Genomic DNA, 230,686 nt, shown 5'->3' on the forward strand with positions numbered 1-230,686 from the left:
GTCGGGCCCCAGCTCATCCACGGTTTAAGCCACCTGAGGGGTGACGGGCTCTCGACCGCCGCCACGGATCAGGCAAGCACCTGGTCCGTGGCACCCTCAACAATGCACGATTCCAAACACACAAGGGGTGTTCCAGCTTGGCGCCAACTTACCCCTCACCCGGATTGCCAACCGATTTGTGAAGGACAAATCGGGGCAATCCGACCTCTCCACAAAGGGGAGAGCTGCGGCCGCGTTTGCTACTCCACGATGCGATAGATGTTCCACAGGCTGGTGCCCGACACGACATAGGGGTCCATCTCCTTCCCCCATTTGGCGTGCGCGTCGATCTTGCCGATCTTGGCGAAGAATTCTTCCAGCTTGGCCAGGCTTTCGACCTCGTGATGCGACTCGACCGTCGCCTCGCGCGCGCCGATCGATCCGGTCATGATCTGGAATTTCAGGTCGGCGAGGCCGACCTGCGAACCGATCTCGCGTTCCCATTTCCTGAGCAATTCGAGCACGGTCTGCTTGTGTCCGAACTTGGCGTCGATCTGCCATCTGGCGCTGAACATGTTGGTTCTCCTCCGAGATTGCGGTTGAGCCCGCGGTTGATCTACTCGTCCCAGGCCTGCACGACGGTCTGCCGTGCGATCTGCCCGTTCTTCAGCTCCAGCATCGCCGCGGCGAACACTTTTGTGCCGTCCGGATAGGCGCAGGCCTGGGTGAAGGCGAGGCTGTCGCCGTTGGCGATGGTGGTGTCGACCTTGTGGGTCATCGCCCGGCTGCAGATATCGTCCCAGAACGTCGTGATCGCCGCTCGCCCACGGATTTCGCGTGGCTTGCTCGGCGGGTTGTTGCGGTCGATCACCCGCACCAGCGCATCGTCGGCATAGAAGCTCGACAGCGTCTTTCCATCACGGCCTTCGATCGCCTTTTTGATCGCCGGGCCGTCCACTATTTGGGTCTTGGTCAGCATTTTATCCTCCATATGCCCATCTTCACGATCGGGCGGTCGATGCTTTGAGGTGCGGCCCGGCGCTCATCGCCGGGCCGGTGTCTTCACTGCGACTTGGCCTTTACGGCTGCGAATACGTCGTCGGTCTGCTTCTTGAAGGTCGCGAGATCGACCTGGTTGCCGTTGAGGATTGTCGACCAATGGCGAACGATTGCCGCCATCGCGATCGTCTCCTTGATCTCCTCGTCGCTGGCGCCGTTGAGCTTGGCGGCTTCGGTGTGGAAATAGATGCAATACTGGCACGGGATCTGCGACGCGACCGCGAGCCCCATCAACTCCTTGGTCTTGCCGTCGAGCGCGGTCTTGGGGTTGAGCTGGACGCCCTTGATCTCGGCCCAGGCGCCGGCGATGGCGACGTCGGGCAGTGTCTTGAACATATCCGGCACCGAGCCGAGCGTCGCCTGGATGTCCTTGTAGGCGGCCGTCGCCGATGCATCCTCGGCTTTTGCGGGAGAGAGCGTTGAAAGCGCGCCAATGCCTGCCGCGATCACAAGTAATCTGAGACTCAGCTTTGACTTGGGCATTTCATCCTCCGTTCGCAGCGCCTTCCGGGTGATATCCGCGTGGCCTGCATGGGGGAGATTGATAGCGCTTACATCGGTATGGCCGCTTCGCCCGAAAGCGCCATGGCTCTTATGGCCCGTCCGGGCCAGCGGTCCTGACGGAAAATGCCGCCGCCGCCGCTCGCGATGGCAGGTCGAGCTTGAGCAGTATGTTGGCGACGTGGCGCTTGACCGTGTGCTCGCTCAGCCTGAGTTCAGCGGCGATCGCCGCATTGCTCTTGCCATCGGCGATCAAACTCACGACTTCGCTCTCGCGTATGGTCAGGCAAGCCGGTTCGGTCGCCCTGGTCTTGGGCCGGCAGGCCGGCTCCAGGTGCTGTTCGGACATCGCAAGCACGAGCGCCAGCGGCTCCTCCAACTCGTCGATGTCGACACGCCCGCGATCGACGAAATGAAGTCCCGAGCCGACTGCCAGATCGGCGACCAGCTTCGACGCCAATATCTCGCCGCGCCCTGCGTGAGCGGCGAGCTGTATCGTCACGCGGCCCGTCAATCCTGCTGGGGCCCCACGCGATTCGATCTCGCCGACATGCGCCCCTTGCGCGCTTGCCACCCCGATTTGCTGCGCCGCGTCGCGTAACGCCGCCGCGCAGCGTAAGGCCCGCCCCGGGCCGTCGAAGCGCGAAATCATCATTTCGCCGTGCAAATCCGCACAGCGCCCGCCATGGCGCGCCACAAGTGTCCGCCATGTTTCGTGGAAATGCTCGCTGCGTTCGCTCCACATCCTGTCGCCCAGCCGTGCAGTGTCGTAGATGCGTGTCACCAGAAGCGCGGCCAGGACGCGCTCGGCTCCTGCCACGGCGCGCTCGCCGGTCAGGAATTCTTCGATCAGGTCGGCCACCCGGTCGACATCGCCGGTCCAGATCGGATGGTCGCGCCCTGGAATCTCGACCAGCCGCGCATTCGGGATTTTCCTGGCCAGGAAGCGGCTGGCGTCTGGATCGACCCGCGCATCGTTGCGGCGATGGATCAGCAGCGTCGGCGCCCTGATCGCCGCCAACACTCCACGTATATCGATTTCCGCATTCATTCGCGCGAGCGCCGCCGCTGCCGTCGGGCTCGCCGACAGCCGCTCGAAACGGGCCCACCACTGGGTAAAATGCGCGTCGTCGACCCGGCCCGGCGCGAAATTCGGCAAGGTGGCACCGGTGCCCCAGGCAGTCTCGGCCGTAACGATGAAGGCGTTGAGGCGTTCCGGCGGCATCACCCATTTGTGGAAATGCGCATAGCCGCCATAGAGCGCCAGGGCCCGCGTCCGCTCCGGATAGGTGGCGGCGAACAGCATCGCCAGCGGCGCTCCCTCGGAAGCGCCGAGCAATGCGGCACGGCCGCTGCCGACCGCGTCCATCACCGCGCGCACATCATCCATGCGGGTCTCGAGGCTGGGCAGGTGATGGACATCGACGCGGTCCGAGAGACCCGTACCGCGCTTGTCGAACAGGATCAGCCGTGAGAAGGCCGAAAGCCGCCGCAAGAGTCTGGTATAACCCTCGTCTTCCCAATGCAGGTCGAGATTGGAAATGAAGCCGGGGACGAAGACGAGGTCAAACGACCCCTGCCCGACCACCTGGTAGGCGATCCGCACCTCGCCGCTAAGGGCGTAACGGGTCTCGATCGGCCTCACGAGGTTGTCCGCCCGGCCTGACGATTTCTGATCGCCAACCATAGCAGAGCCGCGCCGGGTGCGGCAGCCTAAACTTTAGCGACGCGGAATATAAACGGCGCGGCCCGGCGGCTATTTTTGCGAGGCTGCGACGTCGGCCGGGAAGGCCTTGAGGCCGAGCTTGATATCGGCCTCTGCCGGGGTGATCGGCCGCTTGATCCTGGCCGAGGCGACCACAACCAGTTCGTCGAACCCCTCACCGCCGCTGTCCAGCATCTCGAAGAACTGGCGCCGCATCCTCGGTTCCCAGAACTTGTTGATGTGCTCGGCGACGCCGGCAATGCCTTCCTCGCGTGGCCTGGAGTGGAAAAAAGCGGCGATCTGGTTGGCCATGCGCACCAGCTTTTCTCTGGTGCTCATGATGTGGTCTTCGTCATGCGACATGCTGGGCAACTCCGGAGATCACCCGGTCAGGGTGGGTAAAAACATCGAAATCGTCGCCGCGCACCAACGCCACCAGCGTCATGCCGGCTTCCTGCGCCGTGCGGATGGCAAGTGCGGTGGGCGCGGAAACGGCGATGATGAAGGCAGAACCGATCGCCGCCGTCTTCTGCACCATCTCGACCGAAACACGGCTGGTCACCACGACAGCGCCCGATGCGCCATCGATATTGGCCTTGGCCAGCGCGCCCGCCAGCTTGTCTAGCGCATTGTGGCGACCGACATCCTCGCGCGCCATGACGACGCCCTTGCCGGGCACGTAGAAACCGGCGGCGTGCACAGCCCCCGTCTCGGTATGCAGTGGCTGCACCTTCGACAACAGCTTGACCGAACGGGTGATGTCTTCGGCCTCAAGCGTAAGTTTCGACGCACCGACCGCATCGACCGAGCGCATTGCTTCCTCGATGGATTCGATGCCGCAGAGCCCGCAGCCGACCGGTCCAGCAAGCCGCCGCCGCCGTGCCTCGAAACGCGTATTGGCCTGGTCCTTCAACCGAATCTGGATGTCGATGCCGGCGCCGTGATCTTCCACTTCGATGGCTTCGATCTCTTCTGGCTCGGCGATGATGCCTTCGGTCAGCGAAAACCCGAGCGCGAAATCCTCGAAATCCGCAGGGCTCGCCATCATCACCGCATGCGTGGTGCCGGCAAAGGAGAATGCCACCGGCGTTTCTTCAGGCACCATGCGGTTGGCCGCGGCCGTGCCGCTGGCGCGATGCGCTAGTCTGGAGATCTGGGTGGTGGCGCGGCGTTTGAGCATCAGTCCCGCTTCATCCAATTCGGCGTCAGCTCAGGAACATCGCCGGCGATGGTTTCGAAAGCCTCGTATAGCCCTGTGCCCATTATCCGACCAACAATGCGACGAAGCGTGTCGAAGTCCTCTTCGCCGACCTGCTTCTGAATATCGCTAAGATAGCCGTCAAGCTCCGCGCCGTGCCTCTCGCACAGGCGAAGCAGTTTTTCGTAGGCGTCCTTTCGAGTCACCTTGCTTCTCCGTCAGCGCCATCGGCCTGCCTTCTGTTGAAGGAAAGGCGGCCAAGACTACTCCGCCGCCTGCAGCGGAGTGATGCGGCGGCTCTGTTTGGCCTGTTCGTCATAGTCGCGCTGCCATTCAGACGGGCCGTTGGACGCGCCGACCTGCACCGCCGTCACCTTGTACTCCGGGCAGTTGGTCGCCCAGTCGGAGAAGTCGGTGGTGATGACGTTGGCCTGCGTGTCGGGATGGTGGAAGGTGGTGTAGACGACGCCCGGCGACACCCGGTCGGTGATCAGCGCGCGCAGCGTCGTCTCGCCCGAACGGCTGGTCAGCCGCACCCAGTCGCCGTCGCGCAGGCCGCGATTCTCGGCGTCGTGCGGATGGATCTCCAGCCGGTCCTCGGAGTGCCAAGTGACGTTTTCGGTACGCCGCGTCTGCGCGCCGACATTGTACTGGCTGAGGATACGGCCGGTGGTCAGCAGCAGCGGGAAGCGCGGTCCGGTTCTTTCGTCCGTCGCCACATATTCGGTCCGGATGAACTTGCCCTTGCCGCGCACGAAGCCGTCGACATGCATGATCGGCGTGCCGAGCGGCGCCTTGTCGTTGCAGGGCCATTGCACGGAGCCGACCCGGTCGAGCAGGTCGAAGGAGACATTGGCGAAGCTTGGCGTCGTCTTGGCGATCTCGTCCATGATTTCGGCCGGATGCGTATAGTTCCAGTCGAGACCGATGGCGCGGGCGAGCTCCTGCGTCGCCTCCCAGTCGGCATAGCGCGCCTTCGGCTCCAGCACCTTGCGCACCATGTTGATGCGGCGCTCGGCATTGGTGAAGGTGCCGTCCTTCTCGAGGAAGGTCGAGCCGGGCAGGAATACGTGCGCGTAGTTCGCCGTCTCGTTGAGGAACAGGTCGTGCACGACCACGCATTCCATTGCGGCAAGGCCGGCGGCGACATGCTTGGTGTCGGGATCGGACTGCAAAATGTCCTCGCCCTGGATGTAGATGCCCTTGAAGGAGCCGTCGACGGCGGCATCCAGCATGTTGGGGATGCGCAGGCCGGGTTCGTCGTCCAGCTTCACGCCCCACAGGCTCTCATAGATGTCGCGCACCGCGTCGCCCGAAATGTGCCGGTAGCCCGGCAGCTCATGCGGGAACGAGCCCATGTCGCACGAGCCCTGCACGTTGTTCTGGCCGCGCAGCGGGTTCACGCCGACGCCCGGGCGGCCGATATTGCCGGTGGCCATTGCGAGGTTGGCGATCGCCATCACCGTGGTCGAGCCCTGGCTGTGCTCGGTGACGCCGAGGCCGTAATAGATCGCGCCATTGCCGCCCTTGGCGTAGAGGCGCGCGGCGCCGCGGATCAGCTCAGGATCGACGCCGGACAGCTTGCCCACGGTTTCGGGGCTGTTTTCCGGCAGGGCGACGAAGGATGCCCAGTCCTGGAATTCCGTCCAGTCGCAGCGCTCGCGGATGAAGGCTTCGTCGAACAGGCCCTCGGTGACGATGACATGCGCCAGCGACGTCAGCACGGCGACATTGGTGCCGGGCTTCAGCGGCAAATGGTAGTCGGCTTCGACATGCGCCGACTTGACCATCTCGGTGCGGCGCGGATCGAGCACGATCAGCTTGGCGCCCTGGCGCAGCCGCTTCTTCAGCCGCGAGGCGAACACCGGATGCGCGGAAGCCGGATTGGCGCCGATGATGACGGCGACGTCGGTGAATTCGACGGAATCGAAGTCCTGCGTGCCGGCCGAGGTGCCGTAGGTCTGGCCAAGGCCGTAACCGGTCGGCGAATGGCAGACGCGCGCGCAGGTGTCGACATTGTTGTTGCGGAAGCCTTGCCGTACCAGTTTCTGGACGAGATAGGTCTCCTCATTCGTGCAGCGCGAGGAGGTGATGCCGCCGATCGCGGTGCGGCCGTACTGGTACTGGATGCGGCGGAATTCCTTGGCCGTATGGGCGATCGCCTCTTCCCAGCTCACTTCGCGCCAGGGATCGCTGACCTTTTCGCGGATCATCGGCGACAGGATGCGGTCCTTGTGCGTGGCGTAGCCATAGGCGAAGCGGCCCTTGACGCAGGAATGGCCGTGGTTTGCCATGCCTTCCTTGTAGGGCATCATGCGGATGACCTCGTCGCCCTTCACTTCGGCCTTGAACGAGCAGCCGACGCCGCAATAGGCGCAGGTGGTGACGGCGGAGCGCTCCGGCAGGCCCTTTTCGAGCACGGTCTTCTCGCGCAGCGCATCGGTCGGGCAGGCCTGCACGCAAGCGCCGCAGGACACGCATTCGGAGGCGATGAAGTCCTCGTGCATGCCGGCAACCATGCGCGATTCGAAGCCGCGGCCCTCGATGGTCAGCGCGAAAGTGCCTTGCACCTCTTCGCAGGCGCGCACGCAGCGCGAGCAGACGATGCATTGCGCCGGATCATAGGTGAAATAAGGGTTGGATTCGTCGCGGGCGATGTAGTCGACCGCAAGCGAGCCATGGCCCGGCGCGACGCCATTTTCTTCCTTGACGTGGTTGCGGCCCTCGACGCCGTAGCGGTTTTCGGTCAGGCCGACGGACTTCGCCACCACATCGAACTCGCTGGCGCCGGTTCCGGCCTTCTCGTTCCAGCCGGTAGGATGGTCGGAGACGTAGAGTTCCATGACGCCGCGGCGGATGGCGTCGAGCCTGTCCGACTGCGTACGCACCACCATGCCTTCGCCGACCGGCGTCGTGCAGGAAGCCGGCGTGCCGCCGCGTCCTTCGATCTCGACGAGGCAGACGCGGCAGGAACCGAAGGAGTCCAGCATGTCGGTGGCGCAGAGTTTCGGGATTTCGACCCCACCCTCCATCGCCGCGCGCATGATCGACGTGCCTTCCGGCACGCTGATCGAGCGGCCATCGACGGTCAGCGTGACCTGCTTCTCAGCCTTCGATTGCGGCGTTCCGTAATCGAGTTCTTCGATGAGCGTCGGGAAGTCGGCCTTGATGTTCATCTGCCAGCTCCTATTCAGCAGCCACGCGCGCCGGCGCGGGCTTGAAATCCTCGGGGAAATGCGTGATCGAGCTCATCACCGGGTAGGGCGTGAAGCCGCCCAGCGCGCAGAGCGACCCGAACTTCATCGTGTTGCAGAGGTCGGTGACCAGAGCGAGGTTCTTCTCCGGCTCGATGCCGGCGGCGAGCCTGTCGATGGTTTCCACGCCTCGCGTCGAGCCGATGCGGCAAGGCGTGCACTTGCCGCAGCTTTCGATGGCGCAGAATTCCATGGCGAAGCGTGCCTGCTTCAGCATGTCGGCGGTATCGTCGAAAACCGTGATACCGGCGTGGCCGATCAGTCCATCGCGCTTGGCGAATTCTTCGTAGTCGAACGGCGTGTCGAACAGCGCGCGCGGGAAGTAGGCGCCGAGCGGGCCGCCGACCTGCACCGCCTTGACCGGACGTCCGGTGGACGTGCCGCCGCCGATATCGTCGACGATCTCGCCCAGAGTCAGGCCGAAAGCGGTTTCGAACAGGCCGCCTTGCTTGACGTTGCCGGCGATCTGGATCGGGATCGTGCCGCGCGAGCGGCCCATGCCAAAATCCTTGTAGAAGGCGGCGCCCTTGTCCATGATGATGGGCACGGAAGCCAGCGAGATGACGTTGTTGATCACCGTCGGCTTGCCGAACAAGCCTTGGATCGCGGGCAGCGGCGGCTTGGCACGCACCACGCCGCGCTTGCCCTCCAGACTGTTGAGCAACGAGGTTTCCTCGCCGCAGACATAGGCGCCGGCGCCGACGCGGATTTCCATGTCGAAGGCATTGGGCGAACCCAGCACATTGACGCCGAGCACGCCAGCCTTGCGGGCGATCTCGACGGCCTTGTTCATGACGGCGACCGCGTGCGGATATTCCGAGCGGATGTAGACAAAGCCCTTGGTCGCGCCGGTGGCAATGCCGGCGATCGCCATGCCTTCGATCAGCACGAAGGGGTCGCCCTCCATGATCATGCGGTCGGCGAAGGTGGCGCTGTCGCCCTCATCGGCGTTGCAGACGATGTATTTGCGCTCCGATGTCGTATCGAGCACCGTCTTCCACTTGATGCCGGTCGGGAAGCCGGCGCCGCCACGGCCGCGCAGTCCGGAGTCGGTCACTTGGCTGACGATGTCGGCGGGCGCCATGGCCACTGCATTCTGCAGGCCTTTCAATCCGCCGAGCGATTTGTAGGCATCGAGCGACAGCGGGTCGTTGATGCCGCAGCGCGCGAAGGTCAGCCGTGTCTGCTTGGCGAGGAACGGGATCTTGTCGGGCGCGCCGAGCCAGCGCTTGTGATGCCCGCCCTTGAGGAAGCCGCTGTCGAACAGGCTCTTCACGTCGGACGGCTTCACCGGCCCATAGGCGACACGGCCATTGGCTGTCGCCACTTCGACCATCGGTTCGAGGAAATAGGCGCCGCGCGAGCCGTTGCGCACGATCTTGGCCTCGATGCCGCGCTCGGCAAGCTCGTTTGCGATCGCCTTGGCGACCTTTTCCGCGCCCAGCGCCAGCGCGCCGGAATCGCCGGGAATATAGATGCGGGGGGTCATGAGCGCACCTCTGCTACGATCTCGTCGATCTTTTCGTCATCGAGCCGTCCGATTACCTCGCCGTCCAGCATCGCCGACGGCGAACAGGCGCACAGTCCGAGACAATAGACCGGCTCGAGCGTAACCGATCCGTCACGCGTGGTCTCGTGGAAATCGATACCGAGCAACTGCTTGATCCTGGCGGCGACCGCGTCCGAACCCATCGACTGGCAGGCTTCCGCCTGGCAGAGCTTGAGCACGTGCCGGCCGGCCGGGCGGGCGCGGAAGTCGTGATAGAAGGTGACGACGCCGTGCACCTCGGCCCTGGACAGGTTCAGCCCATCGGCAATCACGGGCACGGCGTCGTGCGGTACGTGGCCGAACTCTTCCTGAATGCCGTGGAGGATCGGCAGCAACGGACCCTCGAGGTCCTTCAACTCCTGGATAATCGCCGCAGTGCGTGACGCGATCTCGGTACTTGCAGGCTGCATCGTCATGCAGCGCCCTCCCTGGTCGATAGCTTTTAGCGCTAAGTCTTTACAAAATCAGAGGAAACCCGCGAAATCAATAAAGCGGTTTCGTTGCTCGATAGAAAATCTCTATCGATGGGCTTCAGCTAGCATTGTCTAGCCTAGCGGTGCGCCCGGAAATCGTCTGCCAGCGCCATCGCCTCGTCCAGCAGCGCCTGGACCAGCGGCGTGTGCGGCTCACGCGGTGCGGCGACCAGCCCGACCGTGTGGCTGGCATCGGGCTCGACGATCGGAATGGCCCGGATCGGTTCGGAAAAACCGAATGTTTCCGCAAGGTTGAGCGGCATGATCGATGACCATTTGCCGGTTCGGATGTGCGAAAACAGCACGATCATCGAATTCGATTCCAGCGTCGGCCGCACCTGCACGCCGGCCTCGGCCAGGTGCTGGTCGATGATGCGGCGGTTCTGCATGTCCGGCGTCAACAGGCAAAGCGGCAGCTGGCTGATCTCGGCCCATGTCACTTTGTCGCGGTCGGAATAGGGATTGCCGATTGCGGTGATCAATTGGTAGCGCTCGTCATAGAGCGGCACGCTGGTCACCCGTCCCAGCGGTTCGTTGTCGAGATAGGTGATGCCGGCATCGACATCGAAATTGCCGAGCAGCGAAAGCACTTCGATCGAGGTCCGCGACAGCACCGAAAAGGTGACACCTGGGTGCTTGTCTCGAAAGGGCGTCGTCAATCTGGCCACCATGGCCAATGCTGTCGGGATGGCGGCAATACGGATGCGGCCGGAAAGACCGTGGCGCGCCGCCCGCATTTCCTCGCGCATGGTCCTGGAGTCGCCGACGATGCGGCGCGCCCACACCAGCACCTGCTTGCCCTCCGGCGTCAGGCCCTGAAAGCGCGAGCCGCGCAGCACGAGCATGACGCCGAGCTGGCCTTCCAGTTGCTTGATGCCGGCCGACAGCGTCGGCTGGGTGACGCCGCACACTTCCGCGGCCCGGCCGAAATGCTCTTCCCTGGCCAGCGCGATGAAGAATTCCAGCTTGTCGATCATTGGCGAAGGCTATCCGGCGCGGCGGCACCGCGCCAGATGGTGCCGTGCTCAATCATCCAGGCATGTCGCCCAAAAGTGACTTCGGTTTTGGGGCAGCGACATGCATAGGAAAGCTCTCGCGCCGCGCTGCCCGATCCCGAGATTTACCGGTCCACGAGATTGAGGATATTGCCGTCCGGATCCTTGAACCATGCGACTTTCATGCCGCCGCCGACATGGAGGTCACCCTCCATCGTCAGGCCGGGCATGTCGTAATGCTCGAAGGCGACACCCTTCGACCTGAGGGCGTTGACGACATCGGCGATTTTGTCGCCGACCCTCCAGGTCACCGCAGTCGCCTTGTTGGTCCCCGCGAATTCGGAACGATAGACATTGATGGTGGTGTCGCCGCTTTTGTACACGATCAATTCGCCGCCCTCATCGTGCACCTGTTTCAGGCCGAGCGTCCCCTCATAGAAAGCCTTTGCCTTGGCAAGGTCCCTGACCGCGAGATTGGCTGTTGCGTTGCTGTTTTCAAGCATGATCGTCTCCTTTCCTGGTTGTTCCCTCGTCATTGAACTGCGTCGAACGTGCCATTTCTGAAGTAGGGCCGCCCAGCCGCTTGACGAGCGTCAAGGACATGCGCCCTTGCTGCAAGTTGTGCCTTCAAACGGCGCCGATCCACATCTTTCAGCCGGTTTACTGTTTCCTGCGGCCGCGTGCGACGCTATGTGGATGCAACTGGTGCGCAGGGAGGGACGAACATGCTGGGCTGGTTCCGCAAGCTGTTGCCGCGCGAGGATCGCTTCTTCGACCTGTTCGAACAGCATTCCCGTACCGTGGTCGCCGGCGCCGAGGCACTCCAGTTGCTTCTCCAGGGCAAGGATATCGACCGCAGGTGCCAGGAGATCATCGATCTCGAAAACGAGGCGGACGACATAACCGCGCAGGTGCTGCTTGCGGTGAGGCGGTCTTTCATCACGCCTTTCGACCGCGGCGACATCAAGGATCTGATCCAATCGATGGATGACGCCATCGACACGATGCACAAGACCGTCAAGACGGTGCGGCTGTTCGAAAAGCGCGAATTCGATCCGCTGATGCAGGAAATGGGCGGCGTCATCGTCGACACCGCCAAGCTGGTCGCGGAGGCGATCCCGCTGCTCGCCAAGGTCGGCGCCAACAGCACACGCCTCAATGAACTCGCCGAGGAGGTCATGCGTGCCGAGGGCCGGGCAGACGACCTGCATGAGCAGGGTTTGAAGGATTTGTTCAAGCGCCACAATGGCGGTGATGCGATGGCCTATCTGATCGGCTCGGAAATCTATGGCCAGCTCGAGAAGGTGGTCGACCGTTTCGAGGACGTCGCCAACGAGATCAGCGGCATCGTCATCGAGAACGTCTAGCGATGGAAGCGACCATCGCCTTTCCCCTGCTCGTCGGCCTCGTCGCCGTGGCGCTGTTCTTCGATTTTCTCAATGGCCTGCACGACGCGGCCAACTCCATCGCCACCATCGTCTCCACGCGGGTGCTGCGGCCGCATTATGCGGTGCTGTGGGCGGCCTTCTTCAATTTCATCGCTTTCCTGTTCTTCGGCCTTCATGTCGCCGAGACCGTCGGCAAGGGCATCGTCGACGTCAGTGTCGTCACCCCGGCGGTGATCTTCTCGGCGCTGGTCGGCGCTATTGTCTGGAACATCGTCACCTGGATCGCCGGTATTCCGTCGAGCAGCTCGCACGCGCTGATCGGCGGGCTGGTTGGGGCCGGGGTCGCAAAGGCGGGCTTCGGCGCCATCGTCTGGTCGGGCCTGGGCAAGACGGTCGCCGCGATCGTGCTGTCGCCGGCAACCGGTTTCGTCCTGGCGCTTCTCCTGGTCCTGGTGGTTTCATGGCTGTTCGTGCGACAGACGCCATTCGCTGTCGACAGCACGTTTCGCGTCCTGCAGTTCTTTTCGGCCTCGCTCTATTCGCTCGGCCATGGCGGCAACGACGCCCAGAAAACCATGGGCATCATCGCCGTGCTGCTCTATTCGCAAGGCATGCTCGGCACCTCGTTCTATGTACCGCTGTGGGTCGTCCTCACCTGCCAGTCGGCGCTGGCGCTGGGCACGCTTTTGGGCGGCTGGCGCATCGTCCACACAATGGGCTCGAAGATCACGCGCCTCAATCCGATGCAGGGTTTCTGCGCCGAGACCGGCGGCGCGATCACCCTGTTCGCAGCCACCTGGCTCGGCGTCCCGGTCTCGACCACGCACACGATCACCGGTGCCATCATCGGTGTCGGCGCGGCTCGGCGTATCTCGGCCGTCCGCTGGGGCATCGCCGGCAACATCGTTGTCGCCTGGGTCGTCACCTTGCCGGCGACGGCGGCGATTTCCGCTCTCACCTACCTGGCGCTCAGCCTGGCCCGGTGATGTCGCGGCGTGGCGCTTGGAGCCGTCTGCGTTCTGCACTATGTGAGCTGCAGCCGAACGCCAGGGAATAACCGCCATGTCCATTACCAAGGAAATCGTCACCGAGCGCCTGAAGACGGTGAACGGGCCGGATTTCACCGGCAACATCGTCGACCTCGGCATGGTTTCCGAGATTTTCATTGCCGATTCGAAAGTGTTCTTCTCGATCACCGTTCCCGCCGCGCGCGCCCCGGAGATGGAGCCGTTGCGCGCCGCCGCCGAGCGGGTGGTGAAGGCCATTCCCGGCGTTGCCGGCGCGGTCGTCGCGCTGACGGCTGAAAAGAAAGGCGGCGGCATGGAGGCGCCGGTTCCATCGCGCCCAGCACCCAGGCCGGCACCGCCCGCCGCCGCACCGCGCGCGGCTCCGCATGCTCCTGCTTCGCAGAGCCACGGCAAGCGCGGTGTGCCCGGCATCGAGGCGATCATCGCGGTCGCCTCCGGCAAGGGTGGCGTCGGCAAGTCGACCACGGCCGTCAATCTGGCGCTCGGTCTTGCCGCCAATGGCTTGCGGGTCGGCGTGCTCGATGCCGACATCTATGGGCCTTCGATGCCCAGGCTGCTCAACATCCATGGCCGGCCGCAGACGGTCGACGGCAAGATTCTGAAGCCCATGGAGAACTATGGCCTCAAGGTGATGTCGATGGGTTTCCTTGTCGATGAGGAGACGCCGATGATCTGGCGCGGGCCGATGGTGATGTCGGCGCTGACGCAGATGCTGCGCGAGGTCGAATGGGGGCGGCTCGACGTGCTCGTCGTCGACATGCCGCCCGGCACCGGCGACGCCCAGCTCACCATGGCCCAGCAGGTGCCGCTGGCCGGCGCCGTCATCGTCTCGACGCCGCAGGACCTGGCGCTGATCGATGCCCGCAAGGGTCTCAATATGTTCAAAAAAGTCGATGTGCCGCTGCTCGGGATCGTCGAGAACATGAGCTACTTCCTCGCCCCGGATACCGGCAAGCGCTACGATATTTTCGGCCATGGCGGCGCACGCCGCGAGGCAGAGAGGCTGGGCGTCACCTTCCTCGGCGAGGTGCCGCTGGAAATGGGAATTCGCGAGAGCTCGGACGCCGGCACGCCGGTGGTTGTCTCCAAGCCCGAGGGCGCCGAGGCGAAAATCTATCGCGATATCGCTTCCAAGGTCTGGGACAGGGTCAACGAGGAACGCGGCGCGGCGGAAGCGGCTGTGCCGAGCATCGTGTTTGAGTGACCCTCAAGGGGAGGGATCAGCCGCCGACTTTCTCGCCGAATGCCGAAAAGAACTGTCCGGCCAGTTTCTTCGAGGTCGATTCGATCAGCCGGCTGCCGAGTTGCGCGATCTTGCCGCCGACTTCCGCCTTGGCCGCATATTTGAGGACCGTCGCGTCCGGCCCGTCGGCGGTCAGGGTGACATCGGCACCGCCCTTGGCGAAGCCGGCAATGCCGCCCTTGCCTTCGCCCTGGATGGTGTAGGCATGCGGGGGCTTGAGATTCTTCAGCGTCACTTCGCCGTTGAAGGTCGCCTTGATCGGCCCGATCTTCAGCACCACCGTCGCCGCCATCTCGGTCGCCGATTTCATTTCCAGGCTCTGGCAGCCCGGAATGGCGTCCTTCAGGACGGCCGGGTCATTCAGCGCTTCCCACACTTTCTGCACGGGTGCGGCGATACGTTCCTCGCCTTCGATCACCAAAGCCATCAAAACCTCCCCGATCGCCGATGTCGGATTGGTCGTAGCGCGCGGCTCGATAGCTGTCTATCGCACCAAAGTCCGGATTCAGATCACGCGTGCCCCTTGCCTGCATCCGCGCGTTGTCATATCGATTTGTCATACAAATACGGAGACCATGATGGCTGGCGCCCCTACGAAAAAGAAAAAGTTCCGCTCGCAGGAGTGGTTCGACAATCCCGACAATCCGGGAATGACGGCGCTTTATCTCGAGCGCTACCTGAATTACGGGCTGACACGCGCCGAGCTGATGTCGGGCAAGCCGCTGATCGGCATCGCCCAGACGGGCTCTGATCTTTCGCCTTGCAACCGGCACCACATCGAGCTCGCCAAGCGCGTGCGCGAAGGCATCGTCTCGATGGGCGGCATTCCTTTCGAATTCCCCTGTCACCCGATCCAGGAGACCGGCAAGCGGCCGACTGCCGCCCTTGACCGCAACCTCGCCTATCTCAGCCTTGTCGAAGTGCTCTATGGCTATCCGCTGGACGGCGTCGTGCTGACCATCGGCTGCGACAAGACCACGCCTGCCTTGCTGATGGCGGCGGCCACCGTCAACATCCCGGCCATTGCGCTGTCGGTCGGCCCGATGCTCAATGGCTGGCACAAGGGCAAGCGCACCGGCTCGGGCACCATCGTCTGGGAATCGCGCCAGCGCCTGTCGGCCGGCGAGATCGACTATGACGAGTTCATGGACATCGTTGCCTCTTCGGCGCCGTCCACGGGCTACTGCAACACGATGGGCACCGCCACCACGATGAATTCGCTGGCCGAGGCGCTCGGCATGCAACTGCCCGGTTCGGCCGCCATCCCGGCGCCGTACCGCGAGCGCGGCCAGATCGCCTATGAGACCGGGAAGCGCATCGTCGACATGGTGCACGAGGACCTGAAACCGTCCGACATCATGACCCGCGCGGCCTTCGAAAACGCCATCGTCGTCAATTCGGCGATCGGCGGTTCCACCAACGCGCCGATCCATCTCAACGCGATCGCCCGCCATCTCGGCGTGCCGCTCGACAATGACGACTGGCAGAAGGTCGGTCTCAAGGTGCCGCTCATCGTCAACCTGCAGCCGTCGGGTGAATATCTCGGCGAAGATTATCACCATGCCGGTGGCGTGCCTGCCGTGGTGGCCGAGCTGATGAAGGCCGGAATGCTGCCGCACCCCGATGCCCTGACCGTCAACGGCAAGTCGATCGGCGACAACTGCAAGGGGGTCGCCAACGAGAACACCGATGTCATCCGCACCGTGGCCGAGCCGCTGAAGGCCGATGCCGGCTTCATCAACTTCAAGGGCAATCTGTTCGATTCGGCGATCATGAAGATGAGCGGCATCTCGCCCGAATTCCGCGAGCGCTATCTATCGAACCCGAACGACCCGGAAGCCTTCGAAGGCAACGCCATGGTCTTCGATGGGCCGGAGGATTACCACGCCCGCATCGACGATCCGGCGCAAGGCATAGACGAGCACACCATCCTGTTCATGCGCGGCGCTGGCCCGGTCGGCTATCCCGGCGGCGCCGAGGTCGTCAACATGCAGCCGCCGGCCTACCTCATCAAGAAGGGTATCCACGCGCTGGCCTGCATCGGCGACGGCCGCCAGTCCGGCACGTCGGGCTCGCCGTCGATCCTGAATGCCTCGCCGGAAGCCGCGGTCGGCGGCGGTCTGGCGTTGCTCAAGTCCGGCGACCGCGTCCGCATCGATCTGAGGAAAGGCACCGCGAACATCCTCGTCAGCGACGACGAGATCACGCGGCGGCGCGCCGAGCTGCAGAAAGATGGCGGCTACCATTATCCCCAGCACCAGACGCCATGGCAGGAGATCCAGCGCGGCATGGTCGACCAGTTCTCGGCCGGCATGGTGCTGAAGCCGGCTGTGAAATACCAGGATGTCGCCCATACCATGGGCGTGCCTCGCGACAATCACTGATTATTCCCGGGAATAGTCATCGATTATTCCTGGCTGGTCACGGATGATGGATGGACGAGGACCGGCGGCCTGATCGATCAGGCCGCCGCTCTGACGGCGTAGCCGCGGATGCTGCGTCCTTGACAAGACCGCGCAACAATTCCAACATCCATCGCAAGGGGTGCACCGCGACCACCCCGTGAGGCGTCAGCCCAATGTTCGCGTCCAAGCTTCTCTTTTCAGGAGGTGGACGCCATGCCGTCAACAACCGAAATTACCGTACAGCAACTATCCCGTCTGGTTGGTTTGCCCGGCGCGCCTGTAATCGTCGATGTCCGCCTCGATGAGGACTACGATGCCGACCCGCGCCCGCTGCCGGCCTCGCACCGGCGCAACTTCAAGACCGTCTCGACCTGGGCAGCCGACCTTGCCGGCAGCCAGGTGGCCGTGGTCTGCCAGAAGGGGCAAAAGCTCTCGCAAGGCGTGGCCGCCTGGCTGCGGCACCAGGGCGTTGCCGCCGAATCCCTCGAAGGCGGTTTCGAGGCCTGGCGTGATGCCGGCGGCCTACTGGTCCACGCCGCCAAGATCCCGTCCCGCGATGAAAAAGGCCGCACCGTCTGGGTGACGCGGGCTCGCCCCAAGGTCGATCGCATCGCTTGCCCCTGGCTGATCCGGCGCTTCGTCGATCCGCATGCGGTCTTCCTCTTTGTCGAGGCGGTCGAAGTGCCTGCTGTCGCGGACCGCTTTCAGGCCGTGCCCTTCGACATCGACAATGTGTTCTGGAGCCATCGCGGCGAACGCTGCACCTTCGACACGATGATCGAGGAGTTCGGGCTGGAATCCCAGGCACTCGATCGCCTTGCCACGATCGTGCGCGCGGCCGACACCGCCAGGCTCGATCTCGTTCCCCAAGCCGCCGGATTCCTTGCCGCCTCGCTTGGCCTGTCACGCATGTTCCGCGACGATCTGGAGCAGCTGGAGGCGGGGATGCTTCTCTATGACGCGTTCTTCCGCTGGTGCCGCGACGCCACCGAGGAGACGCACAACTGGCCGAGCGGGGCGAAGCCGACATGAGCAGCCTCATGTCCCAGAAAAATGCCGACATCGTCGAGGCACCGGCGGTCCCGAGCTTCCGTGAAGCCACGAAACTCTGGGCGAAGATCGGATTGCTGAGCTTCGGCGGGCCGGCGGGGCAGATCGCGCTCATGCACAAGGAATTGGTCGAGGACCGGCGCTGGATCGGCGAGCAGCGTTTCCTGCATGCCTTGAACTACTGCATGCTGCTGCCCGGTCCCGAGGCCCAGCAACTTGCCATCTACATCGGCTGGCTGCTGCACAGGACGGTCGGCGGTCTCGTCGCCGGCATCCTGTTCGTGGTGCCGGGCGCGCTCGTCATGCTCACCTTGAGCATCCTCTATGCGCTCTACGGCGATGTCCCACTGGTCGAGTCTCTGTTCTTCGGGGTCAAGGCCGCCGTGCTCGCGGTCGTGGTCGAGGCGGTGATTCGCATCGGCCGCCGCGCCTTGAAGAACCGGGTGATGGTGGCGATCGCGCTTTGCGCTTTTCTCGGCATCTATGTGCTCAGCATTCCGTTCCCGCTCATTGTCCTGATTGCGGGATTGGTGGGATGGGCGGGAAACCGCCTCGCGCCAGCCCTGTTTTCCGGCGTGGCGCACGGCAAGAACGATGCTCCCGACATCAAGGGCGCGGTCGACCTGATGTTCGAGCGCGGCGAACTGGCCCATGCCAGACCGACAAGATGGCATGCGCCGCGCATTATCGCGATCTGGCTGCCGATCTGGCTCGGGCCGGTTCTGTTGCTCTGGGCGCTCACCGGGACAAACAGCGTATGGACGCAGATAGGCGGTTTCTTCAGCCTGATGGCGGTCGTCACCTTCGGCGGCGCCTACGCGGTTCTTGCCTATGTCGCACAGGCGGCCGTCGAATCCTTCGGCTGGCTGGCGCCCGGCGAGATGGTCGACGGCCTCGGGCTTGCCGAGACCACGCCGGGGCCGCTCATTCTGGTGTTGCAGTTTGTCGGCTTCATCGCAGCCTTTCGCCACTCCGGCGCGATAGGCCCGTTGTTTGGCGGATCGCTTGGAGCGCTGCTGACCTTATGGGTTACGTTCACGCCCTGCTTCGTCTGGATATTCCTCGGCGCGCCCTATATCGAGGCCCTGCGCGGCAACAAGGCTCTGTCGGCTGCGCTCGGCGCCATCACCGCCGCCGTGGTCGGCGTCATCCTGAACCTGGCTCTATGGTTTGCCTTGCACGTTATCTTCCACGACGTGCGCAAACTGGGCCTCGGCATGAACGTGCCGGTGCCGTCGTCGATTGACTGGCGCGCCGCACTGCTGTCCTGCGCCGCCATGATTGCCATCCTCAGGCTGAAGGTCGGCATGCTGCCGACACTTGCCGGGTCGGCCCTGGCCGGCGTCTTGCTGCTGGCGGTGAGCGGATAGACGCCGGTCACTATCTTTGTATTCCGCCGGCCAACCACCTAACTGGTGGGAAAACGGATTGGACACTCATGGCGCAACGACGCTCTTCCCTTGGCTTTCTCGGCATGTTCGGCCGCTCGGGTGATCTGCGGCAGCTCGATGCGGCCTTGCGCGGTGCCGACCTGCATCCGGCCCTGGTCCCGGAGGGCGTAAAACTCACCATCGTCAATCTGATGAAGGACCACTGGCCCGAGGAACCGCCGCCGCGGGCCTATCCGCGGGTGGCTACCCTGTTCAGCTACTGCATTGCCGGACCGGAAACCTTCGAGCGGGCACAAGGTCCGCAACAGCGGCTCGACGCGGAGCGCCGGATCGAGGCGGCTCTCGAAACCGGCGACGGCCTCGATGCCCAGATCGTGCTGATGGCGCTGCACGCCAAGCTGATCAACGCCGAGGTCGTCGAGCGCTACGGGCTGGCAGCCGAATAGCTGCGCTCAGCCGCCCATGCCGCCGCGCGGCAGCTTGATCATGTCGCCGAAGCGGGCGCGTAATTTGTCGTCGAGCAGCTTCGGCACGTGGCACGGAAAGCGCTCGGCAAGGATGCGTTTCTTCTCGATGATCGCCCGTTGCAAGATGTCGGGCCGGCCCTTCTCATTCCATTCCTTCGGCGAAAACCGGTCGCCAACGGCGGGATAGAAATATTCCGTCTGCATCAGCCGCAGCGTCTGCTCGTTGCCGAGATAGTGCCCCGGGCCTTTCAGGCAGACATCGGCGATGGTGGCGATCGACAGCGCTTCGTCGGTCACCTCGATGCCGCGCACGCAGCGCAGGCAATGACCGAGCATGTCGTTGTCGATGATCAGGCTTTCCAGGCAGAAGCCGAGCAGCGAGGCATGCATGCCGGCCGATTCGTAGACCAGGTTGAGCCCGGCAAGGCCGGCCATCACGTCGGTGATGCCCTTTTCATAACCGGACTGGATGTCGGGCAGCTTCGAATCCGTCATGCCTGCGGCCGAGCCGCCCGGCAGGTCGTAGAATTGCGCCATCTGGGCGCAGGCGGCGGTCAGCACCGCCTGTTCGGCCGAGCCGCCCGACATGGCGCCTGTGCGCAGGTCCGATACGAACGGCCAGGTGCCGAAGATCGCCGGATGCCCCGGCTTGATGGCGTTGACATAGACCAGACCGGCGAGCACTTCGGCCACCGCTTGCACCACCGCGCCAGCAATCGCCGCCGGCGCCGTGGCTCCGGCCTGTCCCGCCGACAAGAGCAGGATCGGAATGCCGCCTTCGACGCATGCTTCGAGCACGCCGCAGGCGTCCTCGGCGAATTTCATCGGCGGCACGACGAAGCAGTTCGAGTTCGACACGAACGGCCTGGCGCGGAAATTCTCCTCGCCGCCGGCAATCGCGTAGAGCATTTCGAGCGCCGGCTGCACGTTCTCGCGCACCGTAAACGAGGTGCCGACATGCTTGGACGTGCCCATCACGCAGGCGTAGAGCGTGTTGAAATCCATTTCGAGCGGATCGGGAATGTCGCGCGGCACCATCGGCCGCTGGAAGAAATGGATGTTGTCGAGCCCTTCGACGATGCGGGCCGCGTCATAGATGTCCTGCAGCAGCGACTCACGGTATTCGCGCTTCTCGACATCGACCAGATGCACGGCGGCACCCGCCGTGCCGTAATGCACGCGCTTGCCCTGGATCACCATGTCGTGTTTGGGATCCTGGCCGTGCAAGGTGAAATTCCGTGCCGCCTTCTTGATCGTCTCGAGCACCAGCGCGCGCGGGAACCGGATGCGGCCGTCATCGCCATAGGTGGCGCCGGCCTGGGTCAGCGCCTCGATGCAGGAGGGGATGGCGTTGGCGAAGCCGACGGTCTCCAGAAGCGTCAGCACAGCTTCGTGGATGCGCTCGCGGTCATTGCCCTTGAGTGGTCCGTAGCTGCCGCCCTCGAGGCCGGCACGCACCGGTTTGATGTCGTCGGCGAGCGGCGCTGCCCGCATCGCGCGACGCGCTTCGCGCCCGCCGGAACGGCGCGAGCGTTGATCCGCCGCTGCTTCCTGCTTTTCAAGAACCACTGACATGGAAAACACTCCACCTTTCCTGAGAAACAGCGCGGCGGTTGGTCCACCATCGGCTGCTTCTTCCCCTTTGTGCCACGACTATGCCGCCGGCATTGGCACAGCCTATGAGCCAGCGGTTCCAGTCGAGTATGCCAGAAGAAAGGGAACGGGAGCCGCTTGAAGGCGGCTCCCATCAAAGGATCGAGAATGGATCAGGCGGCGGCGGGCCTGCGGCCAGCGGCGGTGGCCAATTCCCGGATGCCGGGCTCGATGTGCTGCAGCGCGATCGAGGAAATGCCCAACCGCATGAAACGCGAAGGCTTTTCGGTGCGGTCGAAGAAGCGGTCGCCCGGCTCGATGATGACGCTGCGCGAGGCGGCGGCCTCAGCCAAGCCGCGGGAATCGGTACCCCGTGGCCCTTCCAGCCACAGCGATGTGCCACCGGCCGAATCGGTCGAGCGCCATTCCGGCAGGAAGGCGGAAATCGCATGGACCAGGCGCTTGCGCCGCTCGTCGAAGGCGCTCGACAGTCGCCGCACCAGCGCTTCGTGATGGCCGAGCGACAGGAAGAGTGCCACGGCGCGCTGGTTGTTGGCCGGCGGATGGCGCAGCATGAAACGGCGCAGCGCCCTGAGTTCGGCGATTAGTCCAGCCGAGGCCACGATGTAGCCAAGCCGCAGGCCCGGCGCCAGCGTCTTCGACATCGAGCCGACATAGACGACACGGCCGGAGCGGTCGAGGCTCTTCAGCGCCTGCTGCGGTGCCTCGTCGAGAAGCTGGCTGTCATAGCCGTCCTCGATGATGATCTGGTTGTGCCGGTTGGCGCGCGCCAGAAGGTCCTGCCGCCGCTCGGCCGACAGCGGCACCATGGTTGGGCAATGATGGCTGGGGGTGACGAAGACGAAGCCGGAATCGCTGGGAATAGAGGAGGTTACGATGCCGGACTGGTCGACCGGCACCGGCTGGATGTCGGCGCCGGCGAGGCGGAAGATCGAGCGTGCATCGGGGTAGCCCGGATCCTCCATCGCCACTTTCGAGCCCTTGGTCATCAGCAGCGAGGCCAGCATGTAGAGCGCGTTCTGGGCGCCCAGCGTGACGATGATTTCGTCGGGATTGGCGAAGATGCCGCGCCTGGGTAAGAGCCGTGCCTGGATCTGCTCGATCAGCAGCGGATCGTCGCGGTCGACCATGTCGGACGCCCAGTTGCGGATCTCCAGCACGGCCAGCGCCATGCGGTTGCATTCGCGCCACTCGGCGGTCGGGAACAGCGCCGGGTCGAACTGGCCGTAGACGAAGGGGTAGGACGACTTGATCCAGTTCTCGTGCTTGGCCGGCGGCGGCATGTCGCTGGCCGCGATCTGCCGGCGCGCCTTCCAGTCGATCTCGTTGGCCTGGTCGGGCGCCTTCTGGTGCGGCTTGGCGGGTGTCGCCAGCACGTCCGGATTGACGAAATGGCCGCGCCGCTCGCGCGCCACCAGGAAACCCTGGTCGACGAGCTGCTGGAAAGCCAGGACCACCGTTCCGCGCGCCACGCCGAGTTTCTCGGCCAGGATCCGGCAGGAGGGAAGCGGCATCGAAGCGGCGATCTGGCGGTCGAGAATGGCGGCCACGATGGCTTGGCGGATCTGCGCCTGGAGGGTTTGGCCGGATTCAGCCGAAATCCGGAACAGGCCGGACCATATCGCCGTGTCGTTTCTCTGTGGCATGGAAGATGTTCCTCGATGGCCAGCTTTTTTTGCTTGGCTGGACCAGCCGAACGTAACCGTGGCACAAGGGGTTGCGCCAATCAATTTTTCTGATCTTTGGGATTTATGCCAGTGATCCTTCAAGCTCGAAATAAGCCGCGGCCACCTCGCCACCCGATACATTGTGTCATCGCATCGTGATGCGCTGCGTCATCGCCGCGTATTGACCGGATGGAATTCGGCTCAATAGTTGTGGCGCGACGACACGCGCCGGAAACATCCGGTCTGATATGGTGCGTCCAAAACGCCAGGAGTCCCCGCCAGTGGATCAGTCAGCCTTCCAGAAACAGCTTGCCGCCCTGCGCGATCATCGCGCCGCGGCGCCTGGCGACATGCGCCAGGTCTTCGCCGCCGATCCGCAGCGCTTCAAGGCATTCTCCGCCACCGATGGTGACCTCCTGCTCGACTGGTCTAAATGCGCCGTCGACGCGGCGACAATGAATCTGCTGGAGAAGCTCGCCGCCGCCGCCGATCTCGAAGGCCGCCGCGCCGCCATGTTCGCCGGCAAGAAGATCAACGTCACCGAAGACCGCGCCGTGCTGCACACGGCGCTGCGCAACCTCAGCGGCAAGGGGGTCACGGTCGACGGCCAGGACGTCAAGGCGGATGTCGTTGCCGTGCTCGATGCGATGGGCTCTTTCGCCGAGGCGATCCGCTCGGGCAAGGCAACAGGTGCCACCGGCAAGAAGATCACCGACATCGTCAACATCGGCATCGGCGGCTCGGACCTTGGTCCGGCCATGGCGACGCTGGCGCTCGCCCCCTATCATGACGGTCCGCGCGCGCACTATGTCTCCAACATTGACGGCGCCCATATCCACGACACGCTGAAGGGGCTGTCCGCCGAAACCACGCTGTTCATCATTGCCTCCAAGACCTTCACCACGGTCGAGACGATGACCAATGGGCAGACGGCGCGCGACTGGGTGCAGAAAGCGCTCGGCAAGGAAGCCGTAGGCAAGCATTTCGCCGCCGTCTCGACCGCGCTCGACCTGGTGGCCAAATTCGGCATCGAGCCGGATCGCGTCTTCGGCTTCTGGGACTGGGTCGGCGGCCGCTATTCGTTGTGGGGCGCGATCGGCCTGCCGGTCATGATCGCCATCGGCCCGCGGAATTTCCGCGCCTTCCTCGACGGCGCGCACGAGATGGACGAGCATTTCCGCACCGCGCCGCTCCAGAAGAACCTGCCGGCGCTCCTGGGGCTGGTCGGCTGGTGGCACCGCGTGATTTGCGGCTATCCGGCCCGCGCGGTCATCCCCTACGACCAGCGGTTGTCACGGCTGCCGGCCTATCTGCAGCAGCTCGACATGGAATCGAACGGCAAGAGCGTCACCCTTGACGGCACGCCGGTGACGACGCCGACCGGGCCGCTGGTCTGGGGCGAGCCCGGCACCAACGGCCAGCACGCCTTCTTCCAACTGCTGCATCAGGGCACCGATCTGATCCCGGTCGAGTTCCTCGCCGCCGCGGTCGGCCACGAGCCTGATCTCAAGCACCAGCATGACCTGCTGCTCGCCAACTGCCTGGCGCAGTCGGAAGCCTTGATGAAGGGCCGCACGCTGGACGAGGCACGCACGCAGATGCTGGCCAAGGGCATGAAGCCGGCCGATGTCGACCGCATCGCGCCGCACCGTGTCTTCTCCGGCAACCGGCCCTCGGTGACCATCCTCTACCGCAAGCTCGACCCGCGCACCTTCGGCCGGCTGATCGCGCTCTACGAGCACCGCGTCTTCGTCGAGGGAACGCTGTTCAACATCAACTCCTTCGACCAGTGGGGCGTAGAGCTCGGCAAGGAACTGGCGACCGGCCTCCTGCCTGTCGTGGAAGGCAAGGAAAGTGCCGCCAAGCGCGACGCGTCGACCGCTGGCCTTGTGGGATACATCCGCCAATTGCGTGGTTCGGAGTGAAAAGTTTGGCAGACATCAAGGGAATATTGTTCGACAAGGACGGGACACTTGTCGATTTCAACGCGACCTGGCTCGGCGTTGCCGATTTCATGGCCATGGATGCAGCCGACGGCGATCGCTGGAAGGCCGACAGGCTGCTGGCGGCGGCCGGTTTCGATTTCGCCAACCGGCGCTTCAAGCCCGACTCCATCTTTGCCTCCGGCACCAATCTCGACGTCGTCGAACTGTGGTTTCCGCGCCTGTCCAACGAAGACCAGATGCTGGCCGTCGCCCGCTTCAACGAGATTACCTCGGTGCAGGGCTCGGCGATGGCGGTGGCGCTGCCTGATGTCGTCGACACGCTGGCCCTGCTGCACAAGCGATCCTACCGGCTTGGCGTCGCCACCAACGATTCGACCAGCGGCGCCGAAAAAACGCTGGTCACGCTCGGCGTCGCACAACTGTTCGATGCCGCTTACGGATATGACGCCGTCGCCAATCCCAAGCCGGCCCCGGACACCATCCAGGCCTTTTGCGACCTCACCGGCCTGAAGCCAAGCGAGATCGCCATGGTCGGCGACAACAGGCACGATCTCGAAATGGCGCGCGCCGGCGGCTGCGGCCTCGCGGTCGGCGTGCTTTCCGGCACCGGCACCCGCGAATCGCTGGCCGAGATCGCCGACGTCATCCTGGATTCGGTTGCCGACCTGCCGGATTTCCTGGCCGCACGGGTCAAGGAGACGGCGTGATCCGGAGAAGGGGTGGGAAGGTGGTTTGACTTCGATGGCCGAGATGGGGCCGTGAGCGGACAGTCAGCTTTCGGGTCTTGGCGATTGGATAACTGCCGTGCGCGGCGGGCACTTCCGAATGGCAGGAAGCTTCCAATTGGAGACGTTTAGGCAGTCAATCCATGGTCCCGAAAGCAGCCAAAGCGCGCTCCCGACACCGTCGCGATAAAGGCGCGCAGGTCGGCCAGCATCAGTTCCGGCTCTTCCAGCGCGGCGAAATGCCCGCCCCGCGGCATGTCGGTCCAATGCACGATGTTGTAGGTCTTCTCCGCGAACGAGCGCGGCGGCGGCAAGAACACTGGATCGGGGAAGGCCGCAACGCCGGTCGGCACCTGGATGCGGGTGCCGGCCGGAAGCATCCGCGACTCCTCAAGCCGGCTGCCGTAGTAGATCCAGGTTGCCGTCACGAACGATGCCGGCGCGATGTAGAGCATGATGTTGGTGAGGAGTTCCTCCTCGGAAAATTTGCTCCAGATGTCGGGGTCGCCATCGGCGGTTGTCGGAAGATCGGCCCACTTGCCGAACTTCTCGAGTATCCAGCCCGCCGCTCCGACCGGGCTGTCGGCCATCGCGACGCCGAGCGTCTGCGGACGGGTTTCCTGCTCGTGAAAGTAGGCGCTCTCCCGATCGGCAATCGCGGCACGCTTGGCGGCGAAGGACTTCTCCTCGTCGGTCGTCGGAGCGGCATCCTCCGCACGCACGGTCATCATGTTGATATGAATGCCGAGCAGAGCGTCCGGTCGATCATGCGCTGCCCAGGCCGCGATGCCGTGGCCCCAATCGCCCCCTTGAACGAAATACCGCGCGTCGCCGAAAAGTTGTATCATCAGCCCATGCACGAGTGCAGCAGCCCGCCGCGGGCCGATCGGGCGCGTGATCGGGTTGGAGAACGCGAAGCCAGGAAGCGAGGGGACGACAACGTCGTGCCCGTCCGCTGCGAGCGGCTGCAACAGCCGCTCGAACTCGAGATACGAGCCCGGCCAGCCGTGGAGAAGCAGTACGGGCGGCTTGGAGCCGTCGCCCTTCACATGAACGAAGTGGAGGTGCTCGCCTTCCACGTCGGCCGTGAAGTTGGGCAGCGCGTTGAGGCGCCGTTCGACCGCACGCCAGTCGTAGCTGTACCGCCAATACGCGGCGAGTCGCTTGAGGTCATCAACCCCGACCCCCGCTGACCAGCCCCCCGCATCCGGCAGCTGGCTCCAGTCATAAGCCTCGACCTTGGCTCTGATCGTGGCGAGCCGTTCGTCAGGAATGTTTATTATGTAGGGTGAAATCATGATGTTCTCCGCTTAAACGGCTGACGACGTTGACCGCCGAAGGGTAATACCGACTGAACTGAAAGCTGCGCACAACGTTTCCTGAAACGCCATCCTTTTTGCGAACGGCGCCACGGCAAAACGTCTGCTATGCAGGTCGGCGTTGCCGTAGGCGCAATGTCCGCTTTCCACCCGAAGCAGTCGCGACCGCGTCGGGCGCGACCTCTTCCGCGGCCGCGACCACGCCAGACTGAACGATCGGGCCAAGACAGAAGCAGCAGGCAGACCAGAGGAGCAGGTTGGCGAACATTGTCAGGACGTGCGGGGTCGAAAAGGGCAGCGTCGCAAGGGCCAGGACCAGACCGACCAGCGCTGCCATCAGGCTGCGCCGCGTGCCGAGTGCATCGCTAAGCCGGCCCCCACCAAAATTCCCGACCACCGCAGCTGCGCCGAATGCCATGAACGCCAAGCTGACTGCGGCAGGAGACACGTGGGTTACCTCCGTCAGCAGCGGTGCGAGAAAGGTGAAAACCACGAATGATCCGCGAACCCGTTCATGGCGATGAAATAGAGCGCCAGGAGGCGGGGCTTCGCCAATACGGCGAACTGCGACCTTAAACCGGCGGGCGGAGCGTGGGGAATTTCCCGCGGCAACAAAAGTCGCAATAGCGCTGCCGTGAGGCAGCCGAGCACAGCCACCGCCAGCAGCGGTGCACGCCACCCAAGGCTCTGTCCGACGATTGTGCCGAACGGGACACCGATGACCATTGCAAGGGTGAGCCCTGCGAACATCGTCGCCACCGCCCGCGCGCCGCGCTCACGATCCGCCAGGCTCATCGCAATCGGCGCGCCGACGGCGAAGACCACGCCGTGCGCCACTCCTGTCACGATCCGACCGGCCAGCAGCACTTCATAAGTCGGTGCAGCGCCGCCAAGCAGATTACCGAGCGTGAACAGGCTCATCAGTCCAACCACAAGCCCGCGGCGGGGAAGCCTTCCAGTAAGGGCCGTGACCGTCGGCGCCCCAACGGTCGCGGCCAGGGCATAGCCAGTCACAAGCAGACCGGCTTGGGGTATCGTTACCGCAAGATCGCGCGCGACATCCGGGACAAGCCCGATCATGACGAACTCCGTCGTGCCGATGGCGAAGGCCGCCACGGCAAGCGCGAACAATGCAGGCGACATCGGTGTTGCTCTTTATGCGTCGATCAGATCGGCAAAGTGCGCGGCGAGGCCGGTTTGGCCCGGCGCAACGTGGTCGGCCATGGTGTGGCGATCGGGGAAGTCGCCGCCGTTTTGCGAACGGAAGGGAATCGGCTTGTCGGTGAATAGCCCGGCGAGACGTACACGCCATGCTGCCTTGATCGCGTCCACTTCCTCCGCCGTGGAAACGTGACCCGCGCCATAGACCGCGTGCGTCGGGAGCACGTCCATGCCGGGATAGAACAGCGCGCCATGAGTCAGCGGGAACAACAGTTGCTCTATCGGCCCGTTGATACCCCGCGGGCCATAATCGGCCACTGGGCCGCCTGCCTGCACGTTGACCAGCGCTCGCTTGCCCTTGAGGATGCCGTCGCCAAAGCGAAACTCGTTGGAGCCATTCTGATAGCCGTAGGCAAAACCGAAGGCATAGACTCGCTCTATCCAGCCCTTCAAGATCGCGGGCACGCCGTACCACCACAGCGGGAATTGCAGGACCACAGCATCGGCCGCGAGCAGCTTCTGCTGCTCGGCGATCACGTCGGGCGTCTGATGCCCGCTTGCGTAAGCATGGCCCGATTCCATGATGAACGACAGTCGCTCAGGGTTGTTGCGCATCGGAAAGTCATCGGCGTCGTACCCCGCCTTCCACTTCATGCCGTAGAGGTCCGAATGGACCACGGTGTGCCCCGCCGCCGACAACATCTCAGCGGTCACGTCGACCAGCTGCCGTGTCAGCGAAGTGGGCTCAGGGTGTGCGTAAACGATGAGAATATTTCTTTTCACGAGATGGTCTCCGTAGTTGTTGAGAGCTGTGTCTGATGTTCCCGATCGGTATCAATTGCGCGCCAGGGCTTGCGCGTTGGTGACCCAGACGTTTTCGGGGATTTTGCGTGCCCGCCGGGCGCGCTCGGCTCGATGATGCCGACATCGATTTCGATACTTACACTGTTGACGGCGCGGCGAGGCTCCTCGATCACCAGCAGAATGCTTGTTTCGTTGCAGCAGTTCGCGCCAAAGCGCGCGCTAAGCTAGTCGGGTATGGGATGCTGACTGAGATCACTCGATGCCTCCGGCTCGGGATTGGAAGCCCGGCTGGCCTCAACATGAGTATCTGACTAAGATTTGTGAAATCGATTATCTTGACCCGTGCTATCCAGATAGCGGATATCTAACCGCTGATCGCCACGTTGGCACTTTCACGCGGGCGTTCGATTGGCCCGTCGGTGCCGCACGGCTCCCTCCGCTCCAGTTTGGCGGCTCTCTACCAATCGTAGGAACAGCAGCGATCGCTTTCGCGCCAGCGGCCCGACGCCAACACAGACAGCTTCCCATTAGGCGGCCAAGCCGTTGACGGGCAGCGCCGCGATGATCATATATAGAAATGATTAAACGGCGACTAGGAATAGACACGGTGAATGACAGTCGCATCGACCTCAATCTCTTGGCGACGCTCGAAGTGCTGCTTGCCGAACAAAACGTAACGAAAGCGGCAGATCAACTGCACCTCAGTCAGCCGGCTGTAAGCGCGCAACTAGCACGGCTTCGGGATTTGTTTGACGACCCGCTTCTGCTCCCGACTCGTCGAGGCATGATCCCGACCGCCAAGGCAATCGAACTTGCACCGCAACTGAGAGACGCGCTGGATCACGTGCGCAACGCGTTACATTCTCATCAGGACTTTGATCCCGGCAAGGCCGAGCTTACCGTATCGATCGGCTGTTCTGACTATATCCAGGCAGCAGTGGTGATGCCGTTCGTCTTGGCTCTCCGGCAGACGGCGCCGGGAGTACGGGTGGCCGTACGGCATCTGGTGCCCGAGCTGGTGGAGCAGCAATTGGGGAATAAAGAAGTCGATCTTGTTATCGCTACTCCCGAGCGGTCGGCCCCGCACCTACGGACGTGTCACTTATTCGACGAAACTTATGTCCTCATAGGAAGACACGGTCATCCTCGGCTAAAATCGGGTATGACAATAGACGAATATGTCGAATTGGAACACGTCGTGGTGTCACCGCGGGGCGGCGACTTCGAAACGCCAGTGGACAGTGCTTTGGCGGCACTTGGTTACCGACGCAACGTCGTCGTGTCAGCGGCCTCCTTTTTGCTCCTGCCGGAGATCGTCTTAGATAGTGATTTGGTTGCACTCGTGCCAAGGCGCCTATTTCTCAGGCAATCAGAAAAGCTCATGATGGTTGACCTGCCCTGGCTAGGTGAACAATTCAATGTCAGTCTGATTTGGCACGAGAGATGTCATAGGCATGCTGGCCACCGCTGGGTCCGAAACCTGATCGGAAGCCTGGTTGGGGACCATGATAAAGGCGGGTCTAGGGTCGCGGAGCCTGAATCAGATCACGCGCCTCACATCAATGGCTCCTGACCCTAGCGGGTCTGCTGCGCTTTGCCGATCAGCATGCAAACGAGTTAAGTGACACCGCAATTTGCCAATGGTCTGAGTGCCCATCTTCGCTATGCCGGGCGCGCCATTCCACAGGAATCGGTGGATGAACGACCGGAATTAGGCGCTAACCAGACGTTCATTCGACCTAAGCAAGCACTGGCTCGAACCCCGGCCGTTCCAGCTATCGGCCTGCGCCCAGCGCCCTACCGCTCTTCCGCCTCAAACAAAAACACCCCGCTCGCCCTCCTCGCACCCCGCATCCCATCCCCAAAATCCGGCACCTCATATTCAGCGATCAATCGCAGCCGCGACAGCGGCAAATCGTTGCGGCGGGGGTCGCCGACCAGTACCTCGATGCCTGATGCCAGGCAGCGGTCGAGGAACGGCATAACCCGCAAGGCAACCTCACGGCAGTAGAACACGTCGCCCGCCAGCACGAGGTCGGCGGCCGGTGGCGGGCCTGTGGTGAGATCCTTGTCGAAGATGGTGATCTCGACGGCGTTGGCCGCGGCATTGAGGCGGATCGCGGCGACGCCGTTGCGGTCGATCTCGGCGGCGATCACTTCCGCTGCGCCGGCCTTCGCGGCGGCGATGGCGACAAGGCCCGAGCCGGCGCCGAGGTCGAGCACGCGGCGGCCCGTCACGATCTCCGGATGGTCGAGAATATGGCGCGCCAGCACCGCGCCGCCGGCCCAGGCATAGGCCCAATAGGGTGGCTGCGGCTCGGACTCGTCCAGGTCGTCGCCGGACCCGACGAGCCGCCTCAGCCCGCTGCCCGGGTGAGCGGTGTAAAGCTGGATTTCAGGAAGCGCCCGCACTGGGGCAAGGCGCAGATTCGTCCTGATGAATTCTGCCGGATCAAGGCGTCGGCCGGGCGCATCGAAGTCGGCGGGATCGTCGGCCACTATTCGCGCAACGCCCGCCGCAGGATCTTGCCGACCGGCGTCTTTGGCAATTCGGTCCTGAACTCGATGTATCTGGGCCGCTTGTAGCCGGTCAGGTTCTCGCGGCAAAAGGCGGTGATGGCCTCGGCGGTCAGGGCCGGGTCCTTCTTGACGATGAACAGCTTCGGCACTTCGCCCGAGTGCTCGTCCGGCACGCCGATCGCGGCCACTTCGAGCACGCCTGGATGCGCCGCCACGACCTCCTCGAGTTCGGTCGGATAGACGTTGAAGCCGGAAACGAGGATCATGTCCTTCTTGCGGTCGACGATCTTGGTGTAGCCGCGTTCGTCCATGAAACCCATGTCGCCCGATTTGAAGAAGCCGTCCGTGGTCATCACCTTGGCGGTCTCGTCCGGCCGGTTCCAGTAGCCGGCCATCACCTGCGGTCCCCTGATGCAGATCTCGCCGACCTCGCCCAGCGGCACGTTGTTGCCGTCGTCGTCTCGGATGGCGATTTCTGTCGAGGGCAGCGGCAGGCCGATGGTGCCGGTGAACTCGCCGGAACTGAACTTGTTGGCCGTCGCCACCGGCGAGGTCTCCGAAAGGCCATAGCCTTCGCTGACGGGGCAACCGGTCAACGCCTTCCAGCGTTCGGCGACGCCCTTCTGTACCGCCATGCCGCCGCCCAAGGTCAGAAGCAGCGGCTTGAAGTCCAGCTTGCGGAAGTCCTCATTGTTGAGCAGCGCGTTGAACAGCGTGTTGAGGCCCGGAAAGATATGGATCGGATATTTGCCCATTTCCTTGACGAAGCCGGGAATGTCGCGCGGATTGGGGATCAGTATGTTCTGGCCGCCCATCTGCATGCCCATCAGCGCATTCACCGTCAGCGCGAAGATATGGTAAAGCGGCAGTGCGCAGACGAGGTTGAGATGCGCCGGCTTTGGCTTGACGGTGTAGGCGTCCTGCAGCCACAGCGCATTCTGCGCGACATTGGCCAGCACATTGCTGTGCGAGAGGGTCGCGCCTTTCGAGATTCCGGTGGTGCCGCCAGTATATTGGAGGAAGGCGACATCACTGGCGGCCACCGTGGCCGGTTTGAAAGCCATGCCGCGGCCGGCCTTCAGCGCCGCATTGAACTTGACATGGCCGGGCATTGACCAGGCCGGCACCATTTTCTTGACGCGGCGCACCACCAGATTGACGATCGAACCCTTCAGGCCGCCGAGCAGGTCGCCCATGGCCGCGACGACGATGTGCTTGACCGAGGTCCTGGCGACGACCGCCTGCAAGGTGTTGGCGAAGTTTTCGAGAATGACGATGGCCTGTGCCCCGGAATCCTTGAGCTGATGCTCCAGTTCGCGCGGCGTGTAGAGCGGATTGACGTTCACCACCGTGAAGCCGGCGCGGGCGACCGCCATCATCGCCACGGGATACTGCAGCACGTTCGGCATCATCAGGGCGACGCGCGCGCCCTTCTGCAATCCAGTGGACTGCAGATAGGCACCGAAGGCCGCCGAAAGCTGCTCGAGTTCGGCGTAGGTGATGGACTTGCCCATGCAGGTGAAGGCCGGCTGACCGGCGAACTGCTTGCAGGCGCCCACCAGGAAGTCGCCGATGGAACCGTAGGGCAGGGCGCCGATCTCGGCAGGCATGTTCTTGGGATAGCTGTTGAGCCATGGCTTTTGCGGCAGGCCGGCGGCGAGTTCGGTCAGCGCCTTCGGCAGCCGCTGGCTGGTCGCCGTCGCCGGCTTCGAGGCCGGTGCGGTCTTTGCTGGTGGCGAGTTCTTCGTCGTCGCGGTCTTGCCCGATTCGGTCCTCGCCGCGGACGCCTTCGCCGGCGCGGCCTTCGTAGCCGGCTTCGTGGCGGTCCTGGCCGTGGCCGCGGCTTTTGCCGGTGGGGCATTCCTGGCGGGTTTGGCCGCCGCCTTCGCGGTCGCTGCCTTGCCCGCGGCCTTGCCTTGCCCGTCTCCACCGGCGGCTGGTTTCGAGGCCGCCTTGGCCGGCGCTTTCACTGGGCTCTTCGACGCTTTTGCCACCCGTTCCTCCTCGACAACCCTGGTCGCCTGTTTCTCGTTGGCCTGTGCCGCACCGCCCCCGGATTGATGGAGACGCCCTCCGCTGCCGCCAGTTGTCCATCTATGTATTGCCTCTATCGGCGGCGGTGCAAGTCTTGCCCCAGCGGCAGGACGCCGAAAGATTTGCCGCCGTAAATCTTTCCCGCGGGCCACAGCTGGAACCGGCATCTTCGCGCTTCCGCGGCCGATGAAGACGGGGCGCGGCGCCCTTGTCGCCGGACGTCGGATCAATAAAAAAATGCGGTCGTTAATAATATCGTGAATAGAAGAAACTGCTAATTTTTTCTGCCGTTTAGCAAAATGGCGGATTTTTTTCCTGCTTCCCGCGGGGTAAGCAAACGGGGTGTTCCAAACCCGGAAAAACGGTGCTTATATGCGCGCTTCGCGAGCCTGATAGAGGGGCTTGGAAGAACATCAGGGAGTGCTCAATGAAGAAGAAATTGACTTTTGCAGCCGCGTTGCTGGCTGCAAGCGTCCTGGGCGGCGTGGCCAACGCGAAAACTCTGGTCTACTGCGCGGAGGCGTCGCCAGAAGGTTTCGATCCGGCGCCGTACACTGCGGGACAGACGTTCGATGCGTCCTCGCGTACCGTCTTCAACCGCCTCGTCGAATTCGATCACGGCAAGACCTCGGTCTCGCCCGGCCTGGCGGATAGCTGGACCATTTCCGACGACGGCAAGGAATATACTTTCAAGCTGCGCAAGGGCGTCAAATTCGCGCCCACCGACTACTTCACCCCGACCCGCGACCTGAACGCCGACGACGTGGTGTTCTCGTTCCAGCGCCAGGTCGACAAGAACGGCCCCTGGTTCCAGTACATACCGGGCATCGCCTATCAGTATTACAATGATCAGTTCGGCGACAACATCACCAAGGTCGAGAAGGTTGACGACCTGACGGTGAAGTTCACCCTCAAGGAACCGGCGATCACCTTCATTCCGACGCTGGGCATGGATTTCGCCTCGATCGTCTCGAAGGAATATGCCGACAAGCTGCAGGCCGACAAGACGCCTGAACTGTTCAACCAGAAGCCGGTCGGCACCGGCCCGTTCATCTTCGTCGACTACCAGACCGACGCCGCCATCCGCTACAAGGCCAACCCGGACTATTGGGGCGGCAAGCAGAAGATCGACGATCTGGTGTTCGCCATCACCACCGATCCGGCGGTTCGCGCGCAGAAGCTGAAGGCCGGCGAATGCAACATCATGTCGTATCCGGCACCGGCCGACATCGCCGGCCTGCAGGCTGATGCGAACCTGACGGTCGCGGAGCAGGAAGGCCTGAACGTCGGCGCGCTGATGTACAACACCCAGCAGAAGCCGTTCGACGACGTGCGCGTCCGCAAGGCGCTCAACATGGCCATCAACAAGAAGGCCATTATCGACGCCGTGTTCCAGGGCGCCGGCCAGGTGGCGATCAACCCGATCCCGCCGACCATGTGGTCCTACAACAAGGATGTGAAGGACGATCCTTACGATCCGGACGCGGCCAAGAAGATGCTTGAAGAGGCCGGCGTCAAGGACCTCAAGATGAACGTCTGGGCCATGCCCGTGTCGCGTCCGTACATGCCGAACGCGCGCCGCACCGCCGAGCTGATCCAGGCCGACTTCGCCAAGGTCGGCGTCACCGTCAACATCGTCAGCTACGATTGGGGTGAATACCTCAAGCGCGCTTCGGCGGTCGATCACGACGGCGCCGTCATCGTCGGCTGGACCGGCGACAATGGCGATCCGGACAACTTCCTCGGCGTGCTCCTGAGCTGCGCGTCCGTCGGTTCGAACAACCGCGCGGAATGGTGCAACAAGGACTTCGATGCGCTCATCAACAAGGCCAAGACGGTTTCCGATCAGGCCGAGCGCACCAAGCTCTACGAACAGGCGCAGGTCATCTTCAAGGAGCAGGCACCGTGGGCGACGCTCGCCCACTCCAAGGTGTTCATGCCGATGCAGAAGACCGTCTCCGGCTTTGCGATGGATCCGCTCGGCATCCATCGCTTTGACGGCGTCGATATCGCCGAATAAGGTTCGCGAAACGGGGCGGCGCCACAGGGCGCCGCCCCACCTCGCCCGCCATGCTGCGTTACATCCTCGGCAAGCTCGCCCTCATCATCCCGACCTTTATCGGGATAACCATCCTCGCTTTCGGCTTCGTGCGCATCCTGCCCGGTGATCCGGTGCTGGTGCTTGCGGGCGAACGTGGCCTGTCGCCCGAACGCCACACGGCGCTGATGCATCAGTTCGGTTTCGACCTGCCGATCTGGCAACAGTATCTGACCTACCTGACCAACATCCTCAGCGGCGATTTCGGCACCTCGTTTTCGACCAAGACACCGGTGCTGAAGGATTTCCTGGTGCGGTTCCCGGCCACGGTCGAACTCGCCATCTTCGCCATGATCTTCGCCGTCATCTTCGGTGTCGCCTTCGGCATTTTCGCCGCCATCCGCCGCGGCTCCTGGTTCGACCAGCTGACCATGGGCACCGCGCTCGCCGGCTATTCCATGCCGATCTTCTGGTGGGGGCTGCTGCTGATCATCGTGTTTTCCGGTACGCTGCACTGGACGCCGGTCTCCGGCCGCATCGACCTTCTCTATTTCTTCAAGCCGGTGACCGGCTTCATGACCATCGATTCCCTGATCTCGGGGCAGAAGGGCGCCTTCCGCTCGGCGGTGTCGCACCTCATACTGCCCACCATCGTGCTTGGCACCATTCCGCTGGCGGTCATCGCCAGGCAGACGCGATCGGCTATGCTCGAAGTGTTGGGCGAGGACTATGTGCGCACCGCGCGCGCCAAGGGCCTGGCGCCGCGCCGTGTCATCGGCCTGCATGCCTTCCGCAATGCGCTGATCCCGGTCGTCACCACCATCGGCCTGCAGGTCGGCACGCTGCTCACCGGCGCCATCCTGACCGAGAGCATCTTTTCGTGGCCGGGTATCGGCAAGTGGATGATCGACGCCATCTCCAAGCGCGATTATTTCACCGTGCAGGGCGGGTTGCTTTTGATCGCGCTGATCGTCATGTCGGTGAACCTTATCGTCGACGTGCTCTATGCCATCATCAACCCGCGTATCCGGGCGAATTGACATGACCAATGAAGGCCCAGCCACCATCGAAGCCGCGACCGTCGTCAAGCCGCAGGATGCCCGGCTGCAGATGTTCGCCGAGTTCTGGCACTATTTCTCGATCAACAAGGGCGCTGTGATCGGTCTCTTCGTCTTCGCCCTGCTGATCCTGATCGCCATCTTCGCGCCGCTGCTCGCACCGCATTCGCCTGACGATCAGTTCCGCGACTTCTTCCTGACGCCGCCGGCCTGGCAGGCGGGCGGCAACGCGCAGTTCCTGCTCGGCACCGACGCCGTCGGCCGCGATATGCTGTCGCGCCTGATCTATGGCTCGCGCTTTTCGCTCGCCATCGGTTTCGTCGTCGTCACCACGGCGCTGATCTCCGGCGTCATCCTCGGCCTGCTCGCCGGCTACTGCCGTGGCTGGGTCGACACGCTGATCATGCGCATCATGGACATCATCCTGGCCTTCCCATCGCTGCTGTTGGCGCTGGTGCTGGTCGCGGTGCTCGGCCCCGGCCTCGTCAACGCCATGATCGCCATCGCCTTCGTGCTGCAGCCGCATTTCGCCCGGCTCACCCGTGCCGCGGTGATGGCGGAAAAGACCCGCGAATATGTGGTCTCGGCCAAGGTCGCCGGCGCCAGCCATCTCAGGCTGATGCTGGTCACCATCCTGCCCAACTGCATCGCCCCGCTGATCGTGCAGGCGACGCTGTCCTTCTCCAACGCCATCCTCGAGGCCGCCGCCCTTGGCTTCCTCGGCATGGGCGCGCAGCCGCCGACACCCGAATGGGGCACGATGCTCGCCGAAGCGCGCGAATTCATCCTGCGCGCCTGGTGGGTGGTGACCTTCCCCGGCCTTGCCATTCTGATCACCGTCTTTGCCATCAACCTGATCGGCGACGGCCTGCGCGACGCCCTCGACCCCAAGCTGAAGAGGTCGTGAGCATGTCGCTGCTCGAGATCAAGAACCTCACCGTTTCCTTCGACACCGCCGCCGGGCCGTTCATGGCCGTGCAAGGCATCGACCTTTCGATCGAGCCGCGTGAGGTGCTGGCGATCGTCGGCGAGTCCGGTTCCGGCAAGTCGGTGTCGATGCTGGCGGTCATGGGGCTGTTGCCCAACACCGCGACGGTCAAGGCCGACCGCATGGCCTTCGACGGCGTCGACCTGTTGAAGCTCAGCCCGTCCGAACGCCGCAAGATCGTCGGCAAGGACATTTCTATGATCTTCCAGGAGCCGATCGCCAGCCTCAACCCGTGCTTCACGGTCGGTTTCCAGATCGAGGAGGTGCTGCGTTTCCACATGGGCATGGATCGTGCCCAGCGCCGGGCACGCGCCATCGAGCTGATGAAGCTGGTCGGCATTGCCGATCCGGAAGAACGGCTGAGTTCGTTTCCGCACCAGATGTCGGGCGGCCAGTGCCAGCGCGTCATGATCGCGATCGCGATTGCCTGCAATCCGAAGCTTTTGATCGCCGACGAGCCGACGACCGCGCTGGACGTCACCATCCAGAAGCAGATCCTCGATCTGCTCGTCTCGCTGCAGGCCAAATACGGCATGGGCCTGATCATGATCACCCACAATATGGGCGTGGTGGCCGAGACCGCCGACCGCGTCATCGTCCAGTACAAGGGCCGCAAGATGGAAGAGGCCGACGTGTTGTCGCTGTTTGAATCGCCCAAGAGCAATTACACGCGCGCGCTGCTCTCGGCGTTGCCGGAAAATGCCGTCGGCGACCGGCTGCCGACCGTTTCCGACATGCTGTTCGAGCCTGCCCCCTCGGTAGCGGGAGCCTCCGCATGAGCACCACGGTCCTCGAAGGCAAGAACATCGTTCGCGACTATCATATCGGCGGTGGCCTGTTCACCGGGCCGCGCACCGTGCATGCGGTCAAGGGCGTCTCCTTCACCGTGGACAAGGGCAAGACGCTCGCCATCGTCGGCGAAAGCGGCTGTGGCAAGTCCACGCTCGCCCGCATCATCACCTTGATCGATCCCGCGACGTCGGGCGAGCTGTTCATCGACGGCAACAAGGTCGATATCGCCAAAGGCGGATTGACCAAGGAAATGCGCCGCAAGGTGCAGATCGTCTTCCAGAATCCCTACGGATCGCTCAATCCGCGCCAGAAGATCGGCGACGTGCTGGGCGAGCCGCTGCTCATCAACACCGACAAGCCAGCGGCCGAACGGCGCGACCTCGCCATGAAGATGCTGAAGAAGGTCGGCCTCGGCCACGAACACTACAACCGCTATCCGCACATGTTCTCGGGCGGTCAGCGCCAACGCATCGCCATCGCCCGCGCGCTGATGCTGAACCCCAGCCTGCTGGTGCTGGACGAGCCGGTTTCGGCGCTTGACCTCTCGGTTCAGGCGCAGGTGCTCAACCTGCTCGCCGACCTGCAGGACGAGTTCCAGCTGACCTATGTCTTCATCAGCCACGACCTGTCGGTGGTGCGCTACATCGCCGACGATGTGATGGTGATGTATTTCGGCGAGGCCGTCGAATACGGCTCGCGCGACGAGGTCTTTTCGGACCCCAAGCACAGCTACACCAGGACGCTGTTTGCCGCCACGCCGCGCGCCGACGTGGCAAGCATCAAGGCGAGGCTGGCGAAGAAGAAGGCGGCCTGACCGGAGGTCAGGCACGGCCCATCCGGCTACGACAGCTTGGCGATGATAGCGCGCAGCGCCTCGCCGAATTTGTGGATCTCCTCGACCGTGTTGTAGTGCACCAGCGAGGCGCGGATGGCGCCGCTGTCCATCGACAGGTTGAGGCGTTTCATCAGGCGGGGCGCATACATATGGCCGTCGCGGATGCCGATCTGCATATCGGCCATTTCCTCGACGATGCGCTGCGGCGACAGCTTGCCGATGTTGAAGCAGAAGGTCGGCACGCGCTCGTTGAGGCGGGCCTCGTCGGCGACACCGTAGATGGTCGCGCCGCAGGCCTTCAGCACGCCCATCATCTCGCGCGCCAGCAGCAACTCATAGTCGCGGATGGCGCCCATGCCGGCGACGATGTTGTCGCGCCGCGAGCGGTTGTTGGAGGGGGCGAGATTGCGGCCGATCAGTTCAAGATACTGCACGGCGGCATCCATGCCCGACACGTTCTCGTAGATGAATGTGCCGGCCTCGACCTTGTAGGGCGGCTCGTCCGGGATGAAATCCTCGCGGAAGGTCGGCAGGCGTTTCAGCGTCTCGAAGCGGCCCCAGAGGAAACCCATATGCGGCGAGAAATTCTTGTAGCCGGAACAAACGAGATAATCGCAATCCCAGGCCTGCACGTCGATCAGCCCGTGCGGTCCGTAATGCACGCAATCGAGGAACACTTCGGCGCCAACCCTATGCGCGATGTCAGCGACCGAGGCGACATCGACGATCGAGCCGATCGAGTGCGCCGTCACCGTGCAGGCGACCAGCCGAGTGCGGTCCGAAACCAATGGCTTGAGATCGTCGACATGCAGATTGCCATCCTCGCGCATGCGCCACCATTTGAACTTGGCGCCGGCGGATTCCAGCGCCAGCCAGGTGGCGATGTTGGCATCATGGTCCATGTCGGTGACGACGATCTCATCACGCTCGGAAAGCATCTGGCCGATGCCGAGGCTGACCAGGCGGATGAAGGAGGTGGCGTTCATGCCGAAGCAGATTTCCGCCGGGTTGGTGGCATTGATCAGCAGGGCGACGCTTGTCCGAGCATCGGCGACCGACTGATCGACGGTGACGCTGCGGCCATAGCGGCCGCCGCGCTGCACATTGTGCGAGACCAGGTGGTTGGTCACCGCGTCGAGCACGCTCTGCGGAATCTGTGCCCCGGCGGCATTGTCCATGAAGATGAAATCGCCGGCTCGCTGCAGGGCGGGGAACATGGCGCGGATGGTGTCGACGGGGAAGCCGCCAGTGGCCTGGGGATTGCTCAATTGTATCTCCTGCGAAGTGCTTGCGGGGTGGTAGGTGGCTAGCGGGCCTTCTCGTCCTTGAAGCGGGCTTCAAGCAGGCTGACGAGACGAACCATCGGCCAAAGGAAGATGAGATAGACCAGTGCGGCGCCGATCAGCGGCGAGGGGTTGGCGTAGAGCGACTGTGCGTTGGTCGCTTCCTTGAGCAGTTCCGGCAGGGCCACGGTGGAGGCCAGCGAAGTGTCCTTGAACATCGAGACGCAGTTGCTGGTCATCGGCGGGATGACGACGCGCACCGCCTGCGGCAGCACCACCTTGCGCAAGGTCAAAAGGAACGGCAGGCCAAGCGCCTGCGAGGCCTCGAACTGGCCGCGCGGAATGCTCTCTATGCCGGAGCGAAACACTTCGGCCGAATAGGCCGACATGATGATGGCGAACGCGGTCACTGCCGACGCCCAGGACGACAGGCGTATGCCGAGGAACGGCAGCGCGTAGTAGATCAGGATCAGCACGACGAGGACCGGCAAGGCGCGAAAGATGTCGGTGTAGCCGACCGCCAGCCAGCGCAGCGGCTTCGGTGCGTAGAGCCGCAACAGGCTGATCACCAGGCCGATGGGAATGCCGATACCGATGCTGAGCAGGCCAAGCAGCAGCGTGTTCAGAAAGCCGCGCAGCAGTGCCGGCAGGCTCGACGCGATGACGTCGGCGTTGAAGAAAGTGTCGATCAGCGACATCAGAGCATTCCCGAACGGTGTTGCGTCATCTGACGCCAGAGCCCGACCCGGAACATCAAGATCGGCTCTGCCGAACGGATGCTGGTCCCGGGAAGGTTATGCGTGAAAACGGGACGTGCCGACCCTTTTTGGAGCCGGCACGCCTTCCGTCCTGTCGGCCGCAGCTCAGGCCTTGGGCAGCGGCATTTCCTTGACGGTCGAGGAATCGGCCGGGGCGTCGCTGCCGAACCACTTCTTGTGGATCGCGGCCAGCGTGCCGTCCTTCTTCATCGCCGTCAGCGCGTCGTTGAGCTTGCCGAGCAGCGGATGATCCTTTGTCATCATCAGGCCGTACTGCTCGCCGGTCTTGATGCGCTGCTTGACCTTCAGGTCCTTCATCTTGGTGAAGGAATATTCCATGCCGGGAATGTCGCTGACGGCGGCGTCGATGCGGCCGGCGCTGAGGTCGAGCAGCAGGTTCTGCTGCGTGTCATAGCCCTTCACGTCGCTGAAGCCGTCGGCTTCCTGGTGCGCCTTGACCCAGGTCTCGCCGGTCGAGCCGGAGAGCACGCCAACGATCTTGCCCTTGAGGTCTGCCTCGGCGTTGACCGCGCTGTCGGTCTTGGTGGCGATGCCCATGTCGGAATCATAATAGGGCTGGGTGAAGGACTGCGACTTCAGCCGCTCCGGCGTGATCGTGATCGACGAGATGGCGACGTCGATACGCTTCGAGGTGGTCGCGGCGAACAGTGCCTGGAAGCCGAGGTCGGCGATGTCGGTTGTCATGCCGACGCGCTTGGCCGCCTCGTTGACGATGTCGACCTCAAAACCTTCGAAGGTGCCGCTCTCGTTCTTGTATTCGAAGGGCGGATTGGTCGGGTAGGCGCCGACATTGAGCACATCGGCGGCGAAGGCGGTTGCCGGTCCAGCGGCGATGCCGATTGCCGCGGCGAAAAGGATGAGATTGCGACGGTTGAGCTTCATTGGTGGTCCCTCTGGGGTGTTCCCTCTGGTTGTTGATCGAGCGGGCTGCCCCGCACGGTTTCTTGCCGTCCCGCCTCCCAGCGGGGCGTCAATTCATGTGGCGACCATGCGCTCGGCCGTGGCCGCGATCTGGTCGCGGTCGCCTTCACGCGCAGGCACGGCAAGGTTGGTCTCGGTATGCAGGTCGCGGATCCGGGCGCGGACGCGATCGAAAGCACAGCGCGCGCTGGACGATGACTGGGGCAGCACAAACGACAAAGGACTGAAACCCCTCCCACCCGGAGCACCCGCGATGAGCTGCCCGGAAACCCTCCAGCCCGACAGTCTCCATCGATCTTGAATGCTTATCCAAAGTGCGGCGCTTTTCAAGGTAAAAGTTTTAAGCTTAAAAAAGTTTCCCGGCTTGCTGCTCGACTGGGCGCTAGCGCGGGTCTTCCCGCGCCAGTTCCGCCCGGGCGGCGGCATAATTGGCCGCGCCGCCCGCACCGAGAAACATCGTGTCGCTGGCCAGGACGAAAAAGCTGGCGCCGACGGCTGCCCATTGGCCGACGGTTTGCGGGCTGGCGCAAAATATGCCGGAGGCCTTGCCGTGCGCGATCGTCACGCCGATGATCCTGCAGATCGCAGCCGCGAGCTTGTCGGCGCCCTTCGGTCCGATCGCATCGATCGACACGGAGAGATCGCCGGGGCCGACGAAGATCACGTCGACGCCGTCGACATCGGCGATCGCCTCGATGTTGGCCAACCCCTCGGCGGTTTCGACCTGGACCGCCACGACGATCCTGTCATTGGCGCCGGCCAGGTATTCTGGAATGCGATAGCCATAACCGGCTGCGCGGCCGGGTCCGACGCCGCGCTCGCCCAGCGGCGGATAACGCGATGCCGTCACCGCCATCGCAGCTTGGGCCGGTGTCGAGACGCGTGGCACCAGCACGCCTTGCGCGCCGCTGTCCAATGCCGCCTGGATGGCTTCGGGCGCATGGCCGGGAACGCGCACCATCGCCGGCACACGGTGGACATCGGCGGCGCGTATCATCGTTTCGACGATGTCGCGCGAGATCTGCGCGTGCTCCCAGTCGATGCAGAGGAAGTCGAGGCCGGACAGCGCCATCACCTCGACCGCGACGGGATGCGGAATGGCGCAGAAGGACCCGACGAGGCTGGTCTTGCCGATGCATTTCTGGCGGAACTCGTTCATGCCGATCCCTTCTCTCATCCCACCAAGTTCATATCGGCAAACCAGTGCGACGCGAAGCTATTTCAGGCTTGAAATATTTTCGCGCGGGCCTAGCCTACGGCCTCCCGCCCGCGAGTTCCCGAGATGATCGAAGCACATCCGTTGCACGGCTCCAACAAACTCAAGCTTGGCGTCTTCTCGACCAACGCCGATGGCGGTCTTGCCATATCGGATGTGCCGGAGCGCTGGACGGCGAGCTGGCAGGACAATCTGACGGCCGCCCAGATCGCCGACCGCGCCGGGCTGGAGTTCATGTTGCCGATCGCACGCTGGCGTGGCTTTGGCGGCCGCAACAAGGTGCGTGAATCGTCGTTCGAGACCTTCACCTGGGCGGCGGCGCTCAGCGTGGCCACCGACCGTATCGGCCTGTTCATGACCGTGCACGTGCCGCTTGTGCACCCGCTCTATGCCGCCAAGGCGCTGGCGACCGTCGACCACATCAGCCAGGGCCGTGCCGGTTTGAACATCGTCTGCGGCTGGAACCCGAAGGAATTCGGCATGTTCGGCACACCGCTGGTCGAGAAGGGTTACGACCAGGCGGCCGAATGGATCGAAATTCTGGAGAAGCTCTACGCGTCGGCGGAGCCGCTCGAGTATCAAGGCACCTATTATCACCTCAAGGAGGCGGTCAGCCGGCCGGCCAGCCTGCAGCTTCCGCGCCCGGTGACCATGAACGCCGCTTTCGGCGGCCCGGGCCGCGATTTCGCCGCCGCCAGATGCGATTATCTGTTTACGACCTTCTCCGAAATGGCCGACGCCGGCAAGCATGTCGCCGACATCAGCGAGCGGGCCGACAAGGTTGGCCGGGAGGTCGGCGTCTACACCGTGGCACATGTCGTCTGCCGCCCGACCATGGAAGAGGCGCAGGCCTATTACAGGCGCTATGCCGTCGATCTGGCGGATCACGAGGCGGTCGATGCGCATATGGCCGGCAAGAAGGAATTCTCGCAATCCCATGACCCGCATGCCTATGACGCATACCGGCAGCGTTTTGCCGGCGGCGCCGGCACCTATCCGCTGGTTGGAACGCCGCAAACGATTGCCGCCGACATGGCCGCCATTGCCGCGCACGGCTATCAGGGCATCGCCCTGTCCTTCGTCAACTACACTCAGGAGCTGCCTTACTTCTGCGACCACGTGCTGCCGCTGCTCAGGCAAGCCGGCCTTCGCGAATAGCGGTGGTGAGCATTCGGAATTAGCCGAAGCTTTCCCAACGTCGTCATCCCTGGGCGAAGCAGGAGCGAAGCTCCGTCGCGGAGACCCTGGGATCCATGCCGCGACTTCAATCGTGGAATGCAGCGGATCAAAATTCTGGACTGCGGCGACGCTTTGGAGTCCCGGCATGGATCCTGGGGTCTGCGCCGCGTCGCTGCGCTCCTTGCTTCGCCCCAGGATGACGAAGCGATGGCGGTTATTCCGGAATAACGGCGGTGGCCTGGATCTCCACCTTGGCGCGGTCCTCCACCAGCGCCACCACCTGCATGGCGGCCATTGCCGGAAAATGCCGGCCGATCACTTCGCGATAGGCCTCGCCAATCCCCTTGAGATTGCCGAGATATTCGGCCTTGTCGGTGAAATACCAGGTCATCGAGGTGATGTGCCGTGGCTCCGCGCCGGCCTCGGCCAGCACCGCGACGATGTTCTGGAGGGTCTGCCGCACCTGGCCGGCGAAATCGTCGGTCTCGAACTGGCATTGCCCGTTCCAGCCGACCTGGCCGCCGACGAAGACGAGCTTGCCGCGCGCCGCCACGCCGTTGGCGTAGCCGACGGGTTTTGCCCAGCCTTCCGGCTGCAGGATCTCGTGCATGTCGTCTCTCCGCTATCCAATATCGGGTCCGCAATATCCGTGTCGAAAACAATTCAGTCCGTGGTCACGACCCGTTCAGGCCGCGCCCATCACTTGCCGCGCGATCACCACCTTCTGCACGTCCGAAGCGCCCTCATAGATGCGCAGCGCGCGGATTTCGCGATACAGGCTCTCGACGATGTGGCCTTTGCGGACACCGTCGCCGCCATGCAGTTGCACCGCTTTGTCGATCACCTCCTGCGCCTTGTCTGTGGCGAACAGCTTGGCCATCGCCGCCTCTCGGGTGACGCGGGCGGCGCCCATGTCCTTGGTCCAGGCGGCGCGGTAGACCAGCAGCGCCGCCGCATCGACGTCGAGGGCCATGTCGGCGATATGGCCCTGCACCATCTGCAACTCGGCCATCGGCGCGCCGAACAGCTTGCGCTCGGCCACTCTGTTGATGCTTTCATCGAGCGCCCGGCGGGCAAAGCCGAGCGCTGCCGCACCGACCGTCGAGCGGAACACGTCGAGCACCGACATGGCGATGCGAAAGCCGTCGCCCGGCCTGCCGATCAGCGCCGAGGTGGGAACACGAACCTCGTCGAACGACAAACGCGCCAGCGGATGCGGCGCAATCACTTCCAGCCGCTCGGCAATGTCGAGGCCCTTGGCATCGCCCGGCACGATGAAGGCCGAGAGGCCCTTGGCGCCCGGCGCTTCGCCGGTGCGGGCAAAGACGACATAGAAATCGGCGATGCCGCCATTCGAAATCCAGGTTTTTTCGCCGGTGAGAACATAGTTGTCGCCATGGCGGGTCGCCGTCATTTCCGTGTTGGCGACATCGGATCCGGAGCGCGGCTCCGACAGGGCGAAGGCGGAGATCGCCTTGCCGGCGCGCGTCTTAGCCAGCCATTGCCGTTGGTCAGCCGTTCCGAACAGGCTGAGCGCACCGGTGCCGAGCCCCTGCATGGCGAAAGCGAAATCGGCCAGCCCGTCATGGCGCGCCAGCGTCTCGCGCGTGATGCACAAGGAACGCACGTCGAGCGGGCCCGGATTGTCAGTGTCGACAGCCGTCGGCTTCAGCCAGCCATCGCGGCCAAGCATGGCCACCAGCTCGCGGCAGGCAGCGTCGATGTCACGATGATCGACGGGGAGGTTCTTGGCGCACCAGGCGTCGAGGTGTTCTGCGAGCTCGCGATGGCGATCTTCGAAGAACGGCCAGGCGAGGAAAGAGCGGTCAGGCATGTCTGCCTCCGCAGCTCTGCGAGGTTTGCGCTCTACGGCGCCCCCCTCTGTCCTGCCGGACATCTCCCCCACAAGGGGGGAGATTGGCGGTTTCGACGCCCCGCTCGTCCTTGCGACGTTGAAAATTGGCGAAAGCGGTGATGACAGCCAATCTCCCCCCAAGTGGGGGAGATGTCCGGCAGGACAGAGAGGGGCGCTGTCCCGCCGGCATGTCCTTCTCTGGCGAAGAAAACATCCTCAATTCCCCTCGAACACCGGCTTTTCCTTGGCCACAAAAGCCCGATACGCCCGCTCGAAATCGCGGGTCTGCATGCAGATCGCCTGCGCCTGCGCTTCCGCCTCGATCGCCTGGTCGAGGCCCATCGACCATTCCTGGTTGAGCTGCGTCTTGGTGATGCCGTGGGCGAAGGTCGGGCCCGAGACGATGCGGGCCGCCATCTCCAGCGCATCGGCCTCGAGAGCCGCCGCATCGACCAGCCTGTTGTAGAAGCCCCAGCGCTCGCCTTCCGCCGCCGTCATGGTTCGGCCGGTGTAGAGCAGTTCGGCGGCGCGGCCCTGGCCGATGATGCGCGGCAGGATCGCGCAGGCGCCCATGTCGCAGCCGGCCAAGCCCACGCGTGTGAACAGGAAGGCGGTCTTGGCCTCCGGCGTGGCGATGCGGATGTCGGAACTCATGGCGATGATGGCGCCGGCGCCGACCGCGACACCGTCAACCGCCGCGATGATCGGCTTGCCGCAATTCAGCATCGCCTTGACGAAATCGCCGGTCATGCGGGTGAAGGCGAGGAGCTGCTTCATGTCCATCTTGACCAGCGGACCGATGATGTCGTGGACATCGCCGCCGGAGCAGAAATTGCCGCCATTGGACAGGAACACCACGGCGTCGACATCGTCGGCATAGACAAGATCGCGGAACGTGTCGCGCAACTCGGCATAGCTGTCGAAGGTCAGCGGGTTCTTGCGCTCAGGCCGGTCGAGCCGGACCTTGGCGATCCGGCCCTCGACCTCCCACAGGAAATGCTTCGGCTTGCGGCCGGCCATTGCAGTCATTCGCGTCCCTCCCAGTTGCTGCGGAACGAGGTCAGCATGCCGGTCAGCCGGCGGGCATCCTCCTCGCTGACCTTGCCCAGCAATTCACCGATCCAGCCCTCATGCGCGGCGGCGATGGTGGCAAAGGACTTGGTGCCCTCCTCGGTCAACCGCACCATCGAGGTGCGGCGGTCGCCATTGCGGCGTGCACGCGCCACCAGTCCTTCGGAAACCAGACGGTCGACGATGCCGGTGACATTGCCGTTGGAGACCAGCAGGAAGCGCGAGAGGTCGCTCATCAGCATGCCTTCCGGCGCCCGGTAGAGTGCTGCCATGACGTCGAAGCGCGGCAGCGTCGTATCGAATTCCTTCTTCAGCCGCTCGCGCAACTCGGCCTCGATCGTGCGCGAGGCGCGCAGCAGCCTGATCCAAAGACGCAGCCGGTCCTTGCCGGGTCCCGATGGCACGGGCAGGGGGCCGGCTACCATGTTTCACCTCCCGAGATCGAAATCGCCTGTCCGGTGATCGACGCCGCAGCATTGCCGCACAGCCAGAGCACGGCGGCGGCTACTTCCTGAGGCTGGATGAAACGGCCCTGCGGATTGGTCGAGGCCAGGCTCGCCCGTGCCTCGTCAGCCGAGCGTCCGGTCTTTTCGACGATGCGCTGGATGGACTCCTCCAGCATGTCGGTCTCGACGAAGCCAGGACACACCGCATTGACGGTGACGCCGGATTTCGCCGTCTCGGCGGCAAGCGCCCGCATCAGACCGACGACGCCATGCTTGGCCGCTACATAGGGCGCGACATAGGCGTAGCCTTTCAGACCGGCGGTCGAGGCGATGAAGACGATGCGGCCTGCCTTGCGCGCGGCCATGCCGGCCAGCGCCGGCTTCACCGTCAGGAAGGCTCCGGTCAAATTGACGTCGAGCGTCCGCTGCCAGTCGGCAAGCGTCGTCTTGTGCGCCGGCGTGCTGCCGGCCATGCCGGCATTGGCGACGACGATGTCGAACGGTCCGCGCGCGGCCTCGGCCTGTGTGTAGAGCGCGGCCATCGCCGCCTCATTGGTGACGTCGGCGGCAATGCCATGGATGCGGTCGTTTTCGCTGGCAACCTTCGCGAGTTCAGCTTCGCGACGCCCACATATGGTCACGTCGACACCAGCCTCGGCTAACGCCAGCGCGATGGCCCGGCCGACGCCGGATCCGCCGCCGGTGACCAGCGCGTGCTTGCCGGGAATCGTGGCCGCCGCTGTCATACTTTCAGCCCCGCCGCCGCTTCGCGCTCAGCCAGCCGGTAGATTTGGTCGCGTCCGGGCAGATAGGGATCCGGCCATTTAACGCCACGGTCGCCGAGCGTCACCGCCGCATGCAGCGTCCAGTAGGGATCCGCGAGATGCGGCCGTGCCAGCGCCACCAGATCGGCGCGGCCGGCCATCAGGATCGAATTGACATGATCCGGTTCGTAGATGTTGCCGACCGCCATCGTCGCCATGCCGACCTCGTTGCGGATGCGGTCCGAAAACGGCGTCTGGAACATGCGGCCATAGACCGGCTTGGCAGCAATCGAGGTCTGGCCGGCCGAGACGTCGCATATGTCGACGCCCGCCTCATGCAGCATGCGCGCGATCTCGACGGCGTCGGCCGGCGTCACGCCTTCGATCCCGACCCAGTCATTGGCCGAAATGCGCACCGAGATCGGTTTTCCCGTCGGCCAGGCGGCGCGCACCGCACGGAAGATCTCGAGGGGATAGCGCATGCGGTTTTCCAGCGAACCGCCATAGGCGTCAGTGCGCCCGTTGGTGACCGGCGTGATGAACGACGACAGGAGATAGCCGTGCGCCGCATGGATCTCCAGCATGTCGAAGCCGCAGCGATCGGCCATTTTGGCGGAGGCCACGAACTGGTCGCGCACCAAATCCATGTCGGCGCGATCCATCGCCTTCGGCACCTGATTCTGCGGCGACCACGCGACGGCCGATGCCGCCATGACAGGCCAGTTACCCGAGTCCAGCGGCACGTCAGTGCCTTCCCAGCCGACACGGGTCGAACCCTTGGCGCCGGAATGGCCGATCTGGGCGCAGATCTTCGCTTCGGTTTCGGTATGGACGAAATCGACCAGCCGCCTCCACGCCACCTCATGTTCGGGCGCGTAGAAGCCGGGGCAGCCAGGCGTGATCCGCCCTTCCGGGCTGACGCAGGTCATCTCGATATAGACAAGCCCGGCGCCGCCCTTGGCGCGCTCGGCATAATGGGTGAAATGCCAATCGGTTGGGCAGCCGTCGACGGCCTTGTACTGCGCCATCGGCGAAACGACGACGCGGTTGTTGAGAACCATGTCGCGCAGCTTGAAGGGGGCGAACATCGGCGCCCGGCGCAGCCTGTTGCCGCCGGCACCAGCCTGGCGCTGAAACCACTCTTCTGCGCCGCCCAGCCATTCGGCATCGCGCAGCCGCAAATTCTCGTGGCTGATGCGTTGCGAACGGGTCAAGAGCGAATAGTTGAACTGCACTGGATCGAGACCGAGATAGCGCTCGACCTCCTCGAACCATTCCAGAGAATTGCGCGCCGCCGATTGCAGCTTCAGCACCTCGGTGCGGCGAGCGTCCTCATATTTGCGGAACGCGGCCTCGAGGTCCGGTTCGGTCTCGACATAGTCGGCCAGCGCCACCGCGCTTTCCAGGGCGAGTTTGGTGCCGGAGCCGATCGAGAAATGCGCCGAGGCCGCGGCGTCGCCCATCAGCGCCAGATTCTTGTAGGACCAGCGCTCGCACAGCACGCGCGGGAAATTGATCCAGGCCGAGCCCCTGATGTGGTTGGCGTTGGTCATCAGCGCATGGCCGCCAAGATGTTTGGCGAAGATGCGCTCGCAGACCGCGATGGACTCCTGCTGCGACATCGCGCCGAAGCCGAAGGCGGCCCAGGTCTGTTCGCTGCATTCGACAATGAAGGTCGCGGTCTCGCTGTCGAACTGGTAGGCGTGCGCCCACACCCAGCCATGCTCGGTCTTTTCGAAGATGAAGGTGAAGGCGTCGTCGAATTTCTGGTTGGTGCCAAGCCAGACGAACTTGCATTTGCGGGTGTCGATGTCGGGCTTGAAAATGTCGACGAAGGTATTGCGCGCCCTGGAGTTCAGCCCGTCGGCGGCGACGACCAGGTCATGCGTCTCCATATAGGGGCGGGGGTCGGCGATGTCGGTTTCGAACATCAGCTTGACGCCGAGTTCGCGCGCGCGCCGCTGCAAGAGCACCAGCAGGCGCTTGCGGCCGATGCCGCAGAAGCCGTGGCCCGACGAGACCGTGCGCACGCCGTCATGGATGACGGCGATGTCGTCCCAATAGGCGAAATGCTTCTTGATCCAGACGGCGCTGACGGGATCATTCTCAGCAAGATTATCGAGCGTCTCGGCCGACAGCACGACGCCCCAGCCGAACGTGTCGTCGGCGCGATTGCGCTCGAACACCGTCACGTCGTGCGCGGCGTCCCTCAGTTTCATCGAAATGGCAAAGTAGAGGCCGGCTGGTCCGCCGCCGAGAACCGCAACCTTCATCTGTGCGATCTCCTCTTCGCTTGCTGTGCCTCAGTATCGCGCCGGAGGTAAGATATTTCAAGCTTAAAGTTTTATGTCGAAATGATTAGGCGGGGATTGCGTGGCGCGCTTGCGTGACGTCCCTGCAAGCGCGCCGCGGGAGATCATTTCTCCGGGTTCTTCGGGCTCCACAGCACGGTCTCGGCACCCTTCTCATAGGCCATGCCGTTGGGATAGCTGATCGCTTCCAGTTGCAAGCCCCAGGGTGCCTGGAAATAGAGGATGGTCTGGCCGGCGGCGGGCCCTTCCTTGACCGGCAGCGGCCCCATCCGTGTCTTCACGCCCTTGCCGTCGAGATAGGCTTTCGCCGCGGCAACGTCGTCGACGTAGAAGGCGATGTGGAAGCCGCCAATGTCGCTGTTCTTCGGTGTCAGGTCCTTCTGGTCGGGCGCGGTGTATTTGAACAGCTCGATGTTCGATCCGCTACCGCACCGGACCATGGTGATCTGCTCGATGACCGCCTTCGGATCGACGCCCAGCACGTCCTGCATGAAGGTGCCCTTGTCGTCGGCGAACGGTCCGAACGACATCGCCTTCTTGCAGCCCACGACTTCGGTGAAGAAATCGACCGCCTGCTTCATGTCGGGAACCGTGATGCCGGTATGGTCGTGTCCGCGCATGCCGGGGATCGAATCCGCCGCCGCCGCTCCCATCGATCCGAGCAGGATCGCGGCGAGCATCGTGCCGCGGGTTGCGTAGTTCATGTTACCCTCCGTTCGCGGGCTGATTTCGCCCCCATGCACGTCCGAGGCCCGCTCTTCGGCGTGCGGGATGAAAAGTCTTATGCCGGCGCCTTCGCGGGCGGCCGCAGCCAGTCCGCGTCGATCTCGGGAAGCGGAATGGCGGCAAGCAGGTCTCGCGTGTAAGTCTCCCTGGGATTGTCGAACAGCGCATCCGTGGCGCTCTGCTCGACGATGCTGCCCTCGCGCATGACGATCACCTGTTGGCAGAGCCGCCGGATGACCGACAGGTCGTGGCTGATGAAGGCGACCGTCAGGCCCATCTCCGCCGCGAGCTTCTCCAGCAAGGTCAGGATCTGCGCCTGTGTCGAGACGTCGAGCCCGGAGACGATCTCGTCGGCCAGCAAGAATTTCGGCGACAGCGCCAGCGCGCGCGCAATGCCGACGCGCTGGCGCTGGCCGCCCGACAGCTGGTGCCGGTAGCGGCTGGCGAAGCTCTGCGGCAGGCCGACGCGTTGCAGTGCCTCTGCGACGCGGGATTTCAGATTGTCGCCAAGCCCGTTCTGCTTCAGCGGTGCGGCGATGATGCTGGCAATGGTGCGGCGCGGGTTGAGCGATGACATCGGATCCTGGAAGATCATCTGCAGGTCGCGGCGCAGCGGCCGCAGTGCCGCCTCCGGCAGTTGGGTGATGTCACGGCCCTCGAAACGGATGCTGCCGGCACTCGGCTCCAGCAGCCGGACCAAAGCGCGACCAAGCGTCGATTTTCCGGATCCGGATTCACCGACGATGCCGGTGACAGAGCCCTTTGGCAGGTCGAAATCCAGGCCTTTCAGAATTTCGGCCAGCGGCGCGCGGCCGATAAGCGGCTTGCGCGTCATGTCGGGCAGCGCGACCTTCAGCCCGCGCACGGAAAACAGCGGCTCAGCCATGCGGGCGCCTCCATGCCTGGTCGGCTGCCGCGATCTCGGCGGCAAGTCCGGCCAGAACCGTCTCGTCCACCGGCTTCAGCGAGGCGAAGGGGTCGGTGTAGCGTGGCGTCGCAGCCATCAGCGCCCGGGTGTACGGATGCCGGGGTGCCGCGAAGAGATCAGCGGTCTCGGCCTCTTCCACCACCTTGCCGGCATAGAGCACCGACACTTTCTGGCTGATCTTGGCGACGACGCCAAGATCATGGGTGACGAACAGGATCGCGGTGCCGTGCTCGCGCTGCAACGCGGCGATCAGCCGAAGGATCTGCTTCTGCACGGTGACATCGAGCGCCGTGGTCGGCTCGTCGGCGACGATCAGCCGTGGCTCGGCGGCAAAGGCGGCGGCAATCAGCACGCGTTGGCGCATGCCGCCGGACAGTTCGTGCGGATAGCTCTTCAGCACCCGGTCCGGGTCGCGGATCTGTACCTCGTCCAGCAATTGCCTGACACGCTTGTCCGCCTTGTCGCCGCTCCAACCCAGGATGCGCACCAGCCGGTCGGTCATCTGCGGACCGATGCGGCGCGAGGGGTTGAGCGCGGTCAGCGGGTCCTGCGGGATCAGCGCCGTGCGTGCGCCGATCAGCGTGCGCCGCGCCTTGGGCTGGAGTTTGCCGAGGTCTTCGCCCTCGAGCCTCATGTCGCCTTCGACGATGCGCACGCTCGACGGCAGGACGCCCAGCACCGCCTTGCCGATCATCGTCTTGCCGGCGCCGCTTTCGCCGACCAGCGCGCGCACCTCGCCGGGTTGCACGGTGAGCGAAACAGAGCGCAGCACGCGCTGGCCGTTGGCCAGCACCGCGCTCAGATTGGCGATATCGAGACAGGCACTCATCGCAGCACCGGATCGAAACGCGTCTTCAGTGCTTCGCCGAACTGGCTGAACGACAGCACAGTGAGGATCAGCGTGATCAGCGGAAACACCAGCACCCACCAGGCTTGATGGATCGACAGCCGGCCTTCGGCGATGATGCCGCCCCAGGTCGGGTCGTCGGTCGAGATCGACAGATTGACGAAGGACAGGATCGCCTCGACGATGACGGCGATGCCCATTTCCAGCGACAGCAGCGCAACGATCGACGGCACCACGTTGGGCAGCACCTCGCGCAGCATGATGCCGATGCGGCCATAGCCGGCGATGCGGGCATTCTCGACATAGTCCATGCGCGACTGGCCCATGGCTTCGGCGCGGATGACCCGGCAGAAGCGCGTCCAGTCGATGATGGCGATGGCGAGAATGACGGAGCTCAAGCCGGTACCGAGCACGGCGACCAGCAGAATGGCGAAAAGCACCGGCGGGAACGCCATCCAGATGTCAACGATGCGCGAGATGATGCGATCCGCCCAGCCGCCGAAATAGCCCGCGATCAGTCCCAGCATCGAACCGACGGCGCAGGCGGCGATGGCCGACGCGAAAGCAACGATGAAGGCGATGCGGCCACCAAAAATCAGGCGCGAGAGCAGGTCGCGGCCGAGGCTGTCGGTGCCAAGCCAATAGCCAGGCTCGGCGCCATCGAGCCAGAACGGCGGCAGACGCTCCAGCATCAAATCCTGCGCCAGCGGATCCTGCGGCGCCACCAGCGGCGCGAAAATCGCGGCCAGCAGTGCCAGCAGCAGCCAGCCGCCGGCAAGCCACAGCCTCGGGCTTAATCGGCGCCTGACGATGCGGGCGTCATCCATGGCGAAGCCTCGGATTGAGCAGCGCATACATCATGTCGACGACGAGGTTGATCAGCACGAACAGCAGCGCGAACACCAGCACGATGCCCTGGATCAGCGGCAGGTCGCGGTTGATGACGGCATCGATCGCCATGTTGCCGAGCCCCTCATAGGAGAACAGCCGCTCGACGATGACCGTGCCGCCGATGAGGAAGGTGAATTGCACGCCGATCAGGGTCAGCGTCGGCAGCGCGGCGTTCTTCAGCGCCTCGCGCAGGATGACCTGCGTTTCCGAAAAGCCCTTGACCCGTGCCAGCACGACATAGTCGAAGTCGAGCACTTCCTTCAGCGACTGTTTGAGAAGCTGCGAGATGATCGCCGCCAGCGGCAGCGCCAAAGCCACGGCCGGCATCAGCATGTGCTTCAAGAGATCCCAGGTCAGGTCGAAGCGCAGTCGCAGCAGGCTCTCGAAGAAATAGAACTGCGTCACGAAGGGCAGGTCGAGTTGCGGCGACACGCGGCCCGAAATGTCGAAGATCGGCACCAGCACGCCGAACAGCAGGATCAGCACCAGGCCCCAGAGGAAGTCGGGGATGGAAAGGGCGGCGCCGCTCGCAATATCGATGCCGGCCTCGACCGCCGTGCCGCGTTCGCGCGCGCCGAGTATCGCCGTCGTGCCGCCGATCGCCACCGCCATGACGAGAGCGACGATGGCAAGTTCCAGCGTGGCCGGCAGCCGGTTGAAGACGAGGCCGAGCACGTCTTGCCGCAGCGAGATCGAGGTTCCGAAATCGCCCCTGGCGACACCGGACAGCCAGATGAAGAACTGCTGTACGATCGTCTTGTCGAGCCCGTACAGCGCGCGCAGTCGGGCGATGTCGTCATTGGTGGCGCCGGGCGGCAGCATCATGGCGATCGGATCGCCGGGCGCGACGCGGATGACGACAAAGACGACGACGGCCACGCCGAACAGCGTGATCAACATCGTCAGCAGACGAATCAGGAATCGTTGCAGGAGCATGTAAATCTTTGCAGGAGCCCGTGGGCTCGTATGCCCGATGGAAATGCGCGCCGTCGTTGGCGACGGCGCGCGGCAATTCCAGGCCGATATCAGGCCGGGGTCATCAAGGCCGGCAGCAGCGCGCCTGAGATGTGCTGGACGACTTTGACGCCCTTGGCATGCACGATCGGCTGCGCGTACTGCATCAGCGGCAGCACATAGGCCTGCTCGGCGATGTATTTGTCGACCGCCTTCCAGCCGGCGATGCGCTTGGCCTCGTCTTTTTCTCCCCACAGCGGGTTGATCATGTCGATCAGGTCCTGGCTGTCCCAGACCGAATGCGGGCTCGGCCCATACATGGCAAAGCCGGTCGAGGTGGTCGGATCGCCAATGGCGTTGCCCCAATTGTAGAAGGCCGCGGGCGCGAGCTTGTCGGCGGCGCGCAGCTCGTAGTGCTTGGCGATCTCATAGACCTCGATCGTCGCCTCGATGCCGACCTTGCGCCACATTCCGACGATCGCCTGGATCATCTCATAGTCCTTGGGCTTGAAGCCCTTGGTCGTCTGGATGGTGAACTTGACCGGCTTTTCCGGCGAATAGCCTGAGGCGGCCAGCAGTTCCTTGGCCTTCTCAGGATTGTGCTCCACCTTGATCGAGGCATCGAAGGCCGCGTATTCCGGCGTTTCGAGCGTGGCGATCGGCTGGCCATAGCCGCGCAGCAGCCGCTTGACCAGAAGCTCCTTGTCCACCGCCATGACGGCTGCCTGGCGCACGTTCTTGTCCAGCATCGCTTCGATGTCGTTGAAGAAGATCATGCCGATGTCGGAAACATTCTTGATCGAGCCGGCAAGCCCGTCCTTGGCGATCAGCCGGTCATACTCCTCATAAGGGATTTCGAGCGTCACCTGCGAGGAACCGGATTCGATCTCGGCCACCCGGCTTGCCGCATCGGTGACGAACTTGATCGTCACATTCTCGAAGGCCGGCTTGCCGCCCCAATAGTCGGGATTGGCCTTCAGCCGCAGGAAAGCGTTGCGCTCGAATTTTTCCACCATGTAGGGGCCGGTGCCGATCGGCGCCTTCTCGAAGCCTTCGGCGCCGACCTTCTCGTAATAGGCCTTGGGCATGATGTAGCCGGTCAGGAACGACATCCACTTGAAATAGACTGGATCGAACTGCACGACGTCGCCAGTGATCTTGTTGCCGTCGATCTTGAAATTGTTGACGTTCTTCCAGACGAACTGGATCGGGTTGCCGGTCTTTTCGTCGCCCGCACGCTGCAGCGACCAGACGACGTCTTCCGGTGTGAAGGGTGAGCCGTCATGCCATTTCACGCCTTCGCGCACCGTCATCATGATCTTGGTGCGGTCGTCGTTCCAGCCCCATTCGGTCAGCAGGCCAGGCGCGAAGGACAGGTCCGGCTTCTGCGGGATGAATTGGTCGAACACCGATTGGTAGAGGCCCTGGATGGTCGGGTTGACGGCCGACGGTCCGGTGGTCGGATCCCAGGACGGCAGGTTGACATTGTAGGCGATGGTCAGTTCGCCGGCGGCCTGGGCAATCTTTGGCAGGCCGACGGCGGCCACGCCAAGTGCCGCGGCACTGTATCCCAGTAATTCGCGTCTGTTGATTGTCATGGTCGTTCCCCTTGTTGGTTTATTTGTCTTCGCGCAGCGTCTTCAGTTCATTGGTTCGGGCTTCGTCGGCAGCAGCGCCTTGCCTCTCGTCGCCTCCATAAAATCGTCTGGCCTACCTCCCGCCAAGCTGTTGCGCGAGCATGAAGCCCGAGGCGGCACCGGTGCCGGCGCCCGGCCATGTCGCGGCGCCGGTGAGATGCAGGTTGGCGACCGGCGTGTTCCAGCCGGCATGGCCGCGCGCCGGGCGGAACAGGAAATTCTGCGCCAGATGGTGGCTGCCGCAGACCTGGTCACCGCCGACGAGGTTCGGGTTCTCACGCTCGAGATCGATCGGCGAGAACACCGCGCGGCCAAGGATCTTTGCGCGCAGGCCGGGCGCGTAGGTTTCGATAATGTCGAGCACGCGCTCGGCATAGGCTTCCTTGACCTGGTCCCAATGTGCTGGCGCGATCTTGGCCGCGGCGTCGCCCGCGATTTCGGCGGGCAGCATGCGCACCTGTATCCACAGAACATGCTTGCCCTGCGGCGCCCGCGATGGGTCGATGGCGGTCGGCTGGCCGACGACCAGCACCGGTTCGTCCGGCAGCATGCCTGCCATCGCCTGCTGATAGGTGCGCGACATCTGGTCGAGCGAGGGGGACAGATGCACATAGGCGAACTGGCGCAACTCTGCCCCGGCGCGCCAGTCCGGCAGATCGTCCAGCGCCAGGTGGATCATCATCGTGCCCGGCGCGTGCCGGAATTTCTGCATCGCCGTGTCGAAGCCGGCGTTGCCGGAACCGCCAGGCAGCAGCTTGCCGGTCAGCGCCTTGGGCGCGACGCCTGCAATGACCGCCTTGGTCGCCGTATGCGTTTCGCCGGAAGAGAGCCGCACGCCCGTCGCCTTGCCGCCGGAGACAGTGATCTCGGCAACGTCGGCGCTGGTAATGATCCTGCCGCCGGCGGATGTGACCATGCCGGCCAAGGCCCGGATGATCGTATCGGCTCCGCCCTTGCCCAGCACCATGCCGAAGCTCTGGTTGGCCATCGATTCCAGATAGGGAAACACGGCGCCGCCGGCGATGTCGGGCGCGAAGTCGAGATGCATGCCCCAGGTGGCGAGCGTCGCCCTGATATGAGGAGACTCGAAAGTCTCCTCCAGCCAGGCGCGCGGCGAGGACAACAGCAGCCGGCCGGTATCGAGCGCGCCGGAAACACCTTTCTTGCGCCACAGGTTCCATGCGGTGCCCGCAAGCGCACGGGCGCTCATCGGCGAGCCCAGCAGCTTGAACAAATGCCCGGCTTCGGCCGGGAAGGCGGCAACCAGCCTGCGCCATGTCGCGGCATCGGCGGCTGAAAAGGCGGCAACGCGGCTGGCGGTCTTTTCCAGATCGTTGCTGACCCCGAACCAGCGCCCATCCGGAAAGGCGCTGGCGAAACAATCGGCGGCCGGCGCGAATTCCAGCCCCTGCGCTTTCAATTCATTTGCATATTTCCGGTGGAAGGCGGAGCCGGCGAACAGGCTCAGATTCATCGCGCCGAAATCATGACGGAAGCCCGGAAGCGTGAATTCGCGGGTTTGCACCGCGCCGCCGATCGTTGCGCTGCGCTCGAAAACCCCGGTTTTCCAGCCCTTGAGCGCCAGATGCGCGGCGCATGCCAGACTGTTGTGGCCCGCCCCGACAAAGATGGCGTCGAACTCGCTCACGCCCCGTTCCCATTTCCTTTATGCTTAAAGATAATTGCAGATGCATATGTTTTCGTCTAGTAGGATATTAAGGGCCGAGACGAGCCTTGATCATGTCAGACAAGAGGGAACAGAGACCATGGACACCCAAAAACTTCTCGGCGAAGTCGCCGGCCAACTCCTTTCCGGCGCCATCAAGGTGGTCGACCTGACGGCGCCGCTCGGGCCGGATACACCACTGATCAAGCTGCCGCCGGAACTTGCCGTCGATACGCCGAAGGTCGAGATCCATTCGATCTCCCGCTACGACAAGAACGGCCCATGGTGGGCGTGGAACTGGCTGAAGCTCGGTGAGCATTCCGGCACCCATTTCGACGCCCCGCAGCATTGGATCAGCGGCAAGGATTATCCGGACGGCGCCACCGACACCATTCCGGCGCAGAACTTCATCGGCCCGGTCAATGTCATCGACTGTTCGAAGGAGGCCGCCGCCGACCATGATTTCCTGCTCACCGTCGACCACATCAAGGCATGGGAAGCCAAGCATGGCGCGATCAACGCCGGCGAGTGGGTGGTGATGCGCACCGACTGGTACAAGCGCAACGGCTCGGAAGCCGAGTTCCTTAACGCCAACGAGACCGGCCCGCACACGCCCGGCCCGACGGCCGAAGCCATCCAGTTCCTGATCAGCAAGGACATCAAGGGCTGGGGCTCGGAGACGATAGGCACCGATGCCGGCAAGGCGGGCGGCATGGAGCCGCCATTCCCGGCGCACACGCTGATGCACAAGGCCAACCGCTACGGCCTGGCCAGCCTCTGCAACCTCGACCAGTTGCCGCCGAAAGGCGCGATCCTGATCGCGGCACCGCTCAAGATCGAGCACGGCACCGGCAGTCCGATCCGCGCCCTGGCGCTGGTGGTTGGAAAATAGAGCGAGGTGGGTCTTCGGGAGAAGATCATGCAGCTTGGTGAGGCGATAGGGAGGCAGGATGGCGGCGTTAGCGCTCTACGGCGCCCCCCTCTGCCCTGCCGGGCATCTCCCCCACTTGGGGGGAGATCGGCAGCTTCCGCGACGGCTCCCTTCTTGCGACGTAGAAAATTGACGAAAGCCGAGATGGCAGTCGATCTCCCCCCTCGTGGGGGAGATGTCCGGCAGGACAGAGGGGGGCGCCGTAGAGCGCTGACCTCGCAAGCCTGCCCACTGCCTGCAGGAACTTCCCAATGAAAGCGCCCGACCACATCATTGTCGGCAGCGGCATCAACGCGCTGGTTTGCGCGGCGATGCTTGGCGGCAAGGGCGCCAAGGTGCTCGTGCTGGAGCGCAACGACCGCATTGGCGGCTGCATGCGCACCGAGGAGATCACCGCGCCTGGCTTCATCCATGATGTGATGGCAACGACCTTCGTGCTGTTCATCACCTCGCCGGCCTTCGCCGCACTTGGCGCCGACCTCGCCCGGCACGGGCTGGAATTCTGCCATACCGGCACGCCGACCGGCGTGCTTCGCCCGGACGGCAGCCATGCGGTGCTCAGCACCGACCGCGCCGCCAACATCGCCGCGCTCAACGCGATCGCGGCCGGCGACGGTGACCGCCACGCGGAAGATGTCGGCGGCATCGAAGGCAATGCCGGCCTGCTGTTCGGCCTGCTCGGCGGCAGCCTGTGGTCTTATCCGACCGCGAAGCTGCTGGCGGGCGACGCCTGGCGGCGGAGCCCGCGTGGTCTTGCCGCCTTCCTTGGCGATGCGCTGGTGCCGGCGCGCGGCTGGCTGGAAAGCGGCTACCAGTCCGAGACCGTCCGCGCGCTCTGGGCGCCGTGGGTGCTGCATGCCGGGCTTGGCCCGGAAGACGCCTTTTCCGGCCAGATCGCCAAGGTGATCGCCTTCGCGCTGGAGGCGGCCGGCGCGCCGATCGTCAAGGGCGGGGCGCAGAACCTGCTGTCTGCTTTCGAGGCGCTCATCAAGGAGCGCGGCGGCGTCATCTCCACCGAAGCGGACGTTGCCTCCATCCTCCTGGCCGGCGGCCGCGCCACCGGCGTGCGCCTGGCTTCGGGCGAGACCGTCCATGCGAAGAAGAGCGTTATCTGCTCGGTTACGCCGACACAGCTCTATGGCCGCCTGCTCGGCACGGATGCTCCCAAAGCCGATGCCGAGGCGACGAAGAAATACCGCTACGGCAAAGGCAATTTCCAGATCCACTACGCCCTCGACAAGCCGCCGTCCTGGCGCGGCGAAGGCCTGGACAAGGTGGCGCTGCTGCATCTGACGCCCGGACTGGATGGTGTCTCGAAAGCCTGCAACGAGGCGGCGCGCGGCATGCTCCCCGAGGTGCCGACCATCTGTGTCGGCCAGCCGCATGCGCTCGACCCGTCACGCTGCCCGGAAGGCAAGGCGATCCTGTGGCTGCAACTGCCCGAGGCGCCCCGCCACATCAAGGGCGACGCCGCCGGCAAGCTGCAGGCGCCCGCTGACGGGCAATGGACCGATGCCCTGCGCGAGGCCTATGCCGATCGCGCCGAAGCGGTCCTCGCCAGCCATATCGACGGCTTCAAGGACAGCGTGATCGCGCGCCGCGCCTATTCTCCGGCCGATCTCGAAGCGATAAACATCAATCTGGTCGGCGGCGACCCTTATGGCGGTTCCTCGACCATAGACCAAGCCTTCCTGTGGCGGCCGTTCAAGACCAGCCGCAACCACCAGACCGGCATCAAGGGCCTCTATCATATCGGCGCCTCGACCCATCCCGGTGCTGGCCTCGGCGGCGGCTCCGGTTTCCTGCTGGCGGGGAAGCTGTGATGGAACAGAAAGTCGCCGAAAAACGTCAGCGCATTTCGACCCTCGGCCAGATCGGCCTGCAGCAATTCGCGCCCTATCTGATGAACCGCATCATGGGCCGCTACAACGCCACCTTGCGTGACGATTTTCGCAAGCAGGGCCTGACCATTTCGCAGGTGCGCACGTTGGCCGTGCTGTCGGTCACCGACGGCGTCACTGTCAACGACCTCTCGGTCTATACGGTGATCGAGCAGTCGACCTTGAGCCGCACGTTGGACACGCTGGAGGGGCAAGGGTTCGTGCGGCGTGAGCAGGGCGTGAGCGACAGCCGGATCCGCCACGTGTTCCTGACCGACGAAGGTCGCGCCGAGTTCACCCGCGCCTGGCCCGCCATGCATGACGCGTTCGAGGCGATGTTCGACGATGTCGACGATGCCGAATATGCCGCCCTCATCGCGACGCTGCAGAAGATGCTGAAGAACATTCGCAAGCACGACATCTAGATGTACGCGCCGCCGATGCCGGCGGCAACGGAAGGAGGCCAAAAATGGCCGAACGGTCTTTTGCCAAGGAAGTCGAGAAGCTCAGGCTCGGCGCCGGCGAGGAATTCGCCGGCGAGGGCATCCTCGCCATCACCAAGGCACTGCTGCAATGCGGTGTCGGCTATGTCGGCGGCTACCAGGGCGCGCCGATCAGCCACCTGATGGATGTGCTGGCCGACGCGCAGGACATTCTGGGCGAACTCGGCGTGCATTTCGAGGCCAGCGCCTCGGAAGCCACCGCCACCGCCATGCTCGCCGCTTCGGTGCATTATCCGATCCGCGGCGCGGCGACCTTCAAGTCGACCGTCGGCACCAACGTGGCTTCAGATGCGTTGGCCAATCTCGCGTCCGGCGGCGTCACCGGCGGCGCGTTGATCATCGTCGGCGAGGATTATGGCGAGGGCTCCTCGATCATGCAGGAGCGCAGCCATGCCTTCGCCATGAAGAGCCAGGTCTGGCTGCTCGACCCGCGTCCGAACCTGCCGTCGATCGTCAAGGCGGTGGAGGATGGTTTCGAGCTGTCGGAAGTCTCCAACACGCCGGTCATGCTGCAGGTGCGCATCCGCTGCTGCCACGTGCATGGCCATTTCATCGCCAAGGACAACAAGCGCCCACCGATGACGGTCGCCGATGCGCTCGAAGCGCCGCGCCGCGACACTGGCCGCATCGTGCTGCCGCCCGCCTCCTTCCTGCACGAGAAGGAGAAGGTGGCAAAGCGCTGGCCGGCGGCCGTCGACTTCATCACCAAGAACAGGATCAACGAGTTCTTCGGCTCGGACCACGGCTCGGTCGGCATCGTCATGCAGGGCGGCATGTACAATTCGGTCATCCGTGCGCTGCAGCGGCTTGGCCTTGCCGACACCTATGGCGACACGGATGTCCCGCTCTACGTGCTCAACGCCGTCTATCCGCTGATCGACGACGAGTTCCTCGCCTTCTGCGAGGGCAAGCAGGCGGTGCTGGTGGTCGAGGAAGGCCAGCCCAACTATATCGAACAGGCCTTTGCCGCCATGCTGCACAAGGCCGGGCGCGGCACGCGCCTGGTCGGCAAGGAACATCTGCCGATGGCCGGCGAATATACCGGCCAGGTCATGCTCGATGGTATCGGCGCCTTCCTGCGCGCCGAGGCGCCGCATCTTTTGCCGGGCGAGGTGCGCGCGCCCAACAAGGTCGGCGACGGCGTCGACACGGCTGACCTGATCAACGTCGTGCCGGGCCGCCCGCCCGGCTTCTGCATCGGCTGCCCGGAACGGCCGATCTTTGCCGCGACCAAGCTGGTCGAACAGGAACTCGGCAAGCACCACATCGCCTCCGACATCGGCTGCCATCTGTTTTCGATCATGCCGCCTTTCGAGCTCGGCGCCACCACGATGGGCTATGGGCTGGGGCCAGCCTCGGCCTCGGCGTTCAATTCGCCCGACGCCAAGCGCCGCTCGATCTCCTTCGTCGGCGACGGCGGCTTCTGGCACAACGGCCTGACCTCCTCGATCGGCAACGCGGTGTTCAACAAGAATGACGGCGTCATCGTCATCGTCGATAATTTCTACTCGGCCGCGACTGGCGGGCAGGACATCCTGTCGTCGCGTGCGGGCAACAAGACCAAGTCGACCAAGCATCCGATCACCGAGGCGGTGAAAGGCATGGGCGTGAAATGGCTGCGCCATGTCGACCGCACCTACGATGTCGGCAAGATGCAGGACTCGTTGCGTGAGGCGCTGACGACGAATGAGAAGGGCCCGAAAGTCATCGTCGCTTCGTCGGAGTGCATGCTCAATCGCCAGCGCCGCGAAAAGCCGCTGGTCGACAAGGCCATCAAGGGCGGCGAGCGTGTCGTCAAACCGAAGTTCGGCGTCGACGAGGACATCTGCACCGGGGACCATGCCTGCATGCGGCTTTCCGGCTGTCCGTCGCTGTCGGTGAAATCGCTTGACGACCCGCTGCGCGACGATCCGGTCGCGTCGATCGACCAGAACTGCGTCGGCTGCGGCAATTGCGGCGAGGTGGCGGACGCCGCCGTCCTCTGTCCGTCCTTCTACCGCGCCGATGTCGTGCACAATCCGAGCCGCTGGGACCGGTTCCTGGAAGCGGCGCGCCGCACGACGATCGGCTTCCTGCAGAGGCATCGCGAAAACCGGCGCCTGATATTCGCCGATGCTTGAGCCCGTCCCCTCCTTGCACCCCAGATCCGGTGCCGCCGATGAGCCGGTGATCAAGCTCGCCGTGCTGGCCGTCGGCGGCCAGGGCGGTGGCGTGCTGGCCGACTGGATCACGAATGTCGCCGAACGCAACGGCTATGTCGCGCAGTCGACCTCGGTCGCCGGCGTCGCCCAGCGCACCGGCGCGACCATCTATTATATCGAGATGGCCCGCGACACCGGCCGCCTGCCGGTCTTCGCCCTGTCACCCTCGCAGGGCGATGTCGACATCCTGATCGCCGCCGAATTGATGGAGGCCGGCCGCGCCATCATCAGGGGCTTCGTCACCCCCAACCGCACGACGCTGATCGCCTCCTCGCATCGCATCGCCGCCGTCTCGGAAAAGATCGAACCGGGCGACGGCCGCGCCTCGTCGTCCAAGGTCCACGCGACGGCTGAGGCCGCGTCGAAGCGCTTCATCGCTTTCGACATGGAAAAGATCGCCGCCGACAACGGCTCGATGATCTCGGCCAGCCTGCTTGGCGCGCTGGCCGGCTCCGACGCACTGCCGTTCACGCGCGAGAGCTACGAACAGGCGATTGGTGCCGGCGGGCGGGGCGTGAAGGCCAGCCTTGCCGCCTTCGGCGCTGCCTTCGACCGCGCACGCGGCACGGCGGCAGCACCTTCGTCAAAACCGGCGGAGCCAGCCATTGTCGAATCCGCTTTGGGTGCCGGGCGTGTGAGCGGCCCGCAAAATCTGCTGCGGGGATGGCATGCCCAGGCCGCCCGCATCGACCTGATGCCCGTAGCCGTGCGCGACATGGCGCTTCGCGGCCTGAGAAAGGTCGTCGACTATCAGGACATCGCCTATGGGCGCGACTATCTCGACCGGCTGGACAACGCCGTTGCGCTGGACAGCGCCGGCCACGCTTATGCGCTGTCCATCGCCGCCGCCAAGCATCTGGCCAATGCCATGTGCTACGACGACATGATCCGCGTCGCCGATCTGAAAACGCGCTCGACCCGCGACAGGCGGGTGCGCAAGGAGGTTGGCGTCAAGGACGGTTCGGTCCTGCAGGTGACCGAATATTTCCACCCGCGCATCGAGGAGTTCTGCGGCACGCTGCCGGCGGGGCTGGGCAGCTACATCGAAAGCCGGCCGAAACTGGCCGCCTTTCTCGATCGCCGCATCAACCATGGCCGCCGCATCCGCACCGACAGCTTCGCCGGCTTCGCCGCTCTGTGGTTCATCGGCGGCCTGCGCCGCTGGCGCCGCAGCCTGCTGCGCCACAAGGTCGAGGCCGCGCATCTCGAACGCTGGTACGCTCTGGCGCTTGGCTACGTGCCGGCAGATTACGCGCTTGCGGTCGAAATCCTCAACTGTCGCCGGCTGATCAAGGGCTACAGCGACACGCATGTGCGCGCCCAGTCGAAATTCGACCGCGTGCTGTCGGCGCTCGATCTGCTCAAGGGGAGGGACGACGCCGCCGACTGGATCCGCCGCCTGCGCGAGGCGGCGCTCAAGGACGAGAAGGGCGACATGCTGGACGGCGCGCTGAAGACCGTGGCGACACTGAACGAAGGCGCTCCTCGCTAGCCGGGGATCAAGCGCGTCGGTGCAGCTTGTAGATTCCCATTGGACAGGGGCTGGCCGCGAACGATAGCCAGGCCCTGGCGATTGACTCGTTAACCTCTCCTCACTTTTGTGAACATCGTTCATTTTTGCCCTTGAACATCGTTCAAGTTATGCTACATTGGCGCCATGAACATTGTTCATAAGGAGGCGTAGATGTCGGAACCGCTTGACACGGGCGCGCACAGGCCAGCTTCACCAGCGCCGGAACGAACCAGCGACCACCGGCGATTTCCGACCCAGTAAAGAACCTTAACCAGCTCACGGCTATCACAACGATGGAACAGCGCATGAACCCGCGGGGATCACCGGAGCATCGCCGCGTGGTTCCGCCAAATGGGACAACGCCATGAACACGCATCTCATGCTTTCGCGGCGCTTCGCGCCGCTCTTCTGGACGCAGTTCCTGTCCGCTTTCAACGACAATTTCCTCAAGAACACGCTGGTGTTCCTGATCCTCTTCACACTGGCTGCCGATCAGGCCGCCTCGCTGGTCACGCTGGCCGGCGCCGTGTTCATGGCGCCGTTCCTGTTCCTGTCGGCGCTGGGCGGCGAGATCGCCGACCGCTTCGACAAGGCGCTCATTGCCCGCCGGCTGAAATTCGCCGAGATCGGCGCCGCTGCCGTCGCGGTCGTCGGCATCGCGCTGTCCTCCATTCCTGTGCTGATGACCGCGCTGTTGATATTCGGCGTCATCTCGGCACTGTTTGGGCCGATCAAATACGGCATCCTGCCCGATCATCTCGAGCGCAAGGAATTGCCCCGCGCCAACGCCTGGATCGAGTCGGCGACCTTCGCCGCCATCCTTGGCGGCACGATCGTGGGCGGTGTCGTCTCCGCTGACGGCATCGGTGTCGCCGTTTTCGGCCCGATGATGATGATCCTTGCGGTCGGCTGCTGGTTCGTCAGCCGCTCCATCCCCTCGACCGGCTCAGCCGCGCCGAACCTTGTCATCGACTGGAACATCTTCCGCTCGACATGGCGCCAGGTCAGCGAATTGCGCACCGACACGCGCATCTGGCGCGCCGGATTGATGACCTCGTGGTTCTGGCTGATCGGCGCCATCGTGCTTTCGATCCTGCCCACGCTGATCAAGGACCAGCTCGGCGGCAACGAGATCGCGGTCACCGCCTATCTCGCGGTGTTCGCCGTCTCCATTGCCATCGGCTCGGCGATCGCCGCCTGGATGTCGCAGGGCCGCATGGTGCTGCTTCCCGCGCCGGTCGGCACCGCGCTTCTGGCGCTGTTCGGCTTGCACCTTGCCTGGACGATCTGGAGCATGCAGCCTTCGCCCAAGGCTGAAACCCTTGGCCTCTTCTTCGCCGGGCCGAACACCATCCGCGTTGCCATCGACCTTGCCGGCATGGCCATTTCCAGTGCCTTCCTGGTCGTGCCGACCTTCGCTGCCGTGCAGGCCTGGTCGCCCGAGGCGCGCCGCGCCCGCGTCGTCGCCGCTGTCAGCATCGTCAACGCCGGCTTCATGACGCTGGGCGGCATCCTCGTCGCCGCCGTCCAGGCCGCTGGCGTCTCTATTGCCAGCTTGTTGTTCGGGCTTGCCGCCTTCAATGCGGTGGCCGCCTGGCTGATGCTGAAATATCTGCCGACCAACGCCTTCCGCGACTTCGTCTCCATCCTCTTTCGCGCCTTCCATCGGCTGGAAGTGGAGGGTCTGGAAAACCTCAAGGCCGCAGGCCCGGCGCCGATTCTGGCGCTCAACCATGTCAGCTTTCTCGACGGTCCGTTGGCGCTGACGCTGACCGATGAAGAGCCGGTCTTCGCCATCGACTACACCATCGCGCAGGCCTGGTGGATGAAGCCGTTCCTCAAACTGACCCGCGCCTTGCCGCTCAATCCGGCCAAGCCGATGTCGACGCGCACGCTGATCAAGATCGTGCAGAATGGCGATCCGCTGGTCATCTTTCCCGAGGGCCGCATCACCGTCACCGGCGGGCTGATGAAGGTCTATGACGGCGCCGCCATGGTGGCCGACAAGACCGGCTCGATGGTCGTGCCGATCCGTATCGAGGGGCTGGAGAAAAGCCCCTTCTCGCGGCTGACGGCGCAGCACGTGCGCCGTCGCCTGTTCCCGAAGGTCAAGGTGACCATACTGCCGCCGGTCAGGCTCAAGGTCGCCGACGAACTGAAGGGCCGCAAGCGCAGAGCCGCCGCCGGTGCCGCACTCTACCAGGTGATGTCCGACCTCGTCTTCCGCACCCAGCATATCGACAAGACCGTGCTCGAAAGGGTCATCGAAACGGCGACCGAGCGCGGCATGAAGCAACTCGCCGTGCAGGATCCGGTCGCCGGTTCGCTGGGCTATGGCAAGCTGCTCACGGGTGTCGCCGTGCTCGGCGAGAAGTTCGAAGCGCTCTATGCCGGACAGGACACGCTCGGCATCATGCTGCCCAATGCCAATGGCGCTTGTGCCGCGCTGCTTGGCGTCATGTCCGCCGGCAAGGTCCCGGCGATGATCAACTTCACCGCCGGTGCCGCCAACATCCTGTCCGCCTGCAAGGCGGCGCGGGTCACCACAATTTTGACCTCTCGGGCCTTTGTCGAGCAGGCCAAGCTCGGCGCGACGGTCGAGGAAGTCGGCCGGTCGGTGAACATCGTCTGGCTCGACGATCTGCGCGCAACCATCAGCCTCAAGGACAAGCTGCTTGGCATGCTGCGCAAGGCCACGCCACGGGTTGCCCGCAATGCCACCGATCCGGCCGTGATCCTGTTCACCTCTGGCTCCGAAGGCACGCCCAAGGGCGTGGTGCTTACCCATCGCAACATCCTGGCCAATGCCGCGCAGGCCGCCTCGCGCATCGATTTCCACTCGGGCGACAAGGTGTTCAACGTGCTGCCGATCTTCCATTCCTTCGGGTTGACGGCGGGCACGGTGCTGCCGCTGGTGTCGGGCGTTCCGGTCTATTTCTACCCTTCGCCGCTGCACTACCGCATCGTTCCCGAACTGGTCTATGCCTCGAACGCGACGATCATCTTCGGCACCGACACCTTCCTCAGCGGCTATGCGCGCACCGCACACCCCTATGATTTCCGCTCGGTGCGCTACTGCTTTTCCGGCGCCGAGCCGGTCAAGGCCTCGACCCGCGAAACCTATATGGAGAAGTTCGGCCTGCGCATTCTCGAAGGCTACGGCGTCACCGAGACGGCGCCGGTGATTTCCATCAACACGCCGATGTACAACAGATCGGGCACGGTGGGAAAAATCATGCCCGGCATGGAATACCGCCTGGATCCGGTGATCGGCGTCCAGGGCGGCGGGCGGCTGTTCGTGCGCGGCCCCAACGTCATGGCGGGCTATCTCAGGGCGGAAAAGCCTGGTGTGCTCGAACCGCTGCAGGACGGTTGGCATGACACCGGCGATATCGTCAGCATCGACGATGCCGGCTTCGTCAGCATTCGCGGCCGCGCCAAGCGCTTCGCCAAGATTGGCGGCGAGATGATTTCGCTGGCTGCCGTGGAAGCGTTGGCGGGCGAGCTGTGGAAAGGTTCGCTCTCGGCGGTCGCGACGGTGCCTGATCCGCGCAAGGGCGAAAAGCTGGTGCTCATCACCGAAGCCGAAAACGCGACGCGCGCCGAATTTCTGGCCTTCGCCAAGGCGAACGGCGCCATGGACCTGATGGTGCCGGCCGAAGTGCGCGTCGTGGCGCACGTGCCGGTGCTTGGCTCGGGCAAGATCGACTTCGTCGGCGTGACCAGGCTGGTGCGCGGCGAGGCCTCTGAGGCCGCCAAGGTCGAGGCCGCCTGATAGCTGCGTGGGTCGTTCGCCAGCCTGTCGCGGTCATCGGGCCGGGCCCCGAGCCCGAAGCGGTTGAAGGCGATCAGGGCGGGATTCGGCAGGGCGGGACCTGGCGCCATGGGCCTTTTGGTCGCGACGGCCATGTCAGCGCTCCATGATTGGATCTCACGCGAGGCGCGCGACGCCCGATTGGGCTGTTCCCCGGCTCAAACCGGGGACAGGCGACCGGGCGGGCGGGTGCCGCCCGGCCCTCCCGCACGCTTACCAGCGATGCCAGCGGTGCCAGTGGCGGTGCGGATGCCAGCCGTAATAGGCCGGGCCGTGCCAATAGCGGTAGCGCGGATACACCACGACACGGTTGGGAACGCAGCGCCCCCAGGGATTGGGATGCCAGCCGGGTCCGCAACCCCAGGCCACATGCTCGATCAGCGCCGGCGCGGCCGGTTGCGCCACCATCGGCATGGCGGCGGAGGTCGCGACGGTTGCCGCGGTTCCGGTCAAGGCGAGGACGGCTGCTGCCGCATACTGTGTCAGACGGTTCATGACGTTACTCCGAATGTTGTCCGAGAATGAAAACCTGTTCGTACCGATGGGGCCGGCAGGTCTGCCCTTCTCCCGGTTAAACGGCCCTGCGGGCGCTTTCCGTCGGCCGTCACGGTGATTTTTTTGGCTCCGCCTTCGGCTGCGGCCCGGCGCGCCTGGCCAGCCCGTCCGCCAGCACGGCGCGCGCCTCGGCGGAGCCTGCAGCCGCGAACTCGGTGATGCGCTGCTCCAGCCGCGTGCGCAGGGTGATGTCGGCATTGCGGGCCCGTTCAAGGGCCGCCGACAGCGCCGCCGTGTCGAGGACGGGCTGCCGCAACAGATCCGCCGCCTCGCGCCTGGCCTGCTGGCCGTCGAGGATGATGTCGCGCGACTCGCGGCGAACCTCGCGCAATGCCTTGCGGAACAGCATGCGCTGCTGGTCGGGAAGACGGCCGCCGGCCGCCTCCAGCGAATAGCCCTGGCCCTGCTTGCCGCTTCTTACCCAGACGGCCCCGCCGGCAAGCGCCCCGGCCAGGAAGACATTCAGCGCCACCGACGCGATGATGAGCTTACGGCCCGTGCTCATAGGTCCTCCCCGACTGTTTCGCCGTCGGGCCCGGCATCGCCGAACGCCGTCGCATTGGCATCGAGCACATAATGGTCGGACGGAACCTCTGGAGTAACGATGGTCACCAGGGCCAACCCGGCCACCGCGCCCGCCAGGCCAATGCCGGCAAGGCCCAAACCCAGCCACCAGACCAGTTGGCGCCGGCGCTTGACAAGGTGCCGCTCGGCGGTGCGCAGGATGCTGCCGTGCAGCGCCGCGCCGGGCGCCTTGACGGCATAGCTGTCGAGCAAGGCGTCGAGTTTCCCGGCGTGGCCCAATATGACCGCGCCCATCTCGCTCGCGGCGAACATCGCTCCGGCCCTGCGATCGGCCTGCGGCCACCGCCGCAGATCGCCGCCATAGGCCGCCGCCAGAGCCGCAAAGCGCTCGGCATCCATTGCGGGTTCGTTCCTCGACCCATCAGACATCAGTCCATCCTTTGCCGATTGGCGCCGCGTGTCCGGGCGGTTGGATTCCCGGGACCTGGCCACCGGACGCTCGCGAGGTACGGTGAATTCTTCGCATCATGATCGCGCCTTTCTCAGTCATGGGCACCATCCCTGGCCAGGATCGTATGCAGCGCCCGCCGGCCGCGCGACAGCAGGCTCTCCAAGGCATCGACACTGATCTCCAGGGTCGCGGCCGCCTCTATGTTGGACATCTCCTGATAGTAGACCAGGATGATCGCCTCGCGCTGGCGTGGTGCGATTGCCTGCAAGGCCTGCTCGACCCGATGCGGCTCTTCGCGGGCATCGGGAAGCGGGGCGGGATCGACAATGTCCGGCACCGCGTCGGTCACCCATTCGCGGCGCCGGCGCAGCCGGTCGTAGCAGAGGTTGAGCGTGACGCGGTGGATCCAGCTGTCGAAGCGTGCATTGCCGCGCCGCCAGCCCGATGCATGACGCCAGATGCGCATGAAGGTTTCCTGCGCGACATCCTCGGCCTCCGCCGCGTCGCCCAGCATGCGCACGGCCAGCGAAAGGATGCGCGGCAGCTTGCGCGCGACCAGCAACCGCACCGCCTCCGGCTCGCCGGCACCGACGCGGCGAACCAACTCCTCGTCCGGGTCGGCGCTCATCGGCTGGCGCACTCCCGATGTCCATTACGCGTCATAGCCTCTTGGTCATTGCTCCGGCTTGGGAGCGGATTTGTGGCCCGGCCTCTCGTCGGCCGTTAGAATGCCGTCGCCATTCTTGTCCAGCCTGGCGAAGCGCTTGGCGAACAACGCATCGAGCTCGGCCCGGTCGATGAAGCCGTCATGATTGGAATCGATGCGCGCGAAGGATTTGGCGGGATCGCCCTTGACGTTGCGTTTGGCCCGGAAGGCCTCCCACTCCAAGAGGCTGATCTTGCCGTCGCCGTCCGTGTCGGCGGCCATGATCGCCTTCTCCCGCCGCTTCTGGAACTTGGCCAGCGTGATGTCGGACTTGGCGGTGCGGGATGGGGCAGTAGGGGATGTGGCCGCGGGGGATGTGGCCGCGGGTGGCGTGGCGGCCGGTGGTTCTGCCGCTGTCTGGGCCAGAGCCGCGGTGGTCAGCAGGCTCAAGGCAGCGGCAAGGATCGAACGGCGTATCATGCTTCACGTCTCCGGTTGGCGCATGCCATGGCCCAATGCCAGGGTCACGCTTCAACCGTTAAACGCAGCGATCGGAGAAATCCGTCGGTCGCCGATGCCGATCACGCGCTTGCCGCAATGCCGGGCTTTGGCGGCGGCAGGAGAAGTGGCAAAGCACTTCGTCCGGCGCGTCTGGATTACGCCGAGTGATCGTCGGCTACCAGCTGATCCGATTTGAAGCCGGCATGCTGAGGGGTCCACACATCGCCCTCTTTATTGAACCAGTGGCACAGATACATGCCGGAAGCGGCGCCATCGCTGACCGTCATCTTCGGGCCTCCCGACTTCAGCTTGACGACGTCTCCGGTCTTGAAAGTGTTGGGCATTTGGACCTCCCATGCTGACACCTGACATTTCATACCAAAACCGGTGTCCCGACAATGGCATACGGGTCTTTTGGGCCACTGTCTCATGCGGCAACGCGGGGGGCATCGCGGACGGCGCCCTCGGGGCGAAGCGGGAGGCCTCCGCGGATCAGTCCGCCTCGATCACACGCCGGGCCGGCTTCCTGACCGGCTCCCGTTGGCGCGCAGGCGGAGGCTTGTCCGCCAAGGCCTCCTGCTGCAGTCTCTGCTCCCTCAGGCGGGCTGTCTTGGCATCCCTGGCGTGGCGCTCGGCATCCAGCACCAGCCTCGCCTCGCGGTCCGCTCTTGCCAGCTTTTCCTTGTCGACACGCCTTGGCAATTTAAAACCTCCTGTCCGTGGAACCATCGGCAGGAAATGTGCGACCCAAGCGTCTGTTCCAAAAAACAGGCGCCTGTTTCAAAAAAATAGAAATGCGATATCCATCATTTGTTGTTGAGATTTGAAAATGCCGGACCGCTCGCTTGTCAGCGCGTTTCTGTTCCAGGCCCGGAAGGACCTCGCGACTGATCGGCAGGATGAAGACTGATCGGCAGGATGAAGACAGCGTCCCCATCGCCTTCCTAAACGCAAAAAACCCGCCGGCCGAGGTCGACGGGCGATTATACGACCATTTGTGATGGCGATCAGGCACGGGCGCCGGGAAGACGCCCCGTCCTCGTCACCCGGCTACCGGGCCGGATATTGGGGCGATTTGCGCAGCTACGCTGGCCAGACGATCGCGCTTCTTCAATTCAGGCTTCTCGTAGGTCTTCTTCATGGATATTCCCCCGTTGATCCCTCAAGACCGCAAATTGCCTGCGGCCGGCGGTTGTTGTCAAGCGAGCGCAAAAAGCCCGCCAGAGACTGGCGGGCAAGTCAGGAAGTCGCTGGGGATCCACCCAGCGTTGAACCAACGAATGGTGGTGGGCTTGGTTGCGGGCGGGTATCCGCAAGTCGCACGACTACCCGGCCTGGCAAAAGGCAAACGGCCGGAATTCGGGCCATCTTTCGCGCACCCAAGCCGCTTCGACCATCGGTTTGAAAAAACTGGTGCCGCTTAGGTGACTCGAACACCTGACCCCATCATTACGAATGATGTGCTCTACCAACTGAGCTAAAGCGGCCCGGGAGGCCAAGGCCTCCAAGATGGGCAGGGTGATAGACTCAACCGGCCGCGAATTCAAGATGCGACTTGGCAAATCATGCAAGCGTCCCGCCGCGATCGAAACCGGGGCTCCAGCGCCCTTGCATGCCGGAATCGCCGACAGTTTCCGATTTTGTTTGCCGGAACATCGCGAAGATGGACTTCGGACGGCCCGTCGAGGCAGAATGCGGCCGACCGCCCGTTGATTGATTGGTCGCCTGCCGCTAACCATCATGAAAGCTTGTGGCAATTTGCAGAGGGATCTCGCTTGGACGCGATCGAAAAAGCGATCCGGAACGCCTTGGAAAAGGGCAATGCCGAGGACCGCGCGTTCCGCGAGAGGGTCTATCGTTCGGCCTTCGCCGCGCTCGACCGTGCGCTCCAGGCAAATCCCGGCGTGACCGTGGAAGTCGCCATCAAGCGCCGCAAGGCTATCCAGGCGAAAATCACCGAAATCGAATCCGAGTACCTGCCGGCGGTGCCTGGCGTTGCCCCGCGGATCGACGCGATCGACGCGCCGGCGGGCGAGGTCGAGGCCGATGCGGCGCCGGCGGTCGAGGCCAGCCCGAGGGTGCCATCGCCCGCTGCCTCCGTCGACGCCCCCGTGCAGCCCGCTTCCGATGCACCGCGCTCGCGCGTGCTGCCGGTCGTTCCAGACATCATGCCGGATGCGACCCTGCCCGGTGCGCCGACCATCGACATGTCGGCTCCCGCCGCGCCAGGAGCCGCGACGGAAGTGGCGCCAGACCGCGATGAGCGGCGCATTCGCGGACGTCGCCTGCCGCTGACCGCCATTTTCTTCACGGTGACGCTGCTCGCGGCGGTTGGCATCGGCCTGTTTTTCGCCATGCAGACCGGTGTGTTCAAGTCGGCGGCCGAGCTCAATACCGCGCCGCCGGAAGCACCGCCGACCGTCGAGGACGACGATTTCACCCCGGCCGACGGCGCCAACGCCCCGGCAAAGCCCGGTGCCGCGGATCAGTCGCACGACTGGATCAATGTGTTTTCGCCGACCGACCCGAGCCATGTCGCCGCGCCGTCGGACGCCAAGGCCGAGGTGATGAAGGACGACAGCGGGCCGTTCCTGCGCATCCAGTCCGGCGCCTCCGGCTCGGCGATCGCCTTCGACGTCGGGCAGGGCGTGCTGGAAAAGCTCGCCGGCAAGCACGCCGTGTTCGACATCATCGCCCGGGCCGAGGACGGCAAGGACACGCAGATCTCCGTCGACTGCAATTTCGGCGAACTCGGCGACTGCGGCCGCAAGCGTTACGCCGTCGGCCAGCAGAAAAACGAATATCTGTTCGACGTGAAGTTCCCCGACAAGCATCCAGGTTCGGCCGGAACCATTGCCGTCAATTCCGATTTCGACAAGCAGGGCAAGGCGGTCAACGTCTACGAGATTCGCGTCTCGATCGAGCCTTGAATTGAATCGTTGCGACCGACATACCGGCGGTGCCTATCAGTCGAGCAGCGCCTGCAGGGTTTCTATGCGGTCGGCCTCGTTGGCCGGCTTGTCCCAGCGCAGCCGTGAAATCCTGGGGAAACGCATGGCCACACCCGATTTGTGCCGAGTCGAGCGGTTGAGCCCCTCGAAGGCGACTTCCAGCACCAGGCCATTGTCACGGTCGGCGCGCACCGAGCGCACCGGTCCGAAGCGCTCGACCGTGTTGTCGCGGACATATTTGTCGATCTGCTTCAGCTCTTCGTCGGTGAAGCCGAAATAGGCCTTGCCGACCGGCACCAGCTCCTCCGCGCCCTCGGTCCCGGACCAGACGCCGAACGTGTAGTCCGAATAGAAACTCGAACGCCTGCCGTGGCCACGCTGGGCATACATCAGCACGGCGTCCACCGTGTGCGGGTCGCGCTTCCATTTGAACCACGGCCCCTTCGGCCGGCCGGCGAGATAGGGCGAATCCCAGCGCTTCAGCATCACCCCTTCGATGATCGGATGCGGCGGCGCACGGCGCAGGTCCTCGAGCGCCTGCCAGTCCGCGAAGTCGACGAAGGGGGAGAGATCGAAGCGGCTGGGGTCGAGCGTCCCGATGAAGGCTTCCAGGCGGCCGCGCCGCTCGCGGAAGGACAGTGGGCGCAGATCCTCTTCACCAATCTGCAGCAGGTCGTAGCAGCGCATGAAGGCCGGATATTGCTGCTGCATCCTCAGTGTCACCGTCTTGCGGTTCAGCCGCTGCTGCAAGTCCGAGAAGGTTCCCGTCGCCTCGCGTGGATCGCCGACAAGCAATTCGCCGTCGAGTGCGGCGGAAAAGTGCATGGCGTCGGCGAGGTCTGGAAAGGCGCCCGAGACATCGTCGCCGGTGCGCGAATAGAGCCGGCGGATGCCGCCTTCGGCCACCGCCTGGACACGGATCCCGTCCCATTTCCATTCCGCCGCATAGTCGGCGGGATCGAGCTTTTCGAGATCGCAGTCGCCCACCGGGTTCGACAGCATGACCGGGCGAAACAGCGCCAGCGCCGTGTTGCGTGGTTTTTCGGCCTTGCCTTCCAGCCAGGCGAACAGTGCCGTGTAGGGCTGCGACAGCCCATGCCAGAGCTCCTCGATCTCGGCGACGTCGACCTTGCCGAAATCGGCCAGCGCCTGTTTGGCCAACCGCGCCGAGACGCCGATGCGCAGGCCGCCGGTGACCAGCTTGATGATGGCGAAGCGCGCCGAGATGCCGGCGCTGTCGAGCAGCCCCGTCAGCACCTTCGGCCCGTCGGAGCGGCTTGCCGCCTGCAGCTTCGCCACCACCTCGCCAAGCGTCGGCTCGCGGTTGGCGATCCTGCCAGGCGGTTGCGGCCAGACCAGCGACACCGTCTCGGCGAGGTCGCCGACATAGTCGTAGGAATAGCCGAACAACACCGGGTCCATGCGTTCGGTGACCAGCGTGCGCAGCATGGCCGGCTTGACGGCGGCAATTTTGAGATCGCCGGTGATCGCGGCCAGCGCCAGACCACGGTCGGGATCCTCGACGCTGCGGAAATAGTCGGTCAAAAGCGTCAGCTTGCCGTTGCGCGACGGCGTCAGCACCAGGCGGTCGAGAAGTTCGGCAAAGCGGTTCATGGGGAGGGAAACCTCGCCAATCGGCAGGCGTCGCGTCCCGTCGCGCTCCCCTCTGTCCTGCCGGACATCTCCCCCACGAGGGGGGAGATTGGCAGCTGCGATGCCGGCTCATCTCCCCCAACATCAGCGATTGGCGAAAGCCGGCGTAACATCTGATCTCCCCACAAGTGGGGGAGATGGCCGGCAGGCCAGAGGGGGGCGCCGTAGGGCTCGTCAGGGACAATTGGCGAACTGTATTGCATCAATCGCCCTCGTCCTCGTAGCCCACCAGATGCAGTGGCCTGGCCGCTATCCCTTCCAGCTCGCACCAGCGCACCAGGGCTTCCTCGCGGCCGTGCGTGACCCAGATTTCCTCGGCGCCGGTCTCCTTGATGGTGGCGGTGAGTTCGTCCCAGTCGGCATGGTCCGAGATGATCAGCGGCAGCTCGACGCCGCCTTGCTTGGCGCGCTGGCGGATGCGCATCCAGCCCGACGCGAAGCATGAGATCGGGTCGGGAAAGCGCCGCGCCCAGCGGTCGGCGAAGGCCGATGGCGGGCCGACCACGATGGCGCCGGCGAAATCCTGCTTGCCGCCGCTCTCCACCGTCGCCGGCTCGAGGTCGCCGAGGTCGATGCCCTGGCTCTGGTAATATTCGCTGAGCCTGGCCAGCGCGCCATGGATGTAGAGCGGCTTGTCGTAACCGGCGTCGCGCAACAGCCGCATCACCCGTTGTGCCTTGCCGAGCGCGTAGGCTCCGACCAGATGCGAGCGTTCGGGAAACTGCGCGGCCGATTTCAGCAGCCGGGCGACCTCTTCCGTATCGGGCGGATGGCGAAACACCGGCAGACCGAAGGTCGCCTCGGTGATGAAGACGTCGCAGCGAATCGGCTCGAACGGTGCGCAGGTCGCATCCTTCTGCCGCTTGTAGTCGCCGGAGGCGACGATGCGCCTGCCCTGGTGCTCGACCGCTATCTGCGCCGACCCCAGCACATGGCCGGCCGGATGGAAGCTGACGCTGACGCCGTCGAGGGCAATCGTTTCGCCGAGCATGGCTGCCTGCGTCGTCCCGGCAAAATCCTCGCCGTAGCGCAGTGCCATGATGTCGAGCGTCTGCTGTGTCGCGAGCACCGAGCCGTGGCCGGAACGAGCATGGTCGGAATGGCCGTGCGTGATCAGCGCCCGGTTCACCGGCCGTACCGGGTCGATGAAGAAATCGCCCGGCGGGCAGTAGAGGCCCTCGGGCCGGGGATGAAGCAGGTCGCTGGCGCGCATGACCCTCAAGATAGGATATAATTCCGCCGCGGGAAGCCGGTTGCCCGAGACTGCTGACTCGCCGGGCAAAGCCTGCTCAATTCGGTTCAGCTTCGGCGTGCTTTGCTCTACACAGATGGGCGGCCGGCTACCCTGCCGGTGGAACCATCATCATGAAACCGCTTCAGACCTCGTCGGGCGACCCGAACGCCGATCGCCGTGCAGACTATGCCGAAATGCTCTTTGTCTCCGGCGATCACACTGCGGCGGCCGAGTTGCTGCTCGGCGCGCTGGAACTGGCGCCGCAATGGGCAATGGGCTGGTTTCGCCTCGGCGAGATGCAGGAGGCATCAGGCAGGCTCGACCTTGCGGCGCAGGCCTGGACGACGTCGCTGAAACTCGATCCGGCCGATCGCCAGGGCGCGGTGCTCAAACTGCAGCTGATCGGCAAAGGTCCGGCCTCCACCGCGCCGCCCAGCGCCTTTGTCGAGACGTTGTTCGACCACTATGCCGAGACATTCGAGGAGACGCTGGTCGGCAAGCTCGACTACCGGCTGCCCGAGGTGCTCGACGCTGCCATCCGCAAGGCAAGGCCGGGCCGCTTCCGCCTGGCGCTCGACCTGGGTTGCGGCACCGGACTGATGGGCGAGAGGCTGAGGCCGATCGTCGACCGGCTGGAGGGGGTCGATATCTCGGCAAGGATGCTGAGGAAGGCGCGGGCAAAAAATATCTATGACGCGCTGACAAAAGCGGATTTGCAGGATTTTTCCTATTCGGGCGGCAAGGCCGATCTGGTGACGTCAGCCGACGTGCTGATTTACATCGGTGGGCTCGAAGGTTTGGTGGCAGCGGTCGCCGGCCTGCTCGCCGAGGGCGGCCTGTTTGCCTTTTCCGTCGAGAGCCTCGTGGATGGCGGCGACTTCGCGCTGCAGCCGTCGCGGCGCTACGCCCATTCGGATGGCTATGTCGGACGGACCCTCGAGGCCAACGGTCTCTCGATCGTCGCGCTGGAACCGACAACCATCCGCTGGGATCGCCGAGAGCCTGTCAAAGGCCTGGCCGTCGTGGCACGGAAAGCTCAGGCCGTGTGAGGCCAGCTCGTTGCACTGCTGCGAAAAAGTCCGATTTGCGTGCGCGACTGATATTTGCGATCTGGTCGCATCAGGGCGGGATACCAGGAGGAGCACTTCGATGCGCTGGAACATGATGATCTTGGCGTCTTGCCTGGCAACCACCGGCTGCGTCGGCAATTCAGCGTCCGAGCGGCAGGATGCCAACATCGAATCCTCGCTGCAATATGACAGCGTGCCATGCGATCAGTTGCTGGCGCAGCGCAACGGATTGGCGCAGCAATACAATCTCCCGACGACCGCCAAGCCGACCTTCTCCAATCCCGCCATGGGCTTCGGTCCGTTCACGCCCGACATGCGCTCCAAGGCCCAGCGCGACAGCGACAAGGCGTCGGGCGAGATCGATGCCATGAACCGGTCCATCGACCGCCGCGACTGCGGCAAGCCGGACAAGCAGAAGAAGTTCGCTCTGCCTGGCTGATAATCCAACCGTCCATTAGCAAGGCTCCGTCCGGTGAACCTCTCGGACCTCGGCGACCGCATCTGTATCCTTGGGCCGTCCAACAGCGGCAAGTCGACGCTCGCCGACGCGATCGCGCGCAAGCGTGGCCTGACACCCATTCATCTCGATCTGCTCTTTCACCTGCCCCACACGGATTGGGTGCAGCGTCCGAGGGACGAGTTCATTGCCTTGCATGAGGCCGCGATCGCTGGCGAGCGGTGGGTGATGGACGGAAACTACTCGGTTTGCATGCCGCAACGCTTCCAGCGGGCGACGGGATTGATCCTGCTGGACATCTCCACCTCCGCAAGCCTGTTGCGCTATTTCAGGCGAACCCTGTTCGAGAGGGAGAGGCGCGGGGGCTTGGAAGGCGGGCGCGACAGCATCAAATGGGACATGATCCACCACATCGCCGTGACCACGCCGAAAAATCGCCGGAGATAACGGACAATGTTCGAGCAGATCGATCTGCCGAAGCTGCAACTGTCGTCGGTCCGGGCAATCAAGGAATGCTTCCGGGAGTGGGACTTGCCCAGAGGAGGGTAACGCCCTGCTAATATCCCGCCTTGCGGTCCACCAGATTGTCGAGCTTTTCGCCGCGCTCGAAAGCATCCATCTGGCGCAGCATGGTCGGCGCCAGGTGCACGGGATCGGAGGTCGCCGCGGCATGGGGTGTCACGAACACTTTCGGATGGGTCCACAGCGGGCTGGTCTTCGGCAGCGGTTCGACCTCGAACACGTCGAGGCTCGCTTCCTTCAGCGTACCGTCGTCCAATGCCCGTATGATGTCGGCGTCCTTCTGCAGGCGCCCACGCCCGGCATTGATCAGCACCGAGCCGCCAAGGCCGTTGCGCTTGCGCAACTCCTTCAGCACGCCGTAATTGATGATGCCTTGCGTGTCTGGAGTAAGCGGCAGAAGCACCACCAGAATGTCGGTGGCATTGAGGAATGGGATCAGGCCTGCTTCGCCGGAATAGGTCGCCACGCCCTTCATCGGCCGGTCGCTGCGCGACCAGCCATTGACCGCGAAGCCGAGCGACAGAAGCACCGAGGCCGCGGCCCGGCCGAGGCTGCCGAGACCCATGATGCCGACGGAAATGTCGCCGGCCGGCCGCTGCAGCGGCTCGTGCCAGGTCTTCTTCAGCTGCTGCGACCGGTAGAGCAGGCCCTGGCGGTGATGGTCGAGAACCCGCCAGACGACGTACTCGGTCATGTACTGCGTGAGGTTGTCGGCGACGACCTTGACGATCGGCACGTCGGGCAGGCCGGGATCGGCGAAGATATGGTCAACGCCTGCGCCGATCGAGAAGATGGCGCGCAGATTGGGCAGCGACGACATCAAATTGGGCTTGTGCTTCCACACCACCGCGTAGGTGATCGAAGGATCCTTGGCGCCGTCCGGCTCCAGCACCACCTCGCGCTCGGCCGACAACAGGTCGCGCCAGCGTTGCGGATGAAAGCCGGTGACGGCAAGCAGGATACGGCCTTTTTCCATCGCGGTTCGTTCAATCCTTCCTTGTGCGGATCACTCGCTGACCGCGCCTGTCGGAGCCGTCTCGATCTTGAAGGCGGCCGAGATCAGCGCCCGAGTATAGTCGGTTTGCGGATTTCCAAAAATCTGTTCGGAAGGGCCGGCTTCGACGATCTGGCCGTTGCGCATGACGATGACGTCATTGGCCAGCGCCCGGATGACCTTGAGGTCATGGCTGATGAAGAGATAAGCGAGGTCGTGCTTGGCCTGCAAATTGCGCAGGAGATCGACGACCTGCGCCTGCACGCTCATGTCGAGCGCCGATGTCGGCTCGTCCAGCATGACGAAGCGCGGGTTGAGCACCATGGCGCGGGCGATGGCGACACGCTGGCGCTGGCCGCCGGAAAATTCGTGCGGATAGCGGTTGCGGGTCGCCGGGTCGAGGCCGACTTCCTTCAGCACGGCGGCGACCTTGTCGTCGCGCTCGTCGGGCGACAGTTTCGGCTCGTGGATCTTCAGGCCTTCCTCGATGATCTCGGCGATCGACATACGCGGGCTGAGCGAACCGAACGGATCCTGAAAGACGATCTGCAGTTCGCGTCTGAGCGGCCGCATGGCGTTGAAGGTGAGCTGGTTGATGTCGCGGCCGTTGAACTGAATGGTTCCGGTCGACGAGATCATGCGCGCCAGCGCCAGGCCGAGCGTCGTCTTGCCGGAACCGGACTCTCCGACCACACCGAGTGTCTGGCCGGCGCGCACCGTGACATCGATGCCGTCGACCGCTTTCACATGATCGACCGTGCGCCGGAAGAAGCCCTGCTTGATCGGGAACCACACCTTGATGTCCTTGCCGGTCATGACAGGCTTGGCGTCGGCATTGGCGGCCGGCGGCTTGCCTTTCGGCTCGGCGGCCAGAAGGTGGCGTGTATAGGGGTGCTGCGGGTTAGCGAAGATGTCCTTGGTCGGGCCGGTCTCGACGATCTTGCCCTTGGTCATCACGCAGACCCGGTCGGCGATCTTGCGCACGATGCCGAGGTCATGGGTGATGAACAGCATCGACATGCCCTTGCGGCTTTTGAGGCCCGCGAGCAGTTCGAGGATCTGTGCCTGCACCGTGACGTCGAGCGCCGTCGTCGGCTCGTCGGCGATCAGCAGTTCCGGCTCGTTGGCGAGAGCCATGGCGATCATGACGCGCTGGCGCTGGCCGCCCGAAAGCTGATGCGGATAGGCGTCGAGCCGCTTTTGCGGATCGCGAATGCCGACTTCGTTGAGCAGGGCCAGCGTGCGCGCCTTGGCCGGACGGTCGCCCATGCCCTGATGCAGCTTCAGGATTTCGACGATCTGATGCTCGATCGTGTGCAACGGATTGAGCGAGGTCATCGGCTCCTGAAAGATCATGGTGATCTTGTTGCCGCGCACCTGGCGCAATTGCTTCTCGCTCATGGCCAAGAGGTCGGCGCCCTGGAACAGGATCTTGCCCGACGGATGGCTGGCGCTGGGGTAGGGCAGCAACTTCAGCACCGACAGCGCCGAGACCGATTTGCCGGAGCCGGATTCGCCGACCAGCGCCACCGTCTCGCCCCTGGCGATGTCGAACGAGATGTGGTCGACGGCAACGGACTGGCCGCCGCCCTGGCTGAAGGCGACGCTGAGGTCCTGCACGCTGAGCAAGGGCGCTCCGCTCATTTGAACGTCTTGCGCGGATCGAAGGCGTCGCGCGTCGCCTCGCCGACAAAAACCAGCAGCGACAGCATCAGCGAGATGACGACGAAACCGGATATGCCGAGCCAAGGCGCGTTGAGGTTGCGCTGCGCCTGCTTGAGCAATTCGCCGAGCGAGGCCGAACCCGGCGGCAGGCCGAAGCCGAGATAATCGAGCGAGGTCAGCGTCGAGATCGATCCGCTCAGCAAAAAGGGCAGGAAGGTCAATGTCGCCACCATGGCGTTGGGCAGCAGATGCCGGAACATGATGGTGCGGTTGGGTACGCCGAGCGCGCGCGCCGCGTTGACATATTCGAAGTTGCGGGCGCGCAGGAACTCCGCCCGCACCACCCCGACCAGCGCCACCCAGGAAAACAACAGCATCAGGCCGAGCAGGATGAAGAAGCCGGGCGGCAGGATGGCGGCGACGATGAGCAGCAGATAGAGCACCGGAATGGCCGACCAGATCTCGATGAAGCGCTGGAACAGCAGATCCGTCCAGCCGCCGAAATAGCCTTGCAAGGCACCAGCCCCAACGCCGATGAGAGCCGAGCCGGCGGTCAGGATCAGGCCGAACAGCACCGAAATGCGGAAGCCGTAGATGACGCGCGCCAGCACGTCGCGTGCCTGGTCGTCGGTGCCGAGCCAGTTCCAGTTGCCGACATTGCAGGCTGGGTCATCGGCTCCTTGCGGATACTGGTTGCAGCGCGTCTTGGCGTCGTATTGCCAGGACGGCTTGGCGGGTGCCGCTTCCGGGATGGCGTTGTTGACGGTCTGGTAGGAATAGCGGATCGGCGGCCAGATCATCCAGCCATGGGCATTGATTTCGTCCTGGATCACCGGGTCGCGGTAATCCGTGACCGCATAGAAGCCGCCGAATTTTTCTTCGGGGTAAGCGACCATCACCGGAAACAGGATTTCGCCCTTGTAGGAAGCGATGATCGGCTTGTCGTTGGCGATGAATTCGGCAAACAGCGACAGCACGAACAGGATGAGGAAGATCCATAGCGACCAGTAGCCGCGCCGGTTGGCCTTGAAATTCTGCAGGCGGCGCTTGTTGAGCGGCGACAGGAACGGCCGTGGGAGCCGCTCCGGCAAGACACCGGCGGTAACGCTTGCCTCCGACATCAGACGTCTCTCCGCTCGAAATCGATGCGCGGATCGACCCAGGTGTACATCAGGTCGGACAGGAGCCCGATGAACAGGCCAAGAAGCGAGAAGATGTAGAGGTTGGCGAACACCACGGGATAGTCGCGCTCGACCACCGACCGGAAGCCGAGCAGGCCGAGCCCGTCGAGGGAGAAGATATTCTCGATCAGCAGCGAGCCGGTGAAGAAGGCCGAGATGAAGGCACCGGGGAAGCCGGCGATGACGATCAGCATGGCATTGCGGAAGACGTGGCCGTAAAGCACCTGCCGTTCCGACAGGCCCTTGGCGCGCGCCGTCACCACATACTGCTTGCGGATTTCCTCCAGGAACGAGTTCTTGGTCAAAAGCGTCGTCGTGGCGAAGGCCGACAGCACCAGCGCCGTCAGCGGCAAGGTCATGTGCCAGGCATAGTCGGCGATCTTGGCCGGCCACGACAACTGATCCCAATTGTCGGAGACAATGCCGCGCAACGGGAACCAGTCCCAGAACGAGCCGCCGGCAAACAGCACCATCAGAAGAATGCCGAACAGGAAGCCCGGAATGGCATAGCCGACAATGACGACGCCGCTGGTCCAGACGTCGAAGGGGGTGCCGTCCCTGACCGCCTTGCGGATGCCGAGCGGGATCGAGATCAGATAGGACAATAACGTGATCCAGAGCCCGATCGAAATCGAAACGGGCATTTTCTCAAGGATCAGGTCGAGCACCGAAATATCGCGGAAATAGCTGTTGCCGAAATCGAACCGGGCATAATTCCACAGCATCATGCCGAAGCGCTCGAGCGGCGGCTTGTCGAAGCCGAACTGCTTCTCCAGCTTCTTGATGAATTCCGGGTCGAGGCCCTGGGCGCCGCGATATTTCGAGCTGACGTCGCCGGCAGCGTCGAAATTGGAACCGCCCGCATCGCCGCCGCCACCGCCGAGGCGGTCGCTGCCGCCCTGGTTGGTCAGCTTGGCGATGACCTGCTCGACCGGGCCGCCAGGCGCGAACTGGATGACGGCGAAGGATATCGCCATGATGCCGAACAGCGTCGGGATCATCAAAAGGATGCGGCGCAGTATATAGGCGCCCATCAGATGGTATCCTCCTCAGGGAGAGCCACCGTGTCCGGCGGCACCCCCAAGGCAGTCGCGTCAGGCCAATTGTCGACGCCGGCGCCGCCCCTCATTGTCCTGCCGGACATTTCTCCCCGTATAGGGATGGGGAGAAAGGGGCTGGCCATGATCTCGGCGCTCTTATCGCGACGCTTGTAGTTGGCGAAATCACTGATCAGAGCACCCCTCTCCCCGTCACTATACGGGGAGAGGATGCCGGCAGGCAGGTGAGGGGCAGCGCCAACGCCCGCAAGAAATTCAGCCTTTGCCAATTTTTGCCGCCTTGCCCTTATCGAACCACCACAGCGCCTCGACCGGAAAGCCGAAATCGGGCTTTTGCTCGACAAAGCCGAACATGTCCCAATAGGCGACGCGGTGATTCGCCAGATAGTATGTTGGAATCCAGTCTAGCCGCGCGCGCAAGATCCGGTCGAGCGCTCTCAGCGCCGCGACGAGTTCTGCGCGGCTTTGCGCCTTGCCGGCCGCCACGATCAGCGCGTCGATGGCCTTGCTTTTCGTGCCCGGATAATTGCGCTGCCCCGGTGTGTCAGCCATCCGGGAATCATAGAGCATTTCCAGCCCGTCATCAGTCGGTGTCGCTCCGATCGACCAATGGAGCATGTTGAGATCGAAGTCGAAATCGCTCTGCCGCTGTTCATATTGCGCTGAATCGACTTGCCTGATCGATGCGTCGATTCCGATCGCCTTCATATTCTCGGACCACGGAGTGTAGATGCGAACGATGCCATCATCCTCCGCCAGCATTTCAACCCGCAGCCGCTCACCCTTGTCGTTGACGAGGAAACTGCCCGCGCGCTTCCAGCCGGCTTGCGCAAGCAACCGCGAAGCCTCGCCCAGCTGCTTGCGGTCATGGCCCGAACCGTCGGAGAGGGGCTGCGTTACGGCTTCACCAAAGACCTCTGGCGGCAACTCGGCTCGGAACGGCTCCAGCAGGGCCAATTCCTCAGGCGAGGGCAGGCCTTCGGCTTTGTAATCCGACCGTTCGAAATTCGATTGAGCGCGTTCGTAAGAGCCGTAAAACAACGCCCGCTTCATCCACTCGAAATCGAAGCATCTGGCGATCGCTCGTCGCACCCGTTCGTCGCGAAATTGCGGGCGACGCTGGTTAAGCGCGACGCCCTGCATGTCCGGCGTCTTTTCGCCGGGAAATTCCCGTTTGACGACCTTGCCGTCCTTCAACGCTGGAAAGTCGTATCCGGTCGCCCAGACACGCGCGGTGAATTCCTCGCGAAAATGCGTATCGCCCTTTTTGAAGGCCTCGAATGCCGCCTGCCGGTCGAGATAGAAGTCGATGCGTATACGGTCGAAATTGTACAGACCGCGGTTCACCGGGAGATCGCGGCCCCAATAGTCGGCCACGCGGTCATATTCGACAGTCTGTCCGGCCGCGACGCGTCCGATCCTGTAGGGCCCCGAGCCAAGCGGCGGTGTCATCGTTGAGGCATCGAAATTGTTGGCCGTATAAAAGGCCTTGGACACGATCGGCATTCCGACGACCGCTAGGATGTTTTGCGCGGACTGTTCGCCATTGAAGGTCAGGGCAAGGGTGACGGGATCGACCGCGACCGCCTCCGTCATATGCCGCAGCGCCTTGGAAAGGTTCGGGTGGCCTTGGTCCTTGTACAGCTTCAGCGCGGAGGCGACGTCTTCGGCGGTCAGCGGCGAGCCGTCATGGAAACGCGCTTGCGGCCGAAGCGCGAAGCGGAAGCCGTTGCGGTCTTGCGACAGCGTGACGGACTCGGCAAGCAGGCCGTAGACCGCATCCGGCTCATCGAGCGCGCTTGCCATCAGGGAATCGAAGCAGAGTTCGGCGCGCGGCGGCGCCTCTCCTTTCAACACCAGGAAATTCAGTGTGTTGAAAGTCAGGAAGCTCTGATTGAGGGTTGCGCTGGGCGGCGTGAAATTCATCTGGCCGCCCTTGGGAGCGTCCGGATTGACATAGTCGAAATGCGCAAAATCCGGTCTGTATTTGAGGTCGCCGAAGGCCGACAGGCCGTGCAGCTTGATCCCGGTGGCAATGTTTGCGAAAGCCTTGCCCGGCAACAAGGCGGCGGCAGTGGCAGCTGCGCCAAGAGCGAGAAAGTCGCGGCGGGGCAGGGCCGTCATCGATTGCCGCCCCATCAATTACCGCCTTTGTATTTGGCCGCCAGCGCCTTTTCCTTGTCGAGATCGACCCACCAGGAATCGATATCGGCGCCGACATAGGCAGGCTGCTTGTCGGGGAACTTGAACTTGTTCCAATAGGCCAGCCAGACGGCGGAACGGTAATATTGCGGCACCACGTAGAAGTTCCACAGCAGGATGCGGTCGAGTGCGTGGGTGGCGGCGACGAGATCATCGCGATCGGTGGCGAAGATGATGCGATCGACCAGCGCATTGACGATAGGATCCTTGATGCCCATCAGGTTGCGCGAACCGGGCGCGTCGGCGGCCTTGGAACTCCAGAAATCGCGCTGCTCGTTGCCAGGCGACTCCGACTGGCCGAACAGACCCGTCACGACATCGAAATCGAAATGGTTCACACGGTTGATGTACTGCGTCTGATCGATGATGCGCAGGGTAGCGTCGACGCCGATCTTGCGCAGGTTGGCAATGTAGGGGCTGGCGATCACCTGGTCTGTGTCGTTCCAGCCGAGGATCTCGAACTTGAACGGTGCGCCTGTCTTGGCGTTGACCATCTTGCCGCCCTTGATGACCCATCCGGCCTTGGCGAAGAGATCGACGGCCTGCTTCAGATACTTCCGTTCCGCTTGCGGCGAATCGTAGACAGGCAGCTTGAACTCCTGAGTGAAGAGTTCCGGCGGCAGCTTGTCGCGGTATTTTTCCAGGATCTCCAGCTCCTTGCCCTGCGGCAATCCGCTGGACGCCAGTTCGGTACCCTGGAAATAGCTCGATGTGCGGGTATTGAAGCCGAAGAACAGCGTGCGATTCATGCTCTCGAAATCGAATGGTATGGTCAGTGCTTCGCGGACCAGCCGATCCTGGAACAGCGGCCGCCTCTGGTTGAGAACAAAGCCTTGCATCGGCTGTGGCGACTGTGTCTGGAAGTCCTTCTTGATGACGTCGCCTGCCTGAATGGCCGGGAAATTATAGGCCGTCGCCCATTTGCGAGAACTGTATTCGCGGTTGATGTCTTCCAGCCCACCTTTCGTGAACGCAAGCCAGGCGGCATTGTCGTCGAGGATGTAGGTGTATCGGCGCGTGTCGAAATTCTCGCGGCCGATCTTTACCGGCAGCTTAGCCGCCCAATAGTCCGGCACGCGCTGCCAGACGATTTCCGAACCGGGTTTGAAGCTGGCGATCTTGTAGGCGGCCGAGCCGAGCGGGATTTCCAGCGTCGGCTTGGTGACATCGCGCTTCTTGCCGCTGGCATCGGTGCCCTCCCACCAGTGTTTCGGCAGCACGGCAAGGTCGCCCATGATCTTGGGCAGTTCCCGGTTGCCCTTCTGGTTGAAATGGAATTCGACCTCGCGATCGGAGATGGCGACCGCATCGGTGACGTTCTCGAAATAGCGGCTGTATTGCGGGCTGTTGGCCTTCAGCACCTGGAACGACCAGATCACATCGTCGACGGTGATCGGCTGGCCATCATGCCATTTGGCGCGCTGGTCGAGCCGGTAAGTCGCCGAGGAATAGTCAGCCGGGTATTTGTAGGCGTCGGCGATCAGGGGATGGCTGACGCTGCCCTCATCGGTCGCCTGTTCCATCAGCGTGTCGTAGAGCAGGCCGCCGCCGAAGCCGACAAGACCCGCGGCAGGCGATCCCTGGACGACATAGGGGTTGAAGCTGTCATAAGTGCCGAGCAGCACCGAATTCAGCGTGCCGCCCTTGGGCGCGTTCGGATTGACGTAGTCATAGTGCTGGAAATTGTCGCCGTATTTGGATTGGCCGATCAGCGATGAGGTTGTCCGCCACTCGTCGGCCCGGGTCGTCTGCAACCCTGCTACCAGCAGGGCCGCCGCCAGCAGCGACTTGAGAAGCGTTCGGCCAGCCGTCATGCACTCTCCCTTTCGCGATGCGTGCCAGATCATCCAGAAGGGCGATCCTAGATGATTTGACGCTCGTGGAAACCGCAATGCGCCGGCTTTGTCGCCGCACCGCGCATTTTCCCAACAAAAAAGCCGGGCTGAACCCGGCTTTTTCAAGGACGTCGAGATGACAATCCGGTTATTTTGCCGGCGCTGCCGGAGCGGCCGGCGCCGCGGGCTTGGCCGGTGCGGCGCCGTCAGCGGGCTTGGCGGGCGCGGAGGCATCAGCAGCGGCGCCCGGTGCCGGCAGCGGCTTGGGATTGTCCGACAGTGTGCGCAGATAAGCGATGACGTTGGCGCGGTCCTCGTCCTTGGGCAGGCCGGCAAAGCCCATGGCCGTGCCCTTCACGAATTTCTTCGGCGAGGTGATGAAGTGGTTGATGTTGTCGTAGGTCCACTTCTCTGTGCCGCCCTTGGAGAATTCCTTCATGCCGGCCGAATAGGCGAAGCCTTCATGCTCGGCGACAGGGCGATCGACGAGATCCCACAGATCCGGGCCGACCTTGTTGGGGCCGCCCTTTTCGCCTGAATGGCAGGCCTGGCACTTCTTGAAGACGGCAGCACCGGCCTCGACATTGGCGGTCGCCAAGAGGTCGGCGATCGGCTTGGCTTCGGCGGCTGGAGCGGCAGCGCCGCCTTCGGCCGGTTCGGCGGCCTCGATGGCGAAGCCGGGCTTTTCCGGCGCCGGCGAGGCAAACAGCGCGTCCGACACAATGCCGACCGAGAAGACGACGAAAACGGTTCCGAGCAATCCGGCGAGCAGCTTGTTGACTTCGTTGGAATCCATACGCCCCTTGCTCCCTTTTCCGGCGGACCGAACCGTCCACTCCGTCCGTCGGTATCGAGACCTGCCCTCCAGGGCCGGTCAAATCGGGCGGAAACTAGGTCTTTTGCTCCAGCGTTGCAACACCTATAAGGGCGCTGCCAGTGAGACCTTTTGCCACTTTTCCTTGTCCTCTTTTCGAACGCCTCGCCAGACCGATGTCCACCTTGATCCTGATCCCGGCCCGCATGGCCTCGACCCGCCTGCCGGGCAAGCCGCTGGCCGACATTGCCGGCGCCCCGATGATCGTCCATGTCGCGCGCCGCGCGGCCGAAGCCGGGCTTGGCCGGGTGGTGGTGGCGACTGACACGCAAGGCGTGGCCGAAGCGGTGCGCGCGCATGGTTTCGAGGCGGTCATGACGCGCATCGACCATGAATCGGGTTCCGACCGCATCCACGAAGCTCTGTTGGCGCTCGATTCCCGAGGCGAGGTCGAAACGATCGTCAATGTGCAGGGCGACCTGCCGACCATCGATCCCGGCATCATCGCCGCGTCGCTCAGGCCGTTCGAGGACGCCGCGGTGGATATCGCCACGCTCGGCGTCGAGATCGTCCGCGAGGAGGAAAAGACCAATCCCAACGTCGTCAAGATCGTCGGGTCGCCGCTGTCGGCCACGCGGCTGAGGGCGCTATACTTCACCCGCGCTACCGCGCCCTGGGGCGAGGGGCCGCTTTATCACCATGTCGGCCTCTACGCCTATCGCCGCGCCGCGCTCGAGCGTTTCGTCGCCCTGAAGCCGTCGCCGCTGGAGCGCCGCGAGCGGCTTGAGCAGTTGCGGGCACTGGAAGCCGGCATGCGCATCGACGCCGAGATCGTGCAGTCGCTGCCGCTCGGCGTCGACACGCCTGAAGACCTGGACCGCGCCAGGGAAATCCTTTCAAACTGAGATATCGGCATGCCTGAAAAGACCAACAGAATATCCTTCCAGGGCGAGCCCGGCGCCAATTCCGACACCGCCTGCCGCAACGTCTATCCCTCGATGGAGCCGTTGCCGTGCCCGACCTTCGAGGACGCCTTCAATGCCGTCGAGACCGGCAAGGCCGATCTCGCCATGATTCCGATCGAGAACACCATCGCCGGACGCGTCGCCGACATCCACCACCTCCTGCCGGAATCCAGGATGCACATCGTCGGCGAATATTTCCTGCCGATCCATTTCCAGCTGATGGTGCTGCCCGGCGTCAAGCGCGACGAGATCAAGACCGTACACACACATATCCACGCGCTCGGCCAATGCCGCAAATACATCCGCAAGAACGGCTGGAAGGGAGTGGTCGCCGGCGACACGGCGGGCGCCGCCAAAATGATCTCCGAGGTCAAGGATCGCACCATGGCCGCGCTGTCGCCGGCGCTGGCCGCGACGCTCTACGGGCTCGACATTATCGAGGAGAATGTCGAGGACACCGACAGCAACGTCACCCGCTTCGTCGTCCTGACCAAGAGCAAGCAATGGGCCGAGCGCCCGTCACCCGACGTCAAGATGATGACGACCTTCATCTTCCGCGTCCGCAACGTGCCAGCCGCGCTCTACAAGGCCATGGGCGGCTTCGCCACCAACGGCATCAACATGACCAAGCTGGAGAGCTACCAGCTCGGCGCCTTCACGGCGACGCTGTTTTACGCCGACATCGAGGGCCATCCCGACGATCCGCTGGTCAAGCTGGCGCTGGACGAGCTTCGCTTCTTCTCGCGCGAGGTGCGGATTCTCGGCGTCTATCCGGCCAGCGAGTCGCGCGAGCAGTGGAAGGTGGCGGATTGAGCTACCAGCCCAGCGGCACGTAGTCGATTTCCATGAAGGTCTCGACCTCCGGCACCCAGCGGTCGCGCACGAAGGCGACATGGTCGGGATGGTCGTTGTACCTGGTGTAGGCGGCCTGGTCGGCGAACTCCATCGAGAAGCCGAACTGATAGTCGTTCTTGGGGCTGACCTGCCGCAATTGCTCGAAATGCGTGACGCCCCGGATCGCCGAGAGGATTTTCCTGGCGTCGACGAGAAACCGCTTTTCCTCCAGCGAGTGCGGCGGATGCTTCAGCGTGAAGACGACGGTGTGACGGATCATTTGTCTCTCCTGCAATGACTTCGATGACTATTCGCTGTCGACCCAGGCGCGGATGAGGTGATGCGCGATGGCGCCTTTCGGCGGAGTGACCAGCGTGTCGGGATGCGTGCGGTCCAGCATCAGGCGAACCTCGTCGCGCAAAAACCAGCGGCAATCCTCCAGTTCGTTGAGGTCGGCCTGGATGTCTTCGTTGAGCGGCTCGCCGAAGCATCCGATCATCAGCGAATAGGGGAACGGCCAGGGCTGGCTCGCGTGGTAGACGACGCGGCCGAGCCGGATCCCGGCCTCCTCCAGCGTCTCGCGGCGCACCGCCGCCTCGATCGTCTCGCCGGGCTCGATGAAGCCGGCAAGTGCCGAATACATGCCCGGCGCGAAGTGCCGGCCACGCCCGAGCAGGCATTTGTCCCGCGTCGCCGTCAGCATGATCGCCACCGGGTCGGTGCGCGGAAAATGCTCGGTGCCGCAATTCGGGCAATGGCGCTTGTAGCCGCCCGCCCGCATCTGCGATTGCGTGCCGCATTTGCTGCAGAAGCGGTGGCTGGCGTGCCAGGCGAGCAGGGCCGCCCCTTGTGCCATGGCGCCGGCGGCGGCCTCGTCGATCAGTCCTTGCATATAGACCGAGCGGTAATCGATCGCCTTGACGGTTTCGGGCAACTGTTCGGCATCGATGCCGGCCAGCACCGCCAGCACCGGCCCCTGTTCGGAAAACCCGAGCAGGACGCCCTGGTCGAAGGAAGGGCTGAAGGGATCGCTCTCGGCGATGCGGTACCAAGGATCGAAACCGCCATCGGCGAGTTTCAGGTAGAGCCGGCCGCCATTCATCAAAAGCAGCCGTGTCGTCGGATCGGCCAGCGCCTTGTCGACCGAATCGTCGGCGCGGTTCTCGGATTGCCGGTCGATCGTGTTGCCGGCAAAGCCGACGAACTGGCTCGGCTCGCGCACGGGCGCGTCAAACAGGCGAAAGCTCATATGGACTCTGGTGCTTTGGGATGGACATGCTTGGGATAGACACAGGGAAGGCTTATAGCGCTGCCCTTATCGTTTCGGCAAACCGGCGCAGGTCGGAGCGCTGATAGGGCTCGTGCAGGCCATGCCCCCACACCGGGCCGGGCCAGCCGGGATCCCCCTCGGACCGTGCGACGATATGGATATGCAGTTGGCGCACGATGTTGCCGAGCGCGCCGGTGTTGATCTTGGTGCAGCCGCTCACCTTCTTCAGCGCCTGCGCCACCATATTGGTCTCGAAGGTCAGCATCGCCTGGTCGAGCGGCGTCATGTCGTGGATTTCCTCCGCGCCCGGCCGCTGCGGCACGAGGAGCAGCCACGGCCAGCGGCGGTCGTTCATCACCCGCAATTCGCACAGCCCAAGCCACATCAACTGCTCGCTGTCAGCCTCCAGCCGGGCATCCAGCGTGAATCCGGCCTTCAGGCCCGGCAGCATCGGCGTTTCCCTTGCTTTTCTTGGCTTCCTCAAACCCTGAACGCTAAAGCGGCTGCATCGGGGCTGCAAGCGAATCTCGCGGTTCGCGGTGCCGATTTGCCTGCGCACTTGCATTTCGTCGCGCAATTGCCGATATGGACAGCGGGAGGTTGGTGGTGGACGATCCACTCGCCAACCGGGTCAGGTCCGGAAGGAAGCAGCCCTAACGAGCCCGGAACGGGTCATTGTTCCAGCCTCCCACCTCATCGGCCCTCCTCGCGACATTGACGACGCATTGCAGCGCGGGCGAGACTATGCGCAGGAATCGGCGCTTTGGGCGCGGCCTTTTGGAGCTTAACGGCGAATGAGCGAAGCCGGAAATTCGGGGCCCGATAGTTTGGCGACAGGCAAGGCCGCGGCCTACCGTGTGCTGGCGCGCAAATACCGTCCGTCGAATTTCTCCGAGCTGGTCGGCCAGGAGCCGATGGTGCGCACCCTCACCAACGCCTTTGCCACCGGCCGCATCGCCCAGGCCTGGATGCTGACCGGCGTGCGCGGCGTCGGCAAGACCACCACCGCGCGTATCCTGGCGCGGGCCCTGAATTATAAAACCGCCACCGTTGACCAGCCCTCGGTCGACCTCGCCGTGCTTGGCGAGCATTGCCAGGCGATCATGGAAGGCCGCCATGTCGACGTCATCGAGATGGACGCCGCCTCGCACACCGGCATCGACGACATCAGGGACATCATCGAGCGCGTGCGCTATGCGCCCGTCTCAGCCCGCTACAAGGTCTACATCATCGACGAAGTGCACATGCTGTCCACACAGGCCTTCAACGGCCTGCTGAAGACGCTGGAAGAACCGCCGCCGCATGTCAAATTCATCTTCGCCACCACCGAAATCCGCAAGGTTCCGATTACCGTCCTGTCGCGCTGCCAGCGCTTCGACCTGAGGCGCATCGACGCCGGCGCGCTGGTCGCGCATCTCTCCTCGATCGCCGGCAAGGAAGGCATTTCGGTCGACGACGACGCTCTGGCGATGATCGCGCGCGCGGCGGAAGGTTCCGCCCGCGATTCGCTCTCCATTCTCGACCAGGCGATCGCCCATGGCGCCGGCTCGGTCAGCGCCGAGGCCGTGCGCGCCATGCTGGGCCTGGCCGACCGCGCCCGCATCGTCGATCTGTTCGAACATGTGATGAAAGGCGATGTGGCGGCGGCGCTCGGCGAATTCCGTGCGCAATACGACACCGGCGCCGATCCGGCCGCCGTGCTCACCGACCTGGCTGAGTTCAACCACCTCGTCACCCGGCTGCGCTTCGTGCCGACCGCAATGGACGATGCCTCGCTGTCGCAGGACGAGCGCCAGCGCGGCGCCGATTTCGCCAGGGCGCTGTCGGTGCGCGTGCTGTCGCGGACCTGGCAGATGCTGCTCAAGGGCATTCCCGAGGTACAGTCCTCCAACCGGCCGGTCAGCGCCGCCGAAATGGTGCTGATCCGGCTGGCGCACGCCGCCGATCTGCCGACATTGGACGAGGCGCTGAGATCGCTGGAGAGCGGCGCCTCGGCCACCGGCGCCGCGCCGCGTCCGAACGGCGCGCCCGTGAACCCTGGCAATGGCGGTCCTGGCGGCAATGGGGCCAGCGCCGTGGCGCAGGCGCGCATGCCTGGCGGCTCGGGCGGCGCGCAGACCATGCGGCTGGTCGAGGCCGCGCCCGCTCCGGCCGCCTTCGTCGCGCCCCCGCGGCCGGCGCCGGAGACGCAAGCCGTACCGCTGAAATCGCTGGCCGACATCGTTGCCCTTGCCGACGCTCAGCGCGACGTCGCCTTCAAGGTGCTGGTCAAGCGCTGCATCCGTCTGGTGCGCATCGAACCTGGCCGCATCGACGTCGGCCTGACCGACGATGCGCCCAAGATGCTGCTCAACGAACTGACGACGAAACTGCGCGCCTGGACCGGCCGCAGCTGGCTGGTGTCGCTGTCTAAGGAGGAGGGCGGCCAGACGCTGGCCGAAATGGAATCGACGAAGCGTGAAAACGCTTTCCTCGATGCCAGGAACGACCCGACAGTCGCCGCCTTCCTGACCCGCTTTCCCGGCGCCAAGATCATCGATGTGCGCATTCCCGACACGCCGGATGCCGAAGCGAGCGAGGCCGAAATGCCGGTCGAGCCGCCGGCCGATGACGACGAACCCTGATATCCAGCACTAATCCGCAAAGGATCGGACCATGAAAGATCTTCTCGGCCTGATGGGCAAGGCGAAGGAAATGCAGGCCAAGTTCCAGGCCATGCAGGATGAGATCGCCACGGTCGAAGCCGTCGGTCAGGCTGGCGGCGGCCTGGTCAGCATCATTTTGAGCGGAAAGTTCGACATCAAGTCGCTGAAGATCGACCCGTCCTTATTCAAGGAAGACGAGGTCGAAATCCTCGAGGATCTGATTCTTGCCGCGCACAATGACGCCAAGGCCAAGGTCGAGCAGATCATGCAGGAAAAGACCAAGGCGCTGACCGCTGGCCTGCCCATCCCGCCAGGAATGAAACTGCCTTTCTAGCGCTCGGTGCGCCATGATCGACGAGCCGTCCGAAAGACTGATCGAGCAGCGTATCCGCAACAGGATCTACGAGATTCTGGAAATTCTCGCCGATTGCGATGCGGGTGTCGATCTCGTCGGCATCAAGGGCTACTTCAATCTCTTCGAGGATTTCGTGCACCGCCCGTCGATCGAGGCCGGCACGTCGGCGCTTTCGAAGGACGAACGCGCGATCGTGCTGGAAATCGCCGAATTCCTGGAGGCGGCCTCCGAAACGAATCCTGATTTCACCAAGGCCGAGTTCATCGACAGCGACTGGCCAGGCAAGATCGCGCCGGCGGCTAGGGAGGCGCGGGCGCTGTTTCTCGGGCGGGGCCTGTTTTCAGAGAAGGTCGAAGAGGTCGAACCCGGTCGGTCGGCGGCAATCGCCGCCGGGCGATAGGCTTTCCCGCGAAAGGCGCATAGCGTTTCCCCAAGGGAATTGCGGCGAAACGAAGAGAGAGCGGTCATCATCTGTGTGAAACGACGGCTCGATTTATCTGGAAAGCCTCAATTTGTGTCAATTCGGCAACAGTCTGCCGTTAATAACGTTTTGGCCATCATTTTGCCCGAAAGTGTCTCATTCTTGCCGCAGCCTGGGGGCGGGCATTGAAGTGAGAGGGTTACCTGTTGATCGCCACGCGATGGAAGACGCCGCTGTTGCTCGGCGTCGTCACGTCTCCCCTTTTCTTGGCCGCTTGCAGCCAGACCACCTCGCACGGCATGTCGGTTGCCAGCCTGACCGACGCCATCACGCCGAGTTTCCTGAGTTCGCGCGCCTACAGTCACACGCCGAAGGACAGGGAATGCCTCGAACGGGCGATGTTCTTCGAATCCAACCGGTCGAGCCGCGATGGCATGATCGCCGTCGGCACGGTGGTGATGAACCGGCTGCGCTCGGGCAACCACGGCAGCACCATCTGCCAAGTGGTGGGTGAACCCGGGCAGTTCGCGCCGGGCGTCATGACCAGGCCGATGAATTCGCGCGCAATGCCCGATGTCGAGGAGGCCGCCGACGCCGTGCTCAAGGGCGAGCGCAAGGCCAAGCTCAAGAACACGATGTATTTCCACACCGCCGGTCTGCGCTTCCCCTACAAGAACATGCACTACACCATGGTTGCCGGCGGCAATGCCTTCTACGAAAAGCGCGGCCGCAACTGGCAGCCGCTGCCGGATGAACCGACGGTTGCCATTGCCTCGGCCGAGCAGCCAGCCGCCTTGCCAGGCGTGCCTGCGGTGCGCGTCGCTTCCGCCGAGCCCGTACCTGCGGCCAAGACATCCGCTCGCACCGCTCCAGCCCAGCAGGTCTACATGACCGCCGCGGCGGAGCCGACACGCCCCGGCAAGACGGCAACCGCCCGCACCGCTGCGGCCCAGGAGACCTATGTCACTGCGTCCGCGGCGCCGACGGCCAAGTCCGCACGCGTCTCGGCGAAGCCGACACTGGTCGCCATGCAGGAGCCGATGGAGGAGCCGGATGTCGCTCGTTTCGGCGGAACCTTGACCGGCGGAACCTCGAACAAGAGGGTGATCTCCTCGGTTGAGGGCGAGCCGCAGGAAGCGTCGATGGGGTTCCAGTCGACGCCTGAAAACACCGACGCGATCGGCGCGATGATCGTCAGCCAGGGCCGCCCGCTCGAAACCAACTGATGCGTGTCGCAAACCCGCAATGGCAGGATGGCGGGACATTCGCGGACGCCGGATGTTTCAAAGCGCTCTGAAAAATCCTAGATCAGGGCGATGTCCAAGCGAATCGCCGGTCCCGAGATCGAACGCCTGATCCAACTCCTGGCCAAGGTGCCGGGGCTTGGCCCCCGTTCGGCCAGGCGCGCGGCACTGCACCTGATCAAGAAGAAGGAACAGTTGCTGTCGCCGCTCGCCGCCGCCATGGGCGAGGTCGCCGACAAGGTGCGCATCTGCTCCACCTGTGGCAATGTCGACACCTCGGATCCTTGCATGATCTGTACCGATCCACGCCGCGATGCCGCCACCTTGATCGTCGTCGAGGACGTCTCGGATCTCTGGGCACTGGAGCGGGCGGCGGCGATGAATGTGCGTTACCACGTGCTTGGCGGCACGCTGTCGCCGCTCGACGGCATCGGCCCCGATCAGCTCAACATCCGCTCGCTGATCGACCGCATAGCTGGCGGCGAGGTCAAGGAACTCATCCTCGCGGTCAACGCGACGGTCGAGGGCCAGACCACCGCGCACTACCTCACCGATCAGCTCTCCGGCTTCGAGGTCAAGATAACGCGGCTGGCGCACGGCGTACCGGTCGGCGGTGAACTCGACTATCTCGACGAAGGCACGCTGGCCGCGGCGCTGCGCTCGCGAACGGCGTTTTGACACGATTGCGGGGAGGATGCGCACGATGATTGTCACGCATCTTTCGAAGCTGGTGCTGCACGCCACGGAGCGTTGCTTTCGCAAGATCTGTTTTGTGTTCTTGCTGGTGACCCTGTCCGCGTTGCTCTTCGCCGCCCCCGCCTCCGCAGCCAAGATCGACGACCAGTTCAGCGCCTGGCTCCAAACCGATCTCTGGCCCGACGCCAAGGCGAAAGGCATTTCCAAAAACACGTTCGACGCCGCGTTCAACGGCATCAAGCCCAATGTCAATCTCCCCGACCTCGTCATGCCAGGCGAGAAGCCGAAGACGCCGCAGAAGCAGCACCAGGCCGAGTTCGGTTCGCCCGGCGCCTATTTTGCCGAGAAGACGGTTCGTGCGGTGACATCGGGCGGACGCACCCGCGAGGCCGCCAATGCCCGCACGCTCGCCGCGATCGAAAAGCGCTATGGCGTGCCCGGCGAAATCCTTCTGGCGATCTGGGGCCGCGAGACCGGCTTCGGCGCGGCGAAGATGCCCTACGACGCCTTCGAGGTGCTGGGCACCAAGGCGTTCATGTCGACGAAAAAGGATTTCTTCCGCACCGAACTGCTGGCGGCGCTGGAAATCGTCCAGCGCGGGCTGGCCCCGGTCGGCGCGATGAAATCGTCCTGGGCCGGGGCGCTCGGCCAGCCGCAATTCATGCCGACCTCTTTCCTCGAGCATGCGGTCGATTTCGACGGCGACGGCCGAGTCGACATCTGGAATTCGAGGCCCGACGTGCTGGCCTCGATCGCCAATTATCTTGTCCATTATGGCTGGGTGAGGGGACGCGGCTGGGGTTTCGAGGTGATCGTACCTGAGAGCGTCTCCTGTTCGCTGGAGGGCCCGGACCAGGGCAAAAAGATCTCGCAATGGGCCGCCATGGGCATTGAGCGCGTCGGCGGTAAAGCCTTCCCGGCGAGCGAGCTGAAGGCGGAAGGTTTCCTGCTGATGCCGGCCGGGCGCAGCGGCCCAGCCTTCATCGCGACTCCCAATTTCTACGTGCTGAAACAATACAACACCAGCGACCTCTACGCGCTGTTCATCGGCCATGGCGCCGACCGCATCGCCCATGGCGATCAGAATTTTTCCGGTAGCTGGGGTCCGGTCGGCGATCTCCACCGCTCCGACATCGCCGCCTTGCAAGGGGCACTGGAAGCCAAGGGCTATGATGTTGGCAGCGCCGACGGCCTGCCCGGCTTCAAGACCCGCCGCTCGATCGGCAGATGGCAGGAAAAGAATGGTCAGGCCGCCACCTGTTTTCCCGATGCCGGCCTGGTCGCCGCGCTGAAATAGCATCGAATTTTAGCAGATTTTTCCCGATCCCCGGCATCATTTGGCCGGCGCATGCGTCGACACGCCGCTGTGTATTCTGATCCACTGAGGCCGTCTCGCAAATCCTCGTTGCCGGGCTGGGAGTCGCCGGATAAGGTGTTGACCAACTGGACAAAAACCACGACGGTAGCGAGTCAAGGGCTTTCATTGGAGCCCTGAAAGAACACCGCAACCCTGAGCCGGGAACTCAGGTCAACAAACACAAAACAGGGAACAATCATCATGATGATGGAAAAGCTTGCTCTACGATCCCGCATCTTGCTGGCGGGCGCCGCCATGTCGGCGCTGCTTCTGGCCGGAGCGCCGGCTGGCGCGGTCACCCCCGCCGACACGCTTGTCGAAGGTTTTGCCATCGACGACATCATCTCGATGGATCCGGGCGAGGCGTTCGAGCTGTCGACCGCCGAGGTCACCGGCAACACCTATGATCTTCTTGTCCGCCTCGACCTCAGCGACACCTCCAAGGTCAAGCCCGATCTCGCCCCAAGCTGGACCGTCTCCGACGATGGCCTGACCTATACGTTCAAGCTCAAGCCGGGCCTGAAATTCGCCTCAGGCAACCCGATCACCGCCGCCGACGTCGCCTGGTCGTTCGAGCGCGCCGTCAAGCTGGACAAGAGCCCCGCCTTCATCATCGGCCAGTTCGGCATTAGCGGCGACAACGTCACCGAAAAGGCCAAGGCGGTCGACGACACCACCTTTCAGTTCACCGTCGACAAGGCCTATGCGCCAAGTTTCGTGTTGAACTGCCTGTCGGCCACCGTTGCCTCCGTTGTCGACGCCAAGCTGGTCAAGGAACATGTCGCGGCGATCACGCCGAGCGCCGACTACAAATGGGACAACGACTTCGGCAACGCCTGGCTGAAGACAGGCTATGCCGGCTCGGGCGCCTTCAAGCTGCGCGAATGGCGTGCCAACGAGGCCGTCGTCCTGGAACGCAACGACAATTACTACGGCGAAAAGGCCAAGCTCGCCCGCGTCATCTACCGCAACATGAAGGAAAGCTCGGCGCAACGCCTGGCGCTCGAAGCCGGCGATATCGACGTTGCCCGCAACCTCGAACCGAACGACCTCGACGCCATCGCCAAGAACGCCGACCTCACCTCGACCAGCGCGCCCAAGGGCACCGTCTACTACATCAGCCTCAACCAGAAGAACCCGAACCTCGCCAAACCCGAGGTGCGTCAGGCCTTCAAATATCTGGTCGACTATGATGCGCTGGGTTCGACCATCCTCAAGGGCATCGGCGAGATCCACCAGACCTTCCTGCCCAAGGGCGTGCTGGGCGAACTCGACGAAAACCCCTTCAAGCTCGACGTCGCCAAGGCCAAGGAATTGCTGGCCAAGGCTGGCTTGGCGGACGGCTTCAGCGTCACCATGGACGTGCGCACCGGCCAGCCGACCACCGGCATGGCGGAATCCATCCAGCAGACGCTCGGACAGGCCGGCATCAAGCTGGAGATCATCCCTGGCGACGGCAAGCAGACGCTGACCAAATACCGCGCCCGCAACCACGACATCTATATCGGCAATTGGGGCCAGGATTATTTCGATCCGAACTCCAACGCGCAAACCTTTGCCTCGAACCCGGACAATTCGGATGCCGGCAAGTCCCACACGCTCGCCTGGCGCAACAGCTGGGACATTCCGGATCTGACCAAGCAAACGGAAGCAGCCCTGCTCGAGAAGGACTCGGGCAAGCGCGCCGATATGTACAAGGATCTCGAGAAGAAGATTCTCGACACCAGCCCGTTCGTCATCATCCACCAGCAGCTGGAAGTTGCCGGTCTGCGCAAGAACCTCAAGGGCTTCGCGCTCGGTCCGAGCTTCGACACCAACTTCGTCGGGCCGGTCTCCAAGGAATAGTGTTCGCGGACACGCCGCATGAGCACGATTGAAAACGAAAGCGGGCGCGGCAGCGCCCGCGCCGTCGCCCTTGCATCATCGCTTGGCCGCTTCCTGGTCATTGCGGTGACGACCTATCTCGGTCTTCTCGCGGTCACTTTCTTCATTGGCCGCGTCATCCCGATCGACCCGGTGCTGGCCGTGCTCGGCGACCGGGCACCCGCCAATGTCGTGGAGCGAACGCGCCGCGAGATGGGCCTCGACCTGCCGTTGATCGAGCAGTTCTACATCTATGTGAAACATGCGCTGAGCGGCGATTTCGGCATCTCCGTGCTGACCACCAATCCCGTCATGACCGACATCCGCCGCGCTCTTCCCGCAACGACGGAACTGGCGACATTGGGGACACTGATCGGCGCGCTGTTCGGTGTGCCGCTCGGAGTGCTGGCCGCGGTCAAACGCGGTAGCCTCGTCGATCAGATTGTGCGCATCATCGGCCTGATCGGCTATTCCGTGCCCATCTTCTGGCTGGGCCTGCTGGCCCTGGTGCTGTTCTACGCCAAGCTGCAATGGGTGGCCTTCCCGGCTCGGCTCGACGTCGTCTACGAATACACTTTCACGCCGGTCACCGGCTTCTACCTTCTCGACTCCGCGATGCAGGGGCAGTGGGATGTCTTTTACGACGCCTTCCGTCACATCATCCTGCCGGCCTCGCTGCTCGGCTATTTCTCGCTCGCCTATATCAGCCGCATGACACGCTCGTTCATGCTCAATGAACTCGCCCAGGAATATGTCGTCGCCGCGCGCGCCAAGGGCCTGTCGGAAACCCGCATCATCTGGGGTCATGCGCTGCGCAATGCCGCCGTGCCGATGGTGACCGTGATCGCGTTGTCCTATGCCGGGCTGCTCGAGGGCTCGGTGCTGACCGAGACCGTCTTCTCCTGGCCGGGCATCGGCCTCTACATCACCAACTCGCTGCAGAACGCAGACATGAACGCCGTGCTCGGCGGCACCATCGTCATCGGCTCGGTGTTCATCGGCATCAATCTCCTGTCCGATCTTCTCTACCGCGTGCTCGACCCGAGGACGAAGACCGGATGAGCAGAGGTATCGCGCTTTCGGGCTTGGCTGCGGCAAATCACCCCCACTCCGGCCCTTCGGGCCACCTCTCCCCCTGTCCGGGGGAGAGGAAAAGGCGGCCGCACGCCTGGCGCCTTTCCTCTCCTCCGTCGACCGGGGGCGAGATGGTCTGCGAAGCAGACCGGAGTGGGGGTCGACGGCTTCAAGAGGCATCGTCATGACCGTCTCCGACGCCCGCCCCTTCTCCCGTCGCGAATGGTTGTTGTCGGAGCGGCCGGCATCGCGCATGCAGGCAAGGCTCGGTCGCGCCTATGTCGCCTGGCGGCGCTTTTCCGCCAATCGTTTGGCCTTTGTCGGCCTGCTGATCATCATCGCTCTGCTGCTCGTCGCCGCCCTTGCCGGTGTGCTGGCGCCGTATTCGCCGACCTTCGGCGACCTGAAGAACGCGCGTCTGCTGGCGCCGAGTGCCCAGCACTGGTTCGGCACCGACGATCTCGGCCGCGACATCTATTCGCGCATCCTCTACGGTTCGCGTTGGACGCTTTATGTCGTCGTCCTGGTCGCCATCATCGCCGCACCCATCGGGCTCCTGGTCGGCACCGTCGCCGGCTATGCCGGCGGCTGGACCGACGCGATCCTGATGCGCGTCACCGATATCTTCCTTGCCTTCCCCAAACTGGTGCTGGCGCTGGCCTTCGTCGCCGCCCTTGGCCCCGGCATCGAGAACGCCGTGCTGGCGATCGCCATCACCTCCTGGCCGCCCTATGCCCGCATCGCGCGTGCCGAGACGCTCACCGTGCGCAACTCGGACTACATCAAGGCGGTGCAACTGATGGGCGCCTCTCCCTTCCGCATCGTGTTGCGCCACATCATGCCGCTATGCATCTCCTCGCTGATCATCCGCGTGACGCTCGACATGGCCGGCATCATCCTGACGGCCGCGGGCCTCGGCTTCCTCGGCCTTGGCGCGCAGCCGCCGCTGCCGGAATGGGGCACCATGATCGCTTCGGGCCGGCGCTTCATCCTCGACCAATGGTGGGTGGCCGGTGCGCCGGGCTTCGCAATCCTGATCGTCAGCCTCGGCTTCAACCTGCTCGGCGACGGCCTGCGCGACGCGCTCGATCCTCGGAGTGGCGACCAATGAACGGCCGAACTGGGACCCTGCTTGAGGTGGATGACCTGCGGGTCACCTTTCCGACCCGCACGGGCATGGTCGAGGCGGTGCGCGGCGTTTCCTTTTCGCTTGGCCGGGAACGCCTCGGCATCGTCGGCGAGTCCGGGTCGGGCAAGTCGCAAACGGGCCGCGCCATCATGGGCCTGACGCCGCCGCAGGCCCGGATATCGGCCAATAAATTGACCTTCGACGGCATCGACCTGCTCGGCATCTCGCCACGCCAACGCCGCGCGTTGCGGGGCAACCGCATCGCCATGATCCTGCAGGATCCGAAATATTCGCTCGACCCGGTGATGAGCATCGGCCGCCAGATCGTCGAGACGCTGCGCACGCACGAAAAGGTCGGCAAGGCCGAGGCGCGCGAGCGTGCGCTGGCCATGCTCGAGGCGGTGCAGATCCGCGATCCCAAACGCGTCTTCGACCTTCACCCGCACGAAGTGTCGGGCGGCATGGGCCAGCGCGCCATGATCGCCATGATGCTGATCGCCGGGCCGGAAATGATGATCGCCGACGAGCCGACCTCGGCGCTCGACGTCACCGTGCAGCTCGATGTGCTCGGTATCCTCGACCGGCTGGTCGCGGAGCGGGGCATGGGACTGGTCTTCATCTCGCACGATCTGCGCCTGGTTTCCTCCTTCTGCGACCGCGTCATCGTCATGTATGCCGGCAAGGTGGTCGAACAACTCAAGGCCTCGGAACTCAGCCAGGCCCAGCATCCCTACACGCGCGGCCTGCTCAACTGCATGCCCAAGATCGGCGCCGACCGTCACCCGCTGCCTGTGCTCGACCGCAAGCCGGAGTGGGCGGCATGACATCAGCGATTGCCGTCGACACGCTGGAGGTGATCTTCGACCGCTTTCGCGCGCTGAAGGGCGTCAGCCTTGATGTACAGCCGGGTGAATCCTTCGGCCTGGTCGGTGAATCCGGTTCCGGGAAATCGACATTGCTGCGAGCCATCGCCGGTCTCGCGCCGGTCGCCTCGGGCAGCATCGCCGTCAACGGCAAGACGCTCGGCGCGCGCCGCGATAAGGCCTTTTACCGCGAAGTGCAGATGGTCTTCCAGGATCCGTATGGGTCGCTGCACCCGCGCCAGACGGTCGACCGCCTGCTGCAGGAGCCGCTCGCCATCCACGGCTTTGCCGACGGCGAAAAGCGTATCGAGCGCGCGCTCGACGAGGTCGGCCTCGGCAACGGTTTTCGCTTCCGTTACGCGCACCAGCTCTCGGGCGGCCAGCGCCAGCGTGTCGCGATCGCCCGCGCGCTGATCCTCGAGCCCTCGATCCTGCTGCTAGACGAGCCGACCTCGGCGCTCGACGCCTCCGTGCAGGCGGAAGTGCTCAACCTGCTGGAGGAAGTCCGGCGGCGGCGCAAGCTGACCTTCCTGATGGTCAGCCACGACCTCGCCATCATCACCCATATGTGCGAGCGGCTGATGGTGATGCAGGGCGGCGAGGCAGTGGAAAATCTGGTGGCGAACGATCTGGTCGAGCGCCGTGTGACCAAGGATTATACGCGCAACCTGCTGCGAGCCAGCGACGGGTTTGTAAGAACCGCCTGAATTCGCTCTTCCTGTGCACAGACCAACCGGGCAATTCCATGGGGGAATGGAAGTTTGCAGATCCACCCAATGTCGCGGTGCTATCGGACAAGAGTATATTCAAATCTGACGATTGGATCGCATACGTCGTGCATGAAGCTGACGACGACGACATCTACAACGAAGAAGGTGGCAGCTGGCAGTTTCACAGCAGCGACACTCGAGATCGGAACGAACGTGAGATAATGCTCGTCGGCCTGCAGGAGGTGGTTCGGCGCGATGAAAGCATCCTCGCCTTGGTCGATTTGCCGGAAGGCTGGCATGCCTGGCGCAGTTCGAAATCATCGCCGTGGCAGCGAGCCAAATCGCGCCCCTCGCCCTCAACGATAACGAGTGATACTGCAGGATCTTAAGTCGAACCTTGCGCCAGTTCGCCGTTCTCCGGAACGGATGGGTTGTCCCCTTGCTTCGGCTCCTTGATCCGGAACCACGTCACATAAAGCGCGGGCAGGAACAGCAGCGTGATCGCCGTACCAGCGATGATGCCGCCCATCATGGCATAGGCCATCGGCCCCCAGAACACTTCGCGCGCGATCGGGATCAGCGCCAGGCTGGCGGCGGCGGCGGTCAGCGCGATCGGCCGCATGCGATGCTCCGTCGCCTCGATGACGGCGGCCCAGCGATCCTTGCCTTCAGCGACAAGATCCTCGATCTGCACGATCAGGATGACCGAGTTGCGGATCAGGATGCCGATCAGCGCCAGCACCCCGAGGATGGCGACGAAGCCGAGCGGCGCGCCACTCGGCACCAGCGCCGCCACCACACCGATCAGTCCGAGCGGCGCGACCGCCACGACCAGGAACAGGCGCTGGAAGCTCTGCAACTGCACCATCAGGATGGTCGCCATCACGAACAGCATCAGCGGCACGACGGCGGCGATCGGCCCCTGGCTCTTGGCGCTTTCCTCGACGGAGCCGGCGGTCTCGACCGAATAGCCGGGCGGCAGCTTGGCGATGAAGGCGTCGACCGACGGTTTCAGCTCGTTGACGACGGTCGCCGGCAGCACGTCGCCAACCAGGCCGGCGCGCACGGTGATGGTCGGGATGCGGTCGCGCCGCCACACCGTCGGCTGCTCCAGATCGTAGCGGAAGTTGGCAACCGCCGCGAGCGGGATCGCGTCGCCATTGCCCGTCGGCAGCTGGATGTTCTGCAGCGTCTTGATCGAGCCACGCTCTGCCCCGCGCGAACGTGCCACGACATCGATCAGGTAGGTCGCGTCACGCACCTGCGTGATGGTCGCGCCGCCCACCGTGCTGTTCAGCGTGCTGGCGATGTCGGAGGAGGTGATGCCGAGCTGTCGCGCCTTGTCCTGCAGCACATCGACCCTCAGCACGCGCTGCGGTTCGTTCCAGTCGAAAGTGGGAGCGGCAAGCCTCGGATTGGCCGAGATGACGCCGGCGAATTGCTGCGCCAGTTCCCGCACCGTCTGGATATCAGGGCCGCCGACGCGGTACTGTACAGGCCTCCCGACGGGTGGCCCAAGCTCGAGAGGCTTGACGAAGGCGTCGGTGCCGACAAACTCCGCGCGCAGCAGCTTCTCCAGAGCTGGCTTCACCCGGTTGCGCGCCTCGATGCTCTTGGTGACGATCACCGTCTGGCCGAAATAGGGATTGGCCGGCTGCACGTCATAGGCCAGCACGAAGCGCACCGCGCCCTGGCCGATATAGGAGGAGAAGTGGTCGATGTCGGGATTGCCGACCAGCGCCCGCTGTTCGAAGCGCTCCATCTGGTCGCGCGTCTCGGTGATCGACGAGTTCTGCGGCAGGTTCCAGTCGACGATCAGCTCCGGCCGGTCGGAAGGCGGGAAGAACTGTTGCTGGACGAGCCCGAAGCCGGCGATCGAGCCAGCGAACAGCAGCACGGTCACGATGATCGTCAGCCAGTGATGGCGCACCGAGCCGACAAGCACGCGCCGGAACAGCGACGTGAACCGCCCTGGCTGGTCGTGATGCTTCTCCTTCATCGTCGCCGGCAGGATGGTGACGCCAAGCAGCGGCGCGAACAGCACCGCCACGATCCATGACACCAGCAGCGACACCGCGATGACGACGAACAGCGTGAAGGTGTATTCGCCTGCCGCGCTCGAGTTGAGGCCGATCGGGATGAAGCCGGCGACCGTCACTAGCGTGCCGGTCAGCATTGGAAAGGCGGTCGAGGTGTAGACATAGGTCGCCGCCTTGCGCAGGGTGTCGCCTATCTCCAGCCGCGCCACCATCATTTCGACCGCGATCATCGCGTCGTCGACCAGCAGCCCGAGCGCGATGATCAGCGCGCCGAGTGAAATGCGCTGCAGCGATATGCCGAGATACTCCATGACGGTGAAGGTGATGGCCAGCACCAGCGGGATCGACAGCGCGACGACGAAACCGGCGCGCATTCCGAGGCTGATGAAGGAGACGGCAAGCACGATCGCCACCGCCTCGAACAGCGCACGCGTGAAGCCTGAGACGGCCTCCTCGACGATGACGGGCTGGTCGGCGACCAGATGCACGCCGACGCCGACCGGAAGGTCGGCCAGCACCTTGTTCATCTCCTCATGCAGCGCCTCGCCGAATTTGAGCAGATTGGCGTTGGGCTTCATGCCGATGGCAAGCCCGATCGCGTCCTGGCCGTTGAAGCGGAACAGCGCCGTCGGCGGGTCGGCATAACCGCGCGTGATCGTCGCCACGTCGCTCAGCCGGAAGAACCGGTCGTTGACGCGCAGATTGATGGCGCGCAGGCTCTCCTCGGAGGCGAACTGGCCGCCGACGCGCACGCTGATGCGCTCCGGCCCGGACTGGATGACGCCGGACGGCGTGATCGCGTTCTGCGCTTGCAGGCTGGCCACGATTTGCTGCTGGTTGAGGCCAAGCGCGGCGATCTGGCGGGTCGAGAATTCGAGATAGATCGCCTCGTCCTGCGCGCCGACCAGATCGACCTTGCCGGCATTGGGCACGGTCAGGATCTTGGTTCGCACATCCTCCACATAGTCGCGCAATTGGCGTGGCGTCAGCCCGTCGGCGGTGAAGGCATAGATGTTGCCGTAGACGTCACCGAAGCGGTCGTTGAAGAACGGTCCCTGCACGCCTTGCGGAAACTGCGCCTTGATGTCGTTGACCATGTTGCGCACCTGAAGCCAGTTCGGCGCGACGTCGCGCGCCTTGGTGGTGTCCTTCAGGTTGACGAAGATGACAGTCTGGCCGGCTGTCGTCACCGACTTGGTGTAGTCGAGGCTGTCGAGTTCCTCGAGCTTTTTCTCGATGCGATCGGTCACCTGCTGTACGGTCTCCTTGACCGAGGCGCCCGGCCAGTTGGCCTGGATGATCATCGTCTTGATGGTGAAGTTGGGATCTTCCTCGCGGCCGAGATTGAGGTAGGAGAAGATGCCGGCCACCACGAAGACCAGCATGAAATACCAGACCAGCGAGCGGTGGTTGAGCGCCCAGTCGGACAGGTTGAAGCCCTTCATGAGGCCCCTCCCTCGAGCACTTTCACTTTCTGGCCGTCGACGAGGCTGTGAACGCCGGCGGTGACGACGCGCATGCCGGCGTCCAGTCCATCCGCCACGGTAAAGGTGCCGCCATTCTTCGACGCGACCTTGATGTCGTGCGCGCTCACGCTCGACGTCTTTGGATCGACGATCCACACTTTTTCGGAGCCGTTCTTTTCTAGCAGCGCCGAAATGGGCAGTTCGATCGTCGGCACGACCTTGGTCATCCGGGTCGCCGTCACCGTCGAGCCGAGCCTGAAGGCTTGCGGCGGATCGGTGAGCGTCAGCTTGACGCGCCGTGTGCGGGTCGAGCCCTCGGATTGGGGGGCGATCTCGCGCAGCTTGGCCTCGGTCTGGATCGTCGGCAGCGACTGCAGGATGACCTGGAACGGCGTGCCGGCCGAAAGATCGCCGGTCAACCGGTCGGGAATGTCGACCACTGCCTCGCGCAGGTCCGAACGCGCCACGGTGACGATGGTCTGCCCGGGCGAAACCGTCTGGCCAACTTCGGCGCCGACGGCGGTGACGACGCCGTCGAAATCAGAAAACAGCCTGGCATAACCGAGCTGCTCCTGCGATTTCGCCAGCGAAGCCTTGGCCCGCTCGACACTGGCTTCCGCGGCTTTGCGTGCCTGCTGCGCTGCGTCGAAGACCGACTGCGGCGTATTGGCGGAGGTCAGCAACTGGCGCTGGCGTTCCTCGCTGGCGGCGGCATTGGCGAATTGCGCCTCGGCATTGGAGAGTTCGGCCTTGGCCGCCTGGACGGCCAGCTCCAGCGCGGTCGGGTCGAGGGCCGCGATCGTCGTGCCCTTGCTGACGATATCGCCGACCTTGACGTCGCGCGAGACGACGCGGCCGAGCAGGCGGAAGGCAAGATCGGCGCTGACCTGTGGCTCGACCGAGCCGGCGAAACCGAAAGTCTGCGTGGTGCGCGGCTCGACCACGACCGACAGCACCGGTCGGACGATTTGCGGCGGTTTTTCGTCCGATTTCGAACAGGCGGAAAGCGCGGCAAGGCCAAGCAGGACGGGTAGCAGCCGCTTCATTGCCCTGCTCCCGATATCTCGACCGTCTGGCCGGGGCTGAGCAATTGCCCGCCTGATGTAACGACGCTCTGGCCTTCGTTCAGGCCCTCGGCGATGACGACGGTACCCGAATCGAACGCCAGCACCTCGACCGGCGCCGCCGTCACCGCCTTGGTCGCGGGATCGACGATCCAGACCGCCGGCTTACCAGCGCTCGATGTCAAGGCCTGCCAGGGCAACAGGATCGCCTTCGCCGGCTTGGCGCCGACCGAGCCGATGACGGCCGCCCCCAGCGGCATCCCGGCCGGCGTGTCGGGAATGGCGACCTTGACCCTGATCGAGCCCGAAGCCGGGTCGACCGCCGGCGAGATTTCGCGCACCTTGCCCGTCGCGCGGACCTGCGGGTCGGACAACAGCGTGATCGTTACCGCCGGTGAAGCCGGCGTTTTGGCGACCAGCGTCTCCTGCACGTTGAACACCGCGTCGCGGTCGCCGTCCTCGGCGACGGTGAAGACGGTCTGCGCCGCCTGCACCACCTGGCCGGTTTCGACCTGGCGTGCGGTAATAACGCCTGCCGCACCGGCCTTGAGTTCGGTGAAGGACAGATTCTGCTGGGCATTGGCGAATGCGCTCCGCGCGGCATCGACGCTGCCTTGCGCGACTTTCAGTGCCTGGTCGGCCGCGTCATAGTCGCGCCTGGTGGTGAAGCCCTGGGCAAGCAGCGTCCTTTGCCGTTCGAACGTGGCCGCGGCCTGTGTCAATTGTGCCTGCGCGGCATCGAGATCGGCCTGCGCGGAGCGCAAATCGGACTCCTGCTCCTGCGGATCGATACGCGCAAGCACCGTCCCCTGATCGACATGCTGGCCGACATCGACAAGCCGCTCCGCGACGCGTCCGCCAACCCGGAACGAAAGATTGTTCAACGTACGCGCCGCGATCACCCCGGTCAGCGAGGTTCTCGGCGCATAATCGGCCATCGCCACCGTTTCGGTGCGCACCATGACCGGCAGCTTCTTGTCCGCCGCCTCCTGCTTCTGGCAACCGGCGAGCAGCGCCAGGACCGTGCAGGCGAGAATTGAAGCGGCTGGACAAGACAAAAGGCTGGGAGTTTTGGCGGATGGCGGCGAGACGGACGATGGCGCGTTGCTGCTCATGGCTCCCCTCGGCCGCGCGCCGGTCGCTGATCGCGATCCCCTCGCGGATATCAGGAAGATAATCGATCCCGGAAAAAAGGAAACCGGTCTCGTACGTGTATCGCCGGACTGGTTAAGGCAGGCCCAATCGACCCTGTGATGGTGCCGGCTTGAGGAAAATCTGAAATAAGGTCAGAAGGGAATTCAACGGCATCAAACAGAACGGGCCCCATCTCGATGAGGGATGACCCGGTGAGGGATATCATGAAGAACTCCGCCATTTCCGAACGCAAGAATCAGTCGATCTCGCGCGGCGTCGGCATGACCACGCAAATCTACGCCGACCGGGCTGAAAACTCGGAGATCTGGGATGTCGAGGGCCGCCGCTATATCGACTTCTCCTCGGGCATCGCCGTCGTCAACACTGGCCATCGCCATCCCAGAGTGATCGAGGCGGTCAAGGCGCAGCTCGACCGTTTCACCCACACCTGCCACCAGGTCGTGCCCTATGAGAGCTATGTGCGGCTGGCCGAACGGTTGAACGCCATGCTGCCCGGCAAGTTCGAGAAGAAGACCATCTTCGTCACCACCGGCGCCGAGGCGGTGGAGAACGCCATCAAGATCGCTCGCAACGCCACCGGCCGCCAGGCCGTCATCGCCTTCGGCGGCGGCTTCCATGGCCGCACCTTCATGGGCATGGCGCTGACCGGCAAGGTCGTGCCCTACAAGGTTGGCTTCGGAGCCATGCCGGGCGACGTCTACCACGTGCCGTTCCCCGTGCAACTGCATGGTGTCTCGGTCGCCGATTCGCTTGCCGCGCTCGACAAGCTGTTCAAGGCGGATGTCGATCCGGCCCGCGTCGCCGCGATCATCATCGAGCCGGTTCAGGGCGAGGGCGGCTTCTACGACGCGCCGCGTGAACTGCTGACGGCGCTGCGCAAGCTCTGCGACCAGCACGGCATGCTGTTGATCGCCGACGAAGTGCAGACCGGCTTTGCCCGCACCGGCAAGATGTTCGCCATGGACCATCACGAGGTAGCCGCCGACATCACCACCATGGCCAAGAGCCTGGCTGGCGGCTTCCCGCTGTCGGCCGTCACTGGCCGCGCCGAGATCATGGACGCGCCCAGCCCCGGTGGACTGGGCGGCACCTATGGCGGCAGCCCGATCGGCGTCGCCGCCGCGCACGCCGTGCTCGATGTGATCGAGGACGAAAAGCTCTGCGATCGCGCCAACACGCTGGGTGCGCGGTTGAAGCAGCGTCTGCAGTCGATCCGTGACGACGTGCCCGAGATTGTCGACATCAGGGGTTTGGGCTTCATGAACGCGGTGGAGTTCAACGACGTCAAGAAGGGCCTGCCGTCGGCCGAGATCGCCAACGCGATCCGCCTGAAAGCGCTCGACAAGGGCCTGATCCTGCTGACCTGCGGCGTCTACGGCAACGTCATCCGCTTCCTGGCGCCGATCACCATCCAGGACGAGGTCATGAACGAAGCGCTCGACATTCTGGAAAGCTCGATCCGCGAGGTCTGCGCCGCCTGAACGGCGCTTACCTTCTCCCTGTCACTACACGGGGAGAAGGTGCCGGCAGGCGGATGAGGGGCGGCGCGGACGTCTGAATTGACTCCTGTCGCCAATACCGCCTCGTCTCGGCCAGCAGATTGTGCCTATTTGACCTGCGCTCGTTTTCGCAGTGCTTCGAAATAGCCATCATCAACCGAGGGACCCGGTTCGGATGACGCGCCCTCAAGGAGCAGATGCCGAAGCCGTCGACGGTCTTGATCGCGGCGGATCAACTCACCGAAATATTCGCTCGTCACGGGCTGGCTCCATGTTCTGGAATGTCGCCAGTGCCGCCTTCAGCCCGTCCGGGCCTGCGGCCACCATCTGCGGCGTTGGCGAAAAACCGGCACTGAGCATCTTGCGGCCAAGCATGTGGTCGCCGGGGCGGTTGACGGATTCGATGCCGAGCAGCCGGTCACCGGCATAGTGGTAGATCGAGAATTTGTTGTCGCGCAGGTCGCCGAGCACGACATGGCTGTCGCCGCCGGCGGTCAGGCCAACCATTTGCAGCTTCATGTCGCCAATGTCGGACCAGAACCATGGCACCGCTGAATAGGCGTCGGTGTGACCGGTAATTGTCCGGGCGGCGAGCCGCGCCTGGTCGGTGGCGTTCTGCACCGATTCCAGCCTGACATCGCCGCCGGTGAACCAGTGCCGATACGAGGCGGCGTCGCCGATGGCCAGAATCTCCGGCACCGAACTGCGCATCTGATGATCGACGCGGATGCCGTTGGCGACAGCAAGGCCCGCGGCTTGCGCCAGTTCGACATTCGGCACGGCGCCGATGCCGACCACGACCATGCGCGCCGGCAGCCTTTCGCCAGACGAGGTGATCGCGGCCGTGACCTTGCCGTTTTCGCCTTCGAGCCTTGAGATCGAGGTTCCGGTCAGGATGCGCACGCCGGTCGCTTCCAGCCTTTGCCGGACATGGCTCGCCACCACCGGCGCCACGGCGCGGCCGAGCAGCCGGTCGACTGCTTCGACAACCGTCACGGTGCGACCGGCCGCCCGCAGCGTCGCGGCGATTTCCAGCCCGATAAAGCCGCCGCCGAGAATGACGATATCTTCGCTCTCAGCGCTCAGCTCCCGGATCAGCCGCGCGTCGGCCAGCGAGCGCAGCGACACCACGCCCGACAGATCGGAGCCTGGCAGCGGCAGGGCGCGCGGGCGCGATCCGGTCGCCAGGATCAGATTGTCGAAGGCAAGTGCGCCGCCGCCGGCAATGTCGAGACCGTGGCGGCCGGCATCGATGCGCTCGATCCGGATCCCAGGCCGGTAGTCGATGGCGCTGCCGGTGTAGAAGGCCTCGCCCCGAAGCGGTTGAGGCTTGGCTTCGGCATCCTTGATGAAGGTCTTCGAGAGCGGCGGCTTGTGGTAGGGCAGTTCGTTCTCGTCGCCGACCAGGATCACCGGCCCATCATAGCCATCCTCGCGCAGACTGGCGGCCGCCTGCACGCCCGCATGACCCGCACCGACAATTACCACGCCGTTCTTCATCGCATTCCGATCCCGATCGATCCTAGGACGTCTCGCCAAGTGGCAATTGTCTGACGCCGCCGCAAGAGAGGGTTTGCGGGTCGCACCCGGGACGGCGACTGTCAATCGTACAGTTCGGCCGCAAAGCCGATGCAGCGGGCGCGTAAAGTTGACCATCGTAGTTTAGAATAATTCTAAACTATTGTTTCAATTGGCTTTTCCAGTAATTTTCATTGACTTCCATCGCACTCGAAGCTTTAAGGAAGCCGCGCATCGGCGCATCCCTTTGATGTCTGGGCCTTGAACCCGTTCGATTGGAGGCATTTTGGTGTCTTTTTTCCCTGAGCCGCGCGATCGCGCGGCATGTCTTGCGCCCAACGGCATGAATGTGGCCTGGCGCGGGTTGGCGCGTGCGCCGCTTAGAAAATTTCCGAGGAACTGGAGAGCGATAATGACAGCACGATATGGCGGCAGGCTGGCGGCGATCGGCGCCACGGCGCTGCTGACGGCAGCGGTGTTCGTGCTGCCTGCCAAGGCGGAAACCGATGCCAAGGCGGTCATCAAGACCTATGCCGACATCGGGCTTGCCAAATATGAGGATTCGCTGACCACGGCGCAGGCGCTCGACAAGGCGGTCGACGCGCTGCTTGCCAACCCGTCGGCGGAAACGCTCAATGCCGCCCGCGACGCCTGGAAGGCATCGCGCGTGCCCTACCAGCAGACCGAGGTCTACCGCTTCGGCAACAAGATCGTCGATGACTGGGAAGGTGAGGTGAATTCCTGGCCGCTGGACGAAGGCCTGATCGACTATGTCGCCAAGAGCTACGGCACCGAGTCGGACGCGAATTCGCTCTATACGGCCAATGTGATCGCCAACAAGGAGATCGAGATCAACGGCAAGCAGGTCGATGCCTCGAAGCTTTCGCCGGAATTCCTCTCCGGCACGCTGCAGCAGGCCGGCGGCGTCGAGGCCAACGTCGCCACCGGCTATCACGCCATCGAATTCCTGCTCTGGGGCCAGGACCTGCACGGCACCGGTCCGGGCGCCGGCGAGCGTCCCTATACGGATTACGACCTGAAGAACTGCACCGGAGGCAATTGCGACCGTCGCGCAGAGTACCTGAAGTCGGCGACTGGCCTTCTGGTCTCGGACCTCCAGAAGATGGTCAACGACTGGAAGGAAGACGGCGCGGCGCGCAAGAACCTTGTCGATGGCGAGCCGAACACCGCCATCTCGGTGATCTTCACCGGCATGGGCTCGCTCTCCTACGGCGAGCTGGCAGGCGAACGCATGAAGCTTGGCCTGTTGCTGCACGATCCGGAAGAGGAGCATGACTGCTTCTCCGACAACACCTACAACTCTCATCTCTATGATGCCGTCGGCATCCGCGCCGCCTATCTCGCCAGCTACACGCGCCTGGACGGCACCGTCGTTTCGGGTTCCTCGGTGCACGACATGGTGAAAGCGGCCGATCCGGCAATCGACAAGGAGCTGTCCGACAAGCTCGATGTCACCGTCGCCAAGATGGAAGCGATCAAGGCGCGAGCCGAGGCCGGCGAGGCCTACGACCAGCAGATCGCCGAGGGCAATACCGCGGGCAATGCCACCGTTCAGGCGGCAATCGACGCATTGATCGACCAGACCAAGTCGATCGAACGCGCCGTTGGCGTGCTGAAGCTCAATGCCATCGCCTTCGAAGGCTCCGACAGCCTCGACGCACCCGACAAGGTGTTCAAGTAAGCCTGCCATCCGCAGCCAAACGGCGCCGCACGGGCGCCGTCAGCCAGAGCGACGAAATGCTGATCTGCCATTGCAACATCATCACCGAAAAGGAGATCGAGCAGACGATCATCGGCCTGCTGGATCAGGATCCCTGGCAGCTCATCGTGCCGGCAAAGGTCTATCACGCCATGCACAAACGTGGCCGCTGTTGCGGCTGCTTCCCAAATGTGGTCGAAACGATCATTCGGGTCACCGAGAACTACCACGCCCGCTCGCAGGCGAGCGGCGTGGACATCGTTTCACATCTGGATCGCGTCAGAGGCCTGCGCGTCCAATACGGGAGCAGAGCCCATGAAAGGCGAACCACAGATCATCGAGCGGCTTAACGAGGCTCTTTTTCTGGAGCTCGGCGCCGTCAACCAGTATTGGGTGCATTTCCGTCTGCTCGAGGATTGGGGATACGCCAAGCTGGCCAAGAAGGAGCGGGCGGAATCGATCGAGGAGATGCACCACGCCGACAAGCTGGTCGCCCGCATCATCTTCCTTGAAGGCCACCCCAACCTGCAGTCCCTGGCGCCGCTGCGCATCGGCCAGAACGTCAAGGAAGTGCTCGAATCCGACCTTGCCGGTGAGTATGACGCGCGCACTGCTTACAAGCGCTCGCGCGAAATCTGCGAGGAAGCGGGCGACTACGTGACGATGAAACTGTTCGAGGAACTGCTGACCGATGAGGAAAGCCATATCGACTTCCTCGAGACGCAGCTCGACCTGCTGGCCTCGATCGGCGAGGAAAAATACGGCCAGCTCAACGCCGCATCGGCGGACGAGGCGGACTAAGGATATGCGGGAATGCGGCGCCTCTTAGACTTCCCGCGCCGCTTGCGGCGGGCAAAAGCCCCGCTGCCCCTCCGGAAAACACCAGCCATATCGGCTGGTCGGCGCGGCATCATTTTCATGCTGGCGCTGACATCCTCCGCCATCGCCGGCGACCTTCAACCCGCCGGCCTCGCCACTTCGCGCACCGACCTCAATGCCAAGGATCAGGCGCGCGTCACCGCCGTCAGCAGGCCGACCACGGATTTCTCCAAACCCGAGCCCTTCGAACTGATGCAAGGTGGCGCCGGCACCTCGCGGAAGGACGTCAGCCGTGATTCCTTCTCGCAATCGTCAGTCAACCTCACCTTCGAGGAAGAAGGCACCTTCAAGCTCGGCAACGCGCTTTTCCGCAAGAATTGGGTGTCGTCGCCATCCTCGACGCAGGCCTCGGACGGACTCGGGCCCCTGTTCAACGAACGGGCCTGCCAGAACTGCCATCTGAAGGATGGCCGTGGCCGGCCGCCACAAGGCGATGCCGGCACCACCTCGATGTTCCTGCGGCTGGCGCGCGACGCAAGCAGCGCGGAAGAGAAGGCGGCGCTTGCCGACCACAGGCTGCTCAATCTCCCGGACCCGGTCTATGGCACGCAGTTGCAGGAACTAGCCGTCCCTGGCCTCAAGGGCGAGGGCAGCATGCGTGTCGACTATCAGGAACGTAAGGTGGAGCTGACGGACGGCACCGTCATTTCCCTGCGCAAACCCACCTACGCGGTAGACGATCTTGGCTATGGGCCGCTCGATCCGCGCACCACGCTGTCGCCGCGCCTGACGCCGCCCATGATCGGCCTTGGCTTGATCGAACAGATCGCGCCGGCGGACATTCTGGCCCATGCCGACCCGGACGACAGGGACGGCGATGGCATCTCCGGCAAGCCGAACATCGTGCGTGATGGCCTGAGCGGTGAACTGACGCTTGGCCGCTTCGGCTGGAAGGCGCAGGCCGCGTCGATCCGCCGGCAGGCCGCGGACGCCTTTGCCGGCGACATCGGCATCTCGACACCCGAGGAGCCGAAACACTGGGGGGATTGCACCGCCGCGCAGGAGAAATGCCTCGCCATGCCCAACGGCGTGCAGGCGCGCCTCGGCTCGGCCGAGGCGCCGGCGCCGGTGATGGATCTCGTCACCTTCTATTCGCGGAACCTGGCGGTGCCGGCGCGGCGCGATCTCGCCTCGCCCGATGTGCTCGCCGGCAAGAAGGTCTTTTACGAAATCGGCTGCGTTGCCTGCCACACGCCGAAATTCGTCACCCGTCGCGATGCGCCCGACAGGGCGCAGGCGTTCCAGCTGATCTGGCCTTATTCCGATTTCCTGCTGCACGACATGGGGCCGGACCTTGCCGACGGCCAGGCCGTGGGCGAGGCGACAGGCAATGAGTGGCGCACCCCGCCGCTATGGGGGATCGGCCTCACCGAAACGGTCAACGGCAATTCCTTCTATCTGCACGACGGCCGTGCGCGGTCTTTGGTCGAGGCTATCCTGTGGCATGGTGGCGAGGCGCAAAAGGCGCGCGACCGCTTTGCCGCCGCAAACGCCACCGAGCGCGATGCGCTGGTCAAATTCCTGGAGTCACTGTGATGCTGAAGCGTTTCGCGCTGGTTCTCGTTCTTCCGCTGGTTCTACTGGCCGCATTGCCCGCATCGGCCGCGGTCAAAGCCTCGGACGTCGTCCAGCGCGCGATCGACGGTTTTGTCCGCCCGGCCTATGCCGATCTGCACCAGCATACGGAAGCCCTCGCCAAGGCGATGCACAAGCTCTGCGAGGCGCCCTCGCAAGGGGAGCTTGATGCGGCGCGCGCGGCGTTCTCGGCTACCGTCTATGCCTGGTCATCGGCCGAGATCATCGGTTTCGGGCCGATCAAGGAGAACAACAGGGCGGAGCGCATGCTGTTCTGGCCGGACCGCAAGAGCATCGGTCTGAAACAGGTGCAGGCGGCGCTGTCGGGCAAGGATCCCACCGCCACCGATCCTGCGCAGCTTGCCGACAAGAGCGTTGCCATGCAGGGGCTCGGCGCGCTGGAATTCGTGCTTTACGGCGACGGCGCCGATGCCTTGACGGGCAAGGACGAACCCTATCGCTGCGCTTATGGCGCGTCCGTTGCCGGCAACATCGAAACCATCGCCGCCGATGTCAGCGCGGCCTGGAGCAAACCGGACGGCTTCGCGGCACTCTGGGCCAATCCGGGGCCACGGAATGCGCTCTATCGCGATGGCAACGAAACGGTCACCGAACTGGTCGGCGTCTTCATCAACGAGCTGGAAATGGTCCGGGATGTCCGCCTCAAAGGCTTTCTGGGCGCTACGCCCGACGCCGACAAGCCAAAACAGGCGATCTACTGGCGTTCGCAAAACACCGGCAATGCGCTGGCTGGAAATCTGGCCGGCATCGATGCGCTGTTTCAGGTGTCGAAGCTTGGCGACGCGCTGCCGCCGGATGCGCGTTGGATGGCGGAATCGATCCACATCCAGCTGGTCAACGGCGTTGCGGCTGCCAAGGCCGTCCAAGGCCCGATCGACAGGGCGCTCGCCGATCCGGCGCTGCGCGAAAAACTCGAGCATCTCGTCCTGATCACCTCCAGCCTGTCGACCCTGATCGGCACCAGGCTGACCGCCGAATTCGGCCTGACCGCCGGCTTCTCGTCGCTGGATGGGGACTGAGCATGAAGAGATTGCTCATCGATCGCCGCGATTTCCTCAGGGCCGCCGGCATCGGCTTTGCCGCCGCGGTGACGCCCTCAGCCTGGGCAACCACGCTTGCTGCGGATGCCGTCTTTGCCACCGCCTTCGTCAAGCGCGATGGCAGTTTTGGCGCCGCCGTCCTGTCCGAGGCCGGCAAGGTGCTGCATGCGATCGACCTGCCCGATCGCGGCCACGACGTCACCTTCGATCCCGCATCGAGGCGTTCGGTGGTTTTCGCCCGCCAGCCCGGCACCTTCGCCGTCGTGTTCGATCACACCGGGCGCGACGCTCCGCTGACCATCGCCAGCATCGCCGGCCGGCATTTCTTCGGCCATGGCGTGTTCTCGCCCGACGGCGCGTTGCTCTACGCCACCGAGAACGATTTCGACAACGCGGCCGGCGTGGTCGGCGTCTATGACGCGCGGGCGAAATTCAATCGCATCGGCGAATTCCCCACCTACGGCATGGGTCCGCACGAACTTCTGCTCTTGGGCGACGGCAGGACGATCGCGGTCGCCAATGGCGGCATCGAGACCCATCCCGACTATGGCCGCGCCGAGCTCAACATCGCCACCATGAAACCGTCCTATGTGCTGGTCGACCGCGTCACCGGGGATCTCATCGAAAAACATGAATTGCCGGCTGCTTTGCACCAGCTGTCGATCCGCCACATGGATGCAGACCGGTCCGGCACCGTCTGGTTCGGTTGCCAGTACCGGGGGCCGGGCACCGATCGTCCGTTGCTGGTCGGCCGCGCCGCGCGTGGCAAGGATCTGGCTTTGCTCGACATGCCGCAGACTTTGCTATCCGGCTTCCGCAACTATATCGGCTCGGTCGCCGCCAATCCTGTTGCCGGTACCGTTGCCGTATCCTCGCCGGAGGGCAATTCGCTGGTCGTCATCGATGCGGGCAGGGGCGGGGTCGTCTCCTCCAATACGCTGGTCGAGGTCTGCGGCGTGGCCCCTGACGGGGCCGGGTTCATGGCCACAACGGGCGCCGGCGAGATCATCGAGGACAGTGGTGCCACGCGGTCGGAACCGGACTATGTCTGGGACAATCACATGCTGCGAATAGAGCAGGCGGCATAAGCTCTTCTGCCAGCCCAAACCGAAGCCGCTTAACAAATTGTGCACTATACCCTTGCGGTTGCGCGCTATGGCGGGCACAGGGAATTGTTTCTAGCAACCGGTCGTTTCATGAAGGTCCTTGCCATCGACTGTGCCGCCAGCCTGTGCGCCGCCTGCGTCTACGACGCGGCGGTCGGGCAGGAACTCGGCCGTTCGGTGCTTGATCTGGGCAAAGGCCATGCCGAGCACCTGATGGCCGTCATCGCAGGAGCGCTGAAGGCAGGCGCGACTGACTACGCCGGCCTTGGCGGCATTGCCGTCTCGGTCGGCCCCGGTTCCTTCACCGGCCTGCGTGTCGGCTTGTCGACCGCGCGCGGCCTGGCGCTGGCGCTCCAGGTGCCGGCAACCGGGGTAACGACGCTCGAAGCGCTGGCCGCCGAGGCGGCGACCGCATTTCCAGGCCGTGCCGTGCTGGCGGCGCTCGATGCCGGACGGGAGGAAATCCATGCCGCTCTCTACGATGAAATGTCAGTTTTGACTTACGGTCCGGCGGCGGCCACGCTTGCGAATGCGGCGGCCATGGCGTCGGAACGTTCCGCGGTGCTTGCCGGCACGGCCGCGACGCTGATCGCTGAAGCGGCCGGCCGACCCTTCGACATCGGGCCTCGGACGGCCACCGCCGACATTCTCACCTACGCCCGGCTTGCTGTCGCGAAGGGGCAGGGCGAAAGGCCGAAACCGCTTTATCTGCGCGGCGCCGATGCCAAGCCGCAGGCCGGGTTTATACTTTCGAGGCAAAGACCATGATCCCGAAAAGTGGAAGCCGGTTTTCGCGGACAAACGGCCCCGTTTGTCCAGAGATCATGGTCAGACGAGAAAACGAGAGTTAATGCGCATACCTTTTCTCCAATCGCGTCGCCGGGACTACGCGCTCGAGCCGCTCAGGATCACCGACAGCCCCGCTATATCGGTACTGCACCGCGAGGATTTTGTCCGCCCATGGACCGACGGTGAGTTCGCCGCCTTGCTCGAACAGGACACCGTGTTCGGTTATGCCGCCCGCGAAACCGGGCAGGGCGCCAAGCCGCCTGTTGGCTTCGTCCTCGCTCGGCTGGCCGCTGGCGAAGGCGAAATCCTGACCGTCGCGGTGGCGCGGTCGCATCGCCGCCAGGGATTGGGCTGGCAGTTGATGGACGCCGTGCTGCGCGAACTGCATTCGCAACGCGCCGAGGCCCTGTTCCTCGAGGTCGACGAGACCAATGCCGCCGCGATCGCCCTCTATCGTCGGCTGGGTTTTCGGGAAGTCGGCAAGCGCCCGGATTACTACAAGTCGCCCGATCGCGGGCCGACCGGCGCGCTTGTCATGCGCCGCGATCTTCGCTAGCGAGGGATCGGGTAGGGCCAGGACAGATGATCGGAAAAATCAGGATTTTCCTGGCGCTGGGCCTCGTCGTCGCCGGGTCGCTGGTTCTCGTGCCGCTGCAGATCCTGTCGATGAAAACCGGCTGGTGGCCGGAAACCGTCATCCTCAAGATCTGGCATAGGCTGATCATCCGGGCGCTCGGCATGCGTATTCATGTCAAGGGGACGCTCTCCGACAAACGCCCCTTGCTGGTTGCCTCCAACCACATCTCCTGGACCGACATCATGGTGCTGGGCTCTTTTGCCGATGTGAAATTCATCGCCCGGGCCGACATGGAAGGCTGGCCGCTGATCGGCATGCTGTCGAAGCTGCAGCGCACCGTCTTCATCGAGCGTGAGCGCAAGCGCTCCTCGGGCGACCAGGCCAGCGAGATCGCCAGCCGCATGGCCAAGGGCGACGCCATGGTGCTGTTCGCGGAGGGGTCGACCGGTGACGGCAATATCGTCCTGCCCTTCAAGAGCACGCTGTTCGGCGCCGCCTCGATGGCGATCTCGGAAGGGGCCGCGCAGGAAGTGTTCATCCAGCCGGTGGCGATCGTCTACACGCGCCTGCACGGCGTGCCGCTTGGCCGCCGCCACCGCCCGATCGCGGCCTGGATCGGCGACGAGGACCTGATGCCGCATCTCAAGGTGCTGATGGCCGAGGGCGCGCTCGACGTCGAGGTGCATTTCGGCGAACCGATCGCCTTTGCCAAGGGCTCAAACCGCAAGGAAACGGCCAAGCTGATGGAAGGCCAGGTGCGCGAGATGATGCAGGCGGCGCTCGCCGATCCCCTCCCGAGCCGTTAGCCGCCGGCAGGCGCCAGCCGGCGCATGCCGAGAATCGTCTGTTTTTTGTCACGGAAAGGCGTTAGAAGCCGCCGGATGGACTTGAACACGATTGAAAGCGACGACATCGGCACTGCGGCCGGACAGCCGGCGGTGCGCGCCACGGCAGCAAAGAAGGTCTTCATCAAGACCTATGGCTGCCAGATGAACGTCTATGATTCTCAGCGCATGACCGACGCGCTGGCCGCCGACGGCTATACCGCGACCGATGCCATCGGCGAAGCCGATCTGGTGTTGCTCAACACCTGCCACATCAGGGAGAAAGCCGCCGAAAAGGTCTATTCCGAACTCGGCCGCATCCGCGACATGAAGGCCGAGCGCGCCGGTGCCGGCCTCGAGATGCTGATCGGCGTCGCCGGCTGCGTGGCACAGGCCGAGGGCGCCGAGATCATCCGCCGGTCGCCGGCCGTCGACCTGGTCATCGGTCCGCAGACTTATCACCGTCTGCCCGATGTGCTGGCGCGGGTGCGCGGCGGCGAGAAGATCGTCGAGACCGAATACGCCATCGAGGACAAGTTCGAACATCTGCCGCAGCCCAAGCGCGCCGAGTTGATCAAGCGCGGCGTCACCGCCTTCCTCACCGTCCAGGAAGGCTGCGACAAGTTCTGCACCTTCTGCGTCGTGCCCTATACGAGAGGCTCGGAAGTGTCACGGCCGGTGGCGCAGATCGTTGCCGAGGCCGAGCGCCTGGCCGAGGCCGGGGTGCGCGAGGTGACGCTGCTCGGCCAGAACGTCAACGCCTGGCATGGCGCGGGCGATAATGGCGCGGAATGGGGTCTCGGCCGCCTGCTGTTCCGGCTGGCCGAAATCCCCGGCCTGGCGCGGTTGCGCTACACCACCAGCCATCCGCGCGACATGGACAACGAATTGATCGCGGCGCACCGCGACCTGCCGTCGCTGATGCCCTATCTGCATCTGCCGGTGCAATCGGGCTCAAACCGCATTCTGAAGGCGATGAACCGCAGGCATACTGCCAAGGATTATCTGGCGCTGCTCGACCGCATCCGCGCCGCGCGCCCCGATATCGCGCTGTCGGGCGACTTCATCGTCGGTTTCCCCGGCGAGACGGAGGCCGATTTCGAGGCGACCATGGAACTGGTGCGCCAGGTGGGCTACGCCTCGGCCTTCTCGTTCAAATATTCGCCGCGTCCCGGCACGCCGGGGGCCGACATGCCTGACCACGTGCCGGAAACGGTCAAGGACGAGCGCTTGCAGCGCCTGCAGGCATTGCTGCTGAAACAACAGCAGGATTTCGGCTCGAGCCTGGTCGGCAGCACCATCGATACGCTGATCGAGAAGCCCGGCCGTCAGGCCGGCCAGAAGGTCGGCCGCTCGCCTTGGCTGCAGCCGGTTATTGTTGATGAAAAGGCCGGCGAAATCGGTGACATTATCAAGGTGCGAATCACGAAGACGGGCTACAACAGCCTGTTCGCCGAATTGGCCTGATGGTCTCGGCAGATGAGGAGAGACGGTTGAGCGCAGCGGAGCTGAAGAATCTGCCCCCGGTACCGGCATCCGGGGCTTCTGACATGGCGCACATCGTTCTGACTTTCGACAACAACAAGCTTGCCAGCGCCCTTTACGGCCAGTTCGACGAAAACCTCGCCCGGCTCGAGCAGAAGCTCGGCGTCGATATCCGTTCGCGCGGCAACCAGCTGACCATCAAAGGATCGGCGTCCGCCGCCGAACAGGCGCGCCGTGCCTTGGACAATCTCTACGGCATCCTGCAGAAAGGCGTCGATATCGGCCAGTCCGATGTCGACGGTGCCGTTCGCATGGCTATCGCCGCCGACGACCAGCTCACACTGCCGACACTGGAGCGCAAGGGCAAGGTTTCCGCCGCCCAGATCGCCACCCGCAAGAAGACGATCTATGCCCGTTCGCTCAACCAGGACGCCTATATGCGGGCGCTGGAGCGTTCGGAGCTGGTGTTCGGCATCGGTCCGGCCGGCACCGGCAAGACCTACCTGGCGGTGGCGCATGCGGCGATGCTGCTCGAGCGTGGCATGGTCGAGCGCATCATCCTGTCGCGGCCGGCAGTCGAAGCCGGCGAACGGCTGGGCTTCCTGCCGGGCGATATGAAGGAGAAGGTCGATCCGTATCTGCGCCCCCTCTACGACGCGCTCTACGACATGATGCCGGCCGACAAGGTCGAGCGCGCCATTGCGGCCGAAGTGATCGAGATCGCGCCGCTAGCCTTCATGCGCGGCCGCACGCTGGCGCATGCCGCGGTGATCCTCGACGAGGCGCAGAACACCACGCCGATGCAGATGAAGATGTTTCTCACCCGTCTCGGCGAGAATTCGCGCATGATCGTCACCGGCGATCCGACCCAGATCGATCTTCCTCCGAGCACCAAATCGGGCCTGGTCGAGGCTTTGCGTGTCCTTGACGGTGTTGCAGGCGCGGTAACCGTGCGCTTCAACGATGTCGACGTCGTTCGCCATCCGCTGGTGGCTGAAATCGTCAGGGCCTATGACCGGGACGCCAAGCTGGCGCGCGGCCTTGGCGCCGAGAATTGATGTGACGATGCAGCCTCATGCCTGAGGACAACACATCCGGCGGCGGGAGCCTTCCGGTTCCCGTCGAGATCGATATATCGATTGAAGCGGGCGGCTGGCCCGATGAAGCAAGCCTGACGCGGCTGGTCGATCGCGCGGTTGATGCCGCCTTTGCCGAGACCGGTGTGACGGGTCATTCCGAACTCAGCATTGTTTTTTCCGACGATGCCCATATCCGTACCTTGAATGCGGACTGGCGCGGCAAGGACAAGCCCACCAACGTCTTGTCTTTCCCGGCTTTTCCGCATGTGAATGGTGGCCCACTGCCGCCGATGCTCGGCGACATCGTGCTTGCCGCCGAAACCGTGGCGCGCGAAGCGGCACTGGAAGACAAGCCGCTGGAGAACCATATCTGCCATCTCGTCATCCATGGCCTGCTGCACCTCATGGGCCATGATCACGAGACCGACGCCGAGGCCGAGGAGATGGAAGCCATCGAGCGCGCCGCGCTTGCAAGGCTTGCCATTCCCGATCCCTACGCGTAACTAAAAAAGACCAATTGACCGGACGACGATGAACGACAAACCAGAGACTGCCGCCCGCCCCGACGCCGGCAGTGCGACCAAGGCTTCCGATACGTCGGAAGAGGGATCAAGTCCGAGTACCATTGCTGGCAGCGCTGTCGTCGAGCCGTCGCCTGCCGGTCCCTCCCTGTTCAACCGCGTGCTGGGCCTGTTCCGGCAACGCAACGGCACCAGCCTGCGCGAGGAGATCGCCGGCGCGCTCGCCGAGACGACGAGCGATGTCGAATCCTTCTCGCCTGGCGAGCGCGCCATGCTCAACAACATCCTGCGCCTGCGCGAAGTGCGCGTCGAGGACGTCATGGTTCCGCGCGCCGATATCGAGGCGGTCGAGATCGCCACGACGCTTGGTGACTTGCTTGGCATGTTCGAACAATCCGGCCATTCCCGCATGCCGGTCTATTCCGAGACGCTCGACGACCCGCGCGGCATGGTCCATATCCGAGACGTGCTGGCCCATATCACCAAGCTGGCGCGCGTCAGGAAGGGCCGCACGAGCCGCAAAACGCCCGTCGCCACGGTTCTTGATCTTGCCCAGGTCGACCTCGCGCGCACCATCGGCGAGCTCAATCTGATCCGCCAGGTCCTGTTCGTGCCGCCGTCGATGCTTGCTTCCGACTTGATGGGCCGCATGCAGACGACGCGCACGCAAATGGCCCTGGTCATCGATGAATATGGTGGCACGGACGGCCTCGTCTCGCTCGAGGACATCGTCGAGATGGTGGTCGGCGACATCGAGGACGAGCACGACGACGATGAGCCGATGATCACCCAGACCGGCGACGGCGTGTTCATCGTCGACGGCAAGGCCGAGATCGACGAGGTCGCCAAGATGATCGGCGAGGATTTCGCCGCGGGGGAACATGGCGAATATGTCGACACCATTGGCGGCATGATCTTCAACACGCTCGGCCGCGTGCCGGCGCGTGGCGAGGTGGTGCAGGCCATCCCTGGCTTCGAGTTCCATGTGCTCGATGCCGATCCGCGCCGCGTCAAGCGCGTGCGCATCGTGCAGAGCCAGAAGGGCGAGCGCCGCCGGCGCGCCACGGCGCGCACCGAACAGGCCTGAAAAGCTGCCGCGCAATGACAATCGAGGATCCGTTCAAGCATCCGGTCCTCGGTTCTGGCGTGTTCTACCGCGACCCGCGTGCGGCGCTGGATTGGCTCGAAGCGGCCTTCGGCTTCGAGCCCAGCATGGTGGTCCGCGATACCGGCGGGAAACTGATCCATGCCGAGATGCGGTTCGGGGATGGTTGTATCATCGTCGATTCTGAATGGGCCGATCATGTCGCGAGCCCCGCATCGGTCGGTGGCAAGAACACGCAGTCGGTCTATATCAGGCTGAAAGACGGCCTCGATGCGCATTGCGAGCAGGCCCGCGCGGCCGGTGCCGCCATAATCCAGGAACCGGCGGACCAGTTCTACGGCGAACGCCAGTATCGGGCGCGCGATCCCGAAGGCCATGTCTGGACGTTCACGCAGCCAATCCGTTCTGTTTCCCGTGAGGAGGCCGAGCGCCTGGGTGGCTTGCGCATCGAGGGTTGGCACCGGTAGAGCCATGGTCGGTCATGCGGCCGGCGTTTGGAGTGCAGGCCGCGGCCTGATAAATCTTGGCTCCTGATTCGCGCGACTCGGAAGTATTCATGGTGCGCCTTGCCGGCCGGATAATTCTGCTCTGGGGCTGGCGCCGCGCGCTCGTGGCCTTTCTCGCCGGAGCGCTGGCGGTGCTGGGCCAGGCGCCTTACGATTTCTTCGCCGCCTGTTTCATTTCGTTTCCGGTGCTGGTCTGGCTGCTCGACGGCGCGACCGGCGAAGCCTCCGGCAGCCTGGTCCGGCGCCTGCGGCCGGCTTTCGCCGTCGGCTGGTGGTTTGGCTTCGGTTATTTCCTCGCCGGCCTTTGGTGGATCGGCTCGGCGCTGCTGGTCGAGGCCGACGATTTTGCCTGGGCGCTTCCCTTCGCCGTGGTCGGCATTCCTTTCGCGCTCGCATTTTTCTATGGCTTCGCAACGATGGTCGCCCGCCTCCTGTGGAGCAGCGATATCGGCCGTATCGCTGCCCTTGCCTTCGGTTTTGCGCTGGCGGAGTGGCTGCGCGGCTTCCTGTTCACCGGATTTCCCTGGAATGCCATCGGCTACGCGGCGATGCCGGTCCCCCTTTTGATGCAAAGCGTCTCGGTGACCGGCATGATCGGCATGAACGCGCTCGCGGTTTTCCTTTTCGCACTGCCGGCGCTGCTGGCGGCGCGCCGGCATCTTCGGCTGGGCGCCGCCCTGTTTGTCCTGCTCGTCGCCGCCCATGCCGGCTTTGGCTATGTCAGGATCGCGGCCCCCGAAAAGCCGGCGGCGCGCAGTCTCGATGTCCGTATCGTCCAGCCGGCCGTCGACCTGTCGGAAAAGTGGGATGCCTCGGTGCGTGACCGCATCTTCGCCACCTTGCTGGGCCTGTCTTCCAAGGCGCCGGATCCAGGTCACGAAAGACCGCAACTGATTCTCTGGCCGGAAACCTCGGTGCCGTTCCTTTTCACCGAGCGCCCCGATGCCTTGACGGCGCTGGGCGACATGCTGGGCGACGGCCAGATGCTGATCGCTGGCGTCGTGCGCGAAGAGGGCGGCTCGGCGGCAAGCCCCGACAGCCGCTACTACAACTCCGTCGTGGCGATCAACGACAAGGGCGAGATCGCCGATGCCGTGGACAAGGTTCATCTGGTGCCGTTCGGCGAGTACCTGCCTTTTGCCGACCTGCTCGGCCGTTTCGGCATCGAACAGCTCGTCGCTGGGCCGATGACGTTCACGGCTGGCAACGAGCGTCATCCCATCACGCTGCCGGGTGGCATTCGTGCCCTGCCATTTATCTGTTATGAGGTGATCTTTCCCGATCTGGTGGCAGTTGACGCAACGTCAGCGCAGCTTATTGTGAACGTTACCAATGATGCATGGTTCGGCGACACGCCGGGACCGTATCAGCATTTCAGGCAGGCCCAGATTCGCGCGGTGGAGAACGGATTGCCCCTGTTGCGTGCTGCCAACAACGGCATCTCGGCCGTTGTCGACCCCCGTGGCCGCGTCGTCGATGCGCTGGCCATCGACGCGCGCGGGGCCATCGATGTGAAGGTTCCTGTTTCCGAACAGACGGTGATTTCGTCCCGTCAGCGGCGCATTAACGGAACGCTGATCATGTTGCTGTTTGCGCTGGGAGGGGTGCTGTTGAACGTAAGGCAAAGGCTACGGGTGAATTGACAGTTGGCACATTAGAAACTCATACTGTACCGCCTGAAAATTTCTCGAAGCCGGTGGATCGTTCTGTTGGGGCAGTCGCCTCCGGTTTTCTTTGGGCAGGAAAAAAATCACAAAGCCGAAAAAATTCGGCGAGGAAAAAATGACAGAAGAAAACAAGAAGAAACCGAATCCCATCGACATCCACGTTGGAAGCCGGGTCCGGCTTCGCCGCAATATGCTCGGAATGAGCCAGGAAAAGCTGGGCGAGAATCTCGGCATCACGTTTCAACAAATCCAGAAATATGAAAAGGGCACCAATCGCGTCGGCGCCAGCCGTCTGCAGGCGATAGCCTCCATACTCGGCGTGCCCGTCGCCTTCTTTTTCGAGGATGCGCCGGGCCAGGAGCTGACGGCCAACCGTGGTTTTGCCGAGGATAGCTCGATGGCTTTCGCCGTCGAATTCTGCGGCAGTCCCGAAGGGCTTCAGCTCAACCGGGCCTTTGTCAAGATCGCCGACGTCAAGGTGCGCCGCAGGATCATAGACCTGGTGAAATCGCTCGCCGAGGACGATCTCGACTGATCCGCGATGCGCTTCGCACCGGCGGCGTGCGCCGCCGGTGGCACAAGATATCGTCTCCGACATTCAGGCCAGACCGGCGGCAACGCTTGACGAGCAGCGCTTTGCCCCGCTAACACGTGGCGCGCCAAAATCGGCAGCCTGCCGATCGTTTTTCAAGAGGGGACACCCGTGACGCGGCAGAACTACTTCTTTACCTCGGAATCCGTTGCCGAGGGCCATCCCGACAAAGTCTGTGACCGGATCTCCGACGAAATTGTCGATCTGGTCTATCGTGAAGCCAAGAAGACCGGCATGGACCCGTGGAAAGTCCGTGTGGCCTGCGAGACGCTGGCGACCACCAACCGCGTCGTCATCGCCGGCGAGGTGCGCGTCCCCGAGACGCTCTTGAAGAAGGACAAGGCCGGCAACATCCTCAAGGATGCCGCGGGCCACCCGATCGTCAATCCGGCGAAGTTCAAATCCGTCGCCCGCAAGGCGATCCGCGAGATCGGCTACGAGCAGGCCGGCTTCCACTGGAAGACGGCCAAGATCGAGGTCCTGCTGCATGGCCAGTCGCCCGACATCGGCCAGGGCGTGGACAACGCGGCCGACCGTCAGGGCGAGGAAGGTGCCGGCGACCAGGGCATCATGTTCGGCTATGCCTGCCGCGAGACGCCTGACCTGATGCCGGCGCCGATCTACTACAGCCACAAGATCCTCGAACTCCTGGCCGCCGCCCGTCACGAGAACAATGGCGAGGCCGGCAAGCTTGGCCCCGATGCCAAGAGCCAGGTCACCGTTCGCTATGTCGACGGCAAGGCCGCGGAGGCGACGCAGATCGTGCTGTCGACCCAGCATCTCGATTCGAGCTGGGATTCCAAGAAGGTCCGCAAGGTCGTGGAACCCTATATCCGCGAGGCATTGGGCGACCTCAAGATCGCTGACGACTGCATGTGGTACATCAACCCGACCGGCAAGTTCGTCATCGGCGGTCCGGACGGCGATGCCGGCCTGACGGGCCGCAAGATCATCGTCGACACCTATGGCGGCGCGGCCCCGCATGGCGGCGGCGCCTTCTCCGGCAAGGACACCACCAAGGTCGACCGGTCGGCCGCCTATGCGGCGCGCTACCTGGCCAAGAACGTCGTGGCGGCGAAGCTTGCCGACCGCTGCACCATCCAGCTGTCCTACGCCATCGGCGTCGCGCAGCCGCTGTCGGTCTATGTCGACCTGCACGGCACCGGCAAGGTCGACGAGGCCAAACTCGAGGATGCCCTGCGCACCGTGATGGACCTGTCGCCTTCCGGCATTCGCCGTCATCTCGATCTCAACAAGCCGATCTACGCCAAGACGTCGTCTTACGGCCATTTTGGCCGCAAGGCTGGCCGTGACGGGTCTTTCTCCTGGGAAAAGACCGATCTGGCCAAGGCGCTCAAGGATGCTGTCGCGGCCTGAGGGCGGCGGCAGGACTTGCGCCAATCGATGCGTGACGGGGACAGGCCAAGCCGCACGACCGAAGCCTTCTTCGGCCGTCGGCGCGGCAAACCCGTTCGCCCGCAGCAAGCGGCGGCGCTGGAAAGCGGGCTTGGCGCCTATCGGCTCGATCTGACGGCTGAAGCCCCGTCGGATCCGCGGACCCTGTTCAAAACCGAGGTTTCGGCGGTTCGGCTCGAGATCGGCTTTGGCGGCGGTGAACATCTTCTGCATCGCGCGACCGAGGCGCCGACGATCGGCTTCATCGGCGTGGAGCCCTTCGTCAACGGCATGGCCAAGATGATGATGGCGGTGCGGGCAGCGCCGCTGGCCAATCTCAGGGTCTACGACGACGACGCCACCCAGTTGCTTGACTGGCTGCCGCCGTCCTCGCTCGACGGTATCGACCTTCTCTATCCCGACCCCTGGCCTAAGAAGAAGCACTGGAAGCGGCGTTTCGTCAGCCCGGTCAATCTCGACCGTTTCGCGCGCGTCCTGAAGCCGGGCTCAAAATTCCGCTTCGCGTCCGACATCGACACTTATGTGAACTGGACCTTGCTGCATTGCCGGGCGCATGGCGCTTTTGCGTGGCAGGCGGATGAGGCAGCCGACTGGCATCGTCCCTATGAGGGTTGGCCGGGTACACGCTATGAGGCCAAGGCCATTCGCGAGGGGCGCCGGCCGGCCTATCTTACCTTCATCAGGACGTAGGCGCTCCCGACCGTCGACGGCTCCGGCAACTTACCGGGAGCCGAATCGAATGCTCATCGCAGTCAGAAACGGCCGATCCTGTTGAATATGGCCGGGTCCATGCCGAGATTGCGCAGGTCGTCGGCTCGTGGCTTACGCCCGGCTTCCACGGCGCGCGATGCGGCAACGGCGCTGCCGAATGTGGTGAAGAGATCGCCCAAGGCGGAGAATATCCTGCGGTTGCTCATGATCTTGTCCTTCCGCGCGCCAGCGCGCGCCAATTCAATTCATTTGATGGCTAACAAATAAGAGCGCGACGCGGGCTCTCACAGGGGGATTGCCGCATGGCGGCCATGCGCCTGGAACAACCCTGAACCCACAGGCTTTTGTCCGGCCGGGACTGCGGACTTGAAACACCAGCCCGGATCGTTTATATCAGCCTCAAATTCTTGGTCGGTATGACGAAGAGTGGGTCCACCCGGTCCCGCTCTTTTTTATTACCTGCCGATAGGTTCGAAACGAACGACAGGCAATTGATGACTGCAACGGCAAGCGAAGGTGACGACCGCATCATCCGCGAAAGCGGCATCGATGCGCGCATTGCGCTGATCGTCCAGCCGGTGCTGCGCGGCATCGGCTTTCGCCTCGTGCGCGTGCATCTGTCCGGCCAGAACGGACTGACGCTGCAGATCATGGCCGAGCGTGAGGACGGCACCATGACCGTCGAGGATTGCGAAGAGGTCAGCCGCGCGGTGTCGCCGGCGCTCGACGTCGATGATCCGATCGAAAAGGCCTATCATCTCGAAGTTTCTTCGCCCGGAATCGATCGGCCCTTGGTGCGCAAATCGGATTTCGTGACCTGGACCGGTCATCTGGTGAAGATGGAGACTTCGGTCGTCGTCGCCGATCGCAAGCGTTTCAAGGGCAAGATCGCCGAGGCTGGTGAGAACGATGTGCTGATCGAGCGCGACAAGGCGGCCTATGGTGAGGAGCCGACGGTGCGCGTGCCCTACGATGCCATTGCCGATGTCCGGCTGATCCTGACCGACGACCTCATTCGCGAAGCGTTGTCGAAGGACAACAGGGCGCGCAAGGAAGCCAAGAGACGCCGCGGTGAACCGGACGACGATGTGTCCGAGGGTGCGGAACCGGACGTCACGGAAGAACACGAACAGGAAATTTGATTGAGCTGCCGGGCGCAAAGGTCCGGCGAACAGGCTCGGGAGAAAGAACATGGTTGTAAGCGCCAACAGACTTGAACTGCTGCAGATTGCCGATGCGGTCGCGCGTGAAAAGTCGATCGACAAGTCGATCGTCATCGCCGCCATGGCCGATGCGATCCAGAAGGCGGCGCGTTCGCGTTATGGTCAGGAGACCAACATCCGCGCCGACATCAACCCGAACACCGGGGAGATGAAGCTGCAGCGGCTGATGGAAGTGGTCGAGAAGGTCGACGATTACGCCACCCAGATCGCCATTTCCTCCGCCCGCGAGCGCAATCCCGACGCCCAGCTCGGCGATTTCATCGCCGAACAGCTGCCGCCGATGGATTTCGGCCGCATCGCCGCCCAGTCTGCCAAGCAGGTTATCGTGCAGAAGGTGCGCGAGGCCGAGCGTGACCGCCAGTACGACGAGTACAAGGACCGTATCGGCGAGATCGTCAACGGCACCGTCAAGCGCGTCGAATATGGCAACGTCATCGTCGATCTCGGCCGTGGCGAAGCGATCATTCGTCGCGACGAGCTGATTCCGCGTGAAAACTACAAATATGGCGATCGCGTCCGCGCCTATGTCTACGACGTGCGCCGCGAGCAGCGTGGCCCGCAGATCTTCCTGTCGCGCACCCATCCGCAGTTCATGGCCAAGCTCTTCACCATGGAAGTGCCTGAGATCTATGACGGCATCATCGAGATCAAGTCGGTCGCCCGCGACCCGGGCTCGCGCGCCAAGATCGCCGTCATCTCGCGTGATAGCTCGATCGATCCGGTCGGCGCCTGCGTTGGTATGCGCGGCAGCCGCGTCCAGGCCGTCGTCGGCGAATTGCAGGGCGAGAAGATCGACATCATTCCGTGGTCGCCTTCGGCCGCCTCCTTCATCGTCAATGCGCTGCAGCCGGCGGAAGTCGCCAAGGTCGTGCTCGACGAGGATGCGGAGCGCATCGAAGTGGTGGTTCCCGACGATCAGCTGTCGCTGGCCATCGGCCGCCGCGGCCAGAACGTGCGCCTTGCCTCGCAGCTCACTGGCTGGGATATCGACATCCTGACCGAGGCCGAGGAATCCGAGCGCCGTCAGAAGGAATTCGTCGAGCGCTCGGCGCTGTTCATGGAAGCGCTCGATGTCGACGAGATGGTCGGTCAGGTGCTGGCCTCCGAAGGTTTCACCAGCGTCGAGGAAGTCGCCTATGTCGATGCCGGCGAAATCGCCTCCATCGACGGCTTCGATGAGGATACCGCCTCTGAAATCCAGACCCGCGCCCGCGAATATCTGGAGAAGATCGAAGCCGAGCACGACGAGAAGCGCAAGGCGCTGGGCGTTTCGGATGATCTGCGCGAAATTCCAGGCGTCACCACCGCCATGATGGTGACGCTCGGCGAGGACGGCGTGAAGACGATCGAGGATTTCGCCGGCTATGCCGCCGACGACCTCACCGGCTGGAAGGAACGCAAGGACGGCGAGACCAAGGTCTATCCCGGCGTGCTGGCCAACCACGGCGTTTCGCGCGCCGATGCCGAGCAGATGGTTCTGGCCGCTCGCCTCAAGGCCGGCTGGATCACCGAGGACGAGCTTGCGGCCGAAGAAGAAACGGCTGACGAAGCCGTTGGTGCGTGAGGTGAAACCGCATCGCACACAACCCGCCCTTGGACGAGATGAACGATCGCACCTGCATCGTCACCCGAAAACAGGCCGAACCGGATGAACTGATCCGGTTCGTCGTCGGTCCGGATTCGGCCGTCGTTCCCGATCTCAAGCGAAATCTGCCCGGCCGTGGTTGCTGGGTGAGTGCCGACCGCCTACATATCGAGAAGGCGGCGGCCAAGAACCTTTTTGCCCGCGCCTTCAAGGCACAGGTGGTCGTACCGCCCGATCTCGGCGGCATGGTCGACGGGTTGCTCTCCAGATCCGCTCTAGGCATGCTGGGCCTTGCCCGCAAGGCAGGCGCGATTTCGCTGGGTGCCACCAAGGTGGAGAGCGCGGTGCGCGGCGGGCTGGCGCTTTTCGTGCTCCACGCGACCGAGGCATCCGACGACGGCGTACGCAAGATCAGCCAGGCGCGGCGGGCGACCGTCCATATTGGCGGCCCTTCCATCCTTGCCTACAAACTTTTCTCCGAGGCCGAGTTGAGCTTGGCATTGGGGGGTACAAATGTGATACATGCTGCCGTCCTCGCGGGAGACGCGGGTAAGGCGGTCCAGAAGCGCATGGTTGCGCTCGACCGATATCGGGGCGGAACCCCGGACGATCTTGCAATGCTTGCGGCCGTTGCTGACGAAGATGATGCTGCAGAGGATATGGAATGAACGATACGAAATCGGGCGACGACAAGACGTTGAGTGTTACACCGAAGAAGACCTTGACGCTGAAGCGCCCCGGCATGGAACAAGGCACTGTGCGCCAGAACTTCTCGCACGGCCGTACCAAGTCGGTCGTGGTCGAGACCAAGAAGCGCAAGTTCTCGCTGCCCGGCGATAAGCCGGAGCCGGTTGCCGCTCCGGCTGCGCCCGTCTTCACGCCGAAGCCGGCGGTCGTGGCGGCACCTGTCGTGCAGGAAGCGCCCAAGGCGCCGCCTCCGCCGCGGCCTCCGGTCGAGCGCAGCGGCATGGTGCTGAACGAATTGTCGCGCAGCGAAATGGACGCGCGCCGCAGGGCGCTCGAGGGCTCGAAGGTCCGCGAGGTCGAAGACCGTCAGCGCGCGGCCGAAGAGGCCAAGCGCCGCGCCGAGGACGAAGAGCGCCGCAAGCGCGAACGCGAGGACTCCGCGCGCCGCCAGGCCGAGGAAGAGGCACGGCTGCAGACCGAGGCCGAATCGCGCCGTCGCGCCGAGGAAGAGGCTCGCCGCCGCGCACCGCAAGCCGCTGAGTTGGCGACCGCCGACGAGGAGGAAGAGGTCAAGCCCAAGCGGGCGATCGCTGGTGCGCCGGTGCGCCGCCTGGTCACGCCCGAAGTGGCGCGCCCGGCCAAGCCGACCAAGAGCGAGGAAGACCGCCGCCGTGGCAAGCTGACACTGAATTCCGCGTTGTCCGACGAGGATGCGCGGGCCCGTTCGCTGTCGTCGATGCGTCGCCGCCAGGAAAAATTCAAGCGCGCGATGCACAATGAGCCGCGCGAAAAGGTCATGCGCGAAGTGATCCTGCCCGAGACCATCACCATCCAGGAACTGGCGCAGCGCATGTCCGAGCGTGCTGTCGACCTGGTCAAGTACTTCATGAAGCAGGGCCAGATCCTGAAGCCGGGCGACGTCATCGACGCCGACACGGCCGAGCTGGTGGCCACCGAATTCGGCCACACGGTTCGCCGCGTCGCCGAGTCCGACATCGAGGAAGGCCTGTTCAACATCGCCGACCGTCCGGAAGACCTCGTGTCGCGTCCGCCGGTCGTCACCATCATGGGCCACGTCGACCACGGCAAGACGTCGCTGCTCGATGCCATCCGCAACGCCAATGTCGTTTCCGGCGAGGCCGGCGGCATCACCCAGCATATCGGCGCCTATCAGGTCGAGAAGAACGGTCAGAAGATCACCTTCATCGACACGCCCGGCCACGCCGCCTTCACGGCCATGCGTGCCCGTGGCGCCCAGGCGACCGACATCGCCATCCTGGTGGTTGCGGCCGACGACAGCGTCATGCCGCAGACGATCGAATCGATCAGCCATGCCAAGGCGGCCGGCGTTCCGATCATCGTGGCGATCAACAAGATCGACAAGCATGACGCCGATCCGCAGAAAGTGCGCTCGGAACTCTTGCGCCACGAGGTCTTCGTCGAATCGATGGGCGGTGAGGTGCTGGACGTCGAAGTGTCGGCGACCAAGGGCACCAATCTCGACAAGTTGCTCGAAGCGATCCTGCTGCAGGCCGAAATCCTCGACCTCAAGGCCAACCCCGACCGCACCGCCGAAGGTGTCGTCATCGAGGCGCAGCTCGACAAGGGCCGTGGTCCCGTCGCCACCGTGCTGGTGCAGACCGGCACCTTGATGCCGGGCGACATCCTCGTCGCCGGCAACGAATGGGGCCGTGTGCGCGCGCTCGTCAACGATCGCGGCGAGCAGATCAAGGAAGCGCCGCCGGCGATGCCGGTCGAGGTGCTCGGCCTTCAGGGAACCCCGCAGGCCGGCGACCGCTTCGCGGTGGTCAACAACGAGGCCCGCGCCCGCGAGATCACCGAATATCGCCAGCGTCTGGCACGCGAGAAGGCGGTGGCCAGGCATGCCGGCCAGCGTGGCTCGCTCGAACAGATGATGTCGCAGTTGCAGACGAGCGGGCTGAAGGAATTCCCGCTGGTCATCAAGGGCGACGTGCAGGGTTCGATCGAAGCGATCAATGCTGCCCTGGACAAGCTCGGCACCGACGAAGTGCGTGCGCGCATCGTTCATTCCGGCGCCGGCGCCATCACCGAAAGCGACGTCTCGCTGGCGGAAACGTCCGGCGCGGCGATCATCGGCTTCAACGTGCGCGCCAATGTGCAGGCGCGTGCCGCGGCCGCGGCCGCGGGCATCGAGATCCGCTACTACTCGATCATCTACAACCTGGTGGATGATGTGAAGGCGGCTCTGTCGGGCCTGCTGTCGCCGGAGCGTCGCGAGACCTTCATCGGCAATGCCGAGATCCTCGAGATCTTCGACATCACCAAGGTCGGCAAGATCGCCGGCTGCCGTGTCACCGAGGGCAAGGTCGAGCGTGGCGCGGGCGTGCGCCTGATCCGCGACAACGTGGTCATCCACGAAGGCACGCTGAAGACCCTGAAGCGCTTCAAGGACGAGGTTTCGGAAGTCCCGGGCGGCCAGGAATGCGGCATGGCCTTCCAGAACTACGAAGACATGCGCGTCGGCGACATCATCGAGTGCTTCCGCGTCGAGATGGTGACCCGCACACTCTGAGTTCGAGTGGCTCGTCGATATTGGGCGGTGGTCGAAAGACCGCCGCCTTGGTGCTATTGAGAATGACCGTTTGAGACATGCGGCACGGTCCTATCCCGCGCCTCACGCTTTCAGGATTGAGAAAAATGCCCCGTTCCACAACATCAAGCCCATCCCAGCGCATGCTGCGCGTCGGCGAGCAGGTGCGCCATGCACTCTCCGAAACCTTGCAGCGCGGCGAAATCATCGACCCGTTGATTGAAAATTCGGTCGTTTCGGTCTCGGAAGTGCGCATGTCGCCCGATCTCAAGATCGCCACCGCCTTTGTTTCTCCGCTCGGCGCCAAGGATGCCAACGCGGTGATCGAGGCGCTGAACAAGCATGCCAAGTTCGTGCGTGGCCGCGTCTCCGGCGCGCTCAGGCAGATGAAATACATGCCGGAATTCCGCTTCCGGCTCGATACCTCCTTCGACAATTTCGCCAGGATCAACGACCTGCTGAAATCGCCCGAAGTGGCGCGCGATCTGGATACCGACGACAACAAGGAAGAAGAATGATGGCGCGTCGCGGCAAGAAGAAGGGCCGGCCGGTCTCCGGCTGGGTGGTGCTGGACAAGCCGGTCGGCATGGGCTCGACCGAAGCCGTCTCCAAGATCAAATGGCTGTTCCAGGCCGAAAAGGCCGGCCATGCCGGCACGCTAGACCCTCTTGCCTCCGGCATGCTGCCGATCGCGCTCGGCGAAGCCACCAAGACCGTGCCCTACGTGCAGGACGGCGCCAAGATCTACCGCTTCACCGTTGCCTGGGGCGATGAGCGCTCCACCGACGATCTTGAAGGGCCGGTGACGAAGAGCTCCGACCTGCGTCCGGCGGAAGCCGAGGTGCGGGCGCTGCTGCCGAAATACACCGGCGTCATCATGCAGACGCCGCCGCAATTTTCGGCGATCAAGATTGCGGGCGAGCGCGCCTACGACCTCGCCCGCGAAGGCGAGATGGTCGACATACCGCCGCGTGAGATCGAGATCGGCCGGCTCGATATTGTCGAGCACAAGCCGGACCAGACGATTTTCGAAGTCGAATGCGGTAAGGGCACCTATGTGCGTTCGCTGGCCCGCGACATGGGCCGCGACCTCGGCTGCTTCGGCCATATCAGCGAGCTGCGCCGGGTCGAGGTCGAGCCGTTCACGCCAGAGGACTTCGTCACCATTGCCGAACTCGAGGCCGCCCGCTTCGGCGCCACTGGCGATGAGAATTCGGAAGCGGCCGACGACGCCGAACCGGCAGACGCGGTGGCCAAGCCGGTCGACTTCAGCGCCATCGACACGCTTCTGGTGGACACCTCGGCTGCCCTCGACTGCCTGCCGCAGATCGCCATCAGCGATGACGCGGCGACAAAGATCCGCCTCGGCAATCCTGTCATCATTCGTGGCCGTGACGCACCTGTGGAGGCCGAAGAGGCCTGCGCGACGTCTCGCGGCAAGCTGGTCGCCATCGGCGCGATCGAGCAAGGCATGTTCAAGCCCAAGCGGGTCTTTGCCGGGTGATGCCACTCATCTAATGTCGGCACGACATCGCGGCAGAGGGGCTCCATGGCAAAGGCTGACACGGTCAAGAAGCGCGCGCCGGTGAAGACGAGGCGGCCGCCTGTCGGCGCCTCGCCCGGTACGCTGATCGCCGATCCGGCGGCGCGGCGCTCCGAATTGCGGCTGACCTTGATCTCGCCGCAGAAATTCAAGACCATCGAGAATGCCAGCATCGACGATGTCAAGGCCAATTGCCGGAAATGGCCCGTCATCTGGCTCGACTGCACCGGCCTCGCCAACATCCAATTAATCGAGGAGATCGGCCGCATCTTCAGCCTGCATCCGCTGGCGCTGGAGGATGTTGTCAACACCGGCCAGCGGCCGAAAGTCGACTTCTTCGAGGATCACGCCTTCGTCGTCGTGCGCATGATCGACGATGTCACGTCGCATCGTTACGAGCAGATCGCTCTCTTCCTCGGCGAGAACTTCGTCGTCACCTTCCAGGAGCGCGAGGGCGATCCCTTCGATCCCGTGCGCAAGCGTATCGAGAGTTCGGCGCCCAACCGCTTGCGCACACGCGGCGCCGACTATCTCGCCTACGCGCTGATCGACGCCATCGTCGACAGCTATTTTCCGCCGATCGAGGCTGCCGGCGACCTGGTCGACAGCATCGAGGACCAGATGCTGCATTCGACGCACAAGCACCAGATGCGGCAGCTGCACGAATTGCGGCGCGATGCCAATGTCCTCAAAGGCGTGCTGTGGCCGATGCGCGATGCGCTGGCGACGCTGATTCGCAACGACGTGTCCTATGTCAGGGCTGAAACCAAGGTCTTCCTCAACGACACGCTCGACCATTCGCTCAGGCTGATCGAGCTGGTCGAGACCCAGCGCGACATGCTGACCGGGCTGATCGAGATGCACCTGTCGCTGAGCCAGGCGCGCACCAACGACGTCATCTCTTACCTCACCATCGTCTCGGTCATCTTCATGCCGCTCACCTTCCTGGTCGGCGTCTGGGGCATGAACTTTAGTCCCGACGCCTCGCCATGGAACATGCCGGAGCTGCGATCCTACTATGGTTATCCGGCGGCACTTGTCTTCATGCTGCTCGTCGCTATCGGGCTGATCGCCTTCTTCAGATGGAAGAAGTGGCTTTAGCCACGGCGAAAGGCTTCTTTCATGCCGCAAAAGCCGCGACAAAGCCGGCTTGTGAATTGGGCTGGTGTTTTTCGGGGAATTGCACTATATGCGCCGCAGCATAGCGCCTTGACGCTTTGCATGCACGGCCCCTGCTGGACGACATCCCGGCTGTGGGCGACCCGTTTCCTCAAACAGATAAGGAAAAACACGATGTCGATTACTGCCGAGCGCAAACAGGAATTGATGGGTGAATTCGCAACCGCCAAGGGCGATACCGGGTCTCCGGAAGTCCAGGTGGCCATCCTTTCCGAGCGCATCAAGAACCTGACCGACCATTTTAAGGACCACAAGAAGGATAACCATTCCCGCCGTGGTCTGCTCGCTCTCGTGTCCCAGCGCCGCAGCCTGCTTGATTATCTCAAGCGCAAGGACGACGCGCGCTATCAGACACTGATCGAGAAGCTCGGTCTGCGCCGTTGACGAATTGACCGGCGGACTTTCTTCGGAAAGTCCGCCGGTCACGCATTCTGCCAGCCGTGTCGGCTGGCCAGACCCGGTTTCGAGCGTGCAGAGGGCCACTCGAAACCGCCCATGGACGGTCATGGGGCAGGATTGCAGGACGCTCGTGCGCGCTCGTCGCGCCTAAATCATCCGAGCTTCCCGTTGTCTTGCCCGTGGCTGCCCGAGAAAGGAAGCCAGGGAAAGGGCATCCGCGCACCGTGAAACGGCGCGCCCCTTTCCGCTTATTAAGGACAAGACATGTTCAATCACCACAAAGTGGAAATCGAATGGGGCGGCCGTCCGCTCATCCTGGAAACCGGCAAGATCGCGCGCCAGGCCGATGGCGCTGTGCTCGCCACTTATGGCGAGACCAAGGTGCTGGCCACCGTCGTTTCGATGAAGGAGCCGAAGCCCGGCCTCGATTTCTTTCCGCTGACCGTCAACTACCAGGAAAAGACCTATGCCGCCGGCAAGATCCCGGGCGGCTATTTCAAGCGTGAAGGCCGTCCGAGCGAAAAGGAAACGCTGGTTTCCCGCCTCATCGACCGCCCGATCCGCCCGCTCTTCGCCGACGGCTACAAGAACGACACGCAGATCGTCGTCACCGTCGTGCAGCACGATCTCGAAAATGATCCGGACATCCTGTCGATCGTCGCCACCTCGGCGGCCCTGACGCTCTCCGGCGTTCCGTTCATGGGCCCGGTCGGCGGCGCCCGCGTCGGTTACATCAACGGCGAATATGTGCTGAACCCGCATGTCGATGAGATGCAGGAATCCAAGCTCGACCTCGTTGTCGCCGGCACCGCCGACGCCGTGCTGATGGTCGAGTCGGAAGCCAAGGAACTTGGCGAAGAGCTGATGCTCGGCGCCGTCATGTTTGGCCACAAGGGTTTCCAGCCGGTCATCGACGCCATCATCAAGCTGGCCGAAGTTGCAGCCAAGGAACCGCGCGACTTCACCGCGCCGGATTATTCCGCGCTTGAGGCCGAGATGCTGAAGATCGTCGGCGACGAGCTCAGCAATGCCTACAAGAACGTCGACAAGCAGAAGCGTTACGCCGCGGTCGACGCCGTCAAGGCGAAGGTCAAGGCCGCGTTTGCCCCCGCTGAAGGCGAGGACGCAAAGTACACCTCCGAACAGATCGGCTCGGTGTTCAAGGAGCTCCAGGCCAAGGTCGTGCGCTGGAACATTCTCGACACCGGCTCGCGCATCGATGGCCGCGACCTCAAGACGGTTCGCAAGATCGTTTCCGAAGTCGGCGTCCTGCCGCGCACCCATGGTTCGGCGCTGTTCACCCGCGGCGAGACCCAGGCGCTGGTCGTCGCCACGCTCGGCACCGGCGAGGACGAGCAGTATGTCGATTCCCTGACCGGCATGTACAAGGAGAAGTTCCTCCTTCACTACAACTTCCCTCCCTATTCCGTCGGTGAGACCGGCCGCATGGGTTCGCCGGGCCGCCGCGAAATCGGCCACGGCAAGCTCGCCTGGCGCGCCATCCGTCCGATGCTGCCCTCCGCTGACCAGTTCCCCTACACGCTGCGCGTCGTCTCGGAGATCACCGAGTCCAACGGTTCGTCGTCGATGGCCACCGTCTGCGGTACCTCGCTGGCGCTGATGGATGCCGGCGTGCCGCTGGCCAAGCCGGTTGCCGGCATCGCCATGGGCCTGATCAAGGAAGGCGAGCGCTTCGCCGTGCTCTCCGATATCCTTGGCGACGAAGATCATCTCGGCGACATGGACTTCAAGGTCGCCGGCACCGAAGGCGGCATCACCTCGCTGCAGATGGACATCAAGATCGATGGCATCACCGAGGAGATCATGAAGATCGCCCTTGGCCAGGCCAAGGACGGCCGCCTGCACATCCTCGGCGAAATGGCCCATGCCCTGACCGGCGCCCGTCCCGAACTCGGCGAGTTCGCACCGCGCATCGAGGTCATGCACATCCCGACCGACAAGATCCGCGACGTCATCGGTTCGGGCGGCAAGGTCATCCGCGAGATCGTCGAGAAGACCGGCGCCAAGATCAACATCGAGGACGACGGCACGGTCAAGATCGCTTCCTCGAACGCCAAGGAGATCGAGGCGGCCAAGAAGTGGATCCACACCATCGTCGCCGAGCCGGAAGTCGGCGAAATCTACGAAGGCACGGTCGTCAAGACCGCCGACTTCGGCGCCTTCGTCAACTTCTTCGGTCCGCGTGACGGCCTCGTCCACATCTCGCAGCTCGCCAACGACCGGGTCGCCAAGACCTCGGACGTCGTCAAGGAAGGCGACAAGGTCTGGGTGAAGCTGATGGGCTTCGACGAGCGCGGCAAGGTTCGCCTGTCGATGAAGGTCGTCGACCAGGCCACCGGCAAGGAAATCGCCCGCGACAAGAAGACCGAAGGCGAAGAAAACGCCGCCTGATCGGTCCGACGGAAAAAGGAGGCGGGCGCGGCTTAGGTCGCGCCCGTTTTTTTATGGAGCACGGCTATGTCCGCTGAAGCGCTGAAGACGCTTTTTTACCCGTTCGAGGCCGAGGCTCTTTCCTTGCCGCGGCAGGGCCAGCGCGTTCTCTTCCTTGGCGCCGAACCCGGCCTGCGCCTGCCGCCGGCTTTCGAGGCTACGCTCAATCTCGTACAGGGCTTCCGGCCGTATTTCCGTGCGTTGCAGGCGGCCGGCTTCACGGTCACGCCGCAATCGGCCGGTGACGGTTTTGATGCCGCGTTGGTGCTCGCCGGCCGCCATCGCGGCCAGAACGAATTGCGCATCGCCGAGGCTATGGAGCGCGTGGCAGAGGGCGGATTGATCGTCATTGCCGGTGGCAAGGAGGATGGCATTGCCAGCCTGCGCAAGCGTGTTGGCGATCTTGCGCCGCTCGATGGCCACATGCCGAAATATCACGGCATTGCCTTCTGGCTGCGCCGCCCGGCTGACATGCAGGCCGCCGCCGTACTTCGCACCGCCAATCCCGCCTTGCTGGTTGGGGACCGGTTCCACACCGCGCCCGGCATGTTCTCCTTCGATCGCGTCGATGCCGGCTCGAAACTGCTGGTCGACAACCTGCCCGGCGATCTGCGTGGCAGCGCGGCCGATTTCTGTGCCGGCTGGGGCTATGTGGCGGCGGAGATGGCCGCCCGCTCGCCGGGCTTGTCGGCGCTCGATCTATACGAGGCCGATTTCGACGCGCTGGAGGCGGCCAGGGGCAATCTCGGTAACACAATGGCACAGGGCTTCTTCTGGACGGACCTGCTCGCCGAGCCTGTGGAGCGCCGCTACGACGTCATCGCCATGAACCCGCCCTTCCATCGCAGCCGTGCGGCGGAGCCTGAGATTGGTGCCGGCATGATCCGCGCGGCAGCCAAGGCCCTGAAGCCCGGCGGACGCCTGTTCATGGTCGCCAACCGGCAGCTTCCTTACGAAGCCGTCCTGTCAGCGGCCTTCGCCAGCCACGCAGAGCTTGCTCGTGACGGCATGTTCAAGGTGTTTTCGGCGCGCCGCTGAGGCAACGGCGGGAGCCATGGCGCTCAATGGAGGTTGGCGACTCGCCTGGTATCTTCGGCCGCATGGCCACCGATACTGGCCGTGAGCGGTGCTGGCCGGCCGAAGAGGTAGCCCTGCACCACCTCACAGCCGGCGGCCCTGAGCAGCGTCGCCTGGCTTTCGGTCTCGACGCCTTCGGCGATGATGCTGACGCCGAGCGCCCGCGACAGCCCGACGATGGTCGACACGACGGCGCCGGAGCTGGCGTCGGTATCGATGCGGCTGATGAAGGAACGATCGATCTTCAGCTTGCCGAACGAGAAGTCGATCAGATAGCTGAGGTTGGAATAACCGGTGCCGAAATCATCGACGGCGACCGAGATGCCCATCTCGGCAAGCTCTTTCAGGATGGCGGCCGCGCGGTCGCGGTCCTGCATCATCGCCGTCTCGGTGACTTCCAGCTCCAGCCGTGACGGCTTGATGCCCGTGGTCCGCATCGTGTCGCGTACAAGGCCGACAAAGTCCTTGGTCATGAACTGGACCGGCGAGATGTTGACGGCGACGAAACAGTCGTCCGGCAGATGGCGGGCATCGCTGCAGGCCTTGCGCAGCACCCATTCGCCGATCGGGTTGATCATGCCGGTCTCCTCGGCGATCTGGATGAACTCCATCGGCGGGATCATGCCGCGTTCGGGATGCTGCCAGCGGATCAACGCCTCGTAGCCGACGATGCGGCCGGTCGGGAGGTCGAGCTGCGGCTGGTAGTGCAGGTCGAAATCACCGCGTTCAAAGGCGCTGTGCAGCTCGGATTCGACCCACTGGCGATGGTCGGCCACGCGTCCCATCTCGCTGTCGAAGACCGACCAGTTGCCAACTCCGCTCGCACGCGCATTCTGCAGCGCCAGGTTGGAGCGCCGCAGGATGAGGACCGGATCGACACCGTCCTTGGGCATCGCCACGATGCCGACCGACAGGCTCACCGATTGCTGGTGGCTGCTGAGTTCATACGGCTCCATCATTTCGTCGATGAGCCTCTCGACCATGCTTTCCAGGGTTCCCTGGATCAGATGGTCCGGGAGCAGCACCGCGAACTCGCCGGCCCCGATGCGTCCGATCGGCGCGCGCGCGGGCACGCAGCTGTGCAGCCGCTTGGTGAAGGCGCGGATCAGTTCGTCGCCCTGGGTGTAGCCGATCGCGTCGTTGATCTGCTTGAACCGGTCGATGTCGATGTCGATCAGGAACACCGGTTCCCCGGTACGGCTTGTCGCGCATGCCGCCTCGGCGATCTTGCCGACCATGGCCGGCCGCGCCAGCAGTCCGGTCAGCTTGTCGAAATGGGTTTCGTTGAAGACGAAATCCGCCGATTCATCGATGCCTGCGAAGAAGGACATTGCCGCCACCGATGCCGCAAGCGCGCAAAGCGCGGCCATGATCGCGACCATCATGTCAGCTGATATGCCGGCAAACCCCTCGCCGAGACCGTGCTTCAGGCCCCAGATGCCGAGGACGAAACTGCCAATGCCCGAACTTGCTATCGTGAGCAGTCGGAACACTGGCGTTCGCTTCGGGTTGCTGACGGCAGGCATGAAAAGGTCCCCAGGTCGGAGACCCTATAGCGGAAACCCTCTTAAAATGAGTTTCCGCGAATGCATTCAATTTTACTGGAGAGGATTATTTTCTTGGCTGGGAAAGGACCTGCTTGACGGGACCGCTCTTCAGTCACCGCCGCCATCCGTCTGCTTCAATTCATCGAGCGTCGGCATCGAGACGATATGGTAGCCGGAATCGACATAGTGGATTTCGCCGGTGACACCGGAAGCGAGGTCGGACATGAGATAGAGCGCGGAGCCGCCAACCTCGTCGATCGTCACGGTCCGGCGCAACGGCGAATTGCGCTGCTGGTAGGAGAACATGTGGCGGGCGTCCGAAATGCCGGCGCCGGCCAGTGTGCGCACCGGACCGGCCGAGATGCCGTTGACGCGGATGCCGCGTGGACCGTAGTCATTGGCGAGGTAGCGCACGCTGGCCTCGAGCCCGGCCTTGGCGACGCCCATGACATTATAGTTCGGCATGACGCGGACCGAGCCGGCATAGGTCAGCGTGACCATCGAGCCGCCGGCAGTCATCAGCGGCGCTGCATTGCGCGCCACCTCGGTGAAGGAATAGCAGGAGATCACCATGGTGCGGACGAAATTGTCCCGGCTGGTGTCGGCATAGAGGCCCTTCAACTCGTTCTTGTCGGAAAAGCCGATGGCATGGACGACGAAGTCCAACCCGCCCCATTCCTTGCCAAGCGTCTCGAACGTGGCGGCGACCGAAGCGCTGTCCTCGACGTCGCAGGGAACGACCAGCGAAGCGCCGAGCTTGTCGGCGAGCGGCTTGACCCGGCGGCCGAAAGCGTCGCCCTGGTAGGTGAAGGCGAGTTCCGCCCCATGTTCGGATAATTTCCGGGCTATGCCCCAGGCGATCGAATGATCGTTGGCGACACCCATGACAAGCCCGCGCTTGCCCTTCATCAATCCGTCCATGGCCGGCAATCCTTATGTAAAACTTGGCCCTATGCGGAATAGCGCTGGAAAACGAGCGTTGCGTTGGTGCCGCCGAAACCGAAGGAATTCGACAGAACGGTGTCGATCGCGGCGTTGTCGATGCGCTTGCGCACGATCGGCATGCCCTCGAATTCCGGATCGAGCGTCTCGATATGGGCGCTTTCTCCGATGAAGCCGCCTTGCATCATCAGGATCGAATAGATGGATTCCTGCACACCGGCCGCGCCCAGGGAATGGCCGGTCAGCGATTTCGTCGACGTGATGAACGGCATCTTCTCGCCGAACACTTCACGGATCGCGCCCATTTCCTTGGAATCACCGACCGGGGTCGAGGTGCCGTGGGTGTTGATGTAGTCGACCGGCGTGGAGACCGTCGCCAGCGCCTGGCGCATGCAGCGAACCGCGCCTTCGCCCGAGGGCGCCACCATGTCGTAGCCGTCCGACGTCGCGCCATAGCCGACGATCTCGGCGTAGATCTTGGCGCCGCGCGCCTTGGCGTGTTCCAGCTCTTCCAGCACCAGCACGCCGGCGCCGCCGGCGATGACGAAGCCGTCGCGATTGGCGTCATAGGCGCGCGATGCGGTGGAGGCCCTGTCGTTGAACTTCGACGACATGGCGCCCATGGCGTCGAACAGGTCCGACATCGTCCAGTCGAGATCCTCGTGGCCGCCGGCAAAGACCATGTCCTGCTTGCCCCACTGGATCAATTCGTAACCATTGCCGATGCAATGCGCCGAGGTCGAGCAGGCCGACGAGATCGAATAGTTGACGCCATGGATCTTGAACCAGGTGGCCAGCGTCGCCGACGCGGTCGACGACATCGCCTTCGGCACCGCGAAGGGACCGATGCGCTTGGGGCTGCCGTTCTTGAGCGTGGTCTCGGCGGCCTCGACGATGGTGCGGGTGGAAGGACCGCCCGAACCCATGACGATGCCGGTGCGCTCGTTGGTGATGTCGCTCTCGCCGAGGCCTGCATCTGCGATCGCCTGGTCCATGGCAACGTGATTCCAGGCCGCGCCCTGGCTCAGGAAGCGCATCGCGCGGCGGTCGATCATGGCGGAAGGGTCGAGCGTCGGCGCGCCCCAGACCTGGCAGCGGAAGCCATGCTCCGCGAAGGAATCGGAAAAGCTGATGCCGGATCTGGCGTCATGCAGCGAGGTCTGCACCTCATTGGCATTGTTGCCGATCGACGACACGATGCCGAGGCCTGTGACTACGACACGTCTCATTCGCAACTCCTTCCAGGGATGCTGGCCAGTGTGCGGGCCAGGGCTGCGGTCAAGCGACCGCCGACTGCTTTGACAGACCGACCTTCAGGTCCGTCGCCGCGTATATGGGCTCACCATCCGCCTTCATCCAGCCATCAGCGATGCCGAGCACCAGCCGGCCGCGCATTACACGCTTGAAATCCACGCCATACTCCACCTTCTTGACCGATGGCGTGACCATGCCCTTGAACTTGACCTCTCCGGTCGACAGCGCCATTCCCTTGCCGGGTTCGCCGAGCCAGCCGAGATAGAAGCCTGTCAATTGCCACAGGGCGTCCAGGCCGAGGCAGCCAGGCATGATCGGATTGCCGATGAAATGGCAGGCAAAGAACCACAGGTCGGGCTTGATATCGAATTCGGCGCGGATGAAACCCTTGTCGAAGGCGCCGCCGGTCTCGCTGACTTCGGTGATACGGTCGAACATCAGCATCGGCGGGTAGGGCAGCTGGGCATTGCCCTCTCCGAACAGCTCGCCGCGGGCGCAGGCCAGCAATTCTTCGTAGTCGTAGCTGGATTTCGAACCCGCCATCAATTTCTCCCCATATCGTCCGGGCGGTAGCGCGCCCTTGTCGTTGGTGTCCTAACACAATCTGTTTCAGGCCGGAAACCGGCGTTTGCGCTTAACCCGCCAGTCTGCCCGGGTCAATGCGCGCTATTGATCGCATTCGGGCGACAGAATATATGTCAACCGGGGTCCGGGTTCGGCATATATTCATTTTTTTGCCACTCTGGGCGTGTCTTGAAGCGGGACTGTGAGCTTGGAAGACCAGATGGACCGGGGCTGCCGGAAGGAAAATGTCGCTGTGGACAAGCGGGTACGTGAAGCCGGCCTGAGGCCGACGCGTCAGCGCATTGCGCTGGCCGACCTGCTTTTCGCCAAGGGCGACCGCCATTTGTCGGCTGAGGAACTGCACGAGGAGGCGCAGGCCGCCGGCGTGCCGGTGTCGCTGGCCACCGTCTACAACGCGCTTCACCAGTTTACCCAGGCGGGGCTGCTGCGTATCCTCGCCGTCGAAGGTTCCAAGACCTATTTCGACACCAATACCTCCGATCACCACCATTTCTATATCGAAGGCGAAAACAGGATTTTCGACATCGCCAACGGCCCGGTCACGGTCACCAACCTGCCGGACCCGCCCGAGGGCATGGAAATCGCCAATGTCGATATCGTGGTGAGGCTGCGTCCCAAGCGTCCGGAATGACCGGCGAAGCCGGAACAATCGGTGTGGGATGAAACCCTTGGATTGGATAGTGCGGCTCGAATGGGCCGTCGTGGCGGTTGCCGCAATCGTCTTCTATGGCGCGACGGGCGTTTCCTGGTGGCTTTTCGCGTTGCTCATCCTGGCGCCGGACCTGTCGATGCTGGGTTATCTCGGTGGACCTCGCATCGGCGCCCTTGCCTACAACGCCTTGCACATTCTGATCGTACCGGTGCTTCTGCTGCTTGCCGGGCATCTCGCCGGCAGTGCGGTCGGCAGCGCCATCGCACTGATCTGGATCGCTCATATCGCAATCGACCGTGCACTGGGTTACGGCTTGAAGCTGTCAACGGGGTTTCAGGACACCCATCTTGGCCCTATCGGGCGCAAACGCGAGACGTTCAGTCCTTGACCCGCTCGCCCGGATAGGCGCCCCAGACGACCGACTGGGCAAGCCAGCCGGTGTGGCCGTCGAGCGTCATTTCGCACCATTGGCCGTCGCAGGACTTGATCGTGCCCATAACGCCCGGTTCGACGATCGCCACCACCCTGGCATCCTTGTCGGGACCTTTCAGAAGATTGACCTGGCCGCCCTTGCCGCGCTGCCAGGGCGCGATGATCGCCGTGCGCCGGCCCGACAGCAGCGACTGGTTGATCCATCCTTCCGAGCCATCGGCGTCGCGCACGCGCCGCCACGTATCGAACTCCTGGATGATCTCCATCGGCAGGCCAGCCTTCATATACATCCAGTCGACCGAATAGTTGGCGCCGGGGCCGACGCGCGAGTTGACGCGGCCGGATTTCAGGCTGACGAATCGCGGCAGCGGCAGCCCGCTCGGTCCGAGCGTGATGGCGCTCTGGGCAGGGGCGGCCGCGCTCTGCGCGCCGGCAAGCGGAGAATAGAGGAGAGCGCCGAGAAATGCTGCGCTGAGGGCCAGGCGAAGCGACGCGAAACCAGACACTTTCGTTCCTTTCGGCGCCGGCCCGACGGCTGCGGCACCCCTTTTTCTTTGTCTTCGGCGGCACCGCTTGTTACATGGGTAAAATCGGCTACCGCGACCAGCTTTCAGTTTCGCCGGTCTTGGTTAAAGAGGTCTCAACGAGGGAAACAATGCCAGGCAAAAAGAAGCCTCTCGTGGTCATCACGCGAAAGCTGCCCGACCCGGTCGAGACCCGCATGCGCGAGCTGTTCGACGCAAGGCTGAATGTCGAGGACCGGCCGATGACGCAGCCGGAACTGGTCGCCGCGGTCAAGGAAGCCGACGTGCTGGTGCCGACCGTGACCGACCACATCGATGCCGCATTGATCGCCCAGGCCGGCGACAACCTCAAGCTGATCGCCAATTTCGGCAACGGCGTCGACAAGATCGACGTGGCGGCGGCGGCCAAGAAAGGCATCACCGTCACCAACACGCCCAACGTGCTCACCGAAGATACCGCCGACATGACCATGGCATTGATGCTGGCTGTGCCGCGCCGGCTGGCGGAAGGCGCCAACGTGCTCACGGGCGACAAGAAATGGGCCGGCTGGTCGCCGACCTGGATGCTTGGCCGGCGCATCTGGGGCAAGCGGCTCGGCATTGTCGGCATGGGCCGCATCGGCACCGCCGTTGCCAGGCGGGCCAAGGCTTTCGGCCTGTCCATCCACTATCACAACCGGCATCGCGTGCTGCCGGCGGTCGAGGATGGGTTGGAGGCGACCTATTGGGAGAGTCTTGACCAGATGCTGGCCCGCATGGACATCATCTCGGTCAATTGTCCGTCGACGCCGGCGACCTTCCATCTTCTGTCGGCACGGCGGCTGGCGTTGCTGCAGCCCACCGCTTATATCGTCAACACCGCCCGCGGCGACATCATCGACGAAGAAGCGCTGGTCAAGCTCATCCAGGACGGCAAGATCGCCGGCGCCGGCCTCGACGTCTACGAGCACGAGCCGGCCCTTAACGCCAAGCTCTTGAAACTCGCCGCCAGGAACAAGGTCGTGCTTCTGCCGCATATGGGCTCGGCCACGCTCGAGGGCCGCATCGACATGGGCGAGAAGGTCATCATCAATATCCGCGCCTTCGTCGACGGCCATCGTCCGCCGGACCGCGTGCTGCCGCTCAGGACCTGAAACTGTCCAGGCGCAGGCTCGCCGTTCAATGTAACGCGACGCTTACGAGATCGTTTTGCGCATGGTGATGGAGGTCGGCCTGTCATAGCCGTCATGCGCCGTCCGCCCGGTTTCGCGAAAGCCGAGCCGGGCGAAGGCGGCATGATTGGTGGTGAGCTCGATCCTCGTCTCGAGCTCGATGGCGGCCTTGCCGCGGCTGCGGGCCAGATCTTCGGCCGCTTGCATCAGCCGTCGGCCAATGCCGTGCCCCTGGCGGTCCGGGGCGACGGCGAGCTTGCCGACATAAAGACCGTCAGCTCTTTCAAGAGCAAAAACGCAGCCCACGATCCTGTCGCCGTCGAGTGCCAGGAAGCCGGTCTCCCGCAGCGCCTTGGCGCGCAGCGCATCGGCTGTGAGCAGGTGAGCCGACGACGGCGGGTCGATGATGCCGTCCATAAAGGCGAAGGCACGCATGATGAGGGCAAGCACATCACCCCAGCGGCCGAAATCGGCTGGGATCCGCGTGATCGAAACATGGGAATGTTCCAAGATCAGCGTCTCTTGTAGCGGATCGTCTCGAAGCGCGCGGCCAGCGCATCATAGAGCAGCAGCCGGCCGATCAGCGGCTCGCCTATGCCGGTGATCAGCTTGATCGCCTCCATCGCCTGCAGCGTGCCGACGACCCCGGTCAGCGCTCCGAGCACCCCCGCCTCGGCGCAGGACGGCACAAGCCCCGGCGGCGGGGCCTCGGGAAACAGATCCCGATAGCTCGGGTTTGGCTTGCCGTCACTGCCGTTTTCGAAAGGCTTCAGCACGGTCACCGAGCCATCGAAGCGTCCAACGGCTGCATGCACCAGCGGCTTCTCTTGGCTGGCGCAGGCATCGGCCACCACATAACGCGTCTCGAAATTGTCGGACCCATCGACGACGACATCGTACCTGGCGACGAGGGCGGGGGCGTTCTCGGCGGTCAGCCGGAATGTGTGCGTTTCGACTGATATGTTGGGATTGATACGAGCGATCGCCGCCTCGGCGCTTTGGGTCTTCAGCATGCCGATCGTATCGGTGCCATGGATGACCTGGCGCTGCAGGTTGGAGAGAGAAACGGCGTCGTCGTCGACCACGCCGAGCGTACCGACGCCGGCCGCTGCGAGATATTCAAGCACCGGCGCACCGAGCCCGCCGGCGCCGATCACCAGGACCCGCGCCTGCTTGAGCTTCTGCTGGCCCGCGCCGCCGACCTCGGGCAGCACGATGTGGCGGGCATAGCGTTCGATCTCGTCGGCGGTGAGCGCTGTGGTCATATCGGGACCATATAGTGGTCGAAAAAGCTTGTCAGGGGTCTTCGGTTGGCCCAACCGTACCATGGTCGACAGTCAGGAACTGCGCTCGGCCATGCAGGCTGGAAAACAACGCCGCATCGGTTCCCGTCATGAAAGCCTGGCAGTTCAGTTCCTCCAGGATCGCGAACAGTGCCGCGCGCCGTCCGCCGTCGAGATGCGCCGCGATCTCGTCGAGCAGCAGGATCGGCGTCAGCCCGGACATTTCCCCGGTCAGCCGGGCATGCGACAGCACGATGCCGATCAGCAGTGCCTTCTGTTCGCCGGTCGAGCAGAGTTCGGCCGGCATCGCCTTGGGCCGGTGCCGGACCATGAGGTCTGAGCGGTGCGGGCCTTCGAGGGTGCGTCCGGCGGCGCGGTCACGGTCTCGGCCATCGGCAAGCGCCCGCCGGAACCGCTCCTCGACGTCGACCGCCGGTGCGCCGGCAATCTCGGCCTCCAGGTCACCTGAAAGGCCGATATCGGCCTGCGGAAACGGTCCGGTGTCGGGCAGCCTGCCGATCATGGCGGCCAGCAGCCGCACCATTTCGGCGCGCGCCGCGGCGATCGCCACGCCGGTCTCTGCCATCTGCGTCTCTATCGCCTCGAACCAGCCGACATCCCGCGAGCCTTCCGTCAGCAAACGGTTACGGCCCCGCATCGCCTTCTCGTAGTCGAGCGCTCGCTGGCCATGTCCGGGATCGATCGCCAGCACCAGCCGGTCGAGAAAGCGCCGGCGATCCGCGGCAGGTCCGGTGAACAACGAATCCATCGCCGGCGTCAGCCACACGACCCGCAGCCATTCCAGCATGCCCTCGGCCCGCGCGGCGGCTCCGTTTATACGCACCCGCCTGCCGCTTTCCGCCGTGTCGCCCCCGGAGATGCCCGTGCCGATCTCGACCTCGCCGTCAGGCCCGTCGAGCCGGGCATGCAGGGCAAAGCCGCCATCGCCACCCTCACGTGCCACATCCCCGTAAGGTGCGCGGCGCAAGCCGCGCCCGGGCGTCAGAAAGGAGATCGCTTCGAGGAGATTGGTCTTGCCGGCACCATTGTCGCCCGAAAAGACCACGGCGCCCGGCGCAACATCTATCGCCAGGGTCGCGTAGTTACGAAAATTGGTAAGCGTAAGCTTACTTATATGGGTTTGTGCCGGCAACCGCTATCCGCCCGTGGAAGTCACCGCAACCAACGCCCGCCGCCGGCCGTATTCGCCAGGCGCCGCCGCGCCGGCTATACCCGCATCGGCATCAGCACGTAAAGCGCGGTCTCGTCGGCCATGTCGTGGATCAGCGTCGGTGAACCGGCATCGGCCAGCATGAATTTGGCTTCCGTGCCGGTCAGCTGCGCGGCGACATCGAGCAGATATTTGGCATTGAAGCCGATCTCGATCGGGTCGGCCGAATAGTCTGCCGCCAGTTCTTCCGTTGCGCTGCCCGAATCCGGATTGTTGACGGCAAGCGTCACCTGGCCTTCGCTGATCGAGAGCTTCACCGCGCGGCCGCGTTCGGAGGAGATGGTCGAGACGCGGTCGACCGCGGCGGCGAAGCTCTGGCGGTCGAGGATCAGCTTCTTGTCGTTGCCGGTCGGGATGACCCGCTGATAGTCGGGGAAGGTGCCGTCGATCAGCTTCGAGGTCAGCACGACGCTGCCGATGGTGAAGCGGATCTTGGTGTCGGACAATTCGGTGGTCACGGCGACATCCGGATCGTCGACCAGCTTTTGCAGTTCACTTACCGTCTTGCGCGGAATGATGATGCCCGGCATGCCCTCGGAGCCAGCCGGTGCGTCGATCTCGGCGCGCGCCAGGCGGTGGCCGTCGGTCGCCACCGAGCGCAGCTTCAGCTTGCCGCCGACTTCATGCGTGTGCAGGTAGATGCCGTTGAGATAGTAGCGCGTCTCCTCGGTGGAGATGGCGAACTGCGTCTTCTCGATCAGGCCCTTCAGCGCCACCGAGTCGAGGCGGAAGATGTGCGAGAAGGATCCGGCCGAAAGCTCGGGAAAGTCGGATTGCGGCAGGCACTGCAGGCGGAAGCTGGAGCGGCCCGACGTCACCGTCATGGCGTTGCCGTCCTCATCCGTCTTCAGCATCACCTCGGCGCCGTCGGAAAGCTTGCGCACGATGTCATAGAGCAGGTGCGCGGGGACCGTCGTCGCGCCGCCGCGCTCGACCTTGGCGGGCGTCGCTTCCGTCACCTCCAGGTCGAGGTCGGTGGCCTTCATTTCGAGGCTGGCGCCTTCGGCGCTGAGCAGCACGTTGGACAGGATCGGTATGGTGTTGCGCCGTTCGACCACGCGGTGCACGTGGTTGAGCGACTTCAGGAGATTTGACCGTTCCAGGATAACACGCATGACGAAACAGGCTCGCTTGAATGAATGAACGGGTCTCCGGCTACCGGCGCCCCGCGAAAGCTCTGAACAGGCTTCAGAATCTACGCAAACTGACAGGAAAAAACCAGTGAACGCAAGCCCGCGCCACCGGTTCGGGCCGGTTACGCGGGCTTTCTGGGGATAAAGCTGGCCAACCCCACGAGCGGGCGGTTTTCGGCCGCTCAGGCCTGGTCGTTGATCAGCCTTCTCAGCAATTCCAGTTCCTGCGCCAGCGTGTTGTCATTGCCGGAAAGATCCTCGATCTTGCGCACGGCGTGCAGCACCGTCGTGTGGTCGCGGCCGCCGAAGCGCCGTCCGATTTCCGGCAGCGAGCGCGGCGTCATCACCTTCGACAGATACATCGCGACCTGCCGCGGCTTGACGATGGTGCGTGTGCGCCGGTTGGACAAAAGTTCCGTCTTCGAGACGTTGTAGTGGCGCGCCACGATGCGCTGAATATCCTCGATGCGGACCCGCTTCGGCTCGCCGGTGCGATAGATGTGGCCGAGAATCTCGTCGATGCGGTCGATTGTGATCTGCGGTTCGAACGACTGGCGAAACAGGAGCTGGTTGAAGGCGCCTTCCAGTTCGCGTCCGCTACCAGTCACGGTGCGGGCAACGTGGTTGAGGATCTCTTCGGAAATGTCGAGCGATGCATCGTCGATCCTGGCTGTGGCCAGGCGCAGTTTGAGCATGCCGAGCCGCATGGCGAAGTCGGGTGCCGACATTTCGAGCGCAACGCCGCCATTGAGGCGCGAACGGACCCGCGGTTCGAGCGATTCCAGCTCCGACGGTGGCCGGTCGGCGGCGACGACGACCTGCTTGGCGCTGTCGAGCAACATGTTGATCAGATGGCAGAATTCATGCTGGATCGACTTGCCCTGCAGGAACTGCATGTCGTCGATGATCAAGAGGTCGATGTCGCGCAACTGCTCCTTGAGCGTCAATGCGTTGTTGTCGCGGATCGCGGTGGCGAAGCGCCACATGAAATACTCGGCGGTGAGATAGACGACGCGGGACTTCGGGTTCTGCTTCAGCGATTCCGCGGCAATGGCCTGCAAGAGGTGCGTCTTGCCGAGCCCGACGGTGGCATGCAGGAAAAGCGGATTGAAGCGCACCGCGCTCGACTGCGATTCCGCCACGGCCTTGGCGGCGGCGAAGGCCACGCGGTTCGAGGGGCCTTCGATGAAGGAGCCGAACGTGTAGCGCGGGTCAAGCGGCGATCCCAGCACGTTGTGGCGGAACTCGCTCTCGACCGGCACACCCGGACGCGGCATGGGAGACCGTTCCACCCTGCCTGGGCTGACCGTGCCGGCGGCCAGCGCCGTCTGCGTCTGCCGTGTCATCTTGCGCGCCGGCGCCAATTCCGGTTCAGGCTGGCTGCGTCCCTGACGGGTCGCGGTGCGCACGACGATCTCGATCTTGAGAAGCTCGGGATCCTCCTGCTTCCACAGCTCGGAAATGAGATCGTGATAGTGGCCGTTGATCCACGAGCGCAGGAACGCGGTGGGCACGGAGATGCGGACAATGCCCTTGGAAGCTTCCGCGACCTTCATGCGGCCGAACCAGCTGGAATAGACTTCGGTTCCCAGGCGCGCCTTCAACTGGGCCTTGACCCGGTCGAATTTCTGTTCCGCGTCGCTGGAGACCGCCATCTCGTTTGCTCCGATCAAAGTTCCAGGAAATGGGAGGTCGCCCGTAAGCTCCCTTTCGATGCCGCTCTGCATGATCGAGTTCCTTGCCTTTCTGTACCTGTTTTTTCGCCGGGGATGCGCCTCCTGCATCCTTTTTCCAGCGACCGTGTCTTCGCTACGATGCCCGTTGCCGCCGCTGGCAATGAACGTCGCCCACTATCCAAGGGAACCGGTGCCGGCCCATGGAAGCCAGTCCGCGTTGGGTATGTCAGGGCAATACGAAACCGTCCGGCGAAAGAGCGCCGGCGCGCCGTCCTACCTGCCATGTCTAGTTACGCCAGTCCCCTACCGTATCGAAAAAGAGCAAACCATACCCGTCCACGGACTTGATCCGCGTCGCAAATCCCGCCAATTTTAGCTGGCCGCGTCAGGCTGGGTTAAGGGCAAGAGGCCCGTCCCTTTCGATAGATCGACATTACCGAAATCGCTGTGGATAGGGCAAGGCCACGTCTAACGGATTTTTAAGGAATCTGGTTACCTCGGGCGGGTTCGAGCGCCATGCCGCAGTGGCATATTTTGACAAAGCCATTGTGATTCAAACCCTTTTCCGACGAATATGAAAAAGCCGGGCCGGCGCGAAATTTTCTGAAATAATTCTCTTGACAGCCAGTTGTCCTCCCGTCGCTTCGGCGCGTTGTGGACAAGCTGTGGATGACTGTCGCTAACCAATTGAAAAATATTGGGTATTTCTGTGAGGCGGGATTTTTCTAGGCGCCGCTTTTCAAGCGTGCCGATCATCAGCGGGCATGCATGTGCCGGCAAAGCATTTCGAACTCTGGAATCTGCATTTGCAGCTGTTTGCGGCTATTCTTTTTAAGTACTTGCCGGCAAACGAAAAAACCCGGCGCGATCGGCCGGGTTCGAAGAAGATCGTCCTGGGAAGGCGATGTCAGGCCGACAGCACCTTGAGGCGCTGGGCCAGGCGCGACACCTTGCGGGATGCCGTGTTCTTGTGGATCACGCCCTTGGTCGCGGCGCGCATCAATTCCGGCTCGGCAGCCTTGAAGGCGGCCTGTGCGGCGGCCTTGTCGCCGGAGGCGAGTGCCTCCTCGACCTGGCGGACGTAGGTGCGGACGCGCGAGCGGCGGTTCTTGTTGATCGCTGCGCGGCGGGCGATCTTGCGCGTTGCCTTTTTGGCCGAGGATGTGTTGGCCATGATGCCTCTCTTCTGATCTGGTCGGCGCACGCGGCGTGCCGCAGGGCGCAAAAAACAAACGGGCAGCCACGGGGCCGCCTCGGTTGGTGCGGCTTATAGTTCAGCTTTTCCGGCGCGTCAACGCCGCCTGGCGTTCTTTTTGGCCAAGGCCACGGGTTTCGGGCGCCGGCCTGCAACGCCCTACCGGTTGGTGAAATTCGGCTTCCGTTTTTCGGCGAACGCCGCCATGCCTTCCTTCTGGTCTTCGAGCGAGAAAAGCGAATGGAACAGGCGGCGTTCGAAGCGCAATCCCTCGGCAAGCGTCGTCTCATAGGTCCGGTTGACCGCTTCCTTGGCCATCATCACCGACGGCAGCGAGAAATCGGCGATTTTGGCCGCCGCCTTGACGGCCTCTTCGACCAGCTCGCCGGCCGGAACGACCCGCGACACGAGGCCCGAACGTTCGGCCTCGGCGGCGTCCATCATCCGTCCGGTCAGGCACATGTCCATCGCCTTCGATTTGCCGACGAACCGGGTCAGGCGTTGCGACCCGCCCATGCCGGGAATGACACCGAGCGTGATCTCGGGCTGGCCGAATTTGGCCGTGTCGGCGGCAATGATGAAATCGCACATCATGGCGAGTTCGCACCCGCCACCGAGCGCATAACCGGCCACCGCCGCAATGATCGGCTTTCGCGCCCGCGTCAGTTCCTCCCAGCCGACGAAGAAATCCTGCACATAGGCATCGACGAACGCGATCTCCTGCATTTCCTTGATGTCGGCACCCGCCGCGAAGGCTTTGTCGGAGCCGGTGATGACCATTGCGCCAATGCCCGTGTCGCCGCCGAAATCCTTCGCCGCCGCCACCACCTCGGCCATGACCCGCGAATTGAGGGCGTTGAGCGCCTTTGGCCGGTTCAGCGTGATCAGCCCGACCTTGCCGCGCCTCTCGGTGATGATTGTCTCATAGGCCATTGGCTGCTTCTCCTTCCTCGACACCGGTCTAGCTCACGTCTGACACGCCCGGCAATAGAAGGTCGAACGTCCGCTCTGCACGATGCGCTCGACATGGCCGCCGCAGCCGGGCTTCGGGCAAGGCTCACCTTCGCGGTCGTAGACGGCGAAGGAATGCTGGAAATAACCCAGCGATCCGTCGGTGTGCATATAGTCGCGCAGTGAAGATCCTCCCGCCGCGATGGCATCCGATATGACCGAGCGGATCGCCTCGGCGAGGCGATCGCTTTGTTCCCTGGCCTTCTTGCCTGGCCTGGCAATGGTGCCTGCCTCGCGCAGCGGTGACAGGCCGGCACGCCAGAGCGCCTCCGAGACATATATATTGCCTAAGCCGGCGATCAGCCTCTGGTCGAGAAGCGCTGCCTTGAGCGGCGATCTGCGGCCTTTCAGCAACGAGGCAAGCAGAACGCCGTCCAGCGCATTGCCGGTGGGTTCGACGCCCAGTCCGGCGAGCATCGGATGCGTCTCCGGCGGCTCTTCCGTAAACAGCATGAAGCCGAAGCGGCGCGGATCGTTGAAGATCACACGTGACCGCCCGCCGGCCGCCGAAACGACATGGAACACGACATGATCGTGCGCCGCGCTCTTCGAGCGCTCATGGTGGAACACGCCCGGCGTCTCGTCGTCGTCGCCGGTCTCGATGCGAAAGGAGCCGGACATGCCGAGATGGCAGATCAGCACCGGACCGCCCTGCATATGCATGGTCAGGTATTTGGCGCGCCGGCCGAGCGCCGTGATCGTCCTGCCGGTCAGCCGCTCCGAAAACCGTTCGGGGAAGGGGAAGCGCAGGTCCGGCCGTCTCATCTCGACCTTGGCCAGATTGGCGCCTTCCAGGACCGGCTGCAGCCCGCGCCGGACGGTCTCGACTTCAGGCAATTCAGGCATGGCCGCCAATCATCGCATGGAAGGATGTGCCGTTGCGGCCGCGCGCCAGCGCGAGGTGTTCGGCAACGGTCTCGCCGATATCGGCGAATGTCGCCCTCAGCCCTATGTCGCCGCCTTTGAGACCAGGTCCAGTGCCGATGACCGGGATCCGTTCACGCGTATGATCGGTGCCGCGCCAGGTCGGGTCGTTGCCGTGATCGGCGGTCAGGATGAGAAGGTCGCCCTGCTTCAGCTTGGCGAACGCCTCCGGAAGCCTCCGGTCGAAGGCCTCGAGGGCGGCCGCATAACCGGCGACATCGCGGCGATGGCCGAATTCTGTATCGAAATCGACGAAATTGGCGAAGACGAGGTCGCCGTCGGTCGCCTCGTCCATCGCGACCAGCGCCTGGTCGAACATGGCCATGTTGCCTGCGGCCTTGCGGACTTGCGAAATCCCGCGATGGGCGAAGATGTCGCCGATCTTGCCGACGGCGATGACGCGGCTGCCGCGCGCCGTCAGCCGGTCGAGCAATGTCGGCTCGGGCGGCGGCACGGCGTAGTCGCGGCGATTGTAGGTCCGCTCGAAGGTGGCAGATGTCTCGCCGACGAACGGACGCGCGATCACCCGTCCGATCCTCAGCGGGTCGACCAGCCGGCGCACCACCTGGCAGAATTCATAGAGCCGCTCGAGGCCGAAATGGGCCTCATGCGCGGCGATCTGCAGGACGGAATCAACCGATGTGTAGCAAATCGGCTTGCCGGTGCGGATGTGCTCCTCGCCGAACCGCTCAATGATCTCGGTACCTGGCGCATGGCAATTGCCGAGGATGCCGGGCACCTTTCCTTCGCGGATCATCGCCTCGGTCAGGTCGGCCGGAAAGGCGGGAACCGTGTCCGGGAAATAACCCCAGTCGAAGCGCACCGGCAGGCCCGCGATCTCCCAGTGGCCGGAAGGCGTGTCCTTGCCACTCGAAATCTCTTGCGCCGCGCCATGGAAGGCATTGGCGAGCAGGTTCGTCCCGAAATGCGTAAAACCCAGTCCTGTCGCCGTCTCGGCCGCCTTGCCAAGTCCCAGCGATGCCATATGGGGGACGAACAGTGGTCCCTGGCGAAGCCCTTCGCGATCCGCGCGGCCTTCCGCGCAAGCTTCAGCGATGTGCGCCAGCGTGTTGGCGCCGGCGTCGCCATAGCTTTCGGCGTCGGCCGCGCCGCCGATGCCGAAGGAATCCAGGACAAAGAGGAAAGCACGCGCCATCGGGTCATTTGTTGCCAGTGTGGACGCCCAGACATAGGGTTCCACGGCGACGTTGGCAATTCGGAAACCAAACCGCAACGGCTTGGCGCGATACTCAAATCCATGTCGCCCAAAAGTGCGCAGCGGTTTTGCGACAACGACATGGACAAGCTAAGGGATCCATGCGCGGTTTGGACAATGAGATACAGGCACAAGATCAAGTGCCGCGACGAGTTGGGCATGTCCATGGACGGAACAAAGGGCAAGGCGGTCCTGTCATGAAGGCTGCGCTCAAGGCTTGGACTGCCCTCATGGCTGTGAACGGCGCATTCTGGTGCGGACCGGCCTGGGCGGACTGGCGCGATGATATCGGCACATTTCGCATCGGCGTCGTGGCCGAGCCCGGCGCCGGCAACGCCGTTCCGGGGCTGGCGGTGTTGACGCAAGCCTTTACCGATGCGCTCGGCATGAAGGTCGAATTCGTCGTTGCCCGCGATTACGCGGCACTGATCGAGGGACAGGCCAATGCACGGATCGAATACGCCATCTATTCGGCGACCGCCTATGCCACGGCGCTGCAACGCTGCGGATGCATCGAGCCGCTCGTGGCGCCGGTCGATTCCGACGGTGCGGCCGGCATCCGCTCGGTATTGCTGACCCGGGATGGCAGACTGCGCGGCCTGGCCGATATGGAGACCCACCGGATCGCCGTGCCGCCGCCGGACAGCGTCGGCGGTTCGCTTTTGCCCTTGGCGGGGTTAGCCGCCGAACACGTCGAAATCGCCGAGGATGCACCGTTTCTCGTCCATGCCGCCTCGGCGTCGGCGGCCGAAACCATGCTTGTCGAAGGCGCGGCCGACGCCATGTTCGGCTGGGTGAAGGCGGCGGCCGACGGCCAGCCGCGACTGGCCGGGGGCACGCAGGCAAGGCTCGACGCATCAGGCCTTTCGGCGTCGGCCACTCAGGTGGTGTGGACGTCGGGTCTGCTGCGATACGGCCCCCATGCGGTACGCAGCGATCTCGATCCGGAAGCCAAGCGCCGGCTGACCGTATTCCTCACCAATCTCAAATCGACGACGCCGGATGTCTACGACCTTCTGGAAGCGAGGCATGCCGGCGGCTTCATGCCCGTGGTTCCCAAGGACTATGCTGCGGCGGAGGCCATCGTGCGGATGGTGTCGGTCGATGGTGGGCGGCAATGAGCCCTCAGCAGTCGCTGCAAGGGATCGTGACGCTTCTGCGGGGGCGCAGATAATATGTTTCGCTCATCGTCATGCCTTTGGCGAGCGTCTCGATAAACCCAAGCTTCTGTTGGGTGTCTGTCGTCCAGCCGACGATCGGCTGGTAGCCCAGGGTGCTGTCGACGCGGACGAGAAAGGTCCCGGCGACCTTGAGCGCTGTCGGAACCGTAGTGGTCGAGCCCGCCGCTGCACCGACGCTGTATGCACCACTGGTCACCTTGCGTGACCACACCACCAACACCTTTGGCGTGGGATCGGTGGTGACCTGTATGGCTGTGATGGTGATGTCCGGCACCGAGCGGTTGTAGGGTTGAAGGGTTACGCTGCCGATCTTCATGATGGCATCGAGGTCCGCCTTGACGATGGTCGGCTGTTGCGTGACGAGATCGGCGACCATGCTGCCGATGCGGCTGACCTTCTTGCTCGTCTCGATGGCCTGCGAGGCCTCCATGGTCATGAAATACATGATCAGCAGGACAGGCGCGATAAGCGCGAACTCGACCGCCGCGACGCCGCGGCGATTGGACCAGAATCGGGCTGATTTGCCCCAAAGCCCCGCAATTCCCAGATGTGCCCCCGCACGCATCATACTCGTTGCCTTTTTTCTTGTTGTTGCTTCCGTGATGGCATCAATTGTCGAACGGCTCGTTCTGCCAGGTCACCGAAGCGAAATGGAGGGTTTTGTTACCTCCCATCGACTGCGCCATCAGGTTGGTCATGATGGGCCATTTGTAGAAGACCCGCAGCATGTTCCTTGACTCCGCCGCACCCGCCGTGACGGTAAAGGGCACATCCGCGCCACTTTTCGTCAGCTGAATATTACCGCCCTGAATCCTGAAGCCGGCCAGGGCCGCGTCGGCGAATGTCGTGTATTGGCGAAGATCGACGCTCAACTGATTGGGACAATCCTGGGAAACGATGATTTCCAGCTTGTCGCAGATCATGTTCTTCAAATTGTCCCCGGCGATGTCCGCGGCCTTCAACTGGCCGGTGCGCAGCCGGCGCGCGACATCGTCGGTGATGTTGGCCATCACCTCCTGGCTGGCAAACGAGATGCAGCTCTCGAGGATGGCGAACACCAGGAGTGCGAACGGTATGGCAAGCAACGCGAACTCCAGCGCCGTGCTGCCGCGTCGGTCGCGCACGAAGCGTTGGAAAGGCCCGGTACGCTCCACCTTGCGCTGATCTGTCGAGCCGAGTTCCATGCTCATGCGATGTTCCTGCCATCCCTGGACGGTGCTGACAGGTGTATTAACCCAAACCGATTGAGGTCCGGTTTGAATGATCGTTAAAGTCGGCGCGCGCGTTTTAACCAGCAGGTAACCTGGGCGATGGCGCGCTCCCGTGCCGCCTATTTGCTGACGCTCATCTCGGCTTCGGACGATTTCTCCGCATCGCTCTTGTAGGAGCTTTCGCAATAGGGCGTGCACGACATGGTCTGGACATCCGCGCGGCGGTAAATGCGAACCGACGAGGCTGCCTGGCGAACCACGGTAACCTGTGTGTCGACGATCGGGCTGCCTTCCTGGTCGAGAACGACGAGGTTGGTGACACCGAAACCCTTGCCGGTGAGCACGATCGTCGAGGCATCCTGGACGGAAGCGTCGGCGATTGCCGGGTTGCCCACGACGATCGTGTCGGCGGGGCGCGACAGTTTCACGATCTTGGCCTGATTCATGGTGACTTCGATGTCGGCGCCAGCCCTGGCGGGTGTAATCAAGCTGGCGGCGGCAAGAAGCGCGGCAATCAGGATTGAGGATCTCGGCACGGCCATCAAGGCGCTCCACGCAAGCGGACTGTTCAACGGAACATGAACGAGATTGGTGAACCAACGGTTAAGTGGGCTTGCCGCCGGCGGATGGAGCGGTCGGCATGGCTGCCCGCCTGGCCGGATGGGCGCGGGGGGTGGCAAGCTTCCCCAAGCCCTTGCCTTTTGCGGCGTTGACCCGCGAAACGAAACATTAGCCAGCGCTTAGTATGGAGTTAACCACGCACTTGGTTCGAGCCGGGAAAGGAATCGGTAAGGCTGTTTATTAAGCCGATCGAAAGAGCTTCTCCCTAGATTGGCAGCATCCGATCAACCATCACAGAAGTTGACGGAAGTGCTGTAACACGTGGAGTAGGAGCTCTCGAATGTCTAACCTTTTTGCACGTTTCGTGAAGGACGAATCCGGCGCGACCGCTATCGAATATGGTCTGATCGCCGCTCTCATCGCGCTCGCCATCATCACCGGCGCCGGCGCACTCGGCAATGCCATCAACGCCAAGTTCACTTCGATCGGCAGCACGCTGAACAGCAGCGGCAGCTAATCTGCTTATTGCCGATCGATCGGATCGCATTCAGGACAGGGGCCGCCACAGGGTGGCCCCTGTTTTATTTTACTTGTTTCGGACCGCGGCGGAACAGTCGTCTTTTCACCACTGACCTCATCAATCGTTAATCGAACCAGCCTAGATTGAGTTTCTGTGGAATCCGCACAATAGGCACAATCGCCGATGCTTGAAGCCCTGATCTTCGTCGTCTTTCCGTTCTGCATGCTGTTTGCCGCGATCTCCGACATGTTGTCGATGACGATCGCCAATCGCGTGCCGGTGCTGCTTGTCGTCGTCTTCGCCCTGGTGGCGCCGCTGACGGGCATGGACTGGGCGGCCTATGGCTGGCATTTCGCCGCCGGCGCCATCGTCCTGGCCGTGACGTTCGGCCTGTTCGCCTTGGGTGGCATGGGCGGTGGCGATGCCAAGCTGCTGGCCGCCACGGCCGTGTGGATGGGGCTCAACGTGCAACTCGTCGAATATCTTGTCGCCTCGACAATCATCGGCGGCCTTCTGACGATCGCGATCCTGCTTTACCGGAAATCGCCGCTGGCGGTTTTCACCGGACGCAATCCATTCCTGCGGCATTTCGCGGAAGAGTCGGCCGGTGTTCCCTACGGGATCGCGCTCGGCCTTGGTGGCCTGCTGACCTACCCGGACTCGCCTTTGATGGTGTGGGCGCTGGCAAGGCTGGCGAGCTGAATTCATCAAATTTTTCGTGGGCTGACATGGCTTACACGCCGGCTTTACGGAGCGGCGGCCCAGCCTTTCCGCGCATCGCGGCGCGATCCGTCCAATTTATGTAAACCTTAAATTAATCACGATCGTAAGCATTGCATTAACCTTGTTTTGACGATTGCCGCTGCAAAGTCCGGCTTGGCTACGTGGTTTGCCAAGGGCGAGGGTTCGGACAGATGCCAGCATCCCGATTGATTATTCTGAGCGTGGCGGTGGCCGCGGCGGGCGGTGCTGGCTATGTGGCGAAAAACATGGTCGCTCCGCCGCCTCAGGTCGTCGTCGATTCTGGCCCCCAGGCGCCCGCGGTGTCCCTGCAGGACGTGCTTGTGCTCTCGGGCGATGTCGCAATGGGCAACGCGCTCGAGAACAACATAGCCTGGCAATCCTGGCCCGCTGACGGCATCAACGCGAATTTCATCACCAAGGCCACCGCTCCCGATGCTTTGGAGAAACTCAAGGGGTCGATTGCCCGCGTGGCGATGTACGCGGGCGAGCCGGTGCGGCGCTCCAAGCTGATCGGCGAGGGACAAAGCTTCATGTCGTCCATCCTGCCTTCCGGCATGCGGGCGGTCGCAACGACGATATCGGCGGACACTTCGGCCGGCGGCTTCATCCTTCCAAACGATTTCGTCGACGTCATCATGACCCGCAGGGCCGATGCCAGCACCGGTGGCGCCGGCTTCAACACCGAGACCATCCTCAAGAATATCCGCGTCCTGGCGATCGACCAGACCATCCAGGAGGACGAGGAAGGCAAGAAGACCAGGGTGGGCCAGACCGCCACGCTGGAGCTGACCCCCAAACAGGCGGAGATCATCACCGTTGCCCAGCAGATGGCGGATCGCCTGACTCTGGCGCTGCGGGCGATCGCTGACACCCAGGAAAAGAATGTGGATGAGGCCGACTATCTCGTTTCCGGCAATGGCCGCCGGGGAACGGTGAGGCTGATCAAGTCGGGCGAAGTCTCCGAAGTAGGAGCAAGAAAATGAGGCTAAGCGCTAAACTGCCGGCCATCCTAGCCACGGCATTCGGCCTGCTGCTCGTCGGAGCGAATGTGCAGGGCGTCGAGGCGAAGAGCACGCAGGTGTCGGCCACGACAGCCACCCAGCGCGTCAAGCTTGGCCTCAACAAGTCGGTGGTCATAGACCTGCCGAGCGATGCCTATGACATTCTTGTCGCCAATCCCTCCGTTGCCGACGCGGTGACCCGCACCGCAAGGCGTATCTACCTCTTCGGCAAGGCGGTCGGCGAAACCAACATCTTCGTCTTTGGGCCGAACGGCGAACAGATCGCCAGCCTGGATCTGGCCATCGAGCGCGACGTCGCCGGCCTGGAGGATTATATCAAGCGCTTCCTTCCGACCTCGGCCGTCAAGGTTGAACTGCTGAATGACAACGTGGTTCTGACCGGCACCGTGGATACACCCTTGGATGCCAAGCGTGCCGAACAGCTGGCAAACATGTTTGTGTCCGGCGGTGAAGCGACGACGGGACAATATTCGCAGACCGCTGCCGGCGGCTCGGCCCAGAGCGGTGTCGACATCAACAACCCTGACCAGGAGCGCCGCGTCAGCCAAATCGTCAATTTGCTGCAGATCATCGGTGACGATCAGGTCACGCTGAAGGTGACGGTCGCCGAAGTCAGCCGTTCGGTGATGAAGCAGCTCGGTGTCAACATGGTCGGCAGCGGCGGCAGCAACGGCATCAGCTACGGCGCGCTCAGCGACAATTTCACCGGCCTCGGCAAGCAACTGTCGAATTCCGGCTTCACGATCGGCGCCTCGGGGTTGCAGGCCTATATCAACGCCATGGAACAGTCCGGGGTCATGAAGACGCTGGCCGAGCCGACCCTGACTGCTGTTTCTGGCGAGAAGGCGACGTTCCGGGTTGGCGGTGAATACAACATGGTGAGCGGCGTCACCGCGAACGTATCGACCGACAACCAGACCGGCCTGAAGAACTATACCATCGACAAGATCGAATATGGCATCGGCCTGGAGTTCCAGCCGGTGGTGCTGTCTCCCGGTCGCATCAGCCTGAAAGTCAGAACGTCGGTCTCCGAGCCGACCACCGAAGGGTCCGTTTCGCTGTCCTCGGGTGTGACGAGTCCCGGCACGAATATCCTGTCTCTGCGCAAGCGTCTTGCCGATACGACCGTGGAACTGCCCTCCGGCGGCTCCATGATGATCGCTGGCCTTGTTCGCGACGATGTCAGGCAGGCCATCAACGGCTTGCCCGGGCTGACGAAGATTCCAGTGCTCGGCGCGCTCTTCCGCAGCAGGGATTTCGTGCGCAACGAGACCGAGCTCGTCATCATCATCACGCCCTATCTGGTGAAGCCGGTGGCGCGCAATGAGCTGGCCAAGCCGGACGACAATTTCAACCCGCCGAGCGACGGCGCCGGCATGTTCCTTGGGCGCGTCAATCGCGTCTACGGCACCATGCAGACCGACAGGCCCAACGGCCGCTATCACGGCGTTGTCGGCTTCATCTACAAGTGAACGGGAAAGCGGACATGTCTCAGTCAGCACTTAAGGCAAGGACCATGGCGATGCGCTCCGGCCGTTCTCGGATAGGCCTGCGAGCGCTTCCGATCATGGCGGTGGCGGTGTCGGCTCTGCTGGCCGGTTGTGCCCAGCGCGACAGCGTTACCGTCGGCGCCATCCCCGACGACTATCGCACCAATCATCCGATCGTCATCGCCGAGAAAAACCAGAAGATCGATCTTCCTGTTGGCGCCGGTGACCGCGGCATGACCGGCTCGCAGCGCGACACGCTCCTGGGTTTCCTCGACGGCTATGACAAGAGTGCCGCTCCGACATTGACGATCCAGATTCCAAGCGGATCGGCCAACGAAGTCGCCGCAACGGCGGCCGGCCATGATTTCGCTCGGCTCGCGTTCGCTGCCGGGATCAAGCGCGACCGGATCGTCGTGGTCTCCTATCAAGCGGGATCGAGCGAGGCATCAGCCCCGGTTCGCGTCTCCTACATCGCGGTGAGGGCACAGACCGACAAATGCGGTCGTTGGCCCGCTGACCTGGTGGAGACGTCGGAGAACAAGCACTACGCCGATTTCGGCTGCTCCTATCAGAACAATCTTGCCGCCCAGGTGGCCAATCCGGGAGATCTTCTCGGGCCGCGCAAGTCCACCACTATTGATGCGGCCAATCGCAGCAAAGCCATCGGTGTCTACCAAGACAGGGGCATTTCGGATGAATTCCTCGGCAACTCGGAAGTGACTTACTAAGCCGCCCTCGGAAAGAAGCGACGTCAGGAACAGGCCACGGAAAGAGCATGACCATGAGCAACCTTGCCTATGACGCCACCGTGGAGGGCGGTGATACCTCGCTGCAGGACGTCGCCGCGATGCAGGCGTTGCGGCCGGTTCCGCGTATTTCGATCCAGGCATTCTGCGAGACGGAGGGCGTTGCCAATCCGGTCCAGCGCGCCGGCGAGGACCGCCGCATGACCAAGGCGCATCTCAAGGTCCATATGGGCGGCGTCCCCACGGCAATCGAGTTCTACCAGTCGGCGCCGACACCGAACCTGATCCTGCTGGAATCGCGCAGCGAACCCAAGCAATTGCTGGAGCAGCTCGCCCAGCTTTCGGAATATTGCGATCCATCCTCGAAAGTGGTGGTGATCGGCCATTACAATGATGTTGGTCTCTATCGCGAGCTCATCCGCTCCGGCATCTCCGAATATGTCATCGCGCCGGTGTCGATGGCCGACGTCGTCAGCGTCGTCTCGTCGATCTTCGTCGATCCGGAAGCTGAACCGCTCGGTCGCTCGGTCGCCTTCGTCGGCGCCAAGGGTGGCGTCGGCTCTTCCACGATCGCCCACAATGTTGCCTGGGCAATGTCCTCCCTGTTCAAATCCGAGGTCGTTGTGGCCGACCTCGATCTCGCCTTCGGCACCGCCAACATCAATTTCGATCAGGATCCGGCCCAAGGCATCGCCGAGGCTGTGTTCTCGCCCGAGCGCATCGACGAAGTCTATCTCGACCGGCTGCTGACCCAATGCGCCGAGCATCTGTCGCTGCTCGCGGCGCCCTCGACGCTGGAACGCGTCTACGACTTCGATCCCGACGCCTTCGCGCAACTTGTCGATACCGCGCAGCGCAGCGTGCCGCTCCTTGTTCTCGACGTTCCCCATGTCTGGACGGGATGGGCCAAGAACACGCTGGTCAAGGCCGACGAAATCGTCATCACGGCGACGCCGGAGCTGGCCAATCTGCGCAACACAAAGAACCTGGTCGACATGCTCAAGCGGCTTCGCCCGAACGACCCGCCGCCGAAATTGATCATCAACCAGGCCGGCATACCCAAGCGGCCGGAGATCTCGCCATCCGATTTCGCCGAGCCGCTCGGCCTGACGCCGATGTCGGTCATCGGCTTTGATCCCTTGCTGTTCGGCAATGCCGCGAACAACGGGCGCATGCTGGGCGAGATGGATGCCAAGAACCCGGTTGTGGCCACGATCAACGAGATTGCTCATGTGCTGACCGGCCGCAGCGAAATCAGGGCGAAAAAGAAGGCTGGCCTGGGCAGTCTGCTCGGCAAGCTCTCGCGCAACAAGAAGTGACGAAATGGGGTCGGTAGTCGGTCATGTTCGGTAAAAGAGGCAACGACGACGGCAACCGGTTCAAGCCGGAATTTCGCCAGCCGGCGCCGGCACCGGCGCCGGTCGCGCCGGCCGCCGCGGTTTCGGTGGACACAGCGGTTCTTGCCCGGCCCGCGGCCACGCCGCAGCCGAGCGCGCCTGTCGCGCCACCCGCCAGGCGCGCGGTCGAGGCGCCACCGATGGCGCCGGAACCGAGGAGAGGCCGCGAAAAGAGCGAAACCTATTACGATACCAAGAGCCAGGTTTTCTCGGCCCTGATCGATACGATCGACCTGTCGCAACTCGCCAAGCTCGATCCCGAAAGCGCCCGCGAGGAAATCCGCGACATCGTCAACGATATCATCGCGATCAAGAACTTCGCGATGTCGATCGCCGAGCAGGAAGAACTGCTCGAGGACATCTGCAACGACGTGCTTGGCTATGGGCCGCTTGAGCCGCTGCTCGCGCGCGACGACATCGCCGACATCATGGTCAACGGGTCCAAGAACGTCTACATCGAAGTCAACGGCAAGGTCGAACAGACCGGCATCCGCTTCCGCGACAACCAGCAGTTGCTCAACATCTGCCAGCGCATCGTCAGCCAGGTCGGCCGCCGCGTCGACGAATCCAGCCCGATCTGCGACGCCCGTCTTCCCGACGGATCGCGGGTCAACGTCATTGCACCGCCGCTGGCCATCGACGGCACCGCGCTCACCATCCGCAAATTCAAGAAAGACAAGCTGACGCTCGACCAGCTGGTCAAGTTCGGCGCCATCTCTCCGCAGGGAGCCGAAGTTCTCAAGATCATCGGCCGCGTCCGCTGCAACATCGTCATTTCGGGCGGCACCGGCTCCGGCAAGACGACATTGCTCAATTGCCTGACCAACTACATCGACCGTGATGAGCGCGTCATCACCTGCGAGGACTCGGCCGAACTGCAACTGCAGCAGCCGCATGTCGTGCGCTTGGAAACGCGTCCCCCCAACCTCGAGGGCGAGGGCGAGGTGACGATGCGCGACCTGGTCAAGAACTGCCTGCGCATGCGGCCCGAACGCATCATCGTCGGCGAAGTGCGCGGACCCGAGGTCTTCGACCTTCTGCAGGCGATGAACACCGGCCATGACGGCTCGATGGGAACGATCCACTCCAACAGCCCGCGCGAATGCCTGAACCGCATCGAATCCATGATCGCCATGGGCGGCTATTCGCTGCCGCAGAAAACCGTGCGCGAAATCGTCGTCGGCTCCATCGACGTGATCATCCAGGCGGCTCGCCTGCGCGATGGATCGCGCCGCATCACCCATATCACCGAAGTGATCGGGATGGAGGGCGACGTCATCATCACGCAGGATATCGTCCTCTACAACATCAAGGGCGAGGACGCCAACGGCAGGTTGCTGGGTGAACACGTCTCGACCGGCATCGGCCGCCCCCATTTCTGGGAGCGGGCTCGATACTATGGCGAGGAGCAGCGTCTCGCCACGGCGCTCGAAGCCATGGAGAAACGTGCTGACTGACGCATCCGCGGGCGTGAAGGTTCAGGTCGATGTTTGGAATTGACGGCACCGTATTGGCGTTTGTCGTGCTCGCCGGCTTCAGCGCCGGCGCGGTCGCCTATGCATTTCTGTTCAACCAGATCAGCAATGAGAAACAGGCCGGAAAGCGGCTTGAAACGATCAAGGCCGCCGAAACGGACCGCTCTGTCGTCAAGGCGACGCGCGACCGCGCGGCGGACGCGGCCAAGCGCCGTAAATCGGTGCAGGATTCCCTGAAGGAGCTCGACGAGAAGCAGAAGACCAAGGACACCGCCGTCAAGAAGCCGCCGCTGAAAGCCCAGCTTCGCCAGGCTGGGATGAAGGTGCCGATCGAGCGTTTCTATATCTATTCGGCCATATGCGGCCTCGCGCTGACAATCGTCGCGTTCATGGTCGGTGCGCCGATGATCGTATTGCCCGGTATATTGCTCGCCGGAGCGCTCGGCTTGCCGCGTTGGTTCGTTTCTTTTCGTCGTACCCGCCGCGTCAAGGCGTTCCTCAACGAATTTCCAAACGCGCTCGATATCATCGTCCGGGCGGTCAAGTCCGGCCTGCCGCTGAACGACGCCGTGCGCCTGATCGCCAATGAATCCCCTGAGCCCGTGAAGACCGAGTTTCGCCGAATAGTCGATTCGCAGCAGATGGGCCTGTCGATCCCCGACGCGACCTTGCGCATGCCCGAAACCATGCCATGCACCGAGGCGAGTTTCTTCGGCATCGTCATCCAGATCCAGTCGCAGGCCGGCGGAAATCTCTCCGAGGCGCTGGGCAACCTTTCGCGCGTGTTGCGCGACCGCAAGAAGATGAAGGCCAAGGTCGCGGCACTGTCGATGGAAGCGAAAGCATCCGCCGCCATCATCGGCGCCTTGCCTTTCATCGTCGCCTTTCTCGTCTATCTCTCCAGTCCCAACTATTTGATGCCGCTGTTCACGACCAGCGTCGGTCATCTAATACTCGGTTTCGCCGCCGTCTGGATGTCGATCGGCATCTTCGTGATGCGCAAGATGATGAACTTCGAAGTCTAGGACCGCGGCATGACCGAACAAGTCATCAAATCACTGACGGATCCCAGCTTCCTGATTGCGCTGCTGGTCGCCATCGCCGTGTTCGCAACCGTCTTTACGCTGCTGCCGGCGATCGGCGGAAACCAGCTCAAGGCGCGCATGAAGTCGGTCGCGCTGGAGCGTGATGAGCTTCGCGCCAAGCAGCGCGCGCGGCTCGCGAACGAGGCCGATCGCCGCCGCAAGGGTCTGCGCGAGCAACAGTCGGTCGGCATGCGCAACATTGTCGACCGGCTCGATCTGCGGCGTGCGTTGGCCGACGAGGCCACCTTGCAAAAGCTCAAGGTTGCCGGCTTTCGCGGGCAGAATCCGCTAACGCGATTTCTGTTCTTCCGCCTGGTGCTTCCTTTCGTCGGCTTCGCGCTCGGTCTGTTCTATATCTTCGTGCTCGGCGGATTGCCCGACAAGCCATTGGTGATCCGGCTGTTCGTCTGCGTCCTGGTTGCCTATGGCGGCTTCTACGCGCCGGTCCTCTACGTCAACAACCGCGCGACCAAGCGCAAGCAGTCGATCCAGATGGCGTGGCCGGATGCGCTCGACCTGATGCTGATCTGCGTGGAGTCCGGCATGTCGGTGGAAGCCGCGCTGCGCAAGGTCGCCGACGAGATCGGCGCGCAGTCGGTGGCCCTGGCGGAAGAATTCATCCTGACCAACGCCGAACTCTCCTATCTGCAGGAACGCAAGCAGGCTTATGAGAACCTGGCCGGCCGCACGGGACTGGAATCGGTCAAGTCGGTGTCGCAGGCGCTCGTCCAGGCCGAGCGCTACGGCACGCCGGTGGCGCACGCGCTGCGCGTGCTTGCCAGCGAAAGCCGCGACATGCGCATGAACGCCGCCGAAAAAAAGGCCGCCGCCCTGCCGCCCAAGCTCACCGTGCCGATGATCTTGTTCTTCCTGCCGGTGCTGTTCGCCATCATCCTGGGGCCGGCGGGCATCCAGGTCAGCCAGCGCGGCATCTTCGGCGATCACTCCGGCGGGGCCGCGTCGACCAGCCAGTAGACCAACGCAGAACTCGTCTGCGCAAACAAAAAGCCGCGCTGCAGGGGGGCGCGGCTTTTCTACGATTTTCGGTAAGCTCGAGGTGATCAGTTGGTGGCGGTTTTCGGCAGTTTCGCCTTGTCCTGATCCTTGAGCTGGCTCCAGGCGTTCTGCTGGGCCAGCATCTGCCTGAGATAGGCAACATTGGCCTGTGCCTGTTCGGGCGAAAGTTCCTGCGAGGCGATCTTCTCGGCTTCGTCGAAACGGCCCTGCAGGCCGACAACGAGTGCCAGGTTCTGGCGTACCCGGCTGTCGGCGTTCGGTTGCTGGGCGGCCGACCGCATATAGGTCTCGGCGGTGCGCAGATCCCCTTCCAGCACATAGGACATGCCGAGATTGGAAAGGACCGAAGGCTCGTTGGGCTTGAGTTCGAGCGCCTTGCGGTAAAGCTGGCGCGCATCATCCTTCTGGTTGAGCTGGTCAAGTATGGCCGCTTCGGCGGAGACCAGCCTCCAGTCGGGATATTCCGGCGTCTGCGCGCGGCGCACCGCGTCGAGCGCCGCCTCGAACTGGCCGTTGGCGGCCAGCGCCTTGCCATAGGCGGCGAGTACGTCGCGGTCCTTCGGATAGGCGATCGCCAGCTTGCGCATCACCGCAAGCGACTGGTCGGCATCGCCATCCATCTGCAGCGCCGCCGCGAAGTTGGTCGCGATGCGCTTGTCGTTGGGGTTCCTGGCGTAGGATTGGCCGAGTGCGGCGGTGGCATTGTGCAGTTCTCCCGCCGACATCGTCTCCAGTGGCTTGCCGCTGGTGCGTCCGATCGAGCCGGTGGTGAGCTTGTCGGTCGCGCATCCCGCGACACCTGCCGCGAGCGCCAGCATGAATGCCGTGGTGATGAGCCGTTTTCCCCGGATGTCTATCGTGCGGTTGGTCGGCATCGGCACCCTGGGCCTCCATTCATGCGCGTGGCCATCTTCCCTCCAGCAGAAATATTCTGTTAACCCTAACGGAGGGTTAAGAAGCGCCGACTCGGGCGAGTCGGCAGGAGAAACATCTGATGGCTGTGGAACTGGTCGAGAACAAGCTGAAGAACCCACTGCCGGTCCATCTGGTCGGCAGGGACGGCCTGGAGGCGGCCGGTCTGTCGCCGTCTATTGTCGCTTGGGCCAGGGCAAACGGCTTTTCCGGCGAGGCCGGCAGGACGCTGGCCGTGCCCGGCGAGAACGGAGCGCTCGGCGGCGCCATGTTCGGACTTGGCGACGGCGAGGGCGCGCTCGGCCTGGGCGCGCTGTCGAAAACCTTGCCGGAAGGCGACTGGCACTTCGCCTCGGCGCCGGCCGAGCCGGAGTTGGCGGCGATCACGTTGGCGCTCGGCGGCTATGTCTTTACCCGCTACGGCAAGAAGCCGGGCAAGGCGCTGCGCTTCGAATTGCCGGCCGGCGTCGATGCGCAGCGCGTTCGCCGCATCGCCGATGGCGTTTTCCTGACGCGCGATCTGATCAACACACCGACCAACGATATGGGGCCGGACGATCTGGAGAGGGCAGTGCGGGCCTTGGCTGGGACCCACAAGGCCGAAGTCTCCGTCATCAAGGGTGAAGACCTGCTCACACAGAATTTCCCGATGATCCACGCCGTCGGTCGTGCCTCGTCCGGCGCGCCGCGCTTGATCGACATGACATGGGGGCAGCAAGGCGCGCCGAAGGTCACCCTGGTCGGCAAGGGTGTCTGCTTCGACACTGGCGGCCTCGACATCAAGCCGTCCTCGGGCATGCTGTTGATGAAGAAGGACATGGGCGGCGCCGCCAATGTGCTTGGCTTGGCTTCGATGATCATGGCCGCCGGGCTCAACGTACGGCTGCGGGTGCTGATCCCCGCGGTCGAGAATTCGATTGCCGGCAACGCTTTCCGGCCCGGTGACGTGCTGGCGAGCCGCAAGGGCATATCAGTCGAGATCGGCAACACGGACGCCGAGGGGAGGCTGGTGCTGGGCGATGCGCTGGCGCTGGCCGACGAGGAGGAACCGCGGCTCCTGGTCGACATGGCGACCCTGACCGGAGCCGCCCGCGTCGCGCTCGGCCCCGACCTGCCGCCCTTCTACACCGATGACGAGGCGCTTGCCTCGGAGCTGGCGGCGGCATCGCTGGCGGTCGAGGATCCGCTGTGGCGCATGCCGCTATGGCGGCCCTACGATGCGAAACTGTCGTCGAAGATCGCCGACATCAACAACGTCACCACGGACGGTTTCGCCGGTTCCATCACCGCGGCGCTGTTCCTCAAGCGCTTCGTCGAGAAGGCCGCGAGCTGGGCGCATTTCGATATCTTTGCCTGGAACCCCGCCGATCGCCCCTACGGCCCCGCCGGTGGCGAGGCGCAAGGCATCCGGGCGCTGGAGCGGATCATCTCGACGCGTTATGGCTGATGGCCGCAACCAGAGCCGGCAAATTGCTGAAACTGAAACGGAACCGAAACAATTTGCCGTCATGATGGCGCGATGTCGATTGCGATGCGCCCGAGCCAGGCCTTGCGACTGTGGCAGCAAGTGATGCTGTCACAGGTGCGCGAGGATGCGCCCGATCTCACCATGCGTCAGACGGCGATCCTGTTCACCATCTATCTCGATCCGCCGCCGCATACGGTGCGCGGTCTTGCCGCCCGCCTCAACGTCACCAAGCCGGTCATCACACGTGCGCTCGATACGATGGGCGCGCTGAAACTGGTGTCGCGCCATCGCGACGAGCTCGACAAGCGCAATGTCCTGATCAAGCGCACCGTTGAAGGCGCGCTCTTTGTCGAGCGCTTCGGCGATGGTATCATTGCCAAGGCCCACGAACTGCCGATCTGACTATATGCCCATTCAACAGGGTTGCCGATTTTGACCGCTCACGACGCACGCCTTCATGCTTTCCGCTCCGATCTCGCCGATGCCAGGTTGAAAGGAGAAGTCGCTGCCGACCGTTTCGTCACGGGTCGGCCAGCGCGGATTTCGGTGCCTGTGGCCGATATCCGGAAGGCGCCGAAGCCGGATTCGGGCGTCAACACGCAAGCTCTGTTCGGCGACGATGTCCTTGTTTTCGAAGACAGAGAAGGCTGGGCTTGGATCCAGGCCCAGCGAGACGGCTATGTCGGCTATGTCGCCGACACCATGCTGGGCGGGCGGGACCATGCGTCCACCCATATCGTCTCGGTGCCGCGTACGTTCCTTTATCCCGGTCCGGATCTGCGCTTTCCGATCGCCGGGCAACTGTCGATGGGATCGACCGTAACGGTGACGGGTGCCGCGGAAACACGCGGCACGCACTATGCCCTGCTGCCGTCGGGTGAAGCCATGATCGCTGGCCATCTGCGGCCGATCGGCGAAGTGGCCGGCGACTATGTGTCCGTGGCCGAGACGTTTCTCGGCACGCCCTATCTGTGGGGCGGTGTTTCCGGCTTCGGCATCGATTGCTCCGGCCTGGTGCAACTGGCCATGCGCATGGCTGGCAGCGAGGTGCTGCGCGATTCCGACATGCAGGCCGCTTCGGTCGGCGAGCCGCTCGAGCCGGGCGCCGATTTTTCGGGGTTGCGACGTGGTGACCTGGTGTTCTGGAAAGGTCACGTCGCCATCATGACCGACGCCCAAACCATGATCCACGCCAACGGCCACACCATGCTGGTATCGCGCGAAGGGCTGAAGGAAGCGGTCGCCCGCATCGGCTATCTCTATGGCGGACCGACGGGGTTTCGGCGGCCGTAAGGCTTTTTTCGATCCCCTTTTGTTCCGATTCTGCTTGGCGATTGCGCGCCGCCGCGCTACCTCTGGCGGGTGACCGAGCTGCCGCGCCTCGCCGACCAGAATGCCGCCGTCGTCTTGCCCGAGCCATTCGTAAAATGGTTCGGCGAGAAGGGCTGGTCGCCGCGCGCGCATCAGATCGAACTGCTGGCGAAAGCCCAGGCCGGGCAATCGGTGCTGTTGATCGCGCCGACCGGCGCCGGCAAGACGCTGGCCGGCTTCCTGCCGTCGCTGACCGAACTGGCCGTCAGGCCGAGGCGAAAACCAGGCCAGGCGCGGCGCGGCATCCACACGCTGTACATCTCGCCGCTGAAGGCACTGGCCGTCGACATCGAGCGCAATCTCGGCAAGCCGGTCGAGGAGATCGGCCTGCCGGTCACCATCGAAACGCGCACCGGCGACACCCCCGCCCACAAGCGCCAGCGCCAGAAGCTTGCGCCGCCCGACATCCTGCTCACCACACCAGAGCAACTGGCCTTGCTGATCGCGGCAGGCGATGCGAGGCGCTTCTTCGAGGATTTGCGCTATGTCGTGCTCGACGAATTGCATTCGCTGGTGACGTCGAAGCGCGGCCATCTGCTGGCGCTTGGGCTGGCGCGGCTGCGCAGCTTCGTCCCTGGCCTGCAGACGATCGGGCTGTCGGCGACGGTGGCCGAGCCGGACGAATTGCGGCGCTGGCTGGTCAGCCAGAACCCACCCGGTGACATGGCGGAATTGATCACCGTGACGGGTGGGGCGAAGCCCGAAATCTCGATCCTCGATTCCGAGGAGCGCGTGCCGTGGGCGGGGCACTCGGCGCGCTACGCCACGCCGGAAATCTACCGCGAGATCAAGCGCCACAAGACGACCTTGCTGTTCGTCAACACGCGCAGCCAGGCGGAGCTGCTGTTCCAGGAGTTGTGGCGGGTCAACGAGGACACCTTGCCGATCGCCCTGCATCATGGCTCGCTCGACGTCGCCCAGCGCCGGCGTGTCGAAAAGGCAATGGGCGACAACGCATTGCGCGCCATCGTCGCCACCTCGACGCTCGATCTCGGCATCGACTGGGGCGATGTCGACCTGGTCGTGCATGTCGGCGCGCCAAAGGGGGCCAGCCGGCTGGCGCAGCGCATCGGCCGCGCCAACCACCGCATGGACGAGCCGTCGAAGGCGATCCTGATTCCCGCCAACCGTTTCGAGGTGCTGGAATGCCGGGCCGCGCTCGACGCCAATTATCTCGGTGCGCAGGATACGCCGCCGCTGGTCAATGGCGGGCTCGACGTGCTGGCGCAGCATGTGCTGGGCTGCGCCTGCGGCGCACCGTTCCGCGCCGATGACCTCTATGAAGAGGTGCGAACGGCGGCACCCTATGCCGGCCTCGATCGTCCGACCTTCGACCGTGTCATCGATTTCGTCGCCACCGGCGGCTACGCGTTGAAGAATTACGAGCGCTACGCCCGCATCCGCCTGAACAAGGATGGGATGTGGCGCGTATCCAATCCGCGCGTCGCCCAGCAATACAGGCTGAATGTCGGCACCATCATCGAGGTGCCGGCGCTCAATGTGCGCTACGTCAAGGCCGGCAGCAAAGGCGCGGCGTCGCACGGCGGCCGCGTCCTCGGCAAGATCGAGGAGGCATTCCTGGAAACCTTGACGCATGGCGACACCTTCATGTTTGCCGGCAAGGTGCTGCGTTTCGAAGGCATCCGCGAGAATGAATGCTTCGTCTCGAACGCGCCCGGCAGCGACGCCAAGGTGCCCTATTATGGCGGCGGCAAGTTCCCGCTCTCGACCTACCTGGCCGAGCAGGTCCGCATCATGCTGGACGATCCGCAGCGTTGGAAGAAGCTGCCGGAGCAGGTGGCCGACTGGCTGCGGTTCCAGTCGGACAAATCGATGCTCCCCAAGCGCGACGATTTGCTGATCGAGACTTTTCCGCGCGGCAACCGCCATTATCTGGTCGCCTATCCCTTCGAGGGCAGGCTGGCGCACCAGACGCTTGGCATGCTGCTCACCCGTCGCCTCGACAGGGCAGGCGCCAGGCCGCTCGGCTTTGTCGCCACCGACTATGCCTTGGCCATATGGTCGCTGGGCGACATGAGCGCCATGTTCAAAGCCAGGAAACCTTCACTCGGCGCGCTCTTCGATCAGGATATGCTGGGCGATGATCTCGAAGCCTGGCTGGCCGATAGCTGGCTTCTCAAACGCACCTTCCGCAACTGCGCGCTGATCTCGGGCCTGATCGAAAAACGCCACCCGGGCCAGGAGAAGAGCGGCCGCCAGGTCACGGTGTCGACCGACCTGATCTACGATGTGCTGCGCAGCCATGAGCCGGACCACATCCTGCTTCAGGCGACGCGTGCCGATGCGGCGACCGGCCTGCTCGATGTCAGCAGACTTGCGGACATGCTCTCGCGCATCCAGGGTCGAATCATGCATAAGGCGCTCGAACAGATATCGCCGCTTGCCGTGCCGATCATGCTCGAGATCGGCAAGATGCCGGTCAATGGCGAGGCCGATGAAACGCTGCTGATGGATGCTGCGACGCTGGTCGAGGAGGCCATGGGGCCCGGGATGGTTGACGAATGACCTTTTCGCTGGCGCGCGCATCGCTGATCGCCGAGGCCGACCTTGTCGGCATCGCGGGCGCGCGCGCGGTCTGCGATCCGCGCGGCGTGCTCTATTTTCCCGAGCTCAAGCTGTTGACAGTATCGGACCTGCATCTGGAGAAGGGCTCGTCGCTGGCCAGGCGCGGCACACTGATCCCGCCCTACGATACCGGCGCGACCCTGCTGCGGTTGCAGGCGGTGATATCGGACTACCAGCCGTCGATCGTCATCAGCCTGGGTGACAGTTTCCACGACGGCGGCGGCGCCAAGCGCATGCATTCGAGCTTTCGCGAACGGCTGGAAGCGCTGATGGCAGGCCGTGACTGGTTCTGGGTCGCCGGCAATCACGACCCGGAGGCGCCGGCGGACCTGCCCGGCGAGACCGTGCGGGAACTGGCCATAGGTTCCCTGCTGTTCCGGCACGAGCCGTCGAAGGTGCGGGTCGAGGGCGAGATTTCAGGCCACCTGCATCCCTGCGCGCGCATCGTGCAGCAAGGCCGTTCGGTGCGCAGGCGCTGCTTTGCCGGCGACGGCGGCCGCATGATCATGCCGGCCTTCGGCGCCTATACCGGTTCGCTCAACGTGCTCGACCGCGCCTATGCCGGCCTGTTCCGGCTGGAAACGCTGATGGCCTATATGCTTGGCACTGACCGCATCTTCGCCATTTCGCGCTCGATGCTGCGGCCCGGCTGAGATTTATCGCCCGTAATAGAGCGTGACGCTGTGCTTCGCCTCGGCGAAGAACAGCCAGCGTTCGACCAGCATGCCGCCGAATTGGACGATCGCGGCAAGTACTGACGCCGCCACTGCAAAGGGCCAGGGGAAGGCGAAGCTGGCGGTGAGCAGCAGGACGGGCAGGGCAAAAGCCAGCGCTTGCGTGATCAGCCGCAGCTTCGCGCTATGCTTGCGGGCGATGCGAAAACCCATTTCCTTGAGCAGGTAGTTTTCCTCGGTATGGGGCCATTCCAGCGACCGTACCGTGCCGCCGGCGAGACCGGTGGCGGTGTTGGCATTGGTGGGGATTTCAAGCCTGTCATTGTGGCGCCAGGTCGCCAGCTTCCAGCCCCAGCCGAGCAAGGTCAGCAGTGCCGAAGCCGCAAACAGGATCATCGAGCCGCGCGCGAAACCCTGCAGCAGCGCGTTCAGAAGCACGCCGCCGCTCATCGCCGAGAAGATGAGGTAGCCGGGCAAGGTGTAGGGGCTGTGCCACTGGGCGATGGGCTTCAGCGAAGCGTAGATCATGCCGGTCATGCAGACGGTGACGATGGCGCCGATCGCGGCCAGCAGTCCCGCCGCCGCCACCCAGCCGTCGAGGCGGCCGAGCACGACCCAGCCAAGGCCGAACAGGCCGGCTGGAACGAAGGTGGCGACCGAGGCGACGCCTTCGCGCGAGAGCCAGGAACTGCGCCACTGCGAAAAGGCCCGCCAGGCCCGCTCCGGCCGGCCGAGATGGCCGGTCGAGGACAGCAATCCGGCACTGATCAGGCCGAGCGACAGCCCCATGCCGGCCAGGCCGAGCCAGAAGTCGGGCGCGATGACGCCGGCTGCGCCCAGCACGCCGAGCAACGCCAGCAGGCCGTAGCCGGCGCCCGTGGCGGTGGTGAAGAAGACGACCGAGAAGGCGGGATGCATGGGCTAGTTCGAAAGCATGCGGTCGACCCAGCCGAGAAAGCCGCCCTCGGCCCGCACCGGCTCCAGCGCCTTCGCCGGCACCGATGCGGCGCGTTGCGTGTGCGCGCGCGGCGGCAGGTATTTGTTGGTCGGGTGATAGCCGAGCTCCGGCATCAGATCGACGCCGCCGCGCTCCGCCACCAATTGCGACACAGCCGATGCGGGATCGCCGAGATCGCCGAAATGCCTGGCGCTGGTCGGACAAGCGGCAACACAGGCCGGCACACGATCCTCCTCGGCCAGATTGTCATTGTAGATGCGGTCGACGCAGAGCGTGCACTTCTTCATCACGCCGACATCACTGTCGAATTCGCGCGCGCCATAGGGGCAGGCCCAGCTGCACAATTTGCAGCCGATGCATTTGCTCTCGTCGATCAGCACGATGCCGTCCGAGGCCCGCTTGTAGGAAGCGCCGGTCGGACAGACGGTGACGCAGGCCGGCGTCTCGCAATGCAGGCAGGAGCGCGGGAAGTTGACCGTGCGCCCGCCCATCTCGGTGCTGTGCTCGTAACTGTGCACGCGGTTGAACCAGACGCCGTCGGCATGGCCGCCATAGGGGTCGATGTCGGTCAGCGGCGCCATGTGGCCGCCGGTGTTCCATTCCTTGCAGGCGGTGACGCAGGCCTGGCAGCCGACGCAGGTGTCGAGGTCGATGACGAGACCGAGCCTTTTGTCCGTGTGAGAGGGCAAGCAGGTCATTCGGCGGCTTCTCTCTTTTGGCGAAATTCGGCGCCGAAGCGAAGTATGTCCGGCACGGGCTCGACATTTGGCGGCTGGTGGAAACGCTCGAATTGCGGTTCGGTGAAGCCGGCCTCTTCCGCCGCGCATTTGACGATGCGGACCCTGAGATCGAACCATGCCGCCTGGCCGGTCACCGGATCGGAATTCGAATAGCGCCTGCCGTTGGCATCGGCAGAGGTCTGGTCGCCGATAATGTGGTTGAGCAGGAAGCCGCGATTGCTTTCGGCGGCATCATCCTTCAGGCCCCAGCTGCCGCGCCGTTTGCCGATGGCGTTCCAGGTCCACACCGTGCTTTCGTTGACCCCGTCGACCAGCTTGATCTGCCCCTTCACCCGCCCGTTGATGCTTTCGACCCACACCCAGTCGTCGTCGGCGAGGCCGAGGCCGGCGGCCGTCCGGTGGTGCACGAACAGCCGGTTCTGGCTGGTGATTTGCCTGAGCCACGCATTCTGCGAACCCCAGGAATGGTACATGTGCATCGGCCGCTGCGTCAGCGCGTGCAGCGGATATTTTTCGAGATCGACGATCGCTTCCTCGAACGGCATGTACCAGAACGGCAGCGGATCCATGTAGGTCTCGATGCGGTCGCGCTCCGATTGCGGAGGCCGCACCTTGCCATGTCCGCGCGCGGCCAGCCGAAAACGCTGCATCGGTTCGGAATAGAGCTGGAAGACGACCGGCTCGGCCTTGGGGATGAAGCCCAGTTGCACCGCGAAGTCGAGATAGGAGCGGTTGGCCATCTTGTAGTAGCGCTGGTCGTCATTGAAGTCGTGATGCCAGAAACCGCCATTGTCGATGTAGCGCTGCAACTGGTTGGGGTTGACGTCGCCCTTGCCGATCGAGATTTCGTCCTTGCCGCGCCAGCCGGCGAGCGGGCCGATGCCGGGCGTGCGTTCGTGATTGACGATGTAGTCGGCGTAGTCGCGGTACTTCGCCGAGCCGTCGTCCTCGACGAAGCCCGGCAAGCCAAGCCGCGCGCCGAGTTCGATCAGCACCGACTGGAACGCCCTGACGTCGCGGTCGGGCTCGACGACGGGATGGCGGATGGCGTCGCCCGGCCCGTCGGCGTGGCTGATCGGCCGGTCGAGCAGGCTGATGCAGTCATGGCGCTCGAGATAGGTGGTGTCGGGCAGCACGAGGTCGGCGAACGGTACGGTCTCGGAATAATAGGCGTCGGAATAGATGATGAAGGGGATCCTGTAGTTGCCCGCTTCATCACGGTCGGTGAGCATGGCCATGGTCTCGACCGTGTTCATCGACGAATTCCACGCCATGTTCGACATGTACATCAGCAGCGTGTCGATCGGGTACGGGTCGCCGGCCCAGGCGTTGCGGATGACGGTGTGCATCAGACCATGCGCCGCAAGTGGCGAATCCCAGGAATAAGCCTTGTCGATGCGCAGCGGCGTGCCGGCCTCATCGACCAGCAGATCGTCGGGTCCACAAACGAAACCGAGGGGCATGCCGTCGAGCGGCGTCATCGGCCTCACGTCCTTGCCGCAGGGCTTCGGACCCGGCGGGGCGGACCGGGGGTAGGGCGGCTTGAAGCGGAAGCCGCCAGGCACGTCCACGGTTCCGAGAAGCACCTGCAGCAGGTGAATGGCCCGGCAGGTATGGAAGCCGTTGGAATGGGCGGAGATGCCGCGCATGGCATGCATCGAAACAGGTCGGCCCTTGATCGTCTCATGCCGGCGCCCGGCCCAATCGGTCCAGGCGACCGGCAGTTCGATCACCTCTTCGAAGGCGACATGTGCAAGTTCGGCGGCGATCCGGCGGATCGTATCGGCGGCAATGCCGCAACGCCCGCCGACCGCGTCGGGTGCGTAGCTCTCGTCGAGATAGCGGTCCGCAATGAGCTGGAACACCGGAACGCACCTGCGCCCGTCGACCGTGAAGCTGCCGGTCAGTGCCGGTTTTGCATCTGGCTCGGTCGCGTTGACGGAGGTCTTCGCCACTCGGTCCCAAGCGACAAGAGTGCCGTCGCCGTCGCGCAGAAAAAGCCCATCATCGACCGCGCCAGGCTCCTGGATAACCAGGACATGCGCGTTGGTGTAGCGGAGCAGATAATCGAGATCGACGCGGCCGGCCTTCAAGAGTTCGTGGATGAGCGCGAACACGAACATGCCGTCAGTGCCGGGTCGGATGCCGATCCAGTCATCGGCGATCGCATTATAACCGGTCCGGCAGGGATTGATCGACACCACCTTGGCGCCGCGCGCCTTGAGCTTGCCCAGTCCGATCTTGATCGGGTTGGAGTCATGGTCCTCGGCGACGCCGAACAGCATGAAGTATTTCGTGTTGTCCCAATCGGGCTCGCCGAACTCCCAGAACGAGCCGCCGATCGTGTAGAGGCCACCGGCTGCCATGTTGACCGAACAGAAGCCGCCATGGGCAGCGAAGTTCGGCGTCCCGAACTGGCTCGCCCACCAGCCTGTCAAGGATTGCGACTGGTCACGTCCGGTGAAGAAGGCGAGTTTTTTCGGATCGGTCCGGCGGATCTTCAACAGCCGCTCGGTCGCGATCGCGAAGGCTTCATCCCACTCGATCTCGCGGAACTCACCCGAGCCGCGCGGGCCGGTGCGCAAGAGCGGCTTCTTCAGCCGGGCCGGGCTGTAGTGCTGCATGATGCCGGAGCTGCCCTTGCCGCAGATCACGCCGCGATTGACCGGATGGTCCTTGTTGCCGTTGATGTAGCGGACCTTGCCATCCTTGATGTGCACGTCGATGCCGCAGCGGCAGGCGCACATGTAGCAGGTCGTCTTGGCGATGCCGTCGGAAACATCTGGCGAGGTGTCGACGCCGTCGCCTTCATCGGGCGCCCGCGTGTCGGCAAGCGGGCGTTGCGAGGGGGCCGAATTGGCGCCGCGCGGCGGTCCTTGCATCATGATCCCGGGGGTGCTCGCGCGGCCGGCGGATTTGGCGCGCGTCTTCGGTCCGGGGCCGCGCATGTAATGCTCTTCGGGGTGATATCGATCACCAGCCAATCGCCGCCGGATGCCGCGGGTCCAATGCGCAAGCAGGGATCTGAACCGCCCGATCATTTTGCTCTCTGCGATCTGCAGGCCAATTTTTTCTAACTTCAGCTGAAAAAGTAGAATAAACCTATCGATCCGTCTAATCAGTTGTTCTTGTAAATTCGATCGATATTGGTTCTTAATGCAGGCATGACCCTGGACCAGTTGCGCATTTTCGTCGCCGTTGCCGAGCGTGGCCACATGACCAAGGCAGCAGAGCTTCTCGGTATATCCCAGTCGGCCGCGTCGGCCGCCATTCGCGCGCTGGAAGAGCAGCACGGTGTCCATCTGTTCAACCGCGTCGGCCGCAACATAGAGCTGGCCCAGACCGGCCACCGGTTCCTGCCCGAGGCCAAGGCCGTGCTGGAGCGGGCTGCCGCCGCCCGCAACGTGCTGGAACATGTTTCGCAGACGGTCGCCGGCAGCCTCTCGATCGCCGCCAGCCTGACCATCGCCAGCTACTGGCTGCCGCGCCGGCTGGCCTCCTTCCACGAGGCCTATCCGGCCGTCAGGCTGAGCGTCACCATCGGCAACACAAGGCAGGTCGAGGCCAGCGTGCTCGATGGAACCGCCGATCTCGGCCTGGTCGAAGGGCGCACCGAATCCGACATATTGCGCCGCGCCAAGGTCGATACCGACCGGTTGATGCTGGTCGTTGCCAGTTCCCATCCGCGGATCGCCGAAATCGCGCCGGGCCGCCCCGACATCACCGGCCTGCGCTGGATCATCCGCGAGGGCGGCTCCGGGACGCGCGAGGTGCTGGAGGATCTGGCGCGGCGCGAGGGGATTTCACTTGCCGACCTGCAGATATTCCTGGTGCTGCCCAGCAACGAGGCGGTTCGCCAGGCCGTCGAAGCAGGCGCCGGCGCCACCATCATTTCGGAGCTGGTCGTCGGGCGCGCGGTCGCCGAGGGGAGCCTGAGAGCCGTGCCGATCGAATTGCCGAAGCGCGACTTCGCCATGATCACCCATCGCGACCGCCAGGCAAGCCTGGCCCAGATGGCGCTGAAGGCGCATCTGGCTGCAGAGATGAACGGGTCAGGGTAGGATCAGCCGAACTTCCGCTGCGCATCAAGTGCCAGGCCAAGCCCGACCGATCCGAACATGTCGCCGTCTATGACAGAAGCCTGCGGCACCAGCGACAGGATCTCTCGTCTTGCCAGCGGGATCGCGGTCGAGCCTCCCGTCAGGAACACGGCGGTGATGTCCGATGGCTTGACCTGAGCGTCGCGAATGGTCTGACCGACCGTTTCGGTGACCCGCTCGATATCTCGGGCAATCGTGGCCTCCAGCCCGTCGCGCGTGATCCCGGCGGCGAACGCCGCGTCAGGCAGCTTCACCGCCACCTCCGCCGATGACCTGTTGGTCAGTTCTATCTTGGCCTTTTCGACCAGCGCCGCCAGAGCGTGCCCGTAGCGGTGCTCGACGATATGGATGAAGCGGTCGACCAGGTCGGCACGCACGGCCTCGTAACGGATCTGGCGGAGATGCGTCATCGCCTTGGCGGTATAGACCAGGTTGATGCGCTGCCATGTGGCGAGGTCGATGAAATAGCTGGCCGGCAGATTGCGCTTGCCGTCCTTGGTCGCGGAGAGGTAGCCGAGCTGCGGCATGACATGGGCGATGCTCAGCAACCGGTCGAAATCGGTGCCGCCGATATGGATGCCGCGGCTGGCCAGGATGTCGTCCTTGCGGTCGGTCGATCGCGAGCGCTCCGGCGAGACCCGCACGATCGAGAAGTCGGACGTGCCGCCGCCCATGTCGATGATCAGCGCCAGTTCCTCGCGCGTTACCTTCTGCTCGTAGTCGAGCGCCGCGGCAATCGGCTCGAACTGGAAAGCGATGTGCTTGAAACCCTGGGCACGGGCGGCCTTCTCGAGCTCGCCTTGCGCCTTCGCGTCGGCTTGCGCATCGTCATCGACGAATTGCACCGGGCGGCCGAGCACCACGCTTTCCACCACGCCGCCGGCGTCCTCTTCGAGCCGCGTCTTCAGATGGCCGATGAACAGGCCGATAATGTCGATGAAGCCGATCTGGCGCGCCTTGATACGCGTCTTCTCGTGGGCGAGCGAACTGCCGAGCACGCTCTTCAACGAGCGCATCAGGCGGCCTTCGATGCTGTCGGTATAATCGCCGATCGCGCGCCGGCCGAAATAGGTGTGGCCGTCCTCGAAGTTGAAGAACACGGCACTTGGCAAGGTGGGCTGTTCGCCCTCCAGCGGGACCAGCCGCGCCTTGCCGTTCCGGATCACGCCCACCGTGGAATTGGACGTGCCGAAGTCGATGCCGCCGAATGCCTGGTGCATTGCAGCCTCCTGTCATGGTTTCGTGGCGGCAAGACAGCGGCGACGTATCGCGCTGTCATCCGGAAAGCCGGACCGCTCTTGCGAATGGTATGTGCGTGTTTGCCCTTGGGCTGGGAGGCGGCGGTTTATCGCATGGTGGGGAAAAGGGGAACCCCTCTTTTCCCCGAGCGTCAATCTTTGCGGAACACCAGCCGGCCGAGCCAGCCCGTTACCATGGCCAGCGATATGGCGAACACGCCGTAGAGGAACGAATAGTCGTGGGCGACGCGGAAGATCGATTGTTCGAAGCCCGATTTGCGGATTTCAAGCTGCGCCGAACTCTCCTTGATGAACAGGCCGCTCTTGAACAGGAAGGCGCGCGCCTTATGGGTGCCGACCGGCACATTCGGCGCCAGCCTGACCGTGGCGCGAAACAGGTTCTGCGACAGGAATTGCACGCCACCGACATTCTCGCTGTAGAGGCCGGCGGCGGCCTTGCGCTCGCGCAGTGCCGCCGTGAATTCCTCGATCGTCGCCGGGCTGTCACCGGCATCGGCGGGCTGCATATAGAGGTTGGACGCGCCGAGCGACAATTGCTTGTAGCTGTTGGGTTCGGTGATGTCCTGCAGCGGCCGCGTCGTCGCCACCGAATAGGACACCGGCACATTCTCGAAGGTCTCGGAATCCAGATTGATCCAGACGCCCAGCACCCGGTCCTTGCGGCGCACCACCACCGGTTTCGGCGGTCCTTCGAGCACGACGATGACGTCGTAGCGGCCCTGGCGTGCCACCAGCGGGTCGGGATTTTCCAGCGAACCGAAAATGGTCAGGTCGGCGCCGGAAAAACCGGCGGTGATCGACACCGCGTCGGTGGAGAGGCCGATCTGGATGCCTTCCGTCAATGGCGTCTGCGCCTTCGCCGGCGCGACGGTCAGGGACAGGAGAGCGACGGTTGCGAGCGCCTTCATCCCTTTCATCAGTTGAGGCCCAAGCCGGACAACGAATAAAGGTTGGGCGGCGTGACGAACAGATCGATGGCGAGCCGGATCGCCACTGCCAGCACCAGCAGCGCCAGCAGGGCTCTCAATTGCTCGCCGCGCAGCCGCTGGCCGGCCTTGGCGCCATACTGCGCTCCGGCCACGCCACCGGCCATCAAAAGGAAGGCCAGCATCACATCGACGGTCTGGTTGGTGGTGGCGTGGACCAGCGTCGTGTAGGCGGACGTGAAGATGATCTGGAACAGCGAGGTGCCGATGACGACATTGGTCGGCACTTTCAAGAGATAGATCAGCGCCGGCACCATGATGAAGCCGCCGCCGACGCCCATGATCGACGACAGGAAGCCGATGCCGGCGCCAAGACCGAGCACCGGAATGACGCTGACGAACAATTTCGACGCGCGAAAGCGCATCTTCAGCGGCAAGCGGTGGATCCAGTTGTGCTGGCCGGATTTCTTCAGCACCGGTGCCGCACCGCTGCGCGTGGCGCGCAACGCGTTGATGCTCTCGACCAGCATCAGCCCGCCGACGGTGCCGAGCAGCACGACGTAGAGCAGCGAGATGAACAGGTCGAGCTGGCCGAGCCTGCGCAGGAAGCCGAACACGTAGATGCCGGCGGTGGAACCGACGATGCCCCCGGCCAGCAACACGCCGCCGAGCTTGAAGTCGAGCGTGCCTCGCTTCATGTGCGAAAGAACGCCGGAGACGGAAGAAGCGATGACCTGGTTCGCGCCGGTGGCGACCGCGATCGCCGGCGGGATATTGTAGAAGATCAAGAGCGGCGTGATGAGAAAGCCGCCGCCCACCCCGAACATGCCCGACAGGAAGCCCACCGCGGCGCCCATGGCCAGCAGCACGAAGACGTTGACGGAAATTTCCGCGATCGGGAGATAGATGCCCACCCGTCAGTCTCGATCAGTTTGCCTGTCGGCGAATAAAGCCGTTGCGGGCAGTATCGCATCGAAAAGCCAATTTTGTCTTGCGCCGACGCGGCAGCGGGGTCAAACCCCGCCACCGCGCCGAAACAAAAAACAACTCAATCAGTTAACAGGCAAATGTATGGCAAGGGCGTCGTGGAAACGACGCTTCTGCCGTTATTTGCGCGCCAGCAATGCCTTGACCAGTTTCTCGTCGACCGCGCCGGTCGCCGGCAGCTTGTTGGCGGTCTGGAAAGCGATGATCGCGTTCTTGGTTTTCTCGCCCATCACGCCGTCGGCGCCGCCTGCGTCATAGCCGTTCTTGTTGAGGATGAGCTGGATATTCTTGACCGCCTTCTTCATGTCGATGCCGGCGGTCGTCTGCGGCGTGCCTTCCTGCCAGGATTCGGGAATGTCCACCGAATTGGCCGCCGCGTTGAGCGGCTTGGCCTTCCACAATTCTGTCGCGGCGCGCGCCCGCTCGAGCTGCTCGGGCCGCAGCGCATTGGCGATCTCGTCGCGCTTGGCCGCGGCATCCTTGTCGCCGGTCTTGGCGACAAGCGCGAACCATTTATAGGACTCTTCCAGGTTCTGCTTCATGCCGACGCCCTTGGCGGCCAGGATACCGAGATTGAACTGGCTGTCCTTGACGCCGAGGTCGGCGGCCTCCTGGAACCAGTGCGCGGCCGATTCATTGTCGGTCACGCCGTCGGCGGCCATGGCGAACAGCACCGCCAGATTGTGCATGGCACTGGCGTTGCCCTGCGCGGCGGCGAGCTGGTACCAGGTCTTCGACTTCTTGATGTCGCGCGCGACGCCGATGCCCTTCTCGTAGAAATTGCCGATACGGTATTCGGCCGGCGCGAAGCCGAGTTCCGCCGATTTCTCGTACCATTTGGCGGCCGCCGGCATGTCTTCCTTGACGCCGCGCGACTCGGCGTAGCGCGAGCCGACCTCGAACAGTGCCTTGGCGTCGCCAGCGGCGGCGGCGTCACGCAAAGCAACGGGGCCGGCTTCGGCCGGGATGTCGAACTTGGTCGCGGCTGTCGCCGCCGGCTTGTCCATCGGCGCAACGGTGCCGGTCGTGTCGTTGGCCGTTGCCTCGGCGGCGGCCGTTGGCGCGGCTGATGCAGGTTGGGCATCGGCATCCGACGCCTGCGTACCGCTGGTGACGGCGGCTGGTGCCGGATCCGTTAAGGTAGGAGCAGCGGTCATCGGAGCAACAGGCGCCGGCGAGGCCGAAGCCATCGCGTCGGGAGCCATGGCCGGCGCGACGGGTGCTGGAGCGGGCTCGGCGGTAGGCGCGGGCATCGCGTCCGTATCCGACGGCATGGCCATGACGGTCTGCGCCGCCATGTCGTCCTTGCTTGGCGGCGCGGATTGTTCCGCCTGCCTGACGGTAGGGGCCGGCGCGCTGTCCGTCGCCACCGGTTGGACTTCGGTCTTAGGCTGGCTGGCGGTATCGACAGATGCCGTCTTCACCGGCTGCGAGGCGACGATGGGAGCCGCGTCGTTGCTTGCCACCTGGGCGGGATCCGAAAGAAACGCCTTGCCGAGCTGCAGGCCGGCAAGCGCCAGCATGATCGCTGCCGCCGCCATCAGGATCGGCTTGCGCCGCGCCTTGAGCAGGTCACCTATCCTGAGCGCCTTGACCGGGCCTTTCATCGTCGACTGGCGCTTCAGGGCGTCGGCCTCGGCCGCGGCCGCCTGCGCCGCGCGCCGGGCAGCGGCGATGAAATCCGATTTCGCGGCGTCGCTGTCGCCGGGCTTTGCCGGTTGTCCCCGCTCGTCGCGCACGCGCTTCATGATGGCATTGAGGTCGGGCGCGCCGGAGCCGGGCTCCAGCGGGCGGTTGGCGACTTTCGGGTCGAGCGGCTCGTCGAGATCGACACTCGGGATATCGGCGTCCGGCGCCGGGCCGGCCAGCGGCGGAACATCCGCCGCCTTCTTGCTCTTGAAGGCGCGCGCCAGCCCGCCGAACATCGACTTGCGGCCAGCAGGCTGGTCTTTTCTGGTGGTGGCGTCGGAACCGAGTGCGGCCATCGCGGCGGCGGCGGCGGCTTCCGCCGGCGAGCGCGCCCCCGGCCGGGCCGAAAAGCCCGATTCGACGTGCAGTGCCGGCTCGACTGACGAAGCAGGCTCGGCGCGCAATATGGCCGCGGCACGCGCGTCCAGATCGGCCATGTCGCCGGTCAGCGGCAGCGGCTCGTCCATGGTCATCGACGGCGCGTTCACCGCCATCTTGGACCGCCGTGCGCCACGCCAGCCGCCCGGTTCGGTCGGAGCCGCATCCAGCAGTTCGCTTACCGCTTCGGACGGGTCGCTGGTTTCCAGCGAACCCAGCCTGTCGACGATCTTGAGCAGTGTATCGTGAATGGCCTCGAAGGTGCGCGAATTGCGTTCGTCGGAACGCCGCGTCAATGTCTCCAGTGTCTTCAGATCCTGGGCGAGGCCGGAAACCGCGGCCGTATTGGTGCTCGTTCCGGCCAGCGAGCGCACGGCGTTCTCGGCTGCCTCGCGTGCGGCGCCGAGGATGGAATCGCGGGTCCCGGCCAGCGCTTTCTCGATTTCGTTGAGGCGCGGGCTGATGTCCTCGAAGTCCGGCAGCGGCGTGCTGGGCCTGGAAAGATGCGCCGACAGGCCGGCGACCTGAGCCTCCAGGCTGCGGATCAGCGCCGGATCAATGCCGGCCACCTGGGCCGCCGAGGCGTCCAGCCGGCTTGAGATATCCTCGAGCCGGCTTTCCAGCCCGCGGATCGCCGCCTCGCCGGCGGGATCGGGAGCGCGCGTTTCCATGCGCTTGGCCAGCGCGGTGAAGCGGGCATCGATGGCGTCCATGATGCCGGCGCTGTCGACCTGCGGCATGCTGCGCTGGTCCAGCCGGTCGGCAACCTCGTCCAGCCGGCGCTCGAGATCGCGAAACAGCATGTTGCCCTGTTCGATGGCGTCGCCCTGGCGACGCTCCATCATGCCCGACAGCACGTCGAAGCGCTGCTCCAGCCCGTGGAAGATGTAGTCGGCGTCGGGCATGGCCGGCGCCTGATCGATCTTGTCTGCGATCAGCGCGATCTGCTTGGCGAGCCGTTCCATCGCCTGCTCGGGCAGGTTGGCGCGGCCGGCGAGGTCATCGACCCGGCTCGACAGTGTGTTCAGCCGGTCGATCACGACATTGCCGGGACGGTCCTGCGCCACTTCCTCGATCTGCTGCGCGAGCGAGTCGATCCGCTTCTCGATGCGCTCGAAGGCTTCGTGGTCGATTGAATTCGCCTGTGCGGCGACTGTCGAGGCCACGATGGCGCGGGAAATCTCGTCCAGCCGCTCGTCGATCATGGCCAGCGTGCCGCCGCCGCGATTGTCCTGCTGGCTGGCGAAATGGTCGACCGCGCCGGCCAGCGTGCGGACCTTTTCCTCCAGCGAGCGCAGCGACAGCGATTCCGGCAGGTTGTTGACGGCGTTGCTGATCTGCTCCAGCCGGTCGGTCAAGGCCGCGAGGGCGGGATCGTCGGAGCGCTTGCGCTGGTCGGCGTCGACGCGGTCCTCGAAAGCCGTCCAGCGGCGGTCGAAATCGTCCCAGCGGCGGTCGACCTTCTGCACGCTCTCCTCGCGCGCCAGCGTGTCGAGCGCGGCCTTGACCTGCTCGAGCTCCAGCCGCAGCAGGTTGACGCTCCTGTCGTCACTCTTCTCCGACAGCGATTTGATGGCGCCGGAGAGCCGCTCGAATTCCACGCCGAGTTCGGCGCTGCCCTTGCCTGTCGCGCCGGGCTTGGCGTTCGCCTGGAAGGCGCGGTCGATGTCCTTGCGCAGCGCGTCGAATTCGCGCTGCAGCCCTGAAGTCACCTGGTGGCGCAGTTCCTCGCGCATGCCGCGCAGCTCGCCGGCGATCTTGCCGACCATGGCGACGCTGTCTTCCTGGCCGCGCACGCGGTCGATGGCGCGCGCGATCGCCTGATAATTCTGGTCGAAGGCGGGCGAAGGCGCCGGGTTCTGCGCACGCGGTGCCGGCTGCGGATCCTCATACCAGCGCTGCTGGGCTGTCGGCTGTGCGGCGGGATAACGCGGATCGGTGGCGGGGTAGCGCGGATCGGCGCCATATTGGCGAGGAACGGGCCGTGCCGTCGCGTCCTCACGCGTCTGCCCCAGGCGCTGCTCCAGGGTCTCCAGCGAGCGGTTCAGCTGCTCGAGCGTTGTCTGCGGCTTGCGCTGCCTGCCGGCATTGAGTGTATCGAGGTAGGACCGCTTGCTGTTCATCGGTGCGTCCGTCTTTCAGATTGGCCGGCTTGCGACCAGCTCCCCAAGTCCCTGCCGGAACGAGGCGACCGCGCTTGCATGCCACGGTGGAAGACAAGCTTCCCGGGTTTCACCCGCGCTCCGAAAAACCGTGAAAATTCGATACAGGATAACCACGGGTAGCCGACACGCGCACATTTCGCCCAACGTGGTAAACAACGCGTTAACCAAGCTTAAGAAGTTGCAAGGAAGTTGGCTGTCGCGACTTCCGGTGCGGCATAAAGCACCGTTCTCAGAACGCCCTTGCGTCATGAGGCGGCTATCGGTATAGAATTGACGTAAACGTAAATGGCGCATCAGCTGTGCTGTTTTGCGATTTGTTTGTCGAAACCACGGCCGGAAGCACGCCCCCGCTTCCAGTCAGGCGACGCATGGTCCAGGACCGCGACGCCACCAGACGGGGAAGCCAGTGACCATGAAACTTATCTCGGCCGGCGAGACCGCGGCCAATACCAATAATGCATCCGTCGAAGCCGGCGAGGATCTCTCCCGCATCGGCGAAATGGCCAAAAAATACGGCGTGACGCTGCGCACGCTGCGTTTCTACGAGGACAAGGGCCTGCTCAACCCGCAGCGCGACGGTTCGACCCGTCTCTATACGCGCCGCGACAAGGCCAGGCTGAAGCTGATCCTGCTCGGCCGCAAGGTCGGGTTCTCGTTGCGCGACGTCAAGCAGATGATGGACCTCTACGATCCGACCGGTTCCAACACCAAGCAGTTGCGCCTGGCGCTGGACAAGTCGGAGAAGCAGCTCGCTCGCCTTCAGAAGCAGCGGGCGCTGATCGACGACGCCATCAATGAGCTCAGCGGCTCGATGTCGGCGGTACGTCAGATGTTGGCCGAGCGTTCGGCGCCGCAGGCGAGCGTCGCCAGCTAAGCCAGTCTGCTCACGCCGACCTGTCGGCCCTTCACCATCAAAGCCGCGTGGCCATGCCGCGCGGCTTTTCGCTATCTTTGGCCCGCTGTTTCATCCTGGCTTGCGCGATGCCGCAACGCTAGGCTCCGCGCGCCTGGCGGCGGAAATCTTGTCGCATCGAAAATATTGACGTTTACGCAAACGTCAATATTTGCTATTGCGGCTTCGACATTGGCCCGCTTGCCGCGCACGGCTTGATTTCGAGGCCTAATCCGCATGGTGGAGGAAAAGCATGCCGATCTACAGGGCCCCGGTCCAGGACACGCTGTTCGTGCTCAACGAAGTGCTGGGCTATCAGCGCTATTCGAACCTTCCCGGATTCGCCGACGCAACGCCCGACGTGCTGGAGGCAATTCTCGCCGAAGGGGCCAAGCTCGCCGAGAACGTCATGCATCCGCTCAATCGTGTCGGCGACATGGAAGGCTGCGTGCGCCATGACGACGGCTCGGTGACCACGCCCAAGGGCTTCAAGGAAGCGTTCGACCAGTATCGCGAAGGCGGCTGGATGGGTCTGGCGGCCCCCGTCGAGTTCGGCGGCCAGGGCCTGCCCTATGCCGTACACACGGCGGTGGCCGAATACATGGTGTCGGCCAACATGTCGCTGATGATGTATCCCGGCCTGACCCAGGGCGCGATCGCCGCCATCATCACCCACGGCACCGACGAGCAGAAGGCGACCTGGCTGCCCAGGATGGTCGAGGGCACCTGGACCGGCACCATGAACCTGACCGAGCCGCATTGCGGCACCGATCTCGGCCTGCTGCGCACCAAGGCGGTGCCGAACGGCGATGGCACCTACAAGATTTCAGGCCAGAAGATCTTCATCTCGGCCGGTGAGCACGACATGTCGGACAACATCGTCCATCTGGTGCTGGCCCGCATCGAAGGCGCACCGGAGGGCGTCAAGGGTATCTCGCTGTTCATCGTGCCGAAGCTCAAGCTCGACGCTTCGGGCAATCCCGGGACCAGAAACACCGTTTCCTGCGGTTCCATCGAGGAGAAGATGGGCATCCACGGCAATTCGACCTGCGTCATGAACTATGACGAGGCCGAAGGTACGCTGCTGGGCGAGGCCAATGGCGGCCTCAAAGCGATGTTCACGATGATGAACGAGGCCCGTCTCGGCGTCGGCCTGCAGGGCCTTTCACTGTCGGAGATCGCCTACCAGAACGCCGTCGCCTACGCCAAGGACCGTTTGCAGGGCCGCTCGCTGTCAGGCCCGAAGGCGCCGGACAAGAAGGCCGACCCGATCATCGTTCATCCCGACATCCGCCGCTCGCTGATGACCATGAAGGCTTTCAACGAGGCCGGCCGCGCGCTGGCGCTGTGGACTGCGATCAAGTCCGACATCGCGCACCGCTCCGCCGACGACAAGGACCGCCAGGCGGCCGACGATTACACTGGCTTGATGACGCCGGTGGTCAAGGGCGTGCTGACCGACAAGGGCTTCGACCACGCTGTCATGGCGCAGCAGGTGTTCGGCGGCCACGGCTATATCGAAGAGCACGGCATGAGCCAGTTCGTGCGCGATGCCCGCATCGCCATGATCTATGAAGGCGCCAACGGCATCCAGGCGCTCGACCTCGTCGGCCGCAAGCTCGGCTTGAATGGCGGCCGCGCCATCCAGGCCTTCTTCAAGGAGGTCGGCGAATTCTGTGAGGAAAACCGCGTTGATGAGAAGATGGCGCCCTTCACCAAGGGTCTGAAGAAGGGACTCAACGATTTGCAGGCGGCGACGATGTGGCTGCTGCAGAACGGCATGGCCAAGCCCGACAATGCCGGTGCGGCCTCGACCGACTACATGCATCTCTTCGGCCTCGTGGCGCTGGGTTACATGTGGGCGCAGATGGCCAAGGCGGCGCAGGGCAAGACCGGCGCTAACGGTTCCCAATCTTCCTCTAAAAACAACGTGGCTTTCTACGACAACAAGGTCGTGACGGCGCGCTTTTTCATGGAACGGATCATGCCGGAAACCTCGGCGCACCTCGCCCGTATTTCGAGCGGCGCCGATACGCTGATGGCCCTGCCGGCGGAAGCGTTCTAAACTCGGTCCCGCTAGCCTTCTATCTGTCGATACGCGGAGGAAATCGTGGCGACAAATCCCGCCGAAGTGCTCTCCTTGCCGAAACCAGCCTGGGCGGCCGACGAGGTCGGCATGCTCTACGACATGGCTACACGCTTCATGTCGGAGGAGATCGCACCGCGCTACGACGAGTTCGAGAAGAACGAGATGGTCGACCGCGAAAGCTGGCTGAAGGCCGGTTCCGCCGGCCTGCTCTGCGCCTCGATGCCGGAGGAATATGGCGGCTCTGGCGGCACCTTCGCGCATGAGAGCGCCATCATCGAGGCGATCGGCCATGTCGGCGTCGACGGTTTCGGCATCGGCCTGCACAATTCGATCGTGGCACCCTACATCCTTCATTACGGTTCGGAGGAGCAGAAGAAGAAATGGCTGCCGAAGCTCGCCACCGGCGAACTGATCGGCGCCATTGCTATGACAGAGCCTGGCGCCGGCTCCGACCTGCAGGGTGTCAAGACCCGCGCCGAGAAGGACGGCAACCAGTACAAGATCAACGGCTCCAAGACCTTCATCACCAACGGCCAGCTGGCGAACTTCATCATCGTCGTCACCAAGACCGATCCGGAAAAGGGCGCCAAGGGCACCTCGCTGATGATCGTCGAGACCGATGAGGTCGAAGGCTTCCAGCGCGGCCGCAACCTCGACAAGATCGGGCTGAAGGCCAACGACACCTCGGAATTGTTCTTCAACGATGTGCGTGTGCCGACCGCCAACCTGCTCGGCCATGAGGAGGGACAGGGCTTCGTCCAGCTCATGCAGCAATTGCCGCAGGAGCGGCTGCAGATCGGCACCGGGGCGATCGCCATGATCGAGCGGGCGCTGGCGCTGACCATCGACTACGTCAAGGAACGCAAGGCCTTCGGCAAGGCAATCATCGACTTCCAGAACACCCAGTTCAAGCTGGCCGAATTGAAGACCGAGGCCACCATCGGCCGCGTCTTCTACAATGACTGCGTCACACGCCACATCAATGGCGGCCTCGATCCGGTCACGGCCTCGATGGCCAAGTACTGGCTTTCCGACCTGCAGGGCAAAGTCGTCGACGAATGCCTTCAATTGCACGGCGGCTATGGCTACATGAATGAATATCCGATCGCCCGCATGTTCCGCGACGCCCGCGTCCAGCGCATCTACGGCGGCACCAACGAGATCATGAAATTGCTGATCGGACGCTCGCTCTGAGCAGCTCTCTTCAGCGAACCCAAGGAGCATGAAAATGGCCGAAGCTTATGTCTATGACGCCGTGCGCACGCCGCGCGGCAAGGGCAAGAAGGACGGATCGCTGCACGAGGTGCCGGCGGTGCGGCTCGCCGCCAGGACGCTCGAGGCACTGCGCGACCGCAATGGGCTGGACACCGGCACGGTCGACGACATCATCTTCGGCTGCGTCGACCCGGTCGGCGAGGCGGGCTCCGTCATTCCGCGCGCCGCCGCCTTCGAGGCCGGCTACGACACCAAGGCACCCGGCATGCAGATCTCGCGCTTCTGCGCCTCCGGGCTGGACGCCATCAATTTCGGCGCCGCCAAGATCGCGCAAGGCGCCGATGAAATCGTCATCGCCGGCGGCGTCGAATCGATGTCGCGCGTCGGCATGGGGATGTCCGGCGGCGCCTGGTTCATGGACCCCTCGGTCGGCCTGCCCGGCTGGTTCGTGCCGCAAGGCATTTCGGCCGACCTGATCGCCACCAAATACGGCTTCTCGCGCGACGACGTCGACGCCTACGCGGTCGAGAGCCAGAAGCGCGCCGCGAAATCCTGGGCTGATGGCCGCTTCAAGAATTCGGTCATCCCGATCAAGGACCAGAATGGTCTCACAATTCTCGACCATGACGAGCACATGCGGCCGTCGACCGACATGCAGTCGCTCGCCTCGCTCAACCCGTCCTTCGTCATGCCTGGCGAAATGGGCGGCTTCGACGCCGTGGCGGTGCAGAAGCATCCCGAGGTCGAGGAGGTCAACCACGTCCACCACGCCGGCAATTCGTCCGGCATCGTCGATGGCGCCGCCGCCGTGCTGCTCGGCTCGAAGAAGGCCGGTAAGGCCATGGGCCTCAAGCCGCGGGCCAGAATCCGCACCTTCGCCAACATCGGCTCCGAGCCGGTGCTGATGCTGACCGGCCCGGTCGACGTCACCGAAAAGCTGTTGAAGCGCGCCAAGATGAAGCTGTCGGATATCGACCTGTTCGAGCTCAACGAGGCCTTCGCCTCGGTCGTATTGCGCTACATGCAAGCCTTCGAGATCCCGCACGACAAGATCAACGTCAATGGCGGCGCCATCGCCATGGGCCATCCGCTCGGCGCCACCGGGGCGATGATCTTCGGCACCGTGCTGGACGAACTCGAGCGCCGCGACTTGAACACCGCGCTGGTAACGCTGTGCATCGGTGCCGGCATGGGCACCGCAACCATCATCGAACGCGTCTGACGGGGAGAGAACGATGAGCTACACCAATTTCACCCTCGACACCGACGCCGACGGCATCGCGCTGGTCACCTGGAACAGCCCGGACCGCTCGATGAACGTCTTCACCGAAGAGGTGATGCGCGAGTTGAACGCCATCGTCGACAAGGTGGCCGGCGATGCCGCCATCAAGGGCGCGGTGATCACCTCCGGCAAGGACAGCTTCTCCGGTGGCGCCGACATCACCCTGCTGCAGAAGATGCTGACCAGCTTCGCCACGGACAAGGTCAAGGACGTCGAAAAGGCGACCAAGGCGCTGTTCGATAATGCCGGCATCATGACCGGCCTGTTCCGCAAGCTGGAAACCTGCGGCAAGCCATGGGTCTCGGCGATCAACGGCACCTGCATGGGCGGCGCCTTCGAAATGTCGCTGGCCTGCCATGGCCGTGTCGCCGCCGACTCCGACAAGGTCAGGATGGCGCTCCCCGAGGTGAAGATCGGCATCTTCCCCGGTGCCGGCGGCACCCAGCGCGTACCGCGGCTGACCGACCAGCAACAGGCGTTGCAGATGCTGACCTCCGGCCAGACCCTGTCGCCGCAAAAGGCGAAGGCGATGGGCCTGATCCATGAGATCGCCGAACCTGCGAAGCTGGTCGAGACCGCAAAGGCGATGATCAGGAACGGCCTCAAGCCGGTGGCGCCGTGGGATGAGAAGGGTTTCAAGCTGCCCGGCGGGCCGGTTTATTCTGCCGCCGGCGCCAATCTGTGGCCGCCTGCCATCGCCATCCTGCGCCGCGAGACCCATGGCAATTACCCGGCCGCCGCGGCGATCCTCAAATGTGTCTATGAGGGCCTGCTGGTGCCCTTCGACACCGCGCTCAGGATCGAGCAGCGCTATTTCACCGAGATCATGCAGACGAAGGAAGCGGCGGCGATGATCCGTTCGCTGTTCGTGTCGCTGCAGGAGCTGAACAAGGGCGCGCGCCGCCCGACCGGCGTGCCGGACACCAAGTTCAGGAAGATCGGCATCCTCGGCGCCGGCTTCATGGGCGCGGGCATTGCCTATGTCACCGCCAAGGCCGGCATTCCGGTGGTTCTGCTCGATCGGGATATGGACTCGGCGCAGAAGGGCAAGGCGCATTCCGACAGCCTGGTCTCGGACCAGGTCAAGAAGGGCCGCGCCAAGCCCGAGGAGAAGGACAAGCTCCTGTCGCTGATCACGCCGACGGCGGACTATGCCGACCTCGCCGGCTGCGATCTTGTCGTCGAAGCGGTGTTCGAGGATTCCGGTGTCAAGAAGAACGCCACCGAACAGGCCGAGGCCGTGCTGAAGTCGTCGGCGATCTTCGCCTCCAACACCTCGACCATTCCGATCACCGGCCTCGCCAAGAATTCGGCGCGGCCGAAGAATTTCATCGGCATCCACTTCTTCTCGCCGGTCGACAAGATGATGCTGGTCGAGATCATCCTCGGCAAGAAGACCGGCGACAAGGCGCTGGCCACGGCGATCGACTTCGTGCGCGCCATCAAGAAGACGCCGATCGTCGTCAACGACACGCGCGGCTTCTACGTCAACCGCTGCGTGCTGCGTTACATGTCGGAAGCCTACAAGATGCTGATCGAGGGCGTGCCCGCGCCGATGATCGAGAATGCGGCGAAGGCCGCCGGCATGCCGGTCGGTCCCTTGGCGCTGACCGACGAGACGGCCATTGACCTCGCCCAGAAGATCATGAAGCAGACCATCAGGGATCTCGGCGACAAGGCCGTCGACCCCAGGCAGATGGCGCTGATCAACACAATGGTCGACGACCACGGCCGTTTCGGCCGCAAGAACGGCAAGGGTTTTTACGACTATCCGGCCAAGCCCGCCAAGAAGAAGCTGTGGCCGGGGTTGAAGGACCTCTATCCGCAGCTCGCGCCCGAGAAGGTCGACTATGAGGAGCTGCAGCAGCGCCTGCTGGTCACCATCGCGCTCGAAGCGGCACGGGTGATGGAAGAGGGTATCGTCACCGACCCGCGCGAAGCCGATGTCGGCTCGATCCTGGCCTTCGGCTTCGCGCCCTATACCGGCGGCGCACTGTCCTATATCGACGGGATCGGCGCCAAGCTGTTCGTCAAGATCGCCAAGGGGCTGCAGAAGAAGTACGGCGCCGAGTTCAAGGCGCCCAAGCTGCTCCTCGACATGGCCGAAAAAGGTGAGACCTTCTACGAACGCTTCGATCCCTATGCCAAGGGCGACGTGAAGCAGGCCGCCTGATATCGCGCCATGTATGTCTGGGCGCGCATGGCGCGCATGCTGGCCACGGCGCGTAGCCGTGGCCCCTATGTGATGGCTGGTGAAGGCCGGCTGGCCTTTCGCTGCCTGCCGACCGACATCGACTTCAACGTCCATCTCAACAATGCGCGCTACATGATGCTGGCCGATCTCGGCCGCATCGACCTGTTCGTCCGTGCCGGCTTGATCAGGCTGGCGCGGAAGAATGGCTGGGCGCCGATGATGGGCGGGCTGCAGGTGGTCTATGCCCGCGAGATCAGGCTGTGGCGCCGTTTCGAGGTGGTGTCCTCGATCGAGACCTGGGAAGGCACCCAGGTCATCGGCAAACACCGTTTCGTCCTGGACAATGGCGAGACGGCCGCTTTGATCCTGACGACGGCCGGCGTCTACGACCGCAAGGCGCGCCGCTTCCTCGACATTGACGAGGTTGTCGCCGCACTTGGCCGGGCGGTGAACCCGCGTCCGCCGACAGAGGCGGAACGGATTTTCATGACCTCGCACCAAGGGCTGCGCGGTCTCGCCAAATTGTCCGGCTGATCAACCCGTCGATCGACTTTCCCAAGCCAGGTGCGGATGATACATTAGTTTTCGCTAACATAATGTTGGCGGAGGAGTAGTCATCATGCGTATGATGCTGAGAGTGTCCATCCCGGCCGAGGAGGGCAACAAGGCGATCAAGGAAGGCAGCATGGGCAAGTTCATCGAGCATACCCTGTCCGACCTCAAGCCGGAGGCTGCCTATTTTACCGCTGACGGTGGTTGGCGGACGGCCTACCTTTTCCTCGAGGTAAAGGACAGTTCGGACATGCCCTATGTCGCCGAGCGGTTCTTCTTCGCCTTCAATGCCACCGTCGAGATGATCCCGGTAATGAACGTCGACGAGCTGAAGAAGGGTCTGCCGAGGGCGATGGCGGCATTGGCCGGATAGCTTATCCGCGGCTTTGGCCATGACCGTGCCGTCGTTGCGGCACACAGCTTTGTTCGTGATCCGCCGGCCACGCTGGTGGACAACGCAGCCGTTGCGCGTTAGACAGGAAGAGGCATTTTTTCCTGTTTCGAAGGAGAGCACGTCATGCTCTCGCACGACCGCGTCTGGGCTGCCATCGATGCTCTTGCCGAGCGCTATTCGCTTTCGGCGTCGGGTCTGGCAAGGCGCGCGGGACTGGATTCGACCGCCTTCAACAAATCGAAACGCCTGTCCTCGGACGGCCGGCCGCGCTGGCCTTCGACCGAATCGCTGGCCAAGATCATCGAGGCGACCGGCGCTTCGCTGGACGAATTCACGGGACTGATCGAAGGCCGGGGCGCATCGCCCGCCAGCCGGCGCGCCGTGCCGTTGCTCGGCTTTGCCCAGGCAGGCGCCGGCGGCTTCTTCGACGATGCCGGCTTTCCGGCGGGGCAGGGCTGGGAGCTCGTCGAATTGCCGGCGCAATCGACCGAAAGTTCCTATGCGCTGCAGGTGCAGGGCGATTCCATGCTGCCGCTCTACCGCAACGGCGACGTCCTCATCGTCGAGCCGGGCGCCGCCACGCGCAAGGGCGATCGCGTCGTCGTCAAGACGACATCAGGTGAGGTGATGGCCAAGGTGCTCGAGCGACAGACCGTCAAGTCGATCGCGCTGGTCTCGCTCAATCCGGAGCATCCGGATCGCGACATCCCAATGCGCGAGGTCGAATGGGTGGCGCGGATCGTCTGGGCAAGCCAATAGGTGCAACGGGTGCGACTTCCTCATCTTGTCCTGGCGGTTCTGATGGTTCCGGCGATGGCGGCACTGGTCGTTGCCGGCGGACGCACGCTGAAGGGCAGCGAAAGCACTGTTGCGTTGGACCAGATCGATCCCGGCGCCGATACGCTCCCCCAGGCTGACGCCGGGACGGTGCCGGAAGAACCTGCCACCTCCGCCATACCTGCATCGCAGCCGCCAAAGCCGGCGGTGCATTCGCGGGCGATCGATCCGGATGTCATCACGCCGCCAGAAATGCCCGCCGGGGAGCCCGAGCGGGTCGAGCCGCGCGCGCCGCTGAGCAAGCTGGCGCTCGCCGTGCCGCCCAAGCCGAAGATGCCCGACGACTGGCACGGCACAAAGCTGTTCCAGCCGGTCGCCCCGGCCGCCGGCCTGATCGAGGCGAAAGGCTATTCGGTCGCCATTTCCGGCATCGATGTCGTCGGGCAGGACGAGACCTGCACCACCGATGGCAAATCCTGGCCGTGCGGCGTCCGTGCCCGCACGGCATTCCGTTCCTTGCTGCGCGGCCGCGCGGTGGTTTGCCTGGTGCCGCCGGAAGGTGGTCGCGACCTGATTGCCGCGGAGTGCCGGATAGGCAAGCAGGATGTCGGTCAATGGCTGGTCGAAAACGGCTGGGCGCGCGCCGCCAAGGGCGGGCCCTATGTGGAAGCCGGTGACAAGGCACAAAGTGCGAAGAAAGGTATTTTCGGACCGGCGCCGAACCTAGCCGGCATCCCGGCGGCGCCGGCCGCCACCGCCCCGGCGCCTCAGGCGCCGGGTTCGATCCTGGAAGAGGATGGCGGCGTCCTCAAGCAAGCTGACCAGCCAACGCCTTCTGAATGAGCGAGCGGGTCTCGGTGACGCCGTAGAGCGCGGCGAAGGATCCGAAGCGTGGGCCGCGTTCCTGGCCAATCAGCACCTGATAGATCATCTGGAAGAAGGCGCCTGAAACGCCGGGGCCGCCTTCTGGGCTCTGCTTGGAATGATCCTGGTAGCGTTCGATCTTGCGCGCCACGTTGAGCGAGGCGTTCTGGATCGCCTCGCCGCCGGCGTCCGTCGGCAAGTCGGCAAGCGCCTTTTCGAGAGCCACCAGCGCTTCGCGTTCGACCTCGTCGGCCGGGCGAAAGGTCTTCGTCGGCTTCACGAAATCGTCGAAATAGCGGATCGCATAGCCCGTCAGCCGGTCGAGCTCGGGATGGGAGGCGGGGGTCACGCCCTGAACATGGCGCGAGATGAAGCCCCACAGCACATCCTTGTTTTGCGCATTGGAGGCGCTGACCAGGTTGAGCAGCAGCGAGAACGGCACCGGCATGTCGATGGCGGGCGGATTGCCGTCATGCATATGCCAGACCGGGTTGCCCAGCCGCTCCTTCCACTCTTGGCGGGGATAGGCCGCGAGGAAAGTGTAGTATTCGTCGACCGCCCGCGGGATGACGTCGAAATAGAGCTTCTTCGCCTGCCTGGGCCGCTGGTACATATAGAGCCCCAGGCTCTCGGTCGGCGCATAGGTTAGCCATTCGTCGATGGTCAGGCCGTTGCCCTTCGACTTGGAGATCTTCTGGCCGTTCTCGTCGAGGAACAACTCGTAGACGAAATGCTCCGGCGCCCGCCCGCCCAGTATGTTGCAGATGCGGTCATAGACCACCGCATTGGTCTGGTGGTCCTTGCCGAACATCTCGAAATCGACGCCGAGGGCCGCCCAGCGCATGCCGAAATCCGGCTTCCACTGCAGCTTCACTCTGCCGCCGGTGACCGGCAGCGTGGTTTCGGTGCCTTCATCGTCGAAGGTGATGGTGCCGGCCTTGGCGTCGACATGCTTCATGGGAACGTAAAGCACGCGCCCGCTCTTCGGCGAAATCGGCAGGAAGGGGCTGTATGTCGCCTGCCGCTCCGGCCCGAGCGTCGGCAACATCACCGCCATGATCTGGTCGTAGCGTTCGGCGGCGCGCAACAGCATCGCATCGAAGCGGCCTGACTTGTAATATTGCGTCGCGCTGGCGAATTCGTAGTCGAAGCCGAACGTGTCGAGGAAGCGGCAGAGCATCGCATTGTTGTGGTCGGCGAAGCTCGCAAAGTCGCCGCCGAAGGGGTTGGGCACCGATGACAGCGGCTTGTGCAGATACGGCTCGAGCGCCGCTCGATCCGGCACGCTGTCGGGTATCTTGCGCATGCCGTCCATGTCGTCCGAAAAACACAGCAGCTTGGTCGCGACCTTGTCCTGCGTCAGCACGCGGAACGCATGGCGCACCATGGAGGTGCGCGCCACTTCGCCGAACGTGCCGATATGCGGCAGGCCCGACGGTCCATAGCCGGTTTCGAACAGGATCGTTTCGGGAAAGTCGGCGCCCTTGTAGCGTTCGATGATTTTTTTGGCTTCCTCGAACGGCCACGCCTTGCTCTCGGCCGCCGCCGCCAGCAGTTCGGGATTGAGATCGATGATGTTTGATCCCGCCATGGTCCTGTTTTCCAAAATTATTCGCCGCTCGGGCTGCAAGTGTCGATTTTCAACCGGTCTCTAGGCGCGCATGGCCGGAGCGTCAACGCGTGGGGCGCTTTTTCCTTGCGGCCTCAGGCTCCCCTTCCTACCTTCGAAGCCCGTCCAAGGAGTAAAGAATGCCGTCGCCCACCCCGCACGAAGCGCTGATCTACCTGATGGTCATCACATCGGCCTCCGACCGTGACATGACCGATGTCGAACTGGCCAGGATCGGCGAGGTCGTCCGCTCGTGGCCGGTGTTCGAGGATTTCAAGCAGGACCGGCTGGTTGCCGTGGCTCAGGCTTGTCAGAAGCTGTTGCATGAAAAGGATGGCCTGGAGGGTGTCCTCACCCAGGTTGCCGAGGCGCTGCCGGAGCGATTGCGCGACACCGCCTATGCGGCGGCCTTCGAAGTGGCTGCCATCGATCTCGAAATGCGCATGGAGGAAGTGCGGGTGCTGCAGTTGATCCGCCGCCAGCTCGATCTCGACACGTTGACCGTGGCGGCCATCGGCCGTGCGGCCAAGGCGCGGCTTCGCACGCTCACCTGAAGGCGAGCATTACGCCGGATCAGAAAAAAGCTGACCGGGCCGGATCAGAAAAAAGCTGACCGGGCCGGATCAGAAAAAAGCTGACCGGGCCGGATCAGAAAAAGCTGACCGGGAAATAGCGCAGGTAGAATTCGGCGAAGGTGCCTTTCATCGAAATCTCCTGCAGCGCGTAGTCGAGGGCCGCGGCCAGTGCCGGATTGTCCGCTCGCGTGGCGATCGCCATGCCGGTGCCCAGATATTCGGGCGCCAGATAGGGGCCGCCGGCAAAGCGGCAGCAGCCGGCCGCGTCGGAGCCTCCGAGCCAGAAGGCGAAGCGCATGCCATCACCGAAGGCCGCATCGATCTTGCCGGCCTTCAGATCGCCATAGAGGGCTTCCGGCTTGTCGAAGGGAACCACCTGGACCGTGCTGAAATAGTCGCGCAGCATGCGTTCATGCGCCGAGCCTGATATCACCCCGACGCGCTTGCCGTGCAATTTATCGAAGATCGGTTCCGCCAGCGCCTTGTTCTTCGGCATGATGAAGCGCGCCGGGAACTGCAGGTAGGCGCGCGAGAAGGCGTATGTCTGGCGCGACTGCGGCGTTGCGGCAATGCCGGCGATGATCGCTTCGCCTTCGCCTTTCCCGATCGCGCCTTGAAGCTCCGCCCAGGGCAGCGCCTGGATCTGGCACTTGTCGACGATGCCGAGCTCCGCGCAGATGGCGCGCGCCAGGTCGATATGGAAACCCGACAGCTTTCCCGCGCCGTCGAGGAAATTGAAGGGCGGAAAATCCGTGGTCGTCAGGAACCGCAGCCGCGGCAGTGCCGAAAGGTCCGGCTTGGGCAGCCGCTCCTTGGCGTCCCACAGCACCGGTACCTGGGGCTCCGCGCGCGCCCCGGGAATCCAAGCCAGTGCCGCAATGAGCGCCACTGCCAGGACCTGGAACCGCCATTGGAACGCCACGATAGAACTCCCCGCACCGTGCTCGTGCCGGTTTTGGTACGAAAATGGTACAGGCACAATGCTTTTTGATTTCAACGCTTCGATTTCAGGATATGATTCGCTGAGTTTGCAAACAAGCGGTGGCTGCCCTGGTGGGGGTACCAGGGTCGAGAACCACAACCGGAAGCGGGCGCTTTGCAATCCGTGGTCAGTGGCAAAGTGCCGGCAAGGCGCGGACCATGGGCTTTAATGCATGAGGCAACATGGGGTTGATGTTGCGATGAGTCAGTTCGATCGGACGCTGGAATACATAGACCAACTGCAGCACGCCGCGACGGCGGCCGCGGTCTGCGAGAAACTGTTGGGCGTAACATCGGAGTTCGGCCTGACCGCGCTGATGGCCGGAACCGTTCCGAAGCCGGGCACGCCGACGGGTCAGCAAAAGCAGCATGTGCTGCTTTGCGATTGGCCGGTCGAATGGCTGGAGCGCTATGTGGCGCGCAACTATGTCGATCACGATCCCGTCGTCAGTCACATGAAGCAGTTGCAGGCGCCGTTCCAGTGGCGGGAAGCCGCCCAGGGCCTTCGCATCGACAAGAACAGTGGCGAAGTGATGGGCGACGCCGGTGCCTTCAAGCTGCGTGACGGGCTCGCCTTCCCTCTGATCACGCTTGACGGTGAGATCGTCATGGTGTCCCTGGGGGGCGAGGCCGTGGAACTGTCGGCGGCCGAGTTCGGCCTTGTCTCGCTGGTCTCGACCTATGCGGTCGGCCGCGCCATGCAACTCCACACCATGGCCGGCAAGATAATCGACCATATCGAATTGACGCCGCGCGAACGCGAGTGCCTGCAATGGGCCGCCGTCGGCAAGTCCGAATGGGAGATTTCGCAAATCCTCGGCATCTCCGAGCACACGTCGGAGAAACATCTTCTTAACGCCAAAAGCAAACTCGGTGCCGTCAACCGGGTGCAGGCAGTCGCCGAGGCGATAAGGCGCGGCTACATTAGCTAGGTCGGCCGTGCCGGCCTAGCACTTTTCGCCTACGTGATCACGCAATTTTCGCATCGAAGCACGGCCGTATCTTCCCCTGAAACACAGGAGACTACGGAATGCTTTTTTGTCTTTCGACCAAGGAATTGATGGAACGCCCCGATCTCTGGGAGGCCGTCCATCGGCTGCGCTATCAGATATTCGTCGAGGAAATGGGATGGGAGGACCTACGGCGCCCCGACGGATTTGAGGTCGACCAGTTCGATCATGACGAGGCGGTGCATCAGATCGTCATCAGGGGCAATGAAGTCGCGGGCTATCAGAGGATGTTGCCGACCACGCGGCCGCATCTGCTGACCGAGGTGTTGACCGATCTCTCCGAGGGAACGCCGCCGGCGGGTCCCAACATCTGGGAGTTGACCCGCTATGCGGTGGCTCCGGGTTTTCGCGATGGCCGGCGCGGCGTCTCGACCGTCGGCACGGAGTTGATAGCCGGTTTCGTCGAGTGGGGTCTGAAGCGCGGCGTCGACAAGGTGATCATCGAGTTCGAGCCGATGTGGGTGCTGCGCGCGTTGCAACTGCACTTCCTGGCGACGCCGCTCGGCTATCAGCGCACCTATGGCACCCAGCAGGTCGTGGCGACGCTGCTCACCTTCAACGAGCACACGCTGGACGTGGTGCGGTCGCGCCGCAATCATCATGCGCCCGTTCTGGCCAGGGGATATCCCGACATGTTCGGCCAAAGGAGGGCATCATGAACGCGCACCCGCAGCCTGAACTGCGCAACCACGCTCTGATCGTCACCGTATCGTCGAATGACGGCCGGCCGGTGCTCGATAGAAGGGCCTATGAGAGCCTTGCCACGACGTTCCACGAAGCCGCCGAGAACGACGAGGTGCGGGTCGTCGTGCTGCGCGGCCTGGCGGGCTGTTTCTGCCTTGGCGGCGACTTTTCCGAATTCCTGGATGCCACCAAGCATCAGAAGCTGATCGCCGCCGTCACCGACATGTTCCGCATGCTGGCGACGTTTCCGAAGCCCATCTTGGCCTGTGTCGACGGCGACGCCGTCGGCGTCGGTTGCACCATCCTGTTCCATTGCGACATGGTGATCGCGTCGGAAAAAAGCACGTTCCGGGTGCCGTTCGTCGATTTCGGCCTGGTGCCGGACGCGGCGACCAGCATCCTGGCGCCGCAGAAGCTCGGCTATGCCGGAGCTTTCCGCTTCTTCTGCCTCGGCGACACGCTCCGTGCCGAAGACGCCAGGGCGCTCGGCCTCGTCGCAGAGATCGTCCCGGAAGGCAGCGTCGAGGAGGCGACGCTCGGCCGGGCAAGACAATTGGCCAAAAAGCCGGTTGCGGCGTTGCTGCAGACGCGCGGCTTGCTCAAGGGCAACACCACGGCACTTTGCGAGCGCATCGATGAGGAGATATCGCTGTTCCAGCAGGCGCTGCAGGACGACGCCACGCTGCGACGGTTGCAGCGGATCGCGCGCCTGGCGGCCTAGAGCCGCTCGGCTGAGGAAAGAGGACATCCATCAACTGCGCCGCGCTGGCTTTGGCCGCGCGGCGCCAAAGCGTCAGTCCTGCTTGCCCAGGAATGACGGCCCTTCGCCGATGATCTTCTTGTCTTCCTTGCCGACGACATCGAGATCGCGCCCCTCGTAGGGCAGCGACAGGAGGATGCGACGCATCACCGCCAGCCGCGCGCGGCGCTTGTCGTTGGCCCGCACGATGATCCATGGCGCGAACTCCTTGTGGGTGTGCTCGAACATGCTGTCGCGCGCCTTGGTGTAATCGTCCCACTTGGTGATGCCGGCAATGTCTATCGGCGAGAACTTCCAGCTCTTCAGGGGGCTGTAGCGGCGATCGTGAAAGCGCTCGAGCTGCGTCTCCTGGCCGATGTTCAGCCAGAATTTGAAGAAATGGATGCCGTCATTGACGATCATTCGTTCGAAATGCGGCGTCTCGTCGAGAAACTTCTCATGCTGTTCGGGGGTGCAAAAACCCATCACTGGCTCGACGCCGGCGCGGTTGTACCAGGAGCGGTCGAAAGTGACGAATTCGCCCGATGTCGGGAAATGGTCGGCATAGCGCTGGTAGTACCATTGCCCCAGCTCCGTCGGGGTTGGTTTGGTCAGCGCGACGTTGCGCGCCGTGCGCGGGTTGAGGTACTGGCGCACCACGAAGATCGTACCGCCCTTGCCGGCAGCGTCACGCCCCTCGAACAGCGCCATCACCCGCTTGCCGGTCGCCTGCAGCCAGGCTTGCGCCTTGACCAGCTCGATCTGCAATTTCTCGAGCGTCTCGTCATACTCTTCGCTTTTCATCTTCTTGTCGTAGGGATACCCGCCCGCGGTCAGCTTGTTCTCCTCGACCCAGTCCGGAAGCTCGGGATTCTCGATATCGAACTCCCGTTTCTTGCCGCCGATCTTGATGTTCAGCGGACCAGAAGTTGGCGTGACGGAATTTTCCTTGGCGTTTTTCATGCAGGCGAACCCTTTTAAGTGTCTGGACTCATGCTATTGGGAGCCACTACAGGCCGCATGTCCATTTGGACGCGCAAACGACGCTGTAGCACTTTTGATTTGCGGTCCAGCGGAAGTTTCCGTCGCCGTGTGACCGGTGGAGGTTGGGCGCGCGAATGACTGACCTGGGCGCGGAACAGAAAGGCACGGGGCAAGCCATGGCCGCCCGGCTGTGGAACAGCCGCTGGCTGCTTGCGGCCGGGGTCGTGGCGGTTCTGATCGCCTATGGCTTCGCGGGTATTTCCGCCTACGTGCTGGTACCGGCTCTGCTGCTGTTGCTGGCGGCGGCAATATTGCCGGCGGCCGGTGTGCGCCATTCCGCCGAGAGCGCCGGGGCAATCGAGGCGATGGGCTTGCAGCGCCTGTCGGGGGAATATCTCGCGGCCGCGGTCGCCGATCCGCTCATCATCTTCGACCAGGCCGCCACCATCGTCCACGCCAACGCCGCCGCCTTTGCCGCCTTTGGCGGCATCGCGCCCGGCATATCGCTGCCGCTGAAATTCCGGGCGCCGGAAATGCAGGCGCTGCTGGACAGTGTGCTGTCGGGAACCGTCGCCTCGGATGTTGTCGATTACACCGAGAAACTGCCTGTCGAACGGGCCTACCGGGTCAGCGCGTCATCGGTCGGGCATGGCACTGACCTCTATGTGCTGGTCTTCAAGGACCAGAGCGAGGCGCGACGCATAGACCGCATGCGCGCCGACTTCATCGCCAACGCCAGTCACGAGTTGCGCACCCCGCTGGCCTCGATCGCGGGCTTCATCGAAACGCTGCGCGGACCGGCCCGCAACGATCCGGCGGCACGCGAGCAGTTCCTCCAGATCATGCAGAACCAGACCGGCCGGATGGCGCGCCTGATCGACGATCTGCTGTCGCTGTCGCGGCTGGAGATGAAGCCATATCTGAAGCCGGGAACCGAAGTCGATCTGCGCCAGACCGTCGACAGCGTCATCGATTCGCTCGGACCGCTCGCCCGGGAAAACAATGTCGCCATCGAGCGCGATTTCGCCAAGGGGCCGCTCGATGTGCCGGGCGATCGCGACGAGCTGTTCCAGGTCTTCGAGAACCTTTTGGAAAACGCCTGCAAATACGGCCAGTCGGGCGGCCGCGTCGTGGTGTCGATCGCGCGCGGCGATGACGGCTCCGAGCCAGGCATCGACGTGACGATCAGGGATTTCGGCCCCGGCATCCCCGAGGAACATATCCCGCGCATCACCGAGCGGTTCTATCGTATCGATGTCGAGACCAGCCGGACCCAGAAAGGCACGGGACTTGGCCTGTCGATCGTCAAGCACATTCTGACGCGTCACAACGCAAGGCTGACGATCCGGTCCGAGGTCGGCAAGGGCGCCGCGTTCTCAGTCCATTTGCCGGCGCACTGATACTGCCCTAGTTTGCCACGGGACCGTTTCTTTTTTCTGTCATCCGGTTAGCGTATCAGCGGGGATTCGAGGAAACGACTCAAAATCAAGACACCCCGTGGGAAGGCATTTCGTCCATGCAGTCCGTTCACACAATGAGCGCCTTTGACGAGGAACTGAAATATCTCTCCAAGCGCATCGCCGCCATGGGCGGCCATGCCGAGCGCATGGTCGAGCAGGCGGTCGCCGCCTTGGTCAATGCCGATCCGGGATTGGCCCAGAAGGTCATTCGCGATGACCTCGTGCTGGATGAGGGGCAGCGTGAGATCGACGACAAGGCGATCATCATCATCGCCAAGCGCCAGCCGATGGCGACGGACCTGCGCGAGATCGTCGGCGCCATCCGCATTTCGGCCGACCTCGAGCGGGTCGGCGACCTCGGTAAGAACGTCGCCAAGCGGGTGGTCGCCGTCATCGACGGCCGTCAGCCGACCAGCCTTTTCCGCGGCCTGGAGGCTCTGGCCAACCTGGCGCTGACCCAGCTGAAGGAAGTTCTCGACGTCTATGCGTCGCGTTCGGTCGACAAGATCGGCTTCGTGCGCGACCGAGACGACCAGATCGATGCCATGTACACGTCGCTGTTTCGCGAATTGCTGACCTACATGATGGAAGATCCGCGCAACATCACGCCCTGTACGCATCTGCTGTTCTGCGCCAAGAACATCGAGCGTATCGGCGATCATGCCACCAACATCGCCGAGACCATCTACTACATCGTCACCGGCGACCAGATGCCGCCCGATCGGCCGAAAAGCGACAAGACGGACAAGATCGGCCTCCCCGCGGCGCTGCCGGTGAAGTGAACGCACGTCCTCTCGAACGCTTGATCATATTGCGCTAAACTACCCCGAGATAAGCTTGGTTCCCTGGGGAAGGCAACGCTTTCGGAGGCCGCGATGGAATATGTCCGGGAGTTCAAGCCCTCGCCGCCGACATCGGGCATCATTGCCTGCGGTGTCTATACCGCCGGGCGCCGCATCGCCGATATTCCAATCGAGGAAGCCGGCGATTGGGCCAAGAAATCGGGACACGTCGTCTGGATCGGGCTGCTTGAACCCGACCGTGAACTTCTGCTGCGCGTCCAGGCACAGTTTCATCTGCATGAGCTGGCGATCGAGGATGCCGAGCATCCGCACCAGCGGCCAAAGATCGAGCAATATGGCGATGCGCTGTTCATCGTCGCCCGCACGGCGCAGCTGATCGACGGGCGCGTCACCTTCGGCGAGACTCATCTGTTTGTCGGCTCAGGCTACATCGTCAGCGTCAGGCACGGCCCGTCGACATCCTATGCCGCCGTGCGCCAGCACTGGGAAAGCTGCCCGCACTCGCTGGCCAAGGGCGAGGATTTCGTCCTTTACGCCATTCTCGACTTCATCGTCGACAACTACATGCCCGTGCTCGAGCAGATCGAGGACGAGGTCGAGGCGATCGAGGACAAGGTCCTGCTGAAGCCGATGACCGGCCCCGATATCGAACGGCTTTACATGCTGCGCCGCGACCTCTTGCGCCTGCGCAATGCGGCATTGCCCCTGGTGGAAGTCTGCCGCCGGCTGACCAGCGCCGAGCTGCCGCAGATCCATTCGGCCATGCACCCGCTGTTCCGCGACGTGACGGATCACATCCGCACCGTCCAGGAGAAAATCGACAGTCTGCGCGAGGTGCTGGCCTTCGCCTTCGAGGCCAGTCTCCTGGTCGGCCAGAGCCAGGAAACGGCGATCTCCAAGAAACTCGCCTCGTGGGCGGCCATCCTGGCGGTGCCAACCGCATTCGCCGGTATCTACGGCATGAACTTTACCGACATGCCCGAGCTGAAGATGGAATATGGCTACCCGATGGTGCTGGCCACCATCGCGCTGATCTGCTGCTTCCTGTATTGGCGGTTCAGGAAGAACGGCTGGCTGTGAAAGAGCAAATAGCGAATAGGGGAAAGACTGCATTGCCCCCTCGCGGAAGCTCAATCAGTGGCTATTCCCTATCGGTTCCTGCGCCGCTCCGCCGCTGGCTGGAACGCCACGCGGGCATGGTACTTGCAGTAGGGACCGGTCTCGGCGGCTTCGTTGCCGCAGAAATTGAAGTCCTCCGAAAGCGGATCACCGTTCGGCCATTTGCAGGTGCGCTCGGTCAGTTCGACGAGCTGCAGATGCCGTGAGATCGGTACCACGACGTTCTCGACCGGGCGAATGTAGTGTCTTGCTACAGGTTCGGCGTCGAATTGCGTCTGAAGGGCCGTCGCGCCGATCGAAGTCGTGACATGACGTGCCGTGGTCGCGGCGCGTGCCACCGACTTCTGGACGGTCGATCCTTGCGATGCCTTCTTCTGGCGTGCCGGCGTCGCCGTCGCACGGCCGCGGCCCGACAGTTTCAGCCGGTGCACCTTACCGATGACCGCGTTGCGGCTGACCCCTCCAAGCTGAGCGGCAATCTGGCTTGCGCTCAGACCCTCCGACCACAGTTTTCTCAAGAGTTCTACCCGCTCGTCAGTCCAGTTCATGACCGCGCTCCTCATAAGCGTGCGGCAATCAGAATCCTTTCCCGACCCAGCACCACTGCTGGGGCAGACACCACATATATCTGGTGATTAGGTCCGCCGCACGAAATCTAGTTATTTCTCGACTACAACTACTCTATGCGCTGACTCGGTGACAAGAGTCCCAAGTGCAACACGAATCGGTTTTTTCGGTTTTCCCCAACTTGCCCGGTCGCTCATGAGCCGGCGTCGCGTCAGGGGGCTTGCCGCGCGCCACTACGCGACGTTTTCGTTGACTTCATGACCGAAAAACACGATAAGCCACAGAAGGCCGCCGCTTTGGCGGCTTTTTTGATTTTCCGGTACCGGAGACGCATATAATGAGCGGTTCGGCGCTTTACGAGACCTTTGCTCGCGCACCCCTGGCCTTCGACCATGGGGAAGGCACCTGGCTGGTTACCGACAAGGGCGAGCGATATCTCGATTTCGCCGGCGGCATAGCTGTCAATTCGCTTGGCCACGGCCATCCTCATCTGGTCGCGGCCCTTACCGAACAGGCGGCGAAGCTCTGGCACGTCTCCAATCTCTATGAGATCCCGGGGCAGAGCCGGCTTGGCGAACGATTGGCTGATGCCACCTTCGCCGACAAGGTGTTCTTCACCAATTCCGGCGCCGAGGCGCTGGAATGCGCGATCAAGACGGCGCGGCGCTACCACTTCGTCAAGGGACATCCCGAGCGCTTCCGCATCATCACCTTCGAAGGCGCCTTCCATGGCCGCACGCTGGCGACCATCGCGGCCGGCGGCCAGTACAAATATCTCGAGGGCTTCGGACCCAAGGTCGAAGGCTTCGATCAGGTCGGCTTCGACGACATCGACGCCGCTGAAAAAGCGATCACGCCCGAGACCGCCGCGATCCTGATCGAGCCGGTGCAGGGCGAGGGCGGCATCCGCCCGGTACCGACACAGTCGTTGAAGCGTCTGCGGCAGCTCTGCGAGCAGCACGGCCTGTTGTTGATCTACGATGAGGTTCAGTGCGGCATTGGCCGTACCGGCAAGCTGTTCGCGCATGAGTGGTCGGGTGTGACGCCCGACATCATGGCAATCGCCAAGGGCATTGGCGGCGGCTTCCCGATGGGCGCCTGCCTTGCCACCGATGAAGCGGCCGTCGGCATGACCGCCGGCGTGCACGGCACCACGTTCGGCGGCAATCCGCTGGCAATGGCGGTCGGCAACGCCGTCCTCGACGTCGTGCTGGAAGATGGATTTCTCGAGGATGTCCAGCGCAAGGCGCTGCTGATGAAGCAGGGGCTTGCGTCGGTAGCCGACGAATTCCCCGAGGTGATGGAGGATATCAGGGGCACCGGGCTGATGCTCGGCCTCAAATGCGCGATGCCCAACGGCAAGGTGAACATGGCGCTGCGCGACCAGCATTTGCTGGCGGTTCCGGCCGGCGACAACGTCATTCGCCTGCTGCCGCCGCTGACCGTCACCGATGCCGAGATTCACGAAGCGCTCGGCCGCATCCGCGCCGGCGCCAAGGGCCTGTCGGAGGCCATTGCCTCCGCCGCCGCGAAGTAATCCGGAACCATTCCTGATGTCAGTTCGCCATTTCACCGATCTTTCCACCGTTTCCGAAGGCGATTTGCGCTTCATGCTGGATGATGCGGTGACGCGAAAGGCGCGTCTCAGGGCCGGCGAGCGGACCAAGCCGCTCGAAGGCAAGGTGCTGGCCATGATCTTCGACAAACCGTCGACGCGCACGCGCGTTTCTTTCGACGTCGGCATGCGCCAGCTTGGCGGCGAGACCATCATGTTGACCGGCACCGAGATGCAGCTCGGCCGCTCCGAGACCATCGCCGACACCGCCAAGGTGCTGTCGCGCTATGTCGACGCCATCATGATCCGCACCACCTCGCACGAGCGGCTGCTAGAGTTGACCGAGAATGCCACCGTTCCGGTGATCAACGGGCTGACCGACGACACCCACCCCTGCCAGCTGATGGCCGACATCATGACTTTCGAGGAGCATCGCGGTCCGGTGGCCGGCAAGACCATTGCCTGGACCGGCGACGGCAACAACGTGCTACACTCGCTGCTCGAGGCCTCGGCACGGTTCCGCTTCAATCTCAACGTCGCCGTACCCGAAGGCAGCGAACCGGCGCAGAAGCATGTCGACTGGTCCAAGGCGCATGGCGGCAAGCTGCATTTCACCCGCTCGCCCGAAGAAGCCGTCGACCAGGCCGACTGCATCGTCACCGACTGCTGGGTGTCGATGGGCCAGGAACACCGTGCCCGCGGCCACAATGTCTTCTCGCCCTATCAGGTCAACGCGGCGCTGATGGCCAAGGCAAAGCCCGACGCCCTGTTCATGCATTGCCTGCCGGCCCATCGCGGTGAGGAGGTGACCGACGAGGTCATCGACGGACCGCATTCGGTGGTCTTCGACGAGGCCGAAAACCGGCTGCACGCCCAGAAGGCCGTGCTTGCCTGGTGTCTCGGTGCTTGATGTGTCTTGTTGCTTGATATGTCTTGGCGCCTGAAATGCCCAGGCGCTTGATCTGCGGGGGCGCGATGCCTATCTGCGCCGCATCACGCAAATCAAGCGCGTTTGGACGCATGTGCCCACCAGGGCCGCATGGCCGCGCCCTGGAGCTTTGTCATGTTGGAAAGCCATCAAGTGACTGAACATCACCCCAAACTCGGCGAGTTCGGCTACGCCGGCGACGATCACGTCGTTCCCTTCGAAGTCGGTCCGCTCGACGTGCGTGGCCGCACGGTGCAGCTCGGGCCGATGCTCGACGCCATCCTTGGCCGCCACGACTATCCCGAGCCGGTCGCCCGCCTGCTGGCGGAAGCCTGTGTGCTGACGGTGCTGCTCGGCACCTCGCTCAAGTTCGAAGGCAAGTTCATCCTGCAGACCGGTACCGACGGGCCTGTCGACATGCTGGTCGCGGACTTTTCCACGCCCTCGGCGCTGCGCGCCTATGCGCGTTTCGACGCGGATCGGCTCGAAGCGCTGGTCGCGGCCGGCGAGACCTCGCAGCAAACGCTGCTTGGCAGCGGCGTGCTGGCGCTGACCATCGATCAGGGCGCCCATACGCAGCGCTATCAGGGCATCGTCCAGCTCGACGGCGAAACGCTGGAAGACGCGGCGCGCACCTATTTCCGCCAGTCGGAACAGATCCCGACGGATATCAGGCTCTCGGTCGCCAAGCTGCTGACGCCCGGTATCGGCGGTGCGCGCGAGCAGTGGCGCGCCGGCGGCATACTGGCGCAGTTCCTGCCGCAATCGCCCGAGCGCATGCGCGTCCCGGACCTGCCGGGTGGCGATGGCGATCCGCGCGAGGAAGTCCACGATCCGGCCGATAATTCCTGGCAGGAACTCCTCGCCTTGCTGGGCACCATCGAGCCGACCGAGCTGATCGACCCGACCATCGGCGCCGAGCGGCTGCTCTATCGCTTGTTCCACGAGCATGGCGTGCGCGTCTTCGGCGGCGTCCCGGTCACCGACCAGTGCTCGTGCTCCAGGGACAAGATCCGCGATATCCTCGAAGGCTTCTCCGCGCAGGAGATCAAGGACAGCACCGAGGATGGCGGCATCCACGTCGCCTGCGAGTTCTGCTCGACCCAGTACGACTTCGATCCGGCCGAGTTTGCGGCTCAGTAAAGCTAGTCCCTTCTCCCCGTCACTATACGGGGAGAAGGTGCCGGCAGGCGGATGAGGGGCAGCGCCAGCGTTAGTACAGGAGCTCCTTGGCTCTATCTGAAGAAATTCTCGCAAGCTCGGCGCTGCCCTCATTGTCCTGCCGGACGGTCGTCACTCGAAAAGCCAAGCAATTGGCTTTTCGTCCGCTTCGCGGACCATTCCTCAACTCCCCCGTATAGTGACGGGAGAAAAGACGCTAATTCACCGTGCGCCTTGTCCCCGGCAGATCGAGCGAGAAGGCGGGGATGGCGATGTCGAAGGTCTCGCCGCGCTTGTTGCGCATCGTGTAGCGTCCGACCATGATCCCGGACGGTGTCGAGAGCGGGCAGCCGGACGTGTATTGATAGCTGTCGCCGGGATTGAGTTCCGGCTGGTCGCCGACAACGCCCGGCCCGCGCACTTCCTCGACCCGGCCGGCGCCATCGGTGATGTGCCAATAGCGCGACAACAACTGCACGAACTCGTCCGACTGGTTGTCGATCGTTATCTGATAGCCCCAGACATAGCGGTTCTCCGAGGGATCCGAACGGTCCTCGAGATAGAACGGCCTGACCTGCACTTCGATGTTGCGCGTCACGGCGCGGTACATGAGCGGCTCCAAAACAACCCGATGACTTTCAGCGCTCCCGGTGAGCAGGTCAACGTGCGCGTCTTGTCGCGGCTGACCTTGAACCGCAGGTGCCGGCAAAGAATGTCATTTAAGTGACACACGACAATGGTGGTGTGCACGAACCGGGCGACTCGGCGCTCTGTCGAACTGTTGAAAACGGCCACGATGCCGGCCGCCTTTCCGGAGTGACCAGATCTCGATGGAACTCACCTTCATAGCCGCCTCGCTTTCGACCGCACTCATCCTTTCAAACGCCGCCAGCATTTCGCTCGCCGCTTCACAGCTGAAACGGCGCAACACGATCGCCCCGCCAGCCGGCAAGCCGCAACCGGTCTCGATCGTCGTCCCGTCGCGGGGCGTCGAGCCGTTCACGCATGAGACGCTGGAACGCGCCTTCGCCCTCGACTGGCCACGCTACGAACTGATCTTCTGCGTCGCCCATCCCGACGATCCGGTGGTCAAACTGATAAACAGGGCGATTGCCCGGTTTCCCAAGGTGCCGGCCCGGCTGCTGATCGGTGACGACCGCGTCAGCGCCAATCCAAAGCTCAACAATTGCGTCAAGGGTTGGGAAGCGGCACGCCACAACTGGGTCATCCTTGCCGATTCCAACGTCCTGATGCCGAGGAACTATGTCGAGCACATGATGGCGGCATGGCGGCCCGACACCGGCCTTGTCTGCTCGACGCCGATCGGCTCGCGGCCCGAGGGTTTCTGGGCCGATGTCGAATGCGCCTTCCTTAACACATTGCAGGCCCGCTGGCAGTATGCCGGCGAGGCGCTCGGCCTCGGCTTTGCCCAGGGCAAGAGCATGCTGTGGAACAAGCCGATGCTGGATGCCAATGGCGGCATTCGGGCGCTGGCCGCCGAGATCGCCGAGGACGCTGCCGCCACCAAGCTGGTGAACGGCCTCGGCTTGCGCGTCAATCTCGTTGCCGCGCCCTTCGAGCAGCCGCTCGGCCAGCGCACGCTTGGCGAGATCTGGTCGCGTCAGGCCCGCTGGGCGCGCCTGCGCCGCGTCACCTTCCCGCTGTTCTTCGCGCCCGAAATCCTGACCGGCGCGGCGGTGCCTCTCGCGCTTGCCCTGGTTGCTGCGGCGAGCGCCGGCATCAGCCTCTGGGCAACCGCGATTGCCGTGTTGGCGGCCTTCTACCTTCCGGAGTGCGCACTGGCCTTGTCCAAGGGCTGGTACCTGTCGCCGCGCATGGTCGCGGCCATGATTGCGCGGGACGTGATGCTCCCAACCCTCTGGGCGCGCGGCTGGCTCGGCGGCGCCGTCGACTGGCGCGGCAACGTAATGACCATCCGCACCAAGGCGGCCGAACTGGAGGAGACGCCGTCGCGCGCCTGATCGCCGCGACCGACGCTCCCAAACAGCCTATTTGGCGGTCTTCAGCGCCTGCGCGATGTCTTCCAGCAGGTCGTCGGCGTCCTCCAGGCCGACCGACAGCCTGAGCGTCCCTGGCCCGATGCCGAGTTCGGCGCGGGCCTCGTCGCTCAGGTTCTTGTGCGTCGTCGTCGCCGGATGGGTGATCAGGCTCTTGGCATCGCCGAGATTGTTCGAGATCAGCACGATGTCGAGGGCGTTCTGCAGCGCGAAGGCCGCCGGCTTGCCGCCCTTGACGTCGAGGCAGATCAGCGTCGAGCCGCCCGACATCTGCTTCTTGACGATGGCGGCCTGCGGATGGTCGGCGCGGCCGGGATAGATGACGCGGGCGATCTGCGGCTGCTCGGCCAGGAAGTCGGCGATCCTGCCGGCGCTTTCCGTCTGCTGGCGCACGCGCAGCGGCAGCGTTTCGAGCCCCTTCAGCAAGGTCCAGGCATTGAACGGCGACAGGCTGGGGCCGGTGTGGCGGAAATAGTCGTGCAGGTTTTCGTCGATCCACTTCTTGTCCGACAGGATGACGCCGCCGAGGCAACGGCCCTGGCCGTCAATATGCTTGGTGGCCGAGTAGACGACGATGTGCGCACCAAGCTGCAACGGCTTCTGCTGCAGCGGCGTGGCGAAGACATTGTCGACGACAAGCCGCGCGCCGATCGAATTGGCAAGCGAGGCGACGGCTGATATGTCGACGACTTCCAGCGTCGGATTGGTCGGGCTTTCCAGGAAGAACAGCTTGGTGTTCGGCCTGACCGCCTTTTCCCAATTGGCGATATCGGTGCCGTCGACCAAGGTCGCCTCGATGCCATAGCGCGGCGCCAGCGTCTCGACCACCCAGCGACAGGAGCCGAACAGCGCGCGCGCCGCAATGATATGATCGCCGGCCTTGACGCTGCACAGAAGGGCCGCGGTCACCGCCGCCATGCCCGACGCCGTGGCGCGCGCGTCCTCGGCGCCTTCGAGAGCGCACATGCGCTTTTCGAACATGTCGACGGTCGGGTTGGCGTAACGCGAATAGATGAAGCCAGGCTCTTCGCCCTTGAAGCGGGCTTCCGCCGCCTGGGCGGTTTTATAGACATAGCCCTGGGTCAGGTACATCGCCTCGGCGGTTTCGCCGAATTGGGAACGCAGGGTTCCGCCATGCACGAGTGCCGTCTGAGGTTTCCAGTTGCGCTTCTTGGTGCTCATCGCTTTGTTCCAGACACAAAAAAACCGGCCGCGAAAGTCGCAACCGGTCCATACGGCCTTGCGGCCCGACGGTCCTTTAGCGACTTGTTTAACGTGGCTGCAAGCCGACCGGCCAAATCACCACGGGATAACGACCCTTTAGACCCGCGCCACGCTTGCGTCAATTGCCGGCTTCATTAAGAGGTTTGTACCAAGGCAGGTTCCGCAAAAGTGCCCGGTGGTTTTGCGGCAAGAACCTGCACCAAAAGAGACCAGTCTTGGGCGGAGCCAGACTTTGCGGCAGACAGGCATTCTTCCTGATCAGGACATTTCGGCGCTGTTCAAGTCCGGCGCGCTGAAGTCGCCGCGCGCGCTCGATGCCGATCAGATCCAGCCGGCGAGCCTTGATCTCAGATTGGGGAAAAAGGCCTGGCGGGTGCGCGCCTCGTTCCTGCCCGGCCCCAACCACAAGGTCTCGGAAAAGCTCGATCGGCTGCAACTCCACGAGATTAATCTGACCGAAGGCGCGGTTCTCGAAACCGGCTGCGTCTATATCGTGCCGCTGCTCGAAAGTCTGGCCCTGCCGGCTGGCATTTCGGCTTCGGCCAATCCGAAGAGCTCGACCGGGCGGCTCGACATCTTCACCCGCGTCATGACCGATCGCGGCCACGAGTTCGACAAGATCGCCGCCGGCTATCACGGCCCGCTCTATCTCGAGGTCAGTCCGCGCACTTTTCCGATCGTCGTGCGCACCGGTTCGCGCCTGTCGCAGATCCGCTTCCGTACAGGCAACGCACTGCTATCGGAAGCCGAACTGCATGAATTGCACAACGCCGAAATGCTGGTCGCCACCGATCCGCCGAACATTTCCGGCGGCGGCATCGCGCTGTCGATCGATCTCAATGGCGACAAGGATGGGCTGGTCGGCTATCGCGGCAAGCACCACACCGGCCTCGTCGATGTCGACAAGCGTGCCGCACAGGACGTCGTCGATTTCTGGGAGCCGATCCACAAGAGCGGCGCCGGCGAACTGGTGCTCGATCCCGACGAGTTCTACATCCTCGTCAGCCAGGAGGCGGTGCATGTGCCGCCGCTCTACGCCGCCGAGATGACGCCCTTCGATCCGCTGGTCGGCGAGTTCCGTGTCCACTATGCCGGCTTTTTCGATCCGGGGTTCGGCCATTCGGCGTCCGGCGGCACCGGCAGCCGGGCGGTGCTCGAAGTGCGCAGCCACGAAGTCCCGTTCATCCTCGACCATGGCCAGATCGTCGGCCGGCTGGTCTACGAGCACATGCTGAAGCGGCCGCGGGCGCTTTACGGCACCGACCTGGGCTCGAACTACCAGGCGCAAGGCCTCAAGCTCTCAAAGCATTTCCGCGCGGTGCGCTAAGGTCGAAGCTGCCGATCTCCCCACGAGAGGGGGATGACGCCCCCGTGGCTTTTACAGCGCCTTCACCGCCACCTTCACCGGCTTTTCGATTTCCAGCGGGTTGCGCAGCGGCAGGCCGAAATCCCCTGCCTCGATCTCGAACACGTCGCCTGCTTCCGTGTTGATGCCGTCGGCGAAGGATAGCGTCGCGGTGCCGAACATATGCACATGCACGTCGCCCGGCTGGCGGAAGGCCGAATATTTGAAGTGGTGGTGTTCGAGATTGGCGATGGTGTGCGACATGTTCGTTTCGCCCGACAGGAACGGCTTCTCCCACAATGTCTTGCCGTCTCGCAGGATGCGCGACGTGCCGCGGATGTCCGAAGGCAGGTCTCCGATCAGGATTTCCGGCCCGAACGAGGCATTGCGCAGCTTGGAGTGGGCGAGGAAGAGATAGTTCACGCGCTCGGTCACATGGTCCGAGAATTCGTTCGACAGCGTGAAGCCGACGCGGAACGGCGCGCCATCGTCGCCGATGACATAGATCCCGGCGACCTCGGGTTCTTCGCCGGCATCCTTGGCAAAGGCCGGCGACATCAGCGCCGCGCCAGGCGCGACCGCCATGGTGCCGTTGCCCTTGTAGAACCATTCCGGCTGTACGCCGACCTGGCCTTTGGCGGGTTTGCCGCCTTCCAGCCCCATGCGGAACATCTTCATCGAATCGGTGAGCTGCTCCTCGCCGTCGGTGCTGAGCTTCTTGTGCATGGAATCGCGCGTCGCGGCCGACCCGAGATGCGTCAGCCCCGTGCCGGTCAGGTGCAGATGCGCCGGGTCGGGGTGATTGATCGGCGACAGGAGCCGTCCTCTCTTGTAGGCGGCGTCGAGATCGACCGTCTCGCCAAGTCCCTTGCGTTCGATCAGGGCGGCCAGGCCGACACCGGTGCGGGCGGCCTCCATCGCCAGCGAATAGACGCTGCGCGCGCCGTTGATGATCCGGGTCTTCCCGCCGCTGCGGGCAACGACACGGATCGTCTCGGCATCGTCGAGAATCTGCGAGATCAGCATGATCAGTCCTCTCTCATTTTTCCGTGTCGGGCTGCCATCGGCAAAATCCCGACCGGCGCGGCGCGGAAACGCGCCACGGTTGAAACGCTTCGTCCGGATTGCGTTCGCGAGCCTGGTCCTTCCCCGGACTTCTTGGTGCCGACGGGCTGCCGGCAGCTTCGCGATCTAGAACCCGTATGCCTCCTAGTCCTCGCCTCCAGCCCTTAAGCCTTGTTCTTGTTGTAGACGTCGAAGATGACGGCTCCGAGCAACACCAGTCCCTTGACTACCTGCTGCCAGTCGACGTTGACGCCCATGATCGACATGCCGTTGTTCATCACGCCCATGATGAAGCCGCCGACCACCGCGCCGATCACCTGGCCGACGCCGCCCATCGCCGAGGCGCCGCCGATGAAGACGGCCGCGATCACGTCGAGCTCGCTGCCGAGGCCCGCGGCCGGCACGGCCTGGCCGAGACGCGCGGCGATGATCAGGCCGCCGAGCGCCGACAGCACGCCCATATTGATGAACACCAGAAGCGTCAGCCGCTCGGTGTTGATGCCCGACAATTGTGCTGCCTTGGGGTTGCCGCCCATCGCGTAGATGCGGCGGCCGATGGTCATGCGCTTGGTAACGAAGACGAACAGCGAGATCAGCACGCCCATGACGAGCAGCACTACCGGCAGGCCCCTGTAGCTGGCGAATTCATAGACCAGGAACAGCGCCAGCGCGCTGGCAACCAGCGTCTTGATGACGAACAGGGGGAAGGGCTCGGCCTCATAGCCGTGGCGCTCGCGCTTGCGCCGTGTCCTCACCCCGAAATAGGCATAGGCCAGCACGGCGATCAGCCCCAGCACGACCGTCGTCATGTGCAGCGTCAGGCCGCTGCCCAAAATGGTCTTGCCGGCCGCGTTCACCGTCGGCGCAACCAGCGTCAGCGGGCCGATCACATCAGGGATGAAGCCGGAGCTGAGTGCCTTGAAGCCGTCCGGAAGCGGACCCACCGAGGAGCCGCCGCCCAGCAACGCCTGGCAGATGCCGCGGAAGATCAGCATGCCCGCCAGCGTCACGATGAAGCTCGGTATCCGGTGATAGGCGATCCAATAGCCTTGCGCCGCGCCGATCAGGCCGCCCACGATCAGGCAGACGATCGAGACCACCAGCGGATTGCTGAGCGGTCCGAGCTGCCAGATGACCATCATGTTCGCCGCCAGCGCGCCGATGAAACCGGCGACCGATCCGACGCTGAGGTCGATATAGCCGGAAACGATGACCAGCAGCATGCCCAGCGCCATCACGATGATGAACGAGTTCTGCTGCACCAGGTTGCTGAGGTTGACTGGCTTGAACAGCGTTCCCGACGTGGTGAACTGGAAGAACAGCATGATGACGATCAGCGCGATAATCAGACCATATTCGCGCAGGTTCGTCGTCAGCGCCGAGACGGCGATGCGTGGACGTTGTTCTTCGGCGATGTTGCCTTGCGGGGCGGGGGCGCTGTCGGTGCTCATGCTGCTTTTCCTTCTCCACGAACGATGGCCCGCATTATTTTTTCCTGGCTCGCGTCCGCCGCGGGCATTTCGCCCACGATGCGCCCTTCGTTCATGACATAGATTCGGTCGGTGATGCCGAGCAATTCCGGCATTTCCGACGAGATGACCAGGATCGCCTTACCTTCAGCGGCGAGGCGCGCGATGATCGTGTAGATTTCGTACTTGGCGCCGACATCGATGCCGCGCGTCGGCTCGTCGAGGATCAGAACTTCCGGGTCGGCGAACAGCCATTTCGACAACACCACCTTCTGCTGGTTGCCGCCCGAAAGATTGCCGGTCATCTGATAGACGCTCGATGCACGGATGTTGGTTTTCTTTCGATAGTCGTTGGCAACGGCGAGCTCGCGCATGTCGTCGATCACACTGTGGCGCGAGACGCCGCCCAGATTGGCCAGCGTTATGTTGTGCTTGATATGATCGATGAGGTTGAGACCGTAGGTCTTGCGGTCCTCGGTCACATAGGCGATCCCGTGTTGGACCGCCTTGCTCACCGAGGAGACGTCGACCGCCTTGCCCTTGAGCAGCACTTCGCCGGTGATGCGGCGCCCATAGGAGCGGCCGAACAGGCTCATGGCGAATTCGGTGCGGCCGGCGCCCATCAGCCCGGCAATGCCGACCACCTCGCCCTTGCGCACGTTGAGGTCGATGCCCTTGATCACCTGCCGCTCGGCATGGATCGGGTGATAGACCGACCAGTTCTTCACTTCGAACACGACCTCGCCGATGTCAGGCTCGCGCGGCGGATAGCGGTCGTCGAGCGAGCGGCCGACCATGGAGGTGATGATGCGGTCCTCCGAAATATCCTTCTTGGCCAGCGTCTCGATGGTACGCCCGTCGCGGATCACGGTAACCTTGTCGGCGACCCGGTTCACCTCGTTGAGCTTGTGCGAGATCAGGATCGAGGTCATGCCTTGCCGCTTGAATTCGAGCAGCAGGTCGAGCAGCGCCTGGCTGTCCTTTTCGCTGAGCGATGCGGTCGGCTCGTCGAGGATCAGCAGCTTGACTTCCTTGCTCAGCGCCTTGGCGATCTCGACCAACTGCTGCTTGCCGACGCCGATATTGGTGATCAGGGTCTTTGGGTCCTCCTTGAGGCCCACCTTCTTCAACAGGGCGCTGGTGCGCGCCTCGTTGGCGTTCCAGTCGATGACGCCGTATGTGGCGTGCTCGTTGCCGAGGAAGATGTTTTCGGCGATCGACAGCATCGGCACCAGCGCAAGCTCCTGGTGGATGATGACGATGCCCTTGTGTTCGCTGTCATGGATGCCCTTGAATTGGCATTCCTGGCCCTGAAAAATGATCTGGCCGTCATAGGTGCCGGAGGGATAGACGCCCGACAGCACCTTCATCAGCGTCGACTTGCCGGCGCCGTTCTCGCCGACAACGGCGTGGATCTCACCTTCCTCCACGCTGAGGTTGACGTTCGACAGCGCCTTCACGCCGGGGAACGTCTTGGTGATGTCGCGCATCTCCAAAATCGTCGAGGTCATCAGGGCAAGCTCCTCCTAGACTTTCTTGTTTTTACGCAATTCCTGACGGAAAACCGCCGCGCACTTTTCCTGGAATTGCTCTAGGCCGGCAGAAACAATACCGGGGTCGCTTGTGAACGAAAAGGGGCCCTGCGTTGCGCAGGACCCCTGATTTTATAACCGGGATTACTTCAGGTCTTCGGCCTTGATGTAGCCGGAATCGACGACCATCGCCTGGTAGTTCGACTTGTCGACCTCATGCGGCGTCAGCAGGATCGAGGGAACCACCTTGACGTCGTTGTTGTAGGTCTTTTCATCGAGGCCTTCCGGCTTGCCGCCCGAGAGCACCTTGTCGACCAGCTGCACAGTGGCCTTGGCCAGTTCGCGGGTGTCCTTGAACACGGTCGAGTACTGCTCGCCCGAGATGATCAGCTTGACCGAGGCGGTCTCGGCATCCTGACCGGTCACGATCGGCCAGGGCTGTGCGTCCGTGCCGTAGCCGACGGCGCGCAGCGAGGCGGTGATGCCGCGCGACAGGCCGTCATAGGGCGACAGGACGCCGTCGACGCGGCTGCCGTCCGAGTAGTTGGCCGACAGGAGGTTGTCCATGCGAGCCTGGGCGGTGGCGGCGAGCCAGCGCAGCGTGCCGACCTTGTCCATGCCGGTCTGGCCGGACTTGATCTTGATCGAGCCGTCGTCAATCAATGGCTGCAGGACGGAGATAGCACCGTTGTAGAAGAAGAAGGCGTTGTTGTCGTCGGGCGAGCCGCCGAACAGTTCGACGTTCCACGGCTTGGTGTTCGGGAAGCGCTCCTTGAGGCCCTTGACCAGCGAATTCGCCTGGATCACGCCGACGCCGAAATTGTCGAAAGTGGTGTAGTAGTCGACATTGGCGGTCTTCTTGATCAGGCGGTCATAGGCGACCACGACGACGCCTGCGTCGTTCGCCTTCTGCAGCGCATCCGACAGGGTGGTGCCGTCGATCGAGGCGATGATCAGCGCCTTCGGGCCCTTGGTGATTTCGTTTTCCAGCTGGCTGAGCTGGTTGGGGATGTCGTCCTGCGCATACTGCAGGTCGACAGTGTAGCCAAGCGCCTCGAGCTGGGATTTGACGGCGTCGCCGTCATTGATCCAGCGCTGCGAGGTCTTGGTCGGCATCAGCACGCCGACAAGACCCTTGTCGGCCGCGTGCGCCTGATAGCTCATGGCAGCGATGCCAAGGGCCGCGACGGCGGCCAGCGTCTTGATGATTTTCACGTTACTCTCCCTGGTTGATGGACGCGACACCTCGGGGCTTCGCGGGCCGCGCAGCCAGACAGGAGCGCAAAGGCGCCGCTGTCGGCTTTATCGATCTCCGGTATCCTCCCAATCGGCTCCGCGACACAGTTTCAATCGATACGATTTTGTTCGTTACCGACCCTTGCATCTCGGAGCGCGCGAAGGGTGGGTCCCTTTGCCATAACTGTCAAATGCGATCTTTGGTGGTTGCTATACCGAAACCGGTATGATCTAGCATGCGGAAAGAAACCGGCGGAAAGGCTGGAAGATCATGGCGGCATTGCGCGATCCCGATGCTATTCCAGTAAGTTACGAGAAGCTCCCGGGAGATGGGGAGACACTCCTGCGCAGTGGCTTGAGCTTGCGCCACATGCGCATGATCGCCGCCCTCGACGATCACGGACGGGTGAGCGCGGCGGCCCAGGTCATGAACATCTCCCAGCCGGCCGCCTCGCGCATGATCGCCGAGATGGAGGCGGTGCTTGACGTAAAGCTGTGCGAACGGCTGCCGCGCGGCGTGACCCTTACCCCCTACGGCCAGGCGCTCGCCAGGCGGGCCCGGTCGATCCTGCTCGAGATGCGCGAAGCCGACCGCGAGATTGCCGAGCTCAAGGCCGGCAAGGGCGGCTCGGTGTTCCTCGGTGCCGTGACCGCGCCGGCGATCGAATTGGCCGTACCGGCGATTCGCGAGATCCGCCGCATCTACCCGCGCATCGAGATCACCATGCAGGTCGAGACGTCGAACGTGCTCGCCCGCGAGCTGATCGCCTCGCGCCACGACTTCATCATCGCCCGCATTCCCGACGACCTCAATCCGCGGCTGTTCGAATCCCGTGTGATCGGCGTCGAGAAAGCCTGCCTGATCGTGCGCCGCGGCCACCCGCTCGCCGGGGGCAATGTGGTCAGGCTGGAAGACACCGCCGCCTATGACTGGGTCTTCCAATCGGGCGGTTCGCCCTTGCGCCAGGCGATGGAAAGCAATTTCCTGAACCGCAACATCGCGCTGCCGGACCGGATCTTGAACACCAGCTCGCTGCTGCTCACGCTGGTCATGGTTGCACAATCCGATGCCATCGCACCGGTCTCGGTGCAGGTGGCGAAGTTCATCCAGAATCCGGACGGGCTTGCCGGCGCCATCGATGTCGTCCAGACCGAGTTCGACATCGAGGTCAGGCCCTACAGCCTGATCACGGTCCGGAATCGCGTGCTCTCGCCGGCGGCCAAGATGCTGCATGATTTCATCCTGCGCGAAGTAGGGTGACGGAACGAGAACCGACACCGCGCGTTCAGAAGCGATCGGCATGCGCGCTGGAGCCTGTTTCGGGCGAGGGAACGAGGTGTCGATGGTCAACAACTCGAGAGGTTTTTATGGAACGTCGGAAGTTTCTTACTGGAATGCTTGGCGTTGCGGGGGCAGTGGCGTTTGCAAGCGTGGCCGGACCCGGCCGCGCGGTTGCCGGTATTCCCCAGGGCACCGGAATTCTTGATGAGCTGGACAAGCCGGATCCGGCTGTCTTCGAAGGGGACGACGAAGTCGCGCTGGAGCAGGTCTCCCATCGCAGCGGCCACCATGGCCACGATTACCACGATGACTACTGGCGTCGCCGCCATGGACGCCGCCGCGGCTGGAGACGGGTTTGCCGCAGCTACTGGCGCCACGGCCGCCGCCGCGTCCGCTGCTGGCGCGAGCGCGTCTGGCTGTGATCGCTTCTGCGGCTGACGCAAAGGCCGACCACCACAACGTGGCCGGCCTTTGCGCGTACGGCGTTGATCGACCAGTGTAACGTGTATGGCCTGCATTTTGCCTTGGCGTGAGGTCGAATCTACGGAACCATATGAGCCTTTGTTCGTTGAGGCGCTGTTTAAGCGGAGCTTTGACATGTCGAGGGGCGATCAGGAAGAACGGCTTTCTGCAATCGAGGTCGGACAGGCCGCGGGCAATCCGCACGCATGAAAGGCGTGGCGATACTTACCGAAGCCCGTAGCGGTTCCGAATGGCTTGGCAGTCTCACAAACAGCACGGGATTGTTCGGCAACTCCGCCGAGTGGCTCGACACGACCAATCTCGGGTGCAAGCCGAAATCCTTCGATGACCTGCTGTCCGCCGTGATCGATCGCGGCGGGACCGCGAACGGCACGTTCGCCGTCAAGCTGTTTCCACGGCACCTTCACTGGTCGCAGGCCAAATATGGAGCCGACTTCCTGGCGGAATGCGGCCGGCGCCATGCCATGGGTTTGGTCCTGCTGGAGCGGCGGGACCGTCTTCGCCAGGCGATTTCCTATTGCCGGGCGAAGGCGTCAGGCCATTGGAGAAGCACGATGGACGGCGCGGACCTGGTTCCGCAATACGACTTCGCCGGCATCTGCCAGGCCTATTTTCTGATCGAGCAGAGCTATGCCTTCTGGGAGGCATACCTGCGGCTGGCCGATCTGCATTACGATCACTTTTTCTATGAGGATCTGTTGGACGATCCTCGTCCGTACGTTGCGTCGGTGGCTCGGCAATTGTCGATGGAAATGCCGGACGGAGAGTTCGAGACGAATTTGCGCCTGCAGCGGGACGACCTCACCGAAGATTGGGCCGAGCGGTTCCGCAACGACGTCAAATCGGAAGACCTACTGGCGCATCTGC

The 230,686-nt window shown here is 63.7% G+C and carries 210 protein-coding genes, 1 tRNA gene, 1 other RNA gene, 1 pseudogene and 1 riboswitch (1 of these 214 cut by a window edge); of the genes and pseudogenes, 113 read left to right on the plus strand and 100 right to left on the minus strand.

Annotated features, from left to right (window positions below; all coding sequences use genetic code 11):
• Positions 1–239: 239 nt before the first annotated feature.
• From EN845_RS25180 to EN845_RS25235, 12 genes are all read right to left on the minus strand, one after another.
• Positions 240–554, minus strand: coding sequence for a hypothetical protein (locus EN845_RS25180; RefSeq protein ID WP_127870673.1), 315 nt, complete (start codon positions 552–554; stop codon positions 240–242).
• Between the two features lie 41 nt (positions 555–595).
• A complete protein-coding gene (locus EN845_RS25185) occupies positions 596–958 on the minus strand; it encodes a nuclear transport factor 2 family protein (RefSeq protein WP_127870674.1) in 363 nt (120 codons plus the stop codon).
• Positions 959–1,041: 83 nt separating this feature from the next.
• Complete coding sequence (locus tag EN845_RS25190) at positions 1,042–1,521, minus strand: carboxymuconolactone decarboxylase family protein (RefSeq protein ID WP_127870675.1); 480 nt, start codon at positions 1,519–1,521, stop codon at positions 1,042–1,044.
• 109 nt (positions 1,522–1,630) lie between these two features.
• Positions 1,631–3,184 (minus strand): alpha/beta fold hydrolase, encoded by a 1,554-nt coding sequence (locus EN845_RS25195; RefSeq protein WP_127870676.1) that lies wholly within the window; start codon positions 3,182–3,184, stop codon positions 1,631–1,633.
• A 111-nt stretch (positions 3,185–3,295) separates the two neighbouring features.
• Positions 3,296–3,607, minus strand: a complete 312-nt coding sequence (locus tag EN845_RS25200) for a formate dehydrogenase subunit delta (protein ID WP_127276430.1) — start codon at positions 3,605–3,607, stop codon at positions 3,296–3,298.
• Positions 3,597–4,427: a formate dehydrogenase accessory sulfurtransferase FdhD gene (fdhD, locus tag EN845_RS25205; protein ID WP_127870811.1), complete on the minus strand. Its 831-nt coding sequence runs from the start codon at positions 4,425–4,427 to the stop codon at positions 3,597–3,599. Before fdhD ends, EN845_RS25200 begins: the two co-directional genes overlap by 11 nt.
• Positions 4,424–4,648 carry a hypothetical protein gene (locus EN845_RS25210; protein WP_127870677.1) on the minus strand — a complete coding sequence of 75 codons (225 nt, stop codon included), beginning with the start codon at positions 4,646–4,648 and terminating at the stop codon, positions 4,424–4,426. The genes fdhD and EN845_RS25210 overlap by 4 nt, the downstream gene beginning before the upstream one ends.
• A gap of 57 nt (positions 4,649–4,705) precedes the next feature.
• A complete protein-coding gene (gene fdhF, locus EN845_RS25215; protein WP_127870678.1) occupies positions 4,706–7,618 on the minus strand; it encodes a formate dehydrogenase subunit alpha in 2,913 nt (970 codons plus the stop codon).
• Positions 7,619–7,628: 10 nt separating this feature from the next.
• A complete protein-coding gene (locus tag EN845_RS25220; protein ID WP_127870679.1) occupies positions 7,629–9,185 on the minus strand; it encodes an NADH-quinone oxidoreductase subunit NuoF in 1,557 nt (518 codons plus the stop codon).
• Positions 9,182–9,661, minus strand: a complete 480-nt coding sequence (locus tag EN845_RS25225) for a formate dehydrogenase subunit gamma (protein WP_127276423.1) — start codon at positions 9,659–9,661, stop codon at positions 9,182–9,184. Before EN845_RS25225 ends, EN845_RS25220 begins: the two co-directional genes overlap by 4 nt.
• A 134-nt stretch (positions 9,662–9,795) precedes the next feature.
• Positions 9,796–10,695 carry a LysR family transcriptional regulator gene (locus EN845_RS25230; RefSeq protein WP_127276421.1) on the minus strand — a complete coding sequence of 300 codons (900 nt, stop codon included), beginning with the start codon at positions 10,693–10,695 and terminating at the stop codon, positions 9,796–9,798.
• A gap of 143 nt (positions 10,696–10,838) precedes the next feature.
• A complete protein-coding gene (locus tag EN845_RS25235) occupies positions 10,839–11,216 on the minus strand; it encodes a VOC family protein (protein WP_127276419.1) in 378 nt (125 codons plus the stop codon).
• A 222-nt stretch (positions 11,217–11,438) separates the two neighbouring features.
• Between EN845_RS25235 and EN845_RS25240 the strand changes: the two genes are divergently transcribed.
• The 3 genes from EN845_RS25240 (at position 11,439) to EN845_RS25250 (ending at position 14,333) form a co-directional block, all read left to right on the plus strand.
• Positions 11,439–12,080 (plus strand): DUF47 domain-containing protein, encoded by a 642-nt coding sequence (locus EN845_RS25240; protein ID WP_127870680.1) that lies wholly within the window; start codon positions 11,439–11,441, stop codon positions 12,078–12,080.
• Between the two features lie 2 nt (positions 12,081–12,082).
• Complete coding sequence (locus EN845_RS25245; protein WP_127870681.1) at positions 12,083–13,087, plus strand: inorganic phosphate transporter; 1,005 nt, start codon at positions 12,083–12,085, stop codon at positions 13,085–13,087.
• Between the two features lie 76 nt (positions 13,088–13,163).
• The gene (locus tag EN845_RS25250) at positions 13,164–14,333 is read left to right on the plus strand and encodes an Mrp/NBP35 family ATP-binding protein (protein WP_127276413.1); all 1,170 of its coding nucleotides are present in this window, start codon (positions 13,164–13,166) and stop codon (positions 14,331–14,333) included.
• Positions 14,334–14,349: 16 nt separating this feature from the next.
• On the opposite strand, the gene EN845_RS25255 is transcribed toward EN845_RS25250, so the two are convergent.
• A complete protein-coding gene (locus EN845_RS25255; protein WP_127276411.1) occupies positions 14,350–14,799 on the minus strand; it encodes a carbon monoxide dehydrogenase subunit G in 450 nt (149 codons plus the stop codon).
• 151 nt (positions 14,800–14,950) lie between these two features.
• On the opposite strand from EN845_RS25255, the gene EN845_RS25260 reads away from it, so the two are divergent.
• The 4 genes from EN845_RS25260 to EN845_RS25275 all read left to right on the plus strand — a co-directional run bounded on the left by EN845_RS25260 (position 14,951) and on the right by EN845_RS25275 (position 19,664).
• Positions 14,951–16,756 carry an IlvD/Edd family dehydratase gene (locus EN845_RS25260; protein ID WP_127276409.1) on the plus strand — a complete coding sequence of 602 codons (1,806 nt, stop codon included), beginning with the start codon at positions 14,951–14,953 and terminating at the stop codon, positions 16,754–16,756.
• A gap of 234 nt (positions 16,757–16,990) precedes the next feature.
• Complete coding sequence (locus EN845_RS25265) at positions 16,991–17,809, plus strand: sulfurtransferase/chromate resistance protein (protein ID WP_127870682.1); 819 nt, start codon at positions 16,991–16,993, stop codon at positions 17,807–17,809.
• Positions 17,806–19,197 (plus strand): chromate efflux transporter, encoded by a 1,392-nt coding sequence (gene chrA, locus EN845_RS25270; RefSeq protein ID WP_127870683.1) that lies wholly within the window; start codon positions 17,806–17,808, stop codon positions 19,195–19,197. Before EN845_RS25265 ends, chrA begins: the two co-directional genes overlap by 4 nt.
• 68 nt (positions 19,198–19,265) lie before the next feature.
• Entirely contained in the window at positions 19,266–19,664 is a 399-nt protein-coding gene (locus EN845_RS25275; RefSeq protein WP_127870684.1) for a hypothetical protein, read from the plus strand.
• A gap of 6 nt (positions 19,665–19,670) precedes the next feature.
• Here EN845_RS25275 and EN845_RS25280 read toward each other — a convergent pair whose 3' ends face one another.
• Positions 19,671–21,260, minus strand: coding sequence for a trimethylamine methyltransferase family protein (locus EN845_RS25280; protein WP_127870685.1), 1,590 nt, complete (start codon positions 21,258–21,260; stop codon positions 19,671–19,673).
• Between the two features lie 191 nt (positions 21,261–21,451).
• Positions 21,452–22,945 carry a PLP-dependent aminotransferase family protein gene (locus EN845_RS25285; protein ID WP_127870686.1) on the minus strand — a complete coding sequence of 498 codons (1,494 nt, stop codon included), beginning with the start codon at positions 22,943–22,945 and terminating at the stop codon, positions 21,452–21,454.
• 269 nt (positions 22,946–23,214) lie between these two features.
• Between EN845_RS25285 and pgi the strand changes: the two genes are divergently transcribed.
• Positions 23,215–24,891, plus strand: coding sequence for a glucose-6-phosphate isomerase (gene pgi / locus EN845_RS25290; RefSeq protein ID WP_167531462.1), 1,677 nt, complete (start codon positions 23,215–23,217; stop codon positions 24,889–24,891).
• Positions 24,892–24,896: 5 nt separating this feature from the next.
• Complete coding sequence (locus EN845_RS25295; protein ID WP_127870688.1) at positions 24,897–25,619, plus strand: HAD family hydrolase; 723 nt, start codon at positions 24,897–24,899, stop codon at positions 25,617–25,619.
• 146 nt (positions 25,620–25,765) lie between these two features.
• Here the strand turns inward: EN845_RS25295 and EN845_RS25300 are convergent, their stop codons facing one another.
• The 4 genes from EN845_RS25300 to EN845_RS25310 form a co-directional block, all read right to left on the minus strand.
• Positions 25,766–26,935, minus strand: coding sequence for an epoxide hydrolase family protein (locus tag EN845_RS25300; RefSeq protein ID WP_127278326.1), 1,170 nt, complete (start codon positions 26,933–26,935; stop codon positions 25,766–25,768).
• Between the two features lie 127 nt (positions 26,936–27,062).
• Positions 27,063–27,449: an MFS transporter gene (locus EN845_RS36165; protein WP_245511800.1), complete on the minus strand. Its 387-nt coding sequence runs from the start codon at positions 27,447–27,449 to the stop codon at positions 27,063–27,065.
• Positions 27,419–28,099, minus strand: coding sequence for an MFS transporter (locus tag EN845_RS25305; protein ID WP_245511801.1), 681 nt, complete (start codon positions 28,097–28,099; stop codon positions 27,419–27,421). Before EN845_RS25305 ends, EN845_RS36165 begins: the two co-directional genes overlap by 31 nt.
• A 12-nt stretch (positions 28,100–28,111) precedes the next feature.
• Positions 28,112–28,900 carry an NAD(P)H-dependent oxidoreductase gene (locus tag EN845_RS25310; protein ID WP_127870689.1) on the minus strand — a complete coding sequence of 263 codons (789 nt, stop codon included), beginning with the start codon at positions 28,898–28,900 and terminating at the stop codon, positions 28,112–28,114.
• Positions 28,901–29,528: 628 nt separating this feature from the next.
• Here EN845_RS25310 and EN845_RS25315 point away from each other — a divergent pair.
• Entirely contained in the window at positions 29,529–30,494 is a 966-nt protein-coding gene (locus EN845_RS25315) for a LysR family transcriptional regulator (RefSeq protein ID WP_127870690.1), read from the plus strand.
• A 224-nt stretch (positions 30,495–30,718) separates the two neighbouring features.
• Here the strand turns inward: EN845_RS25315 and EN845_RS25320 are convergent, their stop codons facing one another.
• Positions 30,719–31,423 (minus strand): 50S ribosomal protein L11 methyltransferase, encoded by a 705-nt coding sequence (locus EN845_RS25320; protein WP_127870812.1) that lies wholly within the window; start codon positions 31,421–31,423, stop codon positions 30,719–30,721.
• Positions 31,420–33,435, minus strand: coding sequence for a long-chain fatty acid--CoA ligase (locus tag EN845_RS25325; protein ID WP_127870691.1), 2,016 nt, complete (start codon positions 33,433–33,435; stop codon positions 31,420–31,422). Before EN845_RS25325 ends, EN845_RS25320 begins: the two co-directional genes overlap by 4 nt.
• Positions 33,436–33,902: 467 nt before the next feature.
• On the opposite strand from EN845_RS25325, the gene EN845_RS25330 reads away from it, so the two are divergent.
• From EN845_RS25330 to EN845_RS25350, 5 genes are all read left to right on the plus strand, one after another.
• Positions 33,903–35,495 carry an ABC transporter substrate-binding protein gene (locus tag EN845_RS25330; protein WP_127870692.1) on the plus strand — a complete coding sequence of 531 codons (1,593 nt, stop codon included), beginning with the start codon at positions 33,903–33,905 and terminating at the stop codon, positions 35,493–35,495.
• A gap of 50 nt (positions 35,496–35,545) precedes the next feature.
• On the plus strand, positions 35,546–36,553 hold the full coding sequence (locus EN845_RS25335) for an ABC transporter permease subunit (RefSeq protein WP_127870693.1): 1,008 nt from the start codon (positions 35,546–35,548) through the stop codon (positions 36,551–36,553).
• A 70-nt stretch (positions 36,554–36,623) separates the two neighbouring features.
• Positions 36,624–37,478: an ABC transporter permease subunit gene (locus tag EN845_RS25340; RefSeq protein ID WP_174361976.1), complete on the plus strand. Its 855-nt coding sequence runs from the start codon at positions 36,624–36,626 to the stop codon at positions 37,476–37,478.
• A 2-nt stretch (positions 37,479–37,480) separates the two neighbouring features.
• Complete coding sequence (locus EN845_RS25345) at positions 37,481–38,338, plus strand: ABC transporter ATP-binding protein (protein ID WP_127278114.1); 858 nt, start codon at positions 37,481–37,483, stop codon at positions 38,336–38,338.
• Entirely contained in the window at positions 38,335–39,165 is an 831-nt protein-coding gene (locus EN845_RS25350; RefSeq protein ID WP_127278113.1) for a dipeptide ABC transporter ATP-binding protein, read from the plus strand. Before EN845_RS25345 ends, EN845_RS25350 begins: the two co-directional genes overlap by 4 nt.
• Positions 39,166–39,191: 26 nt before the next feature.
• Here EN845_RS25350 and EN845_RS25355 read toward each other — a convergent pair whose 3' ends face one another.
• The 5 genes from EN845_RS25355 to EN845_RS25375 form a co-directional block, all read right to left on the minus strand.
• Positions 39,192–40,454, minus strand: coding sequence for a cysteine desulfurase-like protein (locus EN845_RS25355; protein ID WP_167531463.1), 1,263 nt, complete (start codon positions 40,452–40,454; stop codon positions 39,192–39,194).
• Positions 40,455–40,492: 38 nt separating this feature from the next.
• Positions 40,493–41,167 (minus strand): amino acid ABC transporter permease, encoded by a 675-nt coding sequence (locus tag EN845_RS25360; RefSeq protein WP_127870695.1) that lies wholly within the window; start codon positions 41,165–41,167, stop codon positions 40,493–40,495.
• 165 nt (positions 41,168–41,332) lie between these two features.
• A complete protein-coding gene (locus EN845_RS25365) occupies positions 41,333–42,130 on the minus strand; it encodes an ABC transporter substrate-binding protein (protein WP_127870696.1) in 798 nt (265 codons plus the stop codon).
• Positions 42,131–42,223: 93 nt separating this feature from the next.
• A complete protein-coding gene (locus EN845_RS25370) occupies positions 42,224–42,388 on the minus strand; it encodes a hypothetical protein (RefSeq protein ID WP_167531461.1) in 165 nt (54 codons plus the stop codon).
• Positions 42,389–42,551: 163 nt separating this feature from the next.
• Positions 42,552–43,328, minus strand: coding sequence for an HpcH/HpaI aldolase/citrate lyase family protein (locus tag EN845_RS25375; RefSeq protein ID WP_127870697.1), 777 nt, complete (start codon positions 43,326–43,328; stop codon positions 42,552–42,554).
• Positions 43,329–43,451: 123 nt separating this feature from the next.
• Between EN845_RS25375 and EN845_RS25380 the strand changes: the two genes are divergently transcribed.
• The gene (locus tag EN845_RS25380; RefSeq protein ID WP_127870698.1) at positions 43,452–44,543 is read left to right on the plus strand and encodes an LLM class flavin-dependent oxidoreductase; all 1,092 of its coding nucleotides are present in this window, start codon (positions 43,452–43,454) and stop codon (positions 44,541–44,543) included.
• Between the two features lie 235 nt (positions 44,544–44,778).
• Here EN845_RS25380 and EN845_RS25385 read toward each other — a convergent pair whose 3' ends face one another.
• From EN845_RS25385 to EN845_RS25450, 13 genes are all read right to left on the minus strand, one after another.
• Positions 44,779–45,174: a RidA family protein gene (locus tag EN845_RS25385; protein WP_127275967.1), complete on the minus strand. Its 396-nt coding sequence runs from the start codon at positions 45,172–45,174 to the stop codon at positions 44,779–44,781.
• Positions 45,175–45,249: 75 nt separating this feature from the next.
• Positions 45,250–46,398 carry an acyl-CoA dehydrogenase family protein gene (locus tag EN845_RS25390; protein ID WP_127870813.1) on the minus strand — a complete coding sequence of 383 codons (1,149 nt, stop codon included), beginning with the start codon at positions 46,396–46,398 and terminating at the stop codon, positions 45,250–45,252.
• A 237-nt stretch (positions 46,399–46,635) separates the two neighbouring features.
• Complete coding sequence (locus EN845_RS25400; protein WP_127275965.1) at positions 46,636–47,448, minus strand: enoyl-CoA hydratase family protein; 813 nt, start codon at positions 47,446–47,448, stop codon at positions 46,636–46,638.
• Positions 47,445–47,915, minus strand: coding sequence for a MarR family transcriptional regulator (locus EN845_RS25405; protein ID WP_127275964.1), 471 nt, complete (start codon positions 47,913–47,915; stop codon positions 47,445–47,447). The genes EN845_RS25400 and EN845_RS25405 overlap by 4 nt, the downstream gene beginning before the upstream one ends.
• Complete coding sequence (locus tag EN845_RS25410) at positions 47,909–48,682, minus strand: SDR family NAD(P)-dependent oxidoreductase (RefSeq protein ID WP_127275963.1); 774 nt, start codon at positions 48,680–48,682, stop codon at positions 47,909–47,911. The genes EN845_RS25405 and EN845_RS25410 overlap by 7 nt, the downstream gene beginning before the upstream one ends.
• A complete protein-coding gene (locus EN845_RS25415) occupies positions 48,679–50,973 on the minus strand; it encodes a bifunctional salicylyl-CoA 5-hydroxylase/oxidoreductase (protein ID WP_127275962.1) in 2,295 nt (764 codons plus the stop codon). Before EN845_RS25415 ends, EN845_RS25410 begins: the two co-directional genes overlap by 4 nt.
• 143 nt (positions 50,974–51,116) lie before the next feature.
• Complete coding sequence (locus EN845_RS25420; RefSeq protein ID WP_127275961.1) at positions 51,117–51,716, minus strand: VOC family protein; 600 nt, start codon at positions 51,714–51,716, stop codon at positions 51,117–51,119.
• 77 nt (positions 51,717–51,793) lie between these two features.
• Positions 51,794–52,624: an ATP-binding cassette domain-containing protein gene (locus EN845_RS25425; protein ID WP_127870699.1), complete on the minus strand. Its 831-nt coding sequence runs from the start codon at positions 52,622–52,624 to the stop codon at positions 51,794–51,796.
• Positions 52,617–53,495: an ABC transporter ATP-binding protein gene (locus EN845_RS25430; RefSeq protein WP_127275959.1), complete on the minus strand. Its 879-nt coding sequence runs from the start codon at positions 53,493–53,495 to the stop codon at positions 52,617–52,619. The genes EN845_RS25425 and EN845_RS25430 overlap by 8 nt, the downstream gene beginning before the upstream one ends.
• Complete coding sequence (locus EN845_RS25435) at positions 53,492–54,340, minus strand: ABC transporter permease (protein WP_127870700.1); 849 nt, start codon at positions 54,338–54,340, stop codon at positions 53,492–53,494. The genes EN845_RS25430 and EN845_RS25435 overlap by 4 nt, the downstream gene beginning before the upstream one ends.
• The gene (locus EN845_RS25440; protein ID WP_127870701.1) at positions 54,333–55,340 is read right to left on the minus strand and encodes an ABC transporter permease; all 1,008 of its coding nucleotides are present in this window, start codon (positions 55,338–55,340) and stop codon (positions 54,333–54,335) included. The genes EN845_RS25435 and EN845_RS25440 overlap by 8 nt, the downstream gene beginning before the upstream one ends.
• A gap of 89 nt (positions 55,341–55,429) precedes the next feature.
• Positions 55,430–56,956 (minus strand): ABC transporter substrate-binding protein, encoded by a 1,527-nt coding sequence (locus EN845_RS25445; protein WP_127275957.1) that lies wholly within the window; start codon positions 56,954–56,956, stop codon positions 55,430–55,432.
• 112 nt (positions 56,957–57,068) lie between these two features.
• Complete coding sequence (locus tag EN845_RS25450; protein WP_127870702.1) at positions 57,069–58,643, minus strand: NAD(P)/FAD-dependent oxidoreductase; 1,575 nt, start codon at positions 58,641–58,643, stop codon at positions 57,069–57,071.
• 118 nt (positions 58,644–58,761) lie between these two features.
• Between EN845_RS25450 and EN845_RS25455 the strand changes: the two genes are divergently transcribed.
• The 6 genes from EN845_RS25455 (at position 58,762) to EN845_RS25485 (ending at position 69,464) form a co-directional block, all read left to right on the plus strand.
• Positions 58,762–59,553 carry a cyclase family protein gene (locus EN845_RS25455; RefSeq protein WP_127275955.1) on the plus strand — a complete coding sequence of 264 codons (792 nt, stop codon included), beginning with the start codon at positions 58,762–58,764 and terminating at the stop codon, positions 59,551–59,553.
• 290 nt (positions 59,554–59,843) lie between these two features.
• A complete protein-coding gene (locus EN845_RS25465; RefSeq protein ID WP_127870703.1) occupies positions 59,844–61,415 on the plus strand; it encodes an NAD(P)/FAD-dependent oxidoreductase in 1,572 nt (523 codons plus the stop codon).
• Complete coding sequence (locus tag EN845_RS25470) at positions 61,415–61,897, plus strand: MarR family transcriptional regulator (protein WP_127275953.1); 483 nt, start codon at positions 61,415–61,417, stop codon at positions 61,895–61,897. Before EN845_RS25465 ends, EN845_RS25470 begins: the two co-directional genes overlap by 1 nt.
• Before the next feature lie 44 nt (positions 61,898–61,941).
• On the plus strand, positions 61,942–64,095 hold the full coding sequence (locus EN845_RS25475) for an indolepyruvate ferredoxin oxidoreductase subunit alpha (protein WP_127870704.1): 2,154 nt from the start codon (positions 61,942–61,944) through the stop codon (positions 64,093–64,095).
• Complete coding sequence (locus EN845_RS25480; RefSeq protein WP_127870705.1) at positions 64,088–65,668, plus strand: indolepyruvate oxidoreductase subunit beta family protein; 1,581 nt, start codon at positions 64,088–64,090, stop codon at positions 65,666–65,668. The genes EN845_RS25475 and EN845_RS25480 overlap by 8 nt, the downstream gene beginning before the upstream one ends.
• Before the next feature lie 385 nt (positions 65,669–66,053).
• Complete coding sequence (locus tag EN845_RS25485; RefSeq protein ID WP_127870706.1) at positions 66,054–69,464, plus strand: acyl-[ACP]--phospholipid O-acyltransferase; 3,411 nt, start codon at positions 66,054–66,056, stop codon at positions 69,462–69,464.
• Between the two features lie 252 nt (positions 69,465–69,716).
• On the opposite strand, the gene EN845_RS25490 is transcribed toward EN845_RS25485, so the two are convergent.
• The 8 genes from EN845_RS25490 to EN845_RS25525 form a co-directional block, all read right to left on the minus strand.
• On the minus strand, positions 69,717–69,998 hold the full coding sequence (locus tag EN845_RS25490; protein ID WP_127275152.1) for a hypothetical protein: 282 nt from the start codon (positions 69,996–69,998) through the stop codon (positions 69,717–69,719).
• 109 nt (positions 69,999–70,107) lie between these two features.
• Positions 70,108–70,563, minus strand: coding sequence for a periplasmic heavy metal sensor (locus EN845_RS25495; protein WP_127275153.1), 456 nt, complete (start codon positions 70,561–70,563; stop codon positions 70,108–70,110).
• The gene (locus EN845_RS25500) at positions 70,560–71,012 is read right to left on the minus strand and encodes a hypothetical protein (protein WP_127275154.1); all 453 of its coding nucleotides are present in this window, start codon (positions 71,010–71,012) and stop codon (positions 70,560–70,562) included. The genes EN845_RS25495 and EN845_RS25500 overlap by 4 nt, the downstream gene beginning before the upstream one ends.
• A 113-nt stretch (positions 71,013–71,125) precedes the next feature.
• Complete coding sequence (locus EN845_RS25505) at positions 71,126–71,662, minus strand: RNA polymerase sigma factor (protein WP_127870707.1); 537 nt, start codon at positions 71,660–71,662, stop codon at positions 71,126–71,128.
• Between the two features lie 45 nt (positions 71,663–71,707).
• On the minus strand, positions 71,708–72,160 hold the full coding sequence (locus EN845_RS25510; protein ID WP_127870708.1) for an acid-shock protein: 453 nt from the start codon (positions 72,158–72,160) through the stop codon (positions 71,708–71,710).
• Between the two features lie 176 nt (positions 72,161–72,336).
• Entirely contained in the window at positions 72,337–72,525 is a 189-nt protein-coding gene (locus EN845_RS25515; RefSeq protein ID WP_127275157.1) for a DUF2158 domain-containing protein, read from the minus strand.
• A gap of 148 nt (positions 72,526–72,673) precedes the next feature.
• Complete coding sequence (locus tag EN845_RS25520) at positions 72,674–72,883, minus strand: hypothetical protein (protein ID WP_127275158.1); 210 nt, start codon at positions 72,881–72,883, stop codon at positions 72,674–72,676.
• Positions 72,884–73,592: 709 nt separating this feature from the next.
• Positions 73,593–73,668: transfer RNA gene (locus EN845_RS25525), tRNA-Thr, on the minus strand.
• Positions 73,669–73,956: 288 nt separating this feature from the next.
• Here EN845_RS25525 and EN845_RS25530 point away from each other — a divergent pair.
• Positions 73,957–75,111 carry a hypothetical protein gene (locus EN845_RS25530; protein WP_127870709.1) on the plus strand — a complete coding sequence of 385 codons (1,155 nt, stop codon included), beginning with the start codon at positions 73,957–73,959 and terminating at the stop codon, positions 75,109–75,111.
• A gap of 36 nt (positions 75,112–75,147) precedes the next feature.
• On the opposite strand, the gene EN845_RS25535 is transcribed toward EN845_RS25530, so the two are convergent.
• On the minus strand, positions 75,148–76,746 hold the full coding sequence (locus EN845_RS25535) for a cisplatin damage response ATP-dependent DNA ligase (RefSeq protein ID WP_127870710.1): 1,599 nt from the start codon (positions 76,744–76,746) through the stop codon (positions 75,148–75,150).
• Positions 76,747–76,987: 241 nt separating this feature from the next.
• Entirely contained in the window at positions 76,988–77,998 is a 1,011-nt protein-coding gene (locus tag EN845_RS25545) for a ligase-associated DNA damage response exonuclease (protein WP_127281133.1), read from the minus strand.
• A 152-nt stretch (positions 77,999–78,150) separates the two neighbouring features.
• Between EN845_RS25545 and EN845_RS25550 the strand changes: the two genes are divergently transcribed.
• The 3 genes and pseudogenes from EN845_RS25550 to EN845_RS25560 all read left to right on the plus strand — a co-directional run bounded on the left by EN845_RS25550 (position 78,151) and on the right by EN845_RS25560 (position 80,095).
• Positions 78,151–79,068, plus strand: coding sequence for a methyltransferase domain-containing protein (locus EN845_RS25550; protein ID WP_127870711.1), 918 nt, complete (start codon positions 78,151–78,153; stop codon positions 79,066–79,068).
• A gap of 100 nt (positions 79,069–79,168) precedes the next feature.
• The gene (locus EN845_RS25555) at positions 79,169–79,528 is read left to right on the plus strand and encodes a hypothetical protein (protein WP_127278432.1); all 360 of its coding nucleotides are present in this window, start codon (positions 79,169–79,171) and stop codon (positions 79,526–79,528) included.
• 33 nt (positions 79,529–79,561) lie between these two features.
• Positions 79,562–80,095: pseudogene (locus EN845_RS25560) on the plus strand (AAA family ATPase).
• A gap of 7 nt (positions 80,096–80,102) precedes the next feature.
• Here EN845_RS25560 and EN845_RS25565 read toward each other — a convergent pair.
• The 7 genes from EN845_RS25565 to EN845_RS25600 all read right to left on the minus strand — a co-directional run bounded on the left by EN845_RS25565 (position 80,103) and on the right by EN845_RS25600 (position 89,799).
• Positions 80,103–81,044 carry a glyoxylate/hydroxypyruvate reductase A gene (locus EN845_RS25565; RefSeq protein ID WP_127278434.1) on the minus strand — a complete coding sequence of 314 codons (942 nt, stop codon included), beginning with the start codon at positions 81,042–81,044 and terminating at the stop codon, positions 80,103–80,105.
• Between the two features lie 30 nt (positions 81,045–81,074).
• Entirely contained in the window at positions 81,075–82,706 is a 1,632-nt protein-coding gene (locus EN845_RS25570; protein WP_127278435.1) for an ABC transporter ATP-binding protein, read from the minus strand.
• Complete coding sequence (locus EN845_RS25575) at positions 82,703–83,848, minus strand: ABC transporter permease (RefSeq protein WP_127870712.1); 1,146 nt, start codon at positions 83,846–83,848, stop codon at positions 82,703–82,705. Before EN845_RS25575 ends, EN845_RS25570 begins: the two co-directional genes overlap by 4 nt.
• The gene (locus tag EN845_RS25580) at positions 83,848–84,942 is read right to left on the minus strand and encodes a microcin C ABC transporter permease YejB (protein ID WP_127278437.1); all 1,095 of its coding nucleotides are present in this window, start codon (positions 84,940–84,942) and stop codon (positions 83,848–83,850) included. The genes EN845_RS25575 and EN845_RS25580 overlap by 1 nt, the downstream gene beginning before the upstream one ends.
• A 279-nt stretch (positions 84,943–85,221) precedes the next feature.
• A complete protein-coding gene (locus tag EN845_RS25590; RefSeq protein ID WP_127870713.1) occupies positions 85,222–87,090 on the minus strand; it encodes an extracellular solute-binding protein in 1,869 nt (622 codons plus the stop codon).
• Between the two features lie 14 nt (positions 87,091–87,104).
• Positions 87,105–88,982, minus strand: coding sequence for an extracellular solute-binding protein (locus EN845_RS25595; RefSeq protein WP_135907125.1), 1,878 nt, complete (start codon positions 88,980–88,982; stop codon positions 87,105–87,107).
• Between the two features lie 169 nt (positions 88,983–89,151).
• Positions 89,152–89,799, minus strand: a complete 648-nt coding sequence (locus EN845_RS25600) for a cytochrome c family protein (RefSeq protein WP_127870715.1) — start codon at positions 89,797–89,799, stop codon at positions 89,152–89,154.
• Between the two features lie 194 nt (positions 89,800–89,993).
• Between EN845_RS25600 and EN845_RS25605 the strand changes: the two genes are divergently transcribed.
• Both EN845_RS25605 and EN845_RS25610 read left to right on the plus strand, forming a co-directional pair.
• Positions 89,994–90,722 (plus strand): 3-deoxy-manno-octulosonate cytidylyltransferase, encoded by a 729-nt coding sequence (locus EN845_RS25605; protein WP_127870716.1) that lies wholly within the window; start codon positions 89,994–89,996, stop codon positions 90,720–90,722.
• Between the two features lie 9 nt (positions 90,723–90,731).
• On the plus strand, positions 90,732–91,595 hold the full coding sequence (locus tag EN845_RS25610; RefSeq protein WP_127279079.1) for a prephenate dehydratase: 864 nt from the start codon (positions 90,732–90,734) through the stop codon (positions 91,593–91,595).
• A 1-nt stretch (position 91,596) separates the two neighbouring features.
• Here the strand turns inward: EN845_RS25610 and EN845_RS25615 are convergent, their stop codons facing one another.
• From EN845_RS25615 to EN845_RS25625, 3 genes are read right to left on the minus strand one after another with little or no spacing between them, the layout of a single operon-like run.
• Positions 91,597–91,896, minus strand: coding sequence for a Dabb family protein (locus EN845_RS25615; RefSeq protein ID WP_015314049.1), 300 nt, complete (start codon positions 91,894–91,896; stop codon positions 91,597–91,599).
• A 27-nt stretch (positions 91,897–91,923) separates the two neighbouring features.
• On the minus strand, positions 91,924–92,865 hold the full coding sequence (gene nudC, locus EN845_RS25620) for an NAD(+) diphosphatase (protein WP_127870717.1): 942 nt from the start codon (positions 92,863–92,865) through the stop codon (positions 91,924–91,926).
• Between the two features lie 52 nt (positions 92,866–92,917).
• Positions 92,918–93,337: an HIT family protein gene (locus EN845_RS25625; RefSeq protein ID WP_127870718.1), complete on the minus strand. Its 420-nt coding sequence runs from the start codon at positions 93,335–93,337 to the stop codon at positions 92,918–92,920.
• A 144-nt stretch (positions 93,338–93,481) separates the two neighbouring features.
• On the opposite strand from EN845_RS25625, the gene ffs reads away from it, so the two are divergent.
• From ffs to EN845_RS25690, 13 genes are all read left to right on the plus strand, one after another.
• Positions 93,482–93,578, plus strand: an RNA gene (gene ffs / locus EN845_RS25630) — signal recognition particle sRNA small type.
• Positions 93,579–93,680: 102 nt separating this feature from the next.
• Positions 93,681–95,510 carry a DNA polymerase III subunit gamma/tau gene (locus tag EN845_RS25635; protein WP_127870719.1) on the plus strand — a complete coding sequence of 610 codons (1,830 nt, stop codon included), beginning with the start codon at positions 93,681–93,683 and terminating at the stop codon, positions 95,508–95,510.
• 31 nt (positions 95,511–95,541) lie between these two features.
• Positions 95,542–95,865, plus strand: coding sequence for a YbaB/EbfC family nucleoid-associated protein (locus EN845_RS25640; protein WP_127280300.1), 324 nt, complete (start codon positions 95,542–95,544; stop codon positions 95,863–95,865).
• 13 nt (positions 95,866–95,878) lie between these two features.
• Complete coding sequence (locus EN845_RS25645) at positions 95,879–96,286, plus strand: hypothetical protein (protein ID WP_127280301.1); 408 nt, start codon at positions 95,879–95,881, stop codon at positions 96,284–96,286.
• Between the two features lie 227 nt (positions 96,287–96,513).
• Positions 96,514–97,533 (plus strand): cell wall hydrolase, encoded by a 1,020-nt coding sequence (locus tag EN845_RS25650; RefSeq protein WP_127870720.1) that lies wholly within the window; start codon positions 96,514–96,516, stop codon positions 97,531–97,533.
• A 90-nt stretch (positions 97,534–97,623) separates the two neighbouring features.
• Positions 97,624–98,229, plus strand: coding sequence for a recombination mediator RecR (gene recR / locus EN845_RS25655; RefSeq protein ID WP_127870721.1), 606 nt, complete (start codon positions 97,624–97,626; stop codon positions 98,227–98,229).
• A 25-nt stretch (positions 98,230–98,254) separates the two neighbouring features.
• A complete protein-coding gene (locus EN845_RS25660; RefSeq protein WP_245511802.1) occupies positions 98,255–99,544 on the plus strand; it encodes a lytic murein transglycosylase in 1,290 nt (429 codons plus the stop codon).
• 261 nt (positions 99,545–99,805) lie between these two features.
• A complete protein-coding gene (locus EN845_RS25665) occupies positions 99,806–101,449 on the plus strand; it encodes an ABC transporter substrate-binding protein (RefSeq protein ID WP_127870722.1) in 1,644 nt (547 codons plus the stop codon).
• A gap of 18 nt (positions 101,450–101,467) precedes the next feature.
• The gene (locus EN845_RS25670) at positions 101,468–102,529 is read left to right on the plus strand and encodes an ABC transporter permease (RefSeq protein ID WP_127278745.1); all 1,062 of its coding nucleotides are present in this window, start codon (positions 101,468–101,470) and stop codon (positions 102,527–102,529) included.
• Positions 102,530–102,725: 196 nt separating this feature from the next.
• The gene (nikC, locus tag EN845_RS25675; protein WP_127870723.1) at positions 102,726–103,652 is read left to right on the plus strand and encodes a nickel transporter permease; all 927 of its coding nucleotides are present in this window, start codon (positions 102,726–102,728) and stop codon (positions 103,650–103,652) included.
• Positions 103,649–104,494 carry an ABC transporter ATP-binding protein gene (locus tag EN845_RS25680; RefSeq protein WP_127278747.1) on the plus strand — a complete coding sequence of 282 codons (846 nt, stop codon included), beginning with the start codon at positions 103,649–103,651 and terminating at the stop codon, positions 104,492–104,494. The genes nikC and EN845_RS25680 overlap by 4 nt, the downstream gene beginning before the upstream one ends.
• The gene (locus EN845_RS25685; RefSeq protein WP_127870724.1) at positions 104,491–105,240 is read left to right on the plus strand and encodes an ABC transporter ATP-binding protein; all 750 of its coding nucleotides are present in this window, start codon (positions 104,491–104,493) and stop codon (positions 105,238–105,240) included. The genes EN845_RS25680 and EN845_RS25685 overlap by 4 nt, the downstream gene beginning before the upstream one ends.
• A gap of 38 nt (positions 105,241–105,278) precedes the next feature.
• On the plus strand, positions 105,279–105,632 hold the full coding sequence (locus EN845_RS25690) for a hypothetical protein (protein ID WP_127870725.1): 354 nt from the start codon (positions 105,279–105,281) through the stop codon (positions 105,630–105,632).
• Here EN845_RS25690 and EN845_RS25695 read toward each other — a convergent pair.
• Genes EN845_RS25695 through EN845_RS25705 form a run of 3 tightly spaced genes read right to left on the minus strand, consistent with a single transcriptional unit; the run spans position 105,629 to position 110,774 of the window.
• Positions 105,629–108,727, minus strand: a complete 3,099-nt coding sequence (locus EN845_RS25695) for an efflux RND transporter permease subunit (RefSeq protein WP_127870726.1) — start codon at positions 108,725–108,727, stop codon at positions 105,629–105,631. The two genes, EN845_RS25690 and EN845_RS25695, sit on opposite strands and share 4 nt — an antisense overlap.
• On the minus strand, positions 108,724–109,794 hold the full coding sequence (locus tag EN845_RS25700; RefSeq protein ID WP_127870727.1) for an efflux RND transporter periplasmic adaptor subunit: 1,071 nt from the start codon (positions 109,792–109,794) through the stop codon (positions 108,724–108,726). The genes EN845_RS25695 and EN845_RS25700 overlap by 4 nt, the downstream gene beginning before the upstream one ends.
• The gene (locus EN845_RS25705; RefSeq protein WP_245464421.1) at positions 109,791–110,774 is read right to left on the minus strand and encodes an efflux RND transporter periplasmic adaptor subunit; all 984 of its coding nucleotides are present in this window, start codon (positions 110,772–110,774) and stop codon (positions 109,791–109,793) included. Before EN845_RS25705 ends, EN845_RS25700 begins: the two co-directional genes overlap by 4 nt.
• Between EN845_RS25705 and EN845_RS36170 the strand changes: the two genes are divergently transcribed.
• Both EN845_RS36170 and EN845_RS25710 read left to right on the plus strand, forming a co-directional pair.
• Entirely contained in the window at positions 110,773–111,066 is a 294-nt protein-coding gene (locus EN845_RS36170; protein ID WP_245511803.1) for a hypothetical protein, read from the plus strand. The two genes, EN845_RS25705 and EN845_RS36170, sit on opposite strands and share 2 nt — an antisense overlap.
• A 104-nt stretch (positions 111,067–111,170) precedes the next feature.
• Positions 111,171–112,448 carry a 4-aminobutyrate--2-oxoglutarate transaminase gene (locus tag EN845_RS25710; RefSeq protein ID WP_127870729.1) on the plus strand — a complete coding sequence of 426 codons (1,278 nt, stop codon included), beginning with the start codon at positions 111,171–111,173 and terminating at the stop codon, positions 112,446–112,448.
• A gap of 255 nt (positions 112,449–112,703) precedes the next feature.
• Here the strand turns inward: EN845_RS25710 and EN845_RS25720 are convergent, their stop codons facing one another.
• Complete coding sequence (locus tag EN845_RS25720; RefSeq protein ID WP_127870730.1) at positions 112,704–113,966, minus strand: FAD-dependent oxidoreductase; 1,263 nt, start codon at positions 113,964–113,966, stop codon at positions 112,704–112,706.
• A gap of 430 nt (positions 113,967–114,396) precedes the next feature.
• On the opposite strand from EN845_RS25720, the gene EN845_RS25725 reads away from it, so the two are divergent.
• The 18 genes from EN845_RS25725 (at position 114,397) to EN845_RS25810 (ending at position 131,576) form a co-directional block, all read left to right on the plus strand.
• Positions 114,397–115,686, plus strand: a complete 1,290-nt coding sequence (locus EN845_RS25725; protein WP_127870731.1) for an imelysin family protein — start codon at positions 114,397–114,399, stop codon at positions 115,684–115,686.
• 56 nt (positions 115,687–115,742) lie between these two features.
• Positions 115,743–116,054, plus strand: coding sequence for a (2Fe-2S)-binding protein (locus tag EN845_RS25730; RefSeq protein ID WP_127279217.1), 312 nt, complete (start codon positions 115,743–115,745; stop codon positions 116,052–116,054).
• Entirely contained in the window at positions 116,020–116,505 is a 486-nt protein-coding gene (gene bfr / locus EN845_RS25735) for a bacterioferritin (protein WP_127870732.1), read from the plus strand. Before EN845_RS25730 ends, bfr begins: the two co-directional genes overlap by 35 nt.
• A gap of 12 nt (positions 116,506–116,517) precedes the next feature.
• Positions 116,518–118,119, plus strand: coding sequence for a di-heme oxidoredictase family protein (locus EN845_RS25740; protein ID WP_127870733.1), 1,602 nt, complete (start codon positions 116,518–116,520; stop codon positions 118,117–118,119).
• Positions 118,119–119,198, plus strand: coding sequence for an imelysin family protein (locus EN845_RS25745; RefSeq protein WP_127870734.1), 1,080 nt, complete (start codon positions 118,119–118,121; stop codon positions 119,196–119,198). The genes EN845_RS25740 and EN845_RS25745 overlap by 1 nt, the downstream gene beginning before the upstream one ends.
• A gap of 2 nt (positions 119,199–119,200) precedes the next feature.
• Entirely contained in the window at positions 119,201–120,307 is a 1,107-nt protein-coding gene (locus EN845_RS25750) for a DUF1513 domain-containing protein (protein ID WP_127280628.1), read from the plus strand.
• 108 nt (positions 120,308–120,415) lie between these two features.
• Positions 120,416–121,093, plus strand: coding sequence for a tRNA (adenosine(37)-N6)-threonylcarbamoyltransferase complex dimerization subunit type 1 TsaB (gene tsaB, locus EN845_RS25755; protein WP_127870735.1), 678 nt, complete (start codon positions 120,416–120,418; stop codon positions 121,091–121,093).
• 82 nt (positions 121,094–121,175) lie between these two features.
• Positions 121,176–121,670, plus strand: a complete 495-nt coding sequence (gene rimI, locus EN845_RS25760) for a ribosomal protein S18-alanine N-acetyltransferase (RefSeq protein WP_127870736.1) — start codon at positions 121,176–121,178, stop codon at positions 121,668–121,670.
• Positions 121,671–121,696: 26 nt separating this feature from the next.
• Positions 121,697–122,497 carry a 1-acyl-sn-glycerol-3-phosphate acyltransferase gene (locus EN845_RS25765; protein ID WP_127870737.1) on the plus strand — a complete coding sequence of 267 codons (801 nt, stop codon included), beginning with the start codon at positions 121,697–121,699 and terminating at the stop codon, positions 122,495–122,497.
• 75 nt (positions 122,498–122,572) lie between these two features.
• Positions 122,573–123,982 carry a tRNA (N6-isopentenyl adenosine(37)-C2)-methylthiotransferase MiaB gene (gene miaB / locus EN845_RS25770; RefSeq protein WP_127870738.1) on the plus strand — a complete coding sequence of 470 codons (1,410 nt, stop codon included), beginning with the start codon at positions 122,573–122,575 and terminating at the stop codon, positions 123,980–123,982.
• Between the two features lie 83 nt (positions 123,983–124,065).
• On the plus strand, positions 124,066–125,058 hold the full coding sequence (locus EN845_RS25775; RefSeq protein WP_224536181.1) for a PhoH family protein: 993 nt from the start codon (positions 124,066–124,068) through the stop codon (positions 125,056–125,058).
• 17 nt (positions 125,059–125,075) lie between these two features.
• Entirely contained in the window at positions 125,076–125,582 is a 507-nt protein-coding gene (ybeY, locus tag EN845_RS25780; RefSeq protein WP_127870739.1) for an rRNA maturation RNase YbeY, read from the plus strand.
• 28 nt (positions 125,583–125,610) lie between these two features.
• The gene (locus tag EN845_RS25785; RefSeq protein WP_127870740.1) at positions 125,611–126,687 is read left to right on the plus strand and encodes a hemolysin family protein; all 1,077 of its coding nucleotides are present in this window, start codon (positions 125,611–125,613) and stop codon (positions 126,685–126,687) included.
• Positions 126,688–126,701: 14 nt separating this feature from the next.
• Positions 126,702–127,172, plus strand: coding sequence for a VOC family protein (locus tag EN845_RS25790; protein ID WP_127279027.1), 471 nt, complete (start codon positions 126,702–126,704; stop codon positions 127,170–127,172).
• 89 nt (positions 127,173–127,261) lie between these two features.
• Entirely contained in the window at positions 127,262–128,854 is a 1,593-nt protein-coding gene (gene lnt / locus EN845_RS25795; protein WP_127279028.1) for an apolipoprotein N-acyltransferase, read from the plus strand.
• A 139-nt stretch (positions 128,855–128,993) separates the two neighbouring features.
• On the plus strand, positions 128,994–129,413 hold the full coding sequence (locus EN845_RS25800; protein ID WP_127279029.1) for a helix-turn-helix transcriptional regulator: 420 nt from the start codon (positions 128,994–128,996) through the stop codon (positions 129,411–129,413).
• Between the two features lie 168 nt (positions 129,414–129,581).
• Positions 129,582–130,847: a methionine adenosyltransferase gene (gene metK / locus EN845_RS25805; RefSeq protein WP_127279030.1), complete on the plus strand. Its 1,266-nt coding sequence runs from the start codon at positions 129,582–129,584 to the stop codon at positions 130,845–130,847.
• Positions 130,848–130,874: 27 nt separating this feature from the next.
• Positions 130,875–131,576, plus strand: a complete 702-nt coding sequence (locus EN845_RS25810) for a tRNA (guanosine(46)-N(7))-methyltransferase TrmB (protein WP_127870741.1) — start codon at positions 130,875–130,877, stop codon at positions 131,574–131,576.
• Positions 131,577–131,638: 62 nt separating this feature from the next.
• Here the strand turns inward: EN845_RS25810 and EN845_RS25815 are convergent, their stop codons facing one another.
• Positions 131,639–131,803 carry a hypothetical protein gene (locus EN845_RS25815; protein ID WP_127279034.1) on the minus strand — a complete coding sequence of 55 codons (165 nt, stop codon included), beginning with the start codon at positions 131,801–131,803 and terminating at the stop codon, positions 131,639–131,641.
• Between the two features lie 288 nt (positions 131,804–132,091).
• Between EN845_RS25815 and rimP the strand changes: the two genes are divergently transcribed.
• The 10 genes from rimP to EN845_RS25865 all read left to right on the plus strand — a co-directional run bounded on the left by rimP (position 132,092) and on the right by EN845_RS25865 (position 144,274).
• Complete coding sequence (gene rimP, locus EN845_RS25820) at positions 132,092–132,739, plus strand: ribosome maturation factor RimP (RefSeq protein WP_127279033.1); 648 nt, start codon at positions 132,092–132,094, stop codon at positions 132,737–132,739.
• A 49-nt stretch (positions 132,740–132,788) separates the two neighbouring features.
• Positions 132,789–134,384 (plus strand): transcription termination factor NusA, encoded by a 1,596-nt coding sequence (nusA, locus tag EN845_RS25825; RefSeq protein ID WP_027142036.1) that lies wholly within the window; start codon positions 132,789–132,791, stop codon positions 134,382–134,384.
• A 38-nt stretch (positions 134,385–134,422) separates the two neighbouring features.
• Entirely contained in the window at positions 134,423–135,073 is a 651-nt protein-coding gene (locus EN845_RS25830) for an RNA-binding protein (protein WP_013891268.1), read from the plus strand.
• On the plus strand, positions 135,070–137,646 hold the full coding sequence (gene infB, locus EN845_RS25835; protein ID WP_127279032.1) for a translation initiation factor IF-2: 2,577 nt from the start codon (positions 135,070–135,072) through the stop codon (positions 137,644–137,646). Before EN845_RS25830 ends, infB begins: the two co-directional genes overlap by 4 nt.
• A 125-nt stretch (positions 137,647–137,771) precedes the next feature.
• Complete coding sequence (rbfA, locus tag EN845_RS25840) at positions 137,772–138,182, plus strand: 30S ribosome-binding factor RbfA (RefSeq protein ID WP_127870742.1); 411 nt, start codon at positions 137,772–137,774, stop codon at positions 138,180–138,182.
• Positions 138,182–139,168: a tRNA pseudouridine(55) synthase TruB gene (gene truB, locus EN845_RS25845; protein WP_127870816.1), complete on the plus strand. Its 987-nt coding sequence runs from the start codon at positions 138,182–138,184 to the stop codon at positions 139,166–139,168. Before rbfA ends, truB begins: the two co-directional genes overlap by 1 nt.
• A 45-nt stretch (positions 139,169–139,213) precedes the next feature.
• A complete protein-coding gene (gene corA / locus EN845_RS25850) occupies positions 139,214–140,308 on the plus strand; it encodes a magnesium/cobalt transporter CorA (protein WP_127870743.1) in 1,095 nt (364 codons plus the stop codon).
• A 120-nt stretch (positions 140,309–140,428) separates the two neighbouring features.
• Complete coding sequence (gene rpsO, locus EN845_RS25855; RefSeq protein WP_281040214.1) at positions 140,429–140,770, plus strand: 30S ribosomal protein S15; 342 nt, start codon at positions 140,429–140,431, stop codon at positions 140,768–140,770.
• 279 nt (positions 140,771–141,049) lie between these two features.
• Positions 141,050–143,197: a polyribonucleotide nucleotidyltransferase gene (gene pnp / locus EN845_RS25860; RefSeq protein WP_127276880.1), complete on the plus strand. Its 2,148-nt coding sequence runs from the start codon at positions 141,050–141,052 to the stop codon at positions 143,195–143,197.
• Positions 143,198–143,263: 66 nt separating this feature from the next.
• Entirely contained in the window at positions 143,264–144,274 is a 1,011-nt protein-coding gene (locus EN845_RS25865; protein WP_127870744.1) for a class I SAM-dependent methyltransferase, read from the plus strand.
• 23 nt (positions 144,275–144,297) lie between these two features.
• On the opposite strand, the gene EN845_RS25870 is transcribed toward EN845_RS25865, so the two are convergent.
• From EN845_RS25870 to fabA, 4 genes are all read right to left on the minus strand, one after another.
• Positions 144,298–145,839: a bifunctional diguanylate cyclase/phosphodiesterase gene (locus EN845_RS25870; RefSeq protein ID WP_127870745.1), complete on the minus strand. Its 1,542-nt coding sequence runs from the start codon at positions 145,837–145,839 to the stop codon at positions 144,298–144,300.
• 129 nt (positions 145,840–145,968) lie between these two features.
• Entirely contained in the window at positions 145,969–146,781 is an 813-nt protein-coding gene (gene fabI, locus EN845_RS25875) for an enoyl-ACP reductase FabI (protein WP_127870746.1), read from the minus strand.
• Between the two features lie 29 nt (positions 146,782–146,810).
• Complete coding sequence (gene fabB / locus EN845_RS25880) at positions 146,811–148,031, minus strand: beta-ketoacyl-ACP synthase I (RefSeq protein WP_127870747.1); 1,221 nt, start codon at positions 148,029–148,031, stop codon at positions 146,811–146,813.
• A gap of 49 nt (positions 148,032–148,080) precedes the next feature.
• Entirely contained in the window at positions 148,081–148,599 is a 519-nt protein-coding gene (fabA, locus tag EN845_RS25885) for a 3-hydroxyacyl-[acyl-carrier-protein] dehydratase FabA (protein ID WP_127276870.1), read from the minus strand.
• 241 nt (positions 148,600–148,840) lie between these two features.
• Between fabA and irrA the strand changes: the two genes are divergently transcribed.
• Positions 148,841–149,272 carry an iron response transcriptional regulator IrrA gene (gene irrA / locus EN845_RS25890; RefSeq protein WP_027142023.1) on the plus strand — a complete coding sequence of 144 codons (432 nt, stop codon included), beginning with the start codon at positions 148,841–148,843 and terminating at the stop codon, positions 149,270–149,272.
• A 28-nt stretch (positions 149,273–149,300) separates the two neighbouring features.
• Positions 149,301–149,681, plus strand: coding sequence for a DUF4260 domain-containing protein (locus tag EN845_RS25895; protein WP_127276866.1), 381 nt, complete (start codon positions 149,301–149,303; stop codon positions 149,679–149,681).
• On the opposite strand, the gene EN845_RS25900 is transcribed toward EN845_RS25895, so the two are convergent.
• The gene (locus EN845_RS25900) at positions 149,671–150,231 is read right to left on the minus strand and encodes an SH3 domain-containing protein (RefSeq protein WP_127276864.1); all 561 of its coding nucleotides are present in this window, start codon (positions 150,229–150,231) and stop codon (positions 149,671–149,673) included. The two genes, EN845_RS25895 and EN845_RS25900, sit on opposite strands and share 11 nt — an antisense overlap.
• Before the next feature lie 149 nt (positions 150,232–150,380).
• Between EN845_RS25900 and EN845_RS25905 the strand changes: the two genes are divergently transcribed.
• The gene (locus EN845_RS25905; protein ID WP_127276862.1) at positions 150,381–151,382 is read left to right on the plus strand and encodes a D-glycerate dehydrogenase; all 1,002 of its coding nucleotides are present in this window, start codon (positions 150,381–150,383) and stop codon (positions 151,380–151,382) included.
• 42 nt (positions 151,383–151,424) lie between these two features.
• Here EN845_RS25905 and EN845_RS25910 read toward each other — a convergent pair whose 3' ends face one another.
• From EN845_RS25910 to EN845_RS25950, 9 genes are all read right to left on the minus strand, one after another.
• Entirely contained in the window at positions 151,425–151,910 is a 486-nt protein-coding gene (locus EN845_RS25910; RefSeq protein ID WP_167531464.1) for a GNAT family N-acetyltransferase, read from the minus strand.
• 2 nt (positions 151,911–151,912) lie between these two features.
• Positions 151,913–152,665 carry a molybdopterin-synthase adenylyltransferase MoeB gene (locus tag EN845_RS25915; protein ID WP_127870749.1) on the minus strand — a complete coding sequence of 251 codons (753 nt, stop codon included), beginning with the start codon at positions 152,663–152,665 and terminating at the stop codon, positions 151,913–151,915.
• A gap of 31 nt (positions 152,666–152,696) precedes the next feature.
• On the minus strand, positions 152,697–153,836 hold the full coding sequence (gene recF / locus EN845_RS25920) for a DNA replication/repair protein RecF (RefSeq protein WP_127276858.1): 1,140 nt from the start codon (positions 153,834–153,836) through the stop codon (positions 152,697–152,699).
• A gap of 74 nt (positions 153,837–153,910) precedes the next feature.
• Positions 153,911–155,029, minus strand: a complete 1,119-nt coding sequence (gene dnaN, locus EN845_RS25925) for a DNA polymerase III subunit beta (protein ID WP_127276856.1) — start codon at positions 155,027–155,029, stop codon at positions 153,911–153,913.
• Between the two features lie 200 nt (positions 155,030–155,229).
• The gene (gene dnaA, locus EN845_RS25930) at positions 155,230–156,774 is read right to left on the minus strand and encodes a chromosomal replication initiator protein DnaA (protein ID WP_127870750.1); all 1,545 of its coding nucleotides are present in this window, start codon (positions 156,772–156,774) and stop codon (positions 155,230–155,232) included.
• An 856-nt stretch (positions 156,775–157,630) separates the two neighbouring features.
• Positions 157,631–157,897 carry a 30S ribosomal protein S20 gene (gene rpsT / locus EN845_RS25935; RefSeq protein WP_027026587.1) on the minus strand — a complete coding sequence of 89 codons (267 nt, stop codon included), beginning with the start codon at positions 157,895–157,897 and terminating at the stop codon, positions 157,631–157,633.
• A 180-nt stretch (positions 157,898–158,077) separates the two neighbouring features.
• On the minus strand, positions 158,078–158,851 hold the full coding sequence (locus tag EN845_RS25940; RefSeq protein ID WP_127279777.1) for an enoyl-CoA hydratase: 774 nt from the start codon (positions 158,849–158,851) through the stop codon (positions 158,078–158,080).
• Positions 158,852–158,884: 33 nt separating this feature from the next.
• Positions 158,885–159,775, minus strand: a complete 891-nt coding sequence (gene mutM / locus EN845_RS25945; protein ID WP_127279776.1) for a bifunctional DNA-formamidopyrimidine glycosylase/DNA-(apurinic or apyrimidinic site) lyase — start codon at positions 159,773–159,775, stop codon at positions 158,885–158,887.
• On the minus strand, positions 159,768–161,009 hold the full coding sequence (locus EN845_RS25950) for a phosphopentomutase (protein ID WP_127279775.1): 1,242 nt from the start codon (positions 161,007–161,009) through the stop codon (positions 159,768–159,770). The genes mutM and EN845_RS25950 overlap by 8 nt, the downstream gene beginning before the upstream one ends.
• Positions 161,010–161,266: 257 nt before the next feature.
• Here EN845_RS25950 and EN845_RS25955 point away from each other — a divergent pair, with 257 nt between their 5' ends.
• Positions 161,267–162,190 (plus strand): phosphate/phosphite/phosphonate ABC transporter substrate-binding protein, encoded by a 924-nt coding sequence (locus EN845_RS25955; RefSeq protein WP_127870751.1) that lies wholly within the window; start codon positions 161,267–161,269, stop codon positions 162,188–162,190.
• Positions 162,191–162,194: 4 nt separating this feature from the next.
• On the opposite strand, the gene EN845_RS25960 is transcribed toward EN845_RS25955, so the two are convergent.
• From EN845_RS25960 to EN845_RS25970, 3 genes are all read right to left on the minus strand, one after another.
• Positions 162,195–162,818 carry a TadE/TadG family type IV pilus assembly protein gene (locus tag EN845_RS25960; RefSeq protein WP_127280724.1) on the minus strand — a complete coding sequence of 208 codons (624 nt, stop codon included), beginning with the start codon at positions 162,816–162,818 and terminating at the stop codon, positions 162,195–162,197.
• Between the two features lie 40 nt (positions 162,819–162,858).
• Positions 162,859–163,440, minus strand: coding sequence for a TadE/TadG family type IV pilus assembly protein (locus tag EN845_RS25965; protein WP_127280725.1), 582 nt, complete (start codon positions 163,438–163,440; stop codon positions 162,859–162,861).
• A 140-nt stretch (positions 163,441–163,580) separates the two neighbouring features.
• Entirely contained in the window at positions 163,581–164,003 is a 423-nt protein-coding gene (locus EN845_RS25970) for a pilus assembly protein N-terminal domain-containing protein (protein WP_127280726.1), read from the minus strand.
• A gap of 359 nt (positions 164,004–164,362) precedes the next feature.
• Between EN845_RS25970 and EN845_RS25975 the strand changes: the two genes are divergently transcribed.
• The 9 genes from EN845_RS25975 to EN845_RS26015 all read left to right on the plus strand — a co-directional run bounded on the left by EN845_RS25975 (position 164,363) and on the right by EN845_RS26015 (position 173,476).
• Positions 164,363–164,539, plus strand: a complete 177-nt coding sequence (locus EN845_RS25975; RefSeq protein WP_056569967.1) for a Flp family type IVb pilin — start codon at positions 164,363–164,365, stop codon at positions 164,537–164,539.
• A gap of 186 nt (positions 164,540–164,725) precedes the next feature.
• Entirely contained in the window at positions 164,726–165,244 is a 519-nt protein-coding gene (locus tag EN845_RS25980; protein WP_127870752.1) for a prepilin peptidase, read from the plus strand.
• Positions 165,245–165,456: 212 nt separating this feature from the next.
• Complete coding sequence (cpaB, locus tag EN845_RS25985; protein ID WP_127278980.1) at positions 165,457–166,269, plus strand: Flp pilus assembly protein CpaB; 813 nt, start codon at positions 165,457–165,459, stop codon at positions 166,267–166,269.
• Complete coding sequence (locus EN845_RS25990) at positions 166,266–167,780, plus strand: type II and III secretion system protein family protein (protein WP_127278981.1); 1,515 nt, start codon at positions 166,266–166,268, stop codon at positions 167,778–167,780. The genes cpaB and EN845_RS25990 overlap by 4 nt, the downstream gene beginning before the upstream one ends.
• A 14-nt stretch (positions 167,781–167,794) precedes the next feature.
• On the plus strand, positions 167,795–168,526 hold the full coding sequence (locus EN845_RS25995; RefSeq protein WP_127278982.1) for a CpaD family pilus assembly protein: 732 nt from the start codon (positions 167,795–167,797) through the stop codon (positions 168,524–168,526).
• Between the two features lie 53 nt (positions 168,527–168,579).
• Positions 168,580–169,863 (plus strand): CpaE family protein, encoded by a 1,284-nt coding sequence (locus EN845_RS26000; RefSeq protein WP_189343568.1) that lies wholly within the window; start codon positions 168,580–168,582, stop codon positions 169,861–169,863.
• 23 nt (positions 169,864–169,886) lie between these two features.
• The gene (locus tag EN845_RS26005; protein ID WP_127870753.1) at positions 169,887–171,398 is read left to right on the plus strand and encodes a CpaF family protein; all 1,512 of its coding nucleotides are present in this window, start codon (positions 169,887–169,889) and stop codon (positions 171,396–171,398) included.
• A 29-nt stretch (positions 171,399–171,427) separates the two neighbouring features.
• On the plus strand, positions 171,428–172,441 hold the full coding sequence (locus EN845_RS26010) for a type II secretion system F family protein (RefSeq protein ID WP_127278985.1): 1,014 nt from the start codon (positions 171,428–171,430) through the stop codon (positions 172,439–172,441).
• Between the two features lie 9 nt (positions 172,442–172,450).
• A complete protein-coding gene (locus EN845_RS26015) occupies positions 172,451–173,476 on the plus strand; it encodes a type II secretion system F family protein (protein WP_127870754.1) in 1,026 nt (341 codons plus the stop codon).
• 86 nt (positions 173,477–173,562) lie between these two features.
• On the opposite strand, the gene EN845_RS26020 is transcribed toward EN845_RS26015, so the two are convergent.
• Positions 173,563–174,393 (minus strand): tetratricopeptide repeat protein, encoded by an 831-nt coding sequence (locus EN845_RS26020; RefSeq protein WP_127870817.1) that lies wholly within the window; start codon positions 174,391–174,393, stop codon positions 173,563–173,565.
• Positions 174,394–174,512: 119 nt separating this feature from the next.
• Here EN845_RS26020 and EN845_RS26025 point away from each other — a divergent pair, with 119 nt between their 5' ends.
• The 5 genes from EN845_RS26025 to pdeM all read left to right on the plus strand — a co-directional run bounded on the left by EN845_RS26025 (position 174,513) and on the right by pdeM (position 180,508).
• Positions 174,513–175,877, plus strand: a complete 1,365-nt coding sequence (locus tag EN845_RS26025; protein WP_127870755.1) for a M17 family metallopeptidase — start codon at positions 174,513–174,515, stop codon at positions 175,875–175,877.
• A 72-nt stretch (positions 175,878–175,949) separates the two neighbouring features.
• The gene (locus EN845_RS26030) at positions 175,950–176,300 is read left to right on the plus strand and encodes a MarR family winged helix-turn-helix transcriptional regulator (RefSeq protein WP_015319324.1); all 351 of its coding nucleotides are present in this window, start codon (positions 175,950–175,952) and stop codon (positions 176,298–176,300) included.
• 30 nt (positions 176,301–176,330) lie between these two features.
• Entirely contained in the window at positions 176,331–177,191 is an 861-nt protein-coding gene (locus tag EN845_RS26035) for an NlpC/P60 family protein (RefSeq protein ID WP_127870756.1), read from the plus strand.
• 69 nt (positions 177,192–177,260) lie between these two features.
• Complete coding sequence (locus tag EN845_RS26040) at positions 177,261–179,795, plus strand: ligase-associated DNA damage response DEXH box helicase (protein ID WP_127870757.1); 2,535 nt, start codon at positions 177,261–177,263, stop codon at positions 179,793–179,795.
• Entirely contained in the window at positions 179,792–180,508 is a 717-nt protein-coding gene (gene pdeM / locus EN845_RS26045) for a ligase-associated DNA damage response endonuclease PdeM (protein WP_127870758.1), read from the plus strand. The genes EN845_RS26040 and pdeM overlap by 4 nt, the downstream gene beginning before the upstream one ends.
• 3 nt (positions 180,509–180,511) lie before the next feature.
• On the opposite strand, the gene EN845_RS26050 is transcribed toward pdeM, so the two are convergent.
• Genes EN845_RS26050 through EN845_RS26060 form a run of 3 tightly spaced genes read right to left on the minus strand, consistent with a single transcriptional unit; the run spans position 180,512 to position 185,112 of the window.
• Positions 180,512–181,447, minus strand: coding sequence for a DmsC/YnfH family molybdoenzyme membrane anchor subunit (locus EN845_RS26050; RefSeq protein WP_127870759.1), 936 nt, complete (start codon positions 181,445–181,447; stop codon positions 180,512–180,514).
• A gap of 3 nt (positions 181,448–181,450) precedes the next feature.
• Positions 181,451–182,185, minus strand: a complete 735-nt coding sequence (locus tag EN845_RS26055; RefSeq protein WP_127870760.1) for a 4Fe-4S dicluster domain-containing protein — start codon at positions 182,183–182,185, stop codon at positions 181,451–181,453.
• Positions 182,182–185,112, minus strand: coding sequence for a molybdopterin oxidoreductase family protein (locus tag EN845_RS26060; RefSeq protein ID WP_167531468.1), 2,931 nt, complete (start codon positions 185,110–185,112; stop codon positions 182,182–182,184). Before EN845_RS26060 ends, EN845_RS26055 begins: the two co-directional genes overlap by 4 nt.
• A gap of 279 nt (positions 185,113–185,391) precedes the next feature.
• On the opposite strand from EN845_RS26060, the gene EN845_RS26065 reads away from it, so the two are divergent.
• Positions 185,392–186,288 (plus strand): LysR family transcriptional regulator, encoded by an 897-nt coding sequence (locus EN845_RS26065; protein WP_127870761.1) that lies wholly within the window; start codon positions 185,392–185,394, stop codon positions 186,286–186,288.
• A gap of 2 nt (positions 186,289–186,290) precedes the next feature.
• Here the strand turns inward: EN845_RS26065 and EN845_RS26070 are convergent, their stop codons facing one another.
• From EN845_RS26070 to EN845_RS26085, 4 genes are all read right to left on the minus strand, one after another.
• Positions 186,291–187,547 (minus strand): Hsp70 family protein, encoded by a 1,257-nt coding sequence (locus EN845_RS26070; protein ID WP_127870762.1) that lies wholly within the window; start codon positions 187,545–187,547, stop codon positions 186,291–186,293.
• A 170-nt stretch (positions 187,548–187,717) separates the two neighbouring features.
• On the minus strand, positions 187,718–188,503 hold the full coding sequence (locus EN845_RS26075; protein WP_127870763.1) for a TIGR02186 family protein: 786 nt from the start codon (positions 188,501–188,503) through the stop codon (positions 187,718–187,720).
• Positions 188,503–189,426 (minus strand): sulfite exporter TauE/SafE family protein, encoded by a 924-nt coding sequence (locus EN845_RS26080; protein ID WP_127870764.1) that lies wholly within the window; start codon positions 189,424–189,426, stop codon positions 188,503–188,505. The genes EN845_RS26075 and EN845_RS26080 overlap by 1 nt, the downstream gene beginning before the upstream one ends.
• A gap of 192 nt (positions 189,427–189,618) precedes the next feature.
• A complete protein-coding gene (locus tag EN845_RS26085) occupies positions 189,619–193,689 on the minus strand; it encodes a peptidoglycan-binding protein (protein ID WP_127870765.1) in 4,071 nt (1,356 codons plus the stop codon).
• A gap of 454 nt (positions 193,690–194,143) precedes the next feature.
• On the opposite strand from EN845_RS26085, the gene EN845_RS26090 reads away from it, so the two are divergent.
• The 9 genes from EN845_RS26090 to EN845_RS26130 all read left to right on the plus strand — a co-directional run bounded on the left by EN845_RS26090 (position 194,144) and on the right by EN845_RS26130 (position 203,969).
• Entirely contained in the window at positions 194,144–194,605 is a 462-nt protein-coding gene (locus EN845_RS26090; protein ID WP_127279760.1) for a MerR family DNA-binding transcriptional regulator, read from the plus strand.
• 271 nt (positions 194,606–194,876) lie between these two features.
• Entirely contained in the window at positions 194,877–196,688 is a 1,812-nt protein-coding gene (locus EN845_RS26095) for an acyl-CoA dehydrogenase (RefSeq protein ID WP_127870766.1), read from the plus strand.
• Positions 196,689–196,733: 45 nt separating this feature from the next.
• On the plus strand, positions 196,734–197,906 hold the full coding sequence (locus EN845_RS26100; RefSeq protein WP_127279758.1) for an acyl-CoA dehydrogenase family protein: 1,173 nt from the start codon (positions 196,734–196,736) through the stop codon (positions 197,904–197,906).
• Positions 197,907–197,940: 34 nt separating this feature from the next.
• The gene (locus tag EN845_RS26105; protein WP_127870767.1) at positions 197,941–199,149 is read left to right on the plus strand and encodes an acetyl-CoA C-acetyltransferase; all 1,209 of its coding nucleotides are present in this window, start codon (positions 197,941–197,943) and stop codon (positions 199,147–199,149) included.
• Between the two features lie 13 nt (positions 199,150–199,162).
• Positions 199,163–201,382 (plus strand): 3-hydroxyacyl-CoA dehydrogenase NAD-binding domain-containing protein, encoded by a 2,220-nt coding sequence (locus tag EN845_RS26110; RefSeq protein WP_127870768.1) that lies wholly within the window; start codon positions 199,163–199,165, stop codon positions 201,380–201,382.
• Between the two features lie 9 nt (positions 201,383–201,391).
• On the plus strand, positions 201,392–201,937 hold the full coding sequence (locus tag EN845_RS26115) for a thioesterase family protein (RefSeq protein ID WP_127280690.1): 546 nt from the start codon (positions 201,392–201,394) through the stop codon (positions 201,935–201,937).
• 85 nt (positions 201,938–202,022) lie between these two features.
• Complete coding sequence (locus EN845_RS26120; protein ID WP_127870769.1) at positions 202,023–202,328, plus strand: hypothetical protein; 306 nt, start codon at positions 202,023–202,025, stop codon at positions 202,326–202,328.
• A 144-nt stretch (positions 202,329–202,472) separates the two neighbouring features.
• Entirely contained in the window at positions 202,473–203,108 is a 636-nt protein-coding gene (locus EN845_RS26125) for a helix-turn-helix transcriptional regulator (RefSeq protein WP_127280688.1), read from the plus strand.
• 9 nt (positions 203,109–203,117) lie between these two features.
• Positions 203,118–203,969, plus strand: a complete 852-nt coding sequence (locus EN845_RS26130; RefSeq protein WP_348630734.1) for a thermonuclease family protein — start codon at positions 203,118–203,120, stop codon at positions 203,967–203,969.
• On the opposite strand, the gene EN845_RS26135 is transcribed toward EN845_RS26130, so the two are convergent.
• Positions 203,935–205,581 (minus strand): lysine--tRNA ligase, encoded by a 1,647-nt coding sequence (locus EN845_RS26135; RefSeq protein WP_127870770.1) that lies wholly within the window; start codon positions 205,579–205,581, stop codon positions 203,935–203,937. The genes EN845_RS26130 and EN845_RS26135 overlap by 35 nt on opposite strands.
• 158 nt (positions 205,582–205,739) lie before the next feature.
• Between EN845_RS26135 and EN845_RS26140 the strand changes: the two genes are divergently transcribed.
• Complete coding sequence (locus tag EN845_RS26140) at positions 205,740–206,153, plus strand: tellurite resistance TerB family protein (protein WP_127279875.1); 414 nt, start codon at positions 205,740–205,742, stop codon at positions 206,151–206,153.
• A gap of 94 nt (positions 206,154–206,247) precedes the next feature.
• On the opposite strand, the gene EN845_RS26145 is transcribed toward EN845_RS26140, so the two are convergent.
• The gene (locus tag EN845_RS26145) at positions 206,248–207,096 is read right to left on the minus strand and encodes a transporter substrate-binding domain-containing protein (RefSeq protein WP_127279874.1); all 849 of its coding nucleotides are present in this window, start codon (positions 207,094–207,096) and stop codon (positions 206,248–206,250) included.
• Positions 207,097–207,355: 259 nt separating this feature from the next.
• Here EN845_RS26145 and EN845_RS26150 point away from each other — a divergent pair, with 259 nt between their 5' ends.
• The 3 genes from EN845_RS26150 (at position 207,356) to EN845_RS26160 (ending at position 209,570) form a co-directional block, all read left to right on the plus strand.
• Complete coding sequence (locus EN845_RS26150; RefSeq protein ID WP_127279873.1) at positions 207,356–208,087, plus strand: LuxR family transcriptional regulator; 732 nt, start codon at positions 207,356–207,358, stop codon at positions 208,085–208,087.
• Positions 208,088–208,185: 98 nt separating this feature from the next.
• On the plus strand, positions 208,186–208,824 hold the full coding sequence (locus EN845_RS26155; RefSeq protein WP_127870771.1) for an acyl-homoserine-lactone synthase: 639 nt from the start codon (positions 208,186–208,188) through the stop codon (positions 208,822–208,824).
• A complete protein-coding gene (locus EN845_RS26160; RefSeq protein ID WP_127870772.1) occupies positions 208,821–209,570 on the plus strand; it encodes an enoyl-CoA hydratase-related protein in 750 nt (249 codons plus the stop codon). Before EN845_RS26155 ends, EN845_RS26160 begins: the two co-directional genes overlap by 4 nt.
• Before the next feature lie 72 nt (positions 209,571–209,642).
• Here the strand turns inward: EN845_RS26160 and ppk2 are convergent, their stop codons facing one another.
• The gene (gene ppk2, locus EN845_RS26165) at positions 209,643–210,551 is read right to left on the minus strand and encodes a polyphosphate kinase 2 (RefSeq protein WP_127870773.1); all 909 of its coding nucleotides are present in this window, start codon (positions 210,549–210,551) and stop codon (positions 209,643–209,645) included.
• A 155-nt stretch (positions 210,552–210,706) separates the two neighbouring features.
• On the opposite strand from ppk2, the gene EN845_RS26170 reads away from it, so the two are divergent.
• The 3 genes from EN845_RS26170 (at position 210,707) to EN845_RS26180 (ending at position 213,915) form a co-directional block, all read left to right on the plus strand.
• Positions 210,707–211,972, plus strand: a complete 1,266-nt coding sequence (locus EN845_RS26170; RefSeq protein ID WP_127870774.1) for an ATP-binding protein — start codon at positions 210,707–210,709, stop codon at positions 211,970–211,972.
• Between the two features lie 116 nt (positions 211,973–212,088).
• The gene (gene phoU, locus EN845_RS26175; RefSeq protein WP_127275608.1) at positions 212,089–212,814 is read left to right on the plus strand and encodes a phosphate signaling complex protein PhoU; all 726 of its coding nucleotides are present in this window, start codon (positions 212,089–212,091) and stop codon (positions 212,812–212,814) included.
• Between the two features lie 93 nt (positions 212,815–212,907).
• A complete protein-coding gene (locus EN845_RS26180) occupies positions 212,908–213,915 on the plus strand; it encodes a magnesium and cobalt transport protein CorA (RefSeq protein ID WP_127870775.1) in 1,008 nt (335 codons plus the stop codon).
• A gap of 68 nt (positions 213,916–213,983) precedes the next feature.
• Here EN845_RS26180 and EN845_RS26185 read toward each other — a convergent pair whose 3' ends face one another.
• On the minus strand, positions 213,984–214,502 hold the full coding sequence (locus tag EN845_RS26185; protein ID WP_127275610.1) for a GcrA family cell cycle regulator: 519 nt from the start codon (positions 214,500–214,502) through the stop codon (positions 213,984–213,986).
• A gap of 356 nt (positions 214,503–214,858) precedes the next feature.
• Between EN845_RS26185 and EN845_RS26190 the strand changes: the two genes are divergently transcribed.
• From EN845_RS26190 to EN845_RS26200, 3 genes are all read left to right on the plus strand, one after another.
• Positions 214,859–216,058: an aspartate aminotransferase family protein gene (locus EN845_RS26190; RefSeq protein WP_127275611.1), complete on the plus strand. Its 1,200-nt coding sequence runs from the start codon at positions 214,859–214,861 to the stop codon at positions 216,056–216,058.
• Between the two features lie 16 nt (positions 216,059–216,074).
• Positions 216,075–216,986: an ornithine carbamoyltransferase gene (gene argF, locus EN845_RS26195; protein ID WP_127275612.1), complete on the plus strand. Its 912-nt coding sequence runs from the start codon at positions 216,075–216,077 to the stop codon at positions 216,984–216,986.
• Between the two features lie 129 nt (positions 216,987–217,115).
• Complete coding sequence (locus tag EN845_RS26200; RefSeq protein ID WP_127870776.1) at positions 217,116–218,147, plus strand: Hsp33 family molecular chaperone; 1,032 nt, start codon at positions 217,116–217,118, stop codon at positions 218,145–218,147.
• Positions 218,148–218,382: 235 nt separating this feature from the next.
• Here EN845_RS26200 and apaG read toward each other — a convergent pair whose 3' ends face one another.
• The gene (gene apaG, locus EN845_RS26205) at positions 218,383–218,775 is read right to left on the minus strand and encodes a Co2+/Mg2+ efflux protein ApaG (protein ID WP_027146773.1); all 393 of its coding nucleotides are present in this window, start codon (positions 218,773–218,775) and stop codon (positions 218,383–218,385) included.
• 220 nt (positions 218,776–218,995) lie between these two features.
• On the opposite strand from apaG, the gene EN845_RS26210 reads away from it, so the two are divergent.
• Positions 218,996–220,147 carry a ceramide glucosyltransferase gene (locus EN845_RS26210; protein WP_127870777.1) on the plus strand — a complete coding sequence of 384 codons (1,152 nt, stop codon included), beginning with the start codon at positions 218,996–218,998 and terminating at the stop codon, positions 220,145–220,147.
• A gap of 27 nt (positions 220,148–220,174) precedes the next feature.
• On the opposite strand, the gene EN845_RS26215 is transcribed toward EN845_RS26210, so the two are convergent.
• The gene (locus EN845_RS26215; protein WP_127870778.1) at positions 220,175–221,365 is read right to left on the minus strand and encodes an O-succinylhomoserine sulfhydrylase; all 1,191 of its coding nucleotides are present in this window, start codon (positions 221,363–221,365) and stop codon (positions 220,175–220,177) included.
• Between the two features lie 56 nt (positions 221,366–221,421).
• A riboswitch (SAM riboswitch) is annotated at positions 221,422–221,499 on the minus strand.
• 140 nt (positions 221,500–221,639) lie between these two features.
• On the opposite strand from EN845_RS26215, the gene EN845_RS26220 reads away from it, so the two are divergent.
• Positions 221,640–222,734 (plus strand): 2'-deoxycytidine 5'-triphosphate deaminase, encoded by a 1,095-nt coding sequence (locus tag EN845_RS26220; RefSeq protein ID WP_127870779.1) that lies wholly within the window; start codon positions 221,640–221,642, stop codon positions 222,732–222,734.
• Between the two features lie 51 nt (positions 222,735–222,785).
• Here EN845_RS26220 and araD1 read toward each other — a convergent pair whose 3' ends face one another.
• The 4 genes from araD1 to chvE form a co-directional block, all read right to left on the minus strand.
• Positions 222,786–223,778, minus strand: coding sequence for an AraD1 family protein (gene araD1 / locus EN845_RS26225; protein ID WP_127275617.1), 993 nt, complete (start codon positions 223,776–223,778; stop codon positions 222,786–222,788).
• Positions 223,779–223,981: 203 nt separating this feature from the next.
• Entirely contained in the window at positions 223,982–225,268 is a 1,287-nt protein-coding gene (gene mmsB, locus EN845_RS26230; protein WP_127870780.1) for a multiple monosaccharide ABC transporter permease, read from the minus strand.
• Complete coding sequence (gene mmsA, locus EN845_RS26235; RefSeq protein WP_127870781.1) at positions 225,265–226,797, minus strand: multiple monosaccharide ABC transporter ATP-binding protein; 1,533 nt, start codon at positions 226,795–226,797, stop codon at positions 225,265–225,267. The genes mmsB and mmsA overlap by 4 nt, the downstream gene beginning before the upstream one ends.
• Positions 226,798–226,962: 165 nt before the next feature.
• Complete coding sequence (gene chvE, locus EN845_RS26240; protein WP_127275620.1) at positions 226,963–228,033, minus strand: multiple monosaccharide ABC transporter substrate-binding protein; 1,071 nt, start codon at positions 228,031–228,033, stop codon at positions 226,963–226,965.
• A gap of 292 nt (positions 228,034–228,325) precedes the next feature.
• Between chvE and EN845_RS26245 the strand changes: the two genes are divergently transcribed.
• The gene (locus tag EN845_RS26245; protein WP_015319281.1) at positions 228,326–229,315 is read left to right on the plus strand and encodes a LysR family transcriptional regulator; all 990 of its coding nucleotides are present in this window, start codon (positions 228,326–228,328) and stop codon (positions 229,313–229,315) included.
• 86 nt (positions 229,316–229,401) lie between these two features.
• On the opposite strand, the gene EN845_RS35550 is transcribed toward EN845_RS26245, so the two are convergent.
• Positions 229,402–229,665 (minus strand): hypothetical protein, encoded by a 264-nt coding sequence (locus EN845_RS35550; RefSeq protein WP_189522898.1) that lies wholly within the window; start codon positions 229,663–229,665, stop codon positions 229,402–229,404.
• 339 nt (positions 229,666–230,004) lie between these two features.
• Here EN845_RS35550 and EN845_RS26255 point away from each other — a divergent pair, with 339 nt between their 5' ends.
• Positions 230,005–230,686, plus strand: the 5' portion of a protein-coding gene (locus EN845_RS26255; protein WP_127275621.1) for a Stf0 family sulfotransferase. 80 nt of this gene lie beyond the right edge of the window; the window shows 682 of its 762 coding nt (coding positions 1–682); its start codon is at positions 230,005–230,007; the stop codon falls past the right edge of the window.

The organism is Mesorhizobium sp. M8A.F.Ca.ET.202.01.1.1 (assembly GCF_004791595.1).
Taxonomy (GTDB): domain Bacteria; phylum Pseudomonadota; class Alphaproteobacteria; order Rhizobiales; family Rhizobiaceae; genus Mesorhizobium.

Coding starts and splice junctions, on each gene's coding strand:
- EN845_RS26070 (WP_127870762.1), bottom strand. CDS start 187,547: ATGCACCAGGCATTCGGCGGCATCGACTTCGGCACGTCCAATTCCACG.
- ybeY (WP_127870739.1), top strand. CDS start 125,076: ATGCCTGAGGACAACACATCCGGCGGCGGGAGCCTTCCGGTTCCCGTC.
- EN845_RS25545 (WP_127281133.1), bottom strand. CDS start 77,998: ATGCGCGCCAGCGACCTGCTTCATCCCCGGCCCGAGGGCCTCTACTGC.
- EN845_RS25490 (WP_127275152.1), bottom strand. CDS start 69,998: ATGAACCGTCTGACACAGTATGCGGCAGCAGCCGTCCTCGCCTTGACC.
- EN845_RS25535 (WP_127870710.1), bottom strand. CDS start 76,746: ATGAACCGCTTTGCCGAACTTCTCGACCGCCTGGTGCTGACGCCGTCG.
- EN845_RS26060 (WP_167531468.1), bottom strand. CDS start 185,112: ATGATGCAAGGACCGCCGCGCGGCGCCAATTCGGCCCCCTCGCAACGC.
- EN845_RS25480 (WP_127870705.1), top strand. CDS start 64,088: ATGCTTGAGCCCGTCCCCTCCTTGCACCCCAGATCCGGTGCCGCCGAT.
- EN845_RS25565 (WP_127278434.1), bottom strand. CDS start 81,044: ATGGAAAAAGGCCGTATCCTGCTTGCCGTCACCGGCTTTCATCCGCAA.
- EN845_RS26110 (WP_127870768.1), top strand. CDS start 199,163: ATGAGCTACACCAATTTCACCCTCGACACCGACGCCGACGGCATCGCG.
- EN845_RS25800 (WP_127279029.1), top strand. CDS start 128,994: ATGACAGAAGAAAACAAGAAGAAACCGAATCCCATCGACATCCACGTT.
- EN845_RS25365 (WP_127870696.1), bottom strand. CDS start 42,130: ATGAAGCTCAACCGTCGCAATCTCATCCTTTTCGCCGCGGCAATCGGC.
- EN845_RS25360 (WP_127870695.1), bottom strand. CDS start 41,167: ATGTCGCTGATCGACACTTTCTTCAACGCCGACGTCATCGCGTCGAGC.
- EN845_RS25970 (WP_127280726.1), bottom strand. CDS start 164,003: ATGGCCGTGCCGAGATCCTCAATCCTGATTGCCGCGCTTCTTGCCGCC.
- lnt (WP_127279028.1), top strand. CDS start 127,262: ATGGTGCGCCTTGCCGGCCGGATAATTCTGCTCTGGGGCTGGCGCCGC.
- cpaB (WP_127278980.1), top strand. CDS start 165,457: ATGCCAGCATCCCGATTGATTATTCTGAGCGTGGCGGTGGCCGCGGCG.
- EN845_RS25555 (WP_127278432.1), top strand. CDS start 79,169: ATGCGCTGGAACATGATGATCTTGGCGTCTTGCCTGGCAACCACCGGC.
- dnaN (WP_127276856.1), bottom strand. CDS start 155,029: ATGCGTGTTATCCTGGAACGGTCAAATCTCCTGAAGTCGCTCAACCAC.
- EN845_RS25385 (WP_127275967.1), bottom strand. CDS start 45,174: ATGCACGAGATCCTGCAGCCGGAAGGCTGGGCAAAACCCGTCGGCTAC.
- corA (WP_127870743.1), top strand. CDS start 139,214: ATGGCAAAGGCTGACACGGTCAAGAAGCGCGCGCCGGTGAAGACGAGG.
- pnp (WP_127276880.1), top strand. CDS start 141,050: ATGTTCAATCACCACAAAGTGGAAATCGAATGGGGCGGCCGTCCGCTC.
- EN845_RS25240 (WP_127870680.1), top strand. CDS start 11,439: ATGCTGGGCTGGTTCCGCAAGCTGTTGCCGCGCGAGGATCGCTTCTTC.
- EN845_RS25980 (WP_127870752.1), top strand. CDS start 164,726: ATGCTTGAAGCCCTGATCTTCGTCGTCTTTCCGTTCTGCATGCTGTTT.
- EN845_RS25580 (WP_127278437.1), bottom strand. CDS start 84,942: ATGGGCGCCTATATACTGCGCCGCATCCTTTTGATGATCCCGACGCTG.
- EN845_RS25255 (WP_127276411.1), bottom strand. CDS start 14,799: ATGGCTTTGGTGATCGAAGGCGAGGAACGTATCGCCGCACCCGTGCAG.
- infB (WP_127279032.1), top strand. CDS start 135,070: ATGAACGATACGAAATCGGGCGACGACAAGACGTTGAGTGTTACACCG.
- EN845_RS25810 (WP_127870741.1), top strand. CDS start 130,875: ATGCGTGACGGGGACAGGCCAAGCCGCACGACCGAAGCCTTCTTCGGC.
- mmsB (WP_127870780.1), bottom strand. CDS start 225,268: ATGAGCACCGACAGCGCCCCCGCCCCGCAAGGCAACATCGCCGAAGAA.
- EN845_RS26135 (WP_127870770.1), bottom strand. CDS start 205,581: ATGGCGGGATCAAACATCATCGATCTCAATCCCGAACTGCTGGCGGCG.
- chrA (WP_127870683.1), top strand. CDS start 17,806: ATGAGCAGCCTCATGTCCCAGAAAAATGCCGACATCGTCGAGGCACCG.
- EN845_RS25615 (WP_015314049.1), bottom strand. CDS start 91,896: ATGATCCGTCACACCGTCGTCTTCACGCTGAAGCATCCGCCGCACTCG.
- EN845_RS25990 (WP_127278981.1), top strand. CDS start 166,266: ATGAGGCTAAGCGCTAAACTGCCGGCCATCCTAGCCACGGCATTCGGC.
- rpsT (WP_027026587.1), bottom strand. CDS start 157,897: ATGGCCAACACATCCTCGGCCAAAAAGGCAACGCGCAAGATCGCCCGC.
- EN845_RS25595 (WP_135907125.1), bottom strand. CDS start 88,982: ATGACGGCTGGCCGAACGCTTCTCAAGTCGCTGCTGGCGGCGGCCCTG.
- EN845_RS26010 (WP_127278985.1), top strand. CDS start 171,428: ATGTTTGGAATTGACGGCACCGTATTGGCGTTTGTCGTGCTCGCCGGC.
- EN845_RS25400 (WP_127275965.1), bottom strand. CDS start 47,448: ATGACTGCAATGGCCGGCCGCAAGCCGAAGCATTTCCTGTGGGAGGTC.
- nusA (WP_027142036.1), top strand. CDS start 132,789: ATGGTTGTAAGCGCCAACAGACTTGAACTGCTGCAGATTGCCGATGCG.
- EN845_RS25645 (WP_127280301.1), top strand. CDS start 95,879: ATGATCGACGAGCCGTCCGAAAGACTGATCGAGCAGCGTATCCGCAAC.
- EN845_RS26020 (WP_127870817.1), bottom strand. CDS start 174,393: ATGCCGACCAACCGCACGATAGACATCCGGGGAAAACGGCTCATCACC.
- EN845_RS25730 (WP_127279217.1), top strand. CDS start 115,743: ATGCTGATCTGCCATTGCAACATCATCACCGAAAAGGAGATCGAGCAG.
- EN845_RS25725 (WP_127870731.1), top strand. CDS start 114,397: ATGACAGCACGATATGGCGGCAGGCTGGCGGCGATCGGCGCCACGGCG.
- EN845_RS26085 (WP_127870765.1), bottom strand. CDS start 193,689: ATGAACAGCAAGCGGTCCTACCTCGATACACTCAATGCCGGCAGGCAG.
- EN845_RS26090 (WP_127279760.1), top strand. CDS start 194,144: ATGAAACTTATCTCGGCCGGCGAGACCGCGGCCAATACCAATAATGCA.
- EN845_RS26170 (WP_127870774.1), top strand. CDS start 210,707: ATGACTGACCTGGGCGCGGAACAGAAAGGCACGGGGCAAGCCATGGCC.
- pgi (WP_167531462.1), top strand. CDS start 23,215: ATGGTGCGTCCAAAACGCCAGGAGTCCCCGCCAGTGGATCAGTCAGCC.
- EN845_RS25185 (WP_127870674.1), bottom strand. CDS start 958: ATGCTGACCAAGACCCAAATAGTGGACGGCCCGGCGATCAAAAAGGCG.
- EN845_RS26015 (WP_127870754.1), top strand. CDS start 172,451: ATGACCGAACAAGTCATCAAATCACTGACGGATCCCAGCTTCCTGATT.
- EN845_RS25790 (WP_127279027.1), top strand. CDS start 126,702: ATGACAATCGAGGATCCGTTCAAGCATCCGGTCCTCGGTTCTGGCGTG.
- EN845_RS25250 (WP_127276413.1), top strand. CDS start 13,164: ATGTCCATTACCAAGGAAATCGTCACCGAGCGCCTGAAGACGGTGAAC.
- EN845_RS25590 (WP_127870713.1), bottom strand. CDS start 87,090: ATGACGGCCCTGCCCCGCCGCGACTTTCTCGCTCTTGGCGCAGCTGCC.
- mmsA (WP_127870781.1), bottom strand. CDS start 226,797: ATGACCTCGACGATTTTGGAGATGCGCGACATCACCAAGACGTTCCCC.
- EN845_RS25870 (WP_127870745.1), bottom strand. CDS start 145,839: ATGCCTGCCGTCAGCAACCCGAAGCGAACGCCAGTGTTCCGACTGCTC.
- EN845_RS25720 (WP_127870730.1), bottom strand. CDS start 113,966: ATGAAGAACGGCGTGGTAATTGTCGGTGCGGGTCATGCGGGCGTGCAG.
- EN845_RS25955 (WP_127870751.1), top strand. CDS start 161,267: ATGAAGGCTGCGCTCAAGGCTTGGACTGCCCTCATGGCTGTGAACGGC.
- EN845_RS25950 (WP_127279775.1), bottom strand. CDS start 161,009: ATGGCGCGTGCTTTCCTCTTTGTCCTGGATTCCTTCGGCATCGGCGGC.
- EN845_RS26140 (WP_127279875.1), top strand. CDS start 205,740: ATGCCGTCGCCCACCCCGCACGAAGCGCTGATCTACCTGATGGTCATC.
- EN845_RS26125 (WP_127280688.1), top strand. CDS start 202,473: ATGCTCTCGCACGACCGCGTCTGGGCTGCCATCGATGCTCTTGCCGAG.
- EN845_RS26065 (WP_127870761.1), top strand. CDS start 185,392: ATGACCCTGGACCAGTTGCGCATTTTCGTCGCCGTTGCCGAGCGTGGC.
- EN845_RS26025 (WP_127870755.1), top strand. CDS start 174,513: ATGGCTGTGGAACTGGTCGAGAACAAGCTGAAGAACCCACTGCCGGTC.
- EN845_RS25485 (WP_127870706.1), top strand. CDS start 66,054: ATGAACACGCATCTCATGCTTTCGCGGCGCTTCGCGCCGCTCTTCTGG.
- EN845_RS25200 (WP_127276430.1), bottom strand. CDS start 3,607: ATGTCGCATGACGAAGACCACATCATGAGCACCAGAGAAAAGCTGGTG.
- EN845_RS25705 (WP_245464421.1), bottom strand. CDS start 110,774: ATGGTGCGCACCGAAACGGTGGCGATGGCCGATTATGCGCCGAGAACC.
- EN845_RS26155 (WP_127870771.1), top strand. CDS start 208,186: ATGCTTTTTTGTCTTTCGACCAAGGAATTGATGGAACGCCCCGATCTC.
- EN845_RS25430 (WP_127275959.1), bottom strand. CDS start 53,495: ATGAGTGCCTGTCTCGATATCGCCAATCTGAGCGCGGTGCTGGCCAAC.
- recR (WP_127870721.1), top strand. CDS start 97,624: ATGTCCAAGCGAATCGCCGGTCCCGAGATCGAACGCCTGATCCAACTC.
- rimI (WP_127870736.1), top strand. CDS start 121,176: ATGCGCATACCTTTTCTCCAATCGCGTCGCCGGGACTACGCGCTCGAG.
- ppk2 (WP_127870773.1), bottom strand. CDS start 210,551: ATGAAAAACGCCAAGGAAAATTCCGTCACGCCAACTTCTGGTCCGCTG.
- EN845_RS25700 (WP_127870727.1), bottom strand. CDS start 109,794: ATGAAGCGGCTGCTACCCGTCCTGCTTGGCCTTGCCGCGCTTTCCGCC.
- EN845_RS26095 (WP_127870766.1), top strand. CDS start 194,877: ATGCCGATCTACAGGGCCCCGGTCCAGGACACGCTGTTCGTGCTCAAC.
- EN845_RS25500 (WP_127275154.1), bottom strand. CDS start 71,012: ATGTCTGATGGGTCGAGGAACGAACCCGCAATGGATGCCGAGCGCTTT.
- EN845_RS26180 (WP_127870775.1), top strand. CDS start 212,908: ATGGAATATGTCCGGGAGTTCAAGCCCTCGCCGCCGACATCGGGCATC.
- EN845_RS26215 (WP_127870778.1), bottom strand. CDS start 221,365: ATGAGCACCAAGAAGCGCAACTGGAAACCTCAGACGGCACTCGTGCAT.
- EN845_RS25575 (WP_127870712.1), bottom strand. CDS start 83,848: ATGTCGGAGGCAAGCGTTACCGCCGGTGTCTTGCCGGAGCGGCTCCCA.
- EN845_RS25335 (WP_127870693.1), top strand. CDS start 35,546: ATGCTGCGTTACATCCTCGGCAAGCTCGCCCTCATCATCCCGACCTTT.
- EN845_RS26000 (WP_189343568.1), top strand. CDS start 168,580: ATGAGCAACCTTGCCTATGACGCCACCGTGGAGGGCGGTGATACCTCG.
- miaB (WP_127870738.1), top strand. CDS start 122,573: ATGGACTTGAACACGATTGAAAGCGACGACATCGGCACTGCGGCCGGA.
- EN845_RS25915 (WP_127870749.1), bottom strand. CDS start 152,665: ATGACCACAGCGCTCACCGCCGACGAGATCGAACGCTATGCCCGCCAC.
- dnaA (WP_127870750.1), bottom strand. CDS start 156,774: ATGCAGAGCGGCATCGAAAGGGAGCTTACGGGCGACCTCCCATTTCCT.
- apaG (WP_027146773.1), bottom strand. CDS start 218,775: ATGTACCGCGCCGTGACGCGCAACATCGAAGTGCAGGTCAGGCCGTTC.
- EN845_RS25570 (WP_127278435.1), bottom strand. CDS start 82,706: ATGAGCGGAGCGCCCTTGCTCAGCGTGCAGGACCTCAGCGTCGCCTTC.
- EN845_RS26050 (WP_127870759.1), bottom strand. CDS start 181,447: ATGCATCCCGCCTTCTCGGTCGTCTTCTTCACCACCGCCACGGGCGCC.
- EN845_RS25775 (WP_224536181.1), top strand. CDS start 124,066: ATGGCGCACATCGTTCTGACTTTCGACAACAACAAGCTTGCCAGCGCC.
- pdeM (WP_127870758.1), top strand. CDS start 179,792: ATGACCTTTTCGCTGGCGCGCGCATCGCTGATCGCCGAGGCCGACCTT.
- mutM (WP_127279776.1), bottom strand. CDS start 159,775: ATGCCTGAATTGCCTGAAGTCGAGACCGTCCGGCGCGGGCTGCAGCCG.
- EN845_RS36170 (WP_245511803.1), top strand. CDS start 110,773: ATGACCGGCAGCTTCTTGTCCGCCGCCTCCTGCTTCTGGCAACCGGCG.
- irrA (WP_027142023.1), top strand. CDS start 148,841: ATGGACCGGGGCTGCCGGAAGGAAAATGTCGCTGTGGACAAGCGGGTA.
- EN845_RS25445 (WP_127275957.1), bottom strand. CDS start 56,956: ATGACAATCAACAGACGCGAATTACTGGGATACAGTGCCGCGGCACTT.
- EN845_RS25285 (WP_127870686.1), bottom strand. CDS start 22,945: ATGCCACAGAGAAACGACACGGCGATATGGTCCGGCCTGTTCCGGATT.
- EN845_RS25510 (WP_127870708.1), bottom strand. CDS start 72,160: ATGATACGCCGTTCGATCCTTGCCGCTGCCTTGAGCCTGCTGACCACC.
- EN845_RS26030 (WP_015319324.1), top strand. CDS start 175,950: ATGTCGATTGCGATGCGCCCGAGCCAGGCCTTGCGACTGTGGCAGCAA.
- EN845_RS25865 (WP_127870744.1), top strand. CDS start 143,264: ATGTCCGCTGAAGCGCTGAAGACGCTTTTTTACCCGTTCGAGGCCGAG.
- EN845_RS25235 (WP_127276419.1), bottom strand. CDS start 11,216: ATGCTTGAAAACAGCAACGCAACAGCCAATCTCGCGGTCAGGGACCTT.
- fdhF (WP_127870678.1), bottom strand. CDS start 7,618: ATGAACATCAAGGCCGACTTCCCGACGCTCATCGAAGAACTCGATTAC.
- rpsO (WP_281040214.1), top strand. CDS start 140,429: ATGCACGGCCCCTGCTGGACGACATCCCGGCTGTGGGCGACCCGTTTC.
- EN845_RS25600 (WP_127870715.1), bottom strand. CDS start 89,799: ATGGATTCCAACGAAGTCAACAAGCTGCTCGCCGGATTGCTCGGAACC.
- EN845_RS25785 (WP_127870740.1), top strand. CDS start 125,611: ATGAACGACAAACCAGAGACTGCCGCCCGCCCCGACGCCGGCAGTGCG.
- EN845_RS25815 (WP_127279034.1), bottom strand. CDS start 131,803: ATGAGCAACCGCAGGATATTCTCCGCCTTGGGCGATCTCTTCACCACA.
- EN845_RS25340 (WP_174361976.1), top strand. CDS start 36,624: ATGTTCGCCGAGTTCTGGCACTATTTCTCGATCAACAAGGGCGCTGTG.
- nudC (WP_127870717.1), bottom strand. CDS start 92,865: ATGAGCTTTCGCCTGTTTGACGCGCCCGTGCGCGAGCCGAGCCAGTTC.
- EN845_RS25515 (WP_127275157.1), bottom strand. CDS start 72,525: ATGCCCAACACTTTCAAGACCGGAGACGTCGTCAAGCTGAAGTCGGGA.
- bfr (WP_127870732.1), top strand. CDS start 116,020: ATGAAAGGCGAACCACAGATCATCGAGCGGCTTAACGAGGCTCTTTTT.
- EN845_RS25345 (WP_127278114.1), top strand. CDS start 37,481: ATGTCGCTGCTCGAGATCAAGAACCTCACCGTTTCCTTCGACACCGCC.
- rbfA (WP_127870742.1), top strand. CDS start 137,772: ATGCCCCGTTCCACAACATCAAGCCCATCCCAGCGCATGCTGCGCGTC.
- EN845_RS26005 (WP_127870753.1), top strand. CDS start 169,887: ATGTTCGGTAAAAGAGGCAACGACGACGGCAACCGGTTCAAGCCGGAA.
- EN845_RS25245 (WP_127870681.1), top strand. CDS start 12,083: ATGGAAGCGACCATCGCCTTTCCCCTGCTCGTCGGCCTCGTCGCCGTG.
- EN845_RS25610 (WP_127279079.1), top strand. CDS start 90,732: ATGCCTGAAAAGACCAACAGAATATCCTTCCAGGGCGAGCCCGGCGCC.
- EN845_RS26245 (WP_015319281.1), top strand. CDS start 228,326: ATGGCGGCATTGCGCGATCCCGATGCTATTCCAGTAAGTTACGAGAAG.
- EN845_RS25905 (WP_127276862.1), top strand. CDS start 150,381: ATGCCAGGCAAAAAGAAGCCTCTCGTGGTCATCACGCGAAAGCTGCCC.
- EN845_RS25300 (WP_127278326.1), bottom strand. CDS start 26,935: ATGATTTCACCCTACATAATAAACATTCCTGACGAACGGCTCGCCACG.
- EN845_RS25670 (WP_127278745.1), top strand. CDS start 101,468: ATGAGCACGATTGAAAACGAAAGCGGGCGCGGCAGCGCCCGCGCCGTC.
- EN845_RS25470 (WP_127275953.1), top strand. CDS start 61,415: ATGGAACAGAAAGTCGCCGAAAAACGTCAGCGCATTTCGACCCTCGGC.
- EN845_RS25605 (WP_127870716.1), top strand. CDS start 89,994: ATGTCCACCTTGATCCTGATCCCGGCCCGCATGGCCTCGACCCGCCTG.
- EN845_RS25265 (WP_127870682.1), top strand. CDS start 16,991: ATGCCGTCAACAACCGAAATTACCGTACAGCAACTATCCCGTCTGGTT.
- EN845_RS25550 (WP_127870711.1), top strand. CDS start 78,151: ATGAAACCGCTTCAGACCTCGTCGGGCGACCCGAACGCCGATCGCCGT.
- araD1 (WP_127275617.1), bottom strand. CDS start 223,778: ATGCTGATCTCGCAGATTCTCGACGATGCCGAGACGATCCGTGTCGTT.
- EN845_RS25225 (WP_127276423.1), bottom strand. CDS start 9,661: ATGACGATGCAGCCTGCAAGTACCGAGATCGCGTCACGCACTGCGGCG.
- EN845_RS25190 (WP_127870675.1), bottom strand. CDS start 1,521: ATGCCCAAGTCAAAGCTGAGTCTCAGATTACTTGTGATCGCGGCAGGC.
- EN845_RS25765 (WP_127870737.1), top strand. CDS start 121,697: ATGATCGGAAAAATCAGGATTTTCCTGGCGCTGGGCCTCGTCGTCGCC.
- EN845_RS25660 (WP_245511802.1), top strand. CDS start 98,255: ATGATTGTCACGCATCTTTCGAAGCTGGTGCTGCACGCCACGGAGCGT.
- EN845_RS25465 (WP_127870703.1), top strand. CDS start 59,844: ATGAAAGCGCCCGACCACATCATTGTCGGCAGCGGCATCAACGCGCTG.
- EN845_RS26185 (WP_127275610.1), bottom strand. CDS start 214,502: ATGAACTGGACTGACGAGCGGGTAGAACTCTTGAGAAAACTGTGGTCG.
- EN845_RS25495 (WP_127275153.1), bottom strand. CDS start 70,563: ATGAGCACGGGCCGTAAGCTCATCATCGCGTCGGTGGCGCTGAATGTC.
- EN845_RS25505 (WP_127870707.1), bottom strand. CDS start 71,662: ATGAGCGCCGACCCGGACGAGGAGTTGGTTCGCCGCGTCGGTGCCGGC.
- EN845_RS25415 (WP_127275962.1), bottom strand. CDS start 50,973: ATGAAGGTTGCGGTTCTCGGCGGCGGACCAGCCGGCCTCTACTTTGCC.
- EN845_RS26200 (WP_127870776.1), top strand. CDS start 217,116: ATGGCCGCGCCCTGGAGCTTTGTCATGTTGGAAAGCCATCAAGTGACT.
- EN845_RS25685 (WP_127870724.1), top strand. CDS start 104,491: ATGACATCAGCGATTGCCGTCGACACGCTGGAGGTGATCTTCGACCGC.
- EN845_RS25750 (WP_127280628.1), top strand. CDS start 119,201: ATGAAGAGATTGCTCATCGATCGCCGCGATTTCCTCAGGGCCGCCGGC.
- EN845_RS25375 (WP_127870697.1), bottom strand. CDS start 43,328: ATGAACGAGTTCCGCCAGAAATGCATCGGCAAGACCAGCCTCGTCGGG.
- EN845_RS25390 (WP_127870813.1), bottom strand. CDS start 46,398: ATGCCTGACCGCTCTTTCCTCGCCTGGCCGTTCTTCGAAGATCGCCAT.
- EN845_RS25475 (WP_127870704.1), top strand. CDS start 61,942: ATGGCCGAACGGTCTTTTGCCAAGGAAGTCGAGAAGCTCAGGCTCGGC.
- EN845_RS25405 (WP_127275964.1), bottom strand. CDS start 47,915: ATGGTAGCCGGCCCCCTGCCCGTGCCATCGGGACCCGGCAAGGACCGG.
- fabA (WP_127276870.1), bottom strand. CDS start 148,599: ATGGCGGGTTCGAAATCCAGCTACGACTACGAAGAATTGCTGGCCTGC.
- EN845_RS25275 (WP_127870684.1), top strand. CDS start 19,266: ATGGCGCAACGACGCTCTTCCCTTGGCTTTCTCGGCATGTTCGGCCGC.
- EN845_RS25635 (WP_127870719.1), top strand. CDS start 93,681: ATGAGCGAAGCCGGAAATTCGGGGCCCGATAGTTTGGCGACAGGCAAG.
- fabB (WP_127870747.1), bottom strand. CDS start 148,031: ATGAGACGTGTCGTAGTCACAGGCCTCGGCATCGTGTCGTCGATCGGC.
- EN845_RS25305 (WP_245511801.1), bottom strand. CDS start 28,099: ATGTCGCCTGCATTGTTCGCGCTTGCCGTGGCGGCCTTCGCCATCGGC.
- EN845_RS25940 (WP_127279777.1), bottom strand. CDS start 158,851: ATGGCCTATGAGACAATCATCACCGAGAGGCGCGGCAAGGTCGGGCTG.
- EN845_RS26055 (WP_127870760.1), bottom strand. CDS start 182,185: ATGACCTGCTTGCCCTCTCACACGGACAAAAGGCTCGGTCTCGTCATC.
- EN845_RS25230 (WP_127276421.1), bottom strand. CDS start 10,695: ATGATCGACAAGCTGGAATTCTTCATCGCGCTGGCCAGGGAAGAGCAT.
- EN845_RS25380 (WP_127870698.1), top strand. CDS start 43,452: ATGATCGAAGCACATCCGTTGCACGGCTCCAACAAACTCAAGCTTGGC.
- EN845_RS26210 (WP_127870777.1), top strand. CDS start 218,996: ATGGAACTCACCTTCATAGCCGCCTCGCTTTCGACCGCACTCATCCTT.
- EN845_RS26075 (WP_127870763.1), bottom strand. CDS start 188,503: ATGAAAGGGATGAAGGCGCTCGCAACCGTCGCTCTCCTGTCCCTGACC.
- EN845_RS25420 (WP_127275961.1), bottom strand. CDS start 51,716: ATGAACTACGCAACCCGCGGCACGATGCTCGCCGCGATCCTGCTCGGA.
- EN845_RS25895 (WP_127276866.1), top strand. CDS start 149,301: ATGAAACCCTTGGATTGGATAGTGCGGCTCGAATGGGCCGTCGTGGCG.
- EN845_RS26105 (WP_127870767.1), top strand. CDS start 197,941: ATGGCCGAAGCTTATGTCTATGACGCCGTGCGCACGCCGCGCGGCAAG.
- EN845_RS25960 (WP_127280724.1), bottom strand. CDS start 162,818: ATGATGCGTGCGGGGGCACATCTGGGAATTGCGGGGCTTTGGGGCAAA.
- EN845_RS25410 (WP_127275963.1), bottom strand. CDS start 48,682: ATGACAGCGGCGGCCACGATTCCCGGCAAGCACGCGCTGGTCACCGGC.
- EN845_RS25695 (WP_127870726.1), bottom strand. CDS start 108,727: ATGAAGGGCTTCAACCTGTCCGACTGGGCGCTCAACCACCGCTCGCTG.
- EN845_RS26190 (WP_127275611.1), top strand. CDS start 214,859: ATGAGCGGTTCGGCGCTTTACGAGACCTTTGCTCGCGCACCCCTGGCC.
- EN845_RS35550 (WP_189522898.1), bottom strand. CDS start 229,665: ATGGCGGCGACGCCAGTAGTCATCGTGGTAATCGTGGCCATGGTGGCC.
- EN845_RS26120 (WP_127870769.1), top strand. CDS start 202,023: ATGCGTATGATGCTGAGAGTGTCCATCCCGGCCGAGGAGGGCAACAAG.
- EN845_RS26115 (WP_127280690.1), top strand. CDS start 201,392: ATGTATGTCTGGGCGCGCATGGCGCGCATGCTGGCCACGGCGCGTAGC.
- EN845_RS26150 (WP_127279873.1), top strand. CDS start 207,356: ATGAGTCAGTTCGATCGGACGCTGGAATACATAGACCAACTGCAGCAC.
- EN845_RS25425 (WP_127870699.1), bottom strand. CDS start 52,624: ATGGCTGAGCCGCTGTTTTCCGTGCGCGGGCTGAAGGTCGCGCTGCCC.
- EN845_RS25690 (WP_127870725.1), top strand. CDS start 105,279: ATGGGGGAATGGAAGTTTGCAGATCCACCCAATGTCGCGGTGCTATCG.
- phoU (WP_127275608.1), top strand. CDS start 212,089: ATGCAGTCCGTTCACACAATGAGCGCCTTTGACGAGGAACTGAAATAT.
- truB (WP_127870816.1), top strand. CDS start 138,182: ATGGCGCGTCGCGGCAAGAAGAAGGGCCGGCCGGTCTCCGGCTGGGTG.
- EN845_RS25455 (WP_127275955.1), top strand. CDS start 58,762: ATGGACACCCAAAAACTTCTCGGCGAAGTCGCCGGCCAACTCCTTTCC.
- EN845_RS25710 (WP_127870729.1), top strand. CDS start 111,171: ATGAAGAACTCCGCCATTTCCGAACGCAAGAATCAGTCGATCTCGCGC.
- EN845_RS25665 (WP_127870722.1), top strand. CDS start 99,806: ATGATGATGGAAAAGCTTGCTCTACGATCCCGCATCTTGCTGGCGGGC.
- EN845_RS25350 (WP_127278113.1), top strand. CDS start 38,335: ATGAGCACCACGGTCCTCGAAGGCAAGAACATCGTTCGCGACTATCAT.
- fabI (WP_127870746.1), bottom strand. CDS start 146,781: ATGGACGGATTGATGAAGGGCAAGCGCGGGCTTGTCATGGGTGTCGCC.
- EN845_RS25280 (WP_127870685.1), bottom strand. CDS start 21,260: ATGTCAGTGGTTCTTGAAAAGCAGGAAGCAGCGGCGGATCAACGCTCG.
- EN845_RS25435 (WP_127870700.1), bottom strand. CDS start 54,340: ATGGATGACGCCCGCATCGTCAGGCGCCGATTAAGCCCGAGGCTGTGG.
- EN845_RS25625 (WP_127870718.1), bottom strand. CDS start 93,337: ATGCTGCCGGGCCTGAAGGCCGGATTCACGCTGGATGCCCGGCTGGAG.
- EN845_RS25220 (WP_127870679.1), bottom strand. CDS start 9,185: ATGACCCCCCGCATCTATATTCCCGGCGATTCCGGCGCGCTGGCGCTG.
- EN845_RS26160 (WP_127870772.1), top strand. CDS start 208,821: ATGAACGCGCACCCGCAGCCTGAACTGCGCAACCACGCTCTGATCGTC.
- EN845_RS25440 (WP_127870701.1), bottom strand. CDS start 55,340: ATGCTCCTGCAACGATTCCTGATTCGTCTGCTGACGATGTTGATCACG.
- argF (WP_127275612.1), top strand. CDS start 216,075: ATGTCAGTTCGCCATTTCACCGATCTTTCCACCGTTTCCGAAGGCGAT.
- EN845_RS25330 (WP_127870692.1), top strand. CDS start 33,903: ATGAAGAAGAAATTGACTTTTGCAGCCGCGTTGCTGGCTGCAAGCGTC.
- EN845_RS25830 (WP_013891268.1), top strand. CDS start 134,423: ATGAACGATCGCACCTGCATCGTCACCCGAAAACAGGCCGAACCGGAT.
- rimP (WP_127279033.1), top strand. CDS start 132,092: ATGACTGCAACGGCAAGCGAAGGTGACGACCGCATCATCCGCGAAAGC.
- EN845_RS25260 (WP_127276409.1), top strand. CDS start 14,951: ATGGCTGGCGCCCCTACGAAAAAGAAAAAGTTCCGCTCGCAGGAGTGG.
- EN845_RS25745 (WP_127870734.1), top strand. CDS start 118,119: ATGCTGAAGCGTTTCGCGCTGGTTCTCGTTCTTCCGCTGGTTCTACTG.
- EN845_RS25640 (WP_127280300.1), top strand. CDS start 95,542: ATGAAAGATCTTCTCGGCCTGATGGGCAAGGCGAAGGAAATGCAGGCC.
- nikC (WP_127870723.1), top strand. CDS start 102,726: ATGACCGTCTCCGACGCCCGCCCCTTCTCCCGTCGCGAATGGTTGTTG.
- EN845_RS25740 (WP_127870733.1), top strand. CDS start 116,518: ATGCGGCGCCTCTTAGACTTCCCGCGCCGCTTGCGGCGGGCAAAAGCC.
- EN845_RS25995 (WP_127278982.1), top strand. CDS start 167,795: ATGTCTCAGTCAGCACTTAAGGCAAGGACCATGGCGATGCGCTCCGGC.
- EN845_RS25975 (WP_056569967.1), top strand. CDS start 164,363: ATGTCTAACCTTTTTGCACGTTTCGTGAAGGACGAATCCGGCGCGACC.
- EN845_RS25680 (WP_127278747.1), top strand. CDS start 103,649: ATGAACGGCCGAACTGGGACCCTGCTTGAGGTGGATGACCTGCGGGTC.
- EN845_RS25965 (WP_127280725.1), bottom strand. CDS start 163,440: ATGAGCATGGAACTCGGCTCGACAGATCAGCGCAAGGTGGAGCGTACC.
- tsaB (WP_127870735.1), top strand. CDS start 120,416: ATGAAGGTCCTTGCCATCGACTGTGCCGCCAGCCTGTGCGCCGCCTGC.
- EN845_RS25180 (WP_127870673.1), bottom strand. CDS start 554: ATGTTCAGCGCCAGATGGCAGATCGACGCCAAGTTCGGACACAAGCAG.